A 230,686-nucleotide genomic window follows, 5' to 3' on the forward strand; every position below is an offset into this window, starting at 1 on the left:
GACCGATGAAGCTGGCAGCGTATTGAAATTGAGTGATATAACTGTTAGTGGAACAGTGGACCCAACGAAGGCGGGCCGTTACGAGGTCACGTATAGTTACACGGACGCGGCGGGTAACGCAGTTACCAAGACAGCTACCATCACAGTAGTGGCGTCTCAAGCAAGTATTGACACCAAGGACAGCACGTTAGTAGCGGGCCCAAGTACTACCTGGAAAGCCGCCGATAACTTTGTGAGTGCGACCGATGAAGCTGGCAGCGTATTGAAATTGAGTGATATAACTGTTAGTGGAACAGTGGACCCAACGAAGGCGGGCCGTTACGAGGTCACGTATAGTTACACGGACGCGGCGGGTAACGTCGTTACCAAGACGGCCACAATTACTGTGATTGTGAAATCAAATCCGGTAACACCAGGCAAGCCAAGTCAACCAGCTAAGCCAGTTAGTCCAGTGACACCAGATCAGACAAATCAATCGGCTAAGTCAGATCAAAGAGCAAAATCAGATCATCTAACGACCTTCAGTCAAGTAACATCAGTGAAGTCTGGGAGTGCATTACAAACGACAACCTCACATAACGAGTTGCCGCAAACTGATGAATCAACGCAACGTACCATGACTTTAGGTGGATTATTGCTATTAGTAACGACGAGTCTGCTTACTTTCTTAGGAGGAAAAAAGCGTCGTAATCAAGACTAAGGGTGGTATGATATAGCTGAAGGCTTGGAAATAAAAGCACAGCTTAAAAATTTTGAGAACATGTTAATGCTGAAAAATATGTTAACGGAATGTATCTTTACTAGGTTTAATCAGTTCATTCTAATTATCAAGATTATGAGCTGCAATTGTCAGAAAATCCGAAAATTAAGTAACTATTAGTAAGAAGAGACTGTGACATAAGTCTCCATAACAAAGGCCGGTCAGGAATAATCTTCAGATTATTCCTGACCGGCCTTTGTTATGATAGAAATAAAAAAGAATATCGTTCGTACCCGATACTCTACGAAATTATCCCCGAAAGGACATTCCTAATATGCAAGACTATTATAACATGAATCAAACTGCTTTGATTATCGCTTTAGATTGCCCACCAGAAGAAAGTCATCCAGCTCGTTACATTAATCAGTTGGCCAACGGCTTAAAAATAAAATATGATTACCAGTTCGGACGGCCACGGGAATATAACCCTAGACCCATGTTAAAACTGTTCCCTTTTAGCGTACAGTTACGGTACCTTCAGTAGTTGTAAGATTGAACGTTTTACCTGTGAAAATAAGTCAGCTGAATGGCTAATTGTCGATCAAGGGCCATCTTATCGCAAGATTTGTCGCTTTAGAATTTCCGATGAACTAGCCACTTTGACAACCGAGAGTTTATCGCAAATGACCCAATATCTGTGTCAAACTGGCATGATTGATGATGTTTCTTTTATTGATGGCACCAAAATTTTAGCCAATGCGAATAAATACAGTTTTGTCTGGAAAAAGAATATGGTTCGGGTTGATAAGCTGAATTACGAAAAATTAATCGCCCTGTTAGGTGAATTGCATGAAGCGAAGATTGTTGGTGAAGCCCAACTGGGTCGAATCTAACGCTTGAAATGTTAGATGTCATGATCAGCAAGGTCGAGGGCCACTTGGTGGTCCTCAATGAAACCGTGGTAGCAACTAAGAAAGTGTCCCCAACCCCGGGCAAGTAGCAACGATGGACTATTAAATTGAAGAAAAGAAAACTCATCGAACGCCTGAATAAAATGCGTGAACATCAAGCCCAACAAGCAATCTATGGTCAGCGTAATAGCTACTCTAAAACAGACCACGATACCACCTTTATGCGAGTTAAGGAAGATCCGATGCAAAATGGTCAATTGAAACCCGCTTACAACTTTCAAATCGCCACGAGAAATCAATTTATCACTAGATAGCAGTTGTTTCAACATCTAACTGACACCTGAACGTTACCGACATTTATTCCACCTTTGAAGGCCAACAATATGTTAGGTACCACCATCATCGCCGATGCCGGATACGGTTCGGAAAGTAATTATCGGTACTTAGAAGATGAACTTGAACAGCATATCGCCTTAATACTACCATACGGGACGATGTTCAAAGAGAATAGTCGGAAATAGCGCAGTGACGATCGTAAAGTTATGAACTGGGATTATCATGAGGATGACTATTTCATCAATCCCCAAGGTGTGAGATTCAACTTCAATACCTATCGCCAGTGGACTGATAAGTATGATTTCAAGCGAAATTTGAAAGAATACTTCGAGGCTAACCAGCGTGCCTTGTTTTCAGTTCCAGAAACCGGTCAGATCCTATGCCCAATGCAAGATCGATGTTGAACCGGTTTTTGGTAAGATGAAGACTTCTTTGCGTTTTAATCTCTTCTCGGTGCGTAGTTTGAGAAAGTTACCAAAGAAGCCGGTATTGTCGTCATGGCGTTAAATATCATGAAACTGGTGACATTAGGGACCAGCTTAAAAAATCAAAGACTCAAGCAAATAGGACGAGAAACCAAAAATTCGGTTTCTCGTCCTATTTGCTTACTTTTATTTTATGCAGAAAGTCCGTTCTCATAAGCAAGAACTAGACCGAATGAGAATACTAAATTGAAAGTGGCTAATGGTCTTTAACTATTTTATTTAACTCACGATATTTACTGGGAGATATAGCAAATTTTTTTTTAAATGCTTTTGAAAAGGCTGACTTATCGTAAAATTGAAGTTTGTGTGCAATTTCAGTTACGGACATATTTGTTTGTAGTAAAAGATGTTTGGCCTCGGTGAGTTTTACATGTTGAATGTAGTAGTTGATAGAGAAGCCAAGCTCCTTTTGAAATAGCTTAGTCGTATAAACAGCATTTAAATTTAAATTTTGCAAGATGCTTTGTCGGCTTAACTTTTTATAACGATGGGAATCAACATAATAAACAGTCAGAGCCACTTGTTTTGATAGATGCTTGAAGTCTATGGCATTGTCGATTTCATCGATGAATGAAAAAAAGGTAGTAACAATGTCGTTTAATGTATTTTTAAAATTTTCTGTAGAACACTCGGTCTGATTTAAATAATTGATAAATAATAATCTGAGCTCTAGAAAATTAATACAATTCAATTTATTACTATAACTACTGGCAGTTAAGTCGCTAGTTAAGCCAATCAAAGAATTGGTTAGCACTTCAGAGCTAATCCCGGTCAAAGAATTATTTTTAATGAAGCAAGAAATTTTCTTATGAGCATGAGAATAGTCGTGAATTGAGAAAAAATATATTAGGTCATGTTCTAGCAAAGAAAAAGATAATATAAATTTTTGATCATTTGGCGACAGGTTTAATGGACTTAAGATTACTCTTTTCATATTGAGTTCTCCTTTTTAGAGTAAATGTTAAAAATTGATTGAGCAGGTACAATATTGATTAACTTGGTACAACAGTACTTGTAAAAATATACACTTAAAGATTACAAGATGATATGATGTACAGGGTTAATTGTTAAGATGCACATATGTGCATCTTAACAATTATGACTGAAATTTTATTTTTTAGCTTATCATAACACGGAATAAAAAAAGATTACTGAATTAGGAGGTTCTTTTATGAGTAAAAAAATCTATGTCGGGGAATTGAAAACACATTACAAATTGGTTAAAAAGGGAAAGTCTTGGGTAGTAATAGGCATTACAACTTTCTCTGTCGGTTTGAGTGTGCTTTTCACTAACTATTCCATTCATGCGGATAGTGTGGATGTTGAAAATGATAGTATAGATTCAAGTGTCACTGGTACAGAGTTCCATACGGTTACTTTAAAATCTAGTGTTACAAAAAATAATGATAGTAATCTGAATGAAACTAATGAGGGTAGCCAAGAGATTACTAATGTGACAAGTATCGCAGACAGTCAAAGTTCAAACAATGCGGCATCTAGCAAAGAAGAAAGTGGTAGTAGGAATAAGACCACATCGACAATTGCAAGTTCAGCAAGTACCACTGACAGTAAAAGTTCAAGCAGTACGGTATCTAGCGCGGAGCCAATAGCTGATAGCTAAAATATTGACAACAGTAAAGCTGTTTCAGTTACTCAGAGTTCAGGAGTTAGTGAGAATGAAAAAAGTACTGCCGAAAAACCAACTATTTCAAAAACAACTGCTATGAGTAGTAACAGTAATTTAGTTGAGTCAAAAGTTACTACGAAGTCTGATCAAGTTGTGGCACTGAAAACTAAAGCAGCTATACAACCTAAGGCAGTACAAGGTGAAACAGGAACATGGGGAACGGTAGATTGGACCTATGATAATAGTACAGACACTTATACTTTCGGTGGTGGGATTGCTGGGACATCAGGTGCACCATGGCCGCAAAGCTCTAATTTAATATTTACTGATAAGGTAACATTACCGACTGATTGCAGTAATTTATTTTTTGGCATTCAAAGTATAAAGGGAGAGACCTGTTTAGATACGTCACAAATAACTAATATGTATAGCATGTTTAGAACGGCTAAAGTAACAAATTTAGACTTAAGTTACTTTGATACATCAAAGGTCACAAATATGAATTGTATGTTTGATAGTTGTAACAGTTTGACAAATCTAGATTTAAGTAATTTTGATACATCAGAAGTAACCGATATGAGTAATATGTTGAAAAATCTTATAGGATTAAGAAAATTATTTTGGGACAAATACGGGTTCTATCAGCTGATGCAAATTTCCCCAATATTATAAAGACAGAAACATATTCCGGTAAACGGCAATATGTACAAGATATAGATGGCAGTGTTATCAAAGATGGTGCTACGTATACTTCGGCTGAATTGAATCAAGAATTACCTGCCGGTACTTATGAATGACCAAAATTGGCGATCATCTATACAAAAGATACCCATTATATTGCGGGGCCAAATAATGGGCAATGGCAAGTTGAAGACAACTTTATTAGTGCTATTACTGGTAATGGTGAGACGTTAAGTGTTAATGATATGACCGTAACTTACGGTAGTGCGGGCCAACCAGATTTAAGTAAAGCTGGTACCTATACTGTGACTTACAGTTATACTGATGCTAGTGGCAATAAAGTAAGTTAAATGGCAACAGTCACGGTAGTTGCCAGTCAAGTAGGGATCAAAACGAATAATAGTACATTAATGGCAGGTCCGATGACTAAATGGCAAGCTGAATATAACTTTGTTAGTGCCACGGACGAGCATGGTAAGGCGTTAGATTTCAGTAAAGTGAAGGTCACGGAGAGTGTTGATCCAACGAAGGCTGGTACTTATACGATTACGTATAGCTACACCGACGGTGCAGGCAATGTAATTAAAGCCACGGATACGGTGACAATAATTTCTCAATCAGGTCTAAGCACACCAGCGAAGCCAGGCGAACCAAGTAAGACGACAATGTCAGATGAATATAAGTTGCACAGGAAACCAACTAAGAATCAATATGTGTCTCACAAGTTACCTCAAACTGATGAAACTAATCAGCAAGTAGTATCGATAAGTGGACTATTAATGTTAGCTGTCAGTGGCATATTGAGAGTTCTTGGGATACGGAAACGACAGGATTAAGATTAGGTGGGGCTATGTTAGAAGATAAAGACATAAAATTTCAACTTGAAATTTTTGAAAAATTATTACAAATACGCCGTCATATCGATCAATTGTTGACACTGGAGTTAACTGAAACAAATTTATCTATGAGAGAGTGGGAGCTACTGATGTATGTTAATCAACTTCAGAAGACTAATATAAGTAAACTAGCCAGACTATCGAGAATACAAAAAACATTAGTATCCAAAAACATTTGGCAATTAATAAAACTAGGATTAGTTCAGTCACAAGTCAATCAAAAAGATCGGCGACAGCTCAACATTTCAATGACAGTAGAAGGTCAAAAACAAACAAGGACGATTGAAAGACAAGTTTACCGTAATTTAAAGAATCCGCAATTAGCTGAAGAGCTAATGGGCTTGTCAAAAAAGTCATGGAACTAAGTCGTAAATTGAATTGAATTAGTTCAAAAAATCAAATAAGAAATTGTGACTAAATTTTTCAATAAAAAAGACCATTGATGGATATACTCCTACCAAGGTAGACAAGCAAATAATTAAAGTTTGTCTATTTAGGAAGGAGTATTTTTCATGGGCCGAAAAGGTTCAAGGTATAGCCTGAAAGAGAAACTCTTCTATATTAGATTGGTGAAGGAGGGTGTATCGGCTAAGTCAAGCCGCCGAGAGTACGGTATTCATGATTCACAAGTAGCACAGTGGATCATGCGATATGATGACGGTGGGCCAGAAGCACTGAGTGGTCGTCGACATCGACGCGCGTACTCAGAAGAACTCATGCTTGAAGTGGTCTAAGCATATTTAGCAGGCGGAACTTCATATCCACAACTAGCCAGACAATATGGTATTCCAAATCGTTCCGTTATCTATCAGTGGGTTAACCGGTATACTAGTGGTAAACCACTCAGAGCCAATAGGAGGGCCTCCCCAATGAAAAACGATAGGAAAACCAATCAGATTGAACGAATCGAAATTGCACAAGGGACCATTGCCAATGAAATGAACTACGGCGCCGCGACCACTCACTTCAATGTGTCTTATAGTCAAGTGTATGCCTAGGTCAAGAAATTCAAGCAAGGCGGCCCCGACGAACTCGCAGACCGTAAAGCTAAAGAAGATAACGGTAAATTTACTGAATCAGAACTTAAAGATCTTGAAATCAAACGCCTTAAAGCACGGCTAGAACGTGTCTCTACGGAGGTCGCGGTTTTAAAAAAACTCCAAGAGTTCGAAAGGATAGATGCACTTCAGAAGAAAAATATCAAACCGTTCAAACACTCTCACAAAAAATAAATCCCGACACTAATCAACCGTATGGCATCATTTTTATGTGTAACTATGTCGGAATCTCTTGTGCCGCATACTACAAGTAGACTCACCTTGAAGATGGTAGTCATGACTTTAACCCTGAACAGCCGAATATTACCTGGTTGACCGATTGTAGTGAGCTTTGATGGCACAACGCCTGCGCTAAAAGCAACCCATGGTGTCAAACCTGAGATTTTACACTCTGACCAGGGATTGGCCTACACATCAGGTGCATACAACACGTTTAGATAGAAAGCTTCTGGAGCCAATTTAAGACCGATGAGTTGGCATTCAAGCAAACACTCTCTGAAATTGAGCTCGTTAACATCATCAAGAAGGACATCAATTGGCATAACACGGCAAGACGCCAATTGACACTAAACGGCATGACCCTGGAAGAATACCAGAATCATGCCGTTCAAGGAAGTGTATAAGATTTTAATTATTTAATAGTCTACTTGACACGGAGTCACTCCTTCATAGTACCGTCCTTTTAGTTTCGATAAATGATAGTGATTGTGACATGGTAATGCATTGTAAAATAAATTTCATCAATCATATGATAAATTATTTATAGTTATTAATAGTACCATGAATTACTACAGGCCATACTATACCCTTAGAGCGAAATTCAAAAAAATTATGCTGATCACTTGTGATGGTTATATGATATCTTTATTGCATATTAATCATAAATATTTTGGAGAATTTGGATTGGAAAGCTTTCTTCAAAAAACGTTTAAATAGGTTTAGATTATATGAAATGATAATATAGTAATTGAGAAAAAATTATAAATTTTTTATTTCAGACAAATTTGAATCATAAAATGAAAGCTTTCTAAATAGCAATTCATACCAATAGTTTAGATTACTGATTAGTTGAGATGTTATTTTTTGCTTCAGCATTTAATCAAGGGGGATGGAAGTATGTTAAAACACCAGAAGTTAAATTTAAAATTTGAAATTATATCTAGTGTTTTAGTAATGTGTTTTGTTTTAAGCGTATTTATGCCAGTTTATGCAGATAATGATGCAGTAGGAACTACTAGAATTAGCTTTGTGTCAAGAACAAATCCTCAGAGACGACCTGAATCTAGTAGAAAACAACCTTCAAAAATTAAACATCAAAATAATATGATTTTACCACAAACTGATGAAAGTCAAGATAGTGTTTATAGTTGGATTGGCTTAAATATTATAGGGGTTATTATATTCGCAAAACTTTTTTTATATTCTAAACGATGATATAATAAAATTAATCATATTGTTAATGATTAACCATAGGATATACTGCGATTATCATTTTAGAAAGTAGGGGGATTTATATGATTTCAAAAAAAGAATTAATTATTGCTACTGGTTTAAGTCTTGCATTGTTTACTCTTAATACACCAATGATGGCAAATGCTGATAGTACCACAGCAACTGGCCAAGGTGATACAACAGTAACGTTTACCGCACCTACAACGGGTAGTTTGGTTTTAAATAAAGTACCTAGTTATGACTTTTCGTCGCATGAATTGGCCAGCAGTTACAGCGGATTTACTGCAACTGGTTCACAAGCATATGATGTTACGGATTTGACAGGTGGAAATACAGGTTACACAATTACGGCGAATGCAAGTACTTTGAAAAATGGAGCCAATGTTTTACCTGTCAGTACATTCACAACTACTACAGCAGACGGTGTTGCTGACGCTACAACCGGGGGTAAAATTTCCGGTACTAGTGCTGCTGTAAATATTTATCAGACCGCGAATACGGTAGCAACTGGTAATGAGAACTCAAATGGGAACCTTACCTCGGGTACTACAGGCGCAACCATGGCTTTGGCAACAGCGAATGGCGTCAAAGCAGGAACATATAGTGGCACCATAGATTACAATATTTCTACTAATTTGGATTAACAATGAAAAGTATGAGTTGTAAGCAAGTCTCTTCTTTTAAATGTGGAGGCTTGATCATAAGAATGTCTTTGATGTTTTTTATTATTATGCTTGGCTTCTTTTTACAGACAGCCAAGGCTTGGGCTGATACGGGAGCTGAATTCAGTGTAACTATAAATAAAAATAGTTATCAGGCAGATAACAGTAAGCCATACTTTTATTTAAAGATACCACCGAAAACAGCAACTATGTTATCTCTAAACATAATTAACCAGAGCAACCGGGTTAATAATTATACCGTAACAGCTAATCGCGCCTTGACGAACTCAAATATGTTGATTGATTACTCGCCGATGAAGGCAGTTGCTGGATCTCATTTATCAAAAGATTTAGATTTCAACAATTTTATATCACCAAAAAAGTTATCTGTTCAAGTAAAAGCACATAGCAGTAAAACTATTAAATTAAATCTTAAAATGCCCGCGAAAAGATTTGAGGGGATAATATTAGGGGGCATTTATGTTCGTAAAAATATTACCCAGAAAATAAAAAATGGATATACTAATCGATTTAATTATGTAACTCCCATTCTATTGAAACAGAATAATAACAAGGTAGTTCCTTCTTTAAAATTAAGAAAGGTCAGCTTTGCTACTCAAAATTTAACTTCAACAGTTAATGTAAATTTATCAAACGTAAACAAGGCATATGTGGACGATTTAAAAACCCATGCCAAAATTTATCGTCAAAGTAAAAAAGATAAGGTTATTATTGATGATAAACAGATTAATCGCTCAGTGGCTCCTAACTCAGATTTTGTTTATCAAGTGCCTGTATCAGGTCAAAGTTTGAAACCTGGTACTTATGTGCTGGATTTTAAGGTTACATCAACAAAAGAAGCTAAGGAGTGGCACTGGATTCGGACTTTCAAGGTGTCACCGGAAAATGCTCAAAAAGCGGCAACGGTTTCGTATAAAAGAATGGGAGTTCCTAATTGGATTTGGACCTTGTTAGGGTTATTGCTATTAATATTATTAATTTTGGTTTATCTTTTGTTGAAAAAGAGGAGAAAAGATAAGGATTAGTTTTTTGGAGGAGCGGAAACTAGATGGTTAAACGATTCTTAATACGATTGGGTATAGCGATGGTCAGCCTAGTTGGTTTTTGCTTTTTAGGTGTAAATCTTCAAATAGTTAAAGCAAGTATTACAGTATCGGGTAGTAACTACACTGTTACAAGCGGTAATGATCTGTTTAATTTATTAGCTAATACTTCATCATATTGGTCAAGTAGCAATATACCGCCCGAAAACATGACAATTAAAGTGGCTAATACAGTTACTTTGCCAGCAAGTGACTCAACATTGTATAGTGGACTGAAAAATGTCACCGTTGACTTTCAACAACACCAGTTTTACGTTTCTAGTCCAACATCATCGCGGATTTTAGTTCCTAAAGCAAGTAGTGCACAGTTAACATTGTCTAATGTTAACAACACCAGCAACAGTACTAGTAATAGTATTAGTAATGTTCCAAGTCCGTCTGGTAATGGAGTAGGAAGTTATTATTATAATACCTATTATGGAATGTTGTTTTCAGCTGATTTTGGTTTGTCGGGTGGGACAACTGATTGTTCAGCACAAATAACATACAATAATGTCGTTTATGATATGCCTAACAGTGTTGCATATAATCAACCGTTGACTACTTACTTTGTTCCAATAAATTTTACTGGAAATAATACAATTAATACCTCTGTTAGTGGTCAACAGTTAGGAGAAATTCCCAATATTAAAGTAAGTTCCGGCACAACGACATTAAGTGGTGGGGATGGATCTGCAAAATTTGCTGGTGCGATGATCTATCCATATTATAATAATTTAAACAGTAAAGTTTTTCCCATTGATATTTCATCGGGGTCAACTCTGAATTTAGATAATAAAGATACTGGAGTTCCTATGTTTGCATTTATAGGAACAAATAATGCGGTAACCATTAATAATAATGGAACATTGAATGCAATTTCCACTGGTACCACGTCTTCTACCACATTATTTGGTACAGGGACAAATGGTGTAACATTAAATTCCAATGCTGGTTCAAAAACTAATATAAAAACTGGTACTGCTGCTTTTAATTCAAAAATGAGCACAGTAAAATTGATTGGTAATTTTGCAAATACTTCTAGTACAGTGATTACTTCAACTAATTCTTCACCTTTAGATAATTCGAGTTCATGGGGGAATAATAGTTTAATGACCGTAAGCACTGGAGCAAAATTAGCAACTTATAGCGGTGGCTTCAATGGTGGGGGATTAACTAATAATAGTACGAGTACGATTCCTTTTAACTTTGTAGGTGGTAGCACTTCTCAAGGCTATACATCTACTGACGTTCCATCTGATGCTGATAGCTATCTGGTATTGACACCTAATGATTCTGTTTTTAATACTTTTGGAAGCACTGTAGATTCGAGTAAGCTAACGGCTATAACGGATAATGCAATGCTTATTTCATCACAGTTAATAGGAACGGAACTTGGCAGCGGGACTTATAATTGGAATTATGGGCTTGATAAATTGACAAGTAGTAGTCAGTATCTATCGAGAACTTCTGGAGATACTGTGAAATTTCGGGTGATTGATACTCGCGCGGCTAAACCTAATTTTTCAATCACTGCTTCGTACACTGAAAAACAACTCGGACAACCATTTACAATGTGGTTTAGGAACGGGATGACTGAAACTCAGCTATCAACTAATGCACAAACGGTTTTGTCTAGTAACAATATGTCGGCTAATAACAGTGTTTATACTGCTACTTTTGATTCTGATTCTGGTTTATTGATTAAGGCAAATAATAAAGCTAAATCTGGAAGCTTTAGTGGGATAGTAGATTGGACCTTAAGTAATGGTTTATAAATCTTTTTGTTAAGCATTTATATCAGTTGAACTGAGCACACCAGTGAAATCTGGTAAACCAATTGAACCAATTACATCAGTGGTATTGGGTAAACCGGTTAGGTCAAGCATATCAGTGAAGTCAGGCAAGCCCAGCAAACTGACGTTGTTAGATTGAGATAAGTTGTACAAGGAAATCGACTGGGAATCAATATGTGTGTCACAAGTTGCCTCAAATTGATGAAACTAATCAGCAAGGATTATCGATAAGTAGAATATTGAAGCTAGCTGTCAGTGGCATATTGGGAGTTCTTGGGATACGGAAACACCAGGATTAAGATGAGGTGGGGCTATGCTAGAAAATATAGACATAAAATTTCAACTTGAAATTTTAGAGAAATTATTAAAAATACGCCGTCATATCGATCAATTGTTGACACTGGAGTTAACTGAAACGAGCTTATCTATGAGAGAGTGGGAGTTACTGATGTATGTTGGTCAACTTCAGAAGACTAATATAAGTAAACTAGCAAGTCTATCGAGAACACAAAAAACATTAGTATCCAAAAATATTTGGCAATTAATAAAACTAGGGTTAGTTCAGTCACAAGTCAATCAAAAAGATCGGCGACAGCTCAGTTTTTCAATGACAATAGAAGGTCAAAAACAAATAAGGACGATTGAAAGACAAGTTTCCCGCAATTTAAAGAATCCACAATTAGCTGCAGAGCTAATGGGCTTGTCAAAACAAGTCATGGAACTAAGTCGTAAGTTGAATAGAATTAGCTTAAAAAATTAAATAAGAAGTTGTGACTAAATTTTTTAACAAAAACTGGAGTGTGAAAATCTGTGAATTTTCGCACTCCAGTTTTGGGTCTCTGTCAACCGGTGTTGATGAAGTTATATTTAGGAGGCTGTGACATAAGTCTCTAGAAACAAAACAGGTCTGGAAAAATCTTCGGATTTTTCCAGACCTGTTTTTGATATAATAGAAAATAAAAAAAGAGCATCGGTCGCACCCGATACTCTACGAAATTATCCTCGAAAGGACATTCCTAATATGCAAGATTATTATAACATGAATCAAACCACTTTGAGTATCGCCTTGGATTACTAACCAGAAGAGCATCGTCCTGCTCGTTACATCAACCAGCTTGTTGAGAGTTTAAAACTAAAATATGATTACCAGTTTGGCCGTCCGCGGGAATATAACCTCGGTGCCATGTTAAAACTGGTCCTTTTAGCATACTGCTATGGCATTTTCAGCAGTCGTAAAATTGAACGGTTTGCCCGTGAAAACAAGCCAGCTGGGTGGTTAATTGCCGACCAAATTCCGTCCTACCGGACGATTTGTCGCTTTAGAATTTCTGATGAACTGGCCACTTTGACAACCGATAGCTTATCACAACTAACTCAATATCTTCGTCAAAATGGCATGATTGATGATGTTTCATTTATTGATGGAACTAAGATCCTAGCCGACGCCAACAAGTATAGTTTTGTTTGGAAAAAGAATACGATACGATTTGACAAGATGAATCGCGAGAAACTCGTTGACCTGTTGCGAGCTTCATGAAGCTAAAATTGTCGGTGAAATTCCGGCAGGATCAGAGCTGACTCCCGAACTATTGGATATCATGATTAGCAAGGTTGAGGATCACTTAGTGGTCCTTAATGAAACCGTGGAAGCAACTAAGCAGGTTTCCCCGAACCCAGCCAAACAGCAACGCCGGACTGTTAAATCACAAAAACGTAAGTTGGACAAACGACGTGATAAAATGCGTGAACACCAAGCACAGCAAGCAAGCTATGGTCAGCGTAACAGTTACTCTAAGACGGATCACGATGCCACCTTTATGCGGGTCAAGGAAGATCCGATGCAAAACGGTCAATTAAAACCTGCCTACAACGTTCAAATCGCCACGAGTAATCAGTTCATTACGGGATATCGGCTTTTCCAAAATCCAACCGACACACGAACCTTACAACCGTTTATTGAACATTTAAAGGCCAACAATGTGTTAGGTCACACCATCGTTACCGATGCCGGATACGGTTCCGAAAGTAATTATCGGTACTTGGAAGATGAATTCGGTCAGCATACCGTTTTAATTCCATACGGCACAATGCTTAAAGAGAATAGTCGAAAATGGCAAAGTGATGACCGTAAGGTTATGAACTGGGACTATCATGAAAAAGATGATTATTTTATCAATCCGCAAAACGTCCGGTTTAATTTTAATGCTTATCGTCAACGGACTGATAAGTATGGTTTTACCCGTGACTTTAAAGAATACATTGCCGAAAAGTATGATGAAAATCATCAACTAATTGCCGCGGCACTAACACCAAAAGGATATCTTAAAAGGATTTCCGTGAACGAAAATTGGGAATATTTCAAATCGAAACAACGAGAATTACTTTCAGCTCCAGAAACTGGTTAGATTTACGCTCAATGTAAGATCGATGTTGAGCCAGTTTTTGGCAAGATGAAGGCTTCTTTACATTTCAATCGATTCTCGGTGCGAGGTTTCGACAAGGTCACCAAGGAAGCCGGAATCGTAATACTGGCGTTAAACATTATGAAACTGGTCACGGTAGGGACCAACTTTAAAAATCAAAGGCGTAAGCAAGTGGGACGAGAAACCAAAATTCGGTTTCTCGTCCCATTTGCTTATACAGAGGCTAGTTATGTCACAGCCTCCTGTGCGGCTTGGTAGGTTTGTCGAAACTGTTGGTCTAGATTTAAACCGGCTACGACTAATTGCTCTTGTGTCATGCGATTTTTAATATACACAAACCATTGGGACTTGCGCTTTTCGAGGCCGTCATAATCTTTTAAATATAACCGCCAATAATATTTAAGCACTCGGTATTCACGACTCTGAGGGTTAAAGCGTTTCATGAGTTGGACCCGAGTTTGATTCAAAGATCGTAAGGCCATTTGAACAAGGTGAAAGCTATCCGCGACCAGTTTGGCGTGCAGAAAGAGTGTTCGAATCGCGGGTTGATATTGAGAATTAAAGTCCATCACAACCCGAGTTACGCGGTCACGATGACGTTTAGAATAATGATTGAGAAAAAAGTCTTTAATATCGGCATTCTTACGTCCTGGTAAAATTGTAATGATGTCGTGGGTTTGGGCATCCACCGCAATAAAACTCATTTGTTTATCAGTTGAACGAAACTCGTCGATACAAAGCATCGTTGGTAGTCCGTTGAAAGCTGGTTGGGTACCTTGTCCGAGCAACTTTATTCGGCGACTAATCGTATTGGTCGAGACATTGTATTGAGCCGCAATACTCGCCATCGTACGGTCTTCAGTTAATGATAGATCAATGGCATGCAGACTGTTTTCAGATATTTGATGATGTTTTTAACCAGCGTAGTCGTTGTTAAACTACTTTTACCACAATTTTTACAGATAAATCGCTGCTTCTTTAAGTTAAGGATGGTGACCCGTTCGCTAATTCTAGGAATTCTGATGTGAACGGTCTTAAAGCCATCCTTAACCATGGAACGTTTGCCACAACGTGCGCAAACAGTAACCGGATACGTTAGCTTCGCAAGCACTTGTAAGCTTCCGTTAGTAGCTCCTTGAACAACTAAATCAGTAATATTTGGGTCTTTAATTTGGAGCAGCACTTTAGTAGAATGGTCTTGGAACATATCTGACACTCGCTTTCAATTGGTTTTGGTCGACTTGATTGTAGCACAAGCCGATATGTCCTTTTGTTGTACATAAAAATGGTATTGATGGATTTTATCCATTAACACTAAATATCATAGGCCCCAAACTAACTTCCATCAACAATCAGTATATGTTGACGTTACGGCGTTTTGTATTCAATTCGACGTAACATGAAACTCATTCAATTTTTTCCTGTTTAATTGTTCAGATTAAGGTGAAAAAATTCAGAATTGTTCAAATGGAGGGCAATATGGTAAGTCGAGATGATCGTGTTTTACACATACTTAAGATATTGAACAAACACCCCAGAATTAGTGTGAAAAGACTAATAGAACTAACTGGCGAAAGCGTTTCTACAATGCGACGCGATCTAATTGTTTTGGAACAGTCGGGAAAAGTCAAAAGGACATTTGGAATGGTCTCTTTATTGGAAAATACCAATATTGAATTTGCGTCACCTTTTCGATATCGGACGCATGTCGAAGAGAAAAAGGTAATTTGTCGATTATTAGCAAGAAGGGTTATCAAAGATAATCAAGCACTGTTCATTGATCCGAGTACAACGACGGCGTATTTACCGAATTACTTATCGGAGCGACAAAACGTCAAGGTGATTACCGACAATCTGCAGTTCGCGATTGCTGCTAATCAAATGACAAATTTAAATCTATTCTTAACTGGTGGTTCGTTACGGCCTAATTCCAATTCATTATTGGGTAATCATACAATTCAAGATATTGCGATGTTTAGACCGCAGTTAGCAATTGTTTCTTGTAGCACGTTGGATAATACGGGAGCGTATATTGCAGATATGGATCAGGCAGATGTTAAGATTGCGATGATGAAAAGTGCTCGTGAAAGCATTCTTGTTGCAGACCACACTAAGTTTCAGTCTGTTAATTCTGACTATATTCGGTTAGCCAGCTTTCCTGCCTGGTCAAAGATTGTGACTGATAGAGCACCGAAAGATCAGTTTTTAAAACATATGGCGGCACTCGGTGTTAAAGTCATTTACCCGGGGTCTAAATAAATTTAGTGAAATAATAAATATCGGCCATTAGTTTGTATCACTATATAGTGAATACAGACTAATGGCCGATATTTGCGTTATGCTTAGCGATCAGTGCTGGGGAGCGTCTTATAATAATTTTTATACTTCTGATAAAAGAATGTTTTGTTCTTAATTCCGACTTGTTCCATGATTGTAGCGATGGGTAGTGAGGTAGATGCAATTAGCGTGTGGGCTTGAATTAGTCGTTGCCGAGTTAGAACTTCACTAAAAGTTTGGCCAACTTCAGACTTGAAGATGTTACTTAAATAATTTTTATTATAATTATAGCGATTTGCTAATTCCTCCAAGCTTACGGTCTTATACTCTTCGGCAATTGCTTTTAGGACCTTAATGGCTAGCAGACTAGATTTATTTTCTTGATGAGGGCCATTCAAAGGATATTCACGAACCAATTGGACCAGTAAAATTGATAAATAGGATTTAATAATGCTGTTCGAAAAATCACGCTTTAAATAATACTCATCGATGATCCGGTCTAAAGTTTCCTGGACTTCGGTATTACGCTTTTTGGTAAATACGAGGTAGTCCCGCTTATGGTTACTATCTTCAATAACTTGACTGAGCAAAAAGTCATAAAAAATGTTATTGCTTCTACGAAGGTCATTTAACAGGTTAATACTGATGTTTTTGGTTCTGAAAAGAATGTTTATTAACAAATTATTATCACCTAAAGCCTTGATTGAGTGCGTTGATCCTTCATCTAAAAGCAATAAATCACCGGTATTTAGCGTTATCTTCTTATCATCAACAATTTCAGTTGCATGACCTTGTAGCATATAGTTCATTTCCAAAAAAGTATGAGTGTGAGTTGGATAATCTGCATAGCGATTATGACGACTGATATAAATGTCTTTATTCTTAAAAAAATAATTACTTAGTACGCGTCCATGTTCCTTTAAAGAAAGCTCCTGGTTAATGGCATAGGGTGGCATGTCTTCAACGAAACAGTGAGACGCTTTTTGCTTTTCTTCAATCAACGTTGTTTGCTTTAAAGCGTTCAAAATACGTGTGTTCATTCACAATCCTCCCTGTAAATATGATACTAATGTACCTTTTAAGAGTTATTGTAGCACCTTAATGGTGGCGGTTACAATGTGCTTGTAAATAAATGAAAACGCTTACCAAAAGGAGGGTATTTAAAATGAGTAATAACCAAAAAGAATCACACGGCTCAACAATTGCCGTATCAATTACTAATTTTTTGGATTCTGGGTCAATTGTTGCTGGTGCAAGTGGTTTAACACTATGGACTAAAGCCTTGGGATTATCAAGCTTTCAGGTTGGACTACTAGGTGCATTGAGTGCCAATGCATTTGGTTCTGCGATTGGGGCTTTGATTGGTGGTCACTTGTCAGATAAATATGGTCGGAAAGTTATCTATACCTATGACATGCTTGTTTATATGCTAGGGACGATTATTGTGGCAGCCTCAGTTAATTTTCCAATGTTATTAGCCGGCTTCCTGATTACTGGGATTGCGGTCGGCGCTGGGGTTCCTGCATCGTGGACTTATATTTCAGAAACGTCAGAATCAACTAATCGGGCGGAGAACATTGGTATTTCACAATTCGCTTGGTCATTAGGGCCCGCCATTATTTTTGCAGCCGGTGTTGCCTTATCGCCACTAGGTGTCATGGGTAATCGGATCTTATTCATTTTCTTAACAATTGTTGCCTTTATTGCATGGCGTCTTCAAAGTAAATTGGACGAATCACAAGTCTGGGTTGAACAGAAACAACACGAGCGGGCGACTGGTGAGAAGCCACATCCATATCGTGACTTATTCTCAAATGTCATTAACTTAAAGTCATTGCTATTTTTAATTGGTGTTTACATGTTCTGGAATCTAGTTGCCGGTGCAATGGGCTTCTTTATGCCATACGTTTATGAAACTGCTGGTGGGTTAACAAATCTACAGGCCAACTTACTGCAAGCCGTCCTTTGGATCTTTACCGCAGTTGCCACTTATGTTGGTTTTGCCCGCTATGGTGATCGTGCTAATCACCGAATCTTCTTTGCAGTTGGGGCTGCAATGGCCGTCGTTTCTTGGGTTGTCCTGACATTTGCCGGGATGAACTGGACTAGTCTTTGGATTTTCGTTGCTGTTTGGGGCATCTCCGCAGGGATCGGGGCTCAAGCGTGGTACGCACTATGGGCGACTGAATTATTCCCAACTAAGTATCGTGCAGGCTCTCAAGGCGTGATGTTCTTCGTCGTCCGTGGCTCAGCTGGTATTTGGTCAATTATCTTCCCAACTATTCTGACGACGATGGGCTTCAAAGCTGCCGGAACATTTATGATTGGATTATTGTTAGTTTCATTGATTATCGGGGTCATTTGGACACCTCAGACTCGCGGCAAATCACTGGAACAAATTACAAAGGAACGTTATGGTGACGAATTTGACGAAAGTGACGCCAAAGATAAACAGACACCGATTAATTCAAATGCTACTGGAGATGTGAAGTAATGAAATCTTATATTGCCGTAGACATTGGCGCTTCTAGCGGGCGTTTAATGCTCGGTCAGCAAAAGCGTGGCCAGCTAACGTTAAAGGAAGTGCATCGTTTCTCCAATGGATTTGCGATGAAGGATGGTCATGATCGCTGGGATGTTGATCATTTAATCCATGAAATCTTTAAAGGCCTTGAAAAAGTCAAAAAGATGGGGATAAAGGATGTTGAGTTAGGAATTGATACTTGGGCAGTTGATTATGTACTTGTCGGTGAAAACGGACATAAATTGGAGGATCCAATTAGTTATCGTGATAAGCGGACACATAATGCGATCCAACAGTTAACTAGCGACCTACCCAAAGAGTACATTTACGAAAAGACTGGCATTCAGTTCCAAGACTTTAACACGCTCTATCAATTGTATAAAGAGAATCATGATTTATTGGCTAAGACGGACAAGATTATGATGATGCCGGATTATCTCGGATATGTTTTGACGGGTAATGCAGTTACTGAAATCACGAATGCCTCTACCACTCAGATGTTGAACTTGCGTGTCGGTTTATTTGATAAAGATTTGTTAGGCAAAGTCAACGTGTCTCAAGACCAATTTCCACGACTAGTTGAGTCCGGATCGGTTCTGGGAAATGTGAGCCACAAATGGCACACTCAATATGATATTCCGGAAGTTGAAGTTGTGACGGTCGCAACCCATGACACGGCCTCGGCGGTTGTTGGAACGCCAGGTGAAGGTGATCGGTGGGCATTCCTTAGTTCAGGAACATGGTCACTACTAGGAACTGAGTTAAATGTGCCAGAAAATGGATTACAAGCATTTCATGAGAACTATACGAATGAATGGGGCGCATACGGGACTTACCGATTCCTAAAAAACATTATGGGGTTGTGGGTTGCCCAATGTGTTCGTCATGAACTAGGTGATCAGTATAGCTTTGGTGAACTGGCTGACTTGGCGCAACAAGTAAGACCATTCCAACAATTCATTGATATCAACGATGAACGCTTCACTAATCCCGAAAATATGATTAAGGAACTCCAGGATTATTGCCGTGAAACAAAGCAGACGATACCGGAAACACCGGGTGAATTATTCCAGGCAATCTATTCTAATCTGTCTTTGTTCTATGCCAATGAATTGAATAAACTTGACCGTATCTTGGGCTACCACATTGATACACTGAATATTGTTGGTGGCGGAAGTAACGTTGCTCTGATGAATCAGTTAACGAGTACCCTGGCTAATATCAAGGTTGTGGCGGGTCCGAGTGAAGCCACTGCAGTTGGAAACATTATGGTTCAAATGATTACTAGTGATGAAGTAGAGAACATTGGAGCGGGCCGGCGGTTGATTGAAACGTCATTTGATCTAAAGCGGTACTTGCCGGAGACCAATAAGTATGGCGACATTTTAAAAGAGTATCAACGATTTCTAACAAATAAATCTAAGGAGATGGTTTAAATGGTTCGGTTAGGACAAGTGATGTATTTACACAAAGACGCCTACGAAGAATATGCTAAACGGCACGCGGAACTATGGCCAGAAATGAAGACGGCGCTTAAGAAGTATGGTGCAACGAATTATTCAATTTTCTTAAATAAATTAACTGGCCAAACCTTTGCTTACCTTGAGGTTCCAGACGAAGCGACTTACAACGAGATCGCTGAAACTGATATTTGTAAAAAGTGGTGGAAATATATGGAGCCGTTGATGGATACAAATGAGGACAATAGTCCAGTCACGACTGATTTACAAGAAGTCTTTCATTTAGATTAACCTGAATTACTTATTGAATACGAGGAGGAAATACTAATGGTTAAAACTGACGAAGTCGAAAAAGCCTATCAAGTTGCAAAAGAACGTTACGCTGAAATTGGTGTTGATACTGAAAAGGCCATGGAAGCACTAAAGAAGGTCAAGTTGTCTGTTCATTGTTGGCAAGGTGATGATATTCATGGTTTCTTGAACCCTGATCAAGAATTAACTGGTGGGATCGGTGTTTCGGGTGATTACCCAGGTATTGCGCGGACTCCAGATCAATTAACTGGTGACTTGCACGAAGCATTATCATTAATTCCTGGGAGTCATAAAGTCGCTTTGCATACTTTGTATGCGGTTACAGATAAGAAAAAAGATTTTAACGAAGTTGGTCCGGAAGACTTCAAATATTGGGTAGATTGGGCTAAACAAGAAGGTATTGGCTTAGATATGAATCCAACCTTCTTCTCCCATCCAATGGTTAAGCATAACTTTACGTTAGCTAGTCCTGAAAAGTCAGTACGAGACTACTGGATTGAAGTTGGTAAGAAATCGCGGGAAATCGCAAATTACTTTGGGCAAGAATTAGGCCAACAATCGGTTAATAACTTCTGGATTCCAGATGGTTTTAAAGATAACCCAATTGATAAACAAGCACCACGGGAACGGTTGATTGAGTCCCTAGATGAAGTCTTTGCCAAGAAGTACGATGAAAAGAATACGATCGAAGCTGTCGAAGGTAAGCTGTTCGGTACGGGGATTGAATCTTATACGGTTGGCTCCCATCTGTTCTATAACAACTATGCCATCAGCCGGGGCAAACTCTGGACGATTGATGCTGGGCACTGGCACCCAACGGAAGATGTTTCGGATAAGTTCTCTGCTTTCATGCCGTTTGGCAAAGGATTAATGTTGCACGTTTCACGTCCAGTTCGTTGGGACAGTGACCATGTTGTAATCTTTGACGAAGCTTTACAACGGATTACTCGGTCATTGGTTCGTGATAACGAGTTGGAACGGACTAACATCGGTTTAGACTTCTTTGATGCTACGATCAACCGAGTATCTGCATGGGTTATCGGTGCGCGGGCAACGCAAAAGGCCTTATTACAAGCGATGTTAGCACCAATTGATGATTTGAAGAAAGCTGAATTAAACTACGACTTTACGAAGCGGTTGGCGGTTACTGAAGAATTGAAGTCCTTCCCATTTGGTGCTGTTTGGGATGAATTCTGCTTGAAGAACAATACACCAGTAGGAACTGATTGGCTTGATGAAATTCATAACTATGAACAGAAAGTCCAATTCCCTCGGGACAAAAAAGTAGTTACGGAATAACGACGGTTAGTTACAACAAAAATTAACAAGAAAAGGTTGGCAATGATTATGACAGACTTTATTGATTCACCATATGTACGTGATATGGCACAAACAACGGAAAATTTATATCGACATGGCTGGGACGAACGGAATGGCGGCAACGTGAGTCTACGACTGACTAAAGAGGAAGTTGAAGCCTATGCTGGTACGGATAAAGTTTTACGTCAGATTCCAATTAAATTTGATGCCAGTGAATTAGCGGGCAAGTATTACTTAGTTACGGGAACTGGCCGGTACTTTAAGAATATGGTCGAATTTCCAGAACGTGACATGGGCTTGATTCGAATCAGCGAAGTCGGCAACAGTGTTGATTTAATGTGGGGCTTCAATGATGGTGGTGAACCAACTAGCGAATTTCCATCACACTTAATGAGCCACATTGCTCGGTTGAAGCAAGATCCTGATCAACGGGTTATCATGCATTGCCACCCAACTAACTTGGTTGCAATGACCTTTACGATTCCGTTGTCATCTAAGCGGTTCAGTCGGACGCTATGGAAGATGCATCCAGAATCAATCGTTGTCTTCCCAGAAGGCGTAGGCGTTATCCCATATATGTGCCCAGGAACTAATGAAATCGGTGAAAAGACGGCTGCTAAGATGGCCGACTACCGGGTAGTTGTATGGCCACACCATGGCGTCTTCGCAGCTGGTGACTCTCTGGATGAAACTTACGGGTTAGTTGAAACAGTTGAAAAGTCAGCATTAATCTACACGACGATTCGTGAACAAGGTGGAGAAGTCTTGCAATCGTTGACCGACAAAGATTTCCGTGACTTAATCAAGCGTTTTGACTTGAAAGCCAATGAAGACTTCTTAACACCAGATGCAGTCGGAGCAACGGTTGACTAAGTTTGGCCTGAGAAGAGGGTTATCATGGCAGTTACCAAGTTAGTGATGCCCAATCATGATTGGCTAAAACGATGGTTATTTCTCGGATTATCACTCCTAATTAATTCGATTGGTCATGCATTAACCGTTGTTATGAACTTGGGCAGTGCAGTATGGACAGCTTCAGCAGTAAATCTGTACCATCTATGGCCACTAAGCTTGCGAGCGACATTGTTTACTTGTGGTGTGCTGGTGGTTACTATGAATGCTATCTTGATTCACCAAATCATTTGGCGACGTGTAATCGGTAATTTGTTATTTACTTTACCGTTCAGTTTCTTGATTCAATGGTTTACTGACTTGATTCAGCGGAGTGAGATTGCAGAATTACCGTTGGCATTACGAATTGTCATCGATGTGTTTGGTGTGCTATGTGTTGCTTTAGCGACATCAATTTATCAACGCGCAAACTTAGTTCTGCATCCGAACGATGACTTTATGCAGATTATACGGTTCCGCTATGTGCATGGAAATGCTACAGTGGCGCAAATAGTTCACTATATACCACCGATAATTATTATGATGATTACGTTTGGCGTTAGTGGGCACTTATGGGCCGTCAATGTTGGTACCGTTATTTGCTTGTTCTTTCAAGGCACGTTCATTGGTTTCTTCGATAAACATATCTTTCTTAATTTAAAGCATTACGGATTAGATACGATGCAACGTAATTGATTTTTAAATGGGGGTCTGAATCTCTTGGCGAGGTTTGGATCTTCTTTTGTCTTTTATACAGAAATTTTTGCTTAATGAGGTGTGAGTATGCAAGGTAAACGACCAGATTTAGATCAACGAATTCAGAATGCAGTGTTTGGGTTACCCTTAGTGAGACCCGATGAACAGCATCGTTGTTTAGGTACTTTTTATGAACGTATTGAGTTGCGAATTTCGTTTGCTGAAGCGTTAAAGTATAACTGTAGTGGCGTCTTACAGCGCCTTTTGAAAGAAAACAGCAAATATCAATTGTTAATAAATGGTCAGCTTGATATGGATATCATGGGGCAATATATTCAATCTGCAAAACAAAATGGTGTGTTATTTGCAATTAGAAACAGTCAGTATTACCGTGCAGATTCGAATAGTGCTGCAGTTATTTTATGTGCTGATCATGCTTTGAATCGGGATACAGTAGATGTGCTAGAGCGTTATCCACAATTAAATAAGGACGTATGAAACAAAAATAGTAGTGTGAGGCGAAGAATGGCTAGCTTCTAAACATGCAGACATTGTTGGAAGTATGCCCCTGTAAAACATACACTAATTACTAAAATTGTTTAAAAAACGAATGTATGAGATACTAATTTTCAACAGTGATGGTGGTTCATCGAGGTAAGCAGACTAGCGCTGTTGTTGATCTAAAATGCATTTGAATCGTGATTAAGTGGTAAAAAGCACTAGTTTATGATCACTTGAATGTAAGCGTTTGCTGTGGTAATATTCGTTTATTAAGTTGCGCGTAATTAAATTGTGCATGAAATGGGGGGCTTTATTATGGTTATGAAACAAACAAAACAAACTAACATATTAGCAGGTGCAGCAGTTATTAAAGTTTTAGAAGCTTGGGGAGTAGATCATTTGTATGGTATTCCTGGAGGTTCAATTAATTCGATTATGGACGCATTATCAGCAGAAAGGGATCGAATCCATTATATTCAAGTACGGCATGAAGAAGTTGGTGCAATGGCCGCCGCTGCTGATGCTAAGCTAACGGGTAAAATCGGGGTTTGCTTCGGCTCAGCGGGACCTGGTGGCACTCATCTTATGAATGGGTTATATGATGCGCGTGAAGACCATGTCCCTGTTCTAGCGCTTATTGGTCAATTTGGCACTACTGGGATGAACATGGATACGTTCCAAGAAATGAATGAGAATCCGATTTATGCGGACGTTGCAGATTATAATGTAACAGCCGTCAATGCTGCCACGTTGCCACATGTTATTGACGAAGCAATTCGACGCGCCTATGCGCACCAAGGTGTTGCGGTTGTGCAAATTCCAGTCGATTTACCATGGCAACAGATTCCAGCTGAAGATTGGTATGCTTCCGCTAATAGTTATCAAACGCCGTTATTACCAGAACCTGACGTTCAAGCAGTGACGAGATTGACACAGACTTTACTCGCAGCTGAACGGCCACTTATTTACTATGGCATTGGAGCTCGTAAGGCTGGTAAAGAACTCGAACAATTGAGTAAAACGTTGAAAATTCCATTAATGAGTACGTATCCAGCTAAGGGGATTGTCGCAGATCGTTATCCAGCCTATTTGGGTTCTGCTAATCGAGTGGCACAAAAACCGGCGAATGAGGCACTTGCGCAAGCTGACGTTGTTTTATTTGTTGGTAATAATTATCCGTTTGCAGAAGTTTCCAAAGCGTTTAAAAATACGCGTTATTTCTTACAAATTGATATTGATCCAGCTAAGTTAGGTAAACGACATAAAACAGATATTGCGGTACTTGCTGATGCACAAAAGACGCTGGCTGCAATTTTAGCACAGGTATCTGAACGGGAGTCGACACCTTGGTGGCAAGCCAATTTAGCCAATGTTAAAAATTGGCGGGCTTATCTAGCTTCATTAGAAGATAAGCAGGAAGGGCCTTTACAAGCATATCAAGTGCTACGTGCGGTTAATAAAATTGCGGAGCCTGATGCAATCTATTCGATTGATGTTGGTGATATCAATTTGAATGCGAATCGACATTTGAAATTAACGCCATCCAATCGGCACATTACTTCTAACTTATTTGCTACGATGGGAGTTGGTATTCCGGGAGCAATTGCTGCCAAACTTAATTATCCTGAGCGGCAGGTGTTTAATCTGGCTGGTGATGGTGGCGCTTCGATGACCATGCAAGATTTGGCGACGCAAGTTCAATACCATTTACCAGTGATTAATGTTGTTTTCACCAACTGCCAATATGGATTTATCAAAGATGAGCAGGAAGATACTAATCAGAATGATTTTATTGGCGTTGAATTCAATGATATTGATTTTAGTAAGATTGCCGATGGCGTGCACATGCAAGCTTTTCGAGTTAATAAGATTGAGCAATTACCTGATGTTTTTGAACAAGCCAAAGCAATCGCTCAGTATGAACCAGTTCTGATTGATGCGGTGATTACAGGAGATCGGCCACTGCCTGCTGAAAAGCTTCGTTTAGATTCGGCAATGAGTTCGGCAGCTGATATTGAAGCATTTAAACAACGGTATGAAGCTCAAGATTTACAACCACTTTCAACTTATTTAAAACAATTTGGCTTAGATGATTTGCAACATCAAATTGGACAGGGTGGGTTTTAAATTCAGCTACTATCGGTGTCTTGAATAAGTTTTATTGAATTAATGGAGATTATCAAATAATCTTATGTTGCGATTAGGGAAAGAAGCCTAACTTATTTCCTTAATCGCTTTTATGTTCATGCTAGATGTGCTAAAATAAGTAACAATAGAGATGGATATGGGAGGTGTCTAGATGGCTAATACACAATTAAGTGATGCGACGCATATTATGGCATATATTGCGTTGCATACTGATGACCAGCTGAAAAGTGAGCATATTGCTAGTAGTTTAAATACGGATCCTACCATGGTCAGAAGAATGATGAGTAAGTTAAGAAAAGCAGGCTTGTTAACTTCGGTTCGTGGCGTTGCTAGACCAACATTAGCTTGTTCGCCCAATGATATTACCTTGAAGGATATCTATGTAGCAGTGGTGGCTAAGCGTAATTTTTTAAACGTTGACCATAATACTTCGGAGACGTGTCCGGTCGGGTCGGTAATTCCGCGAGTGATGGAAAAATACTACTGTGATATTCAGAATAGTGCTGAGGCACGTATGTCGCGAGTGACGCTGCAAGATATTATTGATGACATTAGCGCTGTTCAACAACAAGCATAATTTAAGATAAAGACTTGACAAGGATCAAGTTTTTATTTAGGATATGGTTGTGCTTAAAAAAGTAACAACAAAAAGAGGGTAATGGAAATGACTAAAATTAAAGCAGGACAAGCATTGGCACAAGTGTTGGTCGACTGGAACATTGATCATATCTATGGTATTACAGCTGACTCGATTAATAATACGGTAGATGGGTTCTACCAAGAGAAAGACCACTTGAAGTATATTCAAGTACGTCATGAAGAAGTTGGTGCTTTAGCTGCCGCGGCAGATGCTAAATTAACGGGGACGATTGGTGTTAGCTTTGGTTCAGCAGGACCAGGCGCCGTTCATCTCTTGAACGGATTATACGATGCCAAGATGGATCACGTACCGGTGCTAGCTTTAGTCGGTCAATCAGCAACATCCATTATGAATACGAACTTCTTTCAAGAAATGAACCAAGATCCAATTTTTGCAGATGTAGCCGAATTTCATAAACAAGTGACAACGGCTGAACAGATTCCATACGTGGTTGATGAAGCAATTAGATCAGCATACGCGACCCGTTCGGTTTCTGTTGTTATCATTCCAGATGATTTGTCTGGTCAAGATATTGAGTTTGATGGTTTTAAAACGGCTTCACTTAGCGGCAGTCAACAGGTCTTAATGCCGAAATCAGATGATGTTCAGCAGACGATAGCGGCTTTGAAAGCTGCTCAACACCCTGTTTTATGGATTGGTAAGGGTGCCTATAATGCGCGTCAAGAAGTTATCGCAGTTTCTGAAAAATTTAGTTTGCCGGTTTTGTCGACGGCTCCAGCAACTGGTATTATGCCAACTGACCATCCTAATTTCATGGGCTCTCGCGGTCGACTAGGAACTAAACCCGCCTTTGAAGTCTCGCAAGCGGCAGATCTAGTTTTGTTTGTTGGTACTAACTTTCCGTTTGCACGTTACTTGCCACAAGGAATTAAGTTTATTCAAGTCAATAACAATTTAGCAGATTTAGGCAAACAACATGATGCTGATATTACTGTTCTTGCAGATGCAAAAGAATTTTTCCAAGCATTACTTCAATCCGAAGTGACAATTAAGCCAACTAAGTTCTTGAAAGCTGCTCAACGTGATAAGCAAAACTGGAACCGGTGGCTCAAGACAATTGCTACTGATGATCAAGGAGGGTTGACGGCTGAAGGGGTGCTAGAAGCTATTAAAGACAATGCTACTGATGATGCCGTCTTTGGTCTGGATGTTGGGAATAATACGGAATGGGCAATCCGACAGTTACCATTGAATAAGCAACAGACTTTTACGATGTCGGCTTGGTATGGCACGATGGGTTTTGGTTTGCCAGCAGGTTTGGCCGCCCAATTGAATTATCCTAAGAAGCAGGTTTGGAGTATTTCTGGTGATGGTGGTTATGCCATGGTGATGCCAGACTTACTAACGGAAGTTAAATATCATTTGCCAGTCATTAACGTGGTTTTAGAAAACAAAGTATTAGGCTTTATTCAACATGAAAAGTTACTCGCTAATCAGGCGCCGTATGGGATTGACTTGATTGGTGCTGATTGGGCCAAGATGGCAGACAACATGGGTGCGATTGGTTTTAAAGTGACTAACCTTAAAGAGTTGAAAGCAACGTTTCAGAAAGTTACTCAACTACAGCAGAATGGTAATCAACTACCAATTGTGATTGATGCAAAAATTAAAAATGTTGATCCAATTGATACTAGTTTTGTTCCAGTAGATCCAGAAAACTTTGATGCAGATACGATTGCTAAGTATCGTGAACGATATGGTATCGCTGAAGCGGATCAACCGGCACTTAGCCAATTATTAAATGAATTATAAAGGGTTATGTAAAGGAGATTAGTATAATGACAGTTATTAATGGATATGAACAGAGTGATCGTGAGCAAAAGTTAACGATTTTAAATTTACCATCATTGGAAGCAGCTGCTAAAAAGATCATCCCGAGCGGAGGCTTTGGCTATATTAGTGGTGGGTCAGAAGACGAATGGACTTTAAAGCAGAATACAATGGCCTTTAACCATGTTCAAATTGTGCCACGAGCATTGACGGATATGGAACAGCCAAGCACACAGACTCAAGCTTTTGGCATAGATCTCAAAACGCCTATTATGATGGCTCCAGCGGCCGCTCAAGGATTGGCACATGCACGGGGTGAAGCTGCGACTGCTGAAGGGATGGCTCAAGTTGGGGCACTTATGGCTCAGAGTACTTACTCTTCAACGTCAATTGCAGATACTGCCGCAGCTGGTAAAGGTGCGCCCCAATTTTTCCAATTATATATGAGCAAAGATTGGGATTTTAATCAGAGTTTACTGGATGAAGCAGTGAAGGCTGGTGCTAAGGCAATCATTTTGACAGTTGATGCAACAGTTGACGGTTATCGTGAAGCTGATATTATCAACAATTTCCAGTTTCCAATCCCAATGGCTAACTTGACTAAGTTCAGCGAAGGGGATGGTAAAGGGAAAGGTATCATGGAAATCTATGCTGCTGCGGCGCAAAAGATTAGCCCGGCTGATGTTCGGCGTATTACGGAATATACGAATTTACCAGTTATTGTGAAGGGGATCCAGTCACCAGAAGATGCCTTGTTAGCAATCGGGGCTGGTGCTCAAGGTATCTATGTTTCAAACCATGGCGGTCGGCAATTAAATGGTGGTCCAGCTTCCTTTGATGTTTTACACGAGATTGCGCAAGCCGTTAATGGGCGCGTCCCAATAATTTTTGATAGCGGTGTTCGGCGTGGCTCCCATGTCTTTAAGGCGTTAGCCAATGGTGCAGATCTGGTGGCACTTGCTCGGCCGATTATCTATGGATTAGCATTGGGTGGTGCGCAGGGTGTCGCTTCCGTAGTGAGTCACCTTAATGATGAGCTGTTGATCGATATGCAACTAGCGGGAACTAAGACGATTGAAGATGTTAAACGTGCTAAATTACTTAGGTAGTAGAAGTAATGCTGAATATAATGTCTGAAATGAATTTAAAATACCTGATATAATAACACTTTAGCGTTGGTTTTGGTGGAAGTAAATTCTGCTGAGATCAACGCTTTTTATTGTAATAGGAAGATGTTCTGAACAGAAATAGCTGAGAAACTAAGACACTGATTGACGAATTGAAGCTATGCCGGCGTTGAAGTTAGGATATTGTCTTAAAATGCACAAAAAGCGTCCTAAAGCACCCAGCTGAGTTTTTCAAGTCTTAAAACGGTTATTCAGACATACTTGGCAATAGTATACTGTACACATGCGCACATGCGCGCATACCAGTTTTATTTAGGAGGCTGAATGTTTCATAATCTAGTTATGATGACAAGGTTGTAATCATGAGTTTTGTTGTGAGTTATTTTTCTCATAAATTAACTTCAAAGTTTCATAGTAATTAGGATATTTAGAGATCGATTTTTGATTAGTAACCATCAATGCATATTATACTGAGCTGAACATGAATACTAGTTATTTAGTTTTTACTGAATAGCTGACTCCTTAATGTGGACTTACGCCGTCAACAATGAGAAAAACAAACACATAGATTCACTGACGAATAAATAAACCTGAATTCTTTGAACGGGAGACTTTAATTTGAGTGTTGAAAATAATTATTGTAAATTACAACAAGCGCATGATCAAAAATGTCGAGTCTCATTACGGTTTTATAAAACAAATGGGCAGATGGCCGAGACAGTTGGCTATGTCACTACGATTGTACCGAAAGCAATTGCATTTATGGCAATTACTGGTCATCGGCACCTTATCCAACTCAATAGAATCATTACTGTGAGTTTACAGTCCCAAGACCGCCGTTACGTCATGTAATATGTTTTGGTTTATGATTTTACACGTGTGTCATGATTGCTAGTATTGATATTTAAGTGGCAATATTAACGATAACTAGTTGGCCTTAACTTGATACTGGGTGTGCTTTTTGAGTCGCAGTCTCTTAAATTAAAATTGGTCTGGAAAGTAACTTGTTAATTCAAGTTCTTTATCAAGGGCTATTAAATAGGGAACCTTGTAGGGAAATCAATTCATTTTATGAAATTGATTTCTCTTTTGTTTAAACAAAATTATTCTAATTATTTCTAATTGATTCTATAAGCACTTTACTTAACGATACATAAAAATCGTGATACGATTCAGTTGTAGTTTTAAAGGATATTATGGTCACTAAGTTACACATATAAATTTTTATGGAGGTGTTGTAATATGGCAAATTTCTACGGAAATGATCCTTTTTTTAACAATGATATGGATGATGTTTTCAATCAATTATTTCGGCGCATGGATAATCAAAATTCGGAGCGTGCACGGTATTTAGTTAATGGACAATCGCTGACACCGGATGAGTTTGCTCAATACCGAGCAACTGGTAAGCTACCCCAAAATAATAAAACAATAGAAGTATCTAAAGATGGTAAACAGGCTGTTAAAAAAGGGGGGATTTTAGAAAAGTTAGGGACTAATTTGACGGAACAGGCTCGTGATGGATTACTAGATCCAGTGATTGGACGTGAGAATGAGATTCAAGAAACTGCAGAAATTTTGAGTCGTAGGACGAAAAATAATCCAATCTTAGTTGGTGATGCTGGTGTAGGTAAAACTGCAGTCGTCGAAGGTCTGGCACAAGCAATTGTGGCTGGTAAAGTTCCAGAAACGATTCAAGATAAAGAAATCTATTCGATTGATTTATCGTCTTTGGAAGCAGGAACTCAATATCGCGGTTCTTTTGAAGAAAATATTAAACAGCTAGTAAAGGAAGTTAAAGCAGCTGGTAATATTATTCTATTCTTCGATGAAATTCATCAGATTATCGGCACGGGCGCCACTGGTGGTGAAGATGGTGGCAAAGGATTGGCTGATATCATTAAACCTGCTTTGTCACGTGGCGAGCTGACTGTAATCGGGGCTACGACTCAAGATGAATATCGCAATACTATTTTGAAAAATGCGGCTTTGGCACGGCGATTCAATGATGTTGTGATTAATGAACCGACGGCCGCTGACACTTTACGTATATTACAAGGTGTTAAAAAGCTGTACGAAAAGCATCATCATGTTGTATTACCAGATGATGTTTTGAAGGCGGCTGTGGATTATTCAATCCAATATATACCACAACGCACTTTGCCAGATAAAGCTATCGATTTGATCGACATGACTGCGGCTCATTTAGCGGCTAAAAATTCGCAAACTGATGTTGAGACATTGGATCAACGCGTTAAAAAATTAGAGGCAGCTAAGGAGGCCGCCGTTAAATCGGAGGACTTTACAAAAGCCGCTGATATCAAGAAGTCGATCGAGGAAACCAAGCAAAAAATTAAAAAAACGGATCAAAAAGAAAAAATCACTGCCACGATTGATGATGTGGCACAATCGGTTGAACGTTTAACTGGTATACCAGTTGCTGATATGGGCGCTAATGATATTGAGCACTTGAAAAATCTTGATAAGCGTCTGAAAAGTAAGGTAATCGGTCAAGATGAAGCGGTTGAAATGGTAGCGAAGGCAATTCGGCGTAACCGTGCGGGCTTTTCAGAGGGTGATCAGCCAATTGGAAGTTTTCTGTTTGTGGGCCCAACTGGCGTAGGAAAGACTGAATTAGCTAAGCAGTTAGCCTTAGATATGTTTGGAAATAAAAATGCGATTATTCGGCTAGATATGAGTGAATATGCTGATCGTACAGCTGTGTCGAAATTAATTGGTACCTCGGCTGGATACGTAGGCTATGAAGATAATGCTAATACTCTAACTGAACGGGTTCGGCGTAATCCATATTCCATTGTATTATTAGATGAAATTGAAAAGGCTGATCCACAAGTATTAACGTTACTGTTACAAGTGATGGATGATGGGCGCTTAACGGATGGACAAGGCAATGTCATTAATTTCAAAAATACGATTATTATCGCTACTTCTAATGCTGGCTTTGGTAATGAAGCATTAAGTGGTGACAAGCAACGAGATCAGTCATTAATGGATAAGTTAGCACCATTTTTCCGCCCAGAATTTCTGAACCGATTTAATGGAATCGTGGAATTTTCACATCTGACTAAGCAAGACTTAAGTCAAATTGTCGATTTGATGTTGGCGGATGTACAAAAAACGTTAGCCAAAAAATCCATCAAACTTGAGGTAACTAAAGCGGCCAAAGATTGGCTGATGGAACAAGGCTATGATGAAGCAATGGGTGCGCGGCCATTACGGCGAGTAATTGAACAACAAATTCGTGACAAGGTAACGGATTTCTACCTTGACCACTTAGATGTCAAAAACTTGAAGGCTGATTTAGTGGATGCTGAGATTGTGATATCGGCAGCTTAGCTTAAATCAGTGTTCATAAATAACTTTATGTAAGAGGAGATTGCTTGATAGATCTCCTTTTTTCGTTGATTTTCACCATTTGATATTAATCTATTGAGTAATGTGAATTAGTGAAATTAAGTCTAGTTTGACTTGTAATCTAAGGAAAAATTAAGGGGGAGTATCGATGAAACTGATTTATATTAACGATCTTTTTATATGAAACTTTAGTTTCGTATGAATAATTAAACTGATGTATCTTTAAATGTTTATTTCTAGTCTTAAAACAATATTGAATAATTAATCTATTTATGTATTCTTTTCAATTAATTAATACTGTTTTAAACTGTTGATACAGGTATGTATTTGAGCATTATAGGAGTGGGATATGGAAAAGCCAGAACAAAAACTATTGCTTTATAAATTAAGCGACCGGTTATTCGCTGCGATTCAAAAGAATCTTCAACTAGAAAGACGGCAGGCATTACTAGTTAAACTAGGCATTGATACTGTATTAAATGTTATTCCTAAGCTGATAATTACTATTATCTTAGCGTTGCTGCTACACGAGTTGGTCCCAGTGTTAGTTTTTATGGGTAGTTTTTTAGTTTTGCGTGGCTTTGCCTATGGACGTCACTTGGAATCGGATTTGTTATGTACGATATTAACTATCTTTGTGTTTGTGGGTGTGCCGTATGTGATTGGAACTGGTATTTCTGAAGTATACAGATTGTTATTAAGTTTAATATTTGTAATAATCATAAGTATTTTTGCTCCAGCTGATACGGTAAAGAATCCTATTACATCGAAGTCATTGAGAAAAAAATTAAAGCGACGGGCAATTGGATTGTCATTAATTTTGAGTTTGTTACAAATAGTTAGTAATAATTATTTTGGCACAATCATTTTAATTGCGATGGCATTAGCCGCTTTATTACTAATGCCCTATGAAAGGAGGGAAAATTATGAAAGAAAAAATGTATAAAGTACTTAGCCATCTTTTTCAATACGTAGGTACTAAACAGTTGGTTATGTGCTGCCATGGGATATTATTCGAAACTAAAATTCCTGATGAATTAAAAAGCAAGGATTAGTGTAGATATATGTTAATGATTGTCTTCCAAGAATTATCTATCTATTTGATAATTAAATCTTTGTTGAGAAATATATTTTTTGTGAGACTTTTTGATGTTATATTCTTATCCGTCTGTATGCTGATGAGTTATATTTTTTTAGCAAAGTTAGGAATTAGTTTTTCTTTTTTAATGTTAATGATGTTTATATTTTTCACTTGGTGGTATGTACGAGTTCTAAGCGGTGCACTATGTATAACATTTCAAGTGTTCATATGGTCGATTATGGTTGACCATATTTGTGATATATTAACTCGTTTAATGAAAGTTCCTAATGGGTATGTGGTAGTGTTTGTCATATTGAGTGTCGTAAGCTTAATTTTTCTTAATATTGTAATGGATCGCACGAATTTCAGTCCCACGTTTAGTAATCAGAGCTTAAATCGCATAACCGCACTATTATTAATGATAATATACTTGTATATTATGTTGAGTGAAGGTCTGGAAAATCAGTTCCAGGTTATATTAAGTAATTTAATTATATTGTCAGTTGTAATGGGGTTAGTATTGGTGATTTATAACGAATATTTAAAAAATGTAAGAGCCAAATATGAAGTCCAAAAGCAAAGAATACAAATACAAAATGATACTCGCTATATGAATGAAATCGAAGCTCACTATAATGAGTTGCGACGTTTCAGACATGACTATCAGAATATGTTGATTTCGATAGATGAATATTTGAAAACTGATGATTTAGAAGGTTTACAAGAATATTATCAAAAGAATCTTGCACCGGTTTCAAATCGGGTGTTAAAAGAAAAATATAATCTTGAAGATTTGAGTCGGGTCAAAGTGAAGTCGATTAAGAGTATCCTATTTAGTAAGTTGAGCTATGCACAATCGCAAGAGATTGAAGTTCATTTTGATTTAAAGGAACCATTAATTGACATTACTGTTAATGAATTGGATTTAGACATTGCATTAGGAATTATGTTGGATAATGCAATTGAAGCATCGGTAGGACATGCTGATGGAGAGATTATGAGTGCCATTTTTATCGAAAAAAATAGTACGGTGTTCTTGATTCAAAACAATGTTTTTGAACAGTTACCACCCTTATGGAAGCTGAAAGAGGCAGGTTATTCCACTAAGGGCAAGAATCGGGGGATTGGATTGAATAGTTTAAGTAAGATTGTTAATCGCAATGAGAACATGATACTCGAAACCAGAGTCTTAGGAGCGGTATTCTTACAACGCTTGACGGTGAAGCGAGTATCTCAGAATGATTAGTGTCTACATTTGCGAAGATGATCCGAAACAATTACAACAAATACGGCAAATCATTACTAAGGTAATCGTCGATCAACAGCTAGACATGAGTATCTGTTTAGCATGCCAAGATCCCCACGAATTGTTAGACAAGGTTAATGCACAGCAGCCTCAAAAGGCAATCTATGTGTTAGATATTGCCCTTAATTCAGATATTAATGGTATTCAACTAGCTAGCCAGATTCGTGACATGGGCCGGCGCAGCAAGATTATTTTTATCACGACACACACGGAGTTATCTTTGATGGTGTTTCAATATCAAGTTGAGGCATTAGATTTTATTCTTAAGGATTTTCCAGATTCCTTGTATGAGCGATTTAGCAAGGTTTTACACGTGGCACAAGATCGTTTTCAAACCGATGAAAATGACCAAGACGACTATGTTCAAATAAAAATTGGTGAGACGGTCAGATCAATTAATGTTAAAAGCATTATATTTTTTGAAAGTTCAACCAGTCCCCATAAAATCGTAGTCCATTTGGATGATGGTGAATTAGAATACTATGGACTGTTAAAGGACGTTCCTGATTTGAGTCCTAATTTCTATAGATGTCATAAGTCATATGTTGTTAACTTGAAACGCATTAAGTCATTGGACAAGCACTTGCGACGATTAACCATGGCAAATGGTGAAAAAGTGCTTTGTTCTGCACAAGCTAATCGTTATCTAGCTAAATGGCTTGCTAAAAAGTCATAATAGTTCCAAGGAAGTCGCCTGCCAAATTAGTAGGCGACTTTTTATGTGCTACGTGATGAAAATTCAGCGTTATTCGATTAGAAATTGCAGTGGTATTTGTCAGCATTACGTGTACTGGGTTCGTTCTTTCCTAAACCGTTTAAAAGTGTACTTAAAACGATTATCCTTAGATTACTCGTCTTAAAACGGTCGGTATGTCCCTTGTTCAGAGCCTATAATAAAGATGTGTTCACGGGGTATTGGATTGGTCATGACAGTAACGAATGCGTTTAGTTTAAAGGATGTTGTGACAGGCAGAAGTTAATGTCGATCAATACGCTGTGATGAATTTTAACGAGAGAGGGGCAGATTAGGAATGATTAGGTTATATACACAATCAAGCTGTCATTCTTCTAGAGTTGCACGGCAATGGTTGGAAGCACATGGGATTGAGTTCAAGGAGAAAAATTTTAGTGTTGATTCGCCCACGGTGCAAGATCTAAAACGTATTTTGAGTTTAACCGAACATGGTGTAGACGATATTATCTCAGCTCGATCTAAAGACTATCCTGAAATTGCGCCTAAGTTACCCGAAATGCCATTGAATGAGGCACTTAAATTGTTGTGTGATCATCCGAAGTTGTTACGTCGGCCTATCATCATTAGTGATAGTAAAATTCAAGTTGGCTTTAATGAAGATGATATTCGCCAATTTATTCCACGACCAGTTCGGCGACTAAAGTTCAATGCATTGTTGAGTCGTCTAGATGGTAATACAGGGGATTACATTATTAATAAAAGGATGGTCGAGTAGTAAGCTATATCTAAGATTTTTTGTTAATTAAAGAGCGACGGGCTAGACTTACACGATATGAGTCTAACCTGTCGCTCTTTAGTTAATAACCATGAGACGGCATCATCATTCTTTATAACAAAAATAATATCGCGATGGATAACATCCGGTCAAAATATTAATCACTGATAATATCAGCAATATTCATTCCCAGAGCATTAGCCACGCGTGTACCGTAGTTTTTGTCGGCCTCATAAAATTGCTTGATTTCGAGTTCTTTGACACCAGGCAAAGTAACTTGGCCTAACGCATCTTTGATAGTATTAATTAAGCGTTCTTGCTCGGGTTCTGACATTAAGCGATATAGGTCGCCTGCTTGAGTTGTGTAATCAACTTGATAGCGATAAGGCTGTGCGCGTGTTTCACCACGAACAGAATCAGGTGAAAGTGCGGCATCCGGCACCTCTTCTGGCCCATGAAGTGCATTAGGCTCGTAGTTGACCTCAGCACCTTGATTATTAATTTTCATGTAACCATCACGTTCATAATTATGAACTGGAACAACCGGCTTGTTCACGGGTAAATCTTCAAAGTTGGCACCTAACCGATATCGCTGTGCATCTTTATAGGAGAATAGGCGACCTTGTAGTAATTTGTCGGGAGATGGTTCGATACCAGGAACAAAATTTGCTGGCGACATGGCCGCCTCTTCAATATCGGTAAAGTTATTAGTGGGATTCTCATTTAAAGTTAGTTAGCCGACTTTAATTAGTGGATAGTCTTTGTGGGAGATGACTTTAGTGACATCAAAAATGTCCCATTTATAGTTTAGACCTTCCTCATATGGCAAGATTTGGACATACATCGTCCATGATGGGTAATTTTTTTCTTGAATTGCATCATATAAGTCATCTTGTAAATAATCTAAATCTTGGCTCATTGCTTTTTCAGCTGCTTGAGCAGTCATATTTTTAACGCCTTGGTCTGAGATGAAGTGATACTTAACCCAAAACTGTTCGCCATTCTGATTAACCCATTTAAAAGTATGGGAACCGTAACCATTCATGGTTCGATAGGACGCAGGAAGTCCTCGGTCGCCCATTAAATAAGTGACCTGGTGCAATGATTCTGGAGAATGAGCCCAAAAATCCCATTGCATATTTTGTGTACGACGGTTCGTTTTAGGATCCCGTTTTTGTGAATGGATGAAGTCAGGAAATTTTAAAGGGTCGTTTACAAAAAAGACCGGTGTGTTGTTTCCAACGAGATCATAATTGCCTTGCTGAGTATAAAATTTTAAGGCAAAACCGCGCACGTCTCGAACGGTGTCAGGATAACCTTTTTCACCGGCAACTTGTGAGAACCTTAAGATTACGGGAGTTTTCTTACCGACACCATTAAATAAGTCTGCCTTAGTATATTCCCCCATGTCGTTTTCAAGTTCAAAAAAACCTTTTGCTCCGGCCCCCTTAGCATGAACGACCCGTTCTGGAATTCGTTCACGATCAAAATGGGCTAGTTTTTCCAAAAGATTATAGTCTTGCATTAATACGGGACCACGAGCTCCTGCCGTTTGGGAATGTTCATTGTTAGCCCATGGTTGGCCGGTTTCCGTCGTTAATTTTTCTGTCATTTTAATCGCCCTTTTCACGTAAATTACAAGAAAGCTCTTGCACAATTTAAACGCTAACACCTTAACAGAGTGACTTCAATCATTATGCACAGTTAAGTTAATCGTTCATGTGGCGTAGTTTAATTTTAATCAGCTATCAAGCTGTTTGATATTTTCTAGGCCACCCGGAATCGTCACATGAGAAATAGTAGCGACCCATTTATTAAATAATGTGTTATATTTGTCTATCATTATCGATAATTGTAAAATGATAATTATAAGAAGTAATCATTTATGAATCGGCTTAAATATTCGTGTAATTCTATTATTGTATTTAAGCGGGTTAATAAGTCTAGGAGGGATTTTATGCATTGGTTATGGGTTTTGATCATTGGTGCTATTATTGGTGCAATTGCAGGTGCTATTACTAATAAAGGTAAATCGATGGGGTGGATTAGTAATATTATTGCCGGATTGGTTGGATCTGCAATTGGGGAAGCTCTTTTGGGATCATGGGGACCACAATTAGCCGGAATGGCAATTGTTCCTTCAATTATTGGTGGTGTGATTGTTGTTGCGATAACCTCATTTGTTCTGACACGGATGGATTAGTAAGGAGATGATTGCGATGATTAAAAGCATTTTAAAGTTTTGTTTAGCTGCAACCTTAATCGTAAGTGGTGTTCTTATTGGTGGGACCGTACTTACTGCTAAGGGAATTGATAACTTGGGTGATAAATTACAAGATAAGTTACATGGATAAAAATTAATTTTACAATGAGCCACTGATGGGTGTACTAGTTGACCTGTTAGTGGCTTTTAGTATGAGTAATATCATTGAGTTCAAGGAACTAAATCAAGAGCGACGATTTTAAACCACCTTCAATCGAATAAAAGTAATATTTACTTTTATTAAGAATGAGGGTATGATTAAAATCAAAAAAAGAGGATTGTCCTATGTCTAAACTTATTGCGAAAAATGTTTTTCAGTTGCCAAAAATGAATTTATTAGTGCTGACTACATCGGCTTTCTTATTAGCCTTAGACGTTATTTTATACAAAATTGCTATCGGACCAGCGTATTTTCAATTATCTTTTGGCTTTTTGTCTATGGCTTGTATTGGTTATCTATATGGTCCCATTTGGGGTGGTCTCTTGGAGATGATCTCCGATATATTAAGCTTTACTATTTTTGGTTCCGGCGCGTTTCAGATTGCCTTTTTGTTAACTGCATTTTTAGGGGGATTTATTGACGGTTTGTTTTTATATCGTAAATCAGTCAATTGGTTATCCGTTGTGATGACGCAAATACTTGTAATGATTTTTGTTAGTCTGATGATGGACTCATGGCTGATTTCAGTACTATTTGGCACTAATTTTAAAGTGTTATTGTTGGGAAGATTGGCACGCGTCATCATTCAGATACCATTACAGGTGATTGCTATTTTTTACTTCATTAAGGCGTTAGAAAAACGACACGTTTTTGATAGAATGGGGCTTAGATAACATCGATGGATGCCACAAAAAGAGGTTGAACATGGTATGAAATGCGCTACAATCGTTAAACAAATAAGTCTAACTTTTCTATTGCACTTCAAGTCTAGTTCAACTTTTTTTAATATTAACTGGCCTTATTATGACTGCGGAAAAACAATTTGGGTATCGATGGTTGAGTTGGTACCCAGCAAAATAAAAGAGCGGCTATGTGGTGGGCATGATAATTCCCTTAGCAGCTAAATTGCGGACACATTCTGCTAAGTAGCTGGCGTTGTGTTCTGGATAGATTGGTGTTGTTAATGCAATAGGAGTGAGGTGATCATAAGGCGGGCAAAACTGCCCACGATAATTTGGATCATACCATATTTTATTAGGATGATAGCCGCGAAGTTGCATTTCATCCATCACTAATACATGAAATTGATACAACTTGTAAGGGGAATATTTGAAAACATAATTAACGGTTGCATGATTTTTACCCCAACCATTGCCTCTCAATGCGGCAAGCTCACGGTGTTGACCTAGTAATTGTTGTCGTGGTAATTGATGGATTAATTGTTCATGCCATAGACGCATAGGCCACACTCCCTTATCGAATTTTAAAATTAACAGGTGAATATTAAAAGGACCAACTCATCATTATGATGCCGAATATACTGATACTTTTGAACGGGTGATGATTGTAAACGACGGATAGTCAAAGTGAATATTCGCAATTATTATAGCATAGCGAATTGATCAATAGTTTAGTACAAGATCAAAAAAAACGGCCATAGCAACAACTGATATGATCAAACATTCCTTAGAATGCTTACCTTGAAAGTTGGGTTGAGTAATTAAAAATAACATTATTTTATGTTGTGTTAGCAGCAGTTCTAAATTTTGATCACAGCGGTGTTTGATAGATGTTTGGCGGTATGCAAATAAAATTATTGTTCTGATAAAAGGAATCAATGATTAATAATCTTGAGCGTCATTTTTCGAATCATGGCGTTTTTATATTACAATGGTCCTAGAAAAAGTAAAGTTATGGAGGCGATTAAATGAGTGATTTGGATCAGACAAACAATTATCGATACGTCATTGTTGGTGGCGGAATGGTTGCTGGCTATGCCATCAAGGGAATTCGACAGGAAGATCCAGAGGGCGCAATCTTAGTTATTTCGCAAGAGGCGGATGTTCCGTATGAACGGCCGGCACTGAGTAAAAAGCTATGGCTAGATGATGAGTTTACTGAAGAGAACATTCGGATTGGTGCTGAAAATTATCCTAATGTGACTTTTAAGTTCAAGACAACGGTTACGGCTATTAATCGGCAAGATAAGGTCATTACATTGACTGATAGTGAGCAAATCAAGTATGAACAGCTATTGCTGGCAACTGGCGGAGAGCCTCGACAAATCCAGGGACCTGCTGATCCACATGTGCTAGTCTTTAGACAGTGGTCAGATTATCGCAAGTTACGTAAATTTAGTGGTCCGAACAAGCGAGTTGTGATCATTGGTGGTGGATATGTTGGTACAGAGCTCGCATCGTCACTGACTCAAAATGGGACTAAAGTTACGATGATTTTTCCAGAAAAAGCGCTGGGCGAGGGTAAATTTCCTGAGTCCATTCGGGCTGAGTATGAAGCAACGTTCAAACGTAATGGTGTCACACTGATGAGTGGTCAGTTTGTCCAATCATATCAACGCCAAGGTGATCATTTGATTCTATTGACAAAGGATGGTACGGCGATCGCAGCCGATACGATTATTGTTGGGTTAGGTGTCACGCCGCGGATTAGTTTGGCTGAAGATAGTAGTTTGGATTTAGCTGATGGTGGTGTGAAAGTTAATGAGTATCTCAATACTAGTGACCCAGCCATCTGGTCTGCTGGAGATATTGCCTCTTATCCAGATCACATCTTGGGTCGGCAACGGATTGAGCACGTGGACCATGCCCGACTTTCTGGTGAATTAGTTGGTCGTAATATGGCAGGTGCTCACATGAGCTATCAACATACCCCATACTTCTATTCCATGATTTTTGATATTTCCTGGCAAGCAATCGGTAATATTGATCCTAAATTGCAATTGATTTTTGATCGGCGAACGCATGGATCGCTTGTCTATTTCATAGATGCCGGTAAGTTAGTTGGTGTTTTAGTTTGGAATGTTAAGGTGAACCTTGATGATGTTCGCGCATTGCTTGCGAACGCTCCAGCCACGGATGATTTGGTAGGTTCCATTCGAGAGCAAGAGGGATAGTATCTGGATGAGACATTTGCGCTATTGTGAATATACGTCAGGACAAATCGACCATCATTAACGATGATTCAGTAACAAATGAAAAGTCAGCCGTAAGTTATTTTGCTTACGACTGGCTTTTATTTTTAATGTCTAAAATTATAAGGCGCTAATGAAGCGTTGTGCGATTTCGAGTGGCCGGGTGATGGCGCCCCCGACAACGACCGCGTGGCACCCTAAGTCAAGGCAACGTTTCATCTTCTCGGGCGTATCCACCTTACCTTCAGCGATAACAGGGCGTGATGTGGCTTGGAGGACTTCCTTTAAGTAGGCGAAGTCATTATCAGCAATGTTGGCACCAGTCGTGGCTGGTGTGTAGCCGTGCATCGTGGTCCCAATAATATCAAAGCCTAACTTATCCGCTACTTTGACGTTCTCGATGGTATCAGTATCAGCCATCAAGAGGGTATCAGGGAATTCTGTTCGCATGGTGGCCACAATCTCTGCCAATTTTTCACCGTTAGGACGCGGCTGACCCGTGACATCGCAGGCAACTACGGCACAGCCCGTAGCAGCAACGGCTCGCATCTCTTTGATTGTTGGCGTGATGTAAACAGGTGAGGCGGGATAGTCGACTTTGCTTAAACCAATGAGCGGTAGATCAACTTCGTCTTGAATGGCCTGAATATCAACAACGGAATTAGCGCGAATACCCGCGGCCCCAGCTTCCTTAGCGGCAAGGGCCATTCGTGACATAATAAATGAACTATGCAGTGGTTCATTAGGTAACGCCTGACACGAGATAATTAATGATCCCTTAACTGTATTTAAGAATGTATTTTTCATAAAAAAGACCGCTTTCTACTAGTATAAATTAGATTAGTTCTTGAAGTATTTTTCGTAAATTGCCGTAGCTCCTGCTTCCATTTCAGGGGTTGGATGGCTCATTGGTTTCTTAACGTAACCGGCATCAACACCCATATGTTTCATGACCAATTTAAGCGTTGGATAAATGTCGTTGGCAATTAAATCAGTAATCATATCGTTACTGATGTTTTGCAGTTGACGTGCTTTGTCAATATCGCCAGCTTCAAAAGCGTCCATTTCCTCACGAACACGTGGTGCATTTAAGTTATACGTTGAGCCGATGCAACCGTCGACATTCAATGCAAGGGCAGGCAAAAGCATCTCGTCAAATCCAGATAAGATGAGTTTGTCTGGAAAGGCATTGCGTACCCGTTCAAGTAAGTAAAAGTCTGCGTTGGTGTACTTGATTCCGATGATCTTTGGATTTTCAAAGAGTTCCGCAAATTGATCGGTTGTTAAGGCAACACCAGTTAAAGCAGGGATGGAATAGATTAATAATTTGTTGTCAACATCTTTAAGGATTTCGTTGTAGTAGTCTTTGATTTGTTCAAAAGTAAAGTTGTAATAGAAAGGCGTTACGGCTGATAATTTCGGATAGCCAAGATCAGTCGCAAACTTAGCGAGTTCTTTAGCTTCTTTTAGATTTAGTGAGCCAACTTGGGCAACTAAGTCAATCGCACCGTTTGCTTCATCATAGACGGTCTCCATGACTTGTTTCTTTTCGTCAGTATTCAGCATGAAGGCTTCACCAGTACTACCACAAACATACAAGCCATCAACCTTATTGACGTCAATGTTGTAGCGAACGAGAGCACGGATGCCATCTAAATTAATATTACCGTCTTTGTCGAAGGCTGTCATTTGTGCTGCATATAATAGTTTTTTACTCATAAGTATAAAACTCCTTAAAATTTATTTTTTGATGGATTTGTAATAATCATCTCAAAATTCAACCGCTTACAGGAAATACTATAGCTTCTAATAAAAATTATTGCAACACATTTTTTTGGTAATTATTATCATTATATAAAGAAAACGCTTACGCAATCGTTGCTTTCCTGATATTAAATTTCTTTTTTAGTTGATAAAAAAATAATTATTGTGGTATTGTTAGGCCGTTCATCTTAACGATTCGACCAAATAATAATGCAAGGATGATAATTATGACAACACAATATTTAGTATTTGATATCGGGGGAACAACCATTAAGTACGGTCTCATTGACGAAGCATTACATCTAAGTCATGAAGGCAAGTGCCTGACTGAGCATAATCATGATGGCCTGATCTTAAAGCAACTACAGCGTGTAACCAGGGACTACCAAGCAGAGTATTCGTTAGCTGGGATTGGCGTTAGTACAGCGGGAATTGTGGGCGCAGATGGTGCGATTCAATACGCAGGGCCAACGATCTCAGATTATCAGGGAACACCAATTAAAGCCGCTCTAATGGCGCAAACTGGTCTACCGGTATTTGTTGTTAACGATGTCGATGCGGCTTTGCTAGGCGAACAATTAGCAGGTGGTGCCAAGGGCGCAACTTCTGCATATTGTGTGGCACTGGGTACGGGGATTGGCGGTGCGTATGTCGAAGATGGTCGGCTTATGACGGGTGCCCATGCGACAGCCAATTCGATTGGCTATACATTGTATGACCCCCTTACCAAGACAAATTATGAACAGCGAGCATCAACATTAACGCTTGAGTATCAATTAGCAAAATATCAGATGAGTGTTAAGGATGCGTTTGAAGAAGCTAAGCGTGGTACGGTCCCATATGTCGCCATCATTAATGATTGGGCAGCAGAAGTTGCGACGGGATTAGCATCAATCCTATTATTGTTTGATCCCGACATTCTCTTGATCGGTGGTGCAGTATCATTACAGGGGCAATATTTGGTTGATTTACTGAATAATGCGTTGAAGCCGTTATTACCGCCAGACTTAATTAAAACAAAAATTACCACGGCTGAATTAGCCGATAAAGCCCAGTTATATGGGGCGATGGCAGGGCTGTTGATACGATAATTATTTTTAATTAAAAAGAAAGCGTTTACAATTATCGTATTATGTGATAAGTTGATAACGTAATAATCATTCGAACAGTTCAACCGCTACTAAAAAATAGTGCAAGCAGTGCCTACTGAGTGTTAAAGCCCAGTTTTCTAAGCATGTTTGCAAGATTTTAAGTAGCGGTTTTTTATTTTGAAATCAGTGAAGGGTGGACTAAATCATGAAGATCGGAATTAACACCGCAATTTATGAGTCACAAGTTCAGGCAGGAGCCACTCAACTGGAGTGCTTAAAAACATTAGTAACTCGTTTTGATGTTAGTGCAGTTGAAGTTCGCGGTGAATTCTTCAAACCCGAGACGCGATCGGCGGAACTGTTAGCAATCAGTCAGCTTTGTGAGGAACAACACTGGGATCTCTATTATTCGGTTCCAGAGGAACTGTTTAGCAGTGATGGCTATAACGCAAGTCTAGTGACAAATCTAGAACTGGCAACCAAATATCATATCAAATCATTGAAGTATAGCTTTGGTGTGCAACCAACATTGCAAGCACATGACTTGGAAGCGCTAACTCAGCTGTTAGCAACTACCTCCATACAAGTTACGATCGAGAACCAACCTAATGCGAATGGTGATTTGGCGACATTTGAGTCAGATGTTGCTTGGGTTAAGTCACAAAAGTTGACATTAGGGTACACTTTCGATTCCGGAAACTGGTATTGGATTGATCAACAGCCTGAACCAGCCTTTGCAGCATTGAAGTCAGCAATCACCGTATTTCATTTGAAGGATATCAAGGATCAAACAACGGTGATGTTGGGACAAGGGGCAACGGATTGGCACAGTCTATTAGGTCAGTTGTCACCCGAAATCCCAGTATTTCTGGAATATAATATTGCAGCTGCAGATTTATCGGGACAGATTGATTTGGTTAAACAAGCATTAAGTTAGCGAGGCTCAATAATATGAACTATCTTTTGCAATTAGTTTTAATCTTATTACTGACAAAGTTAGGTGCGCATATTGCGGCTACCTTTAACTTGCCAAGTGTGATTGGGGAACTATTAGTCGGAATTTTAGCGGGACCCGCAGTCTTTCACATCTTAACGTATAGTACTTTTATTCAGTACTTTGCCGAAATCGGGGTCATTATTTTAATGTTTATTGCTGGTCTAGAGGGCGATTTGAAATTGCTTTTTCGCTACTGGAAGCCAGCTTTAACTGTTGCGACATTAGGCGTCATCTTTCCAACGGCATCGGCCGTCCTACTTTGTGTGGGAATGTTCGATTTCTCACTGACGACTTCAATTTTTCTCGGGCTTATTTTGAGTGCAACTTCTGTAAGCATTACCGTTCAAGTATTGAAAGAAATGGATTATTTAAATACACGTGAAGGTGCAATTATTCTAGGCGCAGCCGTAGCGGACGACATTATCTGTGTGGTGCTATTGGGAATCAGTACAAGCCTGTTTGGCACTGCTAGTGCGCACAACCAATCGCTTGTGGCAATGGTTTTGCCGAAAGTACTGTTCTTCGTCGTTGTAATCGCACTTGCTAAGTGGTTTGTCCCACTCTTTCTGAGAGGATTCAATAAGGTTAATGCATCTGAGAATATTACGACAGCGGCGATGGTGCTCTGTTTTGGTTTTTCGTTCTTAGCCGTTAAGTTAGGAATGAGCGATGTCTTGGGTGCATATATTGCGGGGTTAGCGATTTCAGAAACACGCTTTAAGGCGCAACTTGTTGCTAAGGTTGAACCAATTGGGTATGCCGTCTTTATTCCAGCATTCTTTGTCAGCATTGGTCTTGAAATTACCTTTAAGGGAATGCAAAACGATCTAGTTTTTATCGGATTGTTACTAGTGCTTGCGATTTTAGGCAAGCAAATTGGTGGTGCCATTGGCGGTAAATTGTTTGGATTGACCTGGAATGAGGCCAATATTGTGGGCGCCGGAATGGTTTCAAGAGGTGAGATGGCACTGGTTGTCGCGAATGTCGCTGTCTCGGCGGGCTTAATCGATCATAATCACTATACGGCAATGATTGTGGTGACTGTTATGGCGACACTTATTGCGCCATCAATGCTTAAAACATTTATTCAACATGGTAAACGAGCTGTATCACATATTAGTTTAAATAAAACAAGCGAGGCGAAATCATGAGTAAAGTTGGATTTGGAGTTCTGAATTGGGTTGTCTTAGGAGCATACTTATTGGCAATGCTAGGTGTCGGAGCTTATTTTACCAGAAAAGCTAGTAAAAACACGGATTCATTTTTCAAAGCAGAAGGGCATATTCCTGCTTGGGCGGCGGGGTTCAGTATTTACGCAACTACTTTAAGCGCAATTACCTTTATGTCAACTCCAGAACAAGCATTTTTGAGTGACTGGGCATACGCTATCGGAAGTTTTTCGATTCTAATTATTATTCCAATTTTAGTTAAATTCTACATTCCATTTTTCCGCAAATTGAAAGTAACGACAGCTTATGAATACTTGGAAGAACGGTTTAGCCCAGTCATGCGGGCCATTAGTAGTTTGCTGTTCGTACTTTATCATATCAGCCGGGTGGCCATTGTCATCTATTTACCGATTATTGCTATTACATCGGTTTCAAACATCAATCCAATTCTAATTGCCTGTGTTGTCGGTGGCCTTTGCATTCTCTATACATTCTTAGGGGGGATTGAAGGAGTTATTTGGAGCGATGTTATTCAAGGATTCTTGCTTCTAGGTAGTGCTCTGTTAATTTGTGTTTTAGGAATCTTTTATATCAAGGGTGGTTTCGGTACGGTGGTTAACGATGTCGTTACCAATCATAAGTTTATCTCTGGTAACGACTTTAATATTGGCGATCTATCTAAGTTTGTGCCGTTGATCTTAGCTGGTCAAATCTTTAATAGTTTGTATCAATATACTGGTAGTCAAGATGTTGTACAACGTTATCAGACGACAGCTACGATTAAAGATACTAATAAATCTATGTACACTAATGGCTGGTTAGCATTGATTACCATTCCATTATTTTTTGGAATGGGTACGATTCTTTACAGTTTCTATCAACACACAGCTGCCTTGCCAGCAGGATTCAATACGAGTGCGGTGGTACCATATTTTGTCATTACCCAAATGCCAGCTGGGGTTGCAGGATTAGTGATTGCTGGAATCTTTGCGGCCGCGCAATCAACGATTGCTTCTAGTCTCAACGCGATCTCCTCGTGTGTAATTACAGACTTTAAACAACGTTTCTTTAACGATAAGTTCAAAAATAGTAATGATGTTACCTTGGCTCGGGGAATCATTATCATTGCAGGCGTGTTAGGATTAGCCGTTGCGATTTATCTGTTGATGGGTAACGCTTCACAGATTTGGAACTTATTCTTGTCGGTCACTGGTATCTTTGGTGTGCCAATTGCCGGAATCTTCGCTGTTGGGATCTTTACGAAGCGTGCTAATACGGTTGGGGTGTTAACCGGACTAGTGTTAAGTGTCGGCTTGTCCTTCTGGGTACAATCATTAAACATCTCTTCATTATTGGTTGCTTGCGTTGCCTTCATTTCAGCTTTTGTCTTGAGCTACGTTGTTAGCCTGCTCTTCCCAGGTGGTAATCATGATGTGACTGGATTGACTGTTTCAACAATTAATGAAACATACGTGAAGAAGAATTAAAATGTCCGACGATCTTGTATTAATATCGCTTGGTTATTAGTCTAACCCATGATGTTTAGGACAAGACGTAGACGTAAATCTGAAATCTCGATTGTCTTCACATGAGGATAGTCGAGATTTTGTGCTCAATCTGTTTCAAGGCAAGTTATTGACACAGATTTTAAGGAGGTTATGGAAATGGAGATACGCACACTAGCTTTAAAAACGCCCGAAGGACAGCCATTTACGATGTGGATCTATCAACATGATCAATTCACGCTATTTCCGGATGATCGACTGTGGCCATTAGCGTTGATTTTTCCTGGCGGTGGCTTTGCGGGCTACTCTGAGCGGGAAGTTGAAGCTGTAGCACTTAAATTTATTGCAAAGGGTTACCAGGCGGCCGTAGTGAAGTATAATCTTACGTCGGATGGCCCGTTTTATCCAACAGCTGCCACGATTGGATTAGCGGTATTAAGCTACGTTAAACGGCATGCGCAGGAGTTGAATGCTGATTCTGATCATGTTGTTGTCAGTGGCTTTTCGGCGGGGGGACATTTGGTAGCCGTGATGACAGCGCTTGGCGCTCAATCAGAATTCTTAAATAATCATGGCTTTGAAGAGACAAAGCTAGTACCATTTGCGCAAATTTTAAGCTATCCGGTGATTGATCTGACAATGGGTTTTCCAACTAGTCAGCATGAGATGATGGCTGTGACTACGGATGAATCTTACTGGCATGCGCAAGAGTTAGTCACGAGTCAAACACCGCCGACTTTCATTTGGGCAACGCGGACTGATGAGCTTGTTCCAGTTGTGAATAGTCTGGTCTATTTAGCAGCGCTAGGTGAGCATAATGTTCCATTTGAGAGCCATATCTATGCAGCCGGTGTCCACGGATTGGCATTTGGTGATTTAGCTGATTCTCGCTATCATCACCCTGAAGATGTGGTCCCACGGGTTCAAAACTGGTTTCCAATGGCATTGGGCTGGTTACGTACATTATATGCTAGCAAGAATAGTACTGAAATTTAGGGGGGTGTGAAAATGAGATATGAGCAATTGAGATTAATGACGCCGCAACATTTTGAATTTAAATTAACCTGCTATTGGAAAGACCAACTTAAAATGGATTATGATCCTCGGAGATGGCCAATCCTTCTAATTTTTCCGGGCAGTGGATTTATTCAAATGACAGAGCGTGAAGCAGAACCGATTGCTTTGGCTTTTAGTGCACAGGGCTATCAGACAATGGTAGTGGAATACAATCTATTGGATCGCGGGCCAGTTTATCCCAACGCAATTGATGTCGGTTTGACTGCCTTAAAGTATGCTAAAACTCAAGGACCACCACATTATGGTGATGCGAATAAGACGATTTTGATGGGCTTCTCGGCGGGCAGTCACGTCGCAGCATTAACTAACGCGATGGGGAATAACACTGAGTACCTCAAAACTCACGGCTTTGGTGATAGCCCATTGACGTCACGCTTGCAGGTCTTAGGTTACCCGGTTATCGACTTGGCGGCAGGTTTTCCGAAAAGTCGAGAAGAGGCCTTTAAAATTAGTCCAGATGAACAATATTGGGCTAGTCAGAACCTAGTTACTGATCAGACACCGCCAACGTTTTTATGGAATACTTGTGCGGATGCGGTAGTGCCAACAATGAATAGTTTATTGTACGCAGAAGCACTAGCTAGGCATCATGTCGAGTATGATATTCATACATTTACACATGGAAAACACGGTCTGTGCTTGAGTACAGTTGAAACTAGTCGATATAATTACCCAGAAGATATTGAGCCACGTGCGGCGAACTGGGTTCCGTTAGTGCTAAGTTGGTTGAGTGAAATGTTAGATTTGACGCAAGTGGACTTTAAATAGGAGTGACGAATGCAAGATAATGAGGAAGTATTGGGTACTCGTTTGCAAAATGGAATGTTTGGTGTACCGGATCTACATCCAGATGAACAACACCGTTATTTAGGGACCTTTTACGAACGAGTTGAACTTCAAATTTCATTTAAGCAGGCTCTGAGGTATGACTTTACGTCAGTACTAGTGCCGGTATTGCGGCAACCAAGAGACTATCAGCTTTTGTTGAACGGTCAATTAGATATGGATATCATGGGGCGCTATATGCGGCTAGCGAATCAGTATAGCATTTTGTTTACTGTCAAAAATAGTCACTTTTATCATCATAATCTAGATAGTGCAGCGATTATCCTGTGCGCTGACCATGCACTTAATCGAACTGAAGTTGACATATTGCAGCGATACCCACAAATTGCTCAGAGATAAATCGGAAAAACTACCATCAAGATTAGCTGAAATCTTGATGGTAGTTTTTTAGCGTTTACCGAATTTATTATCTGTAATTAAATCGATCGTATGATTCATTCGATCACGATACTTCGCATTCTCTAATAGCATGGCGGCGATAATATCAAGAGCGTAGGTTATGGCAAATTGCGAGTTAACAAAGCGCGAGTTGTTGACGAATTTGCTGTTTTTTACGAGAATCGTAAGATCACTTAGTTCTGCTAAGCGACTGCGTTCATCAGACGTAATGGCAATAACTTTGGCTTGCTTCTTTTTGGCTAACGCAACTGAGTCGTTGACTTCTGCTGTAGCACCAGTAAGAGAAATGGCCAAGATAATATCACCAGGTTGCATGATGCCACCGCTGATGTACATGATATGGGTGTCGGTCATCGAGAAAGCGGCAATCCCCATTCGAATTAAGCGCTGGGTCATCTCTTGTGCGGTATAGCCCGAGCTACCCAGACCGTACAGATAGACTCGACGAGCCTTGGAGATTAAATTAACGGCGGCATGGAGATCGTCGGGGGATAATCGTTCCCACGTTCCACTCAGTATTTTCTTGTAGTAACTATAGACCTGGTCCGCAACGGTATCTTTTTTGTCAGTGGTTGTTGCAGGGACAACTGGTCCTTCGGCTAATTGAATTTTGAAGGCGTAAAAGTTTTCACAGCCCATTTTTTTGACAAAACGGGTAATGGTCGCATTACTAACGTGAACGTTCTTAGCCAGACTAGAAATCGTCATTTTTTGGACTTCTTTCGGCTCTTGAATGACCTTTAAGGCGACTTTGCGTTCTTGTCGTGAGAGTGTCGGATACGACTCCTCGACAGTAGTTACAATACTCATAGATTTGGCTCCCATCATGGTTTCCTTATGTTAACGCTACAATAGCATAGTTTGGGAAAAATGGAAATATCGAAGGGAAATAGAAGAATTAGATTGAATTTATACGCAATGAAAACTGACATATTTATTGATGCGGATAAATTGGCCTCGATAGTTTTTATGTGACAATATTTATTTGAAATGTTATTAGTGAAACCAAGTTTGACTGTAGTTATATTTGATATAATAGAGCGTAGAGTATAGCCGGCACGAGGTTTAAAATTCTATTTTCCTGATTGGAGTAGGTGACGGTATGATGGAGAAGGGAGTACTATCGGCATTAAATGAGTCGATACGGTAGTACTGAGTGGAGTAGTGTATGGAAAATAAATATCAAAAAGTCAAAGATGCCCTGAAAGAAGCCATTCTTTCGGGAGAATATGCAATTGATGCAAAATTACCTACGGAGACGGAAATGATGGAACGTTTTGCCGTCTCAAGATATACGATTCGACGAGCTGTAGGAGACCTTGAAACGGAGCATTTCATTTATCGTATTCAAGGCGGGGGAATGTTTGTTCAAGATTGGCATAAGGACTGGTCGAGTGAACATGACAGTAAAATTATTGGTGTGATTGCGACACATGTTGCAGATTATATCTTTCCGCAAATTATTTATGGGATTGATCAAGTTATTTCGGAGGGTGGTTACTCATTGCTACTTGGCAATACGCATAATAATCATCAACGTGAACGTAAAAATTTGATCAATATGCTCAATAGCAAGGTTGCGGGGCTAATCATTGAACCAACTCAGAGTGCTTTGGACAATCCTAATATGGACTTGTATCAGGAAATTAAGGATAATGGTATTCCCGTGTTATTCATTAATGCAAGTTATCCTAATTTGGACTTTCAAGCCGTCACAACCAGTGACCAAGAGGCCGAACAGCGGATGATTGAATATTTGTTTGAAATGGGTCATGAGAGCATTCTGGGTATTTTTCAGGTGGATGATGCTCAGGGGGTTCATCGTATGAATGGTTTTGTGAAAGCTTATCAAGAGCAGCCTGAGATTTCATATAAGAGTAATATTTTGATGTATCAGTCTGGTGATCCTTTTGAAAAATTAGCGCATCGGCTGGATACTTATCTGCAAAATAATGAGCGACCAACAGCAATCGCCTGTTACAATGACCAACTAGCAATTCGGGTGATGGATTATCTCAAAGGGAAGGGATTAAACATTCCAACAGACATATCCATTGTTGGCTTTGATGATTACCATATGTCACGGTACATGAGTCCAGGAATTACCACGATGAATCATGAGAAGACGACGATGGGCGAGGATACGGGGCGGCAAATGCTACGGTTGTTGCACAAGCAGCCAGTAGAGTCGATCGTCTATACGCCTAAGCTGATTGTTCGCACTTCAGTAGCAGACTTAAATTAACCCTGTTGAACTTATAACTGTCTTAATCGAAAACGGATTAGGACAGTTTTTTTGTGCCTGAAACAGCTAGTAGCCGTGACAAATCGGAAAAGGAATAAATAATTTGTACTGATAAAAAATTTTGTGTTGATTTATACGTATAAATATATTAGACTGTAGTTGTTCGAAAATGAAAGCGTTTTATCAAAAGGTGAATCGTAATAACGTTGTTAATTAAAATTCAACTCTTTTTGAAAGGGCTTTCTAAAATGGTTTGCAATTATTAACAAGTCCAGATATGAGGAGGAACAATTTTGAATAAGCAGAAAAAGGTTTCCAGTAAATTTATTTTCTTCTTTGGTTCGTTTGGTGGCATTCTCTTTGGGTATGACATTGGGGTAATGACAGGCGCATTACCGTTTCTGAAGACCGATTGGGCATTGACTAATGCAACATTGGTTGGGTGGGTGACATCAGCAGTAATGTTTGGCGCAATTTTTGGTGCTGCAATTGCCGGTCAGTTGGCGGATCGACTAGGTCGTCGGCGGATGATCTTGATGTCATCATTGATTTTTGCAATTGGCTCGATTCTGTGTGGCTTTTCACCTAACAACGGAACTTACTATTTGATTGGCATGCGGATCTTCTTGGGGTTAGCCGTGGGTGCTGCTTCTGCACTAGTACCTGCATATATGTCTGAAATGGCACCAGCACGATTGCGCGGTAGTTTATCTGGAATTAATCAGACCATGATTGTGTCGGGGATGTTAATTTCTTACATTGTTGATTATATTCTGAAGGATCTACCCGAGAATATGTCATGGCGGCTAATGTTAGGATTGGCAGCGGTTCCAGCGATTATTCTCTTTCTGGGAGTCTTGAAGTTGCCGGAATCCCCACGGTTCTTAATTAAAGCCAATCGGTTAGACGAAGCCCGTCAAGTTTTATCTTTTGTTCGTAAACCAGATGAAGTTGACAGTGAAGTTAAAGCGATTCAATCAACAGCCCAAACGGAGGCTAACAATTTAGAAAAGACCTCCTGGGCGACCTTGTTCAATGGGAAATATCGGTACTTAGTCATGGCAGGTGTTGGGGTTGCAGCTTTTCAACAATTTCAAGGTGCTAATGCAATCTTTTACTACATTCCGTTAATCGTTGAAAAGGCAACCGGTAGTGCTGCAAGTTCAGCACTAATGTGGCCAATTGTTCAAGGCATCTTATTAGTTTTAGGATCATTACTTTACATTTGGATTGCTGAAAAATTCAATCGGCGGACTTTATTGATGTTGGGTGGTTCCGTCATGGCATTATCATTCCTGCTACCAGCTGTTATTAATAGTTTGGTGCCAAATGCAAGTCCAATGATGATTGTTGTCTTCTTATCGATTTACGTGGCTTTCTACTCATTCACTTGGGCACCATTGACTTGGGTGCTCGTGGGTGAAGTCTTTCCGCTTGCAGTTCGCGGTCGGGCATCAGGCTTAGCTTCTTCATTCAATTGGATTGGGTCATGGGCTGTGGGGTTATTATTCCCAATTATGACGGCTTCAATGTCACAAGAAGCAGTTTTTGCGGTGTTCGGTGTGATCTGTGTATTAGGAGTGCTATTCGTTCGATTCTGTGTTCCAGAAACTCGTGGTCACTCACTTGAAGAGATTGAAGCAGCAGGAACGAATCATCACAAACAAGTACCCGTACAACAAGCGAGTCATTAATTAGGAGGCAGGTCAGATGAATTTAGTTGAAACAGCCCAAGCGATTAAAACTGGCAAAGTTTCTTTAGGAATTGAGCTTGGCTCAACTCGAATTAAAGCCGTTTTGATCACGGACGATTTTAATACGATTGCTTCGGGAAGTTACGTTTGGGAAAACCAATTTGTTGATGGTACTTGGACTTACGCACTTGAAGATGTCTGGACCGGAATTCAACAAAGTTATACGCAATTATCAGCAGATGTCCGCAGTAAATATCACATGAGTTTGAAGCATATCAATGCTATTGGCATTAGTGCCATGATGCACGGATACCTAGCATTTGATCAACAAGCGAAATTATTAGTTCCGTTTCGGACTTGGCGTAATAACATTACGGGGCAAGCAGCAGATGAATTGACCGAATTATTTGATTTCAACATTCCACAACGGTGGAGTATCGCGCACTTATACCAGGCAATCTTAAATAATGAAGCGCACGTTAAACAGGTGGACTTCATAACAACGCTGGCTGGCTATGTAACCTGGAAATTGTCGGGTGAGAAAGTTCTAGGAATCGGTGATGCGTCTGGCGTTTTCCCAATTGATGAAACGACTGACACATACAATCAGACGATGTTAACCAAGTTTAGCCAACTTGACAAAGTTAAACCGTATTCATGGGATATCCAGCATATTTTACCGCGGGTTTTACCAGCGGGAGCCATTGCTGGAAAGTTAACGGCTGCCGGGGCGAGCTTACTTGATCAGAGCGGCACGCTCGACGCTGGCAGTGTTATTGCACCGCCAGAAGGGGATGCTGGAACAGGAATGGTCGGTACGAACAGCGTCCGTAAACGCACGGGTAACATCTCGGTGGGAACCTCAGCATTTTCGATGAACGTTCTAGATAAACCATTGTCTAAAGTCTATCGCGATATTGATATTGTTATGACGCCAGATGGGTCACCAGTTGCAATGGTGCATGTTAATAATTGTTCATCAGATATTAATGCGTGGGCAACGATTTTTCGTGAGTTTGCAGCCCGGTTGGGAATGGAATTGAAACCGGATCGATTATATGAAACGTTATTCTTGGAATCAACTCGCGCTGATGCGGATGCTGGAGGGTTGGCTAATTATAGTTATCAATCCGGTGAGAATATTACTAAGATTCAAGCTGGTCGGCCGCTATTTGTACGGACACCAAACAGTAAATTTAGTTTACCAAACTTTATGTTGACCCAATTATATGCGGCGTTCGCACCCCTCCAACTTGGTATGAATATTCTTGTTAACGAAGAACATGTTCAAACGGACGTTATGATTGCACAGGGTGGATTGTTCCGAACGCCGGTAATTGGCCAACAAGTATTGGCCAACGCACTGAACATTCCGATTACTGTAATGAGTACTGCTGGTGAAGGCGGCCCATGGGGGATGGCAGTGTTAGCCAACTTTGCTTGTCGGCAAACTGCAATGAACCTAGAAGATTTCTTAGATCAAGAAGTCTTTAAAGAGCCAGAAAGTATGACGTTGAGTCCAGAACCGGAACGGGTGGCCGGATATCGTGAATTTATTCAACGTTATCAAGCTGGCTTACCAGTTGAAGCAGCGGCTGGGCAAGTAATCAAATATTAGAGAAGAGGGTTAATAAAATGCTAGAAGCATTAAAACAAGAAGTTTATGAGGCTAACATGCAGCTTCCGAAGCTGGGCCTGGTTACTTTTACCTGGGGCAATGTCTCGGGCATTGACCGGGAAAAAGGCCTATTCGTGATCAAGCCATCTGGTGTTGATTATGGTGAATTAAAACCAAGCGATTTAGTCGTTGTTAACTTACAGGGTGAAGTGGTTGAAGGTAAACTAAATCCGTCTAGTGATACGCCGACTCATACGGTGTTATATAACGCTTTTCCTAATATTGGCGGAATTGTCCATACTCATTCGCCATGGGCAGTTGCCTATGCAGCTGCTCAAATGGATGTGCCAGCTATGAACACGACCCATGCTGATACGTTCTATGGTGACGTGCCGGCCGCGGATGCGCTGACTAAGGAAGAAATTGAAGCAGATTATGAAGGCAACACGGGTAAAACCATTGTGAAGACGTTCCAAGAACGGGGCCTCGATTATGAAGCTGTACCAGCCTCATTAGTCAGCCAGCACGGCCCATTTGCTTGGGGGCCAACGCCAGCTAAAGCCGTTTACAATGCTAAAGTGTTGGAAGTGGTTGCCGAAGAAGATTATCATACTGCGCAATTGACCCGTGCAAGTAGCGAATTACCACAATATTTATTAGATAAGCATTATTTACGTAAGCATGGTGCAAGTGCCTATTATGGTCAAAATAATGCGCATTCTAAGGATCATGCAGTTCGCAAGTAATAAGGATTAGTTGAATTAAAAAACATACAAATAGACGAGGAGTGCTTAATTATGTTATCAGTACCTGATTATGAGTTTTGGTTTGTTACCGGTTCACAACACCTTTATGGTGAAGAACAATTGAAGTCTGTTGCTAAGGATGCGCAAGATATTGCGGATAAATTGAATGCAAGCGGCAAGTTACCTTATAAAGTAGTCTTTAAGGATGTTATGACGACGGCTGAAAGTATCACCAACTTTATGAAAGAAGTTAATTACAATGATAAGGTAGCCGGTGTTATTACTTGGATGCACACATTCTCACCAGCTAAGAACTGGATTCGTGGAACTGAACTGTTACAAAAACCATTATTACACTTAGCAACGCAATATTTGAATAATATTCCATATGCAGACATTGACTTTGATTACATGAACCTTAACCAAAGTGCCCATGGCGACCGCGAGTATGCCTACATTAACGCCCGGTTGCAGAAACATAATAAGATTGTTTACGGCTATTGGGGCGATGAAGATGTGCAAGAGCAGATTGCACGTTGGGAAGACGTCGCCGTAGCGTACAATGAGAGCTTTAAAGTTAAGGTTGCTCGCTTTGGCGACACAATGCGTAATGTGGCCGTTACTGAAGGTGACAAGGTTGAGGCTCAAATTAAGATGGGCTGGACAGTTGACTATTATGGTATCGGTGACTTAGTTGAAGAGATCAATAAGGTTTCGGATGCTGATGTTGATAAGGAATACGCTGACTTGGAGTCTCGGTATGAAATGGTCCAAGGTGATAACGATGCGGACACGTATAAACATTCAGTTCGGGTTCAATTGGCACAATATCTGGGTATTAAGCGGTTCTTAGAAAGAGGCGGTTACACAGCCTTTACCACGAACTTTGAAGATCTTTGGGGGATGGAGCAATTACCTGGTCTAGCTTCACAATTATTAATTCGTGATGGGTATGGTTTTGGTGCTGAAGGTGACTGGAAGACGGCTGCTTTAGGACGGGTTATGAAGATTATGTCTCACAACAAGCAAACCGCCTTTATGGAAGACTACACGTTAGACTTGCGTCATGGTCATGAAGCGATCTTAGGTTCACACATGTTGGAAGTTGATCCGTCTATCGCAAGTGATAAACCACGGGTCGAAGTTCATCCATTGGATATTGGGGGTAGAGATGATCCTGCTCGCCTAGTATTTACTGGTTCAGAAGGTGAAGCAATTGATGTCACCGTTGCCGATTTCCGTGATGGGTTCAAGATGATTAGCTACGCGGTAGATGCGAATAAGCCAGAAGCCGAAACACCTAATTTACCAGTTGCTAAGCAATTATGGACCCCAAAGATGGGCTTAAAGAAAGGTGCACTAGAATGGATGCAAGCTGGTGGTGGTCACCACACGATGCTGTCCTTCTCGTTAACTGAAGAACAAATGGAAGACTATGCAACCATGGTTGGCATGACTAAGGCATTCTTAAAGTAAAGTGAATATCACAAAATGGTTGTGGTTACATATTGTGGCCATAACCATTTTTATTCAGAATCAGAAGTGGAGTGATTAGTGTGATTAAGAGTGAAAAGGCCAAAATGATTGCTGGTGAGTTGTTTAATGTTTATGACCCAGAACTAGTCGGTGAGCGAGCCATAGCACGGCAACAAGTAGAAGCTTTCAATCAGCTCGGTGAGACGAATCCCCATAAAAGCCAACAAATAATTAAACGATTATTTGGCGCGACTGGTGATAAAATTGAAGTTCATGCTACCTTTCGTTGTGATTACGGGTATAACCTATTCGTTGGTGAAGATTTCTTTGCTAATTATGACTGCGTGATTTTAGATGTGGCCCCGATTAAGATTGGAAAACACTGTCTATTAGGTCCCAAAGTACAAATTTATTCTGTGAATCATCCTGATGACCCTCAGTTACGACGCAATGGTGCCATGGGTATTGGTAAGTCTGTGAATCTAGGAGATGATTTATGGGTTGGCGGTGGCGCGATTATTTGTCCAGGGGTCACATTGGGAAATAATGTGATTGTTGCTGCGGGGAGTGTGGTCACCAAGTCCTTTGGAGATAACGTGGTTGTTGGTGGTAATCCAGCGCGGGTGATTCGGGAATTATGAGAAGGATTAGTGATTATTATTGAACGTGTAATTTGGAAATGTGATCTTTAGTGTAGTCGCTTATCTTCTTGAGGTGAGAAAATGCAAAATAAAGATTTAGACATTGACGCTCGTGTCAAAAATGCAGTTTTAGGGCTGCCATTACTAAAGCCTGATGAACAAAATCGCTGCTTATGAGCGGATCGAGCTTAAAATAACGATTAGTGAAGCAATGCGTTATGATTGGACGACGATTCTTGAGAAGGTTATGAAAAAGAAACGGAATTATCAACTATTATTTAATGGTCGTCTTGATATGGAGATTTTGGGACAATATATCAGGTTAGCTAATCGATGTGCAATGCCATTTGCAATTAAGAATAGTCAGCATTATCGGCATAATGCTGAAAGCGCTGCAATCATTTTGTGTGCTGATCATGCGCTGAATCGCAAAGAAATTGATATTATGAAGCGTTACCCGCAATACTAATAATGTGCAAAAAGCGACTTTCAAATGAGAATTCATTTGAAAGTCGCTTTTAATTTACGCTGAATTATTGATTAAAACTCTACTTCAATGCAGTCCATTTCCAGTTTTCAACTTCTGGAATATCGGTACCTTCAGCACGGATATAGTCATGATGCTTGTCTAAAATGCTGTTCATCTCTTGAATGACATGGGCACCTTTTTCGGCATAAGCTGGCGTTGCTAATAAGGCAGCTTTGACTAAGTGGAAACGATCGAGTTCGTTGCGAACACGCATGTCGAATGGCGTTGTAATGTCGCCTTCTTCGCGGTAACCATGAACGTGTAAGTTATGGTTATGGCGATCGAAGAAGATGGTCTTTACTAAGTCGTCGTATGCATGATAAGCAAAGATAACTGGTTTGTCCTTAGTGAAGAAAGCATCAAATTCAGCATCTGATAAACCACGAGGGTCGTCTTTCTTCAGCTTCAGAAGATCAACAACGTTAATGAAGCGAATCTTCATTTCAGGGAAGCGTGCATGCAAGATTGATACGGCAGCTAAGCTTTCAGTCGTTGGTTCAGAGCCGGCAGTTGCGAAGACAACGTCGGGTTCTTCACCATGATCAGTGCTTGCCCAATCAACAACACCAAGGCCATCACGAACTAAGCGCTTAGCTTCGTCCATTGTGAACCATTGTGGACGAGGGTGCTTGCTGGCAATGATTAAATTAATCAATTGTTTGCTTTGGATAGCCTTATCAAAGGTTGCAATCAAAGTATTGGCATCACCTGGAAGATAGGCACGAACGTATTCGGTCTTCTTTTCAGCCAAGTGTGAAATGATACCTGGATCTTGGTGAGAGTAACCATTGTGATCTTGTTGGAAGGCTGTTGATGATGCAATCACATTCAGTGAAGGTACATCAGCCCGCCAAGGGGTTTCTTCGTGAGAATTCCGTAACCACTTGAAGTGTTGGGTTAACATTGAATCCACAACGCGCAGGAATGATTCATAACTTGCGAAGAAACCGTAACGTCCGGTTAAATTGTAAGCTTCCAACATCCCTTCATCCATGTGTTCTGACAACATGGAGTCAATAATCCGGCCTTGAGGTGCTAACAAAGCATCATTAGGTTCGTGGATTGGTTCCATCCACTGACGTTTGGTATCTTCAAAAGCAGCGCCTAGTTTGTTAGATAAGGTTTCGTCAGGACCCCAGCCACGGAAGTTCTTGTTGTCTTTGTTCAACTCAATTAAATCACGGATGTACTTACCAAGTTCAGTCATGTCTGAACCGTCTTCCTTACCGTGATCCTTGTTGTCCAAAGCATAATCATCGATATTTGGTGTAATTAAGTCTTTAGTTAACTTACCGCCGTTAGTGACGGGGTTAGCAGCCATACGAGCTTGGCCTTCAGGGATGATTGCGGCAATTTCTGGTTTTAAAGTACCATTTTCATCAAATAATTCTTCTGGTTTGTATGATTTGAGCCAGTCAACTAATTTGTCGGCGTGTTCCATGTGATTGCGATCGACAGGAATTGGAATTTGGTGAGCCCGGAATGAACCTTCAATTGGTTCGCCGTCCCAACTCTTAGGACCGGTCCAGCCCTTAGGTGCCCGGAAAACAATCATTGGCCACTTAGGACGAGATTCATCATTGTTATCCTTGGCGTTCTTACGAATTGCGTGGATTTCTTCAATGACTTTATCCAATTCTTCAGCCATGATTTTGTGCATCTTGGCAGGGTCTGTACCTTCAACAAAGTGTGGATCCCAGCCTAGACCTTTAAAGTAGTCTTCAAGTTCTTCATGTGATTCACGTGAAAGAACTGTTGGATTAGAAATCTTGAAGCCGTTTAAGTTCAAGATTGGTAAGACTGTCCCGTCTGTAATTGGGTTAAGGAACTTGTTAACTTGCCAAGAAGTTGCCAATGGTCCAGTTTCAGATTCACCATCACCAACAACGGTAGCGGCAATTAAACCTGGATTATCTAATACTGCACCAGCACCATGCAGGATTGAGTAGCCAAGTTCGCCACCTTCATGGATCGAACCAGGCGTCTTAGGATCGGCATGGGAAGCAACCCCGCCTGGGAATGAGAATTGCTTGAATAAGCGTTTCATCCCAGCTTTGTCTTGGGTGATTTTAGGATACGTTTCCGTATAGGTGCCATCTAAGTAGGAGTTAGAAACCATTACTTGACCACCATGACCAGGGCCTTCAATGTAGAACATGTTCAAGCCATACTTATTGATTGCCCGGTTTAAATGGGCATAAATAAAGTTTTGACCAGCAATCGTGCCCCAATGGCCGATTGGATGAACTTTCACGTCGGTCGCCTTTAGTGGTTCCCGAAGTAACGGGTTATTTAGTAGATAGAGTTGACCAACTGAGATGTAGTTAGCAGCACGCCAATATTCATCAACGCGTTTTAGATATTCATCAGAAGAGTAATCAACTGTTTTGGATTTAATTGCTTCACTCATTATTTTGCAACTCCTTTGCAAATGTTTGTTTTATTTATCATTACGGTTATTATGATAGCGGTTTCAATTGTAAAGTCAAGCAATATTTGGCAAATTTATCAGTTTAACATCAAAGGACAAACAGGGAAGCGGTATGTAAGTACCCTTGACTGTTTGTCCTTCTATTGTTTATTTACCGCTGATCAATGAGATGTCAGCCAGCCGAATTTGTTTCGCAAGCCGACTATCTAATTGTTCATCGGTGATAATGGCGTCCACGTTACTAATGTCTGTAGTTTTATAAAGTGCGTTTTTTTCGAATTTGGTATGATCAGCCAAAATAACTTTCATCCGACAATGTGACATCATTTTTTTTGAAACTTCAACTTCTTCGATGTAGTGGTTGGTAATGCCAGCTTGCAGATCAACGCCACCACAACCAAAAAATCCGATATCTGCATAGAGATTATCAATGTTATCTAATGTAATTGGCCCTGATAGAGACCCTTCGCTAGTTCGCATAGTGCCGCCTAATAAAACGAATTGAATGTCTTTAACGAACTGTAGCGAATTTAAAACGAAAGTCGAGTTAGTAATAACTGTTAAGTTAGTTAGTTGACTATGTTTGATTTTTTCAGCGACTTGAAATGCCGTGGTGCCATAATCTAGGAAAATGGATTCGCCGTCATGGATAAGTCGAAGTGCATTGGTAGCAATCTCTTTCTTCTCCGCAACGGCTTCATGCTGTCGTTTGCCATACTTGGTCTCATTGACGCTTTGTGGCGTTGTTGCCCCGCCACGAATGGCTTGGACTAGCCCCTGTTTATCTAAAGTGTAAATATCTTTACGAACAGTTTCGCGAGAGACACTAATTTCTTTACTAATATCTGTGATTTTGATTGTTCCTTGTTGCCTTAGTTGGTCTAGGATATATTTTTGACGTTGCATGACTTCCATCGGGCTAACCTCCCTAAAATATAAAAGTATTTTCTATTTGTAATAATATCATATATTTTGCATTTATTTGCATCTGGTTTTAGTAAAGTGAATTAAATAATTAATTTTGTCCCAGATTTGTAAGCGCTTAACATACTGATTATATAAACTTTGTGAATATAATAATTTGGTGTTTTTTATGTAAATTGCCTTGCAAAGTATCGCTTGCAAAGAGCACTTTAAAAAGTTTTTAAAGAAAAGTATTGCAAAAGATTTGCAAAATGATACAATTTGAACTGTTGAAAGCGATTACATTTATATAAATACGAAGGGAGCGACTTATTTTGAGTGAGAACCTTGTTGAAGTAAGTGATTATTTGAGAGACCAACTTATTTTTCTACACACCTCTTTTAAAACGTCGAAGGAATTATTTACAGCGATTAACGCGAAGGCACAGGAAAATGGGTTTGTAACTGATCAATTTTTACCGAAAATAATCAAGCGAGAATCAACTTTTCCAACTGGCTTGCAACTGGAACATCGAGGTGTTGCAATTCCACATACTGACGCGGATACAATCAACAAAGAATTTGTTGCCGTGGTTGTTAATGATGCTCCAATTGCTTTTAGTCGGATGGATGATCCAGAGCAAAAGGTTGATGCAAAATTAGTTTTTGTGCTTGGTCTTAATAAACCACATGCTCAGTTAGAGATGCTGCAAGCATTAATGGAAATTATTCAAGATGATTCATTAATAAATTCATTGGAAAATGCCGAGAGCTTTAACCAAATTCATCAGTTGTTAAGCAAATAAAAGATAAATAGAAGAAATACGAGGAGAGATTATTATGAAAAAATTAAATGTATTAGTAGCTTGCGGTGCCGGAATTGCCACTTCAACGGTTGTTATGAAAAAAGTTGAAGATTTGTTTGCCGAAAATAATATTGACGCTAATTTGATTCAAATTAAGATTGCTGAAGCTGCTTCTAAGCAGGATGACGCGGATATGTTGATTTCAACAACTGTACTACCAACTGAATATAAGATTCCAGCGATTAAAGCAATGGGCTTTTTAACTGGTCTTGGTGTTGATAAATTGCAGGATGAAATCTTGACTAAAGCACGCGAAATTCAAGCACAATAATTAAGAGCTAGGGTTTTAAGCAGGAGGATGCATTATGAAAGTATTATCTGATGTTGTACAAAGCATCATTAATGTCGGCCCCAGCGTTATGCTTCCCATTATTATCTTTATTGTTGGGTTAATCTTTAGGGTTAAACCGGGTAAGGCACTCACATCTGGGATTACTGTTGGTATCGGTATGATTGGGATTAACCTAGTCATCAATTTGTTGACAACTAGTGTTGGTCCTGCTGCGCAGGCGATGGTTAAACGGTTTGGGTTTCATTTAACGATTATTGATGCTGGATGGCCTGCCGTTTCTGCTGGGACATGGGCACAGCCGATCTCAGCTATCATGATTCCAATTATTTTAGTCGTTAACGTTGGCTTAATTTTGTTAAATCTTACTAAAACACTTGATATCGATATTTGGAATTACTGGCATATGATTGCGGCCGCGGCTACGGCTTATGTGGTGACGAAAAACTGGTGGTTTGCAATTCTTTGCGGGATTATCTATGAAATCGCTGTCTTAATTATTGCTGATAAAACTGCACCAAAAGTCGCTGAGTTTTATGGCTTGGATGGCATTAGCTTTCCAACTGGTTCTGCTGCGGCTTATGGCCTACTTGGTATTCCAATTGGATGGGTTGTCAGCAAAATTCCTGGAATCAGAAAATGGGATGTGGATCCACAAACAATTCAAAAACGGTTTGGGGTCTTTGGTGAACCCATGGTCATGGGGATTGTCATTGGGATGTTACTAGCAGCCTTAGGTGGTTACAGCGTACCGAACATTTTGAAGCTTGGAATGTCCATGGGTGGTGTGATGTTCTTAATGCCGCGTATGGTTAAGATCTTAATGGAAGGGTTAATTCCAATTCAAGAAGGTGCCCAAAAGTTACTTCAAGAGAAGTACGGGAACCGGAAGATTTACTTAGGGATGGATGCTGCTCTTTCAACCGGGTCACCAGCTACTTTGGCAACTGGACTATTAATGGTACCAATTACGTTATTCTTAGCCATTATTTTACCTGGTAACCGGGTATTGCCATTCGGTGATTTAGCAACAATTCCGTTCTTTGCTGCTTTGATTGTTCCTAGTCGTAAAGGAAATATCGTCCACTCTGTACTCTCTGCTACTATCGTAATGGTATTTGCATTGTTGATGGCAACTGACTTTGGGCCAACGTTGACATCAATGATGCACGGTATTGTTGCCTTTCCAAAGGGCGCATCAGAGGTCACTAACTTGGATACGGGTGGTAACATCTTGAACTGGTTAATTTTGAAACTATCACAGTTAGTACAACCATTATTTAATTAAAGGATTATCCGTAGAAAGGAAAATGGATTATGGATACTGTAAAAACAACTAAAACTGACGAATTAAAGGGCGCTAAAACTATGGAGGCTGTCGTTAAGACGGAATCTGGTTACGACAATATGGAACTGAAGCAAATTCCAATCCCTGAAGTAACAGGAGACAAAGTTTTATTAAAAGTGGCCTACACTGGGATCTGCGGTACTGATATTCATACATTTAAGGGTCAGTATGCCAATGCGGTGACACCACTTGTTTTGGGCCATGAATTTTCAGGTGAAGTTGTTGAAGTGGGACCAGATGTTAAAACGCTAAAGCCTGGCGATCGGGTGACTAGTGAAACGACTTTTGCAACGGATGGCACATGTGTTTACTGCCAAGATAAAGAATATAATTTATGTCCTAACCGTGTAGGAATCGGAACTAAAGCTAATGGTTCAATGGCAAATTATGTTCTAACTCGTGAGGAAAGTGCTCACATTTTACCAGATAACGTTTCCTACAAGATGGCTGCAATGTCGGAACCTTTAGCATCTTGTGTTCATGCTATGTATCAAAAGACACCATTCACGTTACATGACACTTTATTAATTATGGGACCAGGACCAATGGGGCTACTCTCATTGCAGATTGCCAAAGAAATTGGTGCCTTTGTTATTGTTTCTGGGATCACTAAGGATGCTGATCGTTTACAAATTGCTAAAGAGTTAGGTGCTGACATTATTGTAGATACCCAAAAAGAAGACTTGGCCAAGGTCGTGATGGATGCGACAGATGGCGTTGGCGTTACCAAGGTTTATGACTGTTCAGGTGCAACGCCAGCGGTTAACTCTGCATTACCATTGATCCGTAAGGGTGGAACTTTCCAACAGGTTGGTCTTTTTGCAAAGCCGATGAATGAATTAGATGAACGTTCAATTATTCAGCATGAAATTACGTATCGTGGCTCACGGTCACAAAATCCGTATGATTGGGCGATTGCTTTACATCTTGAAAGCAAGGGTGCTATTAACCAAGATGCAATGATTACGAAGGTCTTTGATCTTGAACACTGGCGTGACGCTTTTGATGCAATGATGGCCGGTAAAGAGCTCAAAGTTATGATTGCCTCTAATCCTGATGATCCAGATTTAGCAGACTAAACTAATTGTAGTTGAATGACAGAATATTAAAATTATAACCTCCTTAATTTAGAGCGCTGAGATATTTGTCTTGGTGCTCTTTTTTGGGAGCAGGAGGGGTTCTTTATGAAGTATCAAAATATCTTGTTCGATATTGATAATACCTTGATTAATTCAGCGGACTTAATTGCTAAGTTATTGAAGGAGGGGGCAGTTCGCGAGGGTGTTGATATGCCAATTGAAGAATATCGTAAGAGAATTGGCCAGCCCGGTGAGATGATCCTGAGAGAATTTGGTGTTCAAAATTGGCAGAATGTATTAGCCAGATATCTAATTGAATTTAACGAGAATATGAATGAACTAACGTATTTTGTGGGAGTTGAACAAATGTTAGATGATTTATTGGCAATGAATCTCACAGTGGGAGTGGTTACATCTAAGGATCGTGTTCAATTTGATAAAGAAGTCAGTCATTTTCCGATTATCGCAAAGATGCCAATTGTGACTACTGCTGATTTAACTAAAAATCCAAAGCCAAGCGGAGAGCCGATTACCTACACATTAGAGAGATTTAACTTAGCACGTGAAAGGACGTTGTATGTTGGTGATAGTATCTTTGATATGCAGGCTTCAAAGAATGCAGGCGTTGATTTTGTAGTTGCTAAATGGGGAGCATTACCGAATGTCGATTTTAATAATGCGAAATATCAAGCTAAGACCCCGAATGATATCGTTGGAATAGTTCAGTAAGTAAATGAGATTAGACTGGAAAGAGCGCATTATTTAATAATAAAAAATCCTTTTTAACTCTAAAAGCAGAGGCCAAGATAGCAACTTTCGTTTCTTGGCTTCTGCTTTTAGATACATTAATAAATGAAATGAAGACGAGCTAGTTATCTTTATACAAATATCTGAATAAGTCCCTTTTATTATTCAAATGATACAGATTAGTTAACCAATCCTTTTGTTGTAATTGTGTCATCAAGTCACTGATAAATGATAGATGCTTCTCGTAATCTATGGGGGCTAGACCAATAATTACATGGACCATTTTTTGATTTGTCATAACAGGTAGCGGCTTATCAAGTAAAAAGAAAGTAGCACCGAGATTATTAACGCCATCACGTGGAGCAGCGTGCGCCAACATAACGCCTGACCCAATAACCATGTATGGTCCGTTACTTTCAGTTAAATGAATGATCTGATCGATATAATTTTTTTCAACACTATAGTCTTCAAGTAGGGGGGACAGTGCTGTACGCACCGCCTGCTTCCAAGATTTTTGATGATTTAGAAAACCAACATGTTCTGGCGGCAGTAGTTTGATTAATTCTGATAAATTTTCTTGGGGTGCGGCTAATAGTGGTTCCTGAGTTAGCTGGGTCAAATAGTCGTTGAGTGCGAGTTTCAGACCCATAGGATTTCTTATCATAGCGTAGTTGCCTACAATATCCAATAGTGTATCCACATTAAATAACTTGAGTGTGTCAGAAGTTGCCAACCCAGCCTTAATAATAGCATTATCGATGATCTTCCACTCCAACTCGGAAGGAAAAGCAGATACGGTAGTTATTGGTATGTTGCGCTGGGTGTTCAATTTGATTGTACTGATGACAAGCTGAACATTACTTAGATCTGAATTTTCGTATTGAAGCACATTCATTGGACTAGAAAAATGAATACCGCGGTAACGGCTTTCTAGTTGTTGAAGTAATAGACGACTGGTACCGATGCCACTAGAACAAACGACAAGTACTTCATTTTGTGTTGGGGTGCTTGTTTTTTGCTCACGAATAGCACCACCAAAGTAAATGGCAATTAATGCGATTTCATCATCAGAAAGTGTGTGATGAATATATTGTTCAAATGGTACGACAACTTTACGAGTGATTTCAAAAGTGTGGTGATAATGCTGTTGAATACTTTTTAAGTCAGGGTATTCAAATGGCATATTATATTGAGCACGATAGTAGGTTGAAAGCAAGTGAACCGTTAAACTGTCACTAATCGACTTGATTGAAACATGTGCGCCGGAGAGGTGGTTAAAACTAGAAATCATTCGAACTGAGAATGGTTTTAACTTTTGAATCAAGTCGTCATTCCAATTGACATGAGCAAATTGACTAGAATTGATCAACTTGACTAAGTAGTCAACCTCATTAGAGTTATCGATATGATAATCGTTCAAAAAACTTTTAGCCCAAATGTGATCCAGTGTTAAGTCAGTTTGTGCGGATATAACATCACTTAGTTGGTTATTACAGTCTCTAATGTTAGTTAAGTACCAATATAAAAATAGTCGAATTGTGATACTTGCATCGTCGGTTAAATATTTTCCAGTTATTCTTTCAAAGAGTTTAATCTGGTCGTTTATGGTAGTGGGCTTAATGGTAGCCCGCCTAGTTTGTTCAATGAGTGTCTTCAGTTGAGTAGCATGATCGTACACCCATTTGCGAACTGCTGTCGGGGAACCCGTGATTATTTTACCGGATTCTGTATTGGTGATTTGTAAATGATATAGCGCTAGTTGTGAGTGTAGTACTTTGATATCTCTAATAACTGTGTTCTTAGAAATATTAAATTGGTAAGTTAGGTCCGCTAACGAGCAACCACTAGTGTTGAGGATACTAAATGCAATTAGTAGTTGGCGTTGCTTAGCATTGTTGGTCATGATCTTGCTAGAAGTTTCTTTTTCTGTCATTTTATGCAGAAATTTGATCGTGTCAGTTGGAAGGTAATATCCTAGTTTTTTAACATTAGTAATCGGAAATTCTGCATGCTGATCAAGCTCATCGTTTACTTTATTTATTAGATAGAATAGGCTACGACGTGAGATATGTAGATGTTGTTGTAAGAAGTTAGCTGTGGTGTAGCCCGATGACGTTAATAGAATTTCTAATAATTCATTACCATGTTTTCGTTTGCTGAAATTTACACGCAATTCAGTATCCTCCCTGTATTAAGTCTACTAAAAAATTAAAGCATTAAGGTACCAAAGTGCCAAAGTTGCACTATTCTCAAAAACATTGTTGCACTTGTGGCGCTATTATTCAAGTTTATACTGGTCATTGTCAGATAAATAGCGATATCAAGAAAGGAGGATGAATAAAAATGCTGTTGGATTTATTGAATAAACAGACTGTGCAAGTATCAGAAGGCACAGGGCTAGATTGGAAGCAAGCAATTGAATTAGCTGCGGAACCATTGATTAATAATAAGACGATTGAAGATGGATACATCAAGGAAATGCTCAATGTGGTGGAATCAGAAGGCCCGTACATCAATATCGGACCACAAATCGCACTCGCACATTCTAGACCAGCGGGTAACGTCCATGAAATCGGATTATCTATCTTAAAAACAAATCATAGTATTAGTCTAGTCAATGATGAACACCCCATCAATTTATGGTTCGTATTGGCCGCGGTAGATAATAACAGCCATTTAGCCGTTATTAAAGAGTTAATGGAGTTATTAACCGATGAGTCGGCGGTGACAGCTATGTTAAATGCAACTAGTGAAGTTGATATTTTAGAAGTTATTGCACATGAGCAAGAATTACAAAAATAGGAGGGTACTATTATGAAATTTTTAGCTGTATGTCAAAGTGGTCTGGGAAGTAGTTTTATGGTTCAGATGAACATTCAGAGTATTTTAAAGGACGAGAATGTTAAAGAAGATATCCAAGTGGATCATTCTGATGTTGGGAGCGTTGGCGCTGATTCAGCAGATTACTTCTTTGTTGAATCAACGCTTCAAAGTGCATTAGGAAGTATTCCTGAGAATAAGGTTGTGTTACTAAAAAGCTTGATTGATAAGCAAGAAGTCCGGAACCATGTCAATACAATTTTGGATCAAGAAAATATTGAATATGATTAGCCGCTGAAAAGGAGGAGAATCACATGAAGACTGTTTTGAACTTATTTGTTGGTATTGTGACCCAACCGTCTATTTTAGTAGCGCTAATTGCGATGTTAGGGCTACTACTTCAAAAAAAGAAAAGTACGGAAGTTGTTCAAGGAACTATTAAGACCTTTGCCGGTTTCTTAGTCTTAACTGGTGGTGCCGGAATTCTTCAAAATGCATTGTCACCCTTTGCTTCCATGTTTAAGTTTGCGTTACATGTGCAAGGAGTTGTTCCTAGTAATGAAGCAGTTGTTGCAATTGCCCTGGTTAAATACGGCTCAACAACAGCACTAATTATGTTAGTTGGGATGATTGTTAATATTTTATTAGCTCGTTTTACTCGCTTTAAGTATATCTTCTTGACAGGGCAAGCAATGTTATATGTTTCTTGTTTAACTGCAGTTATATTGGTAAACGCTAACATTGGCACGGGTTGGCAAACGATTGTACTTGGTGGTCTATTTGAAGGGACATTATTAACGGTAACACCAGCATTGACACAACCATTTATGCGTAAAATCACGGGTGGCGATGATGTTGCTATGGGACACACGGGTAACATTGGCTATGCGCTCTCAGGATTGATGGGTAAATGGTTTGGTAATGCAGAAAAGTCTACAGAGGATCTAGAAATCCCTAAGAGTTTGGGCTTTCTGCGTGATTCGACAGTTTCAATTACGATTTTGATGGGTATTGTCTACATTATTTTGGCGATTGTGACAGGTCCAGCTTACATTGAATCGAAATTGAGTGGTGGGACTAATTATATTGTTTATGCATTAGTACAAGCAGGAACATTTGCTGCCGGTTTCGTGGTTGTTTTACAAGGTGTTCGGATGATTTTGGCCGAAATTGTGCCAGCTTTTCAAGGTATTGCGACCAAGTTGGTTCCTAATTCTAAGCCTGCATTAGACGTTCCAATTATTTTCCCATACGCACCAAATGCAGTTTTATTAGGATTCTTTGTCAGTTTCATTGTTGGGACGCTAAGTATGTTTATCATGATTGCGCTAGGAACTACTGTTATTATTCCAGGTGTAGTGGGGCACTTCTTCTGTGGTGCTGCTGCAGCAATTTATGGTAATTCTACTGGTGGTCGGCGTGGTGCAATCATTGGCGCTACAGTAAATAGTTTGTTGATTAGTTGGTTGCCATTGTTTATTTTACCGGTTTTGGGAAGCTTGAAATTAGCAGCTTCAACGTTTGCAGATACCGACTATTTGGTTCCAGGAATCTTGTTAGGAAAATTAGGGAGTTACGGAAGTGTAGCAGTTATTACAGGAATTATCTTGTTTACAATTATTGTGATTCTTTGCAGTATTTTTCTTACCCGGCGTGCTAAACGTATGACTGATGGAACTAAGTAATCAGTAATTATGAGTACTACTTTCAATAATTTATGAAAACTAATAATAAAGGAGATAAATCTAATCATGAAATTTTTCTTAGATACTGCGAATACTGAAGATATTAAACATTTCGCGGAACTTGGTTTAGTAGATGGGGTAACAACAAATCCAACGTTGGTGTCACGTGAAGGTCGTGATTTTGAAACCGTTATCAAAGAAATTACGCAGATTGTATCAGGTCCAGTGTCCGCTGAGGTAACGGCAACCAAGGCCGAAGAGATGATTGCCCAGGCTCGTAACGAAGTTAAGTGGGCTTCAAATATTGTGGTGAAGATTCCGATGACGGAAGAAGGCTTAAAAGCAGTCAAGGTGCTGAGTGAAGAAGGAATTAAGACGAATGTGACCCTTGTATTCTCAGTTTCGCAAGGCTTATTAGCGGCAAAGGCTGGTGCTACTTATATTTCACCATTCTTAGGACGTCTTGATGATATTGGTGGCAGTGGAATTCAGCTAGTTAAGGATTTGCGCCAAGTTTTAGATACTTATGGATTCAAGACGGAAATTATCGCTGCCAGTGTTCGAGGGCCACAACATGTTCAAGAAGCTGCGTTGGCTGGTGCTGATATTGCCACAATTCCGGCCACAGTATTCGGTAAATTATGGTCTCATCCACTGACTGATAAGGGCTTAGCCAGTTTTGCTTCGGATTGGAAAGCATTTCAGGCGGCACAGAAATAGTTGTAATGACGGCTTAGGAGGTAAGTGGAATGTTTGATAAAGTTGATGAATTAGGTGTTAACACGATTCGTACACTTAGTATTGAAGCGATTCAGAAAGCTAACTCGGGGCATCCAGGACTACCAATGGGAGCTGCACCAATGGCTTACGTACTATGGACGAAGCATTTAAATATTAATCCCAAGACTCACATGAACTGGGTCAATCGTGATCGATTTATTCTATCTGCGGGGCATGGTTCAGCTATGTTATATAGCCTGTTACATTTAGCCGGGTATGATGTTTCGATTGATGATCTCAAGCATTTTCGGCAGTGGGACAGTCGGACTCCGGGGCATCCAGAGTATGGACATACCGATGGCGTTGAAGTAACTACTGGTCCGTTGGGACAAGGCTTCGGTATGGCCGTTGGAATGGCAATGGCGGAGGCACATCTAGCTGCCCAATATAACCGACCTAATTTTCCAATTGTTGATCATTACACTTATACAATTGTCGGTGATGGCGACTTAATGGAAGGAATTTCGCACGAAGCTGGTTCACTAGCTGGGCATCTTAAGCTGGGAAAGTTAATTGCACTTTACGATTCGAACGGCATTTCATTAGATGGTAAGACGTCGCAAGCGTTTACTGAAAATGTTGGTGACAGGTTCACTGCTTATGGCTGGCAGCATCTGGTGGTTGAAGATGGGAATGATCTTGATGCAATTGACGCGGCAATCGAACTTGCAAAAAAGACAACTGATCGTCCTTCTTTGATTGAAGTGAAAACGGTGATTGGTTATGGCGCACCTAAACAAGGGACTAATGCTGTTCATGGTAACCCAATTGGTGCGGATGGCATTAAAGCAGCTGAAAAAGTATATGGCTGGAATTACTCGGATTTTGAAGTGCCGTCAGCTGTTTCAGACCGGTTTGAAGTAACTATTCAGGAAAATGGTGCGCGTGCTGAGCAGCAATGGAAACGGCTATTTGAAGAATATGAGGCGAAGTATCCAGATCAGGCGCAGTCTTTTAAGCAAGCGTTCAACGGACAATTTTCTGATGACTTGAAATCTACTTTACCACACTATCAATTAACAGATGCATTGGCTAGTCGGGCGGCAAGCGCTAAGGCGATTAACGCTGCTGCCAAAGTAATACCTAGCTTATGGGGTGGCGCAGCCGATTTGTCGAGTTCGAACAAAACAATGATTGCGGAAACATCAGACTTTCAACCAGAATCCTACGATGGTCGTAATATTTGGTTCGGCGTACGTGAATTTGGCATGGCGGCTGCGATGAACGGAATTGTATTACATGGCGGCACTCGGGTATTCGGGGGAACATTCTTTGTCTTCACTGATTACTTACGTGCGGCAGTCCGGTTGTCCGCACTACAACACGCACCGGTTATCTACGTCTTAACGCATGATTCAATTGCGGTCGGCGAGGATGGGCCGACCCACGAACCAATTGAACAATTAGCTAGTTTACGATGCATGCCGAACGTACAAGTGATTCGGCCAGCTGATGGTAATGAGACTTCAGCTGCGTGGGAGCAAGCACTGAAAACAACTGATAAACCAACCGTTCTGGTATTGAGTCGACAAGCCTTGAAGACTTTACCTGTATCAGTTGATACGGCCTTTGCTGGCGTTGAAAAGGGTGGCTATATGGTCAGCGTTGCTCAAAAAGAAATACCAGATGGTTTACTAATTGCGACTGGTTCTGAAGTTAACTTAGCATTGGAGGCCAAAGCCCAGTTAGCAAAGCATAATCAAGATGTCGCGGTCGTTTCAATTCCGAGTTTTGATCGGTTTGCGCAACAATCACCAGAATATCGCGCTAGTGTGCTTCCGAGCGCGGTCACAAGAAGGGTGACAATTGAAGCTGGATCAACATTTGGCTGGGATCAGTATGCTGGCGATCATGGTGCTAAGATCGGTGTGGATCGCTTCGGAACTTCGGCACCTGGTGACTTGGTACTTGATAAGTATGGCTTTAATGTAACTAATGTTGTGAATACTTATCTGAAATTAAAATAATTATTGAAGAAATAGAAACGGGGCGTTGCTCGGTTTCTATTTCGTGTTCGATAAAGAATGAGGATGGCTATGATGGAAAATATTAAGATGATTGCGATTGATATCGATGGCACACTAGTTAATTCAAAAAAGCAGGTGACATTGCGAGTCAAGCAAGCGATTAAAATGGCGAAGGAAAAGAAGATTAAAGTGGTTATCTGCACGGGACGGCCATTAACAGGTGTTAAAGCATTGTTGCAGGAGTTGGAACTCGATGCTCAAGATGATCAATACGTTATTTGTTTTGGCGGTGCTGCAACCTACACAACTAGTGGCGAACTGATTGATGAACGACCGATTAGTTATGAAGATTATATTGACTTGGAAGCCCTAGCACGCAAGCTACGCTTGCATTTTCACGCGGTATCTGAGGATCGGCTGTATACGGCCGACCGTAATATTGGTGATTATACACTCTATGAAGCTAATCTCGTTTCAATGGGTATCTCATATCGGACGCCAGAAGAGATGCGGAATATTAAACTGATTAAATCGATGTACGTTGATGAACCCGAAGTTTTAGACGCTGCCATTAAACAGCAAAAACTATTTGAACCGTTGAAAAAGCAGGTTACTTTCACGAAAAGTGCACCATTTTATTACGAGGCCAACGCTAATGGTGTTAGTAAGGGCAACGCTTTGCAAGTACTCTGTGAAAAGTTGAGTTTGACTGCTGCCAACGTGATGGCAATTGGTGATGAAGCTAATGATTTGAGCATGATTAAGTTTGCAGGACATGGAGTAGCGATGGGCAACGCTATTCCTGAAGTGAAGCAAGTGGCTGATGAAATAACTGTCGATAATGAACATGATGGGGTTGCAAAGGCTATTGAAGCAATCACGAGGTAAGGATAAGCAGGTATAAAAGCATTGTTATATCGGTTATAAGGGTTACAATTGATTATTGGCTCTTAAAGTGTTTGGAATAGATTAAATTATTTTAGAGATGATTTTATGAAAAAAGCTTTATTTTTTCAGCAACGATATTATACTAAAAAGATGTAAGCTTATTGACTTATCAAATCTAAATATTATTTTCGAGGAGGATTACTAGTTATGTGTACTGCCATAACTTATCAATCTTATAATAATTACTTCGGTAGAAATTTCGATTATGAAATTTCATACAATGAAATGGTTACGATTACGCCTAGAAAATATCCACTAGTATTTCGTAAGGTGGAGAACTTAGATCACCATTATGCAATAATTGGAATTACTGCTGATGTAGAAAGCTATCCACTTTACTACGATGCGATGAATGAAAAAGGCTTGTGTATTGCGGGATTAAATTTTGCAGGTTATGCTGATTATAAAAAATATGATGCTGATAAAGTTAATATCACACCATTTGAATTAATTCCTTGGTTATTGGGACAATTTTCAAGTGTTAGAGAAGTGAAAAAGAACATACAAAAACTAAACTTGGTTAATATTAATTTTAGTGAACAATTACCATTATCACCGCTACATTGGTTGGTTGCTGATAAACAGGAATCGATAGTTATTGAAAGTGTTAAAGAAGGACTAAAAATTTACGACAATCCAGTAGGTGTGTTAACAAACAATCCTAATTTTGACTACCAATTATTTAATTTGAACAACTATCGTGCCTTATCAAATAGCACACCCCAAAATAGTTTTTCGGAAAAAGTGGATTTAGATAGTTATAGTAGAGGAATGGGCGGACTAGGATTACCTGGAGACTTGTCCTCAATGTCTAGATTTGTCAGAGCCGCTTTTACTAAATTAAACTCGTTGCCGATGCAGACAGAGAGTGGCAGTGTTAGTCAGTTTTTCCATATACTAGGGTCTGTAGAACAACAAAAAGGGCTATGTGAAGTTACTGACGGAAAGTACGAATATACAATCTATTCTTCTTGTTGTGATATGGACAAGGGAGTTTATTACTATAGAACTTATGAAAATAGTCAAATTAACAGTGTCAGTTTAAACCATGAGCACTTGGATACGACTGAATTAATTTCTTATCCATTACGATCAGAAGCACAATACTATGCAGTTAACTAAAAGCCACTACTGTAATAGTTAAAATTGTTTAAAAGAGGAAATCAGTTTGTTATCAGTTGATTTCCTCTTTTATGTATCACTGTTTTCAGAGTAAGTTCCAATGGCTGGCATTGCTGTTAATATGACACTAGATGATATAAGTTATCATGTTAAGCTCGATGGTAAGTTGGGTTTAATTGATAGAAAACATAATAGTTATGAGATGCTTGAAACACCTACTAAAATACATTTTTACCAAATTTTATATGATCATGTTTTGAATAAGGGGATTAATTTGAGCGACTGGATAGACATTAAGATATTACTGACAAGTTTATTTAGGAAAAGAGCACGTTAATATATCTAATAGTAATTGAAATAATAAACACCTTAGGAGTGATTGGTATCCTAAGGTGTTTATTAAAGTTAAGGATTAAAATATTAAGCTACTATTCTCGATAACAGCTACTGTCATTATCGTAAGTGAGTTTAACAACATGATCAGACAATTCAACTGTGATCTGCTGGTAAACTGGTTGATAACCGTGATGAGTGAGTTGCACATTAACCTTGTTATGATCAACGGTAATTGTGTAATTGTTCCATTCACCTGACTGATACTTAAAGTCACGTCCATTATCTTGATAGTGTTGGTAGGTCCCTTGAGTACCAAATACTCTAAACGTCATCGCTTTCAACGGTTCATCGCTAATGTGGCTAACAGCGGGTCCCCATGGCAAAATGGTGTTTTGTTTTACAAATAATGGTAGTTTATCGAGTGGGGTATCGACTACAATATCCTGATTACCGGCATACTCAGCCCCGTTCCAAAAATCAACCCAGTTCCCAGCTGGTAAATAAACTAACCGCTTAAATTGAGATTTTTGAACAACGGGGGCAACTAGTATGTCGTCACCAACCATGTATTCGTCATTCAAGTCGCGTACACGAGGATCCTGATCGTAGTTTAAGACAACGGGACGCATGATTGGTAAGCCAGTTTTGGTTTCCTTAGCAAATAAATCGTATAGATAAGGAATCAGACGATAACGCAATTTGAGATACTTGCGATAAATGTTTAACGTTGGCTCGCCAAATGCCCATGGTTCTTGTTGGCGAGTCCCTAATGCTGCATGGTTCCGTAACAGTGGACTGAAAATTGCCCCTTCAATCCACCGTGTCAGTAATTCAGATGTCGTGTCTGAGGCAAAGCCACCAATGTCAGTTCCAGTAAAACTAAAGCCACTTAATCCTAGATTGCAGAGTTGTGGGATCATCATTTGGATATGTGGCCACATACTGCGGTTGTCACCGGTCCAAACAGTCGAGTATTTCTGAGTTCCGGCGTAAGCTGCCCGTGTGATGACAAATGGTCGGTTGCCAGTTTGCTCTTTTAGTCCAGCATAGGTTGCTTTAGCCATATTATGGCCATAAACGTTATGCATCTTCTTATGTGTTGAAGGCGTGTCTTGATCATTAAAGACCGCGTCATCTGGAATCGGACCTTCGAACGTAGCGGGTTCGTTCATATCGATCCAAATACCAGCGACACCTAAATCAGTTAAAAATTTACCGTTGTTAGCCCACCACTGACGAACTTCTGGACGACCAAAGTCTGGAAAAGCAGCGTTACCTGGCCATACTTTGTTAATATAGACATCACCGTCAGCAGATTTAACGAAATAGCCTTTTTTAAGACCCTCGGCATAAATGTGATAGTCAGAATCTTGTTTAACACCGGGATCGATGATCGGGATGACCTTGAGACCCTGTTGGTTCAACTTGGTAATAAACTTCTTGGGATTACCCTGGTATTTATCCTTGTCCCAGGTGAAGACCCGATAACCATCCATGTAATCGACGTCAAAGTGAATCGCATCGCATGGTAAGTCGTACTTTGCAAGGTTATCTGCAATTGCTTGCACTTCTTCTTGACTAGCACTGTAACCCCACCGTGATTGTTGGTAACCGAGCGTCCACTTTTGAGGTAGTGGCGTTCGACCAGTTAAGTAGGTGTAATTAGTGACAATGTCTTTTAACGTGGTACCACCAATAATGTAGTAGTCGAGGTTACCTTGGACAGCTGAATAAAAGTAGTAATGGTTGCTTTCCTTACCCATATCTAAATGGCTCTGGTAGGTATTGTCGAAGAAGATACCGTAAGGATGTCCATTTTTTAGCCCCAACATCACTGGGATTGACTTGTAAATATTAGGTAGGATCTCCAGCTGGGGAGCGGGGTTATCAACGTTCCAATTATCATAGGCAAAACCACGTTTGTTCAGATATCCGGTCTTGTCACCAAGTCCATAAAGATATTCATCAGGTGCTAGCGATTTAATGATTTCGTAGTAACCTTGATCAGATTTAGTAGGTGCCTTAGTCACTGAATGGCCTTCTGCCTCAACTAATCGTTCATGGACTTTGTCGACACCTTTCAAGTGAATGCGTTCACCACGATAATCGGTAATCAAAGCATTGCCATCTTTATCAAAGGTATCAAGATGCCGTTCGGAATCGAGGTGAATCGTTAAAGCTGATGTCCGGATAATGTAATGATCACCAGCACTTTCAATAGTGAAATCAGTCGCCTGAATTTTATGACCCTCAATTGCATAGGATTCACCTTGCTCACCGCGATTAATAAAGACGCGGATGATTTCCGGCGTAACAATAGTTAATTGTAATGGTTGGGCGAAAGCAAACGTAATCGTTTGGCCGTTCTGTGTGTAACTTGGTAATGCACTCATATTAAAAAACACTCCTTAGTAAAATGACTTTTATTTAGTTGGATTCTCTGACAAATCTTCTTGAGGCTTGTCTTGCTTAATAATACTAATGGCAAGTACTGCGATGAACATTGAGATACCAGCAATAAGCATCATTCCAGGCATCGAATTACCAACGAATTTAAAGACCATAAAGCTGGCAACGGATGCGAGAATTTGTGGCAAGCAAATCGTACCGTTAAAAATTCCAATATATGAGCCTTCATTGGCACCATCTAGTGAAGAAGTAAAGATATTAAAGGGCTCGACATGCACCGTAAAGAAGCCGATACCGATTAAACAGAATGGGGCAATTAATAGGTACTGGTTGTGAATGAAGAATACCCAAACGAGGCCAACTGCGAAGCTAGCTAAGCCAAAGCAATACCAAAACTTTCGCTTGTATGGATTAGTCTGTGAAAGAACTAAGAAACCATATAGAACGGCGGCCATTGATTGAATGAAGGTCAAGATTCCATACCAATTACCGGCAGCTTGATAGCCAGCCGAGGCAGCATTAGTTGTGTGCCAAACGTTTTCGGCGATGGCACCAGTAGTATAAGTCCACATATATTGAATACCAATCCAGGCAAATAGTTGAACGAGGGCAACTTCCCAGAAAGCTTTTGGGGCTTCTTTTACTAATTGCCAAATAGGCTTGGTGTGCTTATGTTGTTCAGGATCGATATGATGATAAAGTGCGTACGTGTCAGGATCATATTCCTTAACCGTATGAATAGTATATGCTGAGATGCCTAATAAAATAATGGCACCAATATAAAACGCAATTCTTACAGAAAGAGGGACAACGCCTTTTTGCGCCGTGTTTGCAACACCAAAGTAAGTTAGGACGAACGGTAGAATAGTAGCAAGTACGCCTCCTAGGTTACTGAAAGCTTGTTGCCAAGACCATGCTTTGTCCTTCTGATTTTCATTAACCATATCTCCAATAATCATGCGGAATGGTTGCATGCAAACATTACTTGATAAATCCATAAATAAAATAGCAATAGCACCAAATAGTAATGCAGCAGTTGAAGCGTAGCCAAAGCCGAATGAACCGGCATTTGGTAATAACACCATGACCAGCGCCGCTAATGGTGCGCTGAATAGTAAGTAGGGCATTCTACGACCAAAACGCGTCCAAGTTCGATCAGAGTATTTACCGACTAGTGGTTGGACGAATAATCCAGCCAATGGTGGCAGAATGAAGAAGAGTCCTAGTTTGGTCGGATCAGCGCCAATGGTTTGGAAAATCCGACTCATCTGTGATGATTGTAATGAGAAGGCCATATTAACCCCACAAAAACCAAAGGTAATTGCAAAGATGGTTTTTAATGGGAGGTTGGGCAGCGAATTAGCAATAGTAGATGTCTTAGGCTTACTGGAAACATCAGCGATTGGTTTATTCGGGTGTACTGCAGGTTGGTTCATGAGAATCCATCTCCTTAAAAGGTAATCACTTTTCAACAGGGCAATACTAGCACTTAACGTAAACGTTTACAATACTGTTTCAATAATAAAGTAAACGTTTACACTTTTGACGATGATTTTACCTGCTTTTAGCGCTATAATTAATTTAAATCGGAGGGGAGCTGGAAAAATGAAGCCAACAATCAAAGATATTGCCGCTAAAACTGGCTTTTCAATTGCTACAGTGTCACGAGTGTTGGCGAAAAAACAGGGTACATATAGCGACAAGACTCAGGAGCGTATTTTAAAAGTTGCTAAGGATCTCGGCTATCGGAAGAATACACTAGCCATGGAATTGGTTAAAAAGAAGACGGACGTGATTGCCGTTATTGTCAACGTCACGCCGACGAATTTTTCAAGTGGAATTATTGATGGTATTCAACAGCGCGCGACTGAGATCGGGTTACAGGTTATTATTCTATATGCTGGTAATCGGAATACCGAGTTACAACATCAAGCAATTGTGACTGCCTTGGAACGTACTGTTTCAGGTATTTTGTTAATGGCGATTGAACCAGATAAAGCAGACTTACAATTATTAACAGAATCAAAGACACCGTTTTGTTTTGTTTCGATCAATCTAGCAGATGAACGCGTCAAGTCTGTTAGCTCTGACAATTATCAGGCGGCCTATTTGGCGACAAAGTATTTAATTTCGCATGGTCATCGGACAATTGGCCTAGCCGGAATCGACCATTATCATACAGGTAGTCAACGGCTTGCTGGGTATCAAGCGGCGTTAAAAGATTATTCGATTCATGGGCAAGCTGAATGGGTGCAACCCGGAGATTATAGTTATCAGGCTGGTTATAATGTTTTTAATGCTTATCAAGAGTTGGGCATTACTGGGGTTGTTGCAGCTAGTGATATGACGGCGGCCGGACTACAAAAGGCTGCTCAGGAGAGTAATGTGAAGCTACCTGGGGCGCTTTCTGTTGTCAGCATTGATGGAACGCTCATCTGCGATATTGCGACTCCTGCGTTGACAAGTGTTACCCAGAATTTTGTCCAGATTGGTATTGAAAGTGTTAATTGTTTGGTTGGCAAATCTGCCACGCGGTTAGTCCCAGTCACATTGGTTGAACGTGAGAGTGTTGCAACTATATAAAGCGTACTGAGAAATAATTTTAGCTTCACTGACCTGATAATCGAGAACTTGATTGTCAGGTCAGCGAAGCTTTTTGGTTACAACGAGATTATTCCGTCACTTTAAATACGTTCTCATTAACGTTAGTATATTGTCGGTACTAAGCGATTGTTTTATGCGAAAAGCAGCAAAGTGATTCTCAAATCGATGAAACCGCTTTATTTCGGATGTTATACTACAGCAAATGAAGTCGAAAGTGGGGGAGACTATGCAAATTGATAAGTTAACATTAAAAGATGTGGCAACGACGAATCGGCAGTATCTGGAGACGATTTTTGCCTTGGGTGATGGTCACATGGGTGTTCGAGACTCAGTACCGTTTACAGGTAATCAACAAGCAACACTACCAGTGATGCTCATCAATGGCTATTATGCGACGAATCCAATCACATATGGAGAAAGTGCCTATGGATATGCGAAAAATCATCAAACGATTATTTCATTAACAAGTCCGCGGTACTTAGACTTTGCAACTGAGAAGACAAGTTCTGAGATTCCTGGTGATTGGGATATGATGGTCGACGATGCCGTGCTTGATTTTGATACGGGCGTATTAACGGAAAAGTTTCAGATTGTTACCTCCGACGACCATCATTTTGAACTGGTCGTTAAATCAATGATTGCGTTGGATAATTCGCATCAACTATTCTTGAACTACGAACTGACTTCGCTTGATTATACGGGGACGTTGCGGTTCACGCGGCCAATTATTCATGATGTGACTGCGACGACGGCGGACGCGGACGATCCGCGAGTAGCGCAACGACAATCTGGGTTAACCAACCAATTTATACCAGCTGATCGTCAGCAGCAAATAAAGTGGCAGACGTTGGTAGCTTCAACACACCAACAAATAACGCAACGGGATTGGTTGACCAGCTTTCCGACAGGCTTTGAAGTATATGGCGATCATGCCGGTTTTCATGGCAGTGGTACCATCGAAGTACAGACAACGCTGAGCTGGTCGTTTACGCGTCAAATCAGTGAAATTAATCAAGCGCTGCCGGATACGATAACGAGTTGGACCAACGATATTGTGGATCGTAATCGGCAGATTTTAACGAACTTTTGGCAACAGTCGCAAGTGCAAATTAGTGATAAAAAGTTACAAACTGGGATTCAATATAACTTGTTCCAGTTATTTCAATCAGCTGGTCGTAACGGGTTAACGAACATTGCAGCTAAAGGGATTACTGGACCGGGCTATGAGGGCCATTATTTCTGGGATACCGAGATGTATATGTTACCGTTCTTCATTTATACGCAGCCACAAATTGCCAAGCAACTGTTGCATTATCGGTTTAGTATCTTGCCGCAAGCTCAAGAGCGGGCGCGGAGCTTGGGTGTGACATGGGGCGCATTGTACGCATGGCGAACGATTAATGGTGAAGAAGCAAGTGCCTATTTTCCTGCTGGCACTGCGCAATATCACATCAATGCGGACATTGCGCATACGGTTAAGTTATATTTTGATGTCACTAATGATCAGAACTTCTTGCGGGAACAAGGTGCAGCAGTTGTCCTGGAAACCGCACGTTTCTGGTTGCAGTTTGGTAGCTGGCAACAGCGTGATGGCCGGTCGCAATTCTGCTTATACAAGGTGACGGGGCCGGATGAATATACCGCCTTGGTAGATAATAATTACTACACGAATCGGATGGCTAAGGAAAATATGGCTTTTGCAGCTTGGTTACTTGAAAATCATTATATTGACGGCGATGCTGATGAGCAAGCACAGTTCACAAAGGCAAGTACGAACATGTACCTACCGTATGATCAAGAACAACAAGTCACTGCACAAGATGATAATTCACCAAAGATGCCGGTATGGCCTTTTGCGACGACGGCAGCAACACAATATCCATTGTTGTTACATTATCACCCGCTCATGATCTATCGTCACCGGGTCAACAAGCAGGCAGATACGTTATTAGCGGAAATGTTGTTTCCAGAAGATCAATCACTGGAACAATTGCGGCGAGATTACGAGTACTATGAACCAATTACGACGCATGATTCCTCTTTATCACGATCGATTTTCAGTATTTTGGCGAGCCGACTAGGTGATCATGATAAGGCGTTCAGTTATTATATGGATACATCGTTAATGGATTTGGTTGATCTACAAGGTAATGCCAAAGATGGGCTTCATGAAGCAAATCTGGGCGGCAGTTGGTTGGGATTAACGTATGGATTTGCTGGGATGTATGTCGCTGACGGTAAGTTACACATTACCAATCATTTACCAACTCAGATAACGCATCTTAGTTATCGGTTGCGTTTTCGTGGTCGAGTGCTAGAAGTTCAACTATATCAAGATAAAACGCAAGTTAAGCTTGTCACTGGCTTACCGTTAGTAGTGGTAGTGGCTGGAAAAGAATATGATGTATTGCAAGGTGCCCGTAGCGAATGATGAAGGATTATAGCGAATTGACCAGATGGAAGTATGAAAAAAAAATATTCACATGCGGTTGACACCGCTTACAATTGTTGCTAGTATAAATAACATAAATTAAAGCGTGTTACTGATTCGATCAGGCATAAACCTACTCATATCTGTATTCACAGTCTCTTCAGTGAGATGTGATACTCTTTAAGTAGGTTTTTTGTTTGAAAATCCAGGAGGCGTGAGTGGTGAAATTTCTAAAGAACTTCAATAATAATGCCGCTTTAGTGGTGGACGATCAGGATGTTGAATGGATTGTAATTGGTAATGGCGTAGGTTTTGGTAAGCATCAGGGTGATCAGATTGATGATCAGAAAATTCAGCGGCGTTTTGTGGCAACTTTGAAACAGAATGTTGATATTGACGCTTTTCAAGATTTAAAACCCCAATCGTTTGTGATTACAACAAAGGTGGTTCACCTAGTGGAGCCGCTGTTGAAGGTCAGTTTTAGTGATTATCAGTACTTTGTGCTTGCAGACCACATTGATTTTGCGTTGAAGCGAGCCAATGATGGAATCGATGTCGATAACGGCACAGTCCGTTGGGAAGTTAAAAAATTGTTTCCTAAGGAGTTTCACGCAGCCAGTCAAGCGGTCGATTTAATTAATGTGACGGCGGACGTGATCCTTCCTAAAAGTGAAGTGGTTTTTATGACTTATCATTTCATCAATGCTGGTTCAGATGGTTCCAAGTTGCAGGAAACGATTAAAATCACGAAATTGATCAGTGGCATCATTGATATCGTGCAATATCAATACCAGATGCATCTGGACCCAGAGTCCTTCAATTACAATCGTTTCATTGCGCATTTACGTGCGCTAATGGTGCAACGCGTTAGCCGCAGTAATGGAACTGGCAGTGAATTAGATCAGTCATTACTGCAGTTGATGCAAGTAAAATATGCGCATGCCTATGCAACAGTGGAACGGATCGATACATTTTTACAAAGTAAGGCTGGCTGGCGACTAGAGCCGGATGACAAAGTCTATTTGACCCTTCACATCTGGCGCGTCACCCACCGACAAAAAAGTGAATAAATAAGATTATTAACGGTGTGTTACTGGTTATGCAGGCATTAACCCAAATATCTTTTCTTGAGAGCAGCAGTCACTAGGGCCCTAGTGGCGTGGTTTGAAGAAAGGACATTTGGGTTTTTGTTTACTCAAATTGCAATTATTGATTTATAGATAAATGAGGAGGAACAATGATGGCTTATGAAGATTTAAGTAAAAAGATTATCGCCGGAGTTGGCGGTAAGGATAATGTTAAGAGCGTGGTTCACTGCACAACCCGGTTGCGGTTTAAGCTCAAAGATGAAAGCGCTACCCATACTGATGAATTAAAAGATACAGATGGTGTTATTACAGTTGTTCAGTCCGGTGGTCAGTACCAAGTAGTCATTGGAAATGAAGTTGCAGACGTTTATGAAACGCTCATTCGCGTCGGTGGTTTTGCCGATGGTGGTAGTGTACCTGATGATTATGAAGACGGGGAAAAGATGAGTATCTTTGACCGGTTCATCGATTTGATTTCTGGTATTTTTACGCCGATGTTAGGTGTTTTATGTGCGGCTGGGATGATCAAAGGGTTCGTTGCGATGTTTGTCGCGTTCAATTGGTTGTCAGAGAATTCAGGAACATACAAGATTCTCTACTCGATCGGTGATGGTTTCTTCTATTTCCTACCAATTGTTTTGGGATTGACAGCAGCCAAAAAGTTTCATGTTGATCAATTTGTCGGAATGGCGATTGGGATGGCGCTTTGTTATCCAAGTATTGTCGCTTTGAACAGCAGTAAGACAGTATTAAGCACGTTGTTCAGTGGTAGTATCTTTGAATCACAGATTCACGCGACTTTCTTAGGTATTCCGGTTGTGATGATGAGCTATACTTCTTCAGTAATTCCAATTATCTTGGCCGTTTGGTTTGCATCTAAAGTTCAGGCATTTGCAAAACGAATCGTGCCAACGGTAGTTAAGACGTTCTTAGTCCCATTTATTACGTTATTAATTGCAGTGCCGATTACCTTTTTAATTATTGGACCAGTTGCAAGTTGGTTAAGTGATGGTATTTCAACAGTGTGTGTTGCAATCTATAACTTCAGTCCGATCGTTGCTGGGCTTGTGATGGGTGCTTTCTGGCAAGTTTTCGTTATCTTTGGTGTTCACTGGGGGTTCGTAGCTGTTATGATGGCCAACCTAGCCTCACAAGGCTTTGACCCTATTTTAGGATTATCATTAGCCGCTTCGTTTGCCCAAACTGGAGTTGTATTAGGTATTCTATTACAAACGAAAAATCAAAAGACACGCGGTATTGCTTTACCAGCCTTTATCTCCGGTATTTTCGGTGTTACGGAGCCTGCCATTTATGGGTTAACATTGCCACGTAAGCGCCCATTTATTCTGAGTTGTGTGGCCGCTTCAATTGGTGGCGGCATTATTGGTTTTGCAGGTACAAAAATGTATATGATGGGCGGTATGGGATTATTCTCAATCCCAGCTGCGATTAATTCTAAAACTGGGGTAGACGGCTCTGTATATGGCTTAATTATTGCGATGGCCATTGCTGCAGTCCTTGGCTTTGCCCTACAAATGTTATTTGGTTACAAGAGTGTTGATAGTAATGATAAGCAAACTAAGGTCGTAGAAACTGCGGCAACGGCTGATCCAGTCATGGCCGGTGGTGTTTCAGTAGAAACGACACCAACTGGTGCAGCAACTAAAGTAGAACCAAACGTCACTTACAATGCGGCCACTAAGTTAAGTAGCCCCGAAACGGGCCAAATCATCCCACTAAGTGAAGTTAAGGATGAGGTCTTCTCATCAGGTGCAATGGGCAAAGGTGTTGCAATCGAACCAACTGATGGTGTCTTATACGCTCCAGCTGACGGCGAAGTAGCACTCGTGTTCCCAACTGGACATGCCGTTGGTTTAAACACAACAGATGGTGCTGAAATCTTGATGCATATTGGAATGGATACTGTCGAATTAGAGGGCAAAGGTTTTGAAACGCTAGTTCAAAAGGGCGAGACGGTCAAAGCTGGTCAGCCGCTAGTGAAGTTTGATATTGAAGCGATTAAGGCGGCAGGGTATCCCGTTACAACGCCAATGGTTGTGACTAATTCTAAGAACTATCATGACGTTAAACTGGCTTTTCCAGCTGCTACGGAAGTTAATGCAACTGAACCATTATTACAATTAAACTAATTAAAGGGAGTTTTCAATTATGTATTCAAAAACAATGCCAATTGGCTTTCCAAAGAACTTTTTGTGGGGCGGCGCGACTGCTGCCAACCAAGTTGAAGGGGGTTGGAACGTTGATGGGAAGGGCCTAACAACTGCTGAAGTTGTTCAGAAGGCTACTGACCGCAAAGTAATGTCGATGAACGAGGTTACTAAAGAGAGTGTCCAAGCTGCCATTGATGATCAAACGGATAAGCTCTATCCTAAGCGCCGTGGCGTCGACTTCTATCATTACTACAAGGAAGATATTAAGCTATTCGCGGAAATGGGCTTCAAGGTATACCGACTATCCTTAGCATGGGCTCGGATCTTTCCTAAAGGTGATGAAACTGAACCTAATGAAGCTGGTTTGAAGTTTTATGACAATGTTTTTGCTGAATGTCACAAGTATGGTATTGAGCCCCTAGTGACCATTTCCCACTATGAAATGCCATTAAACCTAACATTAACGAATAATGGCTGGGCAAGTCGCAAGACAATTGCAGATTTCACTCGCTATACTGAAGTGCTATTTAAACGCTATAAGGGTGTTGTGAAGTACTGGCTAACGTTCAATGAAATTAACGCTTCAACTTGGGGATTTACTGGTACTGGTGCAATTGATAGTGATCTAAGCTTACATGATCAAATGCAATTACGCTACCAAGCGCTACATCATGAGTTTGTTGCAAGTGCAATTGCAGTTAAGCAGTGTCACGAGATTGATCCTGAGGCACAAATTGGCTCAATGCTTGCGCGGATGCAAACTTATGCCAATACGCCTAATCCAGCTGATGTTCGGGCGGCCCAATTGCAAGATCAATTGAATTTGTTCTTTACTGACGTACAGGTACGTGGTGAATATCCAGAATATATGAACCGGTACTTTGCAGAAAACGGGATTGAATTAACGATGGAAGCTGGCGATGAACAATTGTTAGCTGAAGGCAAGGTCGATTACTTAAGTTTTAGTTACTATATGACGACGATTACTTCGGCGACTGATGATGTTGAACAAGCCAGTGGTAACTTATCAATGGGTGGTAAAAATCCATACTTGAAATCCAGTGCCTGGGGCTGGCAGATTGACCCAGTTGGTTTACGGATTACCTTGAACGAGTTCTGGGATCGTTATCGAGTACCATTATTCGTTGTTGAGAACGGCTTGGGTGCCGAAGATGAAATCAGCGCCGATGGTAAGATTCAGGATGATTATCGGATTGACTACTTACGTCAACATATTGAACAGATGAAAGAAGCAGTCAAGGATGGTGTTGATTTGATGGGCTACACGACCTGGGGTTGCATTGATGTCATTAGTGCCGGTACCTCCGAAATGTCTAAGCGGTATGGCTTCATCTATGTCGATCAAGATGATGAAGGTAATGGTAGTCTGAAGCGGATGAAGAAAGACTCATTTGACTGGTATAAGAAAGTAATTGCTTCGAATGGGGAAGATTTGGGATAGTTATTAATAATTGATATTCAGACCAATGATTGATTATACTTGTTGTAAGGGCTATCATTATTAGCTAACTAGAAAGGGTGTTGATTAAATGTCAGAGTTCCCAGAAGGATTTCTATGGGGCGGCGCGACTGCTGCCAATCAGTTAGAGGGTGGCTACCAAGAAGGTGGTCGTGGCTTATCGATTGCGGATGCGTTACCAGGTGGCAAAGACCGATTTAAAATCGTTAGTCAACCAGATTTTGACTGGACGATCGATACAGATAAGTACACCTATCCAAACCATGAAGGTATTGATTTCTATCATCATTACAAAGAAGATATTGCACTGTTTGCCGAAATGGGTTTCAAGTGTTACCGTTTCTCAATTGCATGGTCACGAATTTTTCCAAACGGTGATGAAACGCAACCTAACGAAGCCGGATTAAAGTTTTATGATGATGTGATTGACGAATGCTTGGCTAATAATATTGAACCAGTGATTACAATCTCACATTATGAATTGCCATTGAACTTGGCCAAACGGTATGGTGGCTGGAAGAACCGGTATTTGATTGAATTCTACGAAACTTTCGCGCGGACCATCTTAACGCGTTATGCTTCAAAGGTTAAGTACTGGATGACCTTCAACGAAATCAATAGTGCGGCACATTTTCCGGTGATGGGCCAAGGATTAGTGCCATCGACGGGTGCTAATGACAAAAAGAACGTTTTTCAGGCATGGCACAATCAGTTTGTGGCCAGTGCTAAGGCAGTCAAAATCGCCCACGAATTGCGAGACGATATTCAGGTTGGCTGTATGATTCTCTATGCCACTAGTTATGCTTATGATTCGAACCCAGTTAACCAGCTGGCTAATTTGCAGCATAATCAAGATTTCAACTTCTTCTGTGCGGATGTTCAAGTACGTGGAGCTTATCCGACCTATACCAAGCGACTGCTGGCTGAATATAATCTGACCTTTGATGATCTGGAGACCACGGATGGCGACTTGGCATTACTACAACAATATCCAGTTGATTATATTGGGTTTAGTTATTATATGTCGAGCGCGGTGGAAACCACGGGTAGTGTAACCGATACTGTTGCTGGTAACCTGATGGGCGGCGTCAAGAATCCATTTTTGAAGGCGAGTGACTGGGGTTGGCAGATTGACCCAACCGGGTTACGGATTGCGTTAAATGAGCTATATGATCGCTATCAGAAACCGTTGTTTGTGGTTGAAAATGGCCTAGGTGCGATTGATAAACCTGATAAGAATTTCTATGTTGAAGATGATTATCGCATTGATTATTTGAAGCAACATATTGAAGCGATGGCTGGTGCCATTGATGATGGCGTCGATTTGATGGGCTACACACCATGGGGGTGCATCGACCTTGTTAGTGCATCAACTGGCGAGATGAGTAAGCGGTATGGCTTTATTTACGTGGACCTAGATGATCAGGGCCACGGGACGTTAGCTCGCTATCCCAAGAAGTCGTTCTACTGGTATCAAGATGTGATTAAGCATAATGGGTTAGCGGAGAAATCTGAATAGTTGAAATGCAATTAGTGATATCTAACAGCGATATATCATTGCTGAGATGATATAAATTGGCATTTAACGCTTGCAATCGTTTTCCGAAACCGCTATACTAGCTAATTGTAAATAAGGATTGTTACCGCTAACATTAGCTAGTGGGCAAAACCTAATTAATCGATTGTATTCGTGATTGATAGCACGGATGCAGTGGGTTATTAGGTTTTTTTCTTTATTTAGGTATGAGAGTCGAGGAGCGTGCGCATGCGAATCAAAAAGGTTTTTAATAATAACGTCCTATTGGCTGAAAAAAATGGACGGGAAGTTGTCTTAATTGGTAAAGGAATCGGGTTCAAAAAGCATACTGGTGACGATGTTGAGCAACAACAGATTACTAAGATTTATACGCCAGAAGGAGATAATTGGATTAGTAATTTCCAAAGCTTGATGGCAGATATTGAACCGGAATATTTTGAAGTTGCTTCGCAAATTATTGAGTTGGCAGAACAACAATTGCAAACGACTTTTAATGTTTATTTGTTGATTTCATTGACTGACCATATTCACTTTGCTGTCTATCGGCACCACCATCAGATGGATATTCATAATGAAATCTTGTGGGAAACTAAGCGAATTTATCACCGTGAGTTTCAAGTCGGTATGCAAGCATTGGCACTGATTAAAAAGCATTTTGATGTGACGTTGTTGGAAGATGAAGCTGGATTTATTGCAATGAAGTTTGTTGAGAATAGTATGGCTGACTCTAACACTGATCAAACACTTGCAATGACTAAGTTGATTAATGATATTTTGAATATTGTTAAGTATCAGCTGTCATTAACGATGCCAGATGAGAGTGTTAGTTTGCAACGATTTTTAGTTCATCTACGCTTTTTTGCGGAGCGTTTAACGCTGAAACGACCTGATCAATCCCAAGGGGCAGATGATGATTTCTTATTTGAACATTTATCTAAGCAATACCCCCGAGCCTTTGCCTGTGTCCAAAAAATCGCTGTTTTTGTGAAGAAGTCGACGGAACAGACTGTTTCGGTGAATGAGCGTATTTACTTAATCATGCACATTCAGCGGATGTTGAACGAGAATCAATAATATTTTTGGGATTGTAACTATTCGATTAGGCAAAACCCAAGTAGCAACCAGTCAACCTGTATTTTTAGTGTTGATAACGGGCCTACTTGGGTTTTTGTCGTTTTATAAAGGGAGGAAAAAGTGTATGGATTATTCAGAATTAGCACAATCAATTCTTACCAATATTGGTGGAAAAGATAATATTAGCAAAGCATGGCACTGTGCGACCAGACTACGTTTCAACTTAAAGTCAACGGACAAAGCGAATACTGAGGCGATTGAAAACTTAGATGGTGTCATTACGGTTGTTCAAAGCGCGGGCCAGTATCAAGTTGTTATTGGTAATGCTGTGGCGCAGGTCTTTGCCGTTTTAGCAGATTTAGCAGGATTAGCAAATCCTGATACGGCGGCTGATGCAGCTACTACAACGGAAGATACGGGTGAAAAGCAAAACATCATTAATCGGTTTATTGCTTTTATCTCCGGAATCTTTACGCCGTTTTTAGGTGCTTTGGCTGGTGCTGGTATTTTGAAAGGGTTGCTAGCTTTAGCGGTTGCTTTTAATTTGATGTCAACGACTAGTGGGGCTTATAAGATTTGGTATTCTGCTGGTGATGCTATTTTTTACTTTTTACCTGTTTTTCTAGCATTTACTGCTGCTAAGCAGTTGAAGGTTAACCAATTTGTAGCGGTGTCACTTGGTGCAGCTCTGCTATACCCAACTTTAGTAACTGTTATGGCGAATTCAACAACACTACATTTCTTTGGTATTCCGGTGGTTCCAACAACATACACGTCAACGGTTATCCCAATTCTGCTGGCAGTTTGGGTATTGTCGTATTTAGAGCCAGTACTGGACAAGCTATTTCCAGCGGCAATTCGGAATATTTTCACGCCCCTCTTTTCATTAATTATCATGGTGCCATTGACGCTGTTAGTTGTCGGCCCAATTGGGGGACTCATTGGTAATGGATTAGCAAGTGGTGTTATGGCAATTTATAACTTCATGCCAATTGGTGCTGGTGTTATCATGGGTGCCTTCTGGCAAGTCTTTGTTATCTTTGGTGTACATTGGACGTTCGTACCATTGATGATGAATAATATTGCTAAGATGGGTTATGACCCGTTGTTACCAATTCTTAGTGCGGCCGTATTATCACAGGCTGGTGCTGCGTTAGCTGTTTTTTTGAAGTCACGAGATCAAAAAATGAAAGCATTAGCAGGGTCTTCTTTTGTCACGGCATTGTTTGGAATTACCGAACCGACGATTTACGGGGTAACGCTTAAGTTAAAACGACCATTCTATTGTGCCGTTGTGGGTGGTGCCCTTGGTGGTGCAATTATTGGCGCCGCTGGTACGCACGCTAGCTCATTTACACTCCCTAGCTTATTAGCGGTACCAACTTTTCTAGGGCATGGGTTTATGGGTGAAGTCATTGGATTGATTGTAGCATTCTTAGGTGGTGCGATCTTAACGTACTTCTTTGGATTCGCTCGTCAACAGCAGGCTGATTACTCAGTAGTAAGTGATCAAAGTGATAACACAGTAATGGCTCCGGTTGAAGGGACAATTATTCCATTGACTAGCGTTCATGACGAAGTATTTGCGTCTGAAGCAATGGGCAAAGGATTAGCCATTGTTCCAAATAAAGGGACGGTCACAGCGCCCGTTGATGGGACAATTACGGCAGTATATCCCACTGGTCATGCGATTGGAATTACGGCCAATAGTGGTGCTGAAATTCTGATTCACATTGGTATTAATACGGTTCAATTAAATGGTCAATACTTCGAAACAATGGTTAAGCAAAACCAAGTAGTCAAACGTGGTGATTTATTAACTAAATTTGATGTGGATAAGATCAAAACGGCTGGTTACGATACAACTGTCATGGTCATTATTACGAATACGGCTGACTATCAAATGGTCAAGCCAACTGATGCGACGGAGACTAGTGATAATTGGATTTTAGAATTACAACCTAAGGAGATCATGGAAGGAGCACCAGCTAATGTATAAACCAACTTATCCTAAAACGTTCCCTAAAGACTTTTTGTGGGGCGGAGCGACAGCAGCTAATCAAGTTGAAGGTGCCTGGAATGAAGCAGGTAAAGGCCTGACAACGGCAGAAGTAGTGAAAAAAACGACGGATCGCAAGCATATGTCAATGGATGATGTAACGATATTTTCAATTCAAACGGCGCTAGATGATCAAACTGATACAATGTATCCTAAGCGTCGAGGTGTTGATTTTTATCATCATTACAAAGAAGATATCAAACTATTTGCTGAGATGGGATTTAAAGTTTATCGTTTCTCTATTGCTTGGTCGCGATTATTTCCAAAAGGTGATGAACTCAAGCCAAATTCAGACGGACTTGCTTTCTATGATCGAGTCATTGATGAATTACGACGCTATCACATTCAACCATTAGTTACACTGTCACATTATGAAATGCCCATTGGATTAACGCTTAAGCAAAATGGGTGGGCCAGCCGGGCAACCATTGCCGATTTTAATCGGTTTACTGAAGTTGTTTTTAAACATTTTAAAGGTCGCGTTCCGTACTATTTAACTTTTAATGAAATTAATACCGGAACTTGGGGGTTTCATGCCACTGGAGCTGTTGATACTGAGAATTCGGCGCATGATCAGATGCAGTTACGTTACCAAGCGCTGCACCATCAATTTATCGCTAGTGCACTGGCTACCAAACAATTACATGCTATTGACCCAGATGCTAAGATTGGGTCAATGCTGGCAAGAATGCAAACTTACCCAGCGACACCTAATCCTGCAGATGTTCAGGCTGCTCAAGTGGAAGACGATAAGAATTTATTCTTCACGGATGTTCAAGCTCGGGGAGAATATCCAGAATTCATGAACCGTTTTTTTGCAGAGAATGATATTCAACTGCAAATGGCACCAGATGATCAGACGATTTTAGCGAAGTATCCGGTTGACTTTATTAGTTTTAGTTACTATATGACAACAGTAACTCAAGCTGATGCGCCTGAACAAGTGAACGGTAATATGGCTACTGGTGGTCGTAATCCTTACCTTGAGGAATCCGATTGGGGTTGGCAAATTGATCCGGTGGGGTTGCGAGTGACACTGAATGAGATGTGGGATCGTTATCGTAAGCCATTGTTTGTTGTTGAAAATGGGCTAGGCGCTCTAGATCAATTAACAACTGATCAACAAGTACATGATACGTATCGGATTGACTATTTACGTAAACATATTGCGCAAATGAAAGCTGCAGTTCAGGATGGCGTACAACTAATGGGCTATACGATGTGGGGGCCAATCGATTTGATTAGTTTTTCTACCTCAGAGATGTCCAAGCGATATGGTTTTATTTATGTTGACCAGGATGATGCTGGTAAGGGAAGTCTGAAACGTTATAAGAAAGATTCATTTTACTGGTACCAGAAGGTCATTAAATCTAATGGTGAAGATCTAGCTTAATTAGTTAATGATGGTGAATTTACGTGATATAAGAACTGACTTGCCGCTGGTGTGATCAACTGATGGGAAATGATACTGTTAGCATCCACCCAGTTTAAAATAGCATGTGAATTTCAGAAATTTGCTTTGATAAGTTGGATTAAACTAAAAAAGTCTATCTCGAAATTATTAAAATTTCGAGATAGACTTTTTTATAATCAGTAACATATTTTTTACTATATTCAATCCACAAACCGGAATTTACTCCAAGGTTTAATAAAGTCAAGCAGTAACAGTTCCTCAGGTGCAATCCGACCAATCCGATTCTTTCGGGGTTCACAGTGGGGTTGCAAGACGACTTGCAATTCATTTTTATAAATGCCGAAGTTGTCGTTGCCTACTAATACGTCGCCACGCTGAAATTCCACATCATTATCGTGTGGACTGTTGGGCGTTTCCTTGTAGGTCACACGGGGCATGGTTGAACGGATGACATTTGGGTTAATATCGCCACGGCGAAAATGTTGTGGGGTCAAGGCAATGGTTCTTTCGATCGCATTCGTCTGAGCTTCAAATTCAATGTGAAATTGTACTTGGTACCGATTGATTGCTGATAATGCGGCCAGTTCGGCTTCACTCGCATAAGCGTTACCGATAATTACATCGTCGATTAGTCCGGAAGCGAAGAGATGCTTGGCCTGGACGGCGATTGGTAAGCGCCGATCAGCTTCTAATGTTGGCAGACCATCGTTGACGTTCCATGGCCCCATCGTACCAACCTGACTTGCCACGAAAGCGGCGGAGTGAATGCCGAACTTACGAAAACGTTCGCTACACTTAACGAAAAAGTTGTAAGGTAGTGCGGTTCCAACTTGGGGATAGAAATTATGGCAGCCATAAATAAATGGGACGTTTGCTTGGTAGCTGAGAATATTATTCAGATAATCGACGTCATTACTCATATTAAGTTCGATGATCAAGCCGTACGGATTATACGAGAGCAGCGCCTCGGTCGCGCCATCGAAACCCTCATCTAGTCGAATACCGGTGACGTGTAAATCAGCGAAAAACTTTAGATCTTTATAGGAAATTCCTAGTTGTTTAAAAATCCGTGGTGAAACGTCCAAAATCGTTTGGTAACCCAACTGATTTCCAACGTCAATGATTTTCTGGTACTTAGCTTTGGTTTCGGCGACCGTACCAGATATTTCCAGCATGCTCATAAAAATTCGAGTGAAGCCGTAGTGTTGGCCTAATTTGAGATAAGCGGCGTTTTCTTCAAAGTCGCTATGATCGGGATAAATGGATAAACCTAGTTGACGCATTGTCATGAATTAATTTCCTCCTGAGTCCACCGGTGCCAATAGATGACGGCGTGGGCGTTGTTAGTTGTAATATCGTTAAAAGCAATTGTTGGTATTGACTGGTGCACTGTCGTCGTTAACGTGTCGCGGACCAGGCGATTGTGTTGTAAAACGGAACCAGAGAGGGCGACCCGTTGTGGCCAGGACTCTGCAAACCGCTGATATAAGGTAACGACTTGTTGTGCCAGTGCTTGGGCTGACGTGACTAATACCGTGATGGCTTCAGAATTTTGTTGCTCGGCCAGTTTGGCGATTAACTGTGCTAATTGAGCGTTAGTTTGTCGATCTTGAGCGTAAAATTTCTGGACGGCGGCAGCAATATCGGTAACTTTAAGTTGTGCCAATAGGGGAGCTGTTAGTTGACTAGTTTGACCGTTATCAGTCTGGGTCAGAACCTGTTTAAGTGCCCGCTTGCTAATGTCATAGGCACTGCCTTCGTCACCTAAAACGTAACCCCAGCCGCCAACGCGCAGAAATTTTCCGGCTTGGCGGCCATAAACGACCGAGCCCGTGCCGGCAATCACTAAGGCGCCGTCTGCTCCTGCAAGACCGTTCAGTAGGGCCAGTTTTGCATCGCTTATGACCTGGGTATTAGCGTGGTAACGTTGGGTGATGGTTTGTTGGACCTGATCAGCCCGGCCAGCAGTTTCAATGCCAGCAATTCCGATTAAAATCAACCCAAGCTGACTAGCTGGAATTGCGGCAGTGAGCTGGTCTAAGACAGTGGTTAAGTTAGTAACGGCAGCAGAGTAGTCTAGGACAACGTTACCAGGGCCACCCGTAACGCTTTGGACTAGATGCTCGGGGGCTGTCGTCCAAGTTTGACCAACGATGTGCGTGCCACCACAGTCAACGCCAATTAAATATGTCATTTTAGACCTCCTCATTGCAGTGCGAGTGCGTCACGAACGACACCGTGTGCGCGCTGTAAACGCTGCTCGGCGTCGCTGACAGAGACGCCAGCCAAGTCCATGACAATCGCTGTCTTAACGTTTTGATGAGCTGCAGCGAATAGTTCGCTGGCTTCATCGGCAGAAACGCCGGTGGCCAGTTCGATCATGTGTTTCGCGCGAATCACGAGTTTTTCGTTAGTTGGTTTAACGTCCACCATCAAGTTATGGTAAACTTTGCCGATCTTGACCATCGAAATTGTCGATAGCATGTTAAGAACCATCTTTTCTGCTGTGCCGGCTTTCAAACGGGTTGAACCAGCGAGAACTTCAGGGCCGGGGGTTACTTCGATGGCAACCCGAGCGTGTTGACTGATTAGTGCCTGATTATTGCAGGCTAGACTGATCGTTGCCGCACCGATTTTTTGTGCGTAGTCCAGTGCACCGATAACGTAAGGTGTGCGACCACTTGCTGCCAGGCCGACCACGGCATCATTAGCAGTTAAGGCCAGATCTTTCAAGTCTTGTGCGCCTAAATTAGGATTATCCTCAGCACCTTCAACGGCGACCGTCATAGCTTGAGCCCCGCCAGCAATGAGTCCTTGAACCATCTCTGGTTCAGTACCAAATGTTGGGACACATTCAGCAGCGTCTAAAACGCCTAGGCGACCGCTAGTACCAGCGCCCATGTAAATTAAGCGGCCATTAGCTTTAAAGGCAGTGACGATAAGGGCAATAGCAGCGGCAATTTGTGGTAGTTCGGGTGTGATGCTTTGACTGACTTTAGCGTCTTCTTGATTCATTAACTGGGCAATTGCCAGGATCGACATTTCGTCTAAGTCGTTACTGGCAGGATTACGACCCTCAGTAGTAAGTTGGTTAATATCAGATTTCAATCGTTTTCCCTCGTTTCTTAGAATATGTACAAAGAGGACTGCGGCCAATGCAGCAGTCCTCCCAGAATCATGATCATAATGGCTAATTACGGTTGACGCTAAAGTCAGACCGATTGTCAGCAAATAAGCAATCATGTTCATTGAAAGTAGTCGTTAGTTTAAGCATACCGTAATGACAAATCCGTGTGATTTTTGTGCAAGCTATTATTCGGCAACGGCTGCTTGAGCTGCTTTTTCAGCATCGGCTTTAGCAGCGTCTTGTTCAGCCTTCAATTGGTTACGATCCCAGATCTTGAAGAATGGGTAATAGATAAAGGTGGCCACAATAATATTAATAATACATAGAACGGCTGCTCGCCAGTCCCAAGCAGTGGTCATCAACGCCCCAATTGGTCCTGGTAATGTCCATGGAACTAAAGCTACTGTCCGACTAACGAGATGTAGAACAGTTGCAGCCCAAGTGATAATCCCCATGGTTAACGGTGCGAGGACAAATGGGATTGCAAAGTATGGGTTCATGACAATTGGAACACCAAAGATAACGGGTTCGTTGATGTTGAAGATCCCTGGGATAATGGTAACCCGTCCAATTGTTTTACCGTAAGCGGACTTAGAGAAAAATGCTAATAAGATACAGAGAGACAGTGTTGCCCCAGCACCACCAATGTAGACGAACCATTGGAAAAATTGTTCAGTCATGAAGTGAGGAACCGTTGCAGCAGTTGCACCTTTGGAAATGGCAGCTAAGTTATCGTTCAGGTTTGGATACCATAATGGCCAGAAGATTGGGGTGGCTAAAGCAGCACCGTGAATCCCGAATAGCCAAACAATATCAGTTAAGAGGATTGGTACGATAACTGAAAGTAAATTGTCACGACCAAAGTAGGCTAATGGGCTGAAGACCCATTGTAGGAAAGCATTAACGTCAAAGTTCAAACCAACGTGAATGACCCAAGCACCAACGATTAAAAAAGTCGCGGGAATCAAAGCTGAGAATGAAGCTGCAACAGCCGGTGGGACTCCATCTGGTAATGTGATGACGAGGTGATGATCGCGGCAGATCCGAGTCACTTCGGCCGTTAGAATCCCAGCGAGCATTGCTGTAAATAACCCCGCAGCCCCGAAGTGTGTTAGCGGCACCACGGTGGCAGCGGCCTTTAGTCCTAACGCTTTGAAAGCTGCTGGGGTGGTCGTAATTGGTTTAACTGCCAACAATAGAAAGACCATCACTGAGACGACCCCGGTTGAAATATGATCGAAGTGATAATCTTCAGCTAACCGACCTGCAATGGCAAACGCGGCGTAAATAGCCATAAACCCCATTGAAAAATTAATTGGAATTGCTAAACCAGCGGCATAGGGTTTAATAAAGTTTGTCCAAGCAGTAATAGGTAGTTGCGTGACGATCGTAAAGAATGAGCCAACGATGGTAACTGGAATAATGACGGCCATTCCGTCTCGAATAGCACGTAAATAACGGTTGGCTGCGATCTTACTCATGACATCAATCGTCTTATCTTTCCACGTACGTGAATTATCCATAATTCATTCATCTCCTTAACAAATTAGTAATGACAAGTTAGTGTTGAATTAAGTCCTCCCTTTTTGATTTGAGTTAACACATTAACTTGATTTCATGAGTGAGTATAGCATAATATAACAGTATAGTTAACGCTTTCATTGTTGTTAGTTAATTGACATGGGTAAATTTTGATTAAGTATAGACATTTAATGTATTAAGTTAATAATAAGGGGGGCAGCCATGAGTCGTAAAGAACCAATTTATCAAACCATTTTAAGCGCCTTGATTCTGGAATTGAACACGAACCATTTTCGAAAGAATGATCCGTTTTATAGTGAGAGTGAGCTACGGAAGAAGTATCAAGTCAGTTCCACGACAGTCGTGCGGGTACTGAATATGTTAGCCGATCAGGGTTATATCTATCGTATTCAGGGTAAGGGCAGCTTTGTTTCCAAATTTAATCGGGGGACTGCGGTACGAATTACGGATACCCATACATACGATGTTGATGAGGAACAGGTTGCAATCTTAGTGGCCAATCAGACGACGCCACTACCAACACGGGCTAAGTTTACGGCTGAATCGACAACCTGGTATTTAGAGCGATTACGCGAAATTAGACACGCACCATTTGAATTTTCGCAGTCGTGGTATTTGGCGACGCTGATTCCTGCCACAGCAATGAAGAAGTTACGGGCCGTACATTCGATTTATGCACTAATTAGGAAACATGCGCAGCTTGATTTATCACGCCAGCCCTTTGAGCAAGAATATGCGGCGACCTGCGTTCCTAATCAACGAATTGCGGATTATTTGCACGTGAGTCTGGATACGATGGTGATTAAGATCGAACGGTGGGTATTTCAAGGGGAAGAAACGCTGGAATATACCGTTAGTTACATGTTGCCTAACTATTTTGGGCTGGCGCTAACTAGTGATTCCAAGTCGGTAGATCCTAACCGAATTCGATGATCGATGCATAAAGAGAGGAGTGGCACACAATGTCAATTCATAGCAATAACTTTTATTCCAACGTGTTACGACAGTCAGTGCAAGTCCAAGTTATCTTGCCGGAACCAGTGAACGCGGTCGGACAAATTTTACCAGACTACAGTAGTGGTGAACAGCAACTTCCAACTGTGTGGCTGTTGCATGGCTTAGGTGGGGACGCAACGTCGTGGTTACGGCGAACGGAAATCGAACTACTAGCAACGCAATACCGAGTAGCGGTCGTCATGCCGGAAACGGGGCGGGGATTTTATACGAATATGGTCCATGGTCCACGCTATTGGGATTACTTGACCCACGAGTTACCAACACGAATGCGTTATATCTTCCCGTTGTCGGCACGACCGGAAGACAATTATTTGTTGGGGAACTCCATGGGTGGCTATGGGGCATTACGTTATGCCTTTACCTATCCGCAGCGGTTTGCGGCTGTCGCGGCACTATCACCGGTGACGGATCTCAAAAGGTTTCACGTGGAACAATCGGCAATTATGCCAGACCTTGAGCTGGCTTTCTCACCAGCACAGATGCAAGGGACGCCAGCGGATTTGTCTTACTTGGTACAGCAACCGACAAACTGGGGGACGTTACGTGTTCTAATGGCGACGGGTGATCAAGATATGTTACGGTCAATGGATGAAGCCTTCAAGCCAGAGTTGGCGGCTGTGTTTAAAGACCAGTTTGAATGGCAGTTACAACCGGGTCACCATGATTGGCGGCTCTGGAATCATCAATTACCATTTGCGATGCACTGGTTAATTAAGGGAGGTTGGCGCAATGTTTAATGTTAAAGATGAGCACGGCCACTATAATTTGTGGCGGCAGACGGGATTAGCTTTATTACCGCTATTATTGGCAATTATCGCATATCCACTGCTACCTAATCGTGTCTATGTGCCAACCGCTGTCACCAGTCTGACGCCGTGGGGAATCAAGAGCAATATCTTCATTTATCCCGTCTTTTGCCTGATTCTGTGGTTCTTTATCTGGCTATTTATCTTCTTCAACCGGTTATATGAAAAAAATCTCAAGGTAACCCGCCAAAAATATCGGCCAATGGAGAACTACTATGTGTGGAGCAGCTGGGTGTTGGATATTCTGGCGACTTTGATGGTGGTGGTTCAGATCTTGGTGAGTGTTAGTCGGTGAGTGGTCGAAAAAATTGAAATATATTAAGTAAACTACAATTGATAAGCGCTTACATCTGGAGTAAAATATTATGTTAATAGATGAGCAAAACACTTTGTTACTCAATTCAAATTTTACAAGGGCAAAGGTTAACTCATATGACATCAACAGAACGTATTAAAACAACGATATGTTTGTATCTTAATTACCTTGTTCATGGTATGGCTATTGTGATTCTCGCCCAAAATATGACTGTGTTAAGTCAACAATGGCATGTCAATGATGCTGGTGTTTCACTTGTTATTTCATCATTAGGTATTGGACGATTACTAGTGCTTTATTTAGCCGGGACCTTCTCAGATCGACTTGGTCGAAAATTATTTGTTCAGATTGGTATCTTAACATATACACTGTTTTTTATTGGCATTGTCATTTCTCCTAACATTGCCGTTGCCTATTTCTTCGGTATTCTAGCCGGAATGGCTAATTCATTTTTAGATTCGGGAACATATCCAGCACTCATGGAACTTTATCCTCAAAGGCAAGCAACGGCGAATATCATGATTAAAGCGTTTGCTTCGATTGGTGAATTATTATTACCTATTATCGTGGCTGGACTAGATCATTTTCAACTATGGTATGGTTGGGCATTTTTATTGTGTGTGTGTTTAATGGTAGTTAACTTTAGCTTTTTACGTCAGCGAACTTTTCCAAGACTAACAACTAATCGAGTAACAATGCCTAATAAAAAGCAGAACACTCTGCAAAAGCATATACCACTAACGCCAAAGAAAATTATCCTTGGATGTGTTCTGACGGTTTTTGGATATATCTCAATGGCAACTTTTTATTTAGTGAGCCAATGGTTGACAAAGTATGGCAGTGACGTGATTCATTTGAATTTAGTACACGCTCGCATGTTAGTCAGCGTCTATAGCGTTGGTTCTATTTTAGGCGTGATTGTAACTGCTTTACTAGTTGAGCGGATTATTAAGCCGGTTTGGTTTATGCTGTTTGATACGGTGGTATCGTTGTTAGCACTGGTAGCTTTAACGCTAATCCCAACGTGGTGGGTAGCTTTAATCAGTTCGTTTGTGATTGGATGCTCAGCTGCAGGCGGTGTTATGCAATTAGGATTAACCGTTATGAGTAATACGTTTCCCCGCGCTAAGGGCCGTATTACAGGAATTTATTATACTGCGAGTGGATTAGCTTCATTTACGATTCCGGTATTTACCGCTTGGATTTCACAGATTGGTATTTATGAAATTATGTGGTTTGACGTATTAATTGCTGGAATTGGTGTTCTTTGCAGTATTGTAGTTCTTACCCTATCGCGAGAAAAGAAGACAATTGTTGCTTAGTAAAAAATCTCTCAGGTCTATAACACGCATTATCACTAGTCTGGCGATAATGCATGTTGCAAACCCGAGAGTTTTTTGTCCTAAATTAAACGTTCCTGTTGTGTGTAATGTTGCCAACAGTAACTGCGACTGAATTCTTCAAATCGACTAACTGAAGGTGTAACAAAATGATTACGTTTGCTGATGAGGTATATTTGGTGACGTAGTGGCTGATCGGCTAAGTGCTTCAACGTTATGCTGGTCTGGTCTAAAAGCGGTAAGTATGGCATCAAAGCAACGCCAAAATTATAGCTCACAAAGCCAGCCATGGTATGGTCCTCCTCGACTTCGTAAACGATTTTTGGTTTCACATGCGCCTGCCTTAGAATTCGATCAATCAAAGGACGTAAACCACTATTATGTGAGAAAAATATCATGGGATATGGTTCCAAGTCTTTAACGAATAATTCTTCTTGTTTGGCTAACGCGTGGTGGCTAGGGACAGCCGCCACAATTTCTTGTTGAACCAATGGAATAAAATCAAACAAGGTATTAGTGGGTTGCTCGCCAAGGCGTTCGACACTTGAGGCTAACACTAAATCAAACTTTTCATCAGCAAGTTCTTGGAGTAATTCAGTTGAGTTTCCTTGACCGAGTTCAAATGTAATTGCATGATTTTTATCATCTGTATGGAACTTAGTGATTAGTTCGGGGACTAGCTGCTGTCCAAGTGTATAAGTAAACCCCAATTTAACATGTCCTTTGTCAGGATCCATTAATTGCTGAACGAGTTCATTGCCTTGTGATAAATCGCTTAAACTTGCCGTAATATATTTTAAATACACGGAACCAATCGGTGTTAAACGAATATTACGACCATCTGGTTCAAATAAAGGGACCCCCAATTCACTTTCTAACTTTTTAATGGCATAGCTCAATGAAGGTTGTGAGATACCAAGGTTTTCAGCCGCTTTTGCCATATGTTGTGTCCGTGCTAATTCTTTAAAAAATTCTAAGTGTCTTAGATTCAATCTACATGATACCCCTTTCATTCATAAAAGAATTTAATCGATTTAGCAACTGTTCTATATTTATTATATTAAAGCATTTTGTTAAGATGACAAGTGAATTGAGTAACAAATATTAAAAATATAAATTTATAGGAGTGGATTAACATGACTGAACGCATTGATGGACACACATTATTAATTGGATTGATGGCATATCCGATTCGGCATTCAATGTCACCAACGATGCACAATAATGCATTTGCTAAATTAGGACTGAACTATGCATATCTAGCATTCGAAATCGATAACAAAAAGCTACCTTCAGCAATTGAATCGATTCGGACGTTAGATATGCGGGGTTCTAATGTTTCAATGCCTAATAAGCAGAAGGTTTTGCCACTGCTAGACAAATTAGACCCAGCTGCTGAGATGTGTGGTGCGGTCAACACTATTGTTAATGATGATGGAATTTTAACCGGTTACACGACTGATGGTATTGGTTTTATGAAGTCTCTGGACGATGAAGGAATTAATATTCGTGGTCATAAGATGACGTTAGCAGGTGCCGGTGGTGCTGGGACTGCAATTGCTGTTCAAGCAGCTTTGGACGGAGTTAGTGAAATGTCAATCTTTAACTTACATGATGCAGAGTGGGAAAATGCTAAACATAACGTTGATTTGATCAACGAGCGGACTTCCTGCCATGCTACTTTACACGAATTAGAAGATCGTGATGATTTTAAGAAGGAAATTCAAGATTCTTATATTTATACTGATGCTACTGGTGTTGGTATGAAGCCATTAGAAGATAAGACTTTAGTTGATGATCCAAGTTGGTTACGTAAGGATCTGATTGTATTCGACACCGTATACGCACCACGGACAACTAAGTTAATGAAGGTTGCCCAAGAAGCTGGCGTTGAACATGTCTTCAATGGTTTGGGTATGATGCTCGAACAAGGTGCTGCTGCTTTTAAGCTCTGGACTGGTGAAGATATGCCGGTTGATTATATTCGCCATATTTTATTTGATGAAGACGCTGCAGCACAAAAATAGACGGGGGTTGCCATGAAAAATAAATATATGCCGACAGCCATTAGCTTATATTTAAACTATTTTATTCATGGGATTGGGGTTATTATTTTAGCCCAAAACATGGAAGCTTTGGCTCAACACTGGCAGACGACTACAGGTGGTGTTGCCGTGGTAATTTCATCACTTGGAATTGGTCGTTTGATTGTTTTGTTAGTTTCTGGATTTCTATCAGATAAGTTTGGCCGTAAACCATTCGTGGTTCTTGGTGTTGTTACGTACTTGCTCTTCTTTGCTGGTATTCTATTAAGCCCTTCAATTACGGTGGCTTATGTTTTTGGGATACTTGCTGGGATAGCGAACTCATTCCTTGATTCTGGGACTTATCCGGCATTAATGGAAATGTTTCCAGATTCAAAAGGAACTGCGAACGTTATTATCAAGGCCTTCATTTCTGTTGGTCAATTTGGATTGCCGTTATTCGTTAGTTTCTTAGTTGCTGGTAATTATTGGTACGGTTGGTCGTTTATCTTCTGTATTGTTGTATTAGTTGTTAACTTACTATTCATGTTGGCTGCTGGGAAGTTCCCAGTTGCTAATCAGGATGCTAAAGTTGCTGCGAAAGAAGAAGGTAAGACAGTTCAATCTGAATCAAAGGGTAGCTTATGGTTTGATGGAACGCTATTTATCTTATATGGTTATGTATCTCAGGCAACCTTCTACTTAGTTAGTCAATGGTTGAGTCAGTATGGTGCAAAGGTTGCCGGCATGGGCGATGCAAGTTCACGAGCACTGATCAGTTATTATAGTGTTGGGTCAATCGTTTGTGTACTGGTGACGGCTGCGCTAGCTAAACGTGCTGTAAAAGAAATTCAATTCTTAGGAATCTATACCTTACTTTCATTTCTCTCGTTACTACTGATGTATCTGGTACCAACATCTTTGATGTGTTCAATCATGTCATTTGTTGTTGGATTCTCAGCTGCTGGTGGGGTTATGCAATTAGGATTGACAGTCATGTCCACCTTCTTCCCACAAGGAAAGGGGACGATTACCGGTGCTTTTTATACAGCGGGGTCGATTGCGTCCTTTACGATACCGTTAGTTACAGGTATGATGTCAACTAATCTTGCAAACATTTTCTTGTTTGACGTTATTATTGCGTTGATTGGATTTGTATTGGCTGTACTCATTACAGTTCGCTATTACCACTTGTTTGGCAAGAACAGTCAAAAGGAGGTCACGATTGATCATGACACCAATCGTTAAATTACGTGATATTGAATTAGGAACGGGACGGCCTAAGATTGCCGTTCCAATTACGGGAAAAACTATTGCGGATATTTTAGCTGCAGTTGAACCAATAAAGGCTGCACAGCCAGATGTCGTTGAATGGCGAATTGATTTTTTCAAGGATGTAACTAATCCAGAACAGTTGAAATCGGCCGGTCAGCAACTTCGTCAGGCTTTAGGTGATATTGCCTTATTAACTACTTTCCGAACTAAAGGTGAAGGCGGCGAATTAGCACTATCAGATACTGAGTATTTTAAACTGTGTGATACGGTCTTAGATGGTGGGTTCACGGATGCCTTAGATGTTGAGCGTTACCATGACGAACAAGCTGTTAAACAAATTGTTGCAGCAGCTCATGAGCATCAAGTAGTTGTGATCATGAGTAATCATGATTTTGATAAAACGCCGGCGGTTGCTGAGATCGTTAAGCGCCTGACTAGTATGGTCGATTATGGTGCTGACGTTGCTAAGATGGCTGTGATGCCACAATCGGTGGAGGATGTCTTAACATTACTGACAGCGACTAATATTGCACGCCAAACACTACCACAGCCAGTAATCACAATGTCGATGGGTGACTTAGGAAAAGTGTCACGGCTTGCTGGTGAAGTGTTCGGCTCTTGTTTATCATTTGCAACGGTCGGGGCGGCTTCGGCACCTGGGCAAATTGCACTTGAAAATTTACGGCCGGAATTGGAAGATCTGAAGTTAAATTAAGGCATAACTGAAAGAAATCGTGAGGTCAGAGTGATGATTGGGACACAAAAAAAGTATGTTTCACAATTTACGATGATGGGAACCGTCATCTCGCTGACATTATTTGAGCCGAATCAGTTAGCAGTCGAAGCGGTCTATGATTACTTGCAGCGGATGGATGGTGTCTTTTCTGTCAATCGTGCCGATTCAGAATTAGCTGCGATCAATCAATATGCCGGTATTCATCCAGTTTTGGTTAGCACTGAATGCTTTCAACTAGTGTCGGATGCTATTAAGTACACAAAGCAATATGCGGATAGTTTTAATGTGCTAATTGGACCGTTGGTTAAACTTTGGAAGATTGGTTTTGGTGGGCATCAAGTACCAGCGGCCAAGGAAATTAGACAACGATTAGCCTTATTAGATACGCACGAAGTTATCCTAGATGAAGCCCAATCGAGTATCTACTTGCGTCAATCTGGCATGCAATTAGATCTTGGTGCGATTGCCAAGGGGTATTTTGCCGATCAGGTCGTTAAGCAGTTGCAGCAGGCTGGTATTACCAACGCTATTGTTAATCTTGGTGGTAACGTTAAGCTATTAGGGGCCAATCCGCTAACCGATAATCGGCGTTGGCAAGTTGGAATTCAAGCACCCGAAGCGCCACGTGGCTATCCAGCGCTACAGGTCGAAATGCCTGCCAGAACGGTAGTAACGTCAGGTATCTTCGAACGATATTTTAAAATTGGCAATCACCGCTACCACCATATCCTTGATCCGCGAACTGGTTATCCGGTTGAAAATCAAGTTGATCAGGTGTCGATTATAACTGAACGGTCAGAATTAGCTGAAGTGTTATCAACGGTGGCCTACTTTGAAGGGCCAAACCGTGGTTGTCAACTAATCGAACAGTTGCCACATACGGAAGCAATTTTTATTGATCATGAACAACAGGTAACAGTTACCAGTGGCTTAACGCCGCGACGCAAAGGAGTGTTTACTATTGAGTAAAAAACAAATTACCGGCCAAGCAATGGGCCACAACGGTATTATCAATTATGAAGTTGACGTGCAAGATAATAAGATTGAGGATTTGAAAATATTAAAGCATTCCGAAACGTCGGGGATCTTTAACCAAGTCATTGATAAATTGAAACAAAATATCATTACGGAACAATCATTCAATGTTGACACAATTAGTGGTGCAACGGTGATGACCCAAGCGTTACTTAAGTCGGCAGATAAGGCTGTAACCGATGCTGGTGTTGATGTGCAGCCAGTTCCTAAGAAAAAAGCCCCCAAGACGCAAAACTTGCGGACCGACGTGCTCATTATTGGTGGCGGAGAAGCGGGCTTAGTCGCTGGCTGTCGAGCGTTGACAATGGGTCAGAAGGTTATCTTAGTTGAAAAGAACGGCTATCTTGGTGGTGCGACGATTCTGAATGGTTCTAACGTTGTTGGTACCGGGTCTGATGTTGCTGCGCAAATTTTTGATAATAATCATGATACGCCAGAAATGTTGGCACAAGATGTTGCTCGTGAAAGCTTGGAGACGAACTATCCAGCTTTGACCGACCTAATGGTGCATAACATTGGTCCAGCCATTGATTTTATTAGTAAGTTTGCAGATTTACATTATCAAAAAGCACAGACGCAAACGCCAGAACATTCGATTAACCGTCAGATTGAACTACCTTCAGCAAGTAGCTATGAATTCATTCAAAAAGTTTCGAAGGCGTTTGCTGCTGCGGGTGGTCAGATTATGTTGGATACTCGAGTCGAGAAGCTTATGTTGGACAACGATAAAAAGTTACGCGGTGTGATTGCTGCTCAAAAGGACCAAACAGTCAACATCAAGGCACGTTCAGTTGTGCTTGCTGCAGGTGGTCATGGCGCTAACCAAAAGATGCGTGGTACCGAAAGTGAAGGCATTGATTATTATGGCCCAATGACTTCCACTGGGGATGCCTATCAATTTAATGGAGATTTGGATTTGCAAACGCACGATTTAGGTTGGTACAAGCTGTATCCACATGGTGTTGAAGTGGAACCAGGCGTTGCTAAATTGACCACGTACGCGTCGAAACAAGCAACTGATATGGGTGCAATTTACGTTAACTCTAAGGGTGATCGAATCGTTAACGAATCAAATGTTTATACGACTTTTCGGAATGCCATCCTTAAACAAGCGGATAAAGTTGCTTACCTAGTAATGGATGAACGGACTTGGAAGAAAGTTTACGACCTACTGATCCTGCATGATTTCACACCAGAAGAAATTAAGAGCTTCTTTGAGAATAAGGGTAAACGGCCAGTATTTGTTAAGGGTTCTTTGGAAAGTGCTGCTGAGCAGGCCGGAATTGTGGTTGATGAATTAGTCCAAACGGTCAAAAATTATCAAGGCTATGTTCAAGATGGTCACGATCATGATTTCGGTCGTGATCCGAAGTACTTGCACCAATTTGAAGGTGAAACATTCTACATCATTGAACAACGTGATCGCTTTGCGACGACTTTAGGTGGCTATAGTGTTGATGCTGATAACTTGCAATTGGTAACGACTAAAAATGCACCGGTAGCTAATTACTTTGGTGCGGGGGAAATCATCGGCGGCGCTAACGGACATGATTCAATGCCAAGTATGATGAATACTTGGGGGATTTCGTCGGGTTACGTTGCCGGCGCCGCGGCTAGCGAAAACGCTCAGCGGCAGGCAACCGCGGGCGATGACGAAGCCAATATTGTGGCCATTGTGGGGACTAACGCTTCAAAATCATATAACCGTAAGTTGTTGTATGCCATGAAAGAATTATTTGAAACGCAAGTTAATTTTGAAATTTGTGAAATTAAAGATTTACCGCTATTCAATGAAGATGATATGGATCGGGAACCGGCAAGTGTAAAAGCGTTAGCCGCTAAGATTGAAGCCGCTGATGGTGTCGTCTTTGGCGTGCCAGAATATGATCATTCGATTCCAGCTGCCTTGAAGAGTGCCATTGAATGGCTGTCCTGTGCAGAACATCCATTCAAAGACAAACCAGTGATGATTGTTGGGACTTCGTTAGGTATTCAAGGTACGGTACGTGCTCAGATGAACTTACGACAGATTTTGGACTCACCCGGTGTGGATGCCAAAGTTATGCCTGGTAACGAGTTCATGTTACCTCAAGCCGGCAATAAGTTTGATGAGAACGATCATCTGAATGATGACGGTAGTGAACACTTCCTGAAGCAGTGCTTTGGGCACTTTTTAGAGGGGCTTGAATTAGCATCTAAGAAGACAGTGACGAATTAACTACTGTCTAGACTAAAAGAACGTACACAACTCGTGTACGTTCTTTTAGTCTAGATTTTAGTTGTTAAATCTTTTGTTCCACATCGTCGATTGTGACAACCAGGGTCGCGCGAATCCAATCAAACTTAGTATGCATTTGATCGAAATAAGCGCCACTAGTTTCAAACTTGCCGGTACCATGAATGTGGAAACCACAGCCAGTACCAGTTGTGCCGGGAACCTTGTAACTACCGACAGCAATTGTAATGTGGTTGTCGGTAGCAAAATCGGCCTCAATTGAGTGCATGCCAGCCGATGGGATCAATAGGGTATGATCATCAATAAGCTGCATATAATGACTCCAGGTGTTGACGACGTGTGCTGGTGCGGCGTTGACCGTGACGATGGTTGCGGGGGTCGTGTCTTTGATCACTTCAATAAATTTAGGGTCCATAATAAGTACTCCTTTACGTTTATATTCTCATAATATATTGTAATTGATATATATAAATTATCAAGTGAGAGTGTTCGATGTCTCAATAATCTTAGCGGAGGTAGCATGGTAAAACCAGGCGTTGCTTTTTACTAATGAAAGCGGTAACTTTAGCTAGGAACGAATAACGAGAGGGTGTTTAATATGTATCAAGCAAGCCAGAAGCGCTATGACCATATGATTTATAATCGAGTAGGCAATAATGGTTTGAAGCTGTCAGCAATCGGGCTAGGTCTTTGGAATAATTTTGGAAGCGTTGATCCGATCGCTAATCAAAAGGCAATCATTCATCAAGCTTTTGATTTGGGAATTACCTACTACGACTTAGCCAATAACTATGGCCCGGAGCCCGGTAGTGCAGAAACTAATTTTGGTCGTATTATGGCTACCGATATGCGGCCATACCGTGACGAAATGGTCATTGCTAGTAAAGCGGGCTATGTGATGTGGCCGGGACCATACGGCAATTGGGGGTCACGAAAAAGTATTATTGCCAGTGCTGATCAGAGTCTGCAGCGAACTGGTTTAGACTACTTTGATATTTTTTATAGTCACCGTCCTGATCCTGAAACACCAATGGAGGAGACGGCCACTGCGCTTGATCAGCTAGTACGGCAGGGTAAGACATTGTATGTAGGCATTTCAAATTATAATGGCAAGCAGACGGCTGCTATGACCAAGATATTTGAATCATTAGGAACCCCATACATTATTCACCAACCACGCTATAATATGTTTAATCGACAGGTGGAACAGGACTTGTTCCCCGTTCTACAAGCAACTCATAAGGCGGCGGTTGGCTTTAGCTCACTATCACAGGGGTTATTGACGGACAAGTATCTGCACGGAATCACGACAGATTCACGGGCCAATAAGCAAACAATTCCATTTTTGAGTCCAGTCCAGGTAGAACAGACACTAGCTACGGTAAAGCGCTTAAATGAAGTCGCGCAACAACGGGAGCAAAGCTTAGCTCAAATGGCTTTGGCTTGGAACCTACGTCAGCCAGCCTTAGCAAGTGTCTTGATTGGTGCTAGCCGACCAGAGCAGGTGGTTAATAACGTTGCTGCATTGGAAAAGTTGAAATTTAGTGAATCAGAATTAGCAACGATTGAACAGATTCTTACCGAACAACCGGCAATTGATTGGAATGCTGGTCGATCATAGCGTTTGCACAATTCGCTATAGTCAATGTTATAGAGCCGCAAAAGAAAGGGCCATATCCGAGGATATGGCCCTTTCTGTACCTAATAGTTAAGTTAATAATAACATAATTTTGCAGATTTGCACGCACAGGGGGGCCTTTACTAAATAAATTAGTGTTTAAATTCGCCAATTTTCACAATTAATGATAAAGTTTTACATGATAGTTATCACGATTATGCGTTGAAGTTCGGCGCAATACTTGAAAATTAAAATAATTTGCAAATAAATCATGCGATAGCGACTTTAGATGGTAGTAAGAATTAGTTTGAATTTAAGGGGGGCCAATTCATGGCGGCGACGCTAAAAGATATTGCAAATAAAGTTGGCGTATCATTGGCAACGGTATCGCGCGTGTTAAACAAAGATCAGTCATTGTCTGTTAGTGATACAACGCGCCAACGAATTCTAGATGCAGCAGAAGCATTACAGTATTCAAAAAATAAACGGCATACTGTCACGACGGCGCGTAAGCGACTTGCTATTGTTCAATGGTATTCGGAATCTAAGGAACAAGATGATTTGTATTATATGTCAGTCCGGATGGGGATTGAACGTCGTGGACAAGATAATCAGTTTGAAGTGACTCGGATCTTCCAAAATAATTTACAAGAATTGGGACCAGACGTAGATGCAGTGATTGCAGTTGGAAAGTTCAGCGAGCCACAAGTCAAGGACTTGGCATCAGTAACTGACAACTTAGTATTCGTAGATGATGATCAGTTTGATGCTGGTTTTGATAGTGTCATTACTGATTTTCGGTTGGCCACAGAAAAAGTTGTCGATTATTTTTGGCAACGCAACTTTCATCATATTGGCTTTATTCACGGTCAAGAAATGACAACCGACCATCAGTTAGCGGTAGTTGATCGACGCATGCTAGGTTTTCGGGCCGCGATGGAACGACGGCATGCGTTTGATCCTAAGTTCGTTTTTAAGGGCGATTATACTAGTGAATCTGGGTTTAAAATGATGCAAAAAGCCATTCGTAAGTTGGGAGATCAACTACCAGGAGCCTTTTTTGTGGCAAATGATCCGATGGCGGCAGGTGCGCTTAAAGCGTTGCAAGCTAGTGGCATCCAGGTGCCAGAACGAGTGAAGCTATTTAGCTTTAACAATACTTCGCTGGCGACATTCGTTTATCCCGAATTAAGCGCAGTTAACGTAGATACTGAGTTAATGGGGGCGACCGCAGTTAATTTGGTCATCAGTCGACTAGCAGGGCGAACAACGACACAACGGGTTGAGCTGGGTACTAATCTGGTTGAGCGAGCAAGTTCCAAGTAGTGAAGGGCGATCTGGGATAGAAACCAGATCGTTCTTTTAGTATTTTAACTAAAAGTTTTACTCAACTTCAAGAAATTCTGGTATACTTCTAAATGAAAGCGGTTTAAATAACACGGAGGTGCATGATTTTGGAAACTAAAAAAACGGTGTTTGACCAACTAGATGGTCAAGATGTAATGCGTTATACGCTGGTCAATGACCATCAAACTCGTATCTCGGTCCTTAGTTATGGTGGGACGTGGCAAGAATTCGTCGTCAATGAAGACGGCGTTGAACATCCCTTGATTTGGGGCCTTGATAACATGACTGACTATCAACGAGTGGGATACTGCCTATGTCAATCAATTGGTCGGGTTGCTGGCCGGATTGGCGGCGCTAAGTTCAAAATCGATGATCAATCCTATCAAGTTGATATGAACGAACAAACCCATTCGCTACACGGCGGGAATCATGGTTTTAACACGCTGAACTTTGAAGGTGCTTTTAGCCAAACCAATGATAGTGTCAGTGTGACTTTGAAGAAGCATATCAACGCCAGTGATGATAATTACCCGGGAAATATGGATGTCGCTATCAAGTTTACATTAGATAATCAGGATCAAGTATCCATTGCATTTACCGGTGATACTGATGCAGCAACCCTCTTTAATCCAACTAATCACGTTTATTGGAACACAACTGATGATCGGACCAGTTTGGCCCAACAAAAATTACAGATTACGAGTGCAGCTCACTTGGAATTTGATGATGAAAAAGTCCCAACTGGTAAGAAATTAGCAGTTAAAGGCACAGCGTATGACTTTAACCAGGCACAACCAGTTGAAAAGGCATTAGACCAGCTGAAGACTGAGAATGGTGGCATTGAATTTGACGATGCGTATGAAGTTGCCCCAAGTGCGGCAGAACCAATTGCTATCGTTGGGGATACTGATGATAAGCGCCAAGTAAAAATTTATTCAGATCGCAATAGTCTTATTATCTTCACGGCTAATCCGTTTGATGCTGATAAGGAAGACGCGCATCAATATAATGCGTTAGCGACGGAAGCCCAGACACTTCCTGATGCAATCAATCATCCTGATTTTGGTGATATTGTGTTACGTCCAGGAGCACCAGTGACGCATACGATTCGGTACCAATATGAACGGTTAAATTAATACTAGTTGAGGTGTCAGGCGAGTTCTGCCTGGCGCCTTTTTTGTAAACGTATGAGTAAACAATGTTTAATTTAGTTAACAAAGTCCCGAGCATCTGATTAATACCGTGATTAGTAAAACGATGATCATTGGTAAGATAATGAGTACTATACTGCTTAAGCCCTTGGAAAGCGGGCAATCAGTGTCGATAGGCGCATTAGCAGGTCCTAATCAAAAGCGGTATAGATAAAACTTTTGAACAAATTTTACTAAAAATCATTGACATTACTTCTGAAAACGATTACATTTAAACTTGTAAATTATTCAAGGAAGATGTGAGGCGAGATTATGGATGCAGAGACAAAGCAGAGTAAAGGTCGTAAAATAACATCGCGACTTGCTTATTCGTTTGGGGCGTTTGGGCACGATGCCTTCTATGCCACTTTATCAACTTATTTTATTATGTTTGTGACCTCCCACTTGTTCGATAAGAGTAGTGGGGCTCAAGGAACACAAATGATTGCTTGGATCACCATGATTATTGCAGGTTTGCGGTTCGTGGAACTAGCAATTGATCCTTTGATCGGGAATGCCATTGATAATACTAATTCTCGGTGGGGCCACTTTAAACCATGGATTGTCATTGGTGGGATTATAGGTTCCGTCGTTTTAGCACTTTTATTCACGAGTTTAGGCGGATTAAATACCTCAAACCCCATTCTATATTTAATTATTTTTGCAATTTTATACATTACAATGGATATTTTCTATTCGTTTAAAGATGTTGGTTTTTGGTCAATGATTCCAGCAATCTCATTTGACTCAGCAGAACGTGAAAAGACGGCGACATACGCCCGGGTTGGCTCTAACATTGGTGCCAACATCGTTGGGGTTATCGTTATGCCAATCGTCTTAATGTTTTCTGTTAAGTCTAACAGTGGTCAAGGTGACAACCGTGGTTGGATGGCATTTGGGATCATTATTGCCGCAATCGCTTTGATTTCTGCCTTAGTTGTTGCACTTGGAACCAAAGAAAATGATTCTGAATTGCGTAAGAACACTGAAAAGACTAGCTTCAAGGAAGTCTTCAAAGTGTTAGCCCGTAACGATCAATTGATGTGGTTATCATTGATGTATGGGATCTACACGGCAGGGATTGCCATTACGAACTCACTAGAACTTTACTACTTCACCTATATTTTGGGTGACGCCTCGAAGTTTACACTATTAGGTTCGCTAAATGCGATTATTGGGATTTTTGCCGTATTGGCCTTCCCACCATTAGCAAAGAAGTTTAGTCGTCGTAAAGTGTTCTTCTTAGCAGTTGTTATTATGATGATTTCACTGATCATGTTTGCCTTTGCTGGTCAGTCATTACCAATGATCTTAACAGCGGCCGTATTATTTTACATTCCACAACCATTAATTTTCTTAGTTGTTTTGATGGTTTTGAGTGATTCTGTTGAATATGGGCAGTTGAAGTTTGGTCATCGTGACGAATCTTTAACCTTATCCGTTCGGCCTTTACTTGATAAATTAGGCGGTGCGATTTCTAACGGTGTCGTTGGTTTAACTGCTGTTTGGGCTGGGATGACAGCTGGTGCCACTGCTGGTGATGTGACTAGCCATGGCGCTGCCATCTTCAAGTTAATGATGTTCGGTGTACCTGCTGCTATGATTTTGATTGGGACATTCATCTTCTTCAAGAAGGTTAAGTTGGATGAAAAGATGCATGCACAAATCGTTGATGAACTTGAAAAAACATGGTCAACTCACTTGGAAACCGATGAAACTCCTGCTGAAGTTGAAGCAGAAGCCGATGCCAAGACGACGGTTTATCAAGATCCTGTTGCCGGGGAACTGATCAGTTTGAAAGATGTTGCTGACGAATCCTTCGCAAACGGTAGTATGGGTAAAGGTTTCGCCATTAAACCAACGGATGGTCGCGTTGTCGCACCATTTGATGGTGAAGTTGTTGCAATCTTCCCGACTCGCCATGCAATCGGATTACGTTCTGATACCGGTATTTTAACGCTAATTCATATTGGGATTGGTACCGTTAAGATGCGTGGGACTGGATTTGTTCAGTACGTTGAGAAGGGCGACCATGTCACACAAGGGCAAGAATTAATTGAATTCTGGCAACCAGCAATTGAAAAGGCTGGCTTGGATGATACCGTTATGGTCGTTATTACAAACTATAAAGATATGCCCGAATTTACGTATCTTAAAGATTCAGGAACCACCGTACAAGATGATGAAGATGTCTTACAATTATCGAATGTCGGCTTACCGGATCAAGCATAGTTTCTTTACGAGGAGAGCTATTAATGACGCGAGCCATTAATAGCTCTTTTTGTGAACTGAAATAGAAAAAGCTAATAGCGAAGGGAAGATTTTACTATGGCAGTAACGTTGCAGCAAACTTTAATTGACATTGATGAAGAACAACTTGTCTTTCACCTGCATAACGATCAAATCTCGTATATTCTAGGTGTGGAGACAGGCAACGTGTTGGCCCACTTGTACTTTGGCCCACGGGTTCGGGGTTATCATGGCGAGCGTCAGTATCCCCGGATTGATCGGGGGTTCTCAGGAAATTTACCGAATACGACTGATCGAAGCTATTCCAAGGATGATTTGCCACAGGAATACGGTGGCAATAATACCGGTGATTATCGGCAACCCGCCGCGATTATTCGCGCGGCCAATGGTGCTCGAACAGTTGATTTTCGCTATCAAGACTGCCGGATGGAAGCCGGTAAGCCGGAACTTAAGGGCTTGCCACAAACTTATGTCGAAGATGAGGATGAAGCCCAAACTTTGATTGTGACGTTGCGAGATGCCACATTAGGCGTGACACTCGAATTAGCCTACACGATTTATCGGGATCGGCCAGTTATCACGCGTAGCGCCCGGTTGATTAATCACAGTGAGCAAGCTGTCGACTTAGAAAAAGTGGCTTCGATGCAGATGGACCTGCCAACCCAACCATTAGATGCCATTTCGTTACCTGGAAGCTATGCGCGTGAGCGCCAGCTTAGTCGTGAACGGCTCCATCGAGGTGTAACTCAGTTTGAAAGTCGCCGGGGTGCTAGTTCTCATCATATGAATCCTTTTGTGGCGCTAGCTGATCCGAATACTAATGAATTTCAAGGCAATGTCCTTGGTGCATTGCTAATTTATTCAGGTAACCACCAGATTAGTTTAGAACGGGACCCAATTGGTCAGACACGCTTGACTATGGGAATCAATGAATATAACTTCGACTGGCGATTGGCGGCCGGTGATAGTTTCCAAACGCCCGAGGTTGCAATGGTATACTCGACGACGGGGCTTAATGGTATGTCGCAAACCTACCATGATTTATTGCGTGATCGCGTGGCGCGCAGTCGTTACAAGCACGATCTCCGGCCGATCTTGATCAACAATTGGGAAGCCACTTACTTTGACTTTGATGCGGACAAGATTCAATCAATCTTGGATGCTGCAGCACCACTGGGTATCGAAATGTTTGTGCTGGATGACGGTTGGTTCGGTCATCGAAATGATGATAATAGTTCGCTAGGTGACTGGTTTGTTAATCGGAACAAGTTACCAGGAGGCTTAGCGGATATTAGCAAACGGACCCATGATAAAGGGATGCGGTTCGGACTTTGGTTCGAGCCAGAAAATATTTCAGCCGATTCCGATCTTTATCGGGCCCATCCTGATTGGGTGTTAGGCGTACCAGATCGTGGCCGAACGTTATCGCGGAACGAATACGTGCTTGATTTCAGCCAGCCGGATGTTGTCGACAATATTTTTGAACAAATGACCGCAGTTCTTGATAAGGTGCCCATTGATTATATCAAGTGGGATATGAACCGCAATTTAACGGAAGTCTATTCGCCACATAGCGATTCAACTCATGAAGGTGAGACTAGCCACCGCTTTATCTTAGGTGTATATGACTTGATGGAGCGTTTAACAAAACGCTATCCACAGATCTTATTTGAAGGCTGCTCTGGCGGTGGTGGCCGCTTTGATGCTGGTTTAATGTATTATATGCCACAGAGTTGGCCATCAGATAATAATGACCCGATTGAACGGCTCAAAATTCAATATGGGACTTCACTCGTTTATCCAATTTCTGCAATTACCGCCCATGTTGGGACGAGCCCGGATGAATTGTTAGGACGGTCGACGTCGATGAAGATGCGTGGTGCTGTGGCAATGAGTGGTACCTTGGGCTATGAACTGGACGCGGCCCAACTAAGTGATGCGGACAAGCAGGCCGTTAAAAGACAGGTTGCCTTCTATAAGCAGCACCGTGAGTTAGTTCAATACGGGGCCTTTTATCGATTAGAGAGCCCGTTTGAATCTAATACGGTGGCGTGGATGTTTGTTAGTCCGGATCAGAAAGAAGCCTTGCTGTTCACCTTCGTTATTTTAGGTGCAGTTCAACCAGAACCGCATATTACGAAGTTAGCGGGATTAGACCCTCAGCAGACCTACGTTGAGACCGACACAAACAAAATGTACGGTGGCGATGAATTGATGCAACTAGGACTCTACACGACTCCCGTTCAAACTAGTGACTTTACGGCGCAGGTACATTACTTCAAGGCTAAGGACTAAGCTCAGCCATTAAACATATTAAAACTTAATCATCGTTAATCTAAAAGAACGCTCTGGCAAATAACTCGCCGGAGCGTTCTTTTGAAATCAAAATAACTTTTAGAAATGAATATTAAAGCTGAAGTCAATGTCTTGATCAGCGGGGATATGATATGGGGATTCTACGTCTGTTCCCCAACTATCAATGCCACCGACCCCACGAACGGCACCGTAGATTGATAAGACCGTTCGCCGTGCTAATGGTAATTCTTCCATGTGCGTTGCGTTTTCTAGTTCAGCGGCGGTATAGGGAAGGCAGCTGAAGGCGAATGGTGCATCGGCTTGGCTAAATGTCAAACTGAACGGTGTGTTGTCGTGGTCAGCGTTATTTTGTGTTGTTGATCGCGTTACTGTCACTTGTTCAGTTTGCATGTGCATGCCGCATTCTTGTGGGACCAAGTATGGTGTGACTGGCAGACTGTCAACGTGGAATCGCCCGTGCGTTGCGCCGGCCAGCCGGTCAGGATAAGTCTCACCGGACAAACCGGTATAGTCGAAGCCGGTCGCGGTAGTTGGTATGATAAACCGCAGACCAAATGCGGGTAGCTCTGGCAAATCAGACTGACCGCTATAATGGGTGGCGATATTGATCTGACCGTCTGCTGTCACCGTATAAGTCACTGTGACGATGGTACTAGGAACGGTCGTGGTAACGAAGTGGTAAGCCAGTGAGACTTTCGTGGCGATTTCGTGATCCGTGTATTTGTTATTGAGTGGCGCGATTGGTAACGGTGTGACTGGTTGGTCGTCAACCGTCAATTCGATATCTTGACAAGTTGAGAACTTATCGGCCGCGTACCACTGTGCGGATTTGACTGAAAAGCCGCTACCGTGATCATTATCGGTTGTCGCCCGCCAAAAGATGGGCGTGGGTGTACGATAGAGCCACTCTTTATCGTTGACGACGAGTGATTCAAGTCCGCCACGTTCGTAGCTAAAGAGGTAGTGGAAATTAGCCCCCTGTAGTCCTAAACTCCCGTCGCCGTAAATAACGTGTAGTTGATTATTTGTGTAAGCCATAATAATATTTCACCTCTTGCATTGCTGGTTTTGGTGTCCGGTCGGCAAACATTAAGCCGTCACCGGAGAATTCATAATCGGAGTGGCGTTCGTCGAAATCACCGCCATACCGGAGCACGTCTTGGTCGGTAATTGGGTCATGAACGAAGAGGGCTTGATCAATAAAGTCCCAAATAAAGCCACCTTGATACATCGGATACTTGTCGATCAAATCATTATATGATTGCATACCGCCCAGAGAATTCCCCATGTCATGCATATATTCACAATCTAGGAAAGGTTTGGTTGGGTTATCTTCCAAGTAAGCTACAATATTTTGGGGCTTTTCGTACATCCGACTTTCAACATCAGAAATGCGATCTTTTAATTCTGGTGTGTGGACAACACCTTCGTAGTGGACGAGTCGTGAATCATCGTGTTCTTTATAAAAAGCCTGCATCGCCGCGATATCTTCGCCAGCATACGATTCATTGCCAAGTGACCAAAAAATGATCGATGGGTGGTTTTTAAACCATTCGTAGTTCGAACGGGCCCGGTCGATCACCGCTGCTAACCAGTGTGGATTATCGCCAGGAACATTGTAAGAAGGCTCGATAGCACCCATCTTTTGCCATGACCCGTGCGATTCGAGGTTGTTTTCGGCCATTAGGTAGATACCGGCCTCGTCACATAATTGATACCAAGGTAATTGATCAGGATAATGGCAGGTCCGATCGGCATTGATATTGTTAGCTAACATGGTTTGGATATCAGCGCGCATATCATCCATACTGATAACGCGACCGGTGTGGGCGTTCCATTCGTGCCGGTTAACCCCGTTGATCACCAACCGTTTATTGTTGACGTAAATGACTTTGTCATCGCGCAGCTCGACCGTCCGGAACCCAAACTGATATGGGACGACTTCCAAGAGTTGGCGATCAGCATCGTAAACTTCAATTGTCAATTGATAGAGATACGGCGTTTGTGGTGACCACAAGTGCAGTTGGTCGAATAACATGGTATCAAAGGTTACACTGCCACTACCGGTTTGCGTTTGACTCGTCAGTACTCGCCCGTCATGGTCTTTAACGGTCAGCGCTAAAGTGGCTGGTTCACCGGTTACTTTAGTAGTGATGTTGAGCTCACCACTTTTGAGATTGGCATTTGGAACTGGTCGGATGTCCAAATCAGTAATATGGCTAGCAGGCTCCGCCAGTATATTGACGTCACGGAAAATACCAGAGAAACGGAACATATCTTGGTCTTCAATAAAGGCAGCAGTACTGCGTTTGTAGACCCGAACCGCTAAAACGTTACCTTGGTCCTGAATATACGGCGTCAAATCAAATTCTGAAGGGGTGAAACTATCTTCAGCGTAGCCAATAAAATGGCCATTTAACCAGACGTACAGGGCTTCTTCTACCCCTTGGAACTGAATGATAATACGTTGCCCTTTAAAAGCATCGTCGAGATCAAAGGTTTTGAGGTACGAGCCGACGGTGTTGTCCGCAGCGTCGCTGAATAGGCCTGGTGTTAATTGATCTTGATTGAGGGTATACGGTGGGCGACGATAAATTTTACCTTCCCATGGGTATAGCGTGTTAATGTATTGAATTTGACCATAGCCGGCTAGTTCAATATGACCGGGAACTTGAATCGTATCAAAGTCGGTTGCATCGAAATCGGGTTGATAAAAATCAACTGGGCGTTCAGCCGGTGTCTTGGCGAAGTTAAAACGCCAAGCGCCATTGAGACTCTTGATGAAGCGACTACCCGTTTTGAATTCTGCTGTGTCGTGATAATAATGGTGATCACTATGTGCAGGTAATTGGTTGACCCGGAAGACTTCTGGGTCATCTAACCATTGAAGATTAGCTTGCATGAGGAAGCTCCTTTCAAAGTTACATAAATAAAAACGCTTACAATTATCATAAAACAAAATATTAAATTTGTATATGTCGTTTTAGTTAAACTTTAACTAAATGACAACAACTACTGACAACGACAACGGGCGATAAGAAGAATTTGAATCGATAACGTGATAAATTTGTAAAGCGTTACCAAATCTTGTTCTAAAGGTCTTATGGGGTGTTGACAACAATCAAAAAAAGCATTATAGTCAAACTAATAAAATTTTAGTAAAACTATTTACGGAGGGATTTTTCATGAATACTAGCGACTTAAAACAGGAGTTTACCGAAGCCTTTGATACCAAGCCAGAACGGGTCTTTTTCTCACCTGGTCGAATCAACTTGATCGGTGAACATACTGATTATAACGGGGGCCATGTTTTCCCATGTGCGATTACAATCGGGACATATGGTGTTTATGCACCCCGGACAGATACGACAGTGCGGATGTACTCAGCTAATATTCCAGATGCTGGGATCGTCACGTTTGATGTCAACGACCTTTCATATGACAAAGCCGCTGGTTGGACAAATTATCCTAAGGGAATGATGGACGAAATCGCGAAGACCGGCGTTAAATTCGATCATGGTTTTGATTTCTACGTCCATGGCAACATGCCTGATGGTGCTGGATTATCATCATCTGCGTCAATTGAGTTATTAACTGGAATCATGTTAAACACTGGTTTTAATCTCGGTATTAGCCAATTAGATCTTGTTAAGATTGGTCAAAAGTGCGAAAACAACTATGTTGGTGTTAACTCCGGGATCATGGATCAATTTGCTGTTGGAATGGGTAAAAAGGACCAAGCAATTTTACTTGATACCAACACCATGGACTATTCTTATGCACCCGTAAAGTTAGGCAACAACGTAATCGTTATCATGAATACGAACAAACGGCGCGAATTGGCGGATTCAAAATATAATGAACGCCGCTCCGAATGTGAAGAAGCATTACGCCGATTACAAACTAAGTTAGACATCAAATCACTTGGCGATTTAACTAACGACCAGTTTGACGAAGCGGCCTACTTAATCAATGATGAAACCTTAATCAAACGTGCCCGGCATGCCGTTTTCGAAAATCAACGGGCCATTCGCGCAACTAAGGCCTTGGCTGACGATGATTTAACGACCTTTGGCGAATTAGTGACGGCTTCCCACGTTTCACTACACTTTGACTATGAAGTGACTGGGAAAGAATTGGATACGTTGGCCGAAACAGCTTGGAAACAACCAGGCGTGCTTGGTGCGCGGATGACTGGTGCTGGCTTTGGTGGCTGTGGTATTGCCATCGTTGATAAGGACCAAGTCGATGCCTTTAAGGAAAACGTCGGTAAAGTTTATCGCGACACGATTGGTTACGACGCTGATTTCTACATTGCTGAAATCGCAGACGGCCCTAAGGAACTTTAATAAAAGAATTGATTTAAAATACAAATTAGCAGTAAGCATTGAGAAATATTGAGGAGGAATTAGAATGGCAGTTTTAGTTTTAGGTGGTGCCGGCTACATCGGTTCACACGCAGTTGATCGGTTGGTTGCAAAGGGGTATGACGTGGCGGTTGTTGATAACTTGGTCACGGGGCACCGGGCAGCGGTCAATGAACACGCGCGTTTTTATGAAGGTGATGTCCGGGATACGGCGTTCATGAATACCGTGTTTGACCAAGAAAACGTTGAAGGTGTCATTCATTTTGCAGCTTTCTCAGTTGTTCCTGAATCGATGAAAGATCCGCTCAAGTACTTTGATAACAACACGGCAGGGATGGTTAAGTTGCTCGAAGTGATGGCTAAGCACGATGTGAAGAAAATCGTCTTCTCATCGACCGCAGCAACTTATGGTGAACCTAAGCAGGTGCCAATCAAGGAATCGGACCCACAAGTGCCAACTAACCCATACGGTGAAAGTAAATTAGCGATGGAAAAGATCATGCACTGGTCAGATGTGGCTTACGGGATTAAATTCGTGGCCTTACGTTACTTTAACGTGGCGGGGGCTAAGCCTGACGGCAGCATCGGCGAAGATCACGCACCAGAAACGCATCTCGTCCCAATTATTTTACAAGTAGCTGCTGGTGAACGGGATCAATTACAAATCTTCGGTGACGACTATCCAACTCCAGACGGGACCAATGTTCGGGACTATGTTCACGTTGTCGATTTAGCTGATGCACATATCTTAGCCTTGGAATACCTAAAGCAGGGGCACGATAGCGATGCGTTTAACTTGGGTTCTTCAACGGGCTTCTCCAACAAACAAATGTTGGACGCTGCTCGTGAAGTCACTGGTAAGCCAATTCCAGCAGTCATGGCACCACGCCGCGCTGGTGATCCAAGCACATTGGTTGCAGCTAGCGACAAGGCACGTACTGTTTTAGGTTGGACACCTCAGTATGATGATGTGAAAGAAATTATCAAGACGGCTTGGACTTGGAAAGAAAGTCATCCGGCCGGCTATGATGATCGGGGAGGCCAAGCATAATGACGAGTTTGGATCAATTTGTCACGGCGGTGATCGCGTCGCCTTCGCAATATACTGAATTAGATCGAATCTATGTGCATAACCGGGTTCTTGGTTTGGTCGGCGAGGGTGATCCGATTGCGGCAAGCGATGACCAATTAACAAGTTTAACCGATGCCTTGGTTAAAACGGCGATTCAAAATGGCAAGATCGAAGCGACCCAATCGGATGAAGATATCTTAGCGGATCAATTGATGGATCTTGTGACCCCGTTACCATCCGTATTAAACCAACGTTTTTGGGATAAGTATCAGGTTAGTCCGCAAACGGCAACCGACTATTTCTTTAACTTAAGCAAAGCTAATGATTATATCAAGACGCGGGCCATTGCGAAAAACGTGGTCTTTCCAGCAAAAACGCCATTTGGTGACTTAGAGATTACCATCAACTTATCAAAGCCTGAAAAGGATCCTAAAGCGATTGCGGCAGCGCGTAACCAACCGCAAGATGGCTATCCACTTTGCCAACTATGTATGCAGAATGAAGGCTATCTAGGCCGGCTCGGTTACCCAGCACGGAGCAATCACCGAATTATTCGGTTAACACTTGGTGGCAATACTTGGGGTTTCCAATATTCTCCATATGCTTACTTTAATGAACACTCGATTTTCTTGGATCAAGAGCACCGGCCAATGGTCATTAACCGGCAAACTTTTACCAACTTACTTGAAATTGTTCAGCAATTTCCACATTACTTTGTGGGCAGTAATGCGGACTTGCCAATTGTTGGTGGTTCAATGCTGTCACACGAGCATTACCAAGGTGGTCGGCACGAATTTCCAATGATGAAAGCGCCAATTGCACGCACGATTGACTTAGGTATCGCGGGTGTTAAGGCTGGGATTGTTAAATGGCCAATGTCGACGATTCGGCTGACGAGTCAGGACTTGGTTGCATTAACGGATGCCGCTGTGAAGATTCATGAGACGTGGAAGAATTATTCGGACGAGAGTGTGGATGTTCGTGCTTATACGGATGGCACACGTCATCACACAACGACACCGATTGCACGCAAAGTTGGCGATGACTACGTATTAGATATCGTTTTGCGTGATAATCAGACGTCTGCTGAATTTCCAGATGGCATCTTCCATCCACATCAGGATGTTCAACATATCAAGAAGGAAAATATTGGCTTGATTGAAGTGATGGGCCGGGCCATTTTACCAGCCCGGTTGAAGACCGAATTAGCTGAAGTCGGCAAATACTTGTTGGATCAGCCTAATCAAATGGTCGCGATGCATCAAGCATGGGCTGATCAATTGAAGGCCACTAATACCATCACCGCTGACAATGTGACGACTGTCATTGATACGGCGGTCGGCAACGTCTTTGCCCGGGTTCTGGCCGATGCTGGGGTCTTTAAGTGGGATGACGCTGGTGAGGCAGCCTTTGATCGTTTTGTCGCAGCAATGCACGATTAAGTTGTTAATCAAATGAAGACGTGGGGCAACGGGGTGTTGCAGACGCGATTTACCGACTAGTCATGATTGGTGAATAGTGTCACGCCCAGTTGCCCCACGTTTGTTATTCAGTGCTAATTAAGAGAAAAGAGGAATGACGATGGCCGTAACGTTAAAAGATATTGCGCAACGAGCAGATGTCTCATTGGCGACGGTATCGCGGGTCTTAAATTATGACAAGACACTATCAGTGAGCGAGCAGACACGCAAGCGCGTGTTTACGATTGCTGGCGAGCTGCGGTACAGTAAGCGTAAACGTCAGCATATAAAGGCGCTAATGCGGAAAAATATCGCTGTGATTCAGTGGTACTCTAAGATTCAAGAACATGATGACTTATATTATTTAGCGATTCGTAAAGGAATTGAGCATCAAGCTCAAGTGTGTGGTTTTACGACGACTAGTATCTTCCAGAATAATTTAGATCAGGTTGGCGATGATATTGATGCAATCGTGGCGGTGGGAAAATTTAGCCCTGTCCAAGTACAACAGTTGAGTCGTTTGTCAAGCCAGCTTGTTTTTGTTGATGACGATCACTTTGCTCAGGGATTCAGCAGTGTGGTGACTGATTTTACGTTTGCTACTAACCGCGTCGTTGATTATTTTTGGCGGCGTGGTATCCGAGATATCGGCATGATTTATGGCAAAGAGTGGTCCACTGATCAGCAGGTGGAGATTCCCAATCAACGTCAGCAAAGCTTTGAACAGGCGTTGCAGCGGCATCATGCCTATCATGCTGAGTATGTATTAGCTGGTGATTACACTAGTCAATCTGGTTATCTGATGATGAAACGGGCCATTGAAATGTTAGGTGACCGCTTACCACACGCTTTCTTTATCGCTAATGATCCGATGGCAGCCGGTGCGCTCAAAGCGTTACAGCAAGCTGATATTGCTGTGCCACAGCGGGTCAAGTTGTTTAGTTTCAATAACACGACGCTGGCCGAATATGTGTATCCAGAGATTAGCTCGGTCAATGTTGAGACTGAACTGATGGGAAAGACGGCCATCGATTTGTTGGTGAGCCGATTCCAAGATGATCGTCAAGCAGCCCAGCGCATTGAACTGGGAACGACGTTGGTAGAACGTGAAAGCACCAAATGAAATCATCGAGTGTTCGTGAAATTTGGCAGAAATATCGTAATTAATTAATGTGCCACCCGATTGTTAAAAAGTGGTGCATGACTTTGATGGGGTACTGGTTGGTATTGAATAGCGCGCGTGAATGGGTTGAGTGGTCATGCTACTGCTTTCTGATTAGTTGGTCTGTTTTGCTAAGGTGTGAGGCCATAATAACGACAATTGTACCCTTCAAGGGTATAATTGTGAGTGAGGTGATGAAAATGAAAACAACTGCCACAATCCTTAAGGAGATTCGGCAACATTACCAAATTAGTCAGGCAAAGCTGGCAAAGTTACTCAACACCTCGGTTAGAACGGTGCAGCACTGGGAACAAGCGGACTACCAACCAAGTGGCACCGCGGTACGTTTGATTCAGATTTTGGCTACGGACGATGCGGTGTATACCGCACTGACAAACCTCGAGGAGGAGAATACGATTATGTATTTAGAACACGATGATCAGAAGTTCACCATCATGGGTGTGCAGTTTCGGAATCAAGAGGAATACCGGGCGACCATGAATGCAATTATCAGCAATATGTATGAGGGTTTTGAGCCGACTAAGGAAGATGTTCAAGACGCTCGTCGTTTCTATGACGAAGGCCCGATTAGCGCACAAGAGATGCTAGCAAGAATACGTACTTCGACCAATCGTAAAGCCGAATGAGAAAGGTATGGGCGGACTACCTACAACCAAACGGTATTTTGAAAAATCGCTTAGGCATTACTGAAGCGGCTACTTTGCAGAAAATTGAGTACAAAGTGAGTACGCAACGGCAACAGCAATTATCCCGCAATCAATATCTTCTGCCAGACTCTCATCAATTGACAGGACGTCAAATTGGAGAGCTAAAATTGATCAATGGGTTTTTGCTCGGTGAAATTTACGACTGGGCCGGTCACTATCGCGAAGTTGATTTCAACAAGACTGCGAATGGCGTGGTGACGTTTTTCCACCCGGTGGCTTTATTTGGTAATGCTGAGATGGATATTCAACGCCAACTCGATAATTTTGCGATGTTACCGAATGATCGGGAACAGCTTGCACAGGCGTTGGGACAAGTTGTCACCGAAATCAACATGTTTCATCCGTTTCGGGAAGGTAATGGCCGCACGACGCGGCTGTTTACTGAGGTTTTGGCTTGGCAGCATGGTTTTGACATCAACTATACCCAGGCACAGCAGGATGCTTACATGCAAGCGTCAATTCAAGATGATGGCACAGGTGTTCCTGGAAGTACTAACCAAATAGATCAATTATTGTTAGTCGTGATACTAAGAATGGTCTTAAATTAAAACAACAAGTGCACTCGGAAATTTCTAATCTGAGTGCACTTGTTGTTTTAGTTTAGTGAGATATATGACGTTTGTCGCAGCGGTCAATTTTACTGCTTGAGTGGGCCACTAACTTTTCGTTTATATTCGGATGGGGTGGTCTTTAGGTATTTTTTAAACAGACGAAAGAGTGATGAGGTGTTTTGATATCCGATGATGTCGCAAATGTCAGCGAGTGTACAGTTAGTTTTGATCATCAGATTTTGGGCAGCAGAAATTCGGCGGCGGTCAACAAGTTCTTTAAAGGTCTTGCCCGTCGCTTCTTTTAATTTGTTACCCAGATAATTCGTATTATAAGAGAACTTGGCGCTGACATCACGTAATGTCACGCTGGCGAAATTCTGATTGATGTACTGAATGATTGGCAAAAGATTGTCGTCCGTATTGTCAGAAAAGTTAATGTATTCTTGCTCAATCGATTGCGATAATTCAAGAATTAATGTAGATAGCAGCAGGCCCATTGATTTATTACGTTGGCGGCTCTTTGTAAGGCCCTTGATAATTAAACTTTCAACTAAATTGATGGCAACTTCTTGGTGTGTTAAGTCAAACAGAATAAAGTTGTTGTGCAACGTATTGATGTGGGATGCATTATATAAAAATTGAGTGATTTCATTGGTTGAAACGGCAATATAGTCGAAAAGTTGGTTCATCGTTGAGTCATTCTTGAGCAAGATGTTAATCAAAATATCATTACTGCCCGTTGATTCAATTTGCTGAACAATGTCTTTATCCATCAAAATTAGGTTGTGCTGATGGAGGGTCACTTTTTCGCCATTAATATACTGAGTACAAGTGCCAGCATACATATAATTAAGCTCAATAAAGCTATGCGTGTGAGCTGGAACATAGGAAAAGCGATTATTTTTGGTAACAGCAATATCACCGTGCTTAAAAAAATCTGAGCGGGGCATCTGGGGAATCGGATTATTCACATAGTCTAAGTCCATGTAGTTAACGTTACCATGTGATTGGCGTTGCTTTAGCTCAACCGGTGTCAGAGCAAATAATTCGTAATTGAGAAATTTACTAGTCATTAATACTAACCTTCTTTAATATTTATCGTTTAGTACAACCTGTGATTTTGCACGATCATTCATGTAGTTGAGATATGGTACCCCTTACAGTAATCGCTTACAATATTCGTATAAATAAAGGGAGGTTCTTCATATGAATAACGGCGAGACGTCAACTTCAATGGTGAAAAAATATCGGCCATTAGCAGTAGCTGCAGGAATTGGTTCCATTTTAGGATCAGGAATTATCGTTGGCTTATCCGCGACTATTACAGTGTGGCAGAACGGACTAGGTCTTACTAACAGTCAAGTTGGTATTATTTCAGGTGCACTAACTTTTGCAATTGCAATTGGATCCTTATTAGCAGGACAGATAACAAAATCTTTTGGTCTAGTTAAATCGTTTAATTGGTTAAACCTGATTTATGCGATTGGCGCCTTGATCTGTGTTTTCTCGAATAATTATATCATGCTTTTGATTGGCGTCATCATTACCGGGTTAGCTTCGGGTGCTGATTTACCAATTAGTTTAACCGTAGTTTCGCATGATGCACCGGATGATAAGACCTCGGCTAGTTTAGTATCGTCGACGCAAATCTTCTGGCAAATTGGGGTTTTCATGTCTTATGTTTGTGCCTTTATTGTTTCTAAAATGGCCGGTGCTTCCGGTGCTCGGATTGTTTTTTCGATTTTAGCAATTTTTGCCTTGATTACTTGGGCATGGCGGACTTTTTCAACTAAGTTCCGAGCATTTCATGAAGAAGGTGAACAACGGCGTATTGATCGCGAAGCAGCTTCACAGACAACAGAGAAGGTCTCGATTAAGACGGTCTTCGCTGGTGCCAACAAGGGACGCTTTATGGCATTCTTCTTCAGTATTTTAATCTTCTATGTTTGCTGGAATCTACTGGCCAATACGTTCGGACAGTTTCAAACGTTTACGCTGGTTCAAGCACATGCGAGTCAAAGTTTCGCAACTGGTGCTGGGATAGTCCTAAACTTTATCTCGTTGTTGGCAACCATGGCTTTTGCATCAGTCGCTGGGGGTAAGTATCGTAATAAGTTCTTCTTAGTTGGGATTACCGTTCAATTTTTGGCAATGCTCGGACTAGCAATGAGTAGTCATTCGTTATGGCCAATTGTCATCACGATTGGCTGTTACAACATTGGGAATAATATTGCTGGTGAAGCGATGTATAAAGTTTGGACACAGGAAGCATTTCCAGTTGAAGTTCGGGCATCAGTTCAAGGATTTATTAATGGCTTTTCACGGGTATGTTGTGGCCTATTTGCCTTAATTACACCTGCGTTAGTTGTGCCATCAGCAATTCGTAACACGATGTTTGGGTTCGCTGCCATTGTCTTTATTAGCTTTGTAGCAGGGCTGACAATGATGCGATTGGAAAAGAAACATGGTATTAATAACTTTTAAACAAAGTATTTAGAAAGCGAGTGGAAGAGATGGCGTTTACTTTTCAAATCAATAATGATGTTCAATTTCGGCATAATCAAGCATTATTAGACAAGTCGGCAAGCTATCGGCCAATACTGAAAGAAACCCAAGTTAAGGCGGCATCGATTGTGGCGCTCGAGCGTGATACGCAATACCTTGAAGGATGGGGTGTTAAACAAATTGCACCTATTGAACGATTATCAAGTTATGAGTTGAAACGTGACGACCAAATTATCATAGATTTTGGCGATCATCAGGTTGGTCAATTTAGTATTAATATTAACGCTGTTGGTTCACCAATGGATGCACCACTATGTTTTAAGATTAAGTTTGCTGAAATGCCTGCAGAATTAGCACGCAAGAGTGAAGATTACGACGGTTGGTTGAGCAAATCTTGGATTCAAGAAGAAACTGTTCACTTAGATGTGCTGCCAACCACGCTGACGTTACCACGACGCTATAGTTTTCGTTATGCTGAGATCACAGTTGTTGATACGTCACCAAAATGGCGAGCTGTTTTTAGCAATCCAGTGGTCACGGCGACAAGTGCGGTAGACACTGCGACAGTGCATCAACCGAAATTAGCCGATGCACAATTACAACGGATTTATGAGGTTGGCTTGAAAACATTAGCTGATTGTATGCAGGATGTCTTTGAAGATGGACCAAAGCGCGATCGGCGATTATGGATTGGTGATCTTCGGCTACAAGCATTGGCCAATTATGCAACGTTCAAAGATACAGATCTGGTCAAGCGGTGTCTGTATTTGTTCGGTGCGATGCCTACAACGGCTGGCCGGATTCCTGCCAATGTTTTTACTAAACCAACGGCAGTTCCAGATGACACCTTCTTGTTTGATTACAGTCTATTCTTTATTTCAATTTTGGCTGATTATGAGGCGTTTAGTTCTGATAAAACAGTTTTGAATGATTTATATCGTGTTGCTAAAAAGCAAATGGATTTGGCGTTGGCACAAGTTACTTCTGAAGGTAAATTGAAATTGACTGAAGAAAATCCGGTTTTCATCGACTGGTCAAATGATTTTGACAAAGAAACGGCTGGGCAGGCCATTATTATTTATACGCTAAAACAATTTATTACGCTTGCGGAACTGGTTAATGATACAAGCTTAGAGACCTATACAGCGATACTGCGTAAATTAAACCAGTACGCTAAAACTCAATTGTTTGATTCGCAATCGGGGTTATTTGTCTCAGGGGATCAGCGTGAAGTTAATGTGGCAAGCCAAGTGTGGATGACACTAGCACATGTTTTGGATCCTGAGCAAACCACGGCGCTTATGCAAACGACCGTCACGAAACTGTTTCCAATTACTGGTATTGCAACGCCGTATATGTATCACCATATTACGGAAGCATTATTTGAAGCAGGATTAAAGCAAGAGGCCGTCCAATTAATGAAAGATTACTGGGGCAAAATGATTACGCTAGGTGCGGATACTTATTGGGAAGCATTTGATCCTAATCAACCTGATTATTCGCCGTATGGGAGTCCCATTTTAAATAGTTATTGTCATGCTTGGAGCTGTACACCGGTGTACTTGATTAATAAGTACCTCGTTTAGGAGGAGTGTCTGCGATGGTTGACGAAAAAGTAAAGCTGAGTAAAGCAAACGTACTCTTAATAATTGTTGCTGGTCTAGCTTCCTATATGGATGCAGCGTTGCTCGTTAGTCTGGGAGTAGCGCTACCTATCTGGACAAAATATTTAGCACTGAATAGCTGGATGGTCGGACTACTAAGTACTATGCTGACGGTCGCGGTTGCAATTGGTTCATTTGTGGGCGGCTGGCTGTCGGATAAATTTGGCCGGGTCGCGGTGTTTAATGCTGATATCTTTTTTGTCGCGATTGGCTCGTTTATTATTGCGATTGCACAAAATACGACGATATTGATTATTGGTGTTGTGATTGCTGGTTTGGCCTCTGGTGCTGATTTACCAACGTCATTGGCGGTTATTTCGGAACGGATGTCTAGTAAAGTTTATGGTCGGGCAATTTCTTCAACTCAGATTTTTTGGACGATGGGCATTTTGTTGTCACAGTTTATTGGTTTTATAACTGCTAACAGTGGTATGGGAAGCCCGGCAGCCTTATTTGGTTGGATTGGATTAGTGGCAATTATTAATTGGTGCGTGCGGGTCTTTTCAAAGCGTTTTAAACAGATTGAAACAGACTTAGTTGACCATGAACATGTGGACTGTGCATCTAACGGTCAATCGGTTAAGAAGTATCGATTAGGTCAGCTATTGCGAACAGGTGGTTTGTTAGTACCAATGATTCTACTAACTGTTTTTTATCTATTTTGGAATTTGCCGGCCAATACGTGGGGGTCATTTGTTAACTATTTCTTAGTGACTGTTGATGGCCGTACGCAAGCCTATTCGACAATCGTGGCATTAATTGCCAATATTGTGTGTCTGTTAGTTAACCTGATCTATTTAAAGGTTTCAGACACTAGGTATCGCTACCGAGTGATGTATTTAGGTATTGCCGTAGCATTGCTTTCCTTTGTGACTGCAGGGATCTTTAGCGATGACTGGCAGATTTTCACCGTTGTTTATATTTTCTACTCTGGTAGTACAGTATTATGTGGTGAGGCCCTTTATAAAATTTGGAGTCAGACTTTCTATCCAGTGGATGCACGGGCAACGATGACGGGCTTTTCTTATGGCTTAGTTCGGGTGCTGACCGCTGCTTTCTCGCTAGTAACGCCAACATTAATGGGATATTCGCCGCAACTATTATTATGGATTATGGTTGGATGTACGGTGCTATTCGGTGCCTGTGCAGTGATCATTGTCGCTATTATTAAGAAGACCGGTTTAAAAGACCCAACGATGAAAACGGTTTCTGAATAAACTGATTAATATTACTTAAGAATTAAAAATGTAAGCCGGGCATTGCCGGGCTTATTTATTTAAAATCAAGGAGGATAATGCTCATGTCAAAAGAGGCTGTTTGGTTATGGTATCCTGGTGATTTTGAAATCCACCAAGGGATGTTACAAAATTTTAAACGTGAAGAACGTGGGATGGGTTGGCCTGCCTATTGGTATATTGATGATTGCAACCGTAATGTTAATTTTAAACGGCACTATGATTTAAAAGAATCCACACAATTTACAGTACTCGCCAAAGGAACGGGCTATGTTGATGTTAATGGCACTAAGTATCGCTTAAATCATGCGATTAATTGTGATGCGGGTGCGACTGATATTCAAGTGTTTGTTGGTAACGTTCAGGGATTGCCGACGATTTATATTGTTGGTGAGATTATCAAATCTGATAGTGGTTGGCTAGCTAGCAATTTTGTCACCACATTACCCGCTGGTCACGATATTCTCTACACTGACCGTAACCAGGATCCTAATGTGATTGAATATCGGACAGAAAAAGTAGTGGCCAAAGCACAACAAGCAGTTGACGGTGGCGTTTTATATGATTTTGGTCGCGCTGTGAATGGAACTGTCACAGTCAAAACGAATGGGCCAGTTACGTTATGTTACGGGGAGTCCGAAACTGAAGCACGGGATGTTGAGATGTGTTATTACAAGCAGTCGGACGTTACAGCTACAACAAAGGTTCGTAAACGTGCGTTTCGATATGTCTTTGTGCCTCATTGTCAGTTAGGTGACATTGAATTAACTGCTATGCACGAATATATTCCTAAAAATAATCCCTCCAGTTTTACCTCTGATAATAAGTTGATCAATCAAATTTGGAATGTAGCGACGGAAACGTTAAACCTTTGCAGTGACTTGTTCTTTATCGATGGGATCAAACGTGATCGGTGGATTTGGGCTGGTGACGCGTACCAAGCTAATTTTATCAATCAATATTCTTTCTTCAACGAAGATATTGATAAACGGACGTTATTAGCGTTGCGTGGGCAAGATGATATTAAGCAACATATGAATACAATTGTCGACTATTCCATGTTGTGGGTGATTGGTGTTCTAAATCATTACCAGATGACGGGTGACCGTGAATTTCTCAAAATTATTTACCCTAAGTTAGAGAGTATGGTGCAATACTTTATTCAACAGACAAATGAGCATGGTTTTATTTATGGTCGGAAAAATGACTGGATCTTTGTCGATTGGTCAGAAATGGATAAACAGGGTACCGTGGCGGCTGAACAAATCTTATTACTTGAAGATTACAAGACAATTATGACTTGTGGTGAGGTCTTAGGCAAAGATGTGGCGGGCTACCAAGCGAAGTATGACCAGTTGTTTAAGAACTTAATGAAATACTTTTGGGATGGTGAACAAGGAGCATTTATTGATAGTTATGAATCGGGTAAGCGGCACGTTACTCGTCATGCTAATATTTTTGCCATTTTGTTTGACGTTGTTGATGAGAACAAACAACAATTAATTTTAAAGAATGTTTTGTTGAATAATGCGATTACTCAAATTACCACGCCGTATTTTAAGTTTTTTGAACAAGATGCTTTATGTAAGCTGGGGGAACAACACCGTGTTTACCAAGTTTTATTAGACTATTGGGGCGGCATGTTAGATCGCGGGGCCGTGACCTTCTGGGAAGAATTCGATCCGTCGCAGCATGGCAAGGATATGTATGCCATGTATGGTGATCCCTATGGTAAGAGCCTGTGCCATGCCTGGGGAGCCAGTCCGATATATTTATTAGGTCGTCATTTTGTAGGATTACGGCCCACGGCTCCAGGATACCAGACTTTTGAGATCAAGCCTGAGTTATCAGAATTTCATCATTTACACACCGTGTTACCCATTAAAGGCGGTACCGTGACTGTCGTAAAAGATCAACACCAACTATCAGTCACTGCTAGCCGAGCTGGTGGGACATTGATTGTGGATGGGCAAAGACAATCTTTGGAACCTAATAGAACTGCGGTGGTCCCAGTGTAGCCGTCATTATTTTAATGGGTTAATTTAGAAGACACTTTTGGTATGCGCTTGTTGAAGCAAGTGCATACCAAAAGTGTCTTTGATTTGTGTCAAACTATGATTTATTCGTCGGCTTCACAAAACTTTTCCGATAAATTAATTTAGCATCAACTAATACCATGCGCTTCTGTGAACGGTCAAAAATAATCGTATCTTTCAATGTTGTGATAGCCTGTGCGGCTAAGTCGTCTGTGTCAATGTGGAAAGTCGTCAATGGTGGTGAAACGTAGCGCGCAATGTCGATATCGTTAATACTAATAATTGCGGTATCAGTGGGGACTGTGATTTTGTTTTCATTGAAAGCCTGTAAGACACCCACGGCCAACGGATCTGAACCGACTAAGAACCCTTTGGGCAATGCTTGTTTACTCAACGATTGCACGACTTGTTGTCCCAAGCGATAGCCACTTGCAACGGAGAATTCACCACCAATGAATAGAAACCGCGAATCAAATAGTTGTAACTCGCGTAGCCGACTTTCAAAGTATTTTTGGCGCGGATCTTGTTGATGGGTGACTTGTTGATCTTTATTCCAGTAGCCGCCGTTAATGAGACCAATGGGCGTATCACCTGCGGCTATCAATTGATCGATGGCTTGTTCGGTAATTGCTTGGAGGTTAGGCTGTACAGAATTGAAGTGATGCGGGTCTGGATTGGAATCAACGAAGATTCTGTGGGGTGTTAGCTGGCGCAATTTATGGAGCGCATCAGAATCGAATTCGCCAACTGCCATCACACCGTCGATGTCGTGGGGAATGTGGTCGATATCCGGATAAAAGGTGAGCTTTAAATTAGCCTGTTTTCCGTGTTCAACGAGACTCTGACGCAAATTACTGAAATAAATATCTTCAAGTTCTTGTTTTGGTTGGACAGCGAAGATTGTAGCTATCTGATAGGCAAGGCCGTGAGTGGTGTTTGGTTGTTCGTAATTCAAGTTTTGAGCAGTTTGTAGTATTTTTTTGCGAGCGTGATCCGAGATTGAAAATGACGGATCATTATTCAACAGCCGTGAGACGGTTGCCGGTGAATAGCCCGCTTTAGCGGCAATTTCACGAATAGTCGGCACAGTGGAAGACTCCTTTCGACAAACAAGTTGCTAAACAGATGATTACCAGAGTTAAAAAGCTTCACTTATAATAATACGCTTTCATTAGCGCTAATAAAAGCAGTAATGAATATAAACAAAACGTAAATAGTGTTTACTGATATTTAGTAATTATTTTAGTAAAACGGGTTACATTCGTAAATGAAAGCGCTTATCATAAGAGCTGTTAAAGCGTAATTAAGTTGATAGAAGTGAGGGTGCGTTTGAATGTCCAATCCATTAAAGACAACAGAATTTTTGCATGGTGGTGATTATAATCCAGACCAGTGGCTTGACCAACCCGAGGTGATTAAGCAGGATTTTAAAGCGTTTAAGGCTGCTAAGTTAAATACGGTGACATTGGGAATCTTTGCTTGGGACAAGTTAGAGCCTGCTGAGGGGCAGTATGATTTTAGCTGGTTAGATCAAATTTTCGATCGTGCCGAAGCCCAAGGGACTAAGATCATTTTGTCGACGCCAAGCGGGGCTCGTCCACGCTGGTTAGCTGAGAAATATCCAGAAGTGTTACGTGTCAATGAACACGGACAGCGAAATCAATTCGGCGAGCGACATAATCACTGTTACACATCGCCAGTTTACCGAGAAAAGGTTCAAATGATTAACCAGAAGTTGGCGGAACGTTACGGTCAACGACCAAGCTTGCTGCTATGGCATATCTCTAATGAATATGGCGGTGCTTGTTACTGTGATTTGTGCCAGCAAGCCTTTCGTCATTGGGTTCAAAAAAAGTATCAAACGTTAGCCAATTTGAACCATGCTTACTGTGGTGCTTTTTGGAGTCACGATTATACAAGTTGGGATCAGGTTCAGGCACCGTCTCCGCTGGGTGATACGAATGTAATGGGACTTAACCTGGATTGGCATCGTTTTGTAACAGACCGGACGATTGACTTTTTTGATAATGAAATTAAACCGTTACGAGCGCTGACACCTAATATCCCTGTGACAGCCAATTTTATGGGTGGCAACCCATCAGAATCACACGTCTTTTATGATTTAGATTATCAGAAGTTTGCGAAGCATGTCGATATTGTGAGTTGGGATTCATATCCTAATTGGAGTAATGGTTACGAAAGTACGGCCCACTTGGCCATGAAAACTGCTTTGATGAATGACGTGATGCGGAGCCTCAAGCATGATAACTACTTGATTATGGAAAGTACACCGTCACAGGTTAATTGGCACCCATATAATCGTGCCAAACGACCAGGCATGCACGAAATGGGGAGCTTGCAACAGGTTGCCCATGGTGCCGACTCAGTTTTGTATTTCCAACTACATCAATCATTAGGAGCTTCTGAAATGTTTCATGGCGCCGTCATTGCCAACCATTGTGGCTCAAATACGCGGGCATTTAAGGACGTTCAAAAAGTTGGTCAGGACTTACAAAGCTTACAGGCCGCGCATGGAACGACCAGAACTGCAGCTAAAGTCGCTATTGTCTTTGATTATGACAACATGTGGGGCTTAGATGATGCCCGCAACTACGCTAACGAAACTAAAAAGTATTGGCGCACGATTCAAGAACATTACCAGTATTTCTGGAAACATGATATTCCAGTTGAAATTATTGCGACTACTGATGATTTGACGGCCTATGATTTGGTGATTGATCCGATGCACTTCATGATGAGCGCCCAGTTTGCGACTAAGCTTAAAGCATATGTGCAACAGGGCGGCCATCTGATCGGCACCTATATTACGGGCGTCGTTGATCATGACTTCTTAGCCTATCAAGGTGATGGGTTAGCTGACTTAGAAGCAACTTACGGAATTAAAGTTCAGGAAACTGACACATTATATCCGCAACAACATAATGCACTGACTGCTTATCACCAAGCGTATCAAGTGAATGATTATTGTGATGTAGTTGAGACGACAACGGCACAAGTCCTCGGCACGTATCAAAAAGACTTTTATGCTGGAACACCGGCTGTAACGGTCAATCAATTGGGCCAGGGAGCGGCGTATTATTTGGCTGCGCGGACCGATACTGACTTCTTGGATGCTTTCTATGAACGGCTTGCCACAAGTTTGGCACTTAAACCGGCCTTGCCAGTGATCAAAGCGAATGCCAAGGTAAGTATTCAAGTTAGAGAGAATGCGACGACGCGCTATTACTTCGTGATCAATTTTAGTCATCGACCAACGACGGTGACACTTGAAGTGCCGTTACGGCAGATTTTTGAGAATCAAGTGGTCAGTGGCAAGCAAGACTTGGCCAGCTATGGTGTTCAAGTCTATATGATGAATAAATAATTAAGTGGGGTGAAATTAATGGCACAAAATGTTGAACAACAACCAGTAACCAAGAAAAAGTTATCATGGCATCAAATTAATGAAGGTGTTGCCTTTGGATTAGGTAACTTAGGACACTCGGCATTCTATGGTGCGTTGAGTACCTATTTTATTGTCTTTGTCACTAGTGGGATGTTTAGCGGCGTTGCACCAGCTATCGCCAATCGGTTGATTGGTTTAATCACAGGACTGGTGGTGGTGATTCGTTTAGCGGAAGTCGTTGTCGATCCAATCTTAGGCAATATTGTTGATAATACGGAAACACGTTGGGGTAAGTTTAAGCCTTGGCAAGTCATTGGGAGTATTATCAGTTCGGTCTTATTAGTCGTTATTTTCTCAGGAATCTTTGGATTAGCAAAGGTAAACTGGATTTTATTTGCAATTGTTTTTGTGATTTTATTTATTATCTTGGATGTCTTCTATTCGTTAACAGATGTCTCGTATTGGGGCATGGTTCCAGCGATTAGTGAAGATAGTCATGCCCGGGGAATTTTCACGGCTCTTGGCAGTTTTACTGGGACGATCGGTTGGAACGGCCTGACAATGGTCGTTGTACCAATTACCACGTACTTTACCTTTATCGCAACTGGTAAGCATACCCAAGGTCCACAAGGCTGGCTAGCGTTTGCCGTTATTGTCGGTATTGTGGCAGTCATTTCCGCACTATTTGTCGCCTTTGGAACCAGTGAGAAGCACAATGCGATTCGGGAAGCAGCCAAACAAAAGACGACGATCAAAGGTGTCTTTATGGGCATTATCAAGAATGACCAAATTATGTGGGTCAGTCTGGGTTACTTATTCTATTCATTAGCATACGTGACAACCAACGGGGTTCTATTCTATCTTTTTAAATTCGTGATTGGTAAACCTGGTGAATTTTGGATTGCTGGGGCGGTCGCAACTGTGATCGGTTTTGTGACGTCACCACTATATCCAATCTTGAACCGGTTTATTCCACGGAAAGTGCTCTTTGCACTCGGTCAATGCTCAATGATTTTAGCCTATATTATCTTTATTGTTGCGCAGACGAATTTGACCTTATTGATCATCGGATTAGTCCTTTTCAATATTAACTTTGCCCAATTAGTCACGGTCCTATCAATGACCGATGCCATTGAATACGGTCAATTGAAGAATGGCAATCGTAATGAAGCGGTGGTGCTTGCCGTTCGGCCGATGCTCGACAAAATTACTGGTGCCTTTTCCAACGGTATCGTCGGTGCCATTGCTTTAGTTGCTGGTATGACTGGTAGTGCAACGGCCGCCGATATGACTGCAAGTAATATTCATACGTTTGAACTCTTAGCGTTTTACTTGCCGTTAGCATGTGCAATCTTGTCATTGTTAGTCTTTACATTCAAAGTAACCATTACCGAAAAGAAACATGCCGAAATTGTTGAAGAGTTACAGGCTAAATTGGCAACAGGGGAAGCAGCGGATGTTGCGGTAACGCCTGCATCTGACATTCTGACCACTGAAATCTTAGCACCAGTAAGCGGTCAACCGCTCGCATTAGCGGATGTCAAAAGTGCCGCACAGCCACAAGGCTTACCGGGAGTTGGTTTCGCCATCAGGCCAAGTGATGGTCGCCTCTATGCGCCATTCGATGGGACGATTCGGTTTACGTTCTCAACTAAACATACGTTAGGAATCGTGTCAGCTGACGGTCTTGAAACAATTATTCACGTGGGAATCGGGACGGTTAACCTCCGTGGTGCTGGCTTTACGACTTATTATCAAGATGGGCAAGTCGTACACGCTGGTGATTTACTGATGACCTTTGATCGTGATCTGATCAAACAGAGTGGTTATGACGATGTGGTTGTTACTTTCTTTACGCAACCTGGTCGCGTTACAGCACACACTGAAGATTGGTCAACAGAAGTACAGCATGGTCAATCAGCAATGAAAGTAACATTCAAATAGATTGGAGTTGTCGGTCATGACAACGCCGACTCATTGCGATAATTGTTCGTGTTAGACTTGAGGTATCAAATAAGCACTGCTCACAAAATAGTGGGCAGTGCTTATTTGGCATTCGTTAAATTGTTTAACAAGTACGGTACCGGTTAGCGTTTCATCGGTACTTCCATGCCAGTGCTGGCCTTTGCCCGCTGTAACAACAAGTAGTGGGCCGTGCCAAAGACGGCACCAACTAGCGCAGGGACTAACCAATCCATTCCGCTGCTGGCAAGTGGTAAGAAGCTTTGGACATGCGCCATTGCTTGGCCGAAAGTACTTTGGCTAACGACGGCGGGGAAAGCGGCAACCATATCAAAGACGGCGGGGACGACGGTGAAGACGACGACCCAAACATAGACGACACTTGACTTGTGGAAGAGTGGCGAAAGGATCGATAAGAAGATTAGTGCCATGGCTAACGGGTAAAGGAACATCAGGACGGGGGTGGACCAGGCAATGATCTGATTTAAGCCCACATTAGCAGTTAAAAATGAGGCGAGGCACGTGATTCTTAACCAGGCTTTGTAACTCAAGAAATCGAAGTGCTTATGGAAGTCCTGAGCGAAGGCGGCGACGAGCCCGATAGCGGTGGTCAAACAAGTGGTAATGATCAACACGGCTAAAATGGCTTGTCCGACATTACCCATGTAGTGGTTAACGATTTGGTCAAAGGCGACCCCGCCGTTATCGGATAATTTGAATTGACCTAACGATTGCGCGCCTAACAAGATTAAGAGCACGTAAATCAAGCCTTCAAAGGCCATTGAGAAGAAGCCAGCTCGGGCGGTCACCCACGCGGCTTTGTTCGGGTCGGTTTGGCCCATGAAATTAACGGCAGTGACGATAGTGACACCTAACGCCAACCCAGCTAAGGCGTCCATCGTGTTGTAGCCTTGCAAGAAACCATTGGTAAAGCCTGCGGTCTGATAGGCAGCAGTTGCACTGGTGCTACCGGCATGAGCTAGCGGACTGCTGAAAGCTACGGCGAAGATGGCGACTAATAATAGCAAAAATAATGGATTTAATAATTTGCCGACCCGAGCCATAATTTTGCTCTGTTCAACGGACAAGTAGTAGGCGAGTCCGAAAAATGCGGCGGAAAACAGCAGTAATGCGAGTGATTGATACTTTGCTGGGAAAAACGGTGCCAGACCAACGGTGAATGATACGGTGGCCGTCCGTGGTGTTCCAAAGAAGGGGCCAATTGTAAAGTGTATGAGAACCATGAAGACAACGGCAAAGGTTGCGCCTAGTGGTTTACCAATGTCATAAACGCCCTTAGATTTAGTGACACAGACGGCTAAAACCGATAGTAAGGGCAATAAAACCGCCGTGATGAGAAAGCCGGCCGCAGCAATCCCCCAGTGACCGCCCGCTAGCTGACCCAAGTGAAGTGGAAAAATGAGGTTGCCAGCCCCGAAGAATAAGGCGAAAATCATTGAACTTAAGGTGACGTAATCACGTTTGGTTAAGTTTCGCTTTTGAACTCGATTTAACATATCAACAGCACTCCCTTATTTGATTGAGACAATAATCATTAAATAAAAGTTGCGATTAACCAAAAAACGTCCTGATATCTGAGTTAGACTCAGAAACCAGGACGTTTGAACACGTGTTACCACCTTAGCTTTGTGACTGCCTTACGACGAATCACCTTAAAAAGTACGGCAAGTGGCCGGCCACTTGCGATACTTCGGCTCAATAATGGGAGCAACCAACAGCAACTAACATCAAGCTCGTCACTGCCACTCAGAACTGATTTTCAACGATCTGGTCATGATGTCATTGCACCAAACTGACACTCTCTAGGCATTTCCAGAAGGTTTACTTTGTTCATCGGCGTGTTTGTTAATCGATTTTTAATGTGGTTCTAATTTACAACCGCGATTAGTATTTGTCAATCTTTTTTCAAAAAAAGTTAGTTAGCTAGTGCGGATTCTTAAATAAAGATGGATAATAGCTGTAATAAGGAAATTTGTGAGGAGGGTCCGCTGATGACCAACAACAATGAGGAAAGGCCCCAATGGCAAGTGAATCAGAACCGCCATACCCGTTTTCGGACGATTGTCAGTGTCTTGCGGCGCTATAACGTTTTGAGCAACCTTGCACGTCAGAAAAATCCTGATCAAGTGCGCGCGGCGTTTGAAGAACTTGGACCGACGTTTATTAAAATTGGCCAGATTCTTTCTTCACGTACAGATATCGTTAAGCCAGAATTTGCTAACGAATTCAAGAAATTGCAAAATAATGTCCGGGCCGATGATTTTAGTGTGGTCAAGCAAACGATCGAGCAGCAGACAGGGAAGCCAATCAATGAAATGTTTGCCCAGTTTGACGAGCGACCGTTTGCATCAGCATCAATGGGCCAGACGCACCATGCGACGCTGCTCAATGGGCAGAAGGTCGTGGTGAAGGTGCAGCATCCGGGTATTGACGCCGAGGTGGCCCTAGATATTTCATTATTTGAGCGGGCGTTACCCCTATTGCGATATATTCCGGAATCTTCAGTTGTTGATTTGCGCGAAATGGTTGGTGAAATCAAACGGTCACTATTCAATGAATTGGATACCAGTATTGAGGTAAAAAATGGATTACGGTTTTACCGATTGAATAATGCGGACGATATTATTCGGGTACCCCGGGTTTATGCGAAGTATAGTACGCAAAAAGTGCTTGTTAACCAGTATATGCCGGGAACGACGATTCAGCATTTTATGGCGCAAATGCTTGCGGCCGATGAAGACGGAAATCACCAGTATGATGACGAACGCCGCTATTTGGCCCATGTCTTGGTGCAAAATTTCTTGAAGCAGGTTTTTGAAGATGGCTTTTTTCACGCTGATCCTCATCCAGGGAATATCTTATTGCGGGAATTGCAACCAGATGATATTGGGTATCACGATACGGTTCCCAAGCATGGCGGGAAAATTGGCAAACGGCAGTTACCACCATACCGGTTAGTTTATCTGGATTTTGGCATGATGGGTGAGATCAGTCCAGCTTTGATGGCAGGAATTGCTAATGTTGTCGTGGCAGTGACAACCGAAGATACCCATCAAGTCGGCAAAGCAATCTTAGCGATTTCAAACCGAACTGGCGTGGTTGATGAAGAAGCGTTCTTTAGTGAGTTAGCACCATTTTTAAGTCAGTATTATAATTCGGGACTGGGCGACATTGATTTTCAAGGCTTGTTGTTTGAAATGGTCAAGGTTTGTCGCAGTAATAATATTCAAATGAATCCAGCGGTTACCATGTTAGGTAAGGCGTTTGGAACGATCGAAGGTATTGTGGAGACGCTCGACCCAACCTTATCAATGATGGACGTGGCGCGGCCGTTTGCGCGCAAGTACATCCGCGAGAATTTTAATTGGCGCAATGAACTGGAAGATGGCATGTTGGCTAGCCTTCAAAGCCTGCGTGATGCCCCGAAGATTCCGTCACGCTTATTATCAGCTCTAGATACGTTTGAGAATGGTCAGACGCGGGTCAACTTGGTCTTTGCACACCGCAAGATGTTTATTGATCGGATTGATTCGATGGTCAATAAGATTGTACTGTCCGTTATTCTGGCAGCGCTGATTGTTGGATCATCACTACTAGTTCAAAGCCATCCTGATAATAGTTGGATTACAAACATTGGTATTTTTGGCTATGTTTCAGCAGTTGTCGTCATTATTGGCCTATTGATTGGAACGCTCCATTCCTGGTACACGCATTGGCGACGCAAGTAAAACTTGGCGTAGGGTTAGGCTATAGGCCATGCGTCATGAGAAGTTGGCAACGTAGATTCGTCTAATTGAGACTGCCTAAAATATAAGCATACGAAAAACAGCGGTACCGTGATGATTCCAAGCCATAAAATCATCACGGTACCGCTGTTTTATTAATCATGTTTCAGTATCAAATTGATCGTGGTTAATGGTACGACTGTCAATTGCTAACTAGTCTTCTGATCCCATAACCCGAGCACAGAATGCGGCCAAGATGGCGCCGACTTCTGGTGCTAAGATGTAGACCCATAGATGTGATAAGGCGCTACCACCAGCAAAAATAGCGGGGCCGATTGAACGGGCAGGGTTCAAAGAACCGCCCGTTAAGTTGAGAGCGACAATAATCAAGAATGCTAAGGTCACCCCAATGGTCAAACCAGCAAAGTCTGCGTTACCATGGTCATTACTAGTAACGTTCAGAATAACCATTAAGAATAAGAATGTGACTAGTGCTTCTACAAAGAAGGCCATACCACTGCCGATTTTTGGAAAATCGGTTTGACCAAGCGATGTTGCGGATAAGCCTAATGCACTGACAAACGACTTAACTGCTGCGGAAGCAACGATGGCCCCAATGATTTGGGCGATGATATAGCCAATGGCATCGGCGGCATCGATTCGACGGTTGATTAACATCGCAGTCGTAACGGCGGGGTTAAAGTGACCACCAGAAATACCACCAAAGGCATAGGCCGAAACGGTAATCGCTAACCCGAAGGCTAACCCAATAGCGAGGACGTCACCCTTAGCAATCACAACGGTTGCAGTCCCTAAGAAAACTAACATAAATGTGCCGAGAAATTCGGCGAGATACTTGCGCATAGTTGCACACTCCCTTTTTGAATAATTGCTAACTTAACCTATTTTACAATACCTGCTCGTGAAAACGACGGAATTTGTTTGATTTGTGAATATTTCCGATAAGATTTTTATAATTATATTAATGGATAAAACGCTGGTAAAACGTTGGTATAAAAACGTTTTATGGCAGTTGTGGATTGTTAAAACTATAATAAATAAAAATTTTATTTTTGCATAGTCACTATTGATAGTAGTCAGTATGATTGGTGTGTGACCTAACGTGACTGTGAACGCTAATTGTCGATAATGGTGGCTTCTGTTTTATAATGGTTAGGACAAGTAAGCTGATGTTTTTGAAAACGAATTAAATTTGTTTCACGTGGAACAGTAAAGGAAGGTTTAATTAATGGCGTTATCATATCAAGCTCTATTAACAGCAGTTCCGGTCGTTTTAAAAGCGGGGAACGTACCGAACATTGTCGGTGAAGCCGGGATTGGAAAGTCGGCCTTGGTAGCCGAGGTTGCTAAGCGGATGGGGGCGCAATTATACACGACCGTTGTGAGCCTGTCCGAAAAGGGGGATTTAGCGATCCCAGTCCCACCACTAACGAGCGACTCATTTATTCAAACGAAGCGCTATGGCCAGTTGGCTGACGTGCAATTCGGCTATGCACACACGTTGATTGAAATTATTCAGTATGCTGAGCAGCATCCTCAGCAGCCAATTTTATGGTTTTTAGACGAATTTAATCGTGGGACGCAGGCTGTTCAAAGTGAATTGATGAATCTGGTCTTGCAACGGACGATTAACACATTGAAATTGCCAGAACAGGTGCAATTGATCATTGCTGAAAATCCAGATGCTAGTATGACTGGATTCGAAAGTAGTACGTATGGCGTTACTGCCGGCGATGCGGCCATCAAAGATCGTACCGTGCGTCTAGTTATGCGAGCAGATGCGGCAGACTGGCTTGCTTGGGCCAAACAAGTGGATGAGCGCATGAACCGACCAAACATTCATCCACTCGTCCAGCAGTTTATTAGTGAAGATGTAACGCGGCTTAATCAGGCTGATGTCCAGGCTGATTTAACAGCGACGCCACGTGCGTGGGCGCGTGTTTCGGCTAATTTATATGAGATTGAAAAACTTCCTGTGCATCAACAAACGGCTGTGGCACTGGATATCTTTCAAGGAGATGTGGGTACTGAGCTAGGGCTTGTATTCGAGCAATTCTTGGAACAACAAGCCATTCATCTGACACCAGCGATGATTTATGACAGTCAACCAGTGGGGGCCGTGGTGCCGGCACCGATTCTTAAGCAGTTTACGGCGATGAATGAAATTCAAAAGCGAACGGTTTTGGCAAGCTGTTTGGCTCTAACAACCACGTATCCGTTGACGGACGATCAGCACGCTGGTCGGTTCATGCAACTCCTACAAACACTCAGTCAAGATGGTCAGTTTGCATTGGTTCAACAAATCGGCCATGAACGCGACTTATTAAAGCAATTATATACAGCAAATGTTGCCAAGCAAAGTCCGTATGTGACCGCTTTGTATCAGTATTTACAACAGGTCGCCAGTTGGTCAAATCAGTAAGAAAGCAGTGAGTCATCATGATTAACAATGCCAATGAGTACACACGATGGCAACAAGCGATGTTAGTGACGCCAACAGCAGACACGATCCAGGCAGGTGCGACCATGATTGATCGGGCCATTATTGAGTTACTAGCCACCGATCAATTTTATGGCGAGTTGCTGACCCGACTTCCCAGACAGTTAAATACGACGTTAACGACGCCGTTTATCTTAGCTTGGCAGAATAATCAGTTGGTCTTACAATATGCGCCAACAGTAATTGCTCGAGCTTTTTCACAGTTTTCTTACTTACAAGCGGGGTTAAAACACGTGGCACTACACATTGTCTGGCAACACCCCGTTCGGTATCGTGATCAGGTCAAGCAGCAGCCGGAGTTAGTGACGTTGGCGACCGACCTGGCCGTTAACCAGTATGTCGACGGTCTGCCTAAAGATGCGGTCAGTTTAACGACTGTCCAGCCGTTAGTCGATGCCCAGCTACCGCGACGAGCAGATTCTGGCTGTTATTTGAAATTATTACAGCAGCAGTCGCGGTCGCAACTTCAGCCGAATGGCACGCCCACCGTCACTTCGCGAAATAAGGACCAGCGGCAGCCAGCAAAAGGGTCTGGCGACCAAAAGTCGCAACAGTTGATCGATGATCCAAGTGGCTGGTCAGCCTCTGAACAGTTAACGAATCCCAATTTGGCAACTGCCCGTTTAAAACAGTTGGCGAAAGATGCTTGGCAGCAAACAAATGAAGCTGGCCGAGGGTTAGTGGCCGGCAATGTTCGAGCTCAGCTCACTGTAATGACGCAGCCGGCCCAGCTTGATTGGCGACAATTACTAGTTCGGGGCCTGGGTCAGATTCCGAGCGGTACTAAGGCCTCGCACGCGCGCTTTAATCGACGGCAACCCGCGCGGATGGAAATACCCGGTCAAATTGGCGATACGCGCTTGGACTTGCAAGTTTATGTTGATAATTCAGGTTCTATCAGTGATCTGATGCTGCAACGATTACTGGCACAGGTGGCTACTTTAACCCGATTACTTGCAACAACCATCACCGTTAAGCCGTTTGATGCAATCGTACAGCCTGGTCAAACGTATCAGGTGAGTTTGCCACAGCAGATTCGCTTTACTCGCCGTGGCGGTGGTGGAACCATTTATCAAAGTATTTTTGATGATTTACTAACACATCATAAGACGAATGCGACGACCTTGGCGCTGATCTTAACGGATGGCCGTGGTGAACGGCACGTTGAGTCACACCGTTTTACAAATGTGATTTGGTTGTTAGCGCGGGCTGAAGATCGATTGTCGATTGAGCCAGCAATCGGTCATGTAGTTAATTTGAACTTGGAGGATGAATAATATGGGGACACCACTTAATCCAGATGATATGCAATCCTTGTTGACCCATGACCGTCGTTATCAGCGGGCCAGTGCCATCTTAACGGATCAGTGGCAACGAATCATAGCCGATGAAGATTTGGCTTACCGACAACAGATTACGATTGACGATTTACAGTTTGCTAAGGCGTTGCTAGCTAGTGAGACGCTGACAAGTCAATTTGAATTTGACCATTACGCGGGTGTGCAACGGTTGCGACAACATTATGGTAGTCAATTGACGAGCTCAGCACAGCACTGGTTAGTGCAAAAATATTTATAAGTCAATCGCTAGTTATGACCCAAAAGTATGACTGTGACTTATATATAGATGAAAAAATAAAGCAAGCTTTTCCCAAAATGTTCGGGAGAAGCTTGCTTATTTTATGCGCTGATTAACTGCTTTAGGTTCAACGACGTGCTAGAAAAGCCATCCAGGCTTGTTGCTGCGCTTGAATATCTGGCTGACTGCCTTGACGGAGTCGCGTTTGAAGGCCAATGCGGGCTTCTAGCAGTGCCTGAGCTAATGTCATACTGGACTGATTATTGATAATTTTCTCGTTAGCTTGACCTTTGAGGATGACCGCAGCCATGAGGGTCAGGTAGTCGTCATAAAACCAGCTGACGGCTTGCTGAACATCAGTATCAGTAGTACCAAATTCAGCGACGGCGTTAGCCATTAGGTCACCGGCTGGTTGTTCGGATGTCGTTAAATCGTGGCTAAAGAGCATACTCAGGATAGCTAAGGGGGCGGCACCATCCTGCTCTAAGCGTTGCATTGCTTGGGTACAACGCATTAAAGTTTGTTGGTGATAGCGCTGGAGTGCACGCAGGTAAAGTGTGTGCTTGTCCCCGATAGCGTTATATAAACTTTGCTTCTTGACGCCACTAGTTATTACGATTTCGTCCATGGAAGTATGATAATAGCCTTGCTGCCAAAATAAGTGCATGATTTTTTCGATAACTTGATCGTCTTGAAATGTCTTTTTAGCGGGCATGATTCGAACCGCCTTTCTGGTTAAAAATAAGTGTTTTAAGTATACCACAGCACACTTCATTGTTTGGTAAATGAATATTAACGTTTGAAATTATTTGATTAGGGGGCTTTTACTGTTTTTAAAGCCGATTTTAATTAGTTGATTGTGTTGCACTTTAAAATTGATAAAAGATTTCCACATTAAATCGATTACATAATTTTATAAATTGAAGATAATTTATGTAATAGCTTGCTGTTACAACGATATTCTAAATATATATAGGATTTCAATATTTATAATTATCAAAATTTTTAACTTATGTGTGGCCTCATCAAAGTCTAACGATAATATAATGTTGACGGCTTGTTTAGTTGAACACGCCAACTAGTTGGACCTAATCGGATAAATGAAAGCAGTAGGAAAGCTTGCCGTTAAACTGATTACAGTAGTTTATATTAAAATATTTGTAATCACTATAATATTAAAAATGGCTCAGAAGTCCGTTAAAATAGGAATTTTAATCAATAGTTAAGGGGCGTCATCAATTGACAGCGATTCCAAAACCATGATATATTTTCGTTGCTGATAGGGTTACTCACAACGATTCACTATTGGTACTAAGCGTTAATAATGATACTAAGCTTAAGTCAATATCTGGAAAGGATGTGGTCATATTAATTGGATGGGCAGCTTTCAAGACTTAGGTATTAGTCAGCTAGTCAAGTTACCACTAGTAGCTGATACGCAATCAGGCACTTACCACTTAACGATCACTTCTAATTCAGGTGGCAATGCGGCGGCCGATAAAATTGTGAGCCCGCTACAAGGTGTATTACCGCAAATGAATGGGACCCAGCAATGGATTCTGTTCGGTATCGGCGTATGTGGACTTAGTTTATTAATATTATTAATTCTAATCTGGTGGCGCAACCGTCAAACAATAAAGGAGCAACCAAAATGAAAAAATATCTCGGAACTCTCGTTGCAGGCATGACACTAATGGCAGGATTACCACTTGTTGGCCAAGCTGCAGATACGGAGACAACGACCAAAGCTGAAGTTGAATTAATCCAGGATGACACTAATAAAGATATTACCTTGGATCAAGCACCTGGTGTTAGCTTTGGGACCGAAAAAATCACTAATGACAGTAAAACCTATGATGCTAAGAACGTTACTGGCGACTTGAAAGTGACCAACCCTGGGAATACGGACGGATGGTTAGTACAAGTTAAAGGTTCGAAGTTCATGAATGCAGATGATACTCGTGAATTACGGGGCGCCGCGTTAACTTTTGCACAAGTTAATGCAACTGCGGATGATGCTAATAACATCTCTAAAGCAAAAGCTTATAAAGTGGATATCACTGACCAAAATCAAATTATCATGGATGCAGAAGCTAATGAAGGGATCGGTAAGTTTACGAGTAAGTATGCAACCAATGAAGTTAGCCTGTTGATCCCTGCTGGTAACGCGGCTGGCGCTTACACTTCAACCTTGACATGGACATTAGGCAACGCCCCTAGCTAACCAGTTAATGCGCCAGAGGAGAACTGAGGTGTGACCGATGAAAAAGGGATTGTTGGTAACAGGTCGGTTATTAATGACTGTGATAGGTTGTCTCATCATTAGTAACTGGGGCTGGTTTATCGCAACGCAAGCTGCAACGACACAGTCACAGGTGCAGGTAGAAATGACCCCCTCGGATGATGACAATGCAGTTTCTCCGGTCGACCCTGATGATCCCAGTAAACCATACCCGGGTGACCCGGTCGATGAAGACAATGTCGCTGGTACGGGCTCACGGGGAAAGTTAACCATTGATTTCGTCAGTAATTTGAAATTCAATGCAATTACGACCGCGGGTGGGCCGTTTAAGACGACTGCCAAGAATGAGCGGGCGATGATTCAAATAACTGATCGCCGCGCCACGGCTGCTGGATGGACGTTACAGGTCACGCCAAGCGGGTTGCAAAGTGGTCAGCAGACCTTAACGACGTCTTTAAAATTAGGCGCAGTCCAATTACGGCCAGGTGCTGGCAATGTTAGTACTGCACCTAACGTTGTTAATACTGGTGAATTAGTTGCTGGTTTAGCGAATAATGTCGTGATTGCCCCGCCTAATACTGGTCTAGGTACTTGGCTGGTCGTTCTGAATCGCGGGCAGGTACCCACGGAACTTGAAGTCCATGATCGCCAATTGCGTGCTGGCGACTACACGGGTACGCTGGCTTGGTCATTAACGAACGCACCTAGTTAATTAAATGGTTTGATGTGAAGCTGCTACTTGTAAAGAATGGCAGCTTCAATCATACATAGCTCGTCACTTACCGTTGAATAAAGGAAGGGTAAAGCCTATGAAAAAAATATTTTGGCAGTTAATTGCCGTTGTGAGCATCGTTATGGCAGGTTTGACAATGACTGCTAGAGCGGATGACCTCAATTACACGGTCCAGGCTGATTTGCCTGATAACCAAATTAATCAAAAAGTGTCCTATTTTGACTTGAAGGTCACACCAGGGCAAACGCAAAATCTCACTTTAACCATTAAAAATAGTGATAGTAAAGAACATCGATACACGGTATCACCTAATCTGGCGGTTACAAATAATAACGGTATCATCGATTACAGCCAAGCAAAGGCTAAGGCCGATGACTCCTTGAAGTTTAACATCAAGACAGCACTTTCAAAGTCACAGGTCGTGACCGTTCCCGCTAAGTCAAGCAAAAAAGTCACTATTAAATTGACGGTACCCGAGAAAAAGTTTGCGGGCGTGGCGCTGGGTGGAATCAATATCATCCAGGAACTCAGTACCAAGGCGAAACAATCTAGTAGTGGCATGGCCATCAATAATCAATATGCGTACGTGATTGGCTTGCAGTTACGTGAATCTGATCCAAGCGGGATCAAACCTGTGATGAAGTTGCACGCGGTAAAAGCCAAGCAACGTAACTATCGTAATTACGTTACGGCTAATCTGCAAAACAACCAGCCCGTTATTATGCATGGCTTAAAGATCAAAAGCTACGTGACTAAAGCTGGTTCATCTAAAAAATTATTGACGACGACTAAGGAAAACATGTCAATGGCGCCGAATAGTAATTTTGACTTTGCAGTTGGTGACGGGACGCAACAATTGAAGGCGGGCAAGTACACTTTACATTTAACGGCAACGGCTGATAAGGGTAAGTGGCAATTTACAAAGAACTTTACCATTACTGATAAAGAAGCTCAGACTTTAAATGATACAGCTGTTACAGAAAAACAATCGAACTATTTCTGGTGGTTTGTTGCGTTGGGCGCACTGATTGTTGTCCTATTAGGCGCAATTATCTGGCTACTATTGAAAAACCGCCGTCGTCAGGACTAACTAGCGAGAGGAGTTTTCAACATGTGGAAGGGACCGAAACAAATACTAGTTGCATTAACTGCATTAATGGGATTATGGGCCGGGACCGCCCAAATTCAGGCTGCTGACGAAGCGACGTTGGCAACGGCACCGTCTGGCCTGAATCAGTTGGATAAACTCTTTACGCTACCAGCGGCATTCAGTAGTGGCATTAGTAATAGTGCGAATATTGGGAATGTGACCAATGCAAGCTCGCCAAATACGCAGGCCGTTCAGGTTATTAACGGCAAGAAGCAAGTGGGTGGCTTTTGGTCGAACGACGCCAATCGCCTAGATTTAAATAAAGATGCTACGTTTAAAATGTGGGTGTATTTGGGAACATCCACGAGTACTAGTAAGGCCGGCGATGGGATGGCTTTTGTCTTACAAAATGATCCAAATGGTACTGCCGCATCCGCACAAGTCAGTTCGTCCAGCATTATTGGTGAGACACTCGGTGTTTGGGGTGTTGATACGGATAATAAATTGAAGGACGGCGAAGAATTTGCGAAAACGGCCATCCAAAATAGTTGGGCCTTAGAGTTTGATACCTATACCAATACTTCAACTAGCTATAGTAATGCTGGTAAGGGTGATTCGTTTGATGATGGTATTAAGAAACAACACATTGCGACCGGGTATCCTGGGCTGGCTAGTCAGTATGAAAATCAGTCTGTCAGGAGTTTAGACGTTACCGGGATAATTTGGTCAACCCGGTACTACTTTACGCAAAAACATACCAACCTAGTGACGAATATGTCATTAGGAGATAGCAAGTGGCACCACCTGGTGATGGACTGGCATGCGGCGACTAAAACGATGACGTACACTTATAATGACATCAATCCAGATGGGTCGGCGACTGGTAGCGGCTTTACTCAGAGTGAAGTGTTAGATACTAGCCAATTCAACAGTAGTGATGGCCTGGTTCGCTGGGGATTCATGGGGGCGACTGGTAGTAATTCTGGTAATAACATGGTCGTGATTGAAAGCGCGCCGAATTTAGTTGACGTACAGGCGGCGGTTAAGGTTACGGATAAGACCAAGAATCGTGAAATCAAGACAGGCGGCCAGCTCAAAGCTCAGCATAAAGTTCAGTACGACTATCAATTGACTTACCAAGGTGGTCAAATTGACTGGGATAACATTATGGCTGAACTCAATCTACCACAGCATATTACGTTTGACAGTGCCAAGGTAACGTATGCGGATGGTAGTGAGCAGACTTTGACGGCGCCAACGAGTAGTGATACTAAAGTTGACTATACTCTAGATAAAGCAGTATCGGCTAGTCAACCGACCGCGACGATCACGCTCAATGGGACGGCCGAGAATGTCGTTGTCAATGAACAGACAACTGCAACGACGGCGACATTTAAAAATAAGGTGTTTGAAACAACGACGGAAGCACCGGATTATATGATTACAGTCGATCAGCCGCTATACCTTAAAATTCGTAATAGTCCGTATACTGTCGCCAATGGGGAAGACGTGATCATCAGAGGGATTGTTGCAGCCGAGGATTCGGAACAATTAACTAACGGTCAAGTGACACTACACCCAACGCTTAATGGCAAGGAAATGCCAACGGTTCAAATGTCGGATGATGACGAACAAGGTTACTTCTACTACAAGGTCAAAGCAGAGGATTTACACGTCGGCGATGACAATGAGATTGAACTATGGGCATCTGACCGTTACGAGAACGTCTCACCAGTTGATAAAGCGCAGATTATTGTTACTGCAGGTGAACTTGGTTTTAAGACGGTTGCCAAAAGCAGCACGTTTAAAACCATTACTTTAGATGGTTCGGCTCAAACGACAGACCGGGAAGACGATTGGCAACTAGTTGTACGGGATAGTCGTGGTAAGGGCTCTAGTTGGCAACTACAAGCTAGTGCGACTAATTTTAAAACAACCGGTGGTCAGAATTTGGCGGGCGACGTGATTTTCCGCGACAGTGAGCAGACGACCACGCTGAATTCTGCGGGTACGGTGATTGACAGTCACACGGCTACTAGTGATAACGATGATTATGATGTCTTGGCAGACTGGACGAATAAGTCAGGCATTTTATATCAAAGCAATGCGGGAGCTACTCCGGGTTCTTACACGGGGGATATTACGTGGACGTTAACAGATGCACCTAAGTAATGATCGGGTTGGTATAAGAGAAGCAAAAGCACTCACACGCAAGATTGTGAGTGCTTTTGCTTTCTAGTTATTAGCCATAATGGTTAAAGATAATAATAATTTTAATTACCACAGTTAAGTGAATGAATAATCAGCCTGAATGACTGAGAACGTTGTAATCAAGGCATTTGTTTATCGTGTGATTAGTGAAGCATTTACACTTTTTACGTGTTTTTGGTTGCGTTTTCTTTTTACTTTAGTACAATGTAATTGTTACCAAATACATGTTGCACAAGCATGATTGTGAATATAAACACATTTAAGGAGCGATTTAAAAATGAAAGTTATTGTAATTGGTTGTACCCATGCCGGCACTGCTGCCGTTAATCAGATTTTAGCATCAAATCCAGATACTGAAGTGACGATTTATGAAAGAAATGACAATGTCTCGTTCCTATCCTGTGGGATCGCACTTTACCTTGGCGGCCAAGTTGCTGATCCTCAAGGCCTATTTTATTCCAGTCCTGAACAGTTAGCTAAGTTAGGCGCAACTGTTCATATGCAACATGATGTGACGGATGTGAATACTGACAAACATGAAATTACGGTTACTGACTTAAAGACTGGTGAATCTAAGACTGATCACTATGACAAGTTAGTTGTCACTACTGGTTCATGGCCTGTTATTCCACCAATTGACGGCATCGATAGTCCCAATGTCTACTTATGCAAGAACTGGACGCACGCTCAGAATTTATGGGAAGCAGCCAAACCAGCTAAGCGGGTCATTGTGATCGGTGGCGGTTATATCGGTACTGAATTAGTTGAAGCTTACCAGAAGCAAGGTAAGGAAGTCACACTAATTGATGGTTTACCACGGATTTTAAATAAATACTTAGACAAAGAATTCACTGACCGGGTTGAACAAGACTTTGTTGATCACGGTATCAAGATGGCTTTGAATCAAATGGTGCAAGGCTTCAGTGATGATGGTAAAGAAGTTACGGTCAAGACTGACAAGGGCAGCTACACAGCCGACATGGCGATTCTTTGTGTTGGCTTCCGGCCAAATACCGGCTTACTCAAGGGCAAGGTCGATATGAACGCTAATGGCTCGATCAAGACCAATGACTACATGCAAACTTCTGATCCAGACATTTACGGGGCTGGTGACTCGGTTGCTGTTCACTATAACCCAACTAAGAAAGATGCTTATATCCCATTAGCAACGAATGCGGTTCGCCAAGGAACCTTAGTTGGTTTGAACATCTTCAAGCCAACGCGGAAGTACATGGGGACACAATCAACTTCTGGGTTAATGTTGTTCGGCCAAACCATCGTTTCATCTGGGATGACCCTAGAACATGCACAGGCCGAAAATGTTCCGGCAGCCGCTGTCACTTTTGAAGACAACTACCGGCCAGAATTTATGCCAACCACTAAGCCTGTTTTAATGCAATTGGTTTACAATCCTGAAACTCGCGAAATCCTAGGTGCACAATTCATGAGTGAACATGATGTTTCGCAATCAGCCAATGTGATTTCAGTGATGATTCAAAATCACAATACCATTGACGACTTAGGGTTCGTAGATATGTTCTTCCAACCAATTTACGACCGGCCATTTAACTATTTGAACTTACTTGGTCAAGCAGCGATTGCCCATGCGGCCGAAGCTGTCACTGAATAATAAGTTAAAATAACGCGATGCTTACCTTGCTTCATGAAGGTAGCATCGCGTTATTTGTTTATTGGTGATAATTGAATGTTAAGTGGTCGGTGGTACTAAAGTTAAGGCCAGCCAGTATTTGTGCCATTAGGTCATCGTGCTTTGGTAAAATCAATGTGAGTCGGTTCAACTTTAACTCAACGGTACCAAATGCCACCAACCGTTCTAAGATTTCCCTGAGCGTAGTTACTTGCTGATAAGTAGCAGTCAGGTCAACACTGAGAGTTGCTTCATGCTTAGCCGTATCGATTGGGGCAAAGCCGACCTGACCGACGAACGCATTCGTGTCTCGATCCGTTACGCCCCAAACAAGCTGGTGGTCATGAAAAATCTCGCGCATGGTGTGGTTAATTTGTGCAGCGGTTGTTTCCATAGTGGCTGTCGCATTGCTGGTCTGATATAAGTTGAAAACGTCGATAACGCGCACCTTTGTTAACCAATCGAACGTATAGTGTGGCGTTAGAATGGGATGATACTTTTCAAATTGTGACATAGTGCCTCCTTTAAAATGCGTCATGAATATTTAGTAATTCCTATTGTACTAGTTAAACTGTTATGAATCATGATTAAAACGTGCCATTTAGTTGGCTTATTGTTCGTCAGCCGGTGAGTGTCCTATTCCGACCTCCGGGGCTGGGTGACAATTGCTGGAACGTAAGCCGACGTCGATTTGAGCCCGTGCACAACCCGCCCGGTCTCAAATACGAGTCTTATTCTAAGCCGGAAGCAACCCACTTCCGACTAAGAATAATTTGGCCACTGAGCATTGTCACCCAACCCCTCCGGTCGGTAAGCCGCTCGAATGGCAGATGAACGGCCACTTAACTTGGTACAATTTGTCGTTGGCTATTTTGATATTGGAACTTTAGGTGAAATATCAGAGTGCCTTCTCCACTTTGCCAAAACGTTCAGTTGTTACTACGGCGATTCAGAATAACGAGCTATCACAATATCATTTTCAGCCTAACAGTTGATTGACAAGATTACTGTCTATAAGAAACAACGACAAAGCCATCAAAAACTGAGTACGCACATGTCCGCCATTCGAATACTGTCCCGAGCACGTTTCACCAATATGGCATTAAAGCGTGGAAGACCAGTATTTAAGACGTGGTCTTCGGATTAAATCTGTGTCCACCGCGTTCCAGCAATTGGCAGAAATGCCTGGAAGTCGGCGTAGGACGAACTAACTAAGCAAGTTTACGCTAACTCGAACTGTTTCCAGCGAACCTAAGTTGGCTGATTTTGAACTCAAAAAATGGCACGTTTTAATCATAGTTAATGCTAGTTGTTTTCGATGGTTACCAGTGTCCAAATATGCTGATTTAAGCGTCAAGTGGACTGGGATTGCCTTGTTGATGACCCTCACTGAAAATGGCGTTAAGTCGACTAATAACGCGTCTGCTGGTGTGATTTGCGGTGCAGTCGTGATTGAGACTGGGTCACAGTCCAATAACGATGTAACGGCATCAGACGACAGTTCTATTGTAATATACTAACGCGTAATTTGAATGAATAAGACCCATAATGATGGAACAGATAAAAGACCGACTAACAAGCAATCGCACCGCTTGTTAGTCGGTCTTAGTGTTCATTGATTAAAGCTTTTTACCAGATTTTGACCCGCTTATCTGGTGCCAAATACATGGCATCATCGGGTTGAATGTCGAAGGTTGTGTAGAAATCATCTAAGTTCTTAGGTTGTACGTTTGCTCGGAGCTTAGCTGGAGCGTGGACGTCGATTGAAAGTAAGAGTTGCATGTATTCAGTCGTGGCCTTCATACGCCAAACCATGGCCCAGTTAGTGAAGAACGCACTCAAATCAACGTCATCTTCGCCCTTAGCAGCTTCTTCCGCGCAACTTAAGCCTCCCGCATCGGCGATGTTTTCGGATACGGTCAACGTCCCGTTAACTTTCGCACCAGCAAAGTCTAAGCCATCGAATTCACTGATCATGGACTTGGCAAGTTCCTTGAAGTGGGCAGAATCTTCCTCGGTCCACCAATTATGCAAGTTACCGAATTCATCAAATAGGGCACCATTGTTGTCAAAAGCGTGCGAGATTTCATGAGCAATAACTGCACCAATACCACCATAGTTAGCGCTAGAAGATTGTTCTAAGCTGTAGAAAGGTGCTTGTAGGATAGCAGCTGGAAAGACAATAATGTTCATAAATGGGTGGTAGTAAGCATTGACGGTGTCCGCACTCATTTCCCAGCGGGTCCGATCAGTGGCTTTGCCCCACTTTGAGAACATGTCTTGGCGTGCCAAACGGTTAAAGTGGAGGACGTTGCTCAATACGTTGCCACCTTGTTCGGGCGTGTGCGTCTTGAATTTCGTGTAAATCGTTTCTAATTTATCAGGGTAACCGACTTGAATGCCGAGTTTATCAAGCTTGGTCACGGCTTTAGCACGCGTATCTGCGCTGAGCCAAGTGTTCGCTTGCAACCGGCGTTTGTAGACGGCAATCATCTTTTCGACCATCTGATGAACGTCCGCTTTGGCCGCTTCACCAAAATACTTGTGGCCGTAATAGAGTCCAACGACTTGATCAAAAGTTCCGGTAGCTAGATAGTAGGCACTCTTAGCTTGGTTCCGCGGTTCTTTTTGACCAGACAATGCCCGTGAATAAGTCGTGGCTAATACCCGCATTTCATCACTGAGGTAACCACTGTACCGTTGAACGAGTTTAGCTTTCATCCAGTTCTTCATCAGACCGAAGTTATCAGGATTGACTACTTCGTTAAAGTGATCGAAGAAGGCGGGTTCTGGCAAGATGACGAGGTCGGGATTACCATCGATGACGGAGTAGGTGATGGCGGCTAAGTCTAAATAACGACTAGTGTTAACAAAATCGTTGAATTTGCGAGGATTATACATCTTACTGTAATCAGCCGACTCTTCAGCGGATTTGATCCACGGAACGATCAAACGATCGAATTGCAGCGTGTCATCAACGATTTTTTGTGCTTCGTCCTTTTCGTAACCAGTTTTTTGCAACAGTTCGGTCATCATTTTAGCGTAAATTGCTAGTAACTTAGGGCCGGCCTGGTTGCCTTCGTCGTAGTATGTCTTGTCTGGCAAGATAGTCCCAGGTGCTTGGGCAAATAAGGCGTTGACCTTGGTATTTTTCATATCAGCGTCGACATCCAAGCTGAATGGTAATGGGAGGCCGTCGTAGATCCAATCGGGCATCCGTTGTTGTAAGTCAGCAAAGTCGCTTAAACTATCAATTTGCTTGAGACACGGCAGAATTGGTTCCGCACCATTGGCATTGCGTTGGTCGAAATCTTTAGCTAAGCGGTAAAACTTAATGAATTCGGTTAGCTGAGGATCGTCGGGGGTAACTGTTCCCGCCGCCATTGCATCAAAGTCATGCATTAACGTTTTTTCAATGGCATCAACTAAGTCCATAAAGCCCCCGGTTGAAGAATGGTCATCCGGAATGACGGCGGTTTTGAGCCACTCGCCGTTGACGGCATCGTAGAGATCTTGTTTTACTGCTGCTTGATTAATGGTTGCCATTAAATCCACTCCCTAATAAATTTTCTAATACTAAGTTAATTATACCTTAGATTATTCTCAGTGGTATCATCTGGTACCGACTCAGTAAAAAATGATACTAATCATCTTAATAGTCCTGAATCAGTAGCTGATGGGTTGTGAATGTTAATGTAAAGGTCAAGATTACTTCTGAATTATCGGCATGCAGGAGCTGTTAGTGCCTGTAAATCACCTTATGAGGCAGCGTGATGGTTGACGTAAAAGCCCCCGGATGACTAACAGTGATTTCGCTAGTCATCCGGGGGAAGGGATAATTTAATTAGTAGTCATTATTCAGTTAATAATAGCTGGTCGGCATCGTTAATTTCGATGACCTTGCCAGGCTTTTGCGTAATTAGGCCTTGACGCTCGAATAAGGCGAGCTTACGGCTGATGCTTTCAGGGGTGGTGCCGAGGAACGTCGCCAGGTCCTTTTTCTTTAATGGTAGTTTAAACGTGTCGGTTTTGAGCGCTGCCGCTGTTTCAGTGATATAGTTCGCTAAACGGGCTTCGACGGATTCAGTGGCCGTGCTGGTTGTTTGACGCTCCAGTTGACTGAGACGTTTGCCAAAGACGTTTAAGACGTTGATGCTGATACTGGGATATTTTTGCATCAAGTCTTGAAAGTCTGAACGGCGAATACTGCAAACATCCGTCGGTACTAAGGCTTCACCGAATGAGGTTCGCCGTTGATTTTCAAATAAGGCAGCTTCGCCATCGATATCACCAGTTTGTAATAGATATAGTAACTGCTCGCGACCATTGGCAGCTAGCTGATAGACTTTAACCTGCCCATTGGCAACAATCATCAGTGAATCCAGTGGATCGTCAGCACCAAATAAAGTGCTGCCGGCTGGATAGTGGTGGTGACGAACGATCGATTCGATGGTGTCTAATTGTTCACTACCGAGTTCGCTAAAAATTGGGACTAACTGCACACATTCATGTTCTGCCATAAGGCCCACCTCCTGAATAAATTCACCCTAACTATAACAGATTTTGCTTGGTAGATAGGGTTTGACGTTTTAAATTTCCTGCTATTTTAATAACTATATTGTAGCGTAAAACTTTTTTGAATTTCTTGACGGCCGTCAAGTTCTGGTCAATCAAATCCGGTTATGATAGAACCATCAAATGAACGACACGGAGGTAATTGATTATGAAAATTATTATGCAATTAGGAACGTTGACTTGCCCATCATGCATGACCAAGATCGAAAAGGCCGTTGCTAACCATGACGGCGTTGAGAATGTTAAGGTGCTATTCAATGCCAGCAAGGTCAAGGCTAACTTTGATCCTGAAGTGACGAATGCCGATGATTTGGCACAAGTTGTTACCGGACTTGGTTACGAAGTTGAAAACGTCAAGGTTAAGTAGGAGGAATAAACGATGAGTGAACTAACGATCGACGAACAATACGCAGCGGAATTAAAACAGAGTGACATTGATCACCATGTCCCAACAGCGGGCGCAATGACGAATCACATTTTATCTAACTTAATGGTTGCTTACGTTAAGTTGACCCAAGTGAAGTGGTACGTTAAAGGACCACAATCATTGGCATTGCGGACAGCATATCAACGTTTGTTAGATCAGAATGTCCGTCAGTTTGCTGAATTAGGCGAATTACTCCTAGATGAAAACCAGAAGCCATCTTCCACAACGGCTGAATTAACCAAGTATTCCATGTTGGAAGAAAATGGGGCTTTCAAGTATCAATCTGCTGATGAACTCGTGGCCGCAACAATCAAGGATTTTGATACGGAAAACCTATTCGTTGACCGGGCTATCAAGCTTGCTGAAAAAGAAACCCGGCCGGCACTGGCAGCTTGGTTAGTTGCTTATCGTGGCAGTAACAATCGCAATATTCGGGAATTACAAGTTTATCTTGGTAACGATGCTCGAACTGGTTTGGATGAAGAAGATGAGGATGACGACGATTAGGCCGTTGTCGCAGAAGAATTAAACGCTCTGGATAGCGATTGTGTGGGCAAACTATCCAGGGCGTTTTTGCTATTACAACGGGCCTGCGCTATACTAACGACAATTAAATTATATGGGAGGACCCCGAGATGGCGATTAGTGACATTGTGATGTGGACATTTGTCTTTATTATTGCGACTGGGTTCGTAACGGTGGTTTCAACGGCGGTACTGTTGAAGCGAGCAAAACGAGCGCCCAAGGATGCCGAGCAGTCCCACAGTGATGACGACGATGACTGGAAAAAAGATGATTGGAACCATGATGACTGGAAAAAGGGCGATTGGAAAGATTGACTCGATAAGTTGCCTGACAGATACGGTGCTTAACTGAGTCAACTGGCACTAAAAAGACGGTATAACCAACTGAGATTGGCGACACCGTCTTTTTTGGCGTTATTTGGTTTTTAGCAGTAGATCCAAGGAGTGTTCAAGATTCTGAATATCAGCCGTGGTCATCGCATCTACACAATTATTAATATTACGGGCGATGACGAGTTTCATGGCCTTGTCGATACTTGATTTCACTGCTGAAAGTTGAACTAAGACATCTTCGCAAGGACGATTTTCGTCCATCATACGTAAAACGCCGTCCAGTTGACCAGCCGAGCGTTTCAGCCGGGTCTTGATCTGCTTGCTAGTGACATATTCTTCAGTAGTTGCCATGATTCATGATGCCCCCTTCGTAATTAGGCAAGTACTTTTTTGAGTTCGGTTTCAAAATCAGGCTTAGGACGTGCTCCGACCATGTGACTGACGACTTGGCCATCTTTCTTAATCAGGAAGGTTGGAATTCCTTGAACTTGGAATTGACTGGCCGTAGCTTGGTCATGGTCAATATTCAATGAAACGAAGTTGACCTGGTCCTTGTAAGCGGGGTCTTCAGAAAGGGACTTAAGAATTGGGTCCATCATGCGACATGGTGGGCACCAGTCTGCGCGAAAATCAATAACGGCGATACCAGTATCTGTTTCTTTGGCAAAATCTTGGTCATGTATTTCTTTAATCATTTTAGTTGACTCCTTTAGTAAGTATTTGTCACTAAACAATATACCCCCATAGGTATACACGAGCAAGTATTCTGCTTCTGGCCGTGGAGGGATTTAAAAAGGACTGATGTATTGGGTAATTAGATAATAACGATTTGTTGTGGAAGCTAGCGTCACCTGAGAATCTTCTAGTTGTGATCGCGAGCATTAACGTTGAAGATCTCATGTTGACGCGAGCGTGTTATACTAGCGCTTCATAATTATACAACCCAGGGTATCTGGTAGAATTATGTTGAATTATTAGAAACCGCTTATTTAAGCAAAATAAAACGTTTACATAAACAGTTTTATCTGGTATCTTCAAATTATCATAGATGCTCGGTACCTTACGAGGAGGATTTACAGATGACAGGTTCATGGGAAGCACGCTACGCCGCTGAATTTTTTGGCACGCTGATCCTAGTACTACTAGGTAATGGTGCTGTCGCTAACGCATTCCTGAAGAACACGACTGGTAACGATGATCCAGGACTCGCCAATGGAGGATGGCTCCTGGTTGCATCGGGATATGGACTGGGGGTCATGCTCCCAGCCATGATGTTTGGCTCGATTTCTGGTAACCATTTAAACCCCGCGATTACGATTGGGCAAGCCGTGATTGGAATCTTTCCCTGGGCGCACGTTGCGCCTTACTTAATCTGGCAATTTCTAGGAGCAATTGCAGGCCAATGCTTGATTTTGGCACTGTACTGGCCCCATTATCGGCAAACGACTGATAATGAGGCGGTCTTAGGGACGTTTGCAACTAGTGATCATGCGAACAGTCAGTTAAACGGTTTTGTTACGGAAATGGTAGGAACCGCAGTCCTGATTTTTGGTGCCATGGGATTATATCGCGGGATGTTTTTTCATCAAAATATCGATATCGCCAATATTGGCGTTGGACTTTTGATTGCTGCCATGGTTATTTCGTTAGGAGGTCCAACCGGTCCAGCCCTAAATCCGGCCCGTGACTTGGGACCACGGCTAGTACACGCGTTATTACCAGTACCGAACAAGGGTAGTTCTCACTGGGAATATAGTTGGGTTCCCGTGGTTGCCCCAATTGTTGGTGCCGTTATTGGAATTTGGATTTATAAGATCTTTTTTGGTTTATAATCGCAATTAATTAACCGAGCGTATTTATGAAATTATTATTGGTCTATCATTTTTGATTGCAATATGATAAAACGGTCCGCCGACTAGCTGGGGAAGACTAGTCGGCGGACCGTTATTTTTTGCTAGGCCTGTAACCAAGTTGGGGAGACTTGATTAAGCTGTGGCTGCTTGAATGGTTTTAGTTGGTTGGTGTTTGTCGAACTTGGTTTGGAAATTGATTAACCGCATAGCGTTGAAGATAACGACTAAGATACTAGCTTCATGGACAAACATCCCACTGGCCATGTAGATATAACCGAAGATTAGCCCAATCAGTAGGAAGGCCACGGTGGCAATGGCGATGAAGATGTTTTCACGAGTGTTCAAGACAGTTTTCTTGGCGAGACCGTGGGCGTGTACTAATGCGGGGAAGCTTGATTGCATCAAGACGACATCGGATGTGTCGATGGCAACGTCAGTCCCACTACCCATTGCGATTCCGATATCGGCGTTAGCGATTGAAGGACTGTCGTTGATGCCATCTCCAATAAAGGCGACCGTATTACCGGCTGCTTTTAGTTTCTTAACGTATTCGACTTTTTCTTCTGGCAAGAGGTTGGCGTGAACTTCATCTAGGTTCAATTCGTTGGCAACGGCTTGAGCGGTGAGTTCATTGTCTCCAGTTAACATAACGAGTTTCTTGATTCCTTGGGCTTTTAATGCGGCGAGGGAATCCTTCACGCCTGGACGAATCGTATCGGCAATCCCGAAGATGAGTTGAACTTGTCCGTCGACTGCCATGATAACGGTTGATTGACCACCAGCTTGTAAACCATTGAGATCTTTGAGTTGGGTAGGATTTAGTTTGATATTATGAGCCGTCAACATTTTTTGATTACCAATGACAACTTCTTGCTTACCGACTTGTGCACAGATTCCTTGGCCCTTAACGGTTTCAGTGTCATCTAGGACGGGAGCGACCCCCGCTGACTGCTGGTCGGCATAACTGACGATTGCTTGGCCTAACGGATGGTCGGAAACGCCCTCAATAGCGGCAGCGAGAGCTAGTTGATTATCCGCATTGTTTGTGTAAGTGTGCATGGTTGTAACGGCAGTGTTACCTTCCGTTAAAGTACCGGTCTTATCGAAGACCAGGGTATCGACTTTGGCAAAAGTATCGACGACTTCACCACCCTTGATCAGGATACCACGCTTGGCACCATTCCCGATTCCGGCAACGTTTGACACTGGGGCACCGATAACTAAGGCACCTGGGCAACCGAGAACCAGTACCGTGATTGCTAAGCGGAAGTCACGGGAGAAGGCGAAGACTAAGACTGCTAAAACGAGGACGGCAGGCGTATAATATTGAGCAAAGCGGTCGATGAACTTTTCAGCTTTGGACTTGGTATCTTGAGCTTCTTCAACCAATTCAATAATTTTGGCAAAAGTCGTGTCGTCGCCAACCTGAGTCGCTTTGATCTTCAGATAGCCATTTTCAACCATTGTTCCGGAGTAAACCGAGTCCTTGAGTTGCTTGTTGATTTGGCGTGCTTCACCCGTAATTGAGGCTTCGTTAAGGTAGCCGTTACCTTCAACAACAATCCCGTCAACGGGAACCTGACTCCCAGTTTTAACTAGGACAACGTCACCTTCGTCCACATCATCAACGTCGACTTCTTCGGTGCCATCATCAGTAACTAAAGTTGCGGTAGTTGGTGACATGTCAGTCAAGCCTTTGATTGCGGTCCGCGTCTTCTGCAAGGTCTTGCTTTCGAGATAGGAGCCAAACAAGAAGAGGAAAGTAACGATTGCGGATTCGTTGAATTCACCAATAATGAATGCCCCAATCACTGCGATACTAACTAACAGTTCAATACTGAAAACTTTGTTCCGAAGTGCGCTCCAAGCACGAACCGCAATCGGAATGACGGCAATAATTGAAGCAACTGCTAAAATGACTTGGTAACCGAGCGTAAATTGTAAGAGATATTTACTGAGCATCCCAAGGACAATCAGAATCCCCGTAACTAATGTAATGTGATTCGTATGTTTAGTGAGAAATAATTGGAATTTCATAATTTGCAACTCCTTATTTGATTTGATGACCCTAGTATAGTGAGTTCAGCTTGATGGCAACTTGATAGGCGTCAAGTTTTGAAAAATAACAGTATTAATTCTGGATTGCTGGCAGTGATTATGATTAAAACATGCCATTTTTTAAATTCAAAAGCAGCCAGCTTAGACCCACTGGAAACAGTTCGGGTTAGCGTAAACCTGCTTAGTTCGTTCGTCCTACGCCGACCTCCAGGCATTTCTGCCAATTGCCGGAACGTGGTGGGCACAGATTTGAGCCGAAAAAACACGTCTTAAATACTGGCCTTTCACTAACCAAGCAAAGGACGCTTGCTAAGTGAAATTTCACCACTGGGCATTGTCAGAAACGCCTTCCAGTCGGGACAGTATTCGAATGGCAGACGGAGATGTACCCAACTTTTATTGGACTCATCATTTTTCTTTATAAACAGTAATTTTGTCGAGCAACTGTCAGGTAGAAGGTAACATTTTGATAGCTCACTATTTCGAAATCACTATAGTAATAATCGAACGTCTCGACAAAGTGGTTAATGTAACCTTAAAGTCTCGTTTAAAATTCCATTATCAAAATAGTCAACGACCAATTGTACCAAGTTAAGTGGCCGTTCATCTGCCATTCGAGCGGCTTCCCGACTGGAGGGGCTGGATGGCAATGCTCAGTAGCCAAATTATTCTTAGTCGGAAGTGCCTTTCTTCCGGCTTAGAATAAGACTCGTATTTGAGATGACGCGGTTTGTGCGTTAGCTCAAATCGACGTCGGCTGCGTTCCAGCAATTGTCATCCAGCCCCGGAGGTCGGAATAGAACGCTCACCGGCTGACGAACAGTAAGCCAACTAAATGGCATGTTTTAATCATGTTTCATGACAAGTTAACGGAAGAATAGGTAGGATGATCAAGTTTGAGTAAACAAGAGGTATAGGAGGGAAAAACGTGGATTATCAAATAACGCAGGCCAATCAGCCCTTGATGCCGGCATACTTTCAGGGGCGTTGGGCGGTCAAGCAAATTGCGGATCGAGACGTGATGTATAGCACTAATTTGGGTGCTGAAATCGATTTTCAAGTCACTGATGCTAGTTTTGTGCGGTTGACATTCTTGCCGTTGGCGTATGAGCTACCGAGTTGGGTGGCGATCCAGATTGATGGCTTGCCTTTTCAACGGCAGGCGGTGACGAATGACCCCCTATGGTTGACACTGGATGGTCGGCCTCACGTGGTACGGGTAGTTTTGAGTGGTAATACTGATGAGGACCGTGTGTGGGATGGCAATCAAGGTTTTACAGTGAAAGCCCTGACGACAGATGGTGAGTTACAGCCAGTTCGGTTAGGCCGACACAGTGTGACGTGGATTGGGGATTCACTGACGGCCGGCTGCTGGGTCATGGGTAAGAACCCTGCCGAAGATTATCGCGCGGAAGCCAACTATGCGGCGGTTGCGAGTGACTTGTTGAATGCACGGAATGTCCGCATTGCTTATAGTGCCGTTGGTCTCAGTAAACCAGGAACTGGTGGCGTACCGGTACTGCCGGAGGTTTTAACAGCCGTGGATAGTAAAACGACGTGGCAACCAGTACCCACGGATTTAGTTGTGATTAATGTTGGTACTAATGATCGTCATACGGATGATACGACGTTCACGGTAGTTTTGCGCCGCTTCCTTAATCAGGTGCAGACGCTTTACCCGAATAGCCGGCTTGCTGTAATGATCCCGTTTAATCAGAATTTTGCGTCGATTATTCGCGCGGTCGTGGCTGAATTTATGCAATTGCAACTCATTGAAACGGCTACTTGGCAACTCAGTACCACGGACGGGGTGCATTTAGATTTAGCTGGCTCCCGGATGGCGGGCGAATTAACAGCACAAGCGTTGCGGACACAGTATCCAGATGTTTTTAAATCGTGATCAACCCATCTTATAAAAATCCCGTTTTACTGTAGCAATGTTCTGCTGCAGTGAAACGGGATTTTTTGGTGGCACTACTAGATTTTAAAAATAAACGTTAACGCTGGCGGTGTAGTGATTGCGACTGTAAATACCGGGCCGCAGCGAGAACTTCTTCGGGAATATCCACATGGGCGATGAAGCCCTGACCACGGGGACCATAACCGGTGGGGGTATCCACTAGGCGTTGAAATTCACCGAGTAAGAGTTCAGTAAAATAAGCAGGTTGCCAGCCAGCTACTATTGTGTTTGGCGTAAATTGCATTGGTTGTAGCCGGTTTAATTGCAAGGTCGCCGGCGCATAGCGAATAAAGTTGGCATTGGACCAATTGGCTGAGAACGTTAGGGTAGTCCGCCGCGCGAGTAACGGGTCTTGTACGAGTAGGACGTGGCGCCAATCGGTGGGGGCTAACGCGCGGGCATGCGTGGCATTGCTACCGGTATTGGTAGAAGTCTTGTCGAGGCGGATACTACCTTGATAGCCAGTCTTTCGAACAAGCGTCGCCATCAACTCAGCCTCACTAGCTTGAGATTTTGGCAGGTTTAAGTTTTGCCGCAAATACTTAGTGGCGTGGCCGACGCCGCCCGCAATAATGAGTAGTGGTAATTGATAGTCTTGGGCTAACTGGCCCGCTGCAGTGGCTGTTGCTGGGAGGCTGTTGCCACAAAGGACCAGGCCATCGAGGTGCTCAGGCAAGGCGGTGGTGTGTGTCAACCAAGCCAGACATTGATTGAAAGCGGTCAGTTCGTCCAATTACTTGGCCTCCTTAGTCCCAAAGTGAGCCGCTGCGGCCCCAAAGTTGAACCGTTGGAAGTGAACATTTTGAAAGCCTGCTTGCTGAAACATCGTTGCTAATTGTTGATAGCTTGCAAAGTGACGAGTGGTTTCCTGTAAATAGGAATATTCCTGATATTGATGGGCGAATAAGCGCCCGAATAGTGGGACTACTTTTGTGAAATACCACTGCCAGACTGGTTTAATCAATGGCTGATCGGGTTGGGACGTCTCTAAGCAGACCAAGCGAGCCCCCGGTTTTAGGACGCGATAAATTTCAGTTAAAGCTTGGGCTTTATCAGGCAAGTTGCGGAGTCCGAAGCCAATCGTGACGAGGTCAAAGGTGTTGTCTTTAAACGGAAGATGCATCGCATTACCGCGGCGCAACCAGACCCGATCGGCAACCTGTTGCTGGGTCACTTTTTGTTGTGCCAGTTTTAACATTGGGGCTGAAAAGTCTAATCCGATGACTTCACCGGGTGCCTGTAATTCTTTAGCCAGCGCGATCGTCCAATCACCCGTACCACAACAGAGGTCAAGAACATGGGCGTTAGACGCTAAATGGATTTGGGCCATCGTTTGCTTGCGCCAATGACGATGCGTTCCGAGACTGATGATGTTATTCATCCGATCATAGTTCGGCGCGATGGTGTCGAACAAACCTTGGACATTATGTAAATAACGATTTGCCATAAATGATACCTCCTGATAGTTGCTTTACTTACTACTATAGCAGATGTTAGTTGCCAGTTACCGTGAAAAGGAATGATAATCAATATAAAGCTACGATATTGATTTCGTTGCTGTTAATATTGTTCGTGAATAAACCGTTAAACTAAAGTTAAAATAACATAAAGGCAGTCTCGATTGGTATTTATTAAGTACCAATCAAGACTGCCTTTTTTGACAGCGCGTTCCTAATCGAAGCCTTAACGTCAAAACGAGTACGCTAGTAATAGCTTAAAAATCATCATCTGCAATTTGAGCTAACAGGTCACGTGATGGAATGAAGAACGCTTGTCCGGATAGTAAGGTGGAGAAAGTTAGTAAAAAGTCACTTTGGTCGACCATGTTTTGCAGCATGCCTTTGGTAACCGTCCAGTGACGGGCATAACCAATGAAGTACGTCCCTGTGTTACCAGCTGCTGGATTGGAGTACGGGACATTCATCCGAACGATTTTTTGTTCGACACCATCAATTTCCAATTTTGAAGCAACGTTGTGAGCATTCTTAAACTTGTCTTCGTCTTCTAACTCGAAGTCGCTGAATTTTTCACGGCCCACGGCTTTTTCCTGATCCTCGGTGTGCATATGTTCCCACACGGGCATATCATGTTGCCATTTCTGTGCAAAGGCGTAAGAACCGTTGATGAACTGGGGATCTTCGTCACCAACTAAGGCATAATCAGCGGCATCTTCTACGGCCGGCGCTTCCGTACCGTCGATAAAGCCAATGATGGCCCGGCCTTCGAAGTAACGAAAGCCCTTCGTCTCATCGAGGACGGTCGTGATTGGCGCTAAAACCCGCTGGAACTGCGTTTGGCATTCGTAGACGACCGCTTCGTTGCTTGCGCGAATGTGGAAGAAGAGGTCGCCGGGTGTTGCTGGCATAGTGTATTTGGGTCCACTTAAGGTGGTGTAAGTTTCTAATTCTTTAGGTTTGGGTGCGCCAGGAAACAGGTAATCCCAAGCGGCACTACTGATGCCGATGCTAACTTTTAATTGGGTACCAGTTTCAGGTTTGGCGTCCCGGATGCGTAACGAGCGAATGATGGCTTGTGACCGATCTGCAAATTCTTGAAAGACTTCACGGTCGTGTTGCTGATCCTGACGATTTAATTGAAGAACGGTAAATTGAACGTGTTCACCGACATCCTTCCAGACATCTTGGGCGCGATTTGGATTGATTGGCATGGTATATTTCCTCCATAAATTGTTTGATATTGTTAGCGTACATGGTGGTACGGGTAGCGTCAAATAAAGGCAAACGGCGGGGGTGAATAATGACGACATTCGCCAGCATCAGGGACAGGCGGCCAAACTACCGTGGTGTGTATCATGATAACTAAACGGATTAGTCAGTTGGAATTGTTGGTGCTTGTAAGACATTAGGAATTAATTGAATAAATAGCCGGTAAGTCTCAATTCTGCTGAGTGTTGGCTGCGTGGTCGCAAGTTGCCAAGCTAACTGATGAAGACAGTTGCCGAGATAAGTTGCCATAAAATGCCGTTGCTTAGGATGGATGGCTAAGCTAGTTAGCAGCTGTTGGGCAAAACCAACTTCTAATGGGATGACCCGATCGCGACACTGTGCCCATGACACGAGTAAGGGGAGATCCAGATGCGCGCGAAGCGTCGTGACGATTGCACCAGCAATGGTCGCGTAAGATGTGGTAGTTAAGTCATTTAACGCTTGTCCTAACTGTTGTAAGGCAATTAAGTATTCAATCACAATGATATCTTCAATATCCTGGTGATGGCGATAAAAAGTGGCACGTCCAACGTGAGCATCCAGACAAAGTTGTTTGACAGTTAACTCGTTGAAGATCTTTTGAGCCTTGAAATTCGCTTGCAGGGCAGTAATCAATTTACGATGAGTTTGATGAGTTCGCTGATCAATATGCAATTGATTGTTCATAATTAATTTTGTCATATGTCAATGATACACCAACTTGTGATATGTCTCAAAACGTCCCTTTTTTAGCATGTGAAAGCGTCTATAATAGCTGTCACAGTTAGATATAGCTGACCAATTAAGGAGATTGTCGACTAATGAAATTAATTACCGTTGAAGAGCATTTTGAATCGGCAGCTGTGACTGCCGCAATGCGTCAAGCTGTTGGTAACGCTGCGTTACCAACAGTTAGTCCAGCGCTACGCCAGTACATGCGGGACAATTTACCGAGTCCTGCAATTATGCAAGACACCCAGCATGAACGCCTGGCATTTATGGCTCAATCGGGCATTGATATGCAGGTGTTATCTTATGGTAATTCATCACCACAGAACTTATCGCCGGAACAAGCAGTTCCATTCTCACAATTAGCTAATGATGAATTAGCGAAAGCGGTGGCGGCTCATCCTGATCGTTATGCTGGGTTAGCCGTTCTACCAGTTGGTGATCCGCAAGCTGCGGTCGCTGAATTAAACCGAGCGGTGACGACGCTGGGATTACGGGGTGTGTTGCTGAAAGGAAATTATCAGAATAAATTTTTTGATGAGCCATTCTTCTTACCAATCTTTGAAGCAGCTGCGACGCTTGATGTCCCCGTGTATTTTCACCCCTCATTTATTCCGCAAGCAGTAACGAGTCATTATTTTGAAAGTAACCAATGGTCTGACGTTGTCACGGGGATCTTATCATCTGCCGGTTATGGTTGGCATATGGATGTTGGGATTCAAGTGATACGGATGATTGCTAGTGGTATTTTTGATAAATTGCCTGGCTTGAAACTCATTTCAGGACACTGGGGCGAACTAGTCCCGCTATTTTTGGAACGTTTGGATGATGAGTTAACAACATATACAGACTTGCAGTATCCATTTAGTACTTATTATCGGCATAATGTGTACGTGACGCCAAGTGGTATTTTGAGTGCACCTCAGTTGCAATTTATGTTAGCGGAGATGGGGGCGGATCACCTGATGTATTCGATCGATTACCCGTATAAGCAGCCGGAGACGAGTGGAAGTTTCCTGGATATCGCCGACTTGACCGATGAACAACGGGCTCAAATCGCGTTTGGCACGGCAACCACGTTATTTAAATTATAGGAGGAACGAAATAATGTCATTAAACGCACAACAAATGCAGGCAACCCGGGATGAATTACAAGCTAACTTTGCGTTGACTGGTCTTACGAAAGCCCAGGTAGCTGATGATTTAGCGATTAGTGCAACTAAGCTCGATCACTTATTTGACTTAACACAACAATCTTTGAACGATCCGTGGATCTTACGTAATTATTTGATTGAAAAGGTGGAAGCAGGCGGGAAGACGCCGGTGCCATTTACGGCATTAAGTGGCGACTGGCATCGTCATTGGTTTTTGAATAGCGTTGTCATTGATCGCCGAGAAATGTCGGCCGGTGATTGCTAAAATGATTGGAGGAAATCGTCAATGAGTAACGGAACTGATATGGCACTAATTAGTGAACTAGTGGCCCGTGAGCGCTTATTTCGTGCCCGGCATAACCCTGAAATCCGAGATTGCTATTACGCCGACGCGACTGTGGCAACTAGTTGGCAACAAGGACCACTAAGTACATTTATTGGCGCAGAATCGAAGGAAGTTGATCCGCGCTTTGTTATTGTGGGGAGCGTCAGTACGCCTGTCGTTCATCTGAATGGCGATAAGGCATACGTGGAACTACCAACCACGACGCATATGCGCATGATGGTCAATGGTACTTTAGCGGAATTAGAATCATATCGGCGACTGATTTACCGCGTCGAACGCCGTGATACTAAGTGGAAGATTAGTCGATTGACCTCAATTAACGAAAGTGATAATTTACGACCAGTCATTGTGGGACAGGATTTACACGTGATACCTCAAGATTTTAACGGTTTACGGTCCTCGTATCAATTCCTAGCCTATGTCCGACAAGCTGCCGGTGGTCAAATTAGTCAGGATTTATTAGGGACGGATCGACCAGAAGAAGTTGAGCGATTGTACAAGGAAACGAATGCGTGGTTGCGAGCTGGAGTATAGTTGAATATGAAGTTAGCGGGCTATCTGTTAGAACGATAGCTCGCTATTTTTTGTCTGGTAAATACATATTGTGAAGAAACAAGGTACTTGATATTCTCAGAATATTCAATTATTTAAAGTATCCTAATTAGAGAAATAATCAATAAGAATTTAGGAGTGTAAAAATAATCGAACACGATTTAGCTCACCAACTCAAAGCAGCAAGAATTGACAAAGGTTACTCACAAAATGATATTGCAAATATCCTAAATATTACTAGACAATCAGTTTCAAAATGGGAACGGGGATTGGTATATCCTGATTTAGATAACCTTATTCGTTTAAGTGATATTTATAGTATTCCGGTTGATAATTTAATTAGAGTTAACCATAAGAAACAAGTAGTTGAGCAAAAAGATACTGCTAACGTAAAAGTTAGTCATGAAAATTTGAAGGTTGATAAAGTTAATGTTTTAAAGTATCAAAATGTGATGAAAGGATTGCTCTTGATGATGCTTTCAATTATTTCAACATTAATTGCACCTATTGGCGTTTTGATACCTAGTTATGTGATATGGCGAAATAGTAAGCATAATATTTTATACAAATCAATCATTGCTGTTTCAATTATTGCAATAGTTGTTAGTCTTGTAAATTGTTTTGTGATATACAATGATAATTTTTCGTGGAATAATAAAACGACAGTATATCCGATTAAGTAGTCGAGATGAATAATTTTTTGTTTTTTATCTTTGCAATTAACTTAATAATATAATTTACTGTCCCAACCTTTTTGACCATTCTTAGAGTTACTTTACTATTGCTGTTTCGAATGATTTTTCTACTGACAATTTTGCCAATGTAAGAAAATGTTTTAATGTGCGAAATTTTGATGATCTTGTTTCCTTTTGTTTTAATATCGTAGCTTGCCCTCCAGGATAACGAAGATGTGTGTGCTACGTGTAGATTGGCAGCGCTAGCTGGTAATTCAACTGAAAGAATTATAGTGAGTGTTAACATAATAGTAATTATTTTTTTCATTAACTTAATCTCCTATCGAGTAGGTTAAGTTAATGAAAATCTTTAGATAAGAACCTAGTAGGCTACCTATGTAACCTGCTAGGTTCTTTAGTGATGATTAGATAAAAGCGCCCGCCAGTTTCTAACAGCAACCAATATATTCTTTGAAGATTTGATTATTAGCCAGATAATCTAGTATAACGGCAAAATTTTATAGCCGGAAATAAATTTATGGGAGGTAATGTAATTATGATGATTAATGGTCATGGCTTTGGCCCAGACTATATTGTTGATTCTGGGGTTGTATTAATTGTTTTAATCCCGCTATTTTTGGCAATCCTTGTTAGGCAAATTTCTAAAAAACGCGTGACTTTTTTTAGAATAAGTGGATTGATAATGTTTTTTATCTATATTTATGCTCTGATAAAAGTGACGATTTTTCCGATGATGATTTTTAAATTTGGATCAAAAGCATATCGTTATGGTTTCGGAAAACAGTATCTGGCTAATTTTAATGTTTTGGAAATTAGTAAGTACACACCAATACAAATTTGGGGCAATATTGCGCTAATACTACCACTGTCGATTTTGATTGCCTATCTTTGGCCGCACAAATTGAGTGCGTTTAAATTTAATATTTGTGTAGGAATACTTACAACTATTGGAATTGAGATGACACAATTAATAATGGCCTTTTTCTATCTTGGAAGTAGAACGTTTGATATAAATGATCTCATTTTGAATTTGCTAGGTTACTTATTGGGATTTTGTATTTATAAAGTGATAAAACCAATATTTAACATAGAATCAGATATGTTTAGAGTTTTTTAATTAAAGGAGAAGATATGAAAAAAGCTATTTTACTAATGACTATGATCTTATTTGTAAGTGGAACAATCACATTAAATGCATATGCAGCATCTCAAAGTGTCAATGTTTCATATAAAACTTACGGATCAGCGAATGGACGATCCAATGGTAAAACTAATGGTGTTTGGCACTATTTGCGAAATGGAAAGTATGGGTATTTAAAGATTACCAGTAAAACAGGTGCAGGAAAAACATACGCTAGCTTATATCGTAGTGTAGTCGGTCCAGATAAAAAGTTTGGTACTGTAAGAACTAGTAAAGGTTCACATAAGTTTTCTGGAAAACTAAATAAAACGAGCGGTAGTTATTATTTGATATGTTACGGGGGCAATTCGTCAGTTACAATTCATATAAGAGGAAAACTGCACGATTAGTTTATTAGGTAACAAACGAATAAATAGTATTTGTTTTGAAATAACGCAATGTTACTTAAAAAAGTGCAAATGTAACTTAGAAGCGAAAACAAGGTGTGTTGCAATCGACTTCGATTGCAACACACCTTGTTTTTGATGTCTATTAAAATGGACCCTACCGGATTTGAACCGACGACCTCCTGCATGCGAAGCAGGCGCTCTCCCAACTGAGCTAAGGGCCCAATACACTTTTAGTATACCGCAAAATGCTAGTCGTGCAAGTCTAGTTTGGTCATCAATGGCGACTAGCACGATGATTTTGATTGCCACGAATTTTATGCACTCGTCGTTTGTACTGTGCTTTTTGGTTGCTGACAAACTTGAAGTGTTGCATTTTGCCGCCGAAGACTTGACCATTCAGCCTTAATTTTAGCCAATCTTGCATAACGGCCATCATTGAATTAATTTGGGTGATCCGTAATTTGTCATGTTGTTGTTGTGCTAGTGGTAATAAATTAGTAGCTAACTGATTAACTAATTTTTGATGGTAGGCCATTAATTCGGGTGTTAATGGGGCATCGGTATAAGTATTAAATAATTTTTGGATTGTTTGAAGCGCATCTTTGATGTCGGTTGGTTGATAATAACGATTGTCTGTATTCGTCAAGTTAATTTCCCCTTTGTCATTTTAGTATAGCAAATTTTATTTAAAAAGCATGGTTTAGCGTGGTCAAAGTCAGCGGTGGCGGTTACAATAGGGATAAATTTAGGAGGTGCGCATCATGACCACAGTAACCGCATTGGAAACTCAAGCAGGCCAAGTCTTGGATCAATCCTACGCCCAGTTTAAACAAGCCCAGTTGGCGCTGGGCAAAGAGCAGATATTTGCTAATGCTGCTCAGATTTTTACGGTCGGTGAAATTGCTGCCGCGACACGGCAATATTTATTTGACGAAGAGATCGCACAGCAAGTGATCAAGTTGCAAGACCAGGTATTACCGACCATGTATCAACAGGGACAAAGTGGCGAATTCTTGAAGTTGAACTTTACGGGTAATGATATTCGATGGCTATTAGGATTACCGCGAACGCATCATCGCCAACGAATATCTAAATAGTCCAAATTAGCCGAACGTTTGGTCGTAATTAAATTGAAATTTAACCGAATTTCCAGGAATTGTCACTGGAAATTCGGCTTTTTAAAATAAAAATAACTTTTTTTCGTCAAAGTTGCTAAATAGTTTCAAATTTTAGTAATAAAACGATGCCGGTATGATAGGGTTTCAGCGCGAAAATGTTACGATGGCTAATTATTGTTACGGTTTTGTAACTTTCGTAACATATTGTTATTTTGCTGGTATTGGTATGTAACACAAATTGAGTAGTATAGACGTTGGCTTGAAGTACATACGTGACATTCTTTTTGGAGTGATCATTATTAAAGTGAAAGTAAATATTAAACAAGTGATGTTAGGAACTGCTGCTTTAGCTGGTATGTTAGTTACTAGTCAAGCAGTTGCCAATGCCGATTCAATGACAATCAAAGCAGGGGATACTGTTTGGGCATACGCACAAAAGTACCATGTTTCTGTTGACAAGATTGCTGAAGCTAATGGCTTAAGCAACCCTAACTTAATTATTGCTGGTAAAACCATCAATATTCCTGGCGTTAAAACTGGTGAAAAGGTTACGACTAAGACGACCACTGCTAGTGCAAGCAGTGCTAAGTCAACTAGTGCCGCAACTTCAACTAGTTCACAAGCTACTAGCGCTGCTGCTACCAGCTCATCAACTACTAGTGCAAGTAGTACGAGCCAAGCAGTATCAAGTAGCTCAGTAGCTGCTCAATCAAGTAGCACTTCAACTGCTAGTGCAAGCAGTGTCACTTCAAGTGCTTCAACGAGTTCAGTAGCTTCACAAGCTAGCTCAAGTGCTGTAACTAGTTCAGCAACTTCACAAAGCTCAGCTAGCCAAAGTTCAGCTTCACAAGCATCACAAAGCTCAACTTCAGTAGCATCGTCTACTAGCACGACTGCAACTAGTACGCAATCAGCTGCTACTTCAACGAGCTCACAAGCTAGCTCAACTGCAAGTAACACGACTAGTTCATCAACAACGACTGCTACTGCAACGGCCTACAGTGCTTCAGCATCAACTAGTACATCAACGACTAGTTCAACTGCATCATACAGTTCAGTAATTGCTGCTGCTAAGACCTTCATTGGCACACCTTACGAACAAATGGATTGTTCTGCATTCACGCAAGCTGCCTTTGCTAAGGTTGGTCGTTCAATCGGTCGGACCACATATGCTCAAGCTACGATTGGTACTCACGTATCATTCAGCCAAGCCCAAGCTGGCGACTTGATTTTCTGGGGTTCTGATTCAGCACCTTACCACGTTGGGATTTACTTAGGCGGTGGCCAATACATCGCTTCACCAACTTATGGTGAAACTGTTTCAATTAAGAGCACAGCTTACTACACACCAAGCTTTGCTATCCACATGTAATTAATATCCCTTAAATGGATAAATAGCATCATCCCGGTTCGTCAGAATCTGGATGGTGCTATTTTTTGTATCCACGAGTGATAATAATTATTTTCTGAAGTTTAACTATTTTATCAAAATAACGTGATGATTCAGTGTGTGAATCCGTATTTCTTAGGTGCCGCGTCATGATGATAGACAATGTGGGCGTGGTTTAAGTCATGGACAGCCTTGGTCAGGTCATCCATGAAATCGTGGGCCATATTCATGCCAAAGTCAGCCCGAACGACGATTCGTTGGATGACTTGTTGTTCCAGATTAGCAGGTAAAGGATACGTTGGTACTTGCCAACCGTTCATTAATAGGCGATCCGATAAATCATAAAGGGTCCATTCACGATCTTCGCGCGGGGCTAGTTGGTAACAAATCAGGGGGAGTTGGTGTCCGTTATTGATCATCTTAAACTCACCAACTTTATCCAGAGCGGCTGCCAGGTAGCGGGCAACATCGTGAGTCTTTGTTTGAATCTCGCGGTAACCGTCCATACCAAAGCGAATGAAATTATAGTATTGTCCAATGAGCTGGGCTGCACTATGTGAGAAGTTGATCGCCATTGTCGGCAACTCCCCACCTAAATAACTAACTTTGAAGACTAATTCTGGCGGTAAAAACTGACGATCACGCCAAACGACCCAGCCGACCCCGGGATAAACTAAACCGTACTTGTGCCCGGAGGCGTTGATCGAAACGACGTTAGCCAACCGGAAGTCCCAGATGAGTTGCGGCTCAATAAATGGGGTATAGAAGCCACCTGACGCTGCGTCAACGTGAATGTAGACTGGTAATTTGGGATGCTGATGATTGTAGTGAGTAACGACCTTATCGAGTGCGGCTAGGTCGTCATATTGACCGGTATAAGTGATGCCCATGATACCGACGATACCAATTGTGTATTCGTCCACGTAGTCTAAGACGTGGTTAACGTCAAGGACCATGTGTTGCTCATCCATTGGGACCACGTGCATGTCAACGTCCCAGTAGACACAAAACTTTTCCCAGCAAACTTGATAGCCAGCCGAAATAACGAGGTTAGGTCGATGGGCATTCAGATCTAAACCTGCCGCTTGAGCGCGTTTACGCCAGGCGAATTTCATTGCTAAACCGCCTAACATACAAGCTTCAGAGGAGCCAATCGTAGAGGTACCCGTAAAGTGTTCGTCATCAGGTGCGTGCCACAGATTGGCAATAATGTTCACACACCGATTTTCAATCTCGGCCGTGCGGGGGTACTCAGATTTGTCGATGGCATTCTTAGCCAGCGTATCCTTCATCAATTCAACGGCTTCGGGTTCCATATAGGTCTGACAAAAAGTTGCCAGGTTCAGTCGTGAATTGCCTTCATCTAATAATTCATCACGAACTAAGCGATCGGCTTCTCGAGGGGATAATGAATGCTTTGGTAACCGATACTTAGGAAGATCATGTTGTTCAGAAGGCGCACCAAAGACTGGTTCCAAGTATTCTTCAGCTTCATGATTGTGTTTACCGTATAACATTGCCATGTTGGTCACCCTTATCTTTATAAGTTGTGCCGAGTATAGCACGAGGTGATAACAGGGTAAATTAAAATGCAATCTGGATGGTAGGTAACAAAAAAACTGGTCGAATGGACGACCAGTTTTTAGTGAGGATCTTTGCGCCAATTAGGCTTTATCGCTGAACTAGCAGTTAAGCTTTGGCTTTGCTATTCATGAATTTCTTCAACAGTTGCAATTCTTCCTGAGTTGGCGTTGCTTCACCAGATTTAATGTTGTGAATCCGTTCAACTGATAATTGACTGCCAAACGCAAGGTCGTTATCTGTAAGATGGTGCTCGCGTTCAAAACTGATGAGCTTTTCTGATAATTGACTTAATGGTAGTTCCATGCTCCTCACCCCGATTTTTAGAATTCGTAAAAGTTCAGTGCCATATACCTGCTACTTTTATTATAACCTTAATTGGTCTGAAGCGGGGAACGAATGCCATCCTATTTTGTAATTGGTTGTTTTAATTGATCTTGTAGGTGGACTAGAATATCAGTAATCTCATGGGGAAGCTGGTCATGATTGTTGTGTTGATATTGATCAATGAAGTTAGCCCGAATTCCTAAACGAGTGGCGACCAAGTTACGGTAGTCTGCATTGGCATAATCAACTGGGAAATCAGCTAACTTTAGGTTTTGCATGTGCTCCAAGCCTGCGAATGACTCCCACTTGGTCGTATCATTGACAATGGCTTCCAGCGCACCCAAGGTAATTTCCTTAGGAATCTTCTTATCGCCAAAGAAGCCAGTATTCAATAGATAACAATCTAAATGGCGTTCTTCGAAGAGTGCCTTGAAATCATGGTAATCTTCTGATAGTGGATAGACCCTAAATGGGTTTGCAAATGGTTCGATCACTAGGGCGTTACGGTCGACATTACCAATAATATTTTCGGCCGAGCTCCGTTTGGTCGCTAAAGTGGCGCCGAATGTCGCTGCTAATACGGGATCATCTACTTTAATCACGGGTGGTAAGCTATCATCTTTCATAATCCAGAAGATTGCATTGATGGGAGCGGCTTCCTTATCAACCCGGTTAGTCGAAGCGTACCGTGACTTGATCGTCCGGCCGTTACCGTTGCGCAGATCTTCAGTGACAAGGACCTTGCGACCCTGATCGTCTAAGGTGACGCCGACGTTTTGGATCGTCATAAAATACTTGGTCTCATCGGACGTCATCGGATAGTCGTTGGTTTTGTCAAAGTAAGAGGGCTCGAGGGCCACGGAACTACCATCCTTGCGATTGATGACAAAGGCGTCGTCGTGGAGAACGGTGATATCGTATTTATAGCCGTGTTTAGCGTGGGTTAGTGTTGACTTACCGGAACCTGATAACCCGAACATGGCGAAGACTTGGTCTTGCTTGTCCTTGAAGTGGAAGGCCTTCAAGCCACCGTGACAAGCAACGAAGCCGTGACGATGGGCGATCGACCAAGCTAAGGTCAAAGTCGATTTCTTCAACTCACCAAAGTATGGCATTCCTAGAATGGCAGCCGTATTATGTTGCGGATCAAAAATAGCCAGGCCGTCTGGATAATCTGGATCATGGTAAGTAGGGTCAGCGTAAATGTAAATATCGCCTTCTGGATAAGCAACGGACCGATCGAACATTTCTTGATAAGCAGCGGTGATGGGCTGGAAGTTAAGCATGTAAGAAAGTAGATTATTGGCAAAACCGTCCGGAATCGCGAGGTGGGCCCGCACGATGAAGTCTTCGTCTAAACCGACCAGAACGTCCGTCGTGATGAAGTCCTTGTGAGCACTAGCAAATAGTGCTTGGCGTAGGCGACCGGCCATATCGGCTTCGCTAACGCCCGGGTTGCCTAGAATCCGGCGCGCTTGTGCGGTTCGGCCAACAACCTTACCCGTATTGGCAATCAACATTTTTGCATCAGCTGGTAAGCCTAAATCCGTTGCGCGATAGATTGGGAGGTCCGTAATAACGGTTCCGGGGTCCTTAGTAGCGCGGTGGTAAGCGGCAGCGATATCATCAACGTGGTGCATATTATTACCGTAAAAGGCCGTTTCGACGGTAGAACGGATCTGTGAAAAGATCGGATTATGGCGACCGATATCGGCTAATTGATAAGAATTTTTAGTGCTCATATTGTAGCCTCCCTGCAAGTTGATAAGTTAATTTTAGCACAAACTTTCACATAAGAAAGCGTTTTCTTTTTTGGCTGATGAATAGCTGCTAGTGCGTTTAGACGATTAAGACGTTAAGCCGCAGTGGTTGTTAACTAACTTGTAGTTGGAAGTACTCGCGGATTTTATTGATAAGTAATGATCATTTTGATAGTTGAGGCTGTTATTAATTAACTTTCCAATTAAATTATCACTTGCGTTCAAAGCTATATTAGTATAGTTTATTAAAAGAGAATGATTGAAAATCAGTGATAGGGAGGCACCTTTCTTGCCACGAAGAAGGAACACGCAACGGCGAATGGAGATTGTTAATACAGCGTTTCGCTTGTTTGCCGAGCAGGGGTATGCGAACGTTCAGATGAAGGACATTGCCATTGCCTGTGATATCAGTAAGTCGTTGCTACAACACTATTTCCCGAAGAAAATCGTTTTATTAAGTACGATGTTAAATGAGTTGACGCTTAGTGCTTTTATCTATAGTAATGAACAGCTGACCATGCTGTCTTCGTATCAGCGAACAATGATTCAAATGAGCTTTGTTTTACGGATGTTAGATGAAAATCCGACCATGGAACACTTTATTCAGGACATCTTCGAGAGTCCGGAACTGACGACTGAGATGGTGCTAGTGACACTAGACTGGCTAGAAGCTATCGGCGTAGAAGGTGAAGCTGCTATGATTAGATACGCGTTGAACTTCGCGTTATCTGGTGGTATGGCTGTTTTTTTCAAGCGTAAAATTCTAAGAGCTAGTGTTGGCATGATTGCAGAAAATATCGACCAAGCGTTTTACTTGTTATTAGGTGAGAATACTGAGAAAATTGATCAAATTTATTTGAGCACAGCCAAGTATAATACTGACTATTATTATCAGCAATTCATCACGTATCTGCATAAACACGCGACCCTTGACTTGAGTACTGAAATAAAAATTTAATATTAAAGTAATCTAAATTACTTGTATTTCGTAAAATATACTAGTACACTTTAAAGCGGGGAAATGATAAACGACGCTTACTAATTTATGAAAAAAGTATGGGGCGAATTATGATTGGGAATTTAATGATAATTCGACTAGTGAAAGGGAGACTTGAATAATGAATGAAGATATGGAATTTTTTAATCGCTTTAGCCATATGTATTTACATGGCTTTAAAAACTTATCAGATATGTTTGCTGAACCTGCAACGGAACATGGGATTACTTTGGATGAATTTTACATTTTATATGATATTGCTGAAGCAAAAGGTAAGATCCGTCTGATGGATATTGCCGAAAGTCACGGTGTGACGCGTTCAGCAATCTCACGCTTAATTGGTCGCTTATTACGGAAAGATTACTTATATCAAGAAGCTGAAGACCATGACCGTCGTAACAAAGTTTTAAAGTTAACACCAGAAGGCGCTCGGATTGAACATGAAGTCTTTACTGAATTGATTCAACGCAACCGGGAATGGCGTCAAAGCTTCAGTTTAGCTAAACAATATCAGACTTTGAATTTGGTTGAAGAGTTTATGGACAAGTTTGTTAATGAAGATGCTAGCAAGCAAACTAAAAAGGCAACGTATGCTGATACTGATTTGAAGCGGGCTGAAGCTTAATTGAGTGTCAGTTATAATTAAAGATAATTACAAAAACAACCCTGTTGGCGTCTTTTGGTGCTAACAGGGTTGTTTTTGTAATCATTAATGACCACTGATCGTGATTCGGAAATGATCAAGACGATAGGTGCTATGAAGTCTCGATGGTAATAGGTGTCAAGCTGGTTGTTTGCGCTATCAGATATAATCCGTGCTTGTACTTAAAATAAGACTTATTAGTAATTATTTTTGGAAAAAGTGAGCGCTTACTGTTTGTATAGTAGTCACATTGATTGGGTGATTTGTATAAATAAGACGAGCGGACAAATACTCGTCTTACTCATATGAACTTTGGTTGCCTTTTAACCTAATAGCGCGTTCAAGGTTTGGTTAGGAGCTTGCTTGATATTGCAGAATTAATATCAAGTTTAAGAGTGATTAAACTTATATGCGAATTTTAAAACACAAAAAAATATTTTATTGTACAAAGTAAATATCCTATTTATTCTTCTTTATAAAAAATTTGATTCAACTCGCGATATTTACTCGGAGTAATATCGAATTCTTTTTGAAACTGGCGTGCAAATTCGGCGCTATTGTAGAAGTTGATTCTTTCTGCAATTTCACCTATAGGAAGATGGGTATTAATTAATAATTGCTTTGCTCGCTGTAATTTAGCGTGGCGAATGTAGAAGTTGATGGTAAACCCTAGTTCTTTACGAAATTTACGCTTAGTGTATTCAGGATCTAACGTCAGTTCTTCTAAGATGGTATTTGCTCTTAATGGCTCATCGCAATGATTATCAATATAATAGACAACTAGCGCGACTTGCTTAGAGAGGCGGGTACCATCAATTGGAATATCAAGTGTATCAAGATTGCTAAAATAATTGTTAACGATTGACTCTAAAAGTTGCATAAAATCATCATTCGTTAGTGTTGTTGTTGTGAGGTAATGCAAAATGTCCTTTCTTAAGTTAACGAATGTGATCATGTTCAAATAATGATAAAAGCTGACACTTGCTAGATCACAGGTTAGTGAAATTAAGGCTTCTTTTAGAATGAGTGGGCGGACGTTGTATAAGTTATCCTTGATTTTGTGATTAAATCTATTGATATGTTCCAAGGCGTAGTCAAGACAACGCTTTTCGAAAAAATAACTTAAATCATGTTCCAATATAGCAAAATCAAAATTGAAATCGCGTTCTGTTTGAGAAAGTTTGAGCTCTGGAAAATTCAATGGACAGTTCCTCCCCCATAAGTTACAAAAATAGTGAATTTTATACAAATAGTAAACGTACATAATAGTGTACTTGATTAACTTTAATTGGTATGCTTTAATTGGTTCAAGGATAATGACTGATTTAAGTTATCCAGTATAGACATATAAATATTCTTCGTCAATTAGTTTGCTAAAAGTTTATTAATAAAGGTGAATTTATAATATTGATTTAAATATTAATATGTTTGTACAAAAAGGTATTACGCGCTATTGATGAAGAAGATTAATATGCTAATTAAATTTTAGGGGGAATTGACTTATGACAAAGTCACGTACGCTCAAAGCAGCTATGCTGGTTTCAGTAGCCAGTATTGCTTGTTTATCATTCAATAATTTAGGAGCTTCCGCGGACACCTTGCCTTCAACTGGAAAGTCTCAAGCAGATGTTTCGTTTACGTCTAACGGTGGTTCGACTAATCCTGTTGATCCAGACAATCCGGATAATCCTGGCGGCGGTGGTACTGGGAACAACGGGCCACTTTCGTTAGATGCGGTACCAACGTATCTTAATTTTGGGACGCATACGCAACCTAATGTTGATACGGCCTACACTTTACTTTCAAAAGATGCTAGTCAGGAGAGCCTTGCGACAGCTAATGATGATAAGACCCAAAATGTGACGACTAGTGGTAAGAAAAATGGTAATGATATCATTTACACGCAAGTTTCTGACTCACGGGGGACTGGTGCTGGCTGGCAATTAAAGGCACAGCTTTCTGATATTACGGCTTCTGACGGCCAAGTGTTAACGAACGCGTCAGTTGTTTTAAGTGGTGGGACACCACAATATCTGACAGGGGAAGCTAATCAACAATCTTGGGTCACTGCGGCGGATGCGAACCAGGCAACCGTTGCAACACCAATTGTGCTCAATGCCGGCGCTTCATCGACAACCGATGTTGCAACAGCCACGGCAGGGTCTAAAGTTGGTGACGGTCAAGGTATGGGAGTCAACCAACAATACTGGAATATTAATAATGTGCAATTACATGTTAAAGGTGGTCACGCAGCCGCTAAGAATTATTCAGGGAATATTGTTTGGACATTGAACTCGACACCAACGGCTTAATGAACGAAAACGAGTGGCTATGTTGAATAGTTAACTCGTTTTTTTGAAGGGAGGCCCTTTTATGAACGGCTGGAATAAGAAGCTATTATTAGGGATGTTAACCCTAATAATGACTTTGTTGGCTGGTATGACTGTGATTGGCCATGCTGCTGACACGGCCAATAATGCGGTAACTTTTGATGTTCAGCCAATGCTTAATGAAAAGCAACAATTATCAAAGGACGCTTATTATTGGGATTTTAAAATTCAACCGAAGAGAACATATTCGTTAGCGATGCGTGTTAATAATCGCTTAAATCATGAAATTAAAGTCAAAAATCAATTCCTACAATCGTATACTAATGCGAAAGGTGTTATTGATTATGGTGCTGCTAATCTGAATGATGATACTAGTTTAAAAGTAAAACTAGCTGATATTATTACCGTACCGGATGAGGAAACGACGATTCCAGCTAATAAATCACGGATCGTGCGGGCACAGTTAAAAACGCCAACGAAATTGAACAAAGGGATTATTTTAGGAAGTTGGCAAGTTAAAATTGCAGATCAACATCTTAAAACTAAGGGGGCGACGTTAACTAGCGAATATGCCTACAATGTGGGGATCAAACTAACGTCAAATCGTGATCCATTGCCAAAATTACGCTTGGCTGATGTTCAATTAAAAAAGCGGAGTGGCATCAAGACAGTTATCGGTAATATTCAAAATTACCACGCTTCAATTCTAGGCAAAGGGACTGTCACTGCCTACGTTAGCAAAGCTGGGCAGACCAAAAAGCTCGCGGTGGCTGATCTAAAAAGTAGTTCGATGGCTCCTAATTCTAACTTTGACTTACCATTAAAGTGGCGTACTAATCGGGGGATCATTTTACCTGGGACTTACACTCTATACGTCAAGTATCGAACTACGGATGAAAAGTTCGCTAAGCCGCATGTCTGGTCGCTAAAGCAAGATTTTGTAGTTGGCGCTACGGATGCTGTTAACGTCACGTCTCCAACTACTTGGGGTTGGTTGATTGGTATCGTGTTTTTAGTATTATTGCTCATTGCTTTAATCATATTCTGGGTAATTAAACGGCGTCAAAATAAGCGCTAAGGGGTGATACTATCAAAAAGCTAAGAGCAATTGTTGTCATATTGATGGTATTGTTACAAGTCATAGCCGCTGGTGCAACGGTAAGCTTAGGCGCCGATATGACCGCTCAAGCAGCTACGTTACCACAGTTAACTTTTGCAAAATCAACGGCTAGCGATAATATTTTAACGAATCAACATTTTGATGTTGAACTACAGATTGGTGATACGGCCTCTAAAATAAATACGATTGATTTACCGAACGAGGTTAATTTAGATGGGCCAGAGGAGTTTAAGCAAATAAAACGAGTTTTCGATGATAGTCAGTACACAACGGGGGATAATGGCGCCTTTACAATTACGGCTAAGCATCTGACAGTTTCGTACAATCCTGATAAGCGCAGGATAACGGTTCAGTGGTCAGATGAATATCCGCAAACGAAGGTACCAATTAGATTAACAGCTGTTAAAGCAGAAAAACTGGCGTTAGTTGCTGTAGCCGATGATCAAAAAGGGCCGGCGTTGAATGTCGAGATTAAGCAACCACAAACGCAGGCTGATCAGGCCAGTACGAGTTCAGCTAGTTCTTCAGCGGCAACCGATACAAATAGTTCGACGGCATCGTCAAGTCGACAAGCGACATCATCAGCAGCAAGTTTGGACAGTTCACGTTCAGCGGCAACGACGCTTTCAAGTCAGGCGGTAAACCAAACGAGTGCTAGCAGTAGCGAGCCTTCACAAGAAACTGCTGCTAATCAATCGTCATCGGTCACGGAATCTGCGGGTGAGACAACTGATAGTTCGGCCAGCATCTCATCGTCATCCACTGCTAGTCAAGTGTTCTCATCAGCACCAACTAAGCAAGCAACGGCGAGTGCCAAATCTAGTCCATTAATACCAGTCACTCGTTTAGCTCAGCTGAGTTCGAATGTGGTTGATGTTAGTCAGTGGTCTCAATTAGTCGATGCTTGGAAGGATGCGAGTGTTGATGAAATTAATATTACGGCTGATATTAGTAATCCGACTGCCGCTTCAGGTGCTTTGGATTCACGATTATCCGGTAATATTATTGTGAATGGAAATGGTCATAGCGTGAATATTGGTCGGGCTGGTTTTCATACCCGAAATAATACTGCAACTAGCGGTACGATGTACACGGCCACTTTTATGAATTTTGCATCATTAATCGGATCTTTTGGAAATGATGCGGGTTTGATTGGCTCATCCACCGGTGGCGATGGTGCCGGAGGGGCTTTGAATTGGACATTTAATGTTAGTAATATTACGGTCCCAAGTGGGACTAGTTATACCAATACAAGTCGGCGATTTGTCAGTGCGCAAGGGAACCAAGTCAATATTACCGGCAATTGCCGAGTAACAACGGTTCGAGAAAACATCTTATGTGGTGGCCTTGATGTAGCTGCTGGACAGACATTCACTGGATCGAAAATAGCCAATGGTGATGATAATTCATTTATCTGGTTTGTTTATGACTATCAAGGAACTGGTAATCGGCAAGTTAATGTTGAAGAAGGCGCGACGCTAAATTGTATTCGACGACCTGCTAGTTCTACGTCAACCGCCTATACTACCTATCCGGTTATTTTTGATGCGTATGAAAGTATTAATGTGGGTAAAAATGCCACGTTTAATGCTAGCGTGCCAGGAAATGCATACTCTAACAAGTACTTTTATGGGTCACAATATCATCGTAATTTTTACGCGGATACTGGTAGCACCGTTAATCTAACGTCACTAGCTAGAAGTCAATCGCCAATCTCTTTTTCTGATAATGCAACTTCGACGATTCAAAGTAGTAGTGGTGCCAATATTTATGTAATTGCTGCTACGGGAGCACCGCTTATTTCGGGAAATTACGCGCGTTTGGCTACTGTTCGATTTATTAATCCGAACAACTTGGATTTACGTAATAGCTCAACTGGAACGACTGCAGCGGCTAGTTCGATTAACCAAGATAATGTGGGCACTTTTGAAATCCAAGATAGTAATATTAGCTTGTGGAAATTAGCATCATCGGTTACGGGCGGTGCGGATTATTCGTATAGTAACGTATCTCAGTTATTACAACAGGGTTCAGCAGTGACGGCCACGGATAGTAATTTGCAAAGTAATTATTTATCTTCTAAAATGCGTCGGATTAGTGCCACTAACCAGAAGCCACAATTAGCATTTAATAATCCGTATGATGGGACAACCAAGCTAACAGATGCGGATCAGAAGCTGCGGACGCGAGTCATTGTGGCGATGGTTCCTGATACTAATGGTGTTCAAGATGACGGAACGGTTAATTATATTCCACAGTATGCTAGTGCAGGGCAATTAACCGTGAGTTATAGCGTTAATGGTAAAACAATCACTGCCCAAACTGATAGTAATGGCTACGCAACAGCTAATGTCGGGACCTTTTTAAAAGCTGGAACGACGGTCACAGCATCGACTAGCAATACCAGTGGAACGACGGTCACGGCTACCGGGACGGTGGTTGATGTGACGCCGCCTAATCCGGCCACAATGGTATCACCGGACCCCATTAGAGTTTCAACAGGAACGGTGAGTGGTCAAAATGGAGAGCCAGGTGCGCAGGTCACATTAGCATTGAATGGGCAGATTCAAACTAATGTCAAAACGGTTGTCAATGCCAATGGGACTTGGTCACTGAACTTAACCGGATTATCGTTAAAAATTGGTGACAAGATTATTATTTATATGGCTGATAGTCTAGGAAATCGTAATCCTGATCCTAATAGTTATCCAAATGGGCAGCAGTATCATGATGCGACTTTCCAACCAGCACCGATATTTACAGTAGCTAAGGATTTAATCGTCAATCCAATTGATCCTGATGATCCTAGCAAGCCTGGGACTGGCGGGACGAACAATTTGGGCCCGTTATCGTTGGACGCTGTACCTACACATTTGAACTTTGGACAGCACAGCATTCCAACAATGGATACAGCGTACCCATTGTTGTCACCATCAGCCGCTGAAGACCAATTGGCTACTGCTACTGATGGACAGAAGTATGCAACAGTTGGTGGTCAGAAAAATGGGCAGGATAGTGTGTATACACAAGTGACTGATACACGGGACACCCCAAGTGGTTGGCAATTGACGGCCCAATTATCAGCGTTGACAGCTACTGATGGGACGACCATGACGGGTAGTTACGTGACGTTAACATCAGGAACAGCGCAATATTTGAATGCTAGTACTAGTAAATGGGTTACGGCAACTGACCAAAATCAGGCAACCTTACCAGCCGTGATTAAGTTAACCCCAGGTGCTACCCAACAAACGTTAATAGCTGGGACGACTAGTCAACAAGGCGTCGGGACTAATCAACAAATTTGGAATGTTAATAACGTTGCGTTGCACGTCAAGGGTGGTCGTGTGATGGCTAAAAATTATTCTGGAACTATCACTTGGCAATTGAATAGTTTGCCAAGCCAGTGATCGTTATTTAATGGTATGCTTCAAGGCTTAAAAAGAATCGGACGACAAAACTGATTGCAGTTTTGTCGTCCGATTTTGAGTATCCGAGATTAATAATTAGCCAAAGATTGATTTGAAAATAGAGCTGAAGAAGTTAACAATCGCGCTCCACATTTTTTGGAGCAAGTTTTGATTTTCTTTAGTATTGAGTTTGCTGAAGACACCCTTGGCATTTGATTGAATGTTCTTCATCAACGAGTTGGCTTGAGTCTTAAAGCTTGAAGAATCTAATGCACCTGAATCACGGATCTTGACTAACAAATTAATAATTTCAGTCTTTTGATTATTAGTAATGACATTTGTTAAATTGTTATTGGTAATTTGTTGATTGACAATGGTCGTGATTTCGTTTTTAGTGATGTTACTTCCTTTTTGGGCCATTTCCTTTTTGGCACCAGCCACAGCGTTGTTCAACTGGGAATCAGTATAACCATCCTTGCTCTTATTTGCTTGGGTGATGCCACTGAGAGTACTTAACTCATCTTGGGCGGCGGTTACTTGCTTCGTGTTTAAGCTGTTACCAGATTTTGCGTACGCTGCGTAAACACCGGCTAGTGCGCCCGAACCGTCGATTGGAGTAGCTGATGTGACGTAAATATTAGCATCGGTAATCCCAGCCGTTAGTGCGGCGTTTTTATACTGGTTAGCCGTAATAGTGGTGATGTTATTACTACCATTATAATTTAAAATTTTGACATTAATTCCAGAACCAGAACTTGTTTTTTGAATCATCGCACTGGACCACACACCTGAGCTACTTGTGAAACTTTCACCGGATGGGTTGAGGTATTTAACTAGAGTATCGCCGTTAACAGTTAGCGTCTGATAATCGGCACCGTTCAAGCTAGCCGTTAACGTGTTGATCGTCCCAGTCTTTTGACTGCTAGTCAGGCTACTGCCTAATGTGACAATTGGTTCATCGCTGCTACTGTCAGCGTGCGCAAGGACTTGCCAGCTGCCAAGCCCAACGATCAGGGTGGCAACGAGGGCAACCCATTTAAATTTGAAACTCATTCGTTTCGTCATTTTCTTTTCCTCCGCATCTTAACTAATGCACCTAAATCCTAACATGAACCGTTCGCTCCCGGGTTGTACAGTGGCAACTAGCGATTGCAAGGTTAGGTTATGTCATTATTATAGCAGACCGTGGTCGTAAGTTAACATTCGGCGCGTAACCTTGGGAGAGTCCTAAGTATTTTAACAATTTGTTTATTATTTGCCGAAGTACCAGACTTTCGCTATACTCGAAATAAATATCGGGGGAGGTTATAACAATGACACAAAATCGGGTGATTAACGCGTTGAGCTATTTAAGCATTTTATTCTTACCAGTTTTATTTCCATTAATTGTTTGGTTGCTGACGAGTACTAATCCGGAAGCACATCGGGTTGCAGGACGGGCTTTTTGGTTACATTTGTTGCCGACAATTTTAGGAATTACACTGCTCGTTATTTTAGGCGTTAGCGGTATTTATATGGACAGTATCGTTAATAGTGGCTGGTTGGCCGTGGTTCTTTTAGCGGTATTTGGATTAGTCGCAGTGGCTAGCTACTTATGGTCGATTATTCGCGGAATTCAGTATTTAATTGCTGATTAATGTAGTAGCGTTAGGTTCAGGAGGGTTTAGCATGGTTGTTAAGGACGCATCAGTGGTTGAAACAGCAATGATGATTCAATTTTGGCAGCGTGGTTATTATCAAACGACAGTTGACGACTTGCTCACCGTTAGCCAGTTGTCACGAACGCAGTTTTATCGCCAGTATCACAGTAAGCGGGTTGCGTTACGCCGTTCACTTGAACGCTATCAAATAACGTTAGATGAACAACTTGATCAATTGATTCAACGTGAGCGGGCGCGGCAAACACCATTGCCCGCTTTAATTGCGGCTTGTTTGCGACTGCCGTTTCAGAGTGAACGGTGGCCAGCAGGATGTTTGATGGTGAACCTGATGGCCGAAATTGGGTCGCAGGATGCGTCCTTGATGGCCCAACTGCAAACGATCTATGCTGATTTACAGACCCGACTCGTCGGTTTACTTTCACCTCAGGCTAAAGCCTTACCGACCACGGTCGCTGAGGCTGCAGCAAGTTTAATGCAGGTTCGCAGCGGCATTCAGTTATTGGCAAAACATGATCCTAGTGGGGCACAGCTAAAACAACAGGCCCAAACGAGTGTTAATCTGATTATGGGGGCAGTTTAAGATGGTTGAGATTAAAGTCATTCACGGTGATATTACCAAAATGACCGTTGATGCAATTGTTAATGCGGCCAATACGAGTTTGCTTGGTGGTGGCGGCGTCGATGGTGCCATTCATCGGGCAGCTGGGCCAGCATTGCTGGCTGCCTGTCGCCCATTACACGGTTGTGCAACTGGTGAAGCCAAAATTACGCCGGGCTTTCGACTACCGGCGAAGTATGTGATTCACACGCCGGGTCCCGTTTGGCAAGGTGGCCAGCATAATGAATTACAATTGTTAGCGAACAGTTATCGCAACAGTCTGAATTTGGCCGCTGAGAATCATTGTCAAACGGTTGCTTTTCCGTCTATCAGTACCGGCGTCTATCACTTTCCGCTATCAATTGCGGCACCGTTAGCGTTAAAAACGTTACAAGCAACTGCGCAGACAACGGCCCACACGGTTCAGACAATCACGATTGTTTGTTTTGATGACCAAACGCAAAATGTATTTAGTACGGCGTTGGCAGCGCTGACAAATTAATCTTTACCAAAAAAATACACATGGACGCTACTATCTTGAGTAGCTGCTTGCTATAATGTTGATATACCGGCCATCGGGGATGGTCGTAAATCTTTATGTATTGGGATTATCAAGCGATAATCATTGCCAACAAGAAAGGAATCCATTGTGTTAGATATTTTTAAAGCGGTAATCTTGGGGATTGTTGAAGGGATTACTGAATTCTTACCAATTAGTTCAACGGGGCATTTAGTCCTAGTTGACGAATTTATCAAGATGCAACAGTCCACGCAGTTTACGGATATGTTCAACGTTGTGATTCAATTAGGGGCGATCATGGCGGTCGTTGTCCTGTATTTCCATAAACTAAATCCGTTGTCACCACGCAAGGATACCACGGAAAAGCGAAATACTTGGGTTCTCTGGAGTAAGGTGTTATTAGCGGTCATTCCATCAGTGATCGTGGGGCTACCGTTAAATGATTGGATGGACGAACATTTAATGAATTGGGCGGTCGTTTCTGCCACGTTGATTATTTATGGGGTCCTATTCATTGTGATTGAAAATCATAATAAGCGCTTAACACCCCGCTTTGCTAATCTACAAACGTTACCTTATACGACGGCATTGTTCATTGGGTGCTTCCAGTTGCTCTCGTTGATTCCAGGGACTTCACGTTCCGGTGCAACCATTTTAGGGGCTATCTTGATTGGAACTTCACGCTACGTCGCAACTGAGTTTTCATTCTTCATGGCAATTCCAACAATGTTTGGGGCGTCATTATTGAAGCTTGTGAAATTCTTTGCTCACGGTGGTTCTTTAGCTGGTTTGCAAGGAGCAGTCTTAGCCGTTGGGGTGATCGTGTCCTTCGTAGTCGCTTACTTATCGATTCGTTTCTTGTTGGATTACATCAAGAAAAACGACTTCAAGGCGTTCGGTTGGTACCGAATTGTCCTGGGGGTACTTGTGATTGGCTACTTTACGTTGATTCATTAAATACTAGAAGCGTAACTTTTGGCTAAGCTTGTTGCCGCAAATATCATGAATAAATAAAGTCAGCGACTATAAATTAGTTGCTGACTTTTTAGATTATATCATTACTAGTAATGGATGGACCGTCATAACGATTGGATAAGTGATAAACCAATCGTTATGACGGCTTTTTTGAAGTAATCGTGTTACCGATGAACTAATTTATAGTTGGTTACGCCGTACCTTTGATTGAATGTGATTCTGACAATTTGTCCGCGTTTGAATGGGGCTGGATCAGCAGCAACTGTATTAAAATGAAGATACTTTTTTTCGCCCTTAGAATTAGTTGCTAGTCCTTGGTATTGATACCCAGTAGCTGGGACATTGACCGGTAGTGTAATGGGGGAAGTTCCGGTACTACTCGATATTTTCATGTAGTAGTAATGACCGCCATATCGAAAAATAAACCAACCAACATTTATCAGAATTGAGATTATTAATAATAAGGTGAGCAGCCATTCGATGAGATGATTAGACTTAGTATTCATTGTAATATTCTCCTCGTATACTACTTTTTAAGGCTTCGCAATCACATTGAAATTGCAGCTGTAGAATCTTAATTAGGCAGTATTTTAATTGAATTTACAGTTTTGAAAAATATTAATGAAGGTCATAATTTTATACCAATCGTACCAAGGGTATTTTCTTTTCCTCTAAGCTTATTTTGTCAGTATCTAAATAATAAATTGAGCTTTTCTCCCTCCAAGTTAGAAAATCGCGGGTTAAATACAATTATTATTGTAAATGTTGCAGGCTTATAAGCCCACAATTTGAACTATATTAGACCTATTAACTTACTTTTATTGTAAGTACTTAGTAAAAGGCATTATCTATTTTTTGCTAATCATTTAAGAAGTCTAGCAGCTGCAAATCAAGATAACGTGGTGTCATTTTGCTAACCGACAAAGATGCACTAGCTGATTTTCCTGATTAAACAAAGTGTAAAGTAATGCGATTGATAAATTCAGCGACGAGAAAGCCAATTGCAATCACGCCAGCAATAATGACAACTTGTACAAAGTACTGGTAGGCCAAGTCTGGTTGACCAGTGACCAAGTTACGAACGACTCGATAAGACTGGCCACCAGGAACCAGTGGGACCAGACTTGGGATATTAAAGATGATCATCGGCATTCGTTTGTAGCGTGCGGCCATACCGCTAGCGACGCCAATCACGATAGCTGCGACGAGGTTACCAATCGCAAGTTTGGCGTCGATTCCTAATGGCAGGATGTGATAGAGGACCTCATACGTAAACCAGCCAGCAGCACCGACCCAACCACTGAGGTTAACGGCGCGACGCGGAATATTGAGAAGTACCCCAAAACCAGCCGTAGCTAAGTAAGCTAAGATAATTTGAAATAAACCGGTTGTTAAGAGCCAATGTAGCATGTCACGCCTCCTTTTAGTAGAAAAATGAAGTCAGTGCGATACCAACACCAATCGCACACGCGGATAAAACGGCCTCTACAGCGCGGGCAGGACCACTCAGCAAGTTACCCGTCATTGTGTCACGGACGGCATTAGTAATGGCGACACCCGGCACTAATGGCATCACAGCGCCAATAATGATGGCGTCGGGATGATAATGACCGTTAGTGAGATAAAAGCCGAGTAGGGTAATTAGACCAATAATAAAAGCGCCCATAAATTCGCTGAGAAACCGAATTGACCCCAGCCGATTGATCCAATAAAAGGCAGCAAAACCAGCCAACCCGGCTAGCCCACAAGTGATCAAGTCGGCAGGAGTTGTCCGCCCAGTAAAGGCGACCATCAACGGCACACTAACGACAACGGCCGCTAGACATAACCAGCTGAATGGGAAGGTCGGTACGGCTTGATTGACCCGTTCGAGGGCTGCGGCAAATTCAGTTAAATCAATATCGTGATTAGCAAACTGCCGTGACAGGCTGTTGACCTGATCCACTTTTTCGAGGTCCATACCCCGATTATGGATTGCTCGCACTTCGCTAGTGGCATTTTCCGGCAAGGAGACGGTAATCCCTGTTAACAGTACGAAGACCTGCGCGTCAGGGTAGCCCGCGTTGGTTGCAATTCGTTGCATCGTGTCTTCAACTCGTTTGATTTCAGCCCCATTTTCTAGCAAAATGGCGCCGGCCAATAACGTGGTTTTTAACATAACTGCCGTATCGCTCATCAAAACCCCTCCCACATCAGAATGTTTATATTTTCTCACGAATTTTGCGTATCGTCATTAGTTTGGAACAGAATGTTTGCCGGAAGTGGTCGGTTATGGGTAGAATTATCTTAACAAATAAATTCTTGGAGGCATTTTTGATGACTGCATTGACTAAACTCACCGATACGTACACGTTAAATAACGGCACTAAGATTCCGATTGTTGGTTTTGGAACGTGGCAAACACCTGATGGTCAGGTTGCTTACGATTCCGTATTAGCCGCATTAAAGGCGGGGTACCGGCACATTGACACGGCGGCGGCCTATGGTAACGAGGAAAGTGTTGGTAAAGCTATTGCCGATAGTGGTGTGGCACGTGAAGACCTATTTGTCACGACCAAATTATGGAATGCCGACCATGGCTATGACGCTGCCAAGAAGGCGCTGGATACCTCGTTGGCTAAGTTAGGTTTGGACTATGTTGACCTCTACTTGATCCACTGGCCAAACCCAGCCGCAATGCGCGACAATTGGGAACAATTGAACGCCGATACTTGGCGGGCAATGGAAGAAGCTTACACGGCACGTAAAGCACGGGCTATCGGGGTTTCTAACTTCCGTCCTAAGCATTTAGACGCGCTGCTTAAGACAGCCAAGGTTGTGCCAGCCGTTAACCAAATCTTCCTCAATCCTAGTGATATGGAAGATGAAGTTGTGGCCTACAACCGCAAACATGACATTTTATCAGAAGCTTATAGTCCATTAGGTACTGGTAAGATCTTCAGTATCCCAGAATTAAAGACGTTGGCTGATAAGTATGATAAGAGCGTTGCCCAAGTTGTGCTACGTTGGTCATTACAACACGGTTTCTTACCATTACCAAAATCAGTTCATGCGGATCGGATTAAACAAAATACGGAATTATTTGATTTCGAACTCAGCGATGATGATATGAAGGTCATTGATGGTTTCCACGGTGTTGCCGGGTTAGCTAATGATCCTGATCAAGTTAATTTCTAAGTTTCATTGTTATTAAGGATGCAGCCACTGGCAGCATCCTTTTTATTTGGCTAATCACCTAATTGTCGGAGTCAGCTAGTTAAATTAGAAAATTCGTTGTTATCGTAAAAAGTGTGGCGCGGCCGCTTAATAATATGAGGTAGGCCCCTAATTAGACTAATGAAACGTCATAAGATGTCCGATTGTTGACTAGCAACCTGACTATCACAGCGATTGGACTATGGTACACTCAGTTTTAATTATTAAGTCTGGGGGCCTGTGAATGTTACTGATATTAGCAATTTTACCAATTGTTGTGACGGTGGGATTAGGCGTGTTTGCGGGGCTACGGCACCAATTTGCGCCAACGACCAGTGATATTTTGATTCAGTTGGTCATGCATTACGCCTTGCCGTTAAGTCTTTTCGGAGGAATCTTGTCATTAAAGCGCGCTACCATTATTCAAAACTCCTCGGTAGCGCTGTGGTTGGCGCTAGGCATGCTAGGTGGCATGGTTATCGTCATTGTGAGCCAATGCTGTTTCCATCAACAACTAGAAACGGGGACATTACGAGCGCTAGTGATCGCCAGTCCTTCAATTCCATTCATGGGTGTTTCCGTTTTACTGGTGGTTTTTGGTAAAATCAGTGTTTTATTGGTCGCGTTAGGCGGCCTGTACATGAATTTGGTACAAGTGCCAGTGAGCGTGTTGCTGTTAACGCTAGCGGGCGGTTCGACACCTGAGCAACGTTGGCGAGCCGGTTGGCAGAAACTGTGTCGTGCGAGTCGGCAACCAGTCGTGTGGGCGCCAATCAGTGCTTTTCTCTTAAATTTGGCCGGATTGCGGTTGCCCAGTGCTTGGCTAACGAATTTTACGGAGTTGGGACAAGCAGCTGGGGGCGTGGCGTTATTTGCGCTGGGACTTCTGTTAACGACTAGACCGTGGCGACTGACGCGCATGGTTGTCTTAAACGTGCTACTGAAAAATTTAGGCTTACCGGTGCTCATTTGGGGGATTATGGCTAGTCTAGGTGTGTCATTAAGTAACCAACAATTAGTCGTCCTGACGCTCGCAATCCCCACTGCAACCATCGCGACCATGTTGGCCGTCCAAAACCACTTGGCACCAGATGAGTATGTGGCGACGCAAATGTTAAGTACGGTCATTGCGCCGCTGACCATGGGATTCTTAATGTGGGGATTGCAGCTCGTATGACGGGCACATTTTGATTACCATGCTGGGTTTGTGAGACGCCCATAAAGGAGGTCACGACTTGCGGTCAGTGCTGTTATGATTCCCGATTGACAAAGGTTAATTGGCACGGTTTAACGACGATACTAAGCCAGACGTTGTGAACGTCAGTATAGACAAACCCGCTCAAATAGGGCATATTTGAGCGGGTTTGTCTCGTTATTCTTAATAGTGAACTTGAAAATTAGTCGGTTGCGTTGCGTTGACGACGGGATGTTGCGCAAAGTAGTCGGCAATTAATACGGTCATATCAGTAGGTAAGCGCCGGATAATCTTAGCTGTTTGATACATTGGGTAATTCCCACCGCCACCAGCTCGGTAATGATTCAGAGTGACTGTTAATTTTTGGTCAGCGGTGACTGGGGCCCCATGATAATCGAGTTGGACGACACGTTGACCAAAGGGTTTGGTAAGGTCGAAAGTATAGTCGATGCCACTGTAAATATCATAGACATAGTGGCGCAACTTAGGGTGCATGAACTCGGGATTGACCCGAACGTGTCCGTCTTGGAGGAGAAAGTAACTCGCGCAACGTTCAAGAGCGGCGCGTAAATCAGCACCAGTAATGGCTTCAACGGCAAGTTTGTTTGGGTAGACGTAACTGTTCATGACTTCCCGCATCGTCACGTGTTGTTTGAGGCCTGGTACGTCGTCATTAAATAATGCCGTTGCGGCAATATCGGTACCGGTTGCGGCCATTTCAACGCGATTAATAAAATCGATGTAAGGATGATTATGCAGCCGTGCTTGAAGATGATCGTGGACGAGCATATTGCCGTTAATTTGGCCAAGTGGTGTGTCTAACCAGTCTTCCATCTGGTCATTGATTGGTCCAACTAGTTGCATTACCTGGGTATTGGGGGTGGCATCTGCGACCGGATAGATTTCCGGATGACTGGTCGTCACTTGATGATTGCGGTCGAGCTCAAGGGTAATCATAGCAACATTAGTACCTTTCATACCAGGTTGTGTCACGGGAACACCGTGAACCGTAACGGCTAATTGTCGATGCTGGTGGCCAGTAATCATGGCATCAATGCCGGGTACTTCAGCTAATAGTGCGGAACCTCGGTTTTCACCATTCATGCGTTCGGTTGGACGGTCAGTTTGGGGATCGCGTTCAAGACCACCGTGGTAGGCGATGACAACGACGTCAGCCAGTTGGCGCAATTTGGGCACCCAATGTTTGGCAGTTGCAACCACGTCCTCAAAGTGCAGGCCGGCAATGTGATGTGGTTGTTCCCAGTGGGCAACGAATTGCGTCGTTAGTCCCAAAATTGCCACTTTAACTCCGGCGCGTTCCAGAATTGTGTATGGTTTGGAGAATAAGATGCGGTGCAGGTCATCATGAATATTAGCGGCCAGCATCGGATATTGGCGGCTTGATTCACACAGGTCGAGGTAGTCGAGCCCGTAGTTGAATTCATGGTTACCGAAAATACCGGCTTGAACGTGGTTGCAATTTGCAAGGCGCGAGTATAACGGTGCAGCTTCTTGGTGGTGGCGAGCAATGAAATAGGTCAACGGTGATCCCTGTACGTAGTCGCCATTATCAATCACGATTGGCCAGACATCAGCCGTATCTTCACGTGACAGTTGATGAATAACAGTAGCGGCACGACTAAGACTAAATGGTGCGATGTTATCACGACGACTGTAGTCAGTTGGCGCGAGGTAACCGTGCACATCACTAGTTGAGATTAATTTGATTTTCATAACGTGCCTCCAAGGAATATTTGTGTTCTATTATAACAATATTCATGGCTGGTAACTTGATTTTAGTCATAAATTGAACAGTTTTTTGATGATGACCTGTGGTTAATGTTTAATGGCTGCTTTAATTGTACGTTCTAATCTTCACGACTTTTTCACAATTTGTACGTAAAACGACAAAATGTTTCCGCTATCATTAATAGTGACGAATGACAACGATAATCGAATTACGGAGGAATAAACGATGCAGAATTATCAGAATGCACCATTCAAACCTACCCCCGAGTCCGGTTTAACGACCACAGCGGTGACGACCCAGCTAACTAAATTCGGCAAAAATGAATTAGTGGCTGCGCGCCCCGTACCGTTATGGCGTAAAATTTGGCAACATATGAGCGACGTTTCATCGCTAGTGTTATTATTTGCAGTTGGTTTAGCCACGTACTTGGCTCTTGCCCAGAATGGGGGCTGGACAAAGACCATTGTGATTGGCGCCATTTTAGTTATTAATGTCTGTATTGGTTTGTACCAAGAAGCTTCCGCAGAAAAGTCGTTGGCGGCACTGAAGTCAATGAGTTTACCCACAGCTAATGTTCGACGGGATGGGAAGGTACAAACGATTGCGGCACCAGAAATCGTTCCCGGTGATTTAGTGCTACTAAAAGCGGGTGACCAGGTTCCAGCCGATGCGGTCGTGTTAGAGGCCACGAACTTAGCCGTTGATGAGGCAGTCTTGACAGGTGAAAGTGAAGCTGTTGAAAAAAGTATTTATCAGGACACCGGTGAGTTGGATGATAACTGTCAAGTGTATGCGGGAACGGCCGTCACAGCCGGTACTGCATTGATTCAGGTCTTAACGACCGGAATGGCCACAGAGTTAGGTCAAATTGCAGGTTTGTTGAACAAGACGAAGCAACGGGCCACGCCATTACAGGGGCGGCTTAATCGGCTATCAAGCTGGTTAACGACATTTGCCGTCTTAGGTGGTATTACGATTTTTGCGCTGAGTGTTTGGGTGCAAAACCAAGGTTTGGCCGATAGCTTGATGATTGGGGTTTCATTAGCGGTCGCGGCCGTGCCAGAGACTCTGCCGATCATCGTGACCATTAGTCTTTCACACGGTGTTCGACGGATGGCAGACAGAAATGCCATCATGCGCCGAGTTAGTGCCGTTGAAACGATTGGGAGTGTCGATGTAATCGCGTCTGACAAGACCGGAACCTTGACGCAAAATCGAATGACAATTACAAAGTATTGGACGCCGACCACGGGCATTATGACGACCGAACAGCCCTTGCCATCAGCGGGACAAACATTGATGCGTTACTTAGGATTAGCGACGAATGCCGAGATTAACCACGTTGACGGTGAAGAACAAGCCATTGGGGACGCAACGGAATTAGCCGTTATTCGTTGGCTGGCTCAGCATGATTTAGATCGGCCCAGCTTGGAGGCGCAGACCCCACGAATTGCGGAAGACCCGTTTGACTCAACTAAGAAGATGATGACGACGGTGCATGAATTAGCGCATGGTCGACGGTTAGTTATCGTCAAAGGGGCTTGGGATCGGTTACCACTGAAGCCTGACCAAGCTAGCCTAGCTGCTGGACAAGTGGCCCATGATGAATTTGGGCAGGCGGCGCTTCGCGTTTTAGCTGTTGGCTATCGCATCATTCCCGCGGATGTCCAAACTACTGACTGGGACGACCTGACAGCTGACCTCCAATTGGCAGGATTGATTGGTTTGATTGATCCACCACGACCAGAAGTGATTCCGGCCATTCGAGCAGCCAAACAGGCGGGTATTTTTCCAGTTATGATCACGGGAGATCATTTGGTTACTGCGAAGGCTATCGCTGAGGAAATTGGCATTTTAACCCCTGAGCTGCAAGCAATTAGCGGTGATGAGTTACGCCAATTGAGCGATGAAGAATTGACGGCTCAAATCGATCAGATTGCAGTGTACGCCCGAGTGTCGCCGAGTGACAAAATTAGAATCGTTCAGGCTTGGCAAAGTCTTGGTAAGACGGTTGCGATGACCGGTGATGGTGTCAACGATGCGCCGGCATTGAAAGCGGCGGATGTTGGCATTGCAATGGGAATTACGGGTACCGAAGTATCTAAAGAAGCCGCTGACATGGTGTTAACGGATGATAATTTTGCGACGATCATGGCAGCAGTTAAGGAAGGTCGGACAGTTTATCAGAATATCATTAAAGCCGTTGAATTCTTGGTAGGTGTCAACTTTGCACAAATCTTCTTGATGGTTGGTGCAGTCCTCTTCGGTTGGGGGGCGCCACTGTTAGCAGAACAATTGCTGATTATTAACGTACTTGCTGATGGGATTCCAGGATTCTTTATTAGCCAAGAGCCAGGTGAACCCCAAGCTATGCAACAACCACCAGTATCCAATGACGAAAGTATTTTAGCTCGGGGCCTTGGTCAACGGTTGTTTATCCGGGCAGCTACTTTTACCGTACTAACCCTCGGAATTTACGCGTTTGGCCGCTTTGGCTTAACAAATGGTCAAGCCCCAGTCGGGATGACGATGGTCTTTCTAGTATTGGCATTAGGATCAATGATCGACATCTATGCAATTAAGGATCGCCGACCACTCAGCTGGTCAAGCATGATGCGTAATCCAATGCTGAACCGAGGATTGCTGTTAGGAATTCTGGTGGTCTTGGCAATTGCAGTGATACCACCGTTCCGTAGTTTCTTTAGCTTAGTGACACTACCAGCGTTAGGCTGGTTAACGGTGCTAGTAGCTACGCTGATTCCAACATTCGTGCTGGAATTGAATAAGCGCTGGCAGGCGCGGCGACAGTCACGATTAGTCGTGAATACTGCTGAATAAGGATGATCAATTCAAGTTAGTTAAAATGCTGCTTACAAACGTTATTCGTTTGCAAGCAGCATTTTTTCGTGTCATTAAGTTGTGTGCCTAAAATACTGGCCGGTGAGCGGGCTTAGAACGTAAGTCATCACAATTGTAGGCAGATAATTCTTTCAGACCATCTTTACTAGCATCGAAATAGGCCGTTAATCCTTGGGCAATCATTAAATTGAGTTCTTTATTCGCATCAAACTGAACGATGATGACGGGTGTCTTTTCAGCCACGGCCGCACCGATTTCAAACATTGTGCCAGAATCTGGCTCATTGGTTGCACTAGTCATGTCGAAGTCAAGAATGGCAACAACGACATCGGCCCGATGAACTTGACGCATATCGGATGCGTAGACGTATTGTTGCCAAGCACGGCTACCAAAAGGTTCTTCTTCAAATTGATGTTCTTCTGGGATGAAGATACCATCGGGGTTGATCGTCGGGTTAGCCAACAGCGCCGACTTCACTTGTTGGATGCGTTCCTTCTGAGCCTCGTCAAAAAACGGTGCAGCTAGGTAAACGTTATTCATAATGATTTCCTTTCTGGATAACAAAATTTGGATAAGCCTATTTTAGCGGAAATATGGGGTGGCTTTCAAGCCTTGATTTGGCGTGAATCATTATTAAAAGGTGCCTATTTTGAAAGTTCAAAAATAGCCAGCTTAGGCCCGCTGGAAAAAGTTCGAATCAGCGTAAACATGCTTGGTTGGTTCGTCCTACACCGACTTCCAGGCATTTCTGCCAATTGCCGGAACGTGGTGGGCACAGACTTGAGCCGAAAAATCACGTCTCAAATACTGGCCTTTCAATAACCAAGCACAGGACACTTGCTAAGTGAAATTTCACCACTGGGCATTGTCAGAAACGCCTTCCAGTCGGGAGAGCATTCGAATGGCAGACGAAGCTGTACTTAACTTTTGATGAATTTGCCGTTGCTTTTTGTAAACAGTAATTTTGTTAATCAACTGTCAAACTGAAAATGATATTGAGGTAGCTCATTAATCCTGAATCGGCATAGTAAGATTCAAACTCCTGACAGAGTGCCTAGTGCACCCTAACCCTTTGTCTTTGTTTAATATCAAAATAGTCAACGATAAATTGTGCTAAGTTAAGTGGCCGTTCATCAGCCATTCGAGCGGCTTACCGAAACGTGTTCGGTGCCACTAAAGCCTGTGCTTGCTACGCCAATGGACTAATGCCAAAACCGCATTAATCCGTTGGCAGGCAATGCTCGGCTTCAACCCGTGGCCCCTCGCAAGCTTGAGACTGGAGGGGCTGGGTGACAATGCTCAGTAGCCAAATTATTCTTAGTCGGAAGTGGTCTGCTTCCGGCTTAGAATAAGACTCGTATTTGAGACCGGGCGGGTTGTGCACGGGCTCAAATCGACGTCGGCTTACGTTCCAGCAATTGTCACCCAGCCCCGGAGGTCGGAATAGGACGATCATTGCTGACGAACAGCAATCCAAAAATAAGCACCTTTTAATAATTTTTGAGGCGAATAATAATTAGCAGAGTGGATATATAGATTATAATTCTATTTATAACAAGGTGATGATTAGATATTGTTGAATTAAAATCTAAATTGGGCTAAATTAAATAGGGTAGTGAGGAGGATTGGATGATGGAGGAATTTGGATCAACTAGTAACTATTTACTTTCGTGGGAAGAGTTGCCCGCGGTGCCCGTTTATATGGAACAGTTGTTGCAACTTGTTAATGAAACAATTCAGCCGCTGGGGTTACCTGCCGTAACGAAGACGATGATTAATAGTTACGTGAAACAACATTTTTTCAGTCGGCCGGTTGGACATCGGTATACCCGGAATCAGATTGTGGCGGTACTAGTCGTTTCAATTTTGAAGACTGATTTTTCATTACCAGTAATTAGTAAAGCGATTTTGCAAATTCGTGATTCGCGTCAGATTGAGCCGCGGTACCAGCAATTTCGGCAAGCATTCGAGTCTACGCTTGCTGGACAACCGGTCGTCTTGTCGACGGTTGACCCGTTAGCACGGGCAATTCAATTAGCAGCTCAAACGGTGGCGGCACATTTATTAACGATCCGAGCGCTTAACGAATTGGTAGATTGAGTTGAGATAGGCACATAATTGAGAATAGCGTTTGATAATATCGCTATGGCTGCTTGTAGCGTATTCGAATTAAAGCGAATTAGGCTTAGCAGATATGATTAGGTATGAAAGAGAGAAAGAGAATATGACAACACGCAAAAAATGGACGATAGCGCTCATTACATTCTTGACCGTAATCGTCATCGGGGTCGCGGGCGGTAGTTTTTATTTATATCACTTTGCATTTGAACCCACCCCGAAAGTTTTGAACCATAGTTCTAGTAAAAGTAAAAGTAAGTTGAAGCAGAACCAAGCGTGGCTGAAACGGGTCAACAAGCAGACCTGGCATGAGACGTCCGCAACGGATCATTTGAAGTTAGTTGCGGACTATGTACCAGCTGCGCACCGAACCACCAAAACGATTATTGTGGCGCATGGTTACATGGGTAACAAGGAGCAGATGGCGAGCTATATTCGATTGTGGCATCGCCAAGGATATAATGTGCTGGCGCCGGATGATCGTGGCAATGGTCAGAGTCAGGGGGATTACTATGGTTTTGGTTGGCCTGACCGGTTGGACTATCTAAAGTGGACGCGACAGGTGATTCGCCGCGTAGGCCAAAATAGTCAGATTGGACTCTTTGGCGTTTCAATGGGTGGTGCGACTGTCATGATGATGAGTGGCGAGAAACTTCCATCACAAGTTAAAGCGATTATTGAAGATTGTGGCTATACCAGTGTTGGTGATGAATTGGGATATGAGCTGAATCAACTATATCACTTACCGAAGTTTCCACTGCTGTATACGGCAAGCTGGGTAGCTCAAGCGAAGGCCCACTTCAACTTTATGACGGCGAGTTCAGTAAACCAGCTCAAGAAGAATAAGTTGCCAATCTTCTTTATTCATGGTGCTAAGGATACTTTTGTCCCCACGAAGATGGTATATCAGAACTACCGCGCTACGACGGTCAAGTCAAAGCAATTATGGGTGGCTCCAGGAGCTGGTCACGCGGAATCATACACGCGTTATCCGCAACTATATCAACAAAAAGTAAGCCAGTTCATGGCAAAATATTTGAAGTAAGAGCTAACGGAATAGAATAACTAATAAAGGTCACCAAGCAGCGATTGCTGATTGGTGACCTTTATTATGGTTAAAATATGCTAGTCGGATTAGTGTTTGTCAGCCGGTCCGCGTCCTGGTCCGATCTCCGGGACTAAGCTGATAGCTTTTGAACTTGATAAATAGCGCGGTTAATCAACCGAGTGTTTTGCAAATGGGTGCCGCATACTTGGTATAAAGATCAGTACGCCGATGAAGTTAAGCAGTAATGACAAGGCGGTGAAGATAAAGACACCGTTGTAATCGAACCAGCCGGAGACGGCGCCACCAAGTAAGGAGCCGAGCATGCTGCCAGCCGCTTGGAAAGATTGATTCCAACTGAAAATAGTGCCTGTTAACTCGCGGGGTGTATTTTTGGATAATAATGTTTGCACCGTTGGAAAGAGGGCCCCGTCAGAGATCCCAATCATGAAGCGCAATAGCCCTAATGTCCACACACTGGAGACGAAGCCTTGTGGAAAGTACATCAGGATGGCAAAGACGAAACCAAAGACAAGGATACGGTCAGCCCCCCGGTGATCACCGAGCCGTCCGAGTCGCGGCGCCGATAATAGCGTCGAAATTCCGGGTAGAGCGGCAATGATTCCAGCAACGACGGTGATTGGGCCGACGTTATGCATCAGTTCTTTGACATATAGACTAATAATGGGCGTGATGGAATTATTCCCCATTTGAATAATCATCGTGGAGACGAGCAGTGTGATAATCAACGTTGGATTTTTAAATTGGCTGAGTAGACTGCCGTCACGTTTAGCAATCGGCGCGTCGCTGGGTTTAAAGCTTTCGTGGACGAGTGTCAGACTCAATACGAAGACGATCAGTAGCAAAATTCCGGTGATAATGAAAGTCAAACGAATAGAGAAAACTTGGGCGAGTACGCCACCGAGAATCGGGCCGATCAAGTTACCAGACACGTAGCCAGTTGTTAGGATACCGATTGCGGTCCCACTACTTTCCTTGGGAGTTTCGGTGGCGATTAGGGCGCTAGCATTGGGAATGTAGCCGGCACACAGGCCTTGTAAGAACCGAAGTAGAATGAGTATCCAAATGTTATGGACAAATCCCATCGCACCGATAACAAAGGCCATCCCAAGCGAAGAACGCAGCAGCATGATTTTGCGACCACGCCGGTCAGCGAGTTTACCCCATAATGGTGAGACAACAGCGACGACAAAAAAAGTCACTGCGTATGTAATACCACTATACATCGTGAGTTCGTTTTTGGAGAAATCCCCCATTTGACCAACGTATAATGATAAGAATGGCATGACTTCAGAAAATCCCATTCCGGCGATAAATGTTCCTAGCCAGAGAACAGCGAGATTCCGGCGCCAGCCTGTCAATGCGCCCTTCACAATCTGTCACTTCCTTAATTAACTTATTAAGATTATTTTAATGCGAATTTAAGTTTTGTGCAATTAACTAACTTAGTTAAATAGACTTGACCAAGCGTCACTAAAAAAACTACAATGGAAAACATTGTAGAAAGGGTGAACGATGTGCAGCAAGAGTCAAAGTATCAAATAGAAGTGGTGGCGCCTAAGCACCGACACATGTCTAATTGGGACATGTTTGCAACTTGGATTGGCGCCAATGCCAATAATGGCACGTGGTACGTTGGTGGTGTATTGGCTGCGTGTGGTTTATTGACGGCGCTTAAAGTGATTGTAGCATCGTCCACGCTATCGTATTTATGTTTATCGTTAGTCGGCTTCATGGGGTATAAGACCGGAGCGGCGACGATGAGCTTGATTCGTGGTTCCTTTGGTGTGCGGGGCAGTTACGTTCCGTCCTTTGTGAACTTGACCCAGTATATTGGCTGGACAGCGGTAAACACGTTCATTGCAGCAACTTCTGTCAGCTATTTATTACACGATCTAGTTGGCTGGCCAGTCTATGGTAAACCCGGTGGGGCTAAAGGACTGATCCTCGGAATTATTGTCATGAGTGTGTTGCATTTATTGAGTGTTTCGGTCGGTCAACGGTCGGTTCAGATGATTGAACGTTTAGGTATTATTCTTGTCATCTTATTTGTTTTATGGGAGACGGTCGTCGTGTTCCAGACGGTCTCAGTGCATGAATTGTTAACGTGGCAGGCGCCGACACATTTACATATGACGGCGGGGGCTGGGATGGATACGCTAGCGGCGTTCAATTTGTCTTGGGTGACAGCGGGTGCTGATTTTACGCGGTTTACGCGCAAAAAGAGTGGCGCGACTGGCATGCCATTTTTAGGGGCCTTTACCGGCTTGTTCTGGTTCGCCTTTATCGGGCTTGCCGCGACGATCAGTATCGCGATTACTTCTGGAACTTATGATCCTAATAACTCTGACCCGAGTACCATTGCGAGTCGACTAGGCTTGGGGGTATTAGCACTACTGGTGATTGTCTTAACGAGTATGACGGCGAACGCGGTAAACTTATTGGCGGCTGGTTCGGCGCTGTCGAATATCTTCCCACGGATTCGGTTACGACCAGCACTGTGGGCCGTGACAATCATTGCCACGTTAGTCACACTGATTCCATTAATCATGGGGAGTTTTTTAGCTGCATTCACGGCGTTCCTAGATTATATTGGGATGGTGCTTGGACCGATGATCAGCGTGATGTTAGTCGATTACTATTGGCGGCATCGTCAGCACTATGATATCAACGAACTGGCGAGCTCTAAGGGGCAGTATTGGTATCATCATGGGGTGAACTGGATTGCGCTATTATGTTGGGTACTAGGTGTGGCCATCTTCTTGTTATTGAAGCACGTTGTTTGGATTGCGACGGTGACTGGTGCAACTTTCATTGACATGGCGCTTATCGGGGTCATTTACGTGGCTTTAATGCGAATTTTCTACCCGTTACCTGCCAAACGTGTCTAATTGGATTACAATAGATAAGTAAACGAAATTAGAACGAGGGGTGTCATGATGTTTAAATTAACTGAGATCGATGACGTATTAAATAATTTAGGTGACCACGCAGACTTTGCCACGATTGCCAAAAAAGAAGCCGATTTGGGCGTTCAACATTTTCAATATGATGTTGCTACTGGTGCCACAACTTACTTTGGTGAGAACGGTTATCTCGTGGAACGGCGGACGAATGGCTTAGCAGTCCGGGTCGCTCGTGAAGAAGATGCCGCGGCAGTTGAACAAATCGCGAAGCAATATATTGCTGGCCAGCTGGCTCTAGCAGACGCTGTCAAGCAGTTTGCCAAGGCTGGGTGTCAAGCTTGGACTGCTAACTTAAAACGCCACATCGTTGATTTTAGCGGCGATGAAGGTAAAATCATGGCAGCTGTAACATTCTAAATCAATAATAAAGTGCAAAAATGCAGACTATCCACTTTTAACTGGGTAGCCTGCATTTTTGCGTTCCATTAAGTTTAATAGCCAGCTTGATGATATTGCTTGCTTAACTGGCGTTCTAAGTTAAGTAAAGTCAGCGGACTTAGCCGCCGTAACTGATCAGAGTGATAGCGCATGACTAATTGTTCGGGACTATTGATTGTAATACTAGTGACGCCGTTTAGGCCTTGAAAAGCGCTTTGAATGGCCTGCTGGAGCTCGGGATGTTGGGGCCAGACAGGGGAGGTCAGCATAACTAGACCATGTTCAGGATGTTGATACGTGATCTGATATTTGTTGAGATAACGTTGAAACATGTCTTCTGGGTTCATGAGCAATTCCTCCTCGGATTGGTTACTAGTAACGGTGAGCCGCAGTTTAGTTTATAACCCAAACCAGACGACCCAAACAAAAAAGCCAGCCAGGCACAATAGCGCAATACCAATGAGTGCCCAGATCGTACCGTTCAGCTTTTTGGTGTGGTGATAGTAGTAAATACTGAGTATGCCACACAGTATGGCAAGAATGATGCTGGTGCCAATAATTAAACCAATTGTCAATTCCATAAATTACTTTCGACTCCTCATATTATCATTTTAATTGTGCATTAAAATGCGATAAAGTGCAATTATTTATCAGGATTCTTAGTATGGTAAGAACGCTAAGCATTGCATGGTGACTGAGTAGTCTTGGGTGGCTTGCTGATGAGAAGCCACCCAAGACTACTTCAATGATAATCGATCGTAAAATAAAAAAACTAGGCTGCTTATGATTAACAGCGCTAGTTTTGATTAATGACAGTTAGTTAGTCGTTTTTTTAGACAAACGGGTTGCAAGCAACAAACCGGCGAGCGCTAAAATAAACGTAAAGTAGAACCCGTAGTGGGCACCGTTGACGAACGCGCTAGCAGCTTGATGACCCCCATTGGCGTAGTAAGAAGCTTGGCCAATGCCTAATAAGCTCGTTGCAATTGCGGTTGAAATGGCACCAACGACTTGCTGTAGTGTGTTCATGATTGTACTACCATCGGCGGCAATTGGTCCCGTTAAGGAATTTAAACCATGCGTCTGTGAAGGGGACATCGCTAATGGCGCCCCAATCATTAAGATAACGTGGGCCAAAATAACGTACCACGTTGCACTCAGCGTGGTTGTCAGTGCCAACATGAGGGCACCAACCATTGAAATCAAGAACCCCAGCATTGCTGGAGTGCGGGCGCCAATCGAGTCATATAAGCGACCCGAGACGGCCGATACAATTGCGTTCATCAAGCCACCGGGTAACATGATGACCCCAGTCAAGGCAACGGGAATCAACAGCCCCTTTTGAATGTACATTGGGAGTAAATACATGGCTGATAAGATAATCCCAAAGTTAATCATAACGAGGCAAGCGCCAACCCGAAAACCAGGGATAGCAAATGTCTTAAGGTTCAGAATTGGCGATTCCATGGTGAGTTGTCGATGGGCATACCAAGCCAGAATAACCAGTCCCAAAATTAAGGCACCTAGTACAGCGGGCGACCCCCAACCTTGATCACTAGCAAGACTAACGCCAACAACAAGGCTACCAAAGCCAACCATTGAAAGTAAAATGGATAAGAAGTCCACTTTCGGCCGGGTTACTTTCGCAATGTTTTTAAGTGAAGTGACGGCAAAGATAAAGGCAATAATCAAGAATGGGATAAAGAGCCAAAAAATCCACCGCCATGAAGCTAGTCCTAAGATGGCTCCAGCAATCGTTGGACCCACGGCCGGTGCGAACATGATGACTAAACCGACCATCCCCATAGCTGCCCCTAATTTGTAGGGTGGAAAAATCTGCATAGCCACGGTAAACATGAGCGGTAAGATCAGGCCAGTTGCGATACCTTGAATCATTCGACCGAATAATAATACGCCAAAGCCAGGTGCTGAAGCCGAAATAATCGCACCAACGGCGAAGTCAATCAGGGCAAATAAAATCACTTGGCGGGTCGTAAACCATTTGGTAATTAAGCTTGAAAGTGGAAGGACAATCCCAATCATAAGCATGTAACCGGTTACTAGCCATTGCACAGTTGCCGTTGACACGTGTAGCTGAGCCATCAATTGGGGGAGGGCAATGTTCAGTGATGTTTCACTAAACATCCCAACAAAACCACCAATTAACATCCCCATCATGGCTAGCATGGGATGGGCAACGGGAACGCGGGCCCGTTGTTTAGCTTGCGGGCTACTTTGTACTGAATCCATTATATTGTTCACACTCACTTTCCTGAATACAATGGGTTAGCATACCAGAAAATTATTTTTTTCGTAAGTGTTTTTTCTGAAAAAAGAGGATTGATTTACGGTAGTTTGAAAACCATCACTCAACTAGTGCGTCTGTGACTGCAATTGTCGGTAGTTTCATTGAACGAGAAAGGTAGCACGTAATGGTTGTTAAAATAGTGTTTTTGTATGTAAATAGGCCACCTCAGTGTCAAACTAAGGTGGCCTATTATAGGTGGTTGCTAAGCAAAATCAGGTCCGCAGGCGGATCAGTTATGTTCAACAATCGTTATGTTTTCATCCAAGCACGATGGTTACACTTTAGCTTCGAATTGGTGTCCACATTGGGGGCAAGTTATCCGAACGCGACCATGATGACGCGGAATCCGAATCCGTTGGTGACACTGTGAACAGCGGAAAAAGCGGTATTGCCAATGCTGCTTGACCTGGTATTTTAAACGGCTGAATGGGCGAACAATCGGTGACCAAAAGCGCTGAAAGCCGCGATTGATCGCAACTTGCTGATAAATCTTTTTAGAGAACAAACGCCAGTAACTAATACCGATGAGTATCACGGCAATTAAGAGTAGCCACCCGGTGCGAATGAAAAAACTGATGACGATCAATAGTAAAGCGAGATTGTTTAAAAAGCGGTTTAACGTATCGTTTTGACCGTACCGTCCACGCATCCATGATCGTAGTCGCTGTAATAGTTTTGAGTTTGGTTTCAAATGCTGAACCCCCGTCACTAAAATAATTAATATTTAGTAGCATAACATAGTTTTTCAACAGATAAATAATACCTGTTTGTGCCACTAACGGTGTATACTTAAGCATATTATAGTAAATAGAGGGAAAAACATGTCAACACAATCACAAATCACGCAAACGCAGGTGCTCGATGCTATCAGCCGTGCGGCACTGATGTTGGAGCGCCAAGACGCAGCGCAAAGCGGGTTACAACTGTTGCTCAATGAATTTCGGCGGAGTTTATTACAGACGAGCGGACAAGCCGCCACGACGGTATTGTATCACGGCAAAATTAAGAGCTACCTATTACAACATCCGAGCAATTATCCAGATAGCGTCGCGGCGTTATCATCATTATTAGATCATTTTGTTGCGGCTCAGTAATTAGGGCCGCTTTTTTGCGCCAATCAAGTTATTAACCTAACTAGTGATGATTTGGGTAGTGGTTAATGGCAGTCAATGTTGATATTAGAAAGAAAATTGCGCTATGCTAGATGATGAACCGTGCGAGGGTGATAGTTGCTTTTTTACGTTTACGGTTGTAAACTACAGTTAATTTAATTCGAAGGGTGGTCAAACCATTGGAAGCACAAACTAAAATTGAAATCAGTGATGCCGAATGGGAAGTCATGCGGGTTGCTTGGACGTTGGGCAATGTCACGAGTAGTCAGGTCGCTGAAATCATGGCGGATAAGATGGGATGGAAGACAGCAACGGTCAAGACACTGCTTGGACGGCTCGTCAAAAAAGGTGCATTACGTGCTGAAAAGAATGGTCGAGCGTTCAATTATTATCCAATGGTTGAGGAACAGCCATCGATGGATGAAGCCGTGGACACCCTCTTCGGTCATTTATGTCAGATGCGCGTTGGTCAAACGCTGGTGGACCTTGTTAACCAAACGGAATTGAGTCAAACGGATATCGCCGCCTTACAGGCAGTATTGGCTGAAAAAGCCAAGGATGCGCCAGAAATGGTGGACTGCGATTGTGTGCCGGGGACGCGGTGTTAATGTGGTTATAAACGAATATTGAAGTAACACTGAGTGTCATGTTTGGATTTTCTTAATCTGAACATGACATTTTTTGAGGAGAATGATTTTAAAGATACTTGGCTAACTGATCATGGGGCATTCGTGCAGGCCTTAATCGGAACCATCAGTTATAGTGCGTCTAATGGAAGGGACTTACTTTCAAGATAGGATACTCAGGAAACAGATGAATGGCGACAAAAAGTCAAGAAAGTGTTTTTCTTGACTTTTATCGTCTACAATTGTAAACTTTAGCCATAAATTACAGATGTAGACAATCCGACTAGGGGAGGTCGCTATTATGAAAGACATGGATATGCAACACATGGCGCACCATGATTCAAATGACATGGGCGATATGGATATGGGTAACGGTGAGATGATGCACATGGGCAATCTCAAGTTGAAGTTTTGGGTAGCGTTAGTTCTGACGATTCCGATTATCATTATGAGTCCGATGATGGGGGTCAATTTACCATTTCAAATCGTTTTTCGGCCATGGTCCGATTATATCGTCGCAATTTTAGGCACAATCCTGTTTCTATACGGTGGGCAACCGTTTTTCAGCGGTGCCAAGGCGGAGGTCAAAAATCATAAGCCTGCCATGATGACGTTGATTACAATGGGTATCAGTGTGGCGTACGTTTACAGTATCTATGCTGTGGTTGCCAATGACTTGTTAAATGCAAAACCAATGGTGACCGATTTCTTCTGGGAACTAGCGACTTTGATCGTCATCATGTTGTTAGGTCACTGGATCGAGATGAATACGGTCATGAATGCGGGATCGGCGGTAGATAAACTAGCAAAACTGTTACCAAGTACGGCACATAAGTTAGTTGGTGGGCAGGTCCATGACGTGGCAATTGCTGATCTAGCTAATGGTGATCAAGTTCAGGTCCGGGCTGGTGAACAAATTCCAGCTGACGGCACAGTGTTAAATGGTGCGACTAGTGTGAATGAAGCGATGGTTACTGGTGAAGCTAAGTTAGTTGAAAAACGCGCTAAGGATCAAGTTGTGGGTGGTTCAGTCAATGGTGATGGGACGTTTGAGATGAAAGTCACCGGGACTGGTGAATCCGGATACTTAGCCCAAGTCATGAAGTTAGTCAGTGACGCACAGGCGGCCAAATCGTCGCAAGAAAATATGGCGGATAAAGTGGCCGGACTCTTGTTCTACGCTGCCTTGACCGTTGCAATCGTTGCCTTTATCGTCTGGTTACTCGTGGGCAATCTGGCGTTAGCACTATCAATTGCGGTGACAGTGCTCGTGATTGCTTGTCCTCACGCTTTAGGATTGGCAATTCCATTGGTAGTGGCACGGAGTACGGCGATTGCGGCCAGCCACGGGTTACTGATTCGTAATCGGGATGCGATGGAACAAGTCAAAAAGTTGAACTACGCGTTGATGGATAAGACCGGGACATTGACAGCTGGTAACTTTAAGGTCGCTGATTATCAAAGTAGCGCCGACCGGCTAACTGCGGACGCAGTCTTGGCGATGATGGCCGGTTTGGAAAATGGCTCTAGTCATCCCTTAGCTGTCGGAATTCTTGCTGCCGCTAAGGAACATCAGTTAACCCCTAAGGTTAGTCAGGATGTTCATCAGATTACTGGTGTCGGGTTAAGCGGCACGATTGATGGGCAGACGTATCAGATCGTTTCGGCAGCTTACTTGGATAAACAAAATTTAGCCTATGACCAGCAAACGTTCAATCGACTGGCAAGTGCCGGTAACTCAGTCAGTTTTTTGATTCAGGAGCAGACAGTCTTAGGTTTTGTCGCTCAGGGTGACCAGATCAAGCCGGAAGCCAAGAACTTGATCGATAGTTTGAAGGCCCAAAACATTACCCCAGTAATGCTAACCGGTGATAATCCGCAGAGCGCCCAAGTCGTTGCTAAGCAGCTCGGAATTACAGAAGTGCATGCGGGTTTATTGCCTGAAGATAAGGCTAAGCTCGTTCAACAGTATCAGGCTGATGGTAGCCACGTTATGATGATTGGCGATGGTGTTAACGATGCCCCTAGTCTGGCCCGGGCAGATATTGGCGTTGCCATTGGGTCTGGGACTGACGTTGCTATTGATTCTGCTGATATCGTTCTCGTTAAGAGTAATCCAAATGATGTGGTCGATTTCTTGGCTCTGGCCCGGCGAACGACCCGGAAGATGGCGCAAAATTTATGGTGGGGTGCTGGATACAATGTCATCACAATCCCCTTGGCTGCTGGTATTCTCGCACCACTCGGCTTTATTTTGAACCCGATGTTTGGTGCGGTAGTGATGTCATTAAGCACGGTAATCGTGGCAATTAATGCGATGACGTTACGATTAAAAGACTAAGATAAACTGATTGGCGTAAATTAATTTGTGCAAATGTGTGTTTATAATGGGTTTAGATGCTAGAATAATAGTATTTAAATCAAGGATGTGAAACCCATGTGTACTAGTTTAACGATTCAAACCACGGCGGGTGATCAGTTTTTAGCACGCACCATGGACTTTGCTTTTGAACTTGGTGGTCGACCAGTGGCAATCCCACGGAATCACCATTTTGACAGTGTTACCAATGCGGACGGTTTTGATAGCCCGTATAGCTTTGTTGGAACGGGCCGTGACTTAAATGGCTATATCTTTGTCGATGGTGTCAATGAGCACGGGGTCAGTGCTGCTGCACTCTATTTCTCGGGACAAGCTCACTTTACTCAGCAGACTAAGGCTGGCAAGGTTAACTTGGCACCCCACGAAGTTTTAATGTGGATTTTAGGAAACGTGAAGAGCACCGCTGAATTAGGCGAACGGATTGCTGACTTGAACGTGATGGAAGCCGCCGCACCACTATTGAATATTGTGGTACCACTACACTGGATCATTAGTGACAAGAGTGGTTCTACTTACGTCTTAGAATTGGAAAATGACGGTGTTCACTACATGAAGAATCCGGTGGGCGTCATGACGAACACACCAGATTTTGAATGGCATCTCAAGAATTTGAGTAATTACGTCAACTTACAACCCGGCCCTCATCCTAGTCGTCAATACGGTGACATGACGGTGAATCCTTTCGGTCCTGGAACTGGGGCGTTGGGAATGCCTGGTGACTATACGTCAGTTGCACGCTTCGTTCGGACGGTCTTCATGCGTGAACATACGGATGCAGTAACGACTGATGCAGAAGCTGTCAACGCATTATCACACATGCTGAACTCAGTGGAGATTCCTAAGGGCGTTAAGATGCAAGATAACGGGACGCCAGATTATACCCAGTACCGCGCCTATATGAGCATGAATGAACCAGCATTTTACATGCAACCATACGCGGATCAGACGATTACGCGGGTCGAATTGACACCAGCTTTAATGACGGCCGCGCAACCGACTGAATTTGAATTAAAGACAACCCAACAGTTCCGGTTAGCAAACTAAGTTGGAATATATTAGGGTCAAAATATGAAAGCAGCACCGTTAGCATTTTATGCTAACGGTGCTGCTTTTTTTGATTCTAGGCAGAATAGCACTTTCAATGACCTATAATAATTATTCAAATTAACTTTAATAATTAAATGGTGGTACACTATATTATAGTTTAGGGATACATAACTTATACTCGATAATGATTACAAATAAGCCTTGCATTTTCTTTCTGAAAGATATAATATTTACTAGGTAATAATGATTATAAAGTATCTACGGAGGCGGCAAACATGAAAAAAAGGATGTCTTTGGCACAGCGGGTTAATATTTTGCGAGCAAGTGTCATGGGAGCGAATGATGGTATTCTATCAGTTGCCGGCATTGTTGTTGGCGTTGCGGGGGCAACCACCAATAGTTTTTCGATTTTAATATCTGGACTAGCCGGGATGTTGGCTGGGACGATTTCAATGGCCATGGGTGAATACGTCTCCGTGAATACGCAAAAAGATTCACAAAAAATGGCGATTACTAAGCAGAAGGCAGCACTTGCCGATGATTATGAAGCAGAAGCGTCGCTAGTCGTACAAAAATATGTCGATCAAGGAATCAGTAAACCGTTGGCGCAACAAGCAACCCGGGAAATGATGGCGGAAGATGCGCTGACTACGACGGTGCGTGAGCGCTATGGTTTCAATCCGAACCAGTTCATCAGTCCGTATGCGGCTGGTATTGCGTCGATGATTGCCTTTCCCACTGGCTCAATTTTGCCATTAGTTTCGATCACCTTTTTCCCACCACGGGTGAAGGTGTTAGCAACGGTGTTGGCTGTCGGAATTGCATTAATGATTACGGGATACGTTGCGGCGATGCTGGGTAATGCTAATCGTCGGCGTGGAATGGTTCGTAACGTCGTTGCCGGGTTATTGACGATGATCGTAACGTACTTTATTGGTCACTTATTTGCTTAATTAAAGGGTCAAGGGGAGCGAGCTTATGCAACTGACAAGGACAAAGTCTGAGAAGACCAAACAAACGATGGATGAGAAGTTAAACTCATTACGAGCAGGTGTCTTAGGTTCTAATGATGGTATTTTAACCGTTGTGGGGGTGCTGTTTAGTGTGGCGGCCGCCACGACTAATCAGTTCACGATTTTTATTGCTGGATTATCTGATTTATTAGCCTGTGCTTTTTCGATGGCGTCAGGAGAATATGCTTCGGTCAGCACGCAGAAGGATACTGAAAAAGCCGTGGTTGAAAAGGAGCGGCAATTGCTGAAGACGGATTTTGAGGGTGAATTGCATGCTGTTCAACGCCACTATATGACTCTTGGCGTGACGGAAGAGACGGCGATGGCGATTGCACGCGATTTATTAACTAAAAAACCATTGGCAACCGTTGTCAGCATCAAATATGATATGCAACTAGGACACTATATGAATCCTTGGGATGCAGCGTTTGCATCGCTATTCTCAGCGTCAGCAGGAGGCGTCTTCCCGTTGCTCGCGATGACGTTTGCACCGGCTCATTGGCAGTGGCCGGCAACAATTATCGCGGTGTCCGTTGCCGTGGCCTTAACAGGATATTTATCGGCCGTATTAGGTAAGGGCAATGTGAAGACGGCGGTGATTCGCAACGTGCTCGTTGGGATCGTGACAATGTTCATTCACTACTACGTTGGGACGCTCTTTTAAGCACTTCTGTCCTGGTCAGTTCGGACTAGGGATTGTCAACAGTGAAACAATAGCTAACCAAACGGCACTTGAAGTACGGTGTGCTGGAAACGGCATCAGTATGGGCGCAAATTGTTAGGATCGGTATGAACTTAAATAGCACTGGGGCGGGCAATTACTGTAGTTACCCGCCCCAGTGCTATTTAGTTGAGGGCGGTTTCCGTGTAATTGCGCACAATTAGTAATAAAAGTTCGGATTTATCGTTGCTTATAGATGATAGAACTTGATTATGATAAAGATTACTGAATCTTCCTAAAAAACAACGCTCGATTTTCAGTGAGTTTTAATTAAGTCTCGGTATAATATTGCCATTAATTAAATTGAGGTAGAGCGAAATTGAAAAATATGACAACTAACCGTTATATGAAGGGCATCATGTGGGCGATGTTGGCCTCGACCCTGTGGGGAGTCTCAGGTACAGTGATGCAGTTCGTATCACAAAACCAAGCCATCCCGGCTGATTGGTTCTTATCTGTAAGGACGTTATCTGCTGGAATCATTCTGTTAGCGATTGGATTTGTGCAACAGGGTACCAAAATCTTCAAAGTCTTTAGATCTTGGGCGTCGGTTGGACAATTAGTGGCATACGCGACAGTGGGATTGATGGCGAATATGTATACTTTTTACATCAGTATTGAGCGCGGAACAGCCGCTGCCGCCACTATTTTACAATACTTAAGTCCTTTGTTTATTGTACTAGGAACGTTGCTGTTTAAACGGGAACTGCCTTTACGAACTGATTTAATTGCGTTTGCGGTCTCCTTGTTGGGGGTGTTTTTAGCAATCACTAAGGGTAACATTCATGAGTTGGCGATTCCGATGGATGCACTCGTCTGGGGAATCCTTTCGGGGGTAACAGCGGCCTTGTACGTAGTCTTGCCGCGAAAGATTGTAGCCGAAAATTCACCGGTCGTGATTCTTGGTTGGGGGACATTGATTGCGGGAATCCTATTTAATTTATATCACCCAATTTGGATCGGTGCACCAAAAATTACACCAACGCTAGTGACTTCAATTGGCGCCATCGTTTTAATCGGGACGATTTTTGCTTTCTTATCGTTGCTACATAGTCTACAGTACGCGCCGTCTGCGGTGGTCAGTATTGTTGATGCCGTCCAACCAGTAGTGACTTTTGTACTAAGTATTATTTTCTTAGGCTTACAAGTGACATGGGTCGAAATCCTCGGCTCGTTATTGGTGATTGTCGCGATTTATATCTTGCAGCAGTATCGGAGTGATCCGGCTAGTGATTAGTTGTAATGATAGTTATCATTTTTGTTTAGTTAGGGTCCTTGAATAAGGGCTCAGCAGGACTTGACCATTTGTGAAATGACCAAAAATAAAAGCTGCGTGTCAGAATTTTAACATTCTGATGCGCAGCTTTAATCATAATTTGAGTAGATTAAAGTTATCTTGGGGGACGATGGTTGGTAAGTTGTGCTACGCCAACACCAGTTTCCGGGCGGGGGCGTGCATTTTAATAACTTCGGCACCCAGGTCAATATAAGGCTGACCTTCCGCAATCAATCCGAACTTCTCGTAAAACTTCTGGGCGTGCGTTTGGGCATCGATTTCAATGGTGGCGGCGCTGTAATGCACTTTAAGAATTGCCATGACGTGATTCATGAGTTGCTTGCCAAGGCCCGTCCCACGATAGCAACTGTCAGTCGTTATCCGGCCGAACGAAACGACCCCAGCATGTTCGTAAATTCGTGCATAAGCGACGAGTTGCCCCTGATCGTAGGCGAAGACGTGACGCGCGTCCAAGTCAGTATCATCAGGGTCTTGGTAAGACCGATCTTGTTCTTTAATAAAGGTCTTGGCACGAAGTTGATAAATATCGTGCAGTTGGGTGGTGGTTAGACCATTAAATTGCTTAACGTACCATTTCAAATTCAAGTGAAAGCCTCCTTGAAAACTGAAGAATATCGCCAGTTATTTTCAAATTGAGTCTATAATTTAACACTTGTATTTTTGACCGTCAATTGCAAAGACCCGCGATTTATCAATGGTTACAGGTATTACTTTTGATGAAAAAAACATGAGAACGGATTGCTGGTTATACCAGTGAATTGATAGCTTGATTATCAGTCATCGTTAGTTAACTGTCTAGATATTATCATTTTTCTCATAATTTGATGGATAATAAAAGAACCACCACGCATTGCCGATTGTGGTGATTCTAGTCGATTTTTAAATTGGTTTTTACCAGCTTGGTAATTAATACCAAGCAGGCTTGTCACCATCAGTATTAGGTTTGTTAACACCTAAAGACGTGCGAATGTTACTTGTGGGATCTTGGGTTAATTTAACGACGAGTGCCGCAATGCTCTTACGAGAAACTTCAGTTCCCTTAAACGGATCGTGTCGCTGGGTTATTTCGTAGTCGATTTCGTCCTTATTAGTCAACCACGCAGGGCGAATGATTGTGTAGTCGAGATCGGAATTTTCTAGGACTTCAGCCGCGGCGTAGTAGCGCGTCAGGTAACTACCCAACGTTGCGTTGTTCCATTGACCGAACTTGCCGGGAACTTCGTCATAGATCCCTAAAGTTGAGATCCAAATGAGCCGTTTGAGGCCGCTGGTATGCATGGCTTTTAACACGGTTTCAGCCTGCTGCTTGATGTTTTGACCAGCCAAATTAGCATAAACGACATCTTGTCCCGTCATCGCCTGGGTTAATTTGGCTTCATCAGTCGTATCACCATCGATAATCGTCACCCGGTCAGATTGTTGGTCTGCGACCCGGCTACTATTACGTAAGTAAAGTGTCAAATTATCAGTTGTGTTGGCTAAAAATTGCTGTTCGGCTAAACGAGCAATTTGGCCCGCAGCCCCTAAGATCAATACATTTGTCATATAATCCCCTCCTGAACATCTTAACTGTAAACTTAATTATTACAGAATTCAAGTAAGCAGTTTCAAAAAAGTTAAGCAAATTTGTGCCACTTTTTGAATTTAGACTTATAATGAACATGTAGCGAAGTTGTACTTCGCTGTCCAAGATAAAAGAGGCGATAATCATGGCACAAAAGCTTAGCAAGGAACAAAAAAAGGCTATGATTCAAAAAGCCGAAGAAGAACGTGCAAAGCATCCAAAGAAGAAGAGTGGCGTTTCCGGTTTCGAAACGATCGATGAAGATGCTAAAAAGTTATCTAATAACTAATAATTAGCGTGATTCTTCAGTTAGGGCGAGACATTGGTCGCGCCCTTTTATTTTGTCCAAAATGAGTGCACGGGATCGCCTGGTGATGATTGACTGGTTCGAGCAAAATTGCAGTTGGCACGGAGACTGATGGTCGGTTGTTAGCAGTGCTATGACAGCCATCCATTTGAATAGCTGTCACAGCAGTCTTGCAGTATAATAGCGGTAATTAATGATGGGGGTGACACAAATGGATCAATTTACAGCGTTTATGGCGCAGCTTGATAAGACGTTGGCACAAGAGCAATTATCGTCTACTGATCTGGTGTACGTGCCAGTAACCTTTAGCTTCCATAATCAGCGCTTACAGGTTGCCATTAATATGCTCCAAACTTCATTTAATCAGGGTAATAATGTATTTGGGGTGCCTGATATTCTGGATCGAATCAGAATGTTGGTCGGTTTGGAATTAGCTGATCGCCCGCAGTCTCGCTGGCCTACGAAGATAACGACCCAGCAACTAACAATCACGCCACATAAAATGGTCAGGGTGATCCCAGTTGATATGCGGGCATATCAAGTGGAGTGATTTAGCACTCTGATACGGAGAGTGCTAAATTGTTGCAATCTTGATGAAAGTGCTTATTATTAATGATGTAAACAAATTGAAAGGGTGATTTCATAATGGCTAACGATATGGTGAATTGGCACAATGATTTATTTGATCGGTTGAATGACTGGACTAAGATGGACGATTTGGTTAATGGATTCGGTCGGACATTCTTAAATGCTGGTAGTCATGGGTCGGTCCTAAAGACTGATATTAAAGAAAATGACGATCAGTACACGATGAAAGTCGATGTTCCTGGAATCGATAAACAGAATATTGCCTTGAAGTATCGGGATGGCACATTATCGATTGCTGTAAAACGCGATAGTATTAGTGATGAAAGCGATAAAGATGGTAATATTATCGCGAGCGAACGTCAAACTGGTCGCTTTGGCCGGCAATATTCTTTACCCGACGTTGATGTTGACAAGATCGAAGCACGATATGAAAATGGTGTGTTGCAGTTAACTTTGCCAAAGAAGGCAGCTGCGGATACCCATCATATTGAAATTCAGTAATGGTTTATATGACGACTTGCCGCGATTGGTGGCAGGGCGTCTTTTTATTGTATTTATAGCGGATGAAACGGTTACAAAAATTTGTAAATTTTTGATGAAATCTGGAGTCAGATACTCACATCTTTGCTGGATTTCTGGTACAATTTAATCCTATCGATATATCAATTGAACTGAATATTGATAATGATAGGATATGTTTGTTGTCGGATTTGTAAGAAAGTAGGAATGCGTGATGACGGAAGGTTTTAGACCGAGTCACCCTAAGATTGAGATTGACGATGACCCTGGAATACGGGCTCAAATCGAAGCTTTGACTGGTGAACTCTCACAACAACAATTGGCTAAATGGGCGTTAATTATCGCCAAGAAAGCCTTGCAGTATGTTGATAACCAACAGAAATATGATCGACAATTGCGACTCGCAATTGATGCTAATGAATTGTGGCAAGTTAATCTTGTTAGTGGCTACCAGGTACGGCAGGCACTGACAAGATTGACTAAGTTAAGTGCAACGACGACGAGTTCCATTGGCGCGGCGGCACTGGACTGCGTTCGCTGGGCCGTAGCTTCCGCAGATGCGGATGAAAATGCGCTGCGGGCCTCGGACCAAACAATTAAATTGGTTAATTTAACGCAACCAAATGACATGGCTGCGGTCACTGCCGAGCGTCAGTGGCAGTACGATCAGTTAGCTGGATTAGCAGCTAACATTCAGCAGGGGTTACGCCGTATGCTATAATCTTCACAGAGATTAAATTAGGTGGGGATATTTTATGGCAACGGTACATGCAGAAGCAAAGGCGGAGTTGTTACGTCAGTATCAAGAAATTGTAACGAAGTATTTAACGAATATTTCGGAAACAGTGGACGTGAAGGCGCATTTTGAATTAAAAAACGAACCAGGATTTAATTATTTTGTGGATTATTTGTTTTTAGCCAATGTTTGTTACCAAGCGAGTCTGGATATTTTGAATAATGAAGATCAAAAATATCCAGATATTAATAAGCGGCTGGCAGCGGTCATCTTAAAATACCCCGAGTATTTGACATTGGCCGTTTTCAATGCCGATTTCCAGGATGAAAGTGTGACGGATCACTACGAAAAAACACTCGTAGATTTGGCTAACACTTTGGATTAATTTGTAAATAAGGTGGTCACGAACTTCGGATAGACGAAGCCTCGTGGCCTTTTTTGGAGGGTTAGTAATGATTGAATGGGATGCGGCAACAATTAAAGATTTTCAGACGACGCTATTAGATTGGTTTGATCACGAAGGCCGCGATTTACCATGGCGACATGACCATGAGCCTTACCACGTCTGGGTCTCTGAAATTATGTTACAGCAGACGCAGGTTCAAACTGTGATTCCTTATTATCAGCGCTTTATGGCACTTTTTCCAACGGTAGCGGACCTAGCTGCCGCACCTGAGTCACAGTTGTTAAAGGCGTGGGAGGGCCTGGGTTATTATTCACGTGTCCGCAATATGCAACGGTGTGCCAAACAATTGTTAACCGATTACGATGGACAGTGGCCTCAAACTGCCGCTGAGCTGACGGAGTTGATTGGGATTGGCCCGTACACTGCAGGAGCGATTGCCAGCATTGCGTTCAATGAACCAGTTCCAGCTGTGGATGGTAATGCCTATCGCGTCTTTAGCCGGTTGCTCAAGATTGATGCGGATATTGCGAAGCCCCAGACCCGCGCTGTTTTTGAACGGGTAATCAGTCAGATTATTTCACAAGAGCGACCTGGAGATTTTAACCAGGCGATTATGGACCTCGGTTCAAGCTACATGACAGCGCGGCAACCAGATACGGCCCATTCGCCGGTCAAACGCTTTAATCAGGCTTATTTGGATGGGGATGAGTTAGCCTATCCGGTCAAGACGAAGAAACCGCGGCCCAAGCCGGTTGCTTACGTGGCGGTATTAGCTAAGATGCAGGATCAGTGGTTGATGACGAAGCGACCGAGTAACGGGATGTTGGCTAATTTATGGACGGTTCCCTTGATTCCGATTGCAGATTTAGACTTAGATGATGATTACCAACCTGAAGAACTAGTTACGGCGGTAGAAAATTATTTTAAACGTGAATATCAGCTCCAGCTAACGGCCCATTATCTGACCGGGCGGCCTGTGACCCATACGTTTACGCATCAGAAGTGGACCATTCAAGGTTTGAGTGGTCAAGTTGGGTTAAGTGACTTAGCCTACTTTGCTGGTCAGACCTTTACGTTGATTGAGCGGCAGAAACTTCCAATGCCTAAGGTTCAAGAAAAAATTTTTGCACGCTATTCAATTGATTAATTCAGTCAACATTAAATACTTTTCACCCTTCAGATGTGCTATGGTTGTGGTAGAATATAGCAAATCAATATTGTGACGGAGGGTCGCGCATGTTAAATGTATTTGATATCGTTAAGTTAACAAAGATAGACCATAAAGAAGTCGACAGTAATCAAGTGGTTGTTACAGATGGTAACGGTAAGCCCAATGCGATTTTGACAGAATTATTGAATGATGTTGTGGGAAATATGCGGATCTTTATTAACATGGAAGATGTTTATTCGGTCGATGACTTAATGCGCGCATTGGCCGCCCATACGCCATTGCCACAAGATGTCTTAGAAGAATATGAAAAGGTATTGCGGGAACCGATTTATAACATTAACTTTGTGCCGAAAAGGGGCCAAGTTGAAGTTGTGATCGGTGAAGGCTAACGTAATTGTCATAATCATGATAAGATGTTAGTCAACTCATTGTGATGAAAATCAGGGCCATTCGTGGGACCTGATTTTTTTGTGCTGAATTGATGATAGTGGCTGTCATGAGGTCTGATCAATATGTGGTTGCGGGAAAGTGTTGGTTCGATTTAACGATACCGGCACCTGCGTTATAATGGAGTCAACTTATGGTCATGAAATGTGATAGGTTATTGTAAATGGTCATAGATTGTTTACCGCAGCGTACGATAGGAGGAGTGTTCATTATGCAATTAAAATTAGAACGGATTTACACGAAACCAGTTGATACGGATGGTTATCGGGTGTTGGTAGATCGCTTGTGGCCCCGGGGTATTTCGAAGGTTAACGCTCAGTTGGACAATTGGGTAAAGGAAATTGGCCCATCGACCACGTTACGTAAGTGGTTCAATCATGAACCGGCGAAATATCCCGAATTTGTCGATCGTTACCGGGCTGAATTGGATGAGAATCCCCTGACGGCCAGCTTTATTAGTCAAGTTGCTGAACAACTGACGAAGACGAATGTGATCTTATTGTTCGGTGCCAAGGACGAACAACATAATCAGGCAGTGGTACTGCGTGATTACCTGAAGGATAGTGGTCAATTACCAACCGCTTAATATAAATTGCGTAATATTGGTATAGATGAAATTGGGATTAGGCCTGCAATAAACTGCGCCCATCAAATTATTTTAATTATTTTTTGAAAACGCTAGCAATTAGCTGCGAATTTTGCTATGATTATGTTGTTAATTAATGACGTCAACTATTACAGTGCACAATAATGGGGGCTGCATTGTTAGGCAAGCAAGATTGGGGATAATTTTATGATAAACTTATGTGTGTTACCAAGTACCGCAAGTTGTCGCAAGGCCCACCGGTGGTTACTCGAACACCGGATCCCGTTTCATGAACGTAATATGAATGCACAGCCGTTAACGGAGACTGAAATCAAGCACCTGCTACAGTACACGTACAATGGCATTGATGATTTGATCAGTACTAAGTCCAATGCTTATCACAAACTGAGTAAGACGACACCGATTGAAGATATGCCATTAAGCGAAGCTGTTCGGGTATTAAGCCAAACACCGCAATTATTGCGGCGACCAATTATTTTTGACGATCACCGACTTCTGTGCGGCTTTAACCAAGATGAGATTCGGATGTTTATTCCACGTGAACAGCGCGTACTCAAGATGCAAGCAATGTCAGAACATCAGATGGCTTAAAATGATCGGCTTATGAGTTGATGCCGTGTTTTTGGGGCGAAACATTATAAAACAGTACTACTTACTTGCCAGTATAAACTGATTGGCACAGTTAAGCGGTGCTGTTTTGTGTGTAAATTGACAAATTACAGCTATTTAGTTAGTATACTAACTAAATAGTGGAGGATGAAATGGATAATATTGGTTATTTACTAATGCAGTTTTCCAAACAGTTACGTTATCAGCTAAATCAACGGCTAATTGCTAACGGATTGACGATTCAACAATGGGCTGTGATGCAACAAATCAGTCTTTGGGTCGAAAGAACGGCGCAACAGCCGACTGCCAACCAGCTGTGCCACGTTCTCGATATGGACCGGCCGACGATGTCAGGAATTCTTCGACGCTTAGCTGCCAAGCGATTGGTTGAACAGGACGTTAATCCAGCGGACCAGCGAGCAAAGCTACTACGCTTGACCCAAGTTGGCATACAAGAATTGCAGGCCGGCCAGCGTATTAGCGATCAGGTTGTTGCGACGGGGCTTCAGAAATTGACGGCTGCTGAAAAACAGTCTTTAAGACAACTGTTAAAAAAACTAGGGAGCAATTAATAAAATGAAAATACTGGTGATAGGTGGGACGGGAAATATTGGCTTACCGTTAATTCAATATCTAGATCAACAGGTGGGGGTGCAAGTTGTTGCTGGTGCCCACAACTTACATAAAGACGAGCAACTATTGGCTGCGTATCCGAACGTCGAAATTCGACGTTTTGATTTTTTAGACGAGACGACCTTTGATGCGGCGTTACGGGGAATCCAAAAGGTGTTTTTCGTGCGGCCACCACAACTTGCTAAACCCAAGCAAGATATGTGGCCCTTCCTAAAATGCTTACAAGCACACCACATTGAGCAGGTCGTATTTGTTTCGTTGATGGGTGTTGAGCATAATCCAATGACGCCACATCATCAAATCGAGCAGATGATCGAACAGTTACAGTTACCGTACACATTCATTCGACCGAGCTTCTTTATGCAAAATTTGAATACCACGCATCGCGTCGACATTCAGCAAAATCACGATTTGTTTATCCCAGCCGGGCGGTCGAAGACGAGTTTTATTGATACACGTGATATTGGTGAGATTGCGGGCGTGGCGTTACTAGATACACAATATTTACAACAGAAATTGACTGTGACTGGTCCAGAAGCGTTGACTTATCAGCAAATTGCGGCGCTAATGACTGAATCCTTTGGTCACCCGGTAACGTATCATCGACCGAGCTTATGGCGGTTTCGCCGCGTGATGTTGAAGCGGGGAATCAAGAAGGACTATGTTAATGTTATGGTAATGCTGTATTTGATTACCCAGTTGGGCAACGCTAAACGCGTGACCGATACGGCTGAAAAAGTGCTGGGTCACGCCCCGCATACGATGACAACTTACTTACGAGATTATGCAGATCAGTTACAGTAGTTAGGTCGAGGAGTAGGCATGTCATTTGGCAGTTGTGGGTTAATTTAGTGGTGAGCATGGTCAACAAAAAAACAGTTACCTCATTTTGAAGTAACTGTTTTTTAGCGGACATATCCAGTACAGACTAGCTAATTCAAGCAAACAGGCATTGAAGTAGGATGCCTGCTGATTTTTATAGGCGATAACGACTAGCAAATACAATGCTTAGGCATACTTATGTGCAATTTTAGCCGCAACGGCCGCCGCGATCGCACCAACTAGGTCATCAATAAACGTGTTAACAACGCCTGACTTATCAGTATCTAACTTCTTAATGACGCCTTCTTTAACTTTATCCACGTAACCATAATTAGTGACGCCGATGGTGCCGTAAATATTCGCCATATTAAGTGCTAAGCCTTCATCAACACCGAAGACGCCGGCGTCACTGGCAATGATAGATTGGAGCGGCTCGTTTAGCTGGCCTTCTGTGGCAAGGCGGTCGAGTTCTAACGCAACCATCGCATTGTTCAA

The 230,686-nt window shown here is 42.2% G+C and carries 210 protein-coding genes, 1 tRNA gene and 5 pseudogenes (1 of these 216 running past the window's edge); 160 read left to right on the plus strand and 56 right to left on the minus strand.

Translation table 11 applies throughout. The annotated features are described in order from the left end of the window. Together MZO41_RS04110 and MZO41_RS04115 are read left to right on the plus strand one after the other, a co-directional pair. Window positions 1–700, plus strand: a 700-nt coding sequence (locus MZO41_RS04110) for a bacterial Ig-like domain-containing protein (protein WP_252129645.1), incomplete at its 5' end; no start/stop codon positions are given. Between the two features lie 334 nt (window positions 701–1,034). Beyond that, window positions 1,035–2,622 (plus strand): annotated as a pseudogene (locus tag MZO41_RS04115) (transposase). A gap of 6 nt (window positions 2,623–2,628) precedes the next feature. Here the strand turns inward: MZO41_RS04115 and MZO41_RS04120 are convergent. Continuing rightward, window positions 2,629–3,366, minus strand: a complete 738-nt coding sequence (locus tag MZO41_RS04120; protein WP_003642868.1) for a helix-turn-helix transcriptional regulator — start codon at window positions 3,364–3,366, stop codon at window positions 2,629–2,631. Window positions 3,367–3,603: 237 nt separating this feature from the next. Here MZO41_RS04120 and MZO41_RS04125 point away from each other — a divergent pair, with 237 nt between their 5' ends. The 13 genes and pseudogenes from MZO41_RS04125 to MZO41_RS04185 all read left to right on the plus strand — a co-directional run bounded on the left by MZO41_RS04125 (window position 3,604) and on the right by MZO41_RS04185 (window position 14,388). Further along, window positions 3,604–4,053 (plus strand): KxYKxGKxW signal peptide domain-containing protein, encoded by a 450-nt coding sequence (locus tag MZO41_RS04125; RefSeq protein ID WP_003642867.1) that lies wholly within the window; start codon window positions 3,604–3,606, stop codon window positions 4,051–4,053. Window positions 4,054–4,155: 102 nt separating this feature from the next. Next, window positions 4,156–4,731, plus strand: a complete 576-nt coding sequence (locus tag MZO41_RS04130; protein ID WP_003642866.1) for a BspA family leucine-rich repeat surface protein — start codon at window positions 4,156–4,158, stop codon at window positions 4,729–4,731. A gap of 131 nt (window positions 4,732–4,862) precedes the next feature. Continuing rightward, the gene (locus tag MZO41_RS04135; protein ID WP_003642864.1) at window positions 4,863–5,090 is read left to right on the plus strand and encodes a bacterial Ig-like domain-containing protein; all 228 of its coding nucleotides are present in this window, start codon (window positions 4,863–4,865) and stop codon (window positions 5,088–5,090) included. Continuing rightward, complete coding sequence (locus tag MZO41_RS04140) at window positions 5,091–5,576, plus strand: bacterial Ig-like domain-containing protein (RefSeq protein ID WP_003642863.1); 486 nt, start codon at window positions 5,091–5,093, stop codon at window positions 5,574–5,576. A 14-nt stretch (window positions 5,577–5,590) separates the two neighbouring features. Beyond that, the gene (locus MZO41_RS04145; RefSeq protein ID WP_003642862.1) at window positions 5,591–6,001 is read left to right on the plus strand and encodes a MarR family winged helix-turn-helix transcriptional regulator; all 411 of its coding nucleotides are present in this window, start codon (window positions 5,591–5,593) and stop codon (window positions 5,999–6,001) included. A gap of 147 nt (window positions 6,002–6,148) precedes the next feature. Further along, a pseudogene (locus MZO41_RS16965) lies at window positions 6,149–6,868 on the plus strand (transposase). Window positions 6,869–7,167: 299 nt separating this feature from the next. Further along, window positions 7,168–7,317: a hypothetical protein gene (locus MZO41_RS04155; RefSeq protein ID WP_022638785.1), complete on the plus strand. Its 150-nt coding sequence runs from the start codon at window positions 7,168–7,170 to the stop codon at window positions 7,315–7,317. A gap of 493 nt (window positions 7,318–7,810) precedes the next feature. After that, a complete protein-coding gene (locus tag MZO41_RS04160; protein ID WP_003642858.1) occupies window positions 7,811–8,128 on the plus strand; it encodes an LPXTG cell wall anchor domain-containing protein in 318 nt (105 codons plus the stop codon). A gap of 80 nt (window positions 8,129–8,208) precedes the next feature. Then, entirely contained in the window at window positions 8,209–8,790 is a 582-nt protein-coding gene (locus MZO41_RS04165; protein ID WP_003642857.1) for a hypothetical protein, read from the plus strand. 2 nt (window positions 8,791–8,792) lie between these two features. Then, on the plus strand, window positions 8,793–9,854 hold the full coding sequence (locus tag MZO41_RS04170; protein ID WP_003642856.1) for a WxLIP family cell surface protein: 1,062 nt from the start codon (window positions 8,793–8,795) through the stop codon (window positions 9,852–9,854). Window positions 9,855–9,877: 23 nt separating this feature from the next. Beyond that, window positions 9,878–11,689, plus strand: coding sequence for a hypothetical protein (locus MZO41_RS04175; RefSeq protein ID WP_003642855.1), 1,812 nt, complete (start codon window positions 9,878–9,880; stop codon window positions 11,687–11,689). Window positions 11,690–12,020: 331 nt separating this feature from the next. Beyond that, window positions 12,021–12,467 (plus strand): MarR family winged helix-turn-helix transcriptional regulator, encoded by a 447-nt coding sequence (locus MZO41_RS04180; protein ID WP_003642854.1) that lies wholly within the window; start codon window positions 12,021–12,023, stop codon window positions 12,465–12,467. A gap of 261 nt (window positions 12,468–12,728) precedes the next feature. Beyond that, a pseudogene (locus MZO41_RS04185) lies at window positions 12,729–14,388 on the plus strand (IS1182 family transposase). Here MZO41_RS04185 and MZO41_RS04190 read toward each other — a convergent pair. Further along, a pseudogene (locus MZO41_RS04190) lies at window positions 14,364–15,337 on the minus strand (ISL3 family transposase); the annotation flags it as partial. The pseudogenes MZO41_RS04185 and MZO41_RS04190 sit on opposite strands and share 25 nt — an antisense overlap. A gap of 272 nt (window positions 15,338–15,609) precedes the next feature. On the opposite strand from MZO41_RS04190, the gene MZO41_RS04195 reads away from it, so the two are divergent. Further along, a complete protein-coding gene (locus tag MZO41_RS04195) occupies window positions 15,610–16,389 on the plus strand; it encodes a DeoR/GlpR family DNA-binding transcription regulator (RefSeq protein ID WP_003643590.1) in 780 nt (259 codons plus the stop codon). Window positions 16,390–16,472: 83 nt separating this feature from the next. Here MZO41_RS04195 and MZO41_RS04200 read toward each other — a convergent pair whose 3' ends face one another. Then, window positions 16,473–17,447, minus strand: coding sequence for an AraC family transcriptional regulator (locus MZO41_RS04200; RefSeq protein WP_128650820.1), 975 nt, complete (start codon window positions 17,445–17,447; stop codon window positions 16,473–16,475). Window positions 17,448–17,572: 125 nt separating this feature from the next. Here MZO41_RS04200 and MZO41_RS04205 point away from each other — a divergent pair, with 125 nt between their 5' ends. The 18 genes from MZO41_RS04205 (at window position 17,573) to MZO41_RS04290 (ending at window position 37,048) form a co-directional block, all read left to right on the plus strand. Continuing rightward, window positions 17,573–18,901: an MFS transporter gene (locus tag MZO41_RS04205; RefSeq protein ID WP_003643588.1), complete on the plus strand. Its 1,329-nt coding sequence runs from the start codon at window positions 17,573–17,575 to the stop codon at window positions 18,899–18,901. After that, complete coding sequence (gene rhaB / locus MZO41_RS04210; RefSeq protein WP_003642942.1) at window positions 18,901–20,367, plus strand: rhamnulokinase; 1,467 nt, start codon at window positions 18,901–18,903, stop codon at window positions 20,365–20,367. The genes MZO41_RS04205 and rhaB overlap by 1 nt, the downstream gene beginning before the upstream one ends. Continuing rightward, window positions 20,368–20,682, plus strand: a complete 315-nt coding sequence (gene rhaM, locus MZO41_RS04215; protein ID WP_003642941.1) for an L-rhamnose mutarotase — start codon at window positions 20,368–20,370, stop codon at window positions 20,680–20,682. It abuts the gene before it with no gap. Between the two features lie 36 nt (window positions 20,683–20,718). Then, window positions 20,719–22,002, plus strand: coding sequence for an L-rhamnose isomerase (locus MZO41_RS04220; RefSeq protein WP_003642940.1), 1,284 nt, complete (start codon window positions 20,719–20,721; stop codon window positions 22,000–22,002). A gap of 42 nt (window positions 22,003–22,044) precedes the next feature. Continuing rightward, window positions 22,045–22,896, plus strand: a complete 852-nt coding sequence (gene rhaD, locus MZO41_RS04225) for a rhamnulose-1-phosphate aldolase (RefSeq protein WP_003642939.1) — start codon at window positions 22,045–22,047, stop codon at window positions 22,894–22,896. 24 nt (window positions 22,897–22,920) lie between these two features. After that, window positions 22,921–23,610, plus strand: a complete 690-nt coding sequence (locus tag MZO41_RS04230; RefSeq protein ID WP_003642938.1) for a YczE/YyaS/YitT family protein — start codon at window positions 22,921–22,923, stop codon at window positions 23,608–23,610. An 87-nt stretch (window positions 23,611–23,697) separates the two neighbouring features. Then, window positions 23,698–24,108, plus strand: coding sequence for a YueI family protein (locus MZO41_RS04235; RefSeq protein WP_003642937.1), 411 nt, complete (start codon window positions 23,698–23,700; stop codon window positions 24,106–24,108). A gap of 318 nt (window positions 24,109–24,426) precedes the next feature. Then, entirely contained in the window at window positions 24,427–26,238 is a 1,812-nt protein-coding gene (gene spxB, locus MZO41_RS04240; RefSeq protein WP_003642936.1) for a pyruvate oxidase, read from the plus strand. Window positions 26,239–26,410: 172 nt separating this feature from the next. After that, window positions 26,411–26,836 carry an Rrf2 family transcriptional regulator gene (locus tag MZO41_RS04245; RefSeq protein ID WP_003642935.1) on the plus strand — a complete coding sequence of 142 codons (426 nt, stop codon included), beginning with the start codon at window positions 26,411–26,413 and terminating at the stop codon, window positions 26,834–26,836. Between the two features lie 81 nt (window positions 26,837–26,917). Beyond that, entirely contained in the window at window positions 26,918–28,672 is a 1,755-nt protein-coding gene (locus MZO41_RS04250; RefSeq protein ID WP_003642934.1) for a thiamine pyrophosphate-dependent enzyme, read from the plus strand. Window positions 28,673–28,698: 26 nt separating this feature from the next. After that, on the plus strand, window positions 28,699–29,799 hold the full coding sequence (locus MZO41_RS04255) for a lactate oxidase (protein ID WP_003642933.1): 1,101 nt from the start codon (window positions 28,699–28,701) through the stop codon (window positions 29,797–29,799). A gap of 636 nt (window positions 29,800–30,435) precedes the next feature. Beyond that, window positions 30,436–30,669 carry a hypothetical protein gene (locus MZO41_RS04260; RefSeq protein WP_003642932.1) on the plus strand — a complete coding sequence of 78 codons (234 nt, stop codon included), beginning with the start codon at window positions 30,436–30,438 and terminating at the stop codon, window positions 30,667–30,669. A gap of 390 nt (window positions 30,670–31,059) precedes the next feature. Then, complete coding sequence (clpL, locus tag MZO41_RS04265; RefSeq protein WP_003642931.1) at window positions 31,060–33,174, plus strand: ATP-dependent protease ClpL; 2,115 nt, start codon at window positions 31,060–31,062, stop codon at window positions 33,172–33,174. Window positions 33,175–33,541: 367 nt separating this feature from the next. Beyond that, window positions 33,542–34,138: an accessory gene regulator AgrB gene (locus MZO41_RS04270; protein ID WP_013356063.1), complete on the plus strand. Its 597-nt coding sequence runs from the start codon at window positions 33,542–33,544 to the stop codon at window positions 34,136–34,138. Further along, window positions 34,119–34,247 carry a cyclic lactone autoinducer peptide gene (locus tag MZO41_RS04275; protein ID WP_003643585.1) on the plus strand — a complete coding sequence of 43 codons (129 nt, stop codon included), beginning with the start codon at window positions 34,119–34,121 and terminating at the stop codon, window positions 34,245–34,247. The genes MZO41_RS04270 and MZO41_RS04275 overlap by 20 nt, the downstream gene beginning before the upstream one ends. Before the next feature lie 9 nt (window positions 34,248–34,256). Continuing rightward, on the plus strand, window positions 34,257–35,519 hold the full coding sequence (locus MZO41_RS16970; RefSeq protein ID WP_003642929.1) for a sensor histidine kinase: 1,263 nt from the start codon (window positions 34,257–34,259) through the stop codon (window positions 35,517–35,519). Beyond that, window positions 35,512–36,255 (plus strand): LytR/AlgR family response regulator transcription factor, encoded by a 744-nt coding sequence (locus MZO41_RS04285; protein ID WP_003643584.1) that lies wholly within the window; start codon window positions 35,512–35,514, stop codon window positions 36,253–36,255. Before MZO41_RS16970 ends, MZO41_RS04285 begins: the two co-directional genes overlap by 8 nt. Before the next feature lie 355 nt (window positions 36,256–36,610). Then, window positions 36,611–37,048 (plus strand): Spx/MgsR family RNA polymerase-binding regulatory protein, encoded by a 438-nt coding sequence (locus MZO41_RS04290; RefSeq protein WP_013356062.1) that lies wholly within the window; start codon window positions 36,611–36,613, stop codon window positions 37,046–37,048. A 157-nt stretch (window positions 37,049–37,205) separates the two neighbouring features. Here MZO41_RS04290 and MZO41_RS04295 read toward each other — a convergent pair. Further along, window positions 37,206–38,660: pseudogene (locus MZO41_RS04295) on the minus strand (catalase). Between the two features lie 345 nt (window positions 38,661–39,005). On the opposite strand from MZO41_RS04295, the gene MZO41_RS04300 reads away from it, so the two are divergent. The 3 genes from MZO41_RS04300 (at window position 39,006) to MZO41_RS04305 (ending at window position 40,145) form a co-directional block, all read left to right on the plus strand. Next, the gene (locus MZO41_RS04300; protein WP_003643582.1) at window positions 39,006–39,251 is read left to right on the plus strand and encodes a GlsB/YeaQ/YmgE family stress response membrane protein; all 246 of its coding nucleotides are present in this window, start codon (window positions 39,006–39,008) and stop codon (window positions 39,249–39,251) included. A gap of 16 nt (window positions 39,252–39,267) precedes the next feature. Continuing rightward, a complete protein-coding gene (locus MZO41_RS16775) occupies window positions 39,268–39,402 on the plus strand; it encodes a hypothetical protein (protein ID WP_003643581.1) in 135 nt (44 codons plus the stop codon). A 194-nt stretch (window positions 39,403–39,596) separates the two neighbouring features. Then, window positions 39,597–40,145: a folate family ECF transporter S component gene (locus MZO41_RS04305; RefSeq protein WP_003642923.1), complete on the plus strand. Its 549-nt coding sequence runs from the start codon at window positions 39,597–39,599 to the stop codon at window positions 40,143–40,145. 195 nt (window positions 40,146–40,340) lie between these two features. Here MZO41_RS04305 and MZO41_RS04310 read toward each other — a convergent pair whose 3' ends face one another. Continuing rightward, complete coding sequence (locus MZO41_RS04310; RefSeq protein WP_003642922.1) at window positions 40,341–40,712, minus strand: TIGR02328 family protein; 372 nt, start codon at window positions 40,710–40,712, stop codon at window positions 40,341–40,343. A 467-nt stretch (window positions 40,713–41,179) separates the two neighbouring features. Here MZO41_RS04310 and MZO41_RS04315 point away from each other — a divergent pair, with 467 nt between their 5' ends. Continuing rightward, the gene (locus tag MZO41_RS04315) at window positions 41,180–42,385 is read left to right on the plus strand and encodes an NAD(P)/FAD-dependent oxidoreductase (protein ID WP_013356060.1); all 1,206 of its coding nucleotides are present in this window, start codon (window positions 41,180–41,182) and stop codon (window positions 42,383–42,385) included. Between the two features lie 138 nt (window positions 42,386–42,523). Here the strand turns inward: MZO41_RS04315 and MZO41_RS04320 are convergent, their stop codons facing one another. Both MZO41_RS04320 and MZO41_RS04325 read right to left on the minus strand, forming a co-directional pair. Next, window positions 42,524–43,210, minus strand: coding sequence for an N-acetylmannosamine-6-phosphate 2-epimerase (locus MZO41_RS04320; protein ID WP_013356059.1), 687 nt, complete (start codon window positions 43,208–43,210; stop codon window positions 42,524–42,526). A 33-nt stretch (window positions 43,211–43,243) separates the two neighbouring features. Continuing rightward, window positions 43,244–44,122 carry an N-acetylneuraminate lyase gene (locus MZO41_RS04325; protein WP_003646215.1) on the minus strand — a complete coding sequence of 293 codons (879 nt, stop codon included), beginning with the start codon at window positions 44,120–44,122 and terminating at the stop codon, window positions 43,244–43,246. Between the two features lie 272 nt (window positions 44,123–44,394). Between MZO41_RS04325 and MZO41_RS04330 the strand changes: the two genes are divergently transcribed. The 7 genes from MZO41_RS04330 to MZO41_RS04360 all read left to right on the plus strand — a co-directional run bounded on the left by MZO41_RS04330 (window position 44,395) and on the right by MZO41_RS04360 (window position 51,191). Then, window positions 44,395–45,258 (plus strand): ROK family protein, encoded by an 864-nt coding sequence (locus MZO41_RS04330; protein ID WP_011102225.1) that lies wholly within the window; start codon window positions 44,395–44,397, stop codon window positions 45,256–45,258. Between the two features lie 205 nt (window positions 45,259–45,463). Then, on the plus strand, window positions 45,464–46,195 hold the full coding sequence (locus MZO41_RS04335) for a sugar phosphate isomerase/epimerase family protein (protein ID WP_011102224.1): 732 nt from the start codon (window positions 45,464–45,466) through the stop codon (window positions 46,193–46,195). Between the two features lie 14 nt (window positions 46,196–46,209). Then, window positions 46,210–47,406, plus strand: a complete 1,197-nt coding sequence (locus MZO41_RS04340; protein ID WP_003646212.1) for a cation:proton antiporter — start codon at window positions 46,210–46,212, stop codon at window positions 47,404–47,406. After that, window positions 47,403–48,911, plus strand: a complete 1,509-nt coding sequence (locus MZO41_RS04345; protein ID WP_011102223.1) for a sodium:solute symporter family protein — start codon at window positions 47,403–47,405, stop codon at window positions 48,909–48,911. Before MZO41_RS04340 ends, MZO41_RS04345 begins: the two co-directional genes overlap by 4 nt. A 177-nt stretch (window positions 48,912–49,088) precedes the next feature. After that, entirely contained in the window at window positions 49,089–49,925 is an 837-nt protein-coding gene (locus MZO41_RS04350; protein WP_058906950.1) for an alpha/beta hydrolase, read from the plus strand. A gap of 36 nt (window positions 49,926–49,961) precedes the next feature. Further along, window positions 49,962–50,774 carry an alpha/beta hydrolase gene (locus MZO41_RS04355; protein ID WP_257785065.1) on the plus strand — a complete coding sequence of 271 codons (813 nt, stop codon included), beginning with the start codon at window positions 49,962–49,964 and terminating at the stop codon, window positions 50,772–50,774. A 9-nt stretch (window positions 50,775–50,783) separates the two neighbouring features. Then, window positions 50,784–51,191 carry a YueI family protein gene (locus MZO41_RS04360; protein ID WP_003646208.1) on the plus strand — a complete coding sequence of 136 codons (408 nt, stop codon included), beginning with the start codon at window positions 50,784–50,786 and terminating at the stop codon, window positions 51,189–51,191. Between the two features lie 48 nt (window positions 51,192–51,239). On the opposite strand, the gene MZO41_RS04365 is transcribed toward MZO41_RS04360, so the two are convergent. Beyond that, entirely contained in the window at window positions 51,240–52,061 is an 822-nt protein-coding gene (locus tag MZO41_RS04365; protein WP_003646207.1) for a MurR/RpiR family transcriptional regulator, read from the minus strand. Between the two features lie 358 nt (window positions 52,062–52,419). On the opposite strand from MZO41_RS04365, the gene MZO41_RS04370 reads away from it, so the two are divergent. From MZO41_RS04370 to MZO41_RS04400, 7 genes are all read left to right on the plus strand, one after another. Then, window positions 52,420–53,496, plus strand: coding sequence for a GntR family transcriptional regulator (locus MZO41_RS04370; protein WP_011102220.1), 1,077 nt, complete (start codon window positions 52,420–52,422; stop codon window positions 53,494–53,496). A 293-nt stretch (window positions 53,497–53,789) separates the two neighbouring features. Next, entirely contained in the window at window positions 53,790–55,190 is a 1,401-nt protein-coding gene (locus MZO41_RS04375) for a sugar porter family MFS transporter (protein ID WP_011102219.1), read from the plus strand. Window positions 55,191–55,206: 16 nt separating this feature from the next. After that, complete coding sequence (locus tag MZO41_RS04380; protein ID WP_013356056.1) at window positions 55,207–56,808, plus strand: xylulokinase; 1,602 nt, start codon at window positions 55,207–55,209, stop codon at window positions 56,806–56,808. A gap of 17 nt (window positions 56,809–56,825) precedes the next feature. Beyond that, entirely contained in the window at window positions 56,826–57,554 is a 729-nt protein-coding gene (locus tag MZO41_RS04385) for an L-ribulose-5-phosphate 4-epimerase (RefSeq protein WP_003642916.1), read from the plus strand. A 51-nt stretch (window positions 57,555–57,605) separates the two neighbouring features. Further along, entirely contained in the window at window positions 57,606–59,030 is a 1,425-nt protein-coding gene (araA, locus tag MZO41_RS04390; RefSeq protein ID WP_013356055.1) for an L-arabinose isomerase, read from the plus strand. Window positions 59,031–59,110: 80 nt separating this feature from the next. Next, window positions 59,111–59,671, plus strand: coding sequence for a sugar O-acetyltransferase (locus tag MZO41_RS04395; protein WP_003643578.1), 561 nt, complete (start codon window positions 59,111–59,113; stop codon window positions 59,669–59,671). Window positions 59,672–59,825: 154 nt separating this feature from the next. Continuing rightward, entirely contained in the window at window positions 59,826–60,140 is a 315-nt protein-coding gene (locus MZO41_RS04400; protein WP_022638142.1) for a DUF1694 domain-containing protein, read from the plus strand. 79 nt (window positions 60,141–60,219) lie between these two features. Here MZO41_RS04400 and MZO41_RS04405 read toward each other — a convergent pair whose 3' ends face one another. Both MZO41_RS04405 and MZO41_RS04410 read right to left on the minus strand, forming a co-directional pair. Continuing rightward, complete coding sequence (locus MZO41_RS04405; protein ID WP_033609041.1) at window positions 60,220–62,610, minus strand: phosphoketolase family protein; 2,391 nt, start codon at window positions 62,608–62,610, stop codon at window positions 60,220–60,222. 168 nt (window positions 62,611–62,778) lie between these two features. Continuing rightward, window positions 62,779–63,546, minus strand: a complete 768-nt coding sequence (locus MZO41_RS04410) for a DeoR/GlpR family DNA-binding transcription regulator (RefSeq protein WP_003642911.1) — start codon at window positions 63,544–63,546, stop codon at window positions 62,779–62,781. Between the two features lie 323 nt (window positions 63,547–63,869). Between MZO41_RS04410 and MZO41_RS04415 the strand changes: the two genes are divergently transcribed. The 5 genes from MZO41_RS04415 to MZO41_RS04435 all read left to right on the plus strand — a co-directional run bounded on the left by MZO41_RS04415 (window position 63,870) and on the right by MZO41_RS04435 (window position 67,845). Next, window positions 63,870–64,340: a PTS sugar transporter subunit IIA gene (locus MZO41_RS04415; protein WP_013356052.1), complete on the plus strand. Its 471-nt coding sequence runs from the start codon at window positions 63,870–63,872 to the stop codon at window positions 64,338–64,340. Between the two features lie 34 nt (window positions 64,341–64,374). Beyond that, a complete protein-coding gene (locus tag MZO41_RS04420) occupies window positions 64,375–64,671 on the plus strand; it encodes a PTS sugar transporter subunit IIB (protein WP_003642909.1) in 297 nt (98 codons plus the stop codon). Between the two features lie 34 nt (window positions 64,672–64,705). Further along, complete coding sequence (locus MZO41_RS04425) at window positions 64,706–65,977, plus strand: PTS galactitol transporter subunit IIC (protein ID WP_003642908.1); 1,272 nt, start codon at window positions 64,706–64,708, stop codon at window positions 65,975–65,977. A 29-nt stretch (window positions 65,978–66,006) separates the two neighbouring features. Further along, the gene (locus MZO41_RS04430; protein ID WP_003642907.1) at window positions 66,007–67,116 is read left to right on the plus strand and encodes a zinc-binding dehydrogenase; all 1,110 of its coding nucleotides are present in this window, start codon (window positions 66,007–66,009) and stop codon (window positions 67,114–67,116) included. A 105-nt stretch (window positions 67,117–67,221) separates the two neighbouring features. After that, complete coding sequence (locus MZO41_RS04435) at window positions 67,222–67,845, plus strand: HAD family hydrolase (protein WP_003642906.1); 624 nt, start codon at window positions 67,222–67,224, stop codon at window positions 67,843–67,845. A gap of 139 nt (window positions 67,846–67,984) precedes the next feature. Here the strand turns inward: MZO41_RS04435 and MZO41_RS04440 are convergent, their stop codons facing one another. Further along, window positions 67,985–70,036, minus strand: coding sequence for a BglG family transcription antiterminator (locus MZO41_RS04440; RefSeq protein ID WP_003642905.1), 2,052 nt, complete (start codon window positions 70,034–70,036; stop codon window positions 67,985–67,987). 170 nt (window positions 70,037–70,206) lie between these two features. Here MZO41_RS04440 and MZO41_RS04445 point away from each other — a divergent pair, with 170 nt between their 5' ends. From MZO41_RS04445 to MZO41_RS04480, 8 genes are all read left to right on the plus strand, one after another. Further along, complete coding sequence (locus tag MZO41_RS04445) at window positions 70,207–70,665, plus strand: PTS sugar transporter subunit IIA (RefSeq protein ID WP_003646203.1); 459 nt, start codon at window positions 70,207–70,209, stop codon at window positions 70,663–70,665. A 12-nt stretch (window positions 70,666–70,677) separates the two neighbouring features. Beyond that, on the plus strand, window positions 70,678–70,974 hold the full coding sequence (locus tag MZO41_RS04450; RefSeq protein ID WP_013356051.1) for a PTS sugar transporter subunit IIB: 297 nt from the start codon (window positions 70,678–70,680) through the stop codon (window positions 70,972–70,974). A 23-nt stretch (window positions 70,975–70,997) separates the two neighbouring features. After that, complete coding sequence (ulaA, locus tag MZO41_RS04455; protein WP_013356050.1) at window positions 70,998–72,368, plus strand: PTS ascorbate transporter subunit IIC; 1,371 nt, start codon at window positions 70,998–71,000, stop codon at window positions 72,366–72,368. A 66-nt stretch (window positions 72,369–72,434) separates the two neighbouring features. After that, a complete protein-coding gene (gene fsa, locus MZO41_RS04460) occupies window positions 72,435–73,088 on the plus strand; it encodes a fructose-6-phosphate aldolase (protein WP_003642901.1) in 654 nt (217 codons plus the stop codon). A gap of 29 nt (window positions 73,089–73,117) precedes the next feature. Beyond that, the gene (gene tkt, locus MZO41_RS04465) at window positions 73,118–75,115 is read left to right on the plus strand and encodes a transketolase (protein ID WP_252129646.1); all 1,998 of its coding nucleotides are present in this window, start codon (window positions 73,118–73,120) and stop codon (window positions 75,113–75,115) included. A 72-nt stretch (window positions 75,116–75,187) separates the two neighbouring features. Beyond that, a complete protein-coding gene (yidA, locus tag MZO41_RS04470) occupies window positions 75,188–76,003 on the plus strand; it encodes a sugar-phosphatase (protein WP_072533869.1) in 816 nt (271 codons plus the stop codon). Between the two features lie 207 nt (window positions 76,004–76,210). After that, window positions 76,211–77,185: a choloylglycine hydrolase gene (bsh, locus tag MZO41_RS04475; protein ID WP_013356047.1), complete on the plus strand. Its 975-nt coding sequence runs from the start codon at window positions 76,211–76,213 to the stop codon at window positions 77,183–77,185. A 100-nt stretch (window positions 77,186–77,285) separates the two neighbouring features. Then, a complete protein-coding gene (locus MZO41_RS04480; RefSeq protein WP_021356830.1) occupies window positions 77,286–77,522 on the plus strand; it encodes a hypothetical protein in 237 nt (78 codons plus the stop codon). A 91-nt stretch (window positions 77,523–77,613) separates the two neighbouring features. Here the strand turns inward: MZO41_RS04480 and MZO41_RS04485 are convergent, their stop codons facing one another. Both MZO41_RS04485 and MZO41_RS04490 read right to left on the minus strand, forming a co-directional pair. Continuing rightward, on the minus strand, window positions 77,614–79,914 hold the full coding sequence (locus MZO41_RS04485; RefSeq protein WP_013356046.1) for a glycoside hydrolase family 31 protein: 2,301 nt from the start codon (window positions 79,912–79,914) through the stop codon (window positions 77,614–77,616). A 30-nt stretch (window positions 79,915–79,944) separates the two neighbouring features. Continuing rightward, complete coding sequence (locus tag MZO41_RS04490) at window positions 79,945–81,366, minus strand: SLC45 family MFS transporter (RefSeq protein WP_013356045.1); 1,422 nt, start codon at window positions 81,364–81,366, stop codon at window positions 79,945–79,947. A 169-nt stretch (window positions 81,367–81,535) separates the two neighbouring features. Between MZO41_RS04490 and MZO41_RS04495 the strand changes: the two genes are divergently transcribed. From MZO41_RS04495 to MZO41_RS04535, 9 genes are all read left to right on the plus strand, one after another. After that, entirely contained in the window at window positions 81,536–82,513 is a 978-nt protein-coding gene (locus tag MZO41_RS04495; RefSeq protein WP_011102207.1) for a LacI family DNA-binding transcriptional regulator, read from the plus strand. Window positions 82,514–82,760: 247 nt separating this feature from the next. Next, window positions 82,761–84,965 (plus strand): glycoside hydrolase family 65 protein, encoded by a 2,205-nt coding sequence (locus MZO41_RS04500; RefSeq protein WP_022638146.1) that lies wholly within the window; start codon window positions 82,761–82,763, stop codon window positions 84,963–84,965. 221 nt (window positions 84,966–85,186) lie between these two features. Further along, the gene (locus tag MZO41_RS04505) at window positions 85,187–86,035 is read left to right on the plus strand and encodes a PRD domain-containing protein (protein WP_003645673.1); all 849 of its coding nucleotides are present in this window, start codon (window positions 85,187–85,189) and stop codon (window positions 86,033–86,035) included. Window positions 86,036–86,205: 170 nt separating this feature from the next. Further along, window positions 86,206–88,203: a beta-glucoside-specific PTS transporter subunit IIABC gene (locus MZO41_RS04510; protein ID WP_003645674.1), complete on the plus strand. Its 1,998-nt coding sequence runs from the start codon at window positions 86,206–86,208 to the stop codon at window positions 88,201–88,203. A gap of 19 nt (window positions 88,204–88,222) precedes the next feature. Next, window positions 88,223–89,686 carry a glycoside hydrolase family 1 protein gene (locus tag MZO41_RS04515; protein ID WP_058906944.1) on the plus strand — a complete coding sequence of 488 codons (1,464 nt, stop codon included), beginning with the start codon at window positions 88,223–88,225 and terminating at the stop codon, window positions 89,684–89,686. Between the two features lie 88 nt (window positions 89,687–89,774). Next, entirely contained in the window at window positions 89,775–91,223 is a 1,449-nt protein-coding gene (locus MZO41_RS04520; RefSeq protein ID WP_013356042.1) for a glycoside hydrolase family 1 protein, read from the plus strand. A gap of 246 nt (window positions 91,224–91,469) precedes the next feature. Further along, a complete protein-coding gene (gene licT, locus MZO41_RS04525; RefSeq protein ID WP_003643570.1) occupies window positions 91,470–92,315 on the plus strand; it encodes a BglG family transcription antiterminator LicT in 846 nt (281 codons plus the stop codon). A 124-nt stretch (window positions 92,316–92,439) separates the two neighbouring features. Next, the gene (locus MZO41_RS04530) at window positions 92,440–94,314 is read left to right on the plus strand and encodes a beta-glucoside-specific PTS transporter subunit IIABC (RefSeq protein ID WP_252129647.1); all 1,875 of its coding nucleotides are present in this window, start codon (window positions 92,440–92,442) and stop codon (window positions 94,312–94,314) included. Then, window positions 94,307–95,767: a glycoside hydrolase family 1 protein gene (locus tag MZO41_RS04535; RefSeq protein WP_011102196.1), complete on the plus strand. Its 1,461-nt coding sequence runs from the start codon at window positions 94,307–94,309 to the stop codon at window positions 95,765–95,767. The genes MZO41_RS04530 and MZO41_RS04535 overlap by 8 nt, the downstream gene beginning before the upstream one ends. A 221-nt stretch (window positions 95,768–95,988) precedes the next feature. On the opposite strand, the gene MZO41_RS04540 is transcribed toward MZO41_RS04535, so the two are convergent. From MZO41_RS04540 to MZO41_RS04555, 4 genes are all read right to left on the minus strand, one after another. Next, window positions 95,989–97,077 (minus strand): DUF871 domain-containing protein, encoded by a 1,089-nt coding sequence (locus MZO41_RS04540; protein ID WP_011102195.1) that lies wholly within the window; start codon window positions 97,075–97,077, stop codon window positions 95,989–95,991. After that, the gene (locus MZO41_RS04545) at window positions 97,074–97,982 is read right to left on the minus strand and encodes an N-acetylglucosamine kinase (RefSeq protein WP_011102194.1); all 909 of its coding nucleotides are present in this window, start codon (window positions 97,980–97,982) and stop codon (window positions 97,074–97,076) included. The genes MZO41_RS04540 and MZO41_RS04545 overlap by 4 nt, the downstream gene beginning before the upstream one ends. Before the next feature lie 11 nt (window positions 97,983–97,993). Further along, the gene (gene murQ, locus MZO41_RS04550; protein ID WP_033098929.1) at window positions 97,994–98,896 is read right to left on the minus strand and encodes an N-acetylmuramic acid 6-phosphate etherase; all 903 of its coding nucleotides are present in this window, start codon (window positions 98,894–98,896) and stop codon (window positions 97,994–97,996) included. A 204-nt stretch (window positions 98,897–99,100) separates the two neighbouring features. Then, the gene (locus MZO41_RS04555; protein WP_003643568.1) at window positions 99,101–100,438 is read right to left on the minus strand and encodes a PTS sugar transporter subunit IIC; all 1,338 of its coding nucleotides are present in this window, start codon (window positions 100,436–100,438) and stop codon (window positions 99,101–99,103) included. Between the two features lie 220 nt (window positions 100,439–100,658). On the opposite strand from MZO41_RS04555, the gene MZO41_RS04560 reads away from it, so the two are divergent. From MZO41_RS04560 to MZO41_RS04575, 4 genes are all read left to right on the plus strand, one after another. Continuing rightward, a complete protein-coding gene (locus tag MZO41_RS04560; protein WP_003643084.1) occupies window positions 100,659–101,390 on the plus strand; it encodes a GntR family transcriptional regulator in 732 nt (243 codons plus the stop codon). 29 nt (window positions 101,391–101,419) lie between these two features. Continuing rightward, window positions 101,420–102,211 carry an alpha/beta hydrolase gene (locus MZO41_RS04565; RefSeq protein WP_003643083.1) on the plus strand — a complete coding sequence of 264 codons (792 nt, stop codon included), beginning with the start codon at window positions 101,420–101,422 and terminating at the stop codon, window positions 102,209–102,211. Then, window positions 102,204–102,575, plus strand: coding sequence for a hypothetical protein (locus MZO41_RS04570; RefSeq protein WP_003643082.1), 372 nt, complete (start codon window positions 102,204–102,206; stop codon window positions 102,573–102,575). The genes MZO41_RS04565 and MZO41_RS04570 overlap by 8 nt, the downstream gene beginning before the upstream one ends. Before the next feature lie 137 nt (window positions 102,576–102,712). Then, complete coding sequence (locus MZO41_RS04575) at window positions 102,713–103,918, plus strand: MFS transporter (protein WP_033098930.1); 1,206 nt, start codon at window positions 102,713–102,715, stop codon at window positions 103,916–103,918. 80 nt (window positions 103,919–103,998) lie between these two features. Here the strand turns inward: MZO41_RS04575 and MZO41_RS04580 are convergent, their stop codons facing one another. Next, window positions 103,999–104,928, minus strand: coding sequence for a LysR family transcriptional regulator (locus MZO41_RS04580; RefSeq protein ID WP_003645687.1), 930 nt, complete (start codon window positions 104,926–104,928; stop codon window positions 103,999–104,001). Between the two features lie 144 nt (window positions 104,929–105,072). Here MZO41_RS04580 and MZO41_RS04585 point away from each other — a divergent pair, with 144 nt between their 5' ends. The 5 genes from MZO41_RS04585 to MZO41_RS04605 are packed head-to-tail and all read left to right on the plus strand — an operon-like array spanning window position 105,073 to window position 111,224. Then, on the plus strand, window positions 105,073–105,963 hold the full coding sequence (locus MZO41_RS04585) for a shikimate dehydrogenase (protein WP_003645688.1): 891 nt from the start codon (window positions 105,073–105,075) through the stop codon (window positions 105,961–105,963). A 12-nt stretch (window positions 105,964–105,975) separates the two neighbouring features. Further along, window positions 105,976–107,208, plus strand: coding sequence for an MFS transporter (locus tag MZO41_RS04590; RefSeq protein ID WP_033098931.1), 1,233 nt, complete (start codon window positions 105,976–105,978; stop codon window positions 107,206–107,208). After that, entirely contained in the window at window positions 107,192–107,950 is a 759-nt protein-coding gene (gene aroD, locus MZO41_RS04595) for a type I 3-dehydroquinate dehydratase (RefSeq protein ID WP_013356038.1), read from the plus strand. The genes MZO41_RS04590 and aroD overlap by 17 nt, the downstream gene beginning before the upstream one ends. A gap of 33 nt (window positions 107,951–107,983) precedes the next feature. Further along, the gene (locus MZO41_RS04600; RefSeq protein ID WP_013356037.1) at window positions 107,984–108,940 is read left to right on the plus strand and encodes an FAD:protein FMN transferase; all 957 of its coding nucleotides are present in this window, start codon (window positions 107,984–107,986) and stop codon (window positions 108,938–108,940) included. Beyond that, window positions 108,933–111,224 (plus strand): FAD-dependent oxidoreductase, encoded by a 2,292-nt coding sequence (locus MZO41_RS04605; RefSeq protein ID WP_003643070.1) that lies wholly within the window; start codon window positions 108,933–108,935, stop codon window positions 111,222–111,224. Before MZO41_RS04600 ends, MZO41_RS04605 begins: the two co-directional genes overlap by 8 nt. 64 nt (window positions 111,225–111,288) lie before the next feature. Here MZO41_RS04605 and MZO41_RS04610 read toward each other — a convergent pair whose 3' ends face one another. Further along, entirely contained in the window at window positions 111,289–111,657 is a 369-nt protein-coding gene (locus tag MZO41_RS04610; protein ID WP_011102185.1) for a pyridoxamine 5'-phosphate oxidase family protein, read from the minus strand. 183 nt (window positions 111,658–111,840) lie between these two features. On the opposite strand from MZO41_RS04610, the gene MZO41_RS04615 reads away from it, so the two are divergent. From MZO41_RS04615 to MZO41_RS04635, 5 genes are all read left to right on the plus strand, one after another. Beyond that, complete coding sequence (locus MZO41_RS04615; RefSeq protein ID WP_252129648.1) at window positions 111,841–112,863, plus strand: aldo/keto reductase; 1,023 nt, start codon at window positions 111,841–111,843, stop codon at window positions 112,861–112,863. Window positions 112,864–113,190: 327 nt separating this feature from the next. Then, window positions 113,191–114,186 (plus strand): LacI family DNA-binding transcriptional regulator, encoded by a 996-nt coding sequence (locus MZO41_RS04620; RefSeq protein ID WP_003643067.1) that lies wholly within the window; start codon window positions 113,191–113,193, stop codon window positions 114,184–114,186. Window positions 114,187–114,308: 122 nt separating this feature from the next. Further along, window positions 114,309–115,343 (plus strand): aldose epimerase family protein, encoded by a 1,035-nt coding sequence (locus MZO41_RS04625; RefSeq protein WP_003643066.1) that lies wholly within the window; start codon window positions 114,309–114,311, stop codon window positions 115,341–115,343. 327 nt (window positions 115,344–115,670) lie between these two features. After that, a complete protein-coding gene (locus MZO41_RS04630) occupies window positions 115,671–117,629 on the plus strand; it encodes a sugar MFS transporter (RefSeq protein WP_013356036.1) in 1,959 nt (652 codons plus the stop codon). Between the two features lie 96 nt (window positions 117,630–117,725). Further along, window positions 117,726–119,942, plus strand: a complete 2,217-nt coding sequence (locus MZO41_RS04635) for an alpha-galactosidase (protein WP_058906943.1) — start codon at window positions 117,726–117,728, stop codon at window positions 119,940–119,942. Between the two features lie 99 nt (window positions 119,943–120,041). Here the strand turns inward: MZO41_RS04635 and MZO41_RS04640 are convergent, their stop codons facing one another. Both MZO41_RS04640 and MZO41_RS04645 read right to left on the minus strand, forming a co-directional pair. Then, entirely contained in the window at window positions 120,042–121,001 is a 960-nt protein-coding gene (locus tag MZO41_RS04640) for a beta-galactosidase small subunit (RefSeq protein WP_011102183.1), read from the minus strand. Then, complete coding sequence (locus MZO41_RS04645) at window positions 120,985–122,865, minus strand: glycoside hydrolase family 2 TIM barrel-domain containing protein (RefSeq protein ID WP_013356034.1); 1,881 nt, start codon at window positions 122,863–122,865, stop codon at window positions 120,985–120,987. The genes MZO41_RS04640 and MZO41_RS04645 overlap by 17 nt, the downstream gene beginning before the upstream one ends. Window positions 122,866–123,148: 283 nt before the next feature. Between MZO41_RS04645 and MZO41_RS04650 the strand changes: the two genes are divergently transcribed. The 6 genes from MZO41_RS04650 to MZO41_RS04675 all read left to right on the plus strand — a co-directional run bounded on the left by MZO41_RS04650 (window position 123,149) and on the right by MZO41_RS04675 (window position 129,300). Next, on the plus strand, window positions 123,149–124,312 hold the full coding sequence (locus MZO41_RS04650; RefSeq protein WP_003643061.1) for a galactokinase: 1,164 nt from the start codon (window positions 123,149–123,151) through the stop codon (window positions 124,310–124,312). 64 nt (window positions 124,313–124,376) lie between these two features. After that, a complete protein-coding gene (gene galE / locus MZO41_RS04655; protein WP_013356033.1) occupies window positions 124,377–125,381 on the plus strand; it encodes a UDP-glucose 4-epimerase GalE in 1,005 nt (334 codons plus the stop codon). Beyond that, window positions 125,381–126,844, plus strand: a complete 1,464-nt coding sequence (locus MZO41_RS04660) for a UDP-glucose--hexose-1-phosphate uridylyltransferase (protein WP_003643059.1) — start codon at window positions 125,381–125,383, stop codon at window positions 126,842–126,844. The genes galE and MZO41_RS04660 overlap by 1 nt, the downstream gene beginning before the upstream one ends. A 133-nt stretch (window positions 126,845–126,977) precedes the next feature. Then, on the plus strand, window positions 126,978–127,985 hold the full coding sequence (locus MZO41_RS04665; RefSeq protein WP_003643058.1) for a LacI family DNA-binding transcriptional regulator: 1,008 nt from the start codon (window positions 126,978–126,980) through the stop codon (window positions 127,983–127,985). A gap of 239 nt (window positions 127,986–128,224) precedes the next feature. After that, complete coding sequence (locus tag MZO41_RS04670) at window positions 128,225–128,671, plus strand: helix-turn-helix domain-containing protein (protein ID WP_016511055.1); 447 nt, start codon at window positions 128,225–128,227, stop codon at window positions 128,669–128,671. Continuing rightward, on the plus strand, window positions 128,668–129,300 hold the full coding sequence (locus tag MZO41_RS04675) for a Fic/DOC family protein (RefSeq protein ID WP_128650819.1): 633 nt from the start codon (window positions 128,668–128,670) through the stop codon (window positions 129,298–129,300). The genes MZO41_RS04670 and MZO41_RS04675 overlap by 4 nt, the downstream gene beginning before the upstream one ends. Window positions 129,301–129,389: 89 nt before the next feature. Here the strand turns inward: MZO41_RS04675 and MZO41_RS04680 are convergent, their stop codons facing one another. Further along, window positions 129,390–130,289 carry an AraC family transcriptional regulator gene (locus MZO41_RS04680; protein ID WP_225442961.1) on the minus strand — a complete coding sequence of 300 codons (900 nt, stop codon included), beginning with the start codon at window positions 130,287–130,289 and terminating at the stop codon, window positions 129,390–129,392. A gap of 220 nt (window positions 130,290–130,509) precedes the next feature. On the opposite strand from MZO41_RS04680, the gene MZO41_RS04685 reads away from it, so the two are divergent. The 4 genes from MZO41_RS04685 (at window position 130,510) to MZO41_RS04700 (ending at window position 136,725) form a co-directional block, all read left to right on the plus strand. After that, window positions 130,510–131,787 (plus strand): MFS transporter, encoded by a 1,278-nt coding sequence (locus tag MZO41_RS04685; protein WP_003643054.1) that lies wholly within the window; start codon window positions 130,510–130,512, stop codon window positions 131,785–131,787. A 29-nt stretch (window positions 131,788–131,816) separates the two neighbouring features. Then, window positions 131,817–133,394: an alpha-L-rhamnosidase-related protein gene (locus tag MZO41_RS04690; protein WP_022638259.1), complete on the plus strand. Its 1,578-nt coding sequence runs from the start codon at window positions 131,817–131,819 to the stop codon at window positions 133,392–133,394. A gap of 14 nt (window positions 133,395–133,408) precedes the next feature. Next, entirely contained in the window at window positions 133,409–134,689 is a 1,281-nt protein-coding gene (locus MZO41_RS04695) for an MFS transporter (RefSeq protein WP_013356028.1), read from the plus strand. 77 nt (window positions 134,690–134,766) lie between these two features. Next, the gene (locus MZO41_RS04700; protein WP_013356027.1) at window positions 134,767–136,725 is read left to right on the plus strand and encodes an alpha-L-rhamnosidase-related protein; all 1,959 of its coding nucleotides are present in this window, start codon (window positions 134,767–134,769) and stop codon (window positions 136,723–136,725) included. A gap of 94 nt (window positions 136,726–136,819) precedes the next feature. Here the strand turns inward: MZO41_RS04700 and MZO41_RS04705 are convergent, their stop codons facing one another. Then, window positions 136,820–137,830 (minus strand): LacI family DNA-binding transcriptional regulator, encoded by a 1,011-nt coding sequence (locus MZO41_RS04705; RefSeq protein ID WP_003643050.1) that lies wholly within the window; start codon window positions 137,828–137,830, stop codon window positions 136,820–136,822. 246 nt (window positions 137,831–138,076) lie between these two features. Between MZO41_RS04705 and MZO41_RS04710 the strand changes: the two genes are divergently transcribed. Continuing rightward, entirely contained in the window at window positions 138,077–140,128 is a 2,052-nt protein-coding gene (locus tag MZO41_RS04710) for a beta-galactosidase (protein WP_013356026.1), read from the plus strand. A gap of 18 nt (window positions 140,129–140,146) precedes the next feature. Then, complete coding sequence (locus MZO41_RS04715) at window positions 140,147–142,093, plus strand: sugar MFS transporter (RefSeq protein WP_003643048.1); 1,947 nt, start codon at window positions 140,147–140,149, stop codon at window positions 142,091–142,093. Window positions 142,094–142,236: 143 nt separating this feature from the next. On the opposite strand, the gene brnQ is transcribed toward MZO41_RS04715, so the two are convergent. Beyond that, complete coding sequence (gene brnQ / locus MZO41_RS04720) at window positions 142,237–143,628, minus strand: branched-chain amino acid transport system II carrier protein (RefSeq protein ID WP_003643557.1); 1,392 nt, start codon at window positions 143,626–143,628, stop codon at window positions 142,237–142,239. Between the two features lie 495 nt (window positions 143,629–144,123). On the opposite strand from brnQ, the gene MZO41_RS04725 reads away from it, so the two are divergent. Continuing rightward, on the plus strand, window positions 144,124–145,860 hold the full coding sequence (locus MZO41_RS04725; protein ID WP_003643556.1) for an ABC1 kinase family protein: 1,737 nt from the start codon (window positions 144,124–144,126) through the stop codon (window positions 145,858–145,860). A 210-nt stretch (window positions 145,861–146,070) separates the two neighbouring features. Here MZO41_RS04725 and MZO41_RS04730 read toward each other — a convergent pair whose 3' ends face one another. Then, the gene (locus MZO41_RS04730; protein ID WP_003643044.1) at window positions 146,071–146,721 is read right to left on the minus strand and encodes an MIP/aquaporin family protein; all 651 of its coding nucleotides are present in this window, start codon (window positions 146,719–146,721) and stop codon (window positions 146,071–146,073) included. Between the two features lie 385 nt (window positions 146,722–147,106). Between MZO41_RS04730 and MZO41_RS04735 the strand changes: the two genes are divergently transcribed. The 3 genes from MZO41_RS04735 to MZO41_RS04745 are packed head-to-tail and all read left to right on the plus strand — an operon-like array spanning window position 147,107 to window position 149,956. Next, entirely contained in the window at window positions 147,107–148,300 is a 1,194-nt protein-coding gene (locus MZO41_RS04735) for an ATP-binding protein (RefSeq protein WP_003643555.1), read from the plus strand. 17 nt (window positions 148,301–148,317) lie between these two features. Next, window positions 148,318–149,655 carry a vWA domain-containing protein gene (locus tag MZO41_RS04740; protein WP_003643554.1) on the plus strand — a complete coding sequence of 446 codons (1,338 nt, stop codon included), beginning with the start codon at window positions 148,318–148,320 and terminating at the stop codon, window positions 149,653–149,655. A 1-nt stretch (window position 149,656) separates the two neighbouring features. Next, on the plus strand, window positions 149,657–149,956 hold the full coding sequence (locus MZO41_RS04745) for a hypothetical protein (protein ID WP_003643553.1): 300 nt from the start codon (window positions 149,657–149,659) through the stop codon (window positions 149,954–149,956). A 127-nt stretch (window positions 149,957–150,083) separates the two neighbouring features. On the opposite strand, the gene MZO41_RS04750 is transcribed toward MZO41_RS04745, so the two are convergent. Then, window positions 150,084–150,671, minus strand: a complete 588-nt coding sequence (locus MZO41_RS04750; RefSeq protein WP_003643552.1) for a TetR/AcrR family transcriptional regulator — start codon at window positions 150,669–150,671, stop codon at window positions 150,084–150,086. Window positions 150,672–151,332: 661 nt separating this feature from the next. Here MZO41_RS04750 and MZO41_RS04755 point away from each other — a divergent pair. The 6 genes from MZO41_RS04755 to MZO41_RS04780 all read left to right on the plus strand — a co-directional run bounded on the left by MZO41_RS04755 (window position 151,333) and on the right by MZO41_RS04780 (window position 157,862). Beyond that, window positions 151,333–151,611: a hypothetical protein gene (locus MZO41_RS04755; protein ID WP_003643551.1), complete on the plus strand. Its 279-nt coding sequence runs from the start codon at window positions 151,333–151,335 to the stop codon at window positions 151,609–151,611. Continuing rightward, window positions 151,608–152,180, plus strand: a complete 573-nt coding sequence (locus MZO41_RS04760; RefSeq protein WP_003643037.1) for a WxL domain-containing protein — start codon at window positions 151,608–151,610, stop codon at window positions 152,178–152,180. Before MZO41_RS04755 ends, MZO41_RS04760 begins: the two co-directional genes overlap by 4 nt. A gap of 37 nt (window positions 152,181–152,217) precedes the next feature. Continuing rightward, window positions 152,218–152,910: a WxL domain-containing protein gene (locus MZO41_RS04765; RefSeq protein WP_003643036.1), complete on the plus strand. Its 693-nt coding sequence runs from the start codon at window positions 152,218–152,220 to the stop codon at window positions 152,908–152,910. A 97-nt stretch (window positions 152,911–153,007) separates the two neighbouring features. Next, window positions 153,008–154,021 (plus strand): WxLIP family cell surface protein, encoded by a 1,014-nt coding sequence (locus MZO41_RS04770; protein WP_003643035.1) that lies wholly within the window; start codon window positions 153,008–153,010, stop codon window positions 154,019–154,021. 21 nt (window positions 154,022–154,042) lie between these two features. Beyond that, window positions 154,043–156,193, plus strand: a complete 2,151-nt coding sequence (locus MZO41_RS04775) for a lectin-like domain-containing protein (protein ID WP_013356025.1) — start codon at window positions 154,043–154,045, stop codon at window positions 156,191–156,193. A gap of 316 nt (window positions 156,194–156,509) precedes the next feature. After that, complete coding sequence (locus MZO41_RS04780) at window positions 156,510–157,862, plus strand: FAD-dependent oxidoreductase (RefSeq protein WP_003643033.1); 1,353 nt, start codon at window positions 156,510–156,512, stop codon at window positions 157,860–157,862. A 58-nt stretch (window positions 157,863–157,920) separates the two neighbouring features. Here MZO41_RS04780 and MZO41_RS04785 read toward each other — a convergent pair whose 3' ends face one another. After that, a complete protein-coding gene (locus MZO41_RS04785) occupies window positions 157,921–158,394 on the minus strand; it encodes a GNAT family N-acetyltransferase (RefSeq protein WP_003643547.1) in 474 nt (157 codons plus the stop codon). Between the two features lie 742 nt (window positions 158,395–159,136). Between MZO41_RS04785 and MZO41_RS04790 the strand changes: the two genes are divergently transcribed. Then, window positions 159,137–159,400, plus strand: coding sequence for a hypothetical protein (locus MZO41_RS04790; RefSeq protein ID WP_222848477.1), 264 nt, complete (start codon window positions 159,137–159,139; stop codon window positions 159,398–159,400). 109 nt (window positions 159,401–159,509) lie between these two features. Here the strand turns inward: MZO41_RS04790 and MZO41_RS04795 are convergent, their stop codons facing one another. Together MZO41_RS04795 and MZO41_RS04800 are read right to left on the minus strand one after the other, a co-directional pair. Next, on the minus strand, window positions 159,510–161,426 hold the full coding sequence (locus tag MZO41_RS04795) for a M13 family metallopeptidase (protein ID WP_003643029.1): 1,917 nt from the start codon (window positions 161,424–161,426) through the stop codon (window positions 159,510–159,512). 308 nt (window positions 161,427–161,734) lie between these two features. Next, on the minus strand, window positions 161,735–162,400 hold the full coding sequence (locus tag MZO41_RS04800) for a Crp/Fnr family transcriptional regulator (protein WP_003643545.1): 666 nt from the start codon (window positions 162,398–162,400) through the stop codon (window positions 161,735–161,737). A 200-nt stretch (window positions 162,401–162,600) separates the two neighbouring features. On the opposite strand from MZO41_RS04800, the gene MZO41_RS04805 reads away from it, so the two are divergent. The 3 genes from MZO41_RS04805 to MZO41_RS04815 all read left to right on the plus strand — a co-directional run bounded on the left by MZO41_RS04805 (window position 162,601) and on the right by MZO41_RS04815 (window position 163,721). Continuing rightward, window positions 162,601–162,822, plus strand: coding sequence for a heavy-metal-associated domain-containing protein (locus MZO41_RS04805; RefSeq protein ID WP_024272221.1), 222 nt, complete (start codon window positions 162,601–162,603; stop codon window positions 162,820–162,822). 12 nt (window positions 162,823–162,834) lie between these two features. Next, window positions 162,835–163,389, plus strand: a complete 555-nt coding sequence (locus MZO41_RS04810) for a Dps family protein (protein WP_013356023.1) — start codon at window positions 162,835–162,837, stop codon at window positions 163,387–163,389. Between the two features lie 128 nt (window positions 163,390–163,517). Further along, on the plus strand, window positions 163,518–163,721 hold the full coding sequence (locus MZO41_RS04815; RefSeq protein ID WP_003643025.1) for a hypothetical protein: 204 nt from the start codon (window positions 163,518–163,520) through the stop codon (window positions 163,719–163,721). A 99-nt stretch (window positions 163,722–163,820) separates the two neighbouring features. Here the strand turns inward: MZO41_RS04815 and MZO41_RS04820 are convergent, their stop codons facing one another. Beyond that, window positions 163,821–164,090 carry a metal-sensitive transcriptional regulator gene (locus MZO41_RS04820; RefSeq protein ID WP_013356022.1) on the minus strand — a complete coding sequence of 90 codons (270 nt, stop codon included), beginning with the start codon at window positions 164,088–164,090 and terminating at the stop codon, window positions 163,821–163,823. 23 nt (window positions 164,091–164,113) lie between these two features. Further along, entirely contained in the window at window positions 164,114–164,434 is a 321-nt protein-coding gene (locus tag MZO41_RS04825) for a thioredoxin family protein (protein ID WP_013356021.1), read from the minus strand. A 384-nt stretch (window positions 164,435–164,818) separates the two neighbouring features. Here MZO41_RS04825 and MZO41_RS04830 point away from each other — a divergent pair, with 384 nt between their 5' ends. Then, window positions 164,819–165,571, plus strand: a complete 753-nt coding sequence (locus MZO41_RS04830) for an MIP/aquaporin family protein (protein WP_003645580.1) — start codon at window positions 164,819–164,821, stop codon at window positions 165,569–165,571. A 153-nt stretch (window positions 165,572–165,724) separates the two neighbouring features. Here the strand turns inward: MZO41_RS04830 and MZO41_RS04835 are convergent, their stop codons facing one another. Further along, window positions 165,725–167,629 (minus strand): heavy metal translocating P-type ATPase, encoded by a 1,905-nt coding sequence (locus MZO41_RS04835; RefSeq protein WP_011102165.1) that lies wholly within the window; start codon window positions 167,627–167,629, stop codon window positions 165,725–165,727. Window positions 167,630–168,578: 949 nt separating this feature from the next. Between MZO41_RS04835 and MZO41_RS04840 the strand changes: the two genes are divergently transcribed. Next, on the plus strand, window positions 168,579–169,550 hold the full coding sequence (locus MZO41_RS04840; protein ID WP_011102164.1) for an SGNH/GDSL hydrolase family protein: 972 nt from the start codon (window positions 168,579–168,581) through the stop codon (window positions 169,548–169,550). Window positions 169,551–169,647: 97 nt separating this feature from the next. Here MZO41_RS04840 and MZO41_RS04845 read toward each other — a convergent pair whose 3' ends face one another. The 4 genes from MZO41_RS04845 to MZO41_RS04860 all read right to left on the minus strand — a co-directional run bounded on the left by MZO41_RS04845 (window position 169,648) and on the right by MZO41_RS04860 (window position 173,017). Next, on the minus strand, window positions 169,648–170,343 hold the full coding sequence (locus tag MZO41_RS04845) for a YdcF family protein (RefSeq protein WP_011102163.1): 696 nt from the start codon (window positions 170,341–170,343) through the stop codon (window positions 169,648–169,650). Next, complete coding sequence (locus MZO41_RS04850; RefSeq protein ID WP_011102162.1) at window positions 170,344–171,057, minus strand: demethylmenaquinone methyltransferase; 714 nt, start codon at window positions 171,055–171,057, stop codon at window positions 170,344–170,346. It abuts the gene before it with no gap. A gap of 267 nt (window positions 171,058–171,324) precedes the next feature. Further along, window positions 171,325–172,278, minus strand: a complete 954-nt coding sequence (locus tag MZO41_RS04855) for a Dyp-type peroxidase (RefSeq protein ID WP_011102161.1) — start codon at window positions 172,276–172,278, stop codon at window positions 171,325–171,327. Between the two features lie 160 nt (window positions 172,279–172,438). Next, window positions 172,439–173,017, minus strand: a complete 579-nt coding sequence (locus MZO41_RS04860) for a TetR/AcrR family transcriptional regulator (RefSeq protein ID WP_011102160.1) — start codon at window positions 173,015–173,017, stop codon at window positions 172,439–172,441. Window positions 173,018–173,136: 119 nt separating this feature from the next. Between MZO41_RS04860 and MZO41_RS04865 the strand changes: the two genes are divergently transcribed. The 6 genes from MZO41_RS04865 to MZO41_RS04890 all read left to right on the plus strand — a co-directional run bounded on the left by MZO41_RS04865 (window position 173,137) and on the right by MZO41_RS04890 (window position 177,321). Further along, entirely contained in the window at window positions 173,137–174,138 is a 1,002-nt protein-coding gene (locus MZO41_RS04865) for an amidohydrolase family protein (RefSeq protein WP_013356019.1), read from the plus strand. A 13-nt stretch (window positions 174,139–174,151) separates the two neighbouring features. Beyond that, window positions 174,152–174,463, plus strand: coding sequence for a DUF2316 family protein (locus MZO41_RS04870; protein ID WP_011102157.1), 312 nt, complete (start codon window positions 174,152–174,154; stop codon window positions 174,461–174,463). Window positions 174,464–174,484: 21 nt separating this feature from the next. Beyond that, on the plus strand, window positions 174,485–175,078 hold the full coding sequence (locus MZO41_RS04875; protein WP_011102156.1) for a nuclear transport factor 2 family protein: 594 nt from the start codon (window positions 174,485–174,487) through the stop codon (window positions 175,076–175,078). Between the two features lie 167 nt (window positions 175,079–175,245). After that, window positions 175,246–175,779, plus strand: coding sequence for a helix-turn-helix domain-containing protein (locus MZO41_RS04880; protein ID WP_072533880.1), 534 nt, complete (start codon window positions 175,246–175,248; stop codon window positions 175,777–175,779). 547 nt (window positions 175,780–176,326) lie between these two features. After that, window positions 176,327–176,908: a VanZ family protein gene (locus MZO41_RS04885; RefSeq protein ID WP_013356017.1), complete on the plus strand. Its 582-nt coding sequence runs from the start codon at window positions 176,327–176,329 to the stop codon at window positions 176,906–176,908. 14 nt (window positions 176,909–176,922) lie between these two features. Continuing rightward, the gene (locus MZO41_RS04890) at window positions 176,923–177,321 is read left to right on the plus strand and encodes a hypothetical protein (RefSeq protein WP_033098933.1); all 399 of its coding nucleotides are present in this window, start codon (window positions 176,923–176,925) and stop codon (window positions 177,319–177,321) included. A gap of 148 nt (window positions 177,322–177,469) precedes the next feature. Here the strand turns inward: MZO41_RS04890 and MZO41_RS04895 are convergent. Together MZO41_RS04895 and MZO41_RS04900 are read right to left on the minus strand one after the other, a co-directional pair. Further along, a tRNA-Ala gene (locus MZO41_RS04895) sits at window positions 177,470–177,542 on the minus strand. Window positions 177,543–177,595: 53 nt separating this feature from the next. Next, window positions 177,596–177,967 carry a hypothetical protein gene (locus MZO41_RS04900; RefSeq protein WP_003643535.1) on the minus strand — a complete coding sequence of 124 codons (372 nt, stop codon included), beginning with the start codon at window positions 177,965–177,967 and terminating at the stop codon, window positions 177,596–177,598. Window positions 177,968–178,082: 115 nt separating this feature from the next. Between MZO41_RS04900 and MZO41_RS04905 the strand changes: the two genes are divergently transcribed. Then, window positions 178,083–178,418 carry a hypothetical protein gene (locus MZO41_RS04905; RefSeq protein WP_003645529.1) on the plus strand — a complete coding sequence of 112 codons (336 nt, stop codon included), beginning with the start codon at window positions 178,083–178,085 and terminating at the stop codon, window positions 178,416–178,418. 325 nt (window positions 178,419–178,743) lie between these two features. Further along, window positions 178,744–179,811 carry a C40 family peptidase gene (locus MZO41_RS04910; protein WP_013356016.1) on the plus strand — a complete coding sequence of 356 codons (1,068 nt, stop codon included), beginning with the start codon at window positions 178,744–178,746 and terminating at the stop codon, window positions 179,809–179,811. A gap of 131 nt (window positions 179,812–179,942) precedes the next feature. Here the strand turns inward: MZO41_RS04910 and gad are convergent, their stop codons facing one another. The 3 genes from gad to MZO41_RS04925 all read right to left on the minus strand — a co-directional run bounded on the left by gad (window position 179,943) and on the right by MZO41_RS04925 (window position 183,479). Beyond that, window positions 179,943–181,346 carry a glutamate decarboxylase gene (gad, locus tag MZO41_RS04915; protein ID WP_033099018.1) on the minus strand — a complete coding sequence of 468 codons (1,404 nt, stop codon included), beginning with the start codon at window positions 181,344–181,346 and terminating at the stop codon, window positions 179,943–179,945. A gap of 172 nt (window positions 181,347–181,518) precedes the next feature. Then, the gene (locus MZO41_RS04920; protein WP_003643006.1) at window positions 181,519–181,716 is read right to left on the minus strand and encodes an LBP_cg2779 family protein; all 198 of its coding nucleotides are present in this window, start codon (window positions 181,714–181,716) and stop codon (window positions 181,519–181,521) included. Window positions 181,717–181,817: 101 nt separating this feature from the next. After that, window positions 181,818–183,479 carry a phosphoenolpyruvate carboxykinase (ATP) gene (locus MZO41_RS04925; protein WP_013356014.1) on the minus strand — a complete coding sequence of 554 codons (1,662 nt, stop codon included), beginning with the start codon at window positions 183,477–183,479 and terminating at the stop codon, window positions 181,818–181,820. A gap of 337 nt (window positions 183,480–183,816) precedes the next feature. Here MZO41_RS04925 and MZO41_RS04930 point away from each other — a divergent pair, with 337 nt between their 5' ends. Together MZO41_RS04930 and MZO41_RS04935 are read left to right on the plus strand one after the other, a co-directional pair. Beyond that, window positions 183,817–184,455, plus strand: coding sequence for a TetR/AcrR family transcriptional regulator (locus MZO41_RS04930; protein ID WP_003645533.1), 639 nt, complete (start codon window positions 183,817–183,819; stop codon window positions 184,453–184,455). 160 nt (window positions 184,456–184,615) lie between these two features. Then, window positions 184,616–185,119: a MarR family winged helix-turn-helix transcriptional regulator gene (locus MZO41_RS04935; protein ID WP_003643003.1), complete on the plus strand. Its 504-nt coding sequence runs from the start codon at window positions 184,616–184,618 to the stop codon at window positions 185,117–185,119. Between the two features lie 481 nt (window positions 185,120–185,600). On the opposite strand, the gene MZO41_RS04940 is transcribed toward MZO41_RS04935, so the two are convergent. After that, entirely contained in the window at window positions 185,601–186,338 is a 738-nt protein-coding gene (locus MZO41_RS04940; RefSeq protein WP_013356013.1) for a helix-turn-helix transcriptional regulator, read from the minus strand. Between the two features lie 301 nt (window positions 186,339–186,639). Here MZO41_RS04940 and MZO41_RS04945 point away from each other — a divergent pair, with 301 nt between their 5' ends. The 3 genes from MZO41_RS04945 (at window position 186,640) to MZO41_RS04955 (ending at window position 191,997) form a co-directional block, all read left to right on the plus strand. Next, entirely contained in the window at window positions 186,640–187,449 is an 810-nt protein-coding gene (locus tag MZO41_RS04945; protein WP_003643001.1) for a WxL domain-containing protein, read from the plus strand. Window positions 187,450–187,510: 61 nt separating this feature from the next. Next, window positions 187,511–188,545: a WxLIP family cell surface protein gene (locus MZO41_RS04950; protein ID WP_058906937.1), complete on the plus strand. Its 1,035-nt coding sequence runs from the start codon at window positions 187,511–187,513 to the stop codon at window positions 188,543–188,545. Between the two features lie 44 nt (window positions 188,546–188,589). Beyond that, window positions 188,590–191,997 carry a WxL domain-containing protein gene (locus MZO41_RS04955; protein ID WP_033098934.1) on the plus strand — a complete coding sequence of 1,136 codons (3,408 nt, stop codon included), beginning with the start codon at window positions 188,590–188,592 and terminating at the stop codon, window positions 191,995–191,997. 96 nt (window positions 191,998–192,093) lie between these two features. Here the strand turns inward: MZO41_RS04955 and MZO41_RS04960 are convergent, their stop codons facing one another. Further along, window positions 192,094–193,062: a DUF1002 domain-containing protein gene (locus MZO41_RS04960; protein ID WP_003642998.1), complete on the minus strand. Its 969-nt coding sequence runs from the start codon at window positions 193,060–193,062 to the stop codon at window positions 192,094–192,096. Window positions 193,063–193,310: 248 nt separating this feature from the next. On the opposite strand from MZO41_RS04960, the gene MZO41_RS04965 reads away from it, so the two are divergent. From MZO41_RS04965 to MZO41_RS04980, 4 genes are all read left to right on the plus strand, one after another. Next, window positions 193,311–193,634, plus strand: coding sequence for a membrane protein (locus MZO41_RS04965; RefSeq protein WP_003642997.1), 324 nt, complete (start codon window positions 193,311–193,313; stop codon window positions 193,632–193,634). A gap of 31 nt (window positions 193,635–193,665) precedes the next feature. Beyond that, the gene (locus MZO41_RS04970) at window positions 193,666–194,238 is read left to right on the plus strand and encodes a TetR/AcrR family transcriptional regulator (protein WP_128650816.1); all 573 of its coding nucleotides are present in this window, start codon (window positions 193,666–193,668) and stop codon (window positions 194,236–194,238) included. 1 nt (window position 194,239) lies between these two features. Further along, window positions 194,240–194,758, plus strand: coding sequence for an O-acetyl-ADP-ribose deacetylase (locus MZO41_RS04975; RefSeq protein WP_003645538.1), 519 nt, complete (start codon window positions 194,240–194,242; stop codon window positions 194,756–194,758). A 147-nt stretch (window positions 194,759–194,905) separates the two neighbouring features. Then, window positions 194,906–195,733 (plus strand): undecaprenyl-diphosphate phosphatase, encoded by an 828-nt coding sequence (locus MZO41_RS04980; RefSeq protein ID WP_003645539.1) that lies wholly within the window; start codon window positions 194,906–194,908, stop codon window positions 195,731–195,733. Between the two features lie 182 nt (window positions 195,734–195,915). On the opposite strand, the gene MZO41_RS04985 is transcribed toward MZO41_RS04980, so the two are convergent. From MZO41_RS04985 to MZO41_RS04995, 3 genes are all read right to left on the minus strand, one after another. After that, window positions 195,916–196,257: a YxeA family protein gene (locus MZO41_RS04985; protein ID WP_013356009.1), complete on the minus strand. Its 342-nt coding sequence runs from the start codon at window positions 196,255–196,257 to the stop codon at window positions 195,916–195,918. Window positions 196,258–196,699: 442 nt separating this feature from the next. Next, window positions 196,700–197,161 (minus strand): threonine/serine exporter family protein, encoded by a 462-nt coding sequence (locus tag MZO41_RS04990; protein ID WP_011102150.1) that lies wholly within the window; start codon window positions 197,159–197,161, stop codon window positions 196,700–196,702. Between the two features lie 13 nt (window positions 197,162–197,174). Beyond that, entirely contained in the window at window positions 197,175–197,927 is a 753-nt protein-coding gene (locus MZO41_RS04995; RefSeq protein ID WP_003643522.1) for a threonine/serine exporter family protein, read from the minus strand. Between the two features lie 140 nt (window positions 197,928–198,067). Here MZO41_RS04995 and MZO41_RS05000 point away from each other — a divergent pair, with 140 nt between their 5' ends. Further along, window positions 198,068–198,928 carry an aldo/keto reductase gene (locus MZO41_RS05000; RefSeq protein WP_003643521.1) on the plus strand — a complete coding sequence of 287 codons (861 nt, stop codon included), beginning with the start codon at window positions 198,068–198,070 and terminating at the stop codon, window positions 198,926–198,928. Window positions 198,929–199,190: 262 nt separating this feature from the next. After that, window positions 199,191–200,123 carry an AEC family transporter gene (locus MZO41_RS05005; RefSeq protein WP_003642989.1) on the plus strand — a complete coding sequence of 311 codons (933 nt, stop codon included), beginning with the start codon at window positions 199,191–199,193 and terminating at the stop codon, window positions 200,121–200,123. A gap of 201 nt (window positions 200,124–200,324) precedes the next feature. Here MZO41_RS05005 and MZO41_RS05010 read toward each other — a convergent pair whose 3' ends face one another. Continuing rightward, the gene (locus tag MZO41_RS05010; protein ID WP_003643520.1) at window positions 200,325–201,875 is read right to left on the minus strand and encodes a bifunctional metallophosphatase/5'-nucleotidase; all 1,551 of its coding nucleotides are present in this window, start codon (window positions 201,873–201,875) and stop codon (window positions 200,325–200,327) included. 241 nt (window positions 201,876–202,116) lie between these two features. Between MZO41_RS05010 and MZO41_RS05015 the strand changes: the two genes are divergently transcribed. Further along, window positions 202,117–204,729 carry a cation-translocating P-type ATPase gene (locus MZO41_RS05015; protein WP_003642987.1) on the plus strand — a complete coding sequence of 871 codons (2,613 nt, stop codon included), beginning with the start codon at window positions 202,117–202,119 and terminating at the stop codon, window positions 204,727–204,729. A gap of 87 nt (window positions 204,730–204,816) precedes the next feature. On the opposite strand, the gene MZO41_RS05020 is transcribed toward MZO41_RS05015, so the two are convergent. Continuing rightward, on the minus strand, window positions 204,817–205,290 hold the full coding sequence (locus MZO41_RS05020) for a nucleoside 2-deoxyribosyltransferase (protein WP_003642986.1): 474 nt from the start codon (window positions 205,288–205,290) through the stop codon (window positions 204,817–204,819). A gap of 27 nt (window positions 205,291–205,317) precedes the next feature. On the opposite strand from MZO41_RS05020, the gene MZO41_RS05025 reads away from it, so the two are divergent. The 3 genes from MZO41_RS05025 (at window position 205,318) to MZO41_RS05035 (ending at window position 207,913) form a co-directional block, all read left to right on the plus strand. Further along, complete coding sequence (locus MZO41_RS05025) at window positions 205,318–205,572, plus strand: hypothetical protein (RefSeq protein WP_003642985.1); 255 nt, start codon at window positions 205,318–205,320, stop codon at window positions 205,570–205,572. Between the two features lie 807 nt (window positions 205,573–206,379). Next, window positions 206,380–206,850: a DUF1836 domain-containing protein gene (locus MZO41_RS05030; RefSeq protein ID WP_003642982.1), complete on the plus strand. Its 471-nt coding sequence runs from the start codon at window positions 206,380–206,382 to the stop codon at window positions 206,848–206,850. Between the two features lie 124 nt (window positions 206,851–206,974). Continuing rightward, the gene (locus MZO41_RS05035; RefSeq protein ID WP_013356007.1) at window positions 206,975–207,913 is read left to right on the plus strand and encodes an alpha/beta hydrolase; all 939 of its coding nucleotides are present in this window, start codon (window positions 206,975–206,977) and stop codon (window positions 207,911–207,913) included. 170 nt (window positions 207,914–208,083) lie between these two features. On the opposite strand, the gene MZO41_RS05040 is transcribed toward MZO41_RS05035, so the two are convergent. Further along, complete coding sequence (locus MZO41_RS05040) at window positions 208,084–209,307, minus strand: MFS transporter (protein ID WP_013356006.1); 1,224 nt, start codon at window positions 209,305–209,307, stop codon at window positions 208,084–208,086. Between the two features lie 144 nt (window positions 209,308–209,451). Here MZO41_RS05040 and MZO41_RS05045 point away from each other — a divergent pair, with 144 nt between their 5' ends. After that, a complete protein-coding gene (locus tag MZO41_RS05045) occupies window positions 209,452–210,825 on the plus strand; it encodes a cytosine permease (RefSeq protein ID WP_013356005.1) in 1,374 nt (457 codons plus the stop codon). Between the two features lie 48 nt (window positions 210,826–210,873). Beyond that, window positions 210,874–211,257: a DUF1398 family protein gene (locus MZO41_RS05050; protein ID WP_003643516.1), complete on the plus strand. Its 384-nt coding sequence runs from the start codon at window positions 210,874–210,876 to the stop codon at window positions 211,255–211,257. Window positions 211,258–211,331: 74 nt separating this feature from the next. Here MZO41_RS05050 and MZO41_RS05055 read toward each other — a convergent pair whose 3' ends face one another. The 4 genes from MZO41_RS05055 to MZO41_RS05070 form a co-directional block, all read right to left on the minus strand. Next, window positions 211,332–211,625: a hypothetical protein gene (locus tag MZO41_RS05055; protein ID WP_003643515.1), complete on the minus strand. Its 294-nt coding sequence runs from the start codon at window positions 211,623–211,625 to the stop codon at window positions 211,332–211,334. Window positions 211,626–211,676: 51 nt separating this feature from the next. After that, a complete protein-coding gene (locus MZO41_RS05060) occupies window positions 211,677–211,859 on the minus strand; it encodes a hypothetical protein (RefSeq protein ID WP_003642976.1) in 183 nt (60 codons plus the stop codon). 235 nt (window positions 211,860–212,094) lie between these two features. After that, window positions 212,095–213,528 (minus strand): DHA2 family efflux MFS transporter permease subunit, encoded by a 1,434-nt coding sequence (locus MZO41_RS05065; protein ID WP_013356004.1) that lies wholly within the window; start codon window positions 213,526–213,528, stop codon window positions 212,095–212,097. 332 nt (window positions 213,529–213,860) lie between these two features. Continuing rightward, window positions 213,861–214,277 carry a Zn-Finger Containing protein gene (locus MZO41_RS05070; RefSeq protein WP_033098936.1) on the minus strand — a complete coding sequence of 139 codons (417 nt, stop codon included), beginning with the start codon at window positions 214,275–214,277 and terminating at the stop codon, window positions 213,861–213,863. A gap of 130 nt (window positions 214,278–214,407) precedes the next feature. On the opposite strand from MZO41_RS05070, the gene MZO41_RS05075 reads away from it, so the two are divergent. The 8 genes from MZO41_RS05075 to MZO41_RS05105 all read left to right on the plus strand — a co-directional run bounded on the left by MZO41_RS05075 (window position 214,408) and on the right by MZO41_RS05105 (window position 221,722). After that, window positions 214,408–214,680, plus strand: a complete 273-nt coding sequence (locus tag MZO41_RS05075) for a hypothetical protein (RefSeq protein ID WP_003642973.1) — start codon at window positions 214,408–214,410, stop codon at window positions 214,678–214,680. Between the two features lie 197 nt (window positions 214,681–214,877). After that, entirely contained in the window at window positions 214,878–215,306 is a 429-nt protein-coding gene (locus MZO41_RS05080; RefSeq protein ID WP_003643512.1) for a CopY/TcrY family copper transport repressor, read from the plus strand. 63 nt (window positions 215,307–215,369) lie between these two features. Next, complete coding sequence (locus tag MZO41_RS16785; protein WP_286208022.1) at window positions 215,370–215,495, plus strand: hypothetical protein; 126 nt, start codon at window positions 215,370–215,372, stop codon at window positions 215,493–215,495. Between the two features lie 130 nt (window positions 215,496–215,625). Beyond that, window positions 215,626–217,665 carry a heavy metal translocating P-type ATPase gene (locus MZO41_RS05085; RefSeq protein ID WP_013356002.1) on the plus strand — a complete coding sequence of 680 codons (2,040 nt, stop codon included), beginning with the start codon at window positions 215,626–215,628 and terminating at the stop codon, window positions 217,663–217,665. Between the two features lie 96 nt (window positions 217,666–217,761). Continuing rightward, window positions 217,762–218,748 (plus strand): choloylglycine hydrolase family protein, encoded by a 987-nt coding sequence (locus MZO41_RS05090; RefSeq protein WP_003643511.1) that lies wholly within the window; start codon window positions 217,762–217,764, stop codon window positions 218,746–218,748. 278 nt (window positions 218,749–219,026) lie between these two features. Then, a complete protein-coding gene (locus tag MZO41_RS05095) occupies window positions 219,027–219,704 on the plus strand; it encodes a VIT1/CCC1 transporter family protein (protein WP_003645552.1) in 678 nt (225 codons plus the stop codon). 25 nt (window positions 219,705–219,729) lie between these two features. Beyond that, on the plus strand, window positions 219,730–220,428 hold the full coding sequence (locus MZO41_RS05100; RefSeq protein WP_003642968.1) for a VIT1/CCC1 transporter family protein: 699 nt from the start codon (window positions 219,730–219,732) through the stop codon (window positions 220,426–220,428). Window positions 220,429–220,813: 385 nt separating this feature from the next. After that, entirely contained in the window at window positions 220,814–221,722 is a 909-nt protein-coding gene (locus MZO41_RS05105; RefSeq protein ID WP_011102124.1) for a DMT family transporter, read from the plus strand. A gap of 186 nt (window positions 221,723–221,908) precedes the next feature. Here MZO41_RS05105 and MZO41_RS05110 read toward each other — a convergent pair whose 3' ends face one another. Together MZO41_RS05110 and MZO41_RS05115 are read right to left on the minus strand one after the other, a co-directional pair. After that, on the minus strand, window positions 221,909–222,367 hold the full coding sequence (locus MZO41_RS05110; RefSeq protein ID WP_003642966.1) for a GNAT family N-acetyltransferase: 459 nt from the start codon (window positions 222,365–222,367) through the stop codon (window positions 221,909–221,911). A gap of 321 nt (window positions 222,368–222,688) precedes the next feature. After that, window positions 222,689–223,327 carry an SDR family oxidoreductase gene (locus tag MZO41_RS05115; RefSeq protein WP_003642965.1) on the minus strand — a complete coding sequence of 213 codons (639 nt, stop codon included), beginning with the start codon at window positions 223,325–223,327 and terminating at the stop codon, window positions 222,689–222,691. Window positions 223,328–223,491: 164 nt separating this feature from the next. On the opposite strand from MZO41_RS05115, the gene MZO41_RS05120 reads away from it, so the two are divergent. The 11 genes from MZO41_RS05120 (at window position 223,492) to MZO41_RS05170 (ending at window position 230,173) form a co-directional block, all read left to right on the plus strand. Then, window positions 223,492–223,635: a hypothetical protein gene (locus MZO41_RS05120; RefSeq protein ID WP_003642964.1), complete on the plus strand. Its 144-nt coding sequence runs from the start codon at window positions 223,492–223,494 to the stop codon at window positions 223,633–223,635. A gap of 211 nt (window positions 223,636–223,846) precedes the next feature. After that, window positions 223,847–224,203 (plus strand): hypothetical protein, encoded by a 357-nt coding sequence (locus MZO41_RS05125; protein ID WP_013356001.1) that lies wholly within the window; start codon window positions 223,847–223,849, stop codon window positions 224,201–224,203. A 95-nt stretch (window positions 224,204–224,298) separates the two neighbouring features. Next, the gene (locus MZO41_RS05130; RefSeq protein ID WP_013356000.1) at window positions 224,299–224,742 is read left to right on the plus strand and encodes an Hsp20/alpha crystallin family protein; all 444 of its coding nucleotides are present in this window, start codon (window positions 224,299–224,301) and stop codon (window positions 224,740–224,742) included. Window positions 224,743–224,974: 232 nt separating this feature from the next. Next, entirely contained in the window at window positions 224,975–225,481 is a 507-nt protein-coding gene (locus tag MZO41_RS05135; protein ID WP_058906928.1) for a putative immunity protein, read from the plus strand. A gap of 34 nt (window positions 225,482–225,515) precedes the next feature. Continuing rightward, the gene (locus MZO41_RS05140; RefSeq protein ID WP_003642960.1) at window positions 225,516–225,881 is read left to right on the plus strand and encodes a hypothetical protein; all 366 of its coding nucleotides are present in this window, start codon (window positions 225,516–225,518) and stop codon (window positions 225,879–225,881) included. A gap of 67 nt (window positions 225,882–225,948) precedes the next feature. After that, window positions 225,949–227,049: an A/G-specific adenine glycosylase gene (gene mutY / locus MZO41_RS05145; protein ID WP_003643506.1), complete on the plus strand. Its 1,101-nt coding sequence runs from the start codon at window positions 225,949–225,951 to the stop codon at window positions 227,047–227,049. Between the two features lie 89 nt (window positions 227,050–227,138). Further along, window positions 227,139–227,462, plus strand: a complete 324-nt coding sequence (locus MZO41_RS05150) for a hypothetical protein (protein WP_003642958.1) — start codon at window positions 227,139–227,141, stop codon at window positions 227,460–227,462. 269 nt (window positions 227,463–227,731) lie between these two features. Next, window positions 227,732–228,106, plus strand: coding sequence for a DUF488 domain-containing protein (locus MZO41_RS05155; RefSeq protein WP_003643505.1), 375 nt, complete (start codon window positions 227,732–227,734; stop codon window positions 228,104–228,106). Window positions 228,107–228,313: 207 nt separating this feature from the next. Further along, window positions 228,314–228,718 (plus strand): Spx/MgsR family RNA polymerase-binding regulatory protein, encoded by a 405-nt coding sequence (locus tag MZO41_RS05160; protein ID WP_013355998.1) that lies wholly within the window; start codon window positions 228,314–228,316, stop codon window positions 228,716–228,718. Between the two features lie 170 nt (window positions 228,719–228,888). Further along, window positions 228,889–229,308, plus strand: coding sequence for a MarR family winged helix-turn-helix transcriptional regulator (locus tag MZO41_RS05165; protein ID WP_013355997.1), 420 nt, complete (start codon window positions 228,889–228,891; stop codon window positions 229,306–229,308). A 4-nt stretch (window positions 229,309–229,312) separates the two neighbouring features. Continuing rightward, window positions 229,313–230,173, plus strand: coding sequence for an NmrA family NAD(P)-binding protein (locus MZO41_RS05170; RefSeq protein ID WP_003642954.1), 861 nt, complete (start codon window positions 229,313–229,315; stop codon window positions 230,171–230,173). 204 nt (window positions 230,174–230,377) lie between these two features. On the opposite strand, the gene MZO41_RS05175 is transcribed toward MZO41_RS05170, so the two are convergent. Then, a protein-coding gene (locus tag MZO41_RS05175) for a phosphatidylglycerophosphatase A family protein (protein WP_003642953.1) crosses the window boundary here: on the minus strand, window positions 230,378–230,686 show its 3' portion. 192 nt of this gene lie beyond the right edge of the window; only the last 309 of its 501 coding nucleotides appear in the window; its start codon lies beyond the right edge, outside the window; its stop codon occupies window positions 230,378–230,380.

Origin of the sequence: Lactiplantibacillus sp. C232 (assembly GCF_023806725.1) — a bacterium.
Lineage (GTDB): Bacteria > Bacillota > Bacilli > Lactobacillales > Lactobacillaceae > Lactiplantibacillus > Lactiplantibacillus plantarum.

Bases quoted from the DNA above. Each gene is read 5' to 3' on its own strand.
- MZO41_RS04775 (WP_013356025.1), top strand. From the start codon at position 154,043: ATGTGGAAGGGACCGAAACAAATACTAGTTGCATTAACTGCATTAATG.
- MZO41_RS05150 (WP_003642958.1), top strand. From the start codon at position 227,139: ATGTTAAATGTATTTGATATCGTTAAGTTAACAAAGATAGACCATAAA.
- MZO41_RS05010 (WP_003643520.1), bottom strand. From the start codon at position 201,875: ATGAAAATCAAATTAATCTCAACTAGTGATGTGCACGGTTACCTCGCG.
- MZO41_RS05135 (WP_058906928.1), top strand. From the start codon at position 224,975: ATGACGGAAGGTTTTAGACCGAGTCACCCTAAGATTGAGATTGACGAT.
- MZO41_RS04205 (WP_003643588.1), top strand. From the start codon at position 17,573: ATGAGTAATAACCAAAAAGAATCACACGGCTCAACAATTGCCGTATCA.
- MZO41_RS04245 (WP_003642935.1), top strand. From the start codon at position 26,411: ATGGCTAATACACAATTAAGTGATGCGACGCATATTATGGCATATATT.
- MZO41_RS04340 (WP_003646212.1), top strand. From the start codon at position 46,210: ATGAACTATCTTTTGCAATTAGTTTTAATCTTATTACTGACAAAGTTA.
- MZO41_RS05050 (WP_003643516.1), top strand. From the start codon at position 210,874: ATGTTTAAATTAACTGAGATCGATGACGTATTAAATAATTTAGGTGAC.
- MZO41_RS04450 (WP_013356051.1), top strand. From the start codon at position 70,678: ATGAAATTTTTAGCTGTATGTCAAAGTGGTCTGGGAAGTAGTTTTATG.
- MZO41_RS04170 (WP_003642856.1), top strand. From the start codon at position 8,793: ATGAAAAGTATGAGTTGTAAGCAAGTCTCTTCTTTTAAATGTGGAGGC.
- fsa (WP_003642901.1), top strand. From the start codon at position 72,435: ATGAAATTTTTCTTAGATACTGCGAATACTGAAGATATTAAACATTTC.
- MZO41_RS04360 (WP_003646208.1), top strand. From the start codon at position 50,784: ATGCAAGATAATGAGGAAGTATTGGGTACTCGTTTGCAAAATGGAATG.
- MZO41_RS05065 (WP_013356004.1), bottom strand. From the start codon at position 213,528: ATGGATTCAGTACAAAGTAGCCCGCAAGCTAAACAACGGGCCCGCGTT.
- MZO41_RS04990 (WP_011102150.1), bottom strand. From the start codon at position 197,161: ATGCTACATTGGCTCTTAACAACCGGTTTATTTCAAATTATCTTAGCT.
- aroD (WP_013356038.1), top strand. From the start codon at position 107,192: ATGACACCAATCGTTAAATTACGTGATATTGAATTAGGAACGGGACGG.
- MZO41_RS04165 (WP_003642857.1), top strand. From the start codon at position 8,209: ATGATTTCAAAAAAAGAATTAATTATTGCTACTGGTTTAAGTCTTGCA.
- gad (WP_033099018.1), bottom strand. From the start codon at position 181,346: ATGTTATACGGTAAACACAATCATGAAGCTGAAGAATACTTGGAACCA.
- MZO41_RS04510 (WP_003645674.1), top strand. From the start codon at position 86,206: ATGGCTTATGAAGATTTAAGTAAAAAGATTATCGCCGGAGTTGGCGGT.
- MZO41_RS04800 (WP_003643545.1), bottom strand. From the start codon at position 162,400: ATGGCAGAACATGAATGTGTGCAGTTAGTCCCAATTTTTAGCGAACTC.
- MZO41_RS04575 (WP_033098930.1), top strand. From the start codon at position 102,713: ATGACATCAACAGAACGTATTAAAACAACGATATGTTTGTATCTTAAT.
- MZO41_RS04975 (WP_003645538.1), top strand. From the start codon at position 194,240: ATGGTTGAGATTAAAGTCATTCACGGTGATATTACCAAAATGACCGTT.
- MZO41_RS05005 (WP_003642989.1), top strand. From the start codon at position 199,191: ATGTTACTGATATTAGCAATTTTACCAATTGTTGTGACGGTGGGATTA.
- MZO41_RS05155 (WP_003643505.1), top strand. From the start codon at position 227,732: ATGCAATTAAAATTAGAACGGATTTACACGAAACCAGTTGATACGGAT.
- MZO41_RS04120 (WP_003642868.1), bottom strand. From the start codon at position 3,366: ATGAAAAGAGTAATCTTAAGTCCATTAAACCTGTCGCCAAATGATCAA.
- MZO41_RS04285 (WP_003643584.1), top strand. From the start codon at position 35,512: ATGATTAGTGTCTACATTTGCGAAGATGATCCGAAACAATTACAACAA.
- MZO41_RS04610 (WP_011102185.1), bottom strand. From the start codon at position 111,657: ATGGACCCTAAATTTATTGAAGTGATCAAAGACACGACCCCCGCAACC.
- MZO41_RS04425 (WP_003642908.1), top strand. From the start codon at position 64,706: ATGAAAGTATTATCTGATGTTGTACAAAGCATCATTAATGTCGGCCCC.
- MZO41_RS04615 (WP_252129648.1), top strand. From the start codon at position 111,841: ATGTATCAAGCAAGCCAGAAGCGCTATGACCATATGATTTATAATCGA.
- MZO41_RS04625 (WP_003643066.1), top strand. From the start codon at position 114,309: ATGATTTTGGAAACTAAAAAAACGGTGTTTGACCAACTAGATGGTCAA.
- MZO41_RS04570 (WP_003643082.1), top strand. From the start codon at position 102,204: ATGTTTAATGTTAAAGATGAGCACGGCCACTATAATTTGTGGCGGCAG.
- MZO41_RS04695 (WP_013356028.1), top strand. From the start codon at position 133,409: ATGGTTGACGAAAAAGTAAAGCTGAGTAAAGCAAACGTACTCTTAATA.
- licT (WP_003643570.1), top strand. From the start codon at position 91,470: ATGCGAATCAAAAAGGTTTTTAATAATAACGTCCTATTGGCTGAAAAA.
- MZO41_RS04520 (WP_013356042.1), top strand. From the start codon at position 89,775: ATGTCAGAGTTCCCAGAAGGATTTCTATGGGGCGGCGCGACTGCTGCC.
- MZO41_RS05120 (WP_003642964.1), top strand. From the start codon at position 223,492: ATGGCACAAAAGCTTAGCAAGGAACAAAAAAAGGCTATGATTCAAAAA.
- MZO41_RS04750 (WP_003643552.1), bottom strand. From the start codon at position 150,671: ATGCCCGCTAAAAAGACATTTCAAGACGATCAAGTTATCGAAAAAATC.
- MZO41_RS04865 (WP_013356019.1), top strand. From the start codon at position 173,137: ATGAAATTAATTACCGTTGAAGAGCATTTTGAATCGGCAGCTGTGACT.
- MZO41_RS04675 (WP_128650819.1), top strand. From the start codon at position 128,668: ATGAGAAAGGTATGGGCGGACTACCTACAACCAAACGGTATTTTGAAA.
- MZO41_RS05000 (WP_003643521.1), top strand. From the start codon at position 198,068: ATGACTGCATTGACTAAACTCACCGATACGTACACGTTAAATAACGGC.
- MZO41_RS05015 (WP_003642987.1), top strand. From the start codon at position 202,117: ATGCAGAATTATCAGAATGCACCATTCAAACCTACCCCCGAGTCCGGT.
- MZO41_RS04230 (WP_003642938.1), top strand. From the start codon at position 22,921: ATGGCAGTTACCAAGTTAGTGATGCCCAATCATGATTGGCTAAAACGA.
- mutY (WP_003643506.1), top strand. From the start codon at position 225,949: ATGATTGAATGGGATGCGGCAACAATTAAAGATTTTCAGACGACGCTA.
- MZO41_RS04585 (WP_003645688.1), top strand. From the start codon at position 105,073: ATGACTGAACGCATTGATGGACACACATTATTAATTGGATTGATGGCA.
- MZO41_RS04825 (WP_013356021.1), bottom strand. From the start codon at position 164,434: ATGATTAAAGAAATACATGACCAAGATTTTGCCAAAGAAACAGATACT.
- MZO41_RS04600 (WP_013356037.1), top strand. From the start codon at position 107,984: ATGATTGGGACACAAAAAAAGTATGTTTCACAATTTACGATGATGGGA.
- MZO41_RS04960 (WP_003642998.1), bottom strand. From the start codon at position 193,062: ATGACGAAACGAATGAGTTTCAAATTTAAATGGGTTGCCCTCGTTGCC.
- MZO41_RS05085 (WP_013356002.1), top strand. From the start codon at position 215,626: ATGAAAGACATGGATATGCAACACATGGCGCACCATGATTCAAATGAC.
- MZO41_RS04540 (WP_011102195.1), bottom strand. From the start codon at position 97,077: ATGACAATGCGTCAACTAGGTTTATCCATTTATCCCGATCATAGCGAC.
- araA (WP_013356055.1), top strand. From the start codon at position 57,606: ATGTTATCAGTACCTGATTATGAGTTTTGGTTTGTTACCGGTTCACAA.
- MZO41_RS04175 (WP_003642855.1), top strand. From the start codon at position 9,878: ATGGTTAAACGATTCTTAATACGATTGGGTATAGCGATGGTCAGCCTA.
- MZO41_RS04660 (WP_003643059.1), top strand. From the start codon at position 125,381: ATGACGAGTTTGGATCAATTTGTCACGGCGGTGATCGCGTCGCCTTCG.
- MZO41_RS04780 (WP_003643033.1), top strand. From the start codon at position 156,510: ATGAAAGTTATTGTAATTGGTTGTACCCATGCCGGCACTGCTGCCGTT.
- MZO41_RS04860 (WP_011102160.1), bottom strand. From the start codon at position 173,017: ATGACAAAATTAATTATGAACAATCAATTGCATATTGATCAGCGAACT.
- MZO41_RS05165 (WP_013355997.1), top strand. From the start codon at position 228,889: ATGGATAATATTGGTTATTTACTAATGCAGTTTTCCAAACAGTTACGT.
- MZO41_RS04350 (WP_058906950.1), top strand. From the start codon at position 49,089: ATGGAGATACGCACACTAGCTTTAAAAACGCCCGAAGGACAGCCATTT.
- MZO41_RS04955 (WP_033098934.1), top strand. From the start codon at position 188,590: ATGGTATTGTTACAAGTCATAGCCGCTGGTGCAACGGTAAGCTTAGGC.
- tkt (WP_252129646.1), top strand. From the start codon at position 73,118: ATGTTTGATAAAGTTGATGAATTAGGTGTTAACACGATTCGTACACTT.
- MZO41_RS04785 (WP_003643547.1), bottom strand. From the start codon at position 158,394: ATGTCACAATTTGAAAAGTATCATCCCATTCTAACGCCACACTATACG.
- MZO41_RS04925 (WP_013356014.1), bottom strand. From the start codon at position 183,479: ATGAGCACTAAAAATTCTTATCAATTAGCCGATATCGGTCGCCATAAT.
- MZO41_RS04140 (WP_003642863.1), top strand. From the start codon at position 5,091: ATGGCAACAGTCACGGTAGTTGCCAGTCAAGTAGGGATCAAAACGAAT.
- MZO41_RS04620 (WP_003643067.1), top strand. From the start codon at position 113,191: ATGGCGGCGACGCTAAAAGATATTGCAAATAAAGTTGGCGTATCATTG.
- MZO41_RS05030 (WP_003642982.1), top strand. From the start codon at position 206,380: ATGATGGAGGAATTTGGATCAACTAGTAACTATTTACTTTCGTGGGAA.
- MZO41_RS04650 (WP_003643061.1), top strand. From the start codon at position 123,149: ATGAATACTAGCGACTTAAAACAGGAGTTTACCGAAGCCTTTGATACC.
- MZO41_RS04745 (WP_003643553.1), top strand. From the start codon at position 149,657: ATGGGGACACCACTTAATCCAGATGATATGCAATCCTTGTTGACCCAT.
- MZO41_RS04250 (WP_003642934.1), top strand. From the start codon at position 26,918: ATGGAAATGACTAAAATTAAAGCAGGACAAGCATTGGCACAAGTGTTG.
- MZO41_RS04145 (WP_003642862.1), top strand. From the start codon at position 5,591: ATGTTAGAAGATAAAGACATAAAATTTCAACTTGAAATTTTTGAAAAA.
- MZO41_RS05140 (WP_003642960.1), top strand. From the start codon at position 225,516: ATGGCAACGGTACATGCAGAAGCAAAGGCGGAGTTGTTACGTCAGTAT.
- MZO41_RS04835 (WP_011102165.1), bottom strand. From the start codon at position 167,629: ATGAAATTCCAATTATTTCTCACTAAACATACGAATCACATTACATTA.
- MZO41_RS04850 (WP_011102162.1), bottom strand. From the start codon at position 171,057: ATGGCAAATCGTTATTTACATAATGTCCAAGGTTTGTTCGACACCATC.
- MZO41_RS04330 (WP_011102225.1), top strand. From the start codon at position 44,395: ATGACAACACAATATTTAGTATTTGATATCGGGGGAACAACCATTAAG.
- MZO41_RS04355 (WP_257785065.1), top strand. From the start codon at position 49,962: ATGACGCCGCAACATTTTGAATTTAAATTAACCTGCTATTGGAAAGAC.
- MZO41_RS04560 (WP_003643084.1), top strand. From the start codon at position 100,659: ATGAGTCGTAAAGAACCAATTTATCAAACCATTTTAAGCGCCTTGATT.
- MZO41_RS04665 (WP_003643058.1), top strand. From the start codon at position 126,978: ATGACGATGGCCGTAACGTTAAAAGATATTGCGCAACGAGCAGATGTC.
- MZO41_RS04985 (WP_013356009.1), bottom strand. From the start codon at position 196,257: ATGAATACTAAGTCTAATCATCTCATCGAATGGCTGCTCACCTTATTA.
- MZO41_RS05130 (WP_013356000.1), top strand. From the start codon at position 224,299: ATGGCTAACGATATGGTGAATTGGCACAATGATTTATTTGATCGGTTG.
- MZO41_RS04335 (WP_011102224.1), top strand. From the start codon at position 45,464: ATGAAGATCGGAATTAACACCGCAATTTATGAGTCACAAGTTCAGGCA.
- MZO41_RS04635 (WP_058906943.1), top strand. From the start codon at position 117,726: ATGGCAGTAACGTTGCAGCAAACTTTAATTGACATTGATGAAGAACAA.
- MZO41_RS04345 (WP_011102223.1), top strand. From the start codon at position 47,403: ATGAGTAAAGTTGGATTTGGAGTTCTGAATTGGGTTGTCTTAGGAGCA.
- MZO41_RS04810 (WP_013356023.1), top strand. From the start codon at position 162,835: ATGAGTGAACTAACGATCGACGAACAATACGCAGCGGAATTAAAACAG.
- MZO41_RS04125 (WP_003642867.1), top strand. From the start codon at position 3,604: ATGAGTAAAAAAATCTATGTCGGGGAATTGAAAACACATTACAAATTG.
- MZO41_RS04875 (WP_011102156.1), top strand. From the start codon at position 174,485: ATGAGTAACGGAACTGATATGGCACTAATTAGTGAACTAGTGGCCCGT.
- brnQ (WP_003643557.1), bottom strand. From the start codon at position 143,628: ATGTTAAATCGAGTTCAAAAGCGAAACTTAACCAAACGTGATTACGTC.
- MZO41_RS05060 (WP_003642976.1), bottom strand. From the start codon at position 211,859: ATGGAATTGACAATTGGTTTAATTATTGGCACCAGCATCATTCTTGCC.
- MZO41_RS04590 (WP_033098931.1), top strand. From the start codon at position 105,976: ATGAAAAATAAATATATGCCGACAGCCATTAGCTTATATTTAAACTAT.
- MZO41_RS04380 (WP_013356056.1), top strand. From the start codon at position 55,207: ATGAATTTAGTTGAAACAGCCCAAGCGATTAAAACTGGCAAAGTTTCT.
- MZO41_RS05125 (WP_013356001.1), top strand. From the start codon at position 223,847: ATGATGGGGGTGACACAAATGGATCAATTTACAGCGTTTATGGCGCAG.
- MZO41_RS04430 (WP_003642907.1), top strand. From the start codon at position 66,007: ATGGATACTGTAAAAACAACTAAAACTGACGAATTAAAGGGCGCTAAA.
- MZO41_RS04435 (WP_003642906.1), top strand. From the start codon at position 67,222: ATGAAGTATCAAAATATCTTGTTCGATATTGATAATACCTTGATTAAT.
- MZO41_RS04890 (WP_033098933.1), top strand. From the start codon at position 176,923: ATGAAAAAAGCTATTTTACTAATGACTATGATCTTATTTGTAAGTGGA.
- MZO41_RS04320 (WP_013356059.1), bottom strand. From the start codon at position 43,210: ATGAAAAATACATTCTTAAATACAGTTAAGGGATCATTAATTATCTCG.
- MZO41_RS05020 (WP_003642986.1), bottom strand. From the start codon at position 205,290: ATGAATAACGTTTACCTAGCTGCACCGTTTTTTGACGAGGCTCAGAAG.
- MZO41_RS04815 (WP_003643025.1), top strand. From the start codon at position 163,518: ATGGCGATTAGTGACATTGTGATGTGGACATTTGTCTTTATTATTGCG.
- MZO41_RS04545 (WP_011102194.1), bottom strand. From the start codon at position 97,982: ATGACATATTTAATTGGCGTTGACTGTGGTGGCACGCACATCGTTGGT.
- galE (WP_013356033.1), top strand. From the start codon at position 124,377: ATGGCAGTTTTAGTTTTAGGTGGTGCCGGCTACATCGGTTCACACGCA.
- MZO41_RS04180 (WP_003642854.1), top strand. From the start codon at position 12,021: ATGCTAGAAAATATAGACATAAAATTTCAACTTGAAATTTTAGAGAAA.
- MZO41_RS04820 (WP_013356022.1), bottom strand. From the start codon at position 164,090: ATGGCAACTACTGAAGAATATGTCACTAGCAAGCAGATCAAGACCCGG.
- MZO41_RS04700 (WP_013356027.1), top strand. From the start codon at position 134,767: ATGCTCATGTCAAAAGAGGCTGTTTGGTTATGGTATCCTGGTGATTTT.
- MZO41_RS04290 (WP_013356062.1), top strand. From the start codon at position 36,611: ATGATTAGGTTATATACACAATCAAGCTGTCATTCTTCTAGAGTTGCA.
- MZO41_RS04970 (WP_128650816.1), top strand. From the start codon at position 193,666: ATGGTTGTTAAGGACGCATCAGTGGTTGAAACAGCAATGATGATTCAA.
- MZO41_RS04670 (WP_016511055.1), top strand. From the start codon at position 128,225: ATGAAAACAACTGCCACAATCCTTAAGGAGATTCGGCAACATTACCAA.
- MZO41_RS04945 (WP_003643001.1), top strand. From the start codon at position 186,640: ATGACAAAGTCACGTACGCTCAAAGCAGCTATGCTGGTTTCAGTAGCC.
- ulaA (WP_013356050.1), top strand. From the start codon at position 70,998: ATGAAGACTGTTTTGAACTTATTTGTTGGTATTGTGACCCAACCGTCT.
- MZO41_RS05160 (WP_013355998.1), top strand. From the start codon at position 228,314: ATGATAAACTTATGTGTGTTACCAAGTACCGCAAGTTGTCGCAAGGCC.
- MZO41_RS05075 (WP_003642973.1), top strand. From the start codon at position 214,408: ATGTCAACACAATCACAAATCACGCAAACGCAGGTGCTCGATGCTATC.
- MZO41_RS04275 (WP_003643585.1), top strand. From the start codon at position 34,119: ATGAAAGAAAAAATGTATAAAGTACTTAGCCATCTTTTTCAATACGTA.
- MZO41_RS04315 (WP_013356060.1), top strand. From the start codon at position 41,180: ATGAGTGATTTGGATCAGACAAACAATTATCGATACGTCATTGTTGGT.
- MZO41_RS04565 (WP_003643083.1), top strand. From the start codon at position 101,420: ATGTCAATTCATAGCAATAACTTTTATTCCAACGTGTTACGACAGTCA.
- MZO41_RS04410 (WP_003642911.1), bottom strand. From the start codon at position 63,546: ATGGAAGTCATGCAACGTCAAAAATATATCCTAGACCAACTAAGGCAA.
- MZO41_RS04200 (WP_128650820.1), bottom strand. From the start codon at position 17,447: ATGAACACACGTATTTTGAACGCTTTAAAGCAAACAACGTTGATTGAA.
- MZO41_RS04685 (WP_003643054.1), top strand. From the start codon at position 130,510: ATGAATAACGGCGAGACGTCAACTTCAATGGTGAAAAAATATCGGCCA.
- MZO41_RS04310 (WP_003642922.1), bottom strand. From the start codon at position 40,712: ATGCGTCTATGGCATGAACAATTAATCCATCAATTACCACGACAACAA.
- MZO41_RS04765 (WP_003643036.1), top strand. From the start codon at position 152,218: ATGAAAAAGGGATTGTTGGTAACAGGTCGGTTATTAATGACTGTGATA.
- yidA (WP_072533869.1), top strand. From the start codon at position 75,188: ATGGAAAATATTAAGATGATTGCGATTGATATCGATGGCACACTAGTT.
- MZO41_RS04935 (WP_003643003.1), top strand. From the start codon at position 184,616: ATGAATGAAGATATGGAATTTTTTAATCGCTTTAGCCATATGTATTTA.
- MZO41_RS04405 (WP_033609041.1), bottom strand. From the start codon at position 62,610: ATGAGTGAAGCAATTAAATCCAAAACAGTTGATTACTCTTCTGATGAA.
- MZO41_RS04480 (WP_021356830.1), top strand. From the start codon at position 77,286: ATGGCTGGCATTGCTGTTAATATGACACTAGATGATATAAGTTATCAT.
- MZO41_RS04735 (WP_003643555.1), top strand. From the start codon at position 147,107: ATGGCGTTATCATATCAAGCTCTATTAACAGCAGTTCCGGTCGTTTTA.
- MZO41_RS04385 (WP_003642916.1), top strand. From the start codon at position 56,826: ATGCTAGAAGCATTAAAACAAGAAGTTTATGAGGCTAACATGCAGCTT.
- MZO41_RS04710 (WP_013356026.1), top strand. From the start codon at position 138,077: ATGTCCAATCCATTAAAGACAACAGAATTTTTGCATGGTGGTGATTAT.
- MZO41_RS04495 (WP_011102207.1), top strand. From the start codon at position 81,536: ATGAAGCCAACAATCAAAGATATTGCCGCTAAAACTGGCTTTTCAATT.
- MZO41_RS04920 (WP_003643006.1), bottom strand. From the start codon at position 181,716: ATGGAACTACCATTAAGTCAATTATCAGAAAAGCTCATCAGTTTTGAA.
- MZO41_RS04965 (WP_003642997.1), top strand. From the start codon at position 193,311: ATGACACAAAATCGGGTGATTAACGCGTTGAGCTATTTAAGCATTTTA.
- MZO41_RS04930 (WP_003645533.1), top strand. From the start codon at position 183,817: ATGGAGATTGTTAATACAGCGTTTCGCTTGTTTGCCGAGCAGGGGTAT.
- MZO41_RS04325 (WP_003646215.1), bottom strand. From the start codon at position 44,122: ATGAGTAAAAAACTATTATATGCAGCACAAATGACAGCCTTCGACAAA.
- MZO41_RS04530 (WP_252129647.1), top strand. From the start codon at position 92,440: ATGGATTATTCAGAATTAGCACAATCAATTCTTACCAATATTGGTGGA.
- MZO41_RS04270 (WP_013356063.1), top strand. From the start codon at position 33,542: ATGGAAAAGCCAGAACAAAAACTATTGCTTTATAAATTAAGCGACCGG.
- MZO41_RS04235 (WP_003642937.1), top strand. From the start codon at position 23,698: ATGCAAGGTAAACGACCAGATTTAGATCAACGAATTCAGAATGCAGTG.
- MZO41_RS05055 (WP_003643515.1), bottom strand. From the start codon at position 211,625: ATGAACCCAGAAGACATGTTTCAACGTTATCTCAACAAATATCAGATC.
- MZO41_RS04305 (WP_003642923.1), top strand. From the start codon at position 39,597: ATGTCTAAACTTATTGCGAAAAATGTTTTTCAGTTGCCAAAAATGAAT.
- MZO41_RS04300 (WP_003643582.1), top strand. From the start codon at position 39,006: ATGCATTGGTTATGGGTTTTGATCATTGGTGCTATTATTGGTGCAATT.
- MZO41_RS04555 (WP_003643568.1), bottom strand. From the start codon at position 100,438: ATGGATAATTCACGTACGTGGAAAGATAAGACGATTGATGTCATGAGT.
- MZO41_RS04370 (WP_011102220.1), top strand. From the start codon at position 52,420: ATGGAAAATAAATATCAAAAAGTCAAAGATGCCCTGAAAGAAGCCATT.
- MZO41_RS04535 (WP_011102196.1), top strand. From the start codon at position 94,307: ATGTATAAACCAACTTATCCTAAAACGTTCCCTAAAGACTTTTTGTGG.
- MZO41_RS05115 (WP_003642965.1), bottom strand. From the start codon at position 223,327: ATGACAAATGTATTGATCTTAGGGGCTGCGGGCCAAATTGCTCGTTTA.
- MZO41_RS04995 (WP_003643522.1), bottom strand. From the start codon at position 197,927: ATGAGCGATACGGCAGTTATGTTAAAAACCACGTTATTGGCCGGCGCC.
- MZO41_RS04500 (WP_022638146.1), top strand. From the start codon at position 82,761: ATGCAAATTGATAAGTTAACATTAAAAGATGTGGCAACGACGAATCGG.
- MZO41_RS05090 (WP_003643511.1), top strand. From the start codon at position 217,762: ATGTGTACTAGTTTAACGATTCAAACCACGGCGGGTGATCAGTTTTTA.
- MZO41_RS04725 (WP_003643556.1), top strand. From the start codon at position 144,124: ATGACCAACAACAATGAGGAAAGGCCCCAATGGCAAGTGAATCAGAAC.
- MZO41_RS04680 (WP_225442961.1), bottom strand. From the start codon at position 130,289: ATGGACTTAGACTATGTGAATAATCCGATTCCCCAGATGCCCCGCTCA.
- MZO41_RS04855 (WP_011102161.1), bottom strand. From the start codon at position 172,278: ATGCCAATCAATCCAAATCGCGCCCAAGATGTCTGGAAGGATGTCGGT.
- MZO41_RS04950 (WP_058906937.1), top strand. From the start codon at position 187,511: ATGAACGGCTGGAATAAGAAGCTATTATTAGGGATGTTAACCCTAATA.
- MZO41_RS04645 (WP_013356034.1), bottom strand. From the start codon at position 122,865: ATGCAAGCTAATCTTCAATGGTTAGATGACCCAGAAGTCTTCCGGGTC.
- rhaM (WP_003642941.1), top strand. From the start codon at position 20,368: ATGGTTCGGTTAGGACAAGTGATGTATTTACACAAAGACGCCTACGAA.
- MZO41_RS04485 (WP_013356046.1), bottom strand. From the start codon at position 79,914: ATGAGTGCATTACCAAGTTACACACAGAACGGCCAAACGATTACGTTT.
- bsh (WP_013356047.1), top strand. From the start codon at position 76,211: ATGTGTACTGCCATAACTTATCAATCTTATAATAATTACTTCGGTAGA.
- MZO41_RS16775 (WP_003643581.1), top strand. From the start codon at position 39,268: ATGATTAAAAGCATTTTAAAGTTTTGTTTAGCTGCAACCTTAATCGTA.
- clpL (WP_003642931.1), top strand. From the start codon at position 31,060: ATGGCAAATTTCTACGGAAATGATCCTTTTTTTAACAATGATATGGAT.
- MZO41_RS04770 (WP_003643035.1), top strand. From the start codon at position 153,008: ATGAAAAAAATATTTTGGCAGTTAATTGCCGTTGTGAGCATCGTTATG.
- MZO41_RS04740 (WP_003643554.1), top strand. From the start codon at position 148,318: ATGATTAACAATGCCAATGAGTACACACGATGGCAACAAGCGATGTTA.
- MZO41_RS04905 (WP_003645529.1), top strand. From the start codon at position 178,083: ATGACCACAGTAACCGCATTGGAAACTCAAGCAGGCCAAGTCTTGGAT.
- MZO41_RS05095 (WP_003645552.1), top strand. From the start codon at position 219,027: ATGAAAAAAAGGATGTCTTTGGCACAGCGGGTTAATATTTTGCGAGCA.
- MZO41_RS04630 (WP_013356036.1), top strand. From the start codon at position 115,671: ATGGATGCAGAGACAAAGCAGAGTAAAGGTCGTAAAATAACATCGCGA.
- MZO41_RS04760 (WP_003643037.1), top strand. From the start codon at position 151,608: ATGAAAAAATATCTCGGAACTCTCGTTGCAGGCATGACACTAATGGCA.
- MZO41_RS04515 (WP_058906944.1), top strand. From the start codon at position 88,223: ATGTATTCAAAAACAATGCCAATTGGCTTTCCAAAGAACTTTTTGTGG.
- MZO41_RS16970 (WP_003642929.1), top strand. From the start codon at position 34,257: ATGTTAATGATTGTCTTCCAAGAATTATCTATCTATTTGATAATTAAA.
- MZO41_RS04830 (WP_003645580.1), top strand. From the start codon at position 164,819: ATGACAGGTTCATGGGAAGCACGCTACGCCGCTGAATTTTTTGGCACG.
- MZO41_RS05100 (WP_003642968.1), top strand. From the start codon at position 219,730: ATGCAACTGACAAGGACAAAGTCTGAGAAGACCAAACAAACGATGGAT.
- MZO41_RS04885 (WP_013356017.1), top strand. From the start codon at position 176,327: ATGATGATTAATGGTCATGGCTTTGGCCCAGACTATATTGTTGATTCT.
- MZO41_RS04365 (WP_003646207.1), bottom strand. From the start codon at position 52,061: ATGAGTATTGTAACTACTGTCGAGGAGTCGTATCCGACACTCTCACGA.
- MZO41_RS04755 (WP_003643551.1), top strand. From the start codon at position 151,333: ATGGGCAGCTTTCAAGACTTAGGTATTAGTCAGCTAGTCAAGTTACCA.
- spxB (WP_003642936.1), top strand. From the start codon at position 24,427: ATGGTTATGAAACAAACAAAACAAACTAACATATTAGCAGGTGCAGCA.
- MZO41_RS04640 (WP_011102183.1), bottom strand. From the start codon at position 121,001: ATGGCTTACACAAATAATCAACTACACGTTATTTACGGCGACGGGAGT.
- MZO41_RS04730 (WP_003643044.1), bottom strand. From the start codon at position 146,721: ATGCGCAAGTATCTCGCCGAATTTCTCGGCACATTTATGTTAGTTTTC.
- MZO41_RS05170 (WP_003642954.1), top strand. From the start codon at position 229,313: ATGAAAATACTGGTGATAGGTGGGACGGGAAATATTGGCTTACCGTTA.
- MZO41_RS04715 (WP_003643048.1), top strand. From the start codon at position 140,147: ATGGCACAAAATGTTGAACAACAACCAGTAACCAAGAAAAAGTTATCA.
- MZO41_RS04400 (WP_022638142.1), top strand. From the start codon at position 59,826: ATGAACAAAATCGCTGCTTATGAGCGGATCGAGCTTAAAATAACGATT.
- MZO41_RS04160 (WP_003642858.1), top strand. From the start codon at position 7,811: ATGTTAAAACACCAGAAGTTAAATTTAAAATTTGAAATTATATCTAGT.
- MZO41_RS04420 (WP_003642909.1), top strand. From the start codon at position 64,375: ATGAAAAAATTAAATGTATTAGTAGCTTGCGGTGCCGGAATTGCCACT.
- MZO41_RS04255 (WP_003642933.1), top strand. From the start codon at position 28,699: ATGACAGTTATTAATGGATATGAACAGAGTGATCGTGAGCAAAAGTTA.
- MZO41_RS04130 (WP_003642866.1), top strand. From the start codon at position 4,156: ATGAGTAGTAACAGTAATTTAGTTGAGTCAAAAGTTACTACGAAGTCT.
- MZO41_RS04870 (WP_011102157.1), top strand. From the start codon at position 174,152: ATGTCATTAAACGCACAACAAATGCAGGCAACCCGGGATGAATTACAA.
- MZO41_RS04220 (WP_003642940.1), top strand. From the start codon at position 20,719: ATGGTTAAAACTGACGAAGTCGAAAAAGCCTATCAAGTTGCAAAAGAA.
- rhaD (WP_003642939.1), top strand. From the start codon at position 22,045: ATGATTATGACAGACTTTATTGATTCACCATATGTACGTGATATGGCA.
- MZO41_RS04795 (WP_003643029.1), bottom strand. From the start codon at position 161,426: ATGGCAACCATTAATCAAGCAGCAGTAAAACAAGATCTCTACGATGCC.
- MZO41_RS04445 (WP_003646203.1), top strand. From the start codon at position 70,207: ATGCTGTTGGATTTATTGAATAAACAGACTGTGCAAGTATCAGAAGGC.
- MZO41_RS16785 (WP_286208022.1), top strand. From the start codon at position 215,370: ATGACATTTTTTGAGGAGAATGATTTTAAAGATACTTGGCTAACTGAT.
- MZO41_RS04690 (WP_022638259.1), top strand. From the start codon at position 131,817: ATGGCGTTTACTTTTCAAATCAATAATGATGTTCAATTTCGGCATAAT.
- MZO41_RS04195 (WP_003643590.1), top strand. From the start codon at position 15,610: ATGGTAAGTCGAGATGATCGTGTTTTACACATACTTAAGATATTGAAC.
- MZO41_RS04490 (WP_013356045.1), bottom strand. From the start codon at position 81,366: ATGAACCAACCTGCAGTACACCCGAATAAACCAATCGCTGATGTTTCC.
- rhaB (WP_003642942.1), top strand. From the start codon at position 18,901: ATGAAATCTTATATTGCCGTAGACATTGGCGCTTCTAGCGGGCGTTTA.
- MZO41_RS05035 (WP_013356007.1), top strand. From the start codon at position 206,975: ATGACAACACGCAAAAAATGGACGATAGCGCTCATTACATTCTTGACC.
- MZO41_RS05105 (WP_011102124.1), top strand. From the start codon at position 220,814: ATGACAACTAACCGTTATATGAAGGGCATCATGTGGGCGATGTTGGCC.